The organism is Mesorhizobium sp. M1B.F.Ca.ET.045.04.1.1, assembly GCF_003952465.1.
GTDB classification, from domain to species: Bacteria; Pseudomonadota; Alphaproteobacteria; order Rhizobiales; family Rhizobiaceae; genus Mesorhizobium; species Mesorhizobium shonense.
The window spans coordinates 3,275,307-3,498,512 of the sequence record NZ_CP034448.1 but is presented as its reverse complement, the minus strand read 5'-3'; the positions used below and the strand labels follow the sequence as shown (position 1 = coordinate 3,498,512).

229 protein-coding genes and 5 pseudogenes (2 of these 234 running past the window's edge) are annotated in these 223,206 nt (G+C 63.2%); 133 read left to right on the top strand and 101 right to left on the bottom strand.

The features are described from left to right. A protein-coding gene (locus EJ071_RS17120) for a trypsin-like peptidase domain-containing protein (protein ID WP_126098898.1) crosses the window boundary here: on the top strand, positions 1 to 129 show its 3' end. 816 nt of this gene lie to the left of the window's left edge; the window shows 129 of its 945 coding nt (coding positions 817-945); its start codon lies beyond the left edge, outside the window; it ends in the stop codon at positions 127 to 129. 3 nt (positions 130 to 132) lie between these two features. Here the strand turns inward: EJ071_RS17120 and EJ071_RS17115 are convergent, their stop codons facing one another. Both EJ071_RS17115 and EJ071_RS17110 read right to left on the bottom strand, forming a co-directional pair. Further along, positions 133 to 1,044 carry an arginase family protein gene (locus tag EJ071_RS17115; protein WP_210211924.1) on the bottom strand — a complete coding sequence of 304 codons (912 nt, stop codon included), beginning with the start codon at positions 1,042 to 1,044 and terminating at the stop codon, positions 133 to 135. A gap of 100 nt (positions 1,045 to 1,144) precedes the next feature. Beyond that, complete coding sequence (locus EJ071_RS17110; RefSeq protein WP_126098897.1) at positions 1,145 to 1,570, bottom strand: VOC family protein; 426 nt, start codon at positions 1,568 to 1,570, stop codon at positions 1,145 to 1,147. A 65-nt stretch (positions 1,571 to 1,635) separates the two neighbouring features. Here EJ071_RS17110 and EJ071_RS17105 point away from each other — a divergent pair, with 65 nt between their 5' ends. Beyond that, the gene (locus EJ071_RS17105) at positions 1,636 to 2,250 is read left to right on the top strand and encodes a TetR/AcrR family transcriptional regulator (RefSeq protein WP_126098896.1); all 615 of its coding nucleotides are present in this window, start codon (positions 1,636 to 1,638) and stop codon (positions 2,248 to 2,250) included. Here the strand turns inward: EJ071_RS17105 and EJ071_RS17100 are convergent. After that, positions 2,192 to 3,139, bottom strand: a complete 948-nt coding sequence (locus EJ071_RS17100) for a LysR family transcriptional regulator (protein WP_126098895.1) — start codon at positions 3,137 to 3,139, stop codon at positions 2,192 to 2,194. The genes EJ071_RS17105 and EJ071_RS17100 overlap by 59 nt on opposite strands. Before the next feature lie 110 nt (positions 3,140 to 3,249). On the opposite strand from EJ071_RS17100, the gene EJ071_RS17095 reads away from it, so the two are divergent. Then, positions 3,250 to 3,888 (top strand): FMN-dependent NADH-azoreductase, encoded by a 639-nt coding sequence (locus tag EJ071_RS17095; RefSeq protein WP_126098894.1) that lies wholly within the window; start codon positions 3,250 to 3,252, stop codon positions 3,886 to 3,888. 323 nt (positions 3,889 to 4,211) lie between these two features. Beyond that, positions 4,212 to 5,144, top strand: a complete 933-nt coding sequence (locus EJ071_RS17085) for a 3-keto-5-aminohexanoate cleavage protein (RefSeq protein ID WP_126098893.1) — start codon at positions 4,212 to 4,214, stop codon at positions 5,142 to 5,144. A 34-nt stretch (positions 5,145 to 5,178) separates the two neighbouring features. Here the strand turns inward: EJ071_RS17085 and EJ071_RS17080 are convergent, their stop codons facing one another. From EJ071_RS17080 to EJ071_RS17050, 7 genes are all read right to left on the bottom strand, one after another. Continuing rightward, positions 5,179 to 5,472: an HlyU family transcriptional regulator gene (locus tag EJ071_RS17080; protein ID WP_126098892.1), complete on the bottom strand. Its 294-nt coding sequence runs from the start codon at positions 5,470 to 5,472 to the stop codon at positions 5,179 to 5,181. Positions 5,473 to 5,583: 111 nt separating this feature from the next. After that, the gene (locus EJ071_RS17075) at positions 5,584 to 6,261 is read right to left on the bottom strand and encodes a PadR family transcriptional regulator (RefSeq protein ID WP_126098891.1); all 678 of its coding nucleotides are present in this window, start codon (positions 6,259 to 6,261) and stop codon (positions 5,584 to 5,586) included. Positions 6,262 to 6,387: 126 nt separating this feature from the next. After that, complete coding sequence (locus EJ071_RS17070; protein ID WP_126098890.1) at positions 6,388 to 6,768, bottom strand: DCC1-like thiol-disulfide oxidoreductase family protein; 381 nt, start codon at positions 6,766 to 6,768, stop codon at positions 6,388 to 6,390. Between the two features lie 77 nt (positions 6,769 to 6,845). After that, positions 6,846 to 7,139, bottom strand: coding sequence for a GYD domain-containing protein (locus tag EJ071_RS17065; protein ID WP_126098889.1), 294 nt, complete (start codon positions 7,137 to 7,139; stop codon positions 6,846 to 6,848). A gap of 206 nt (positions 7,140 to 7,345) precedes the next feature. Beyond that, positions 7,346 to 9,379, bottom strand: coding sequence for an RNA polymerase sigma factor RpoD (rpoD, locus tag EJ071_RS17060; protein WP_126098888.1), 2,034 nt, complete (start codon positions 9,377 to 9,379; stop codon positions 7,346 to 7,348). A gap of 422 nt (positions 9,380 to 9,801) precedes the next feature. After that, positions 9,802 to 11,748, bottom strand: a complete 1,947-nt coding sequence (gene dnaG, locus EJ071_RS17055; protein ID WP_126098887.1) for a DNA primase — start codon at positions 11,746 to 11,748, stop codon at positions 9,802 to 9,804. 139 nt (positions 11,749 to 11,887) lie between these two features. Further along, positions 11,888 to 12,250 (bottom strand): RcnB family protein, encoded by a 363-nt coding sequence (locus EJ071_RS17050; RefSeq protein ID WP_126098886.1) that lies wholly within the window; start codon positions 12,248 to 12,250, stop codon positions 11,888 to 11,890. Between the two features lie 363 nt (positions 12,251 to 12,613). On the opposite strand from EJ071_RS17050, the gene EJ071_RS17045 reads away from it, so the two are divergent. From EJ071_RS17045 to EJ071_RS17035, 3 genes are all read left to right on the top strand, one after another. Further along, positions 12,614 to 14,278 carry a Na/Pi cotransporter family protein gene (locus EJ071_RS17045; RefSeq protein ID WP_126098885.1) on the top strand — a complete coding sequence of 555 codons (1,665 nt, stop codon included), beginning with the start codon at positions 12,614 to 12,616 and terminating at the stop codon, positions 14,276 to 14,278. A 141-nt stretch (positions 14,279 to 14,419) separates the two neighbouring features. Next, positions 14,420 to 14,677, top strand: a complete 258-nt coding sequence (locus EJ071_RS17040; RefSeq protein WP_126098884.1) for a DUF2061 domain-containing protein — start codon at positions 14,420 to 14,422, stop codon at positions 14,675 to 14,677. A gap of 81 nt (positions 14,678 to 14,758) precedes the next feature. After that, positions 14,759 to 15,940 (top strand): MFS transporter, encoded by a 1,182-nt coding sequence (locus tag EJ071_RS17035; RefSeq protein ID WP_126098883.1) that lies wholly within the window; start codon positions 14,759 to 14,761, stop codon positions 15,938 to 15,940. Positions 15,941 to 15,972: 32 nt separating this feature from the next. Here the strand turns inward: EJ071_RS17035 and EJ071_RS17030 are convergent, their stop codons facing one another. Next, positions 15,973 to 17,349, bottom strand: a complete 1,377-nt coding sequence (locus EJ071_RS17030) for a PLP-dependent aminotransferase family protein (protein ID WP_189521498.1) — start codon at positions 17,347 to 17,349, stop codon at positions 15,973 to 15,975. A 112-nt stretch (positions 17,350 to 17,461) separates the two neighbouring features. On the opposite strand from EJ071_RS17030, the gene EJ071_RS17025 reads away from it, so the two are divergent. Further along, a complete protein-coding gene (locus EJ071_RS17025) occupies positions 17,462 to 17,848 on the top strand; it encodes a DUF983 domain-containing protein (protein WP_126098881.1) in 387 nt (128 codons plus the stop codon). A 96-nt stretch (positions 17,849 to 17,944) separates the two neighbouring features. Here EJ071_RS17025 and EJ071_RS17020 read toward each other — a convergent pair whose 3' ends face one another. Both EJ071_RS17020 and EJ071_RS17015 read right to left on the bottom strand, forming a co-directional pair. Next, the gene (locus tag EJ071_RS17020; protein ID WP_126098880.1) at positions 17,945 to 18,502 is read right to left on the bottom strand and encodes a GNAT family N-acetyltransferase; all 558 of its coding nucleotides are present in this window, start codon (positions 18,500 to 18,502) and stop codon (positions 17,945 to 17,947) included. Positions 18,503 to 18,554: 52 nt separating this feature from the next. After that, a complete protein-coding gene (locus EJ071_RS17015; protein WP_126098879.1) occupies positions 18,555 to 19,265 on the bottom strand; it encodes a DNA helicase in 711 nt (236 codons plus the stop codon). A 283-nt stretch (positions 19,266 to 19,548) separates the two neighbouring features. On the opposite strand from EJ071_RS17015, the gene EJ071_RS17010 reads away from it, so the two are divergent. Continuing rightward, a complete protein-coding gene (locus EJ071_RS17010) occupies positions 19,549 to 20,553 on the top strand; it encodes a hypothetical protein (RefSeq protein WP_126098878.1) in 1,005 nt (334 codons plus the stop codon). 34 nt (positions 20,554 to 20,587) lie between these two features. On the opposite strand, the gene EJ071_RS17005 is transcribed toward EJ071_RS17010, so the two are convergent. The 8 genes from EJ071_RS17005 to EJ071_RS16970 form a co-directional block, all read right to left on the bottom strand. Beyond that, positions 20,588 to 20,869 (bottom strand): hypothetical protein, encoded by a 282-nt coding sequence (locus tag EJ071_RS17005; protein ID WP_126098877.1) that lies wholly within the window; start codon positions 20,867 to 20,869, stop codon positions 20,588 to 20,590. Positions 20,870 to 20,997: 128 nt separating this feature from the next. Then, the gene (locus EJ071_RS17000) at positions 20,998 to 21,747 is read right to left on the bottom strand and encodes an amino acid ABC transporter ATP-binding protein (RefSeq protein ID WP_126098876.1); all 750 of its coding nucleotides are present in this window, start codon (positions 21,745 to 21,747) and stop codon (positions 20,998 to 21,000) included. A 3-nt stretch (positions 21,748 to 21,750) separates the two neighbouring features. After that, positions 21,751 to 22,599 (bottom strand): amino acid ABC transporter permease, encoded by an 849-nt coding sequence (locus EJ071_RS16995; RefSeq protein ID WP_126098875.1) that lies wholly within the window; start codon positions 22,597 to 22,599, stop codon positions 21,751 to 21,753. Next, positions 22,596 to 23,342, bottom strand: a complete 747-nt coding sequence (locus EJ071_RS16990; protein ID WP_126098874.1) for an amino acid ABC transporter permease — start codon at positions 23,340 to 23,342, stop codon at positions 22,596 to 22,598. The genes EJ071_RS16995 and EJ071_RS16990 overlap by 4 nt, the downstream gene beginning before the upstream one ends. A 72-nt stretch (positions 23,343 to 23,414) precedes the next feature. Further along, on the bottom strand, positions 23,415 to 24,224 hold the full coding sequence (locus EJ071_RS16985) for a transporter substrate-binding domain-containing protein (protein ID WP_126098873.1): 810 nt from the start codon (positions 24,222 to 24,224) through the stop codon (positions 23,415 to 23,417). Between the two features lie 151 nt (positions 24,225 to 24,375). Beyond that, complete coding sequence (locus EJ071_RS16980; RefSeq protein ID WP_245460275.1) at positions 24,376 to 25,059, bottom strand: amino acid racemase; 684 nt, start codon at positions 25,057 to 25,059, stop codon at positions 24,376 to 24,378. Positions 25,060 to 25,144: 85 nt separating this feature from the next. Continuing rightward, positions 25,145 to 26,149, bottom strand: a complete 1,005-nt coding sequence (locus tag EJ071_RS16975) for a D-cysteine desulfhydrase (protein WP_126102619.1) — start codon at positions 26,147 to 26,149, stop codon at positions 25,145 to 25,147. A 119-nt stretch (positions 26,150 to 26,268) separates the two neighbouring features. Continuing rightward, positions 26,269 to 26,718, bottom strand: coding sequence for a GatB/YqeY domain-containing protein (locus tag EJ071_RS16970; RefSeq protein ID WP_126098871.1), 450 nt, complete (start codon positions 26,716 to 26,718; stop codon positions 26,269 to 26,271). 278 nt (positions 26,719 to 26,996) lie between these two features. Between EJ071_RS16970 and carA the strand changes: the two genes are divergently transcribed. The 3 genes from carA to EJ071_RS16955 all read left to right on the top strand — a co-directional run bounded on the left by carA (position 26,997) and on the right by EJ071_RS16955 (position 28,915). After that, a complete protein-coding gene (gene carA, locus EJ071_RS16965; protein WP_126098870.1) occupies positions 26,997 to 28,199 on the top strand; it encodes a glutamine-hydrolyzing carbamoyl-phosphate synthase small subunit in 1,203 nt (400 codons plus the stop codon). Between the two features lie 66 nt (positions 28,200 to 28,265). Further along, positions 28,266 to 28,517 carry a plasmid stabilization protein gene (locus EJ071_RS16960; protein WP_126098869.1) on the top strand — a complete coding sequence of 84 codons (252 nt, stop codon included), beginning with the start codon at positions 28,266 to 28,268 and terminating at the stop codon, positions 28,515 to 28,517. A gap of 14 nt (positions 28,518 to 28,531) precedes the next feature. Further along, a complete protein-coding gene (locus EJ071_RS16955; protein WP_126098868.1) occupies positions 28,532 to 28,915 on the top strand; it encodes a helix-turn-helix transcriptional regulator in 384 nt (127 codons plus the stop codon). A gap of 26 nt (positions 28,916 to 28,941) precedes the next feature. Here the strand turns inward: EJ071_RS16955 and EJ071_RS16950 are convergent, their stop codons facing one another. From EJ071_RS16950 to mntR, 3 genes are all read right to left on the bottom strand, one after another. Then, positions 28,942 to 30,210 carry a TCR/Tet family MFS transporter gene (locus EJ071_RS16950; RefSeq protein ID WP_126098867.1) on the bottom strand — a complete coding sequence of 423 codons (1,269 nt, stop codon included), beginning with the start codon at positions 30,208 to 30,210 and terminating at the stop codon, positions 28,942 to 28,944. Positions 30,211 to 30,356: 146 nt separating this feature from the next. Then, positions 30,357 to 31,277: a neutral zinc metallopeptidase gene (locus tag EJ071_RS16945; RefSeq protein WP_126098866.1), complete on the bottom strand. Its 921-nt coding sequence runs from the start codon at positions 31,275 to 31,277 to the stop codon at positions 30,357 to 30,359. 158 nt (positions 31,278 to 31,435) lie between these two features. Beyond that, positions 31,436 to 31,891 (bottom strand): manganese-binding transcriptional regulator MntR, encoded by a 456-nt coding sequence (mntR, locus tag EJ071_RS16940; RefSeq protein WP_189521497.1) that lies wholly within the window; start codon positions 31,889 to 31,891, stop codon positions 31,436 to 31,438. A 218-nt stretch (positions 31,892 to 32,109) separates the two neighbouring features. Between mntR and EJ071_RS16935 the strand changes: the two genes are divergently transcribed. The 3 genes from EJ071_RS16935 to EJ071_RS16925 all read left to right on the top strand — a co-directional run bounded on the left by EJ071_RS16935 (position 32,110) and on the right by EJ071_RS16925 (position 35,207). Then, positions 32,110 to 33,471, top strand: a complete 1,362-nt coding sequence (locus EJ071_RS16935) for an Nramp family divalent metal transporter (RefSeq protein WP_126098864.1) — start codon at positions 32,110 to 32,112, stop codon at positions 33,469 to 33,471. A gap of 45 nt (positions 33,472 to 33,516) precedes the next feature. Then, positions 33,517 to 34,359 (top strand): methyltransferase domain-containing protein, encoded by an 843-nt coding sequence (locus EJ071_RS16930; protein ID WP_126098863.1) that lies wholly within the window; start codon positions 33,517 to 33,519, stop codon positions 34,357 to 34,359. 197 nt (positions 34,360 to 34,556) lie between these two features. Next, on the top strand, positions 34,557 to 35,207 hold the full coding sequence (locus EJ071_RS16925; RefSeq protein WP_126098862.1) for a dihydrofolate reductase family protein: 651 nt from the start codon (positions 34,557 to 34,559) through the stop codon (positions 35,205 to 35,207). Between the two features lie 230 nt (positions 35,208 to 35,437). Here EJ071_RS16925 and EJ071_RS16920 read toward each other — a convergent pair whose 3' ends face one another. Then, on the bottom strand, positions 35,438 to 36,304 hold the full coding sequence (locus EJ071_RS16920) for a LysR substrate-binding domain-containing protein (protein WP_126098861.1): 867 nt from the start codon (positions 36,302 to 36,304) through the stop codon (positions 35,438 to 35,440). Between the two features lie 98 nt (positions 36,305 to 36,402). Between EJ071_RS16920 and EJ071_RS16915 the strand changes: the two genes are divergently transcribed. After that, positions 36,403 to 37,002, top strand: coding sequence for a LysE family translocator (locus EJ071_RS16915; protein ID WP_126098860.1), 600 nt, complete (start codon positions 36,403 to 36,405; stop codon positions 37,000 to 37,002). A 114-nt stretch (positions 37,003 to 37,116) separates the two neighbouring features. On the opposite strand, the gene EJ071_RS16910 is transcribed toward EJ071_RS16915, so the two are convergent. Further along, complete coding sequence (locus EJ071_RS16910) at positions 37,117 to 37,911, bottom strand: SDR family oxidoreductase (protein ID WP_126098859.1); 795 nt, start codon at positions 37,909 to 37,911, stop codon at positions 37,117 to 37,119. 191 nt (positions 37,912 to 38,102) lie between these two features. Between EJ071_RS16910 and EJ071_RS16905 the strand changes: the two genes are divergently transcribed. After that, the gene (locus EJ071_RS16905; RefSeq protein WP_126098858.1) at positions 38,103 to 38,567 is read left to right on the top strand and encodes a MarR family winged helix-turn-helix transcriptional regulator; all 465 of its coding nucleotides are present in this window, start codon (positions 38,103 to 38,105) and stop codon (positions 38,565 to 38,567) included. A 39-nt stretch (positions 38,568 to 38,606) separates the two neighbouring features. Here EJ071_RS16905 and EJ071_RS16900 read toward each other — a convergent pair whose 3' ends face one another. Next, positions 38,607 to 39,785, bottom strand: a complete 1,179-nt coding sequence (locus EJ071_RS16900) for an MFS transporter (protein ID WP_126098857.1) — start codon at positions 39,783 to 39,785, stop codon at positions 38,607 to 38,609. Between the two features lie 192 nt (positions 39,786 to 39,977). On the opposite strand from EJ071_RS16900, the gene EJ071_RS16895 reads away from it, so the two are divergent. The 6 genes from EJ071_RS16895 to EJ071_RS16870 all read left to right on the top strand — a co-directional run bounded on the left by EJ071_RS16895 (position 39,978) and on the right by EJ071_RS16870 (position 49,046). Then, the gene (locus EJ071_RS16895; protein WP_126098856.1) at positions 39,978 to 40,334 is read left to right on the top strand and encodes a helix-turn-helix transcriptional regulator; all 357 of its coding nucleotides are present in this window, start codon (positions 39,978 to 39,980) and stop codon (positions 40,332 to 40,334) included. Further along, positions 40,334 to 41,083 carry a metallophosphoesterase family protein gene (locus tag EJ071_RS16890; RefSeq protein WP_126098855.1) on the top strand — a complete coding sequence of 250 codons (750 nt, stop codon included), beginning with the start codon at positions 40,334 to 40,336 and terminating at the stop codon, positions 41,081 to 41,083. The genes EJ071_RS16895 and EJ071_RS16890 overlap by 1 nt, the downstream gene beginning before the upstream one ends. 101 nt (positions 41,084 to 41,184) lie before the next feature. Continuing rightward, positions 41,185 to 41,973, top strand: coding sequence for an SH3 domain-containing protein (locus tag EJ071_RS16885; protein ID WP_348628150.1), 789 nt, complete (start codon positions 41,185 to 41,187; stop codon positions 41,971 to 41,973). A 255-nt stretch (positions 41,974 to 42,228) separates the two neighbouring features. Beyond that, the gene (carB, locus tag EJ071_RS16880; RefSeq protein ID WP_126098853.1) at positions 42,229 to 45,735 is read left to right on the top strand and encodes a carbamoyl-phosphate synthase large subunit; all 3,507 of its coding nucleotides are present in this window, start codon (positions 42,229 to 42,231) and stop codon (positions 45,733 to 45,735) included. A gap of 110 nt (positions 45,736 to 45,845) precedes the next feature. Next, on the top strand, positions 45,846 to 46,985 hold the full coding sequence (locus EJ071_RS16875; RefSeq protein WP_245460274.1) for an ATP-binding protein: 1,140 nt from the start codon (positions 45,846 to 45,848) through the stop codon (positions 46,983 to 46,985). A gap of 1,112 nt (positions 46,986 to 48,097) precedes the next feature. After that, a protein-coding gene (locus tag EJ071_RS16870) for an IS630 family transposase (RefSeq protein ID WP_126097617.1) occupies positions 48,098 to 49,046 on the top strand; the annotation gives its coding sequence in 2 pieces (ribosomal slippage) (positions 48,098 to 48,433 and positions 48,435 to 49,046; 948 coding nt in all). A gap of 128 nt (positions 49,047 to 49,174) precedes the next feature. Here EJ071_RS16870 and EJ071_RS16865 read toward each other — a convergent pair. The 6 genes and pseudogenes from EJ071_RS16865 to EJ071_RS16835 form a co-directional block, all read right to left on the bottom strand. Next, positions 49,175 to 49,626: pseudogene (locus EJ071_RS16865) on the bottom strand (cupin domain-containing protein). Positions 49,627 to 50,184: 558 nt separating this feature from the next. Further along, on the bottom strand, positions 50,185 to 50,748 hold the full coding sequence (locus EJ071_RS16855) for a DUF4142 domain-containing protein (protein WP_126098852.1): 564 nt from the start codon (positions 50,746 to 50,748) through the stop codon (positions 50,185 to 50,187). 98 nt (positions 50,749 to 50,846) lie between these two features. After that, positions 50,847 to 51,602 carry a DUF899 family protein gene (locus EJ071_RS16850; RefSeq protein ID WP_126098851.1) on the bottom strand — a complete coding sequence of 252 codons (756 nt, stop codon included), beginning with the start codon at positions 51,600 to 51,602 and terminating at the stop codon, positions 50,847 to 50,849. Positions 51,603 to 51,716: 114 nt separating this feature from the next. Next, a complete protein-coding gene (locus EJ071_RS16845) occupies positions 51,717 to 52,541 on the bottom strand; it encodes a carbohydrate ABC transporter permease (protein ID WP_126098850.1) in 825 nt (274 codons plus the stop codon). Position 52,542: 1 nt separating this feature from the next. Further along, positions 52,543 to 53,457, bottom strand: coding sequence for a sugar ABC transporter permease (locus EJ071_RS16840; protein WP_126102618.1), 915 nt, complete (start codon positions 53,455 to 53,457; stop codon positions 52,543 to 52,545). Between the two features lie 95 nt (positions 53,458 to 53,552). Further along, positions 53,553 to 54,821 carry an ABC transporter substrate-binding protein gene (locus EJ071_RS16835; RefSeq protein ID WP_126098849.1) on the bottom strand — a complete coding sequence of 423 codons (1,269 nt, stop codon included), beginning with the start codon at positions 54,819 to 54,821 and terminating at the stop codon, positions 53,553 to 53,555. Here EJ071_RS16835 and EJ071_RS38540 point away from each other — a divergent pair. Continuing rightward, positions 54,820 to 54,960 (top strand): hypothetical protein, encoded by a 141-nt coding sequence (locus EJ071_RS38540; protein WP_189521496.1) that lies wholly within the window; start codon positions 54,820 to 54,822, stop codon positions 54,958 to 54,960. The genes EJ071_RS16835 and EJ071_RS38540 overlap by 2 nt on opposite strands. 267 nt (positions 54,961 to 55,227) lie before the next feature. Here the strand turns inward: EJ071_RS38540 and EJ071_RS16830 are convergent, their stop codons facing one another. Both EJ071_RS16830 and EJ071_RS16825 read right to left on the bottom strand, forming a co-directional pair. Next, positions 55,228 to 55,725 (bottom strand): GNAT family N-acetyltransferase, encoded by a 498-nt coding sequence (locus EJ071_RS16830; protein WP_126098848.1) that lies wholly within the window; start codon positions 55,723 to 55,725, stop codon positions 55,228 to 55,230. Positions 55,726 to 55,792: 67 nt separating this feature from the next. Further along, the gene (locus EJ071_RS16825; RefSeq protein ID WP_126098847.1) at positions 55,793 to 56,734 is read right to left on the bottom strand and encodes a lytic transglycosylase domain-containing protein; all 942 of its coding nucleotides are present in this window, start codon (positions 56,732 to 56,734) and stop codon (positions 55,793 to 55,795) included. Between the two features lie 175 nt (positions 56,735 to 56,909). Between EJ071_RS16825 and EJ071_RS16820 the strand changes: the two genes are divergently transcribed. Next, positions 56,910 to 57,479: a methylated-DNA--[protein]-cysteine S-methyltransferase gene (locus EJ071_RS16820; protein WP_126098846.1), complete on the top strand. Its 570-nt coding sequence runs from the start codon at positions 56,910 to 56,912 to the stop codon at positions 57,477 to 57,479. Positions 57,480 to 57,482: 3 nt separating this feature from the next. Here the strand turns inward: EJ071_RS16820 and EJ071_RS16815 are convergent, their stop codons facing one another. Next, complete coding sequence (locus EJ071_RS16815; RefSeq protein WP_126098845.1) at positions 57,483 to 57,812, bottom strand: hypothetical protein; 330 nt, start codon at positions 57,810 to 57,812, stop codon at positions 57,483 to 57,485. Here EJ071_RS16815 and EJ071_RS16810 point away from each other — a divergent pair. From EJ071_RS16810 to EJ071_RS16795, 4 genes are all read left to right on the top strand, one after another. Beyond that, positions 57,811 to 58,074, top strand: coding sequence for a hypothetical protein (locus EJ071_RS16810; RefSeq protein WP_126098844.1), 264 nt, complete (start codon positions 57,811 to 57,813; stop codon positions 58,072 to 58,074). The genes EJ071_RS16815 and EJ071_RS16810 overlap by 2 nt on opposite strands. A 12-nt stretch (positions 58,075 to 58,086) precedes the next feature. Continuing rightward, positions 58,087 to 58,299: a cold-shock protein gene (locus tag EJ071_RS16805; RefSeq protein ID WP_125003642.1), complete on the top strand. Its 213-nt coding sequence runs from the start codon at positions 58,087 to 58,089 to the stop codon at positions 58,297 to 58,299. Positions 58,300 to 58,598: 299 nt separating this feature from the next. Beyond that, positions 58,599 to 58,799, top strand: coding sequence for a hypothetical protein (locus EJ071_RS16800; protein WP_126098843.1), 201 nt, complete (start codon positions 58,599 to 58,601; stop codon positions 58,797 to 58,799). After that, positions 58,796 to 59,041 carry a hypothetical protein gene (locus EJ071_RS16795; RefSeq protein WP_126098842.1) on the top strand — a complete coding sequence of 82 codons (246 nt, stop codon included), beginning with the start codon at positions 58,796 to 58,798 and terminating at the stop codon, positions 59,039 to 59,041. The genes EJ071_RS16800 and EJ071_RS16795 overlap by 4 nt, the downstream gene beginning before the upstream one ends. A 301-nt stretch (positions 59,042 to 59,342) precedes the next feature. Here EJ071_RS16795 and EJ071_RS16790 read toward each other — a convergent pair whose 3' ends face one another. The 3 genes from EJ071_RS16790 to EJ071_RS16780 all read right to left on the bottom strand — a co-directional run bounded on the left by EJ071_RS16790 (position 59,343) and on the right by EJ071_RS16780 (position 61,811). Further along, positions 59,343 to 59,951: a glutathione S-transferase family protein gene (locus EJ071_RS16790; protein WP_126098841.1), complete on the bottom strand. Its 609-nt coding sequence runs from the start codon at positions 59,949 to 59,951 to the stop codon at positions 59,343 to 59,345. Positions 59,952 to 60,039: 88 nt separating this feature from the next. Then, positions 60,040 to 60,915, bottom strand: a complete 876-nt coding sequence (locus EJ071_RS16785; protein ID WP_126098840.1) for an EAL domain-containing protein — start codon at positions 60,913 to 60,915, stop codon at positions 60,040 to 60,042. Then, entirely contained in the window at positions 60,912 to 61,811 is a 900-nt protein-coding gene (locus tag EJ071_RS16780; protein ID WP_126098839.1) for an EAL domain-containing protein, read from the bottom strand. Before EJ071_RS16780 ends, EJ071_RS16785 begins: the two co-directional genes overlap by 4 nt. A gap of 205 nt (positions 61,812 to 62,016) precedes the next feature. Here EJ071_RS16780 and EJ071_RS16775 point away from each other — a divergent pair, with 205 nt between their 5' ends. Together EJ071_RS16775 and EJ071_RS16770 are read left to right on the top strand one after the other, a co-directional pair. Beyond that, positions 62,017 to 63,219 (top strand): pyridoxal phosphate-dependent aminotransferase, encoded by a 1,203-nt coding sequence (locus EJ071_RS16775; protein WP_126098838.1) that lies wholly within the window; start codon positions 62,017 to 62,019, stop codon positions 63,217 to 63,219. Between the two features lie 82 nt (positions 63,220 to 63,301). Further along, positions 63,302 to 64,643 (top strand): annotated as a pseudogene (locus EJ071_RS16770) (IS3 family transposase). A gap of 54 nt (positions 64,644 to 64,697) precedes the next feature. Here the strand turns inward: EJ071_RS16770 and EJ071_RS16765 are convergent. Further along, positions 64,698 to 65,093 carry a cupin domain-containing protein gene (locus tag EJ071_RS16765; protein ID WP_126098837.1) on the bottom strand — a complete coding sequence of 132 codons (396 nt, stop codon included), beginning with the start codon at positions 65,091 to 65,093 and terminating at the stop codon, positions 64,698 to 64,700. A gap of 297 nt (positions 65,094 to 65,390) precedes the next feature. Here EJ071_RS16765 and EJ071_RS16760 point away from each other — a divergent pair, with 297 nt between their 5' ends. The 3 genes from EJ071_RS16760 to EJ071_RS16750 all read left to right on the top strand — a co-directional run bounded on the left by EJ071_RS16760 (position 65,391) and on the right by EJ071_RS16750 (position 70,393). Next, positions 65,391 to 66,920 (top strand): EAL domain-containing protein, encoded by a 1,530-nt coding sequence (locus EJ071_RS16760; protein ID WP_126098836.1) that lies wholly within the window; start codon positions 65,391 to 65,393, stop codon positions 66,918 to 66,920. Between the two features lie 255 nt (positions 66,921 to 67,175). Beyond that, positions 67,176 to 69,227, top strand: a complete 2,052-nt coding sequence (locus EJ071_RS16755; protein WP_126098835.1) for an elongation factor G — start codon at positions 67,176 to 67,178, stop codon at positions 69,225 to 69,227. Positions 69,228 to 69,895: 668 nt separating this feature from the next. Further along, entirely contained in the window at positions 69,896 to 70,393 is a 498-nt protein-coding gene (locus EJ071_RS16750; protein WP_126098834.1) for an isoprenylcysteine carboxylmethyltransferase family protein, read from the top strand. A 20-nt stretch (positions 70,394 to 70,413) separates the two neighbouring features. On the opposite strand, the gene EJ071_RS16745 is transcribed toward EJ071_RS16750, so the two are convergent. After that, positions 70,414 to 71,310, bottom strand: coding sequence for a LysR family transcriptional regulator (locus EJ071_RS16745; RefSeq protein WP_126098833.1), 897 nt, complete (start codon positions 71,308 to 71,310; stop codon positions 70,414 to 70,416). A gap of 72 nt (positions 71,311 to 71,382) precedes the next feature. Further along, entirely contained in the window at positions 71,383 to 72,357 is a 975-nt protein-coding gene (trxB, locus tag EJ071_RS16740; protein ID WP_126098832.1) for a thioredoxin-disulfide reductase, read from the bottom strand. Between the two features lie 220 nt (positions 72,358 to 72,577). On the opposite strand from trxB, the gene EJ071_RS16735 reads away from it, so the two are divergent. Then, positions 72,578 to 73,054: an Lrp/AsnC family transcriptional regulator gene (locus EJ071_RS16735; protein WP_126098831.1), complete on the top strand. Its 477-nt coding sequence runs from the start codon at positions 72,578 to 72,580 to the stop codon at positions 73,052 to 73,054. Positions 73,055 to 73,126: 72 nt separating this feature from the next. On the opposite strand, the gene EJ071_RS16730 is transcribed toward EJ071_RS16735, so the two are convergent. The 5 genes from EJ071_RS16730 to EJ071_RS16710 all read right to left on the bottom strand — a co-directional run bounded on the left by EJ071_RS16730 (position 73,127) and on the right by EJ071_RS16710 (position 77,097). Beyond that, positions 73,127 to 73,759 (bottom strand): HAD family hydrolase, encoded by a 633-nt coding sequence (locus tag EJ071_RS16730; protein ID WP_126098830.1) that lies wholly within the window; start codon positions 73,757 to 73,759, stop codon positions 73,127 to 73,129. Further along, a complete protein-coding gene (locus EJ071_RS16725; RefSeq protein ID WP_126098829.1) occupies positions 73,752 to 74,324 on the bottom strand; it encodes an SIS domain-containing protein in 573 nt (190 codons plus the stop codon). The genes EJ071_RS16730 and EJ071_RS16725 overlap by 8 nt, the downstream gene beginning before the upstream one ends. A gap of 7 nt (positions 74,325 to 74,331) precedes the next feature. Beyond that, entirely contained in the window at positions 74,332 to 75,822 is a 1,491-nt protein-coding gene (rfaE1, locus tag EJ071_RS16720) for a D-glycero-beta-D-manno-heptose-7-phosphate kinase (protein ID WP_126098828.1), read from the bottom strand. 149 nt (positions 75,823 to 75,971) lie between these two features. Next, positions 75,972 to 76,604: a LysE family translocator gene (locus EJ071_RS16715; RefSeq protein WP_126098827.1), complete on the bottom strand. Its 633-nt coding sequence runs from the start codon at positions 76,602 to 76,604 to the stop codon at positions 75,972 to 75,974. A 58-nt stretch (positions 76,605 to 76,662) separates the two neighbouring features. Further along, positions 76,663 to 77,097 (bottom strand): thioesterase family protein, encoded by a 435-nt coding sequence (locus EJ071_RS16710; protein ID WP_126098826.1) that lies wholly within the window; start codon positions 77,095 to 77,097, stop codon positions 76,663 to 76,665. A gap of 241 nt (positions 77,098 to 77,338) precedes the next feature. Between EJ071_RS16710 and rfaD the strand changes: the two genes are divergently transcribed. From rfaD to waaC, 3 genes are read left to right on the top strand one after another with little or no spacing between them, the layout of a single operon-like run. Beyond that, a complete protein-coding gene (gene rfaD / locus EJ071_RS16705; RefSeq protein WP_126098825.1) occupies positions 77,339 to 78,289 on the top strand; it encodes an ADP-glyceromanno-heptose 6-epimerase in 951 nt (316 codons plus the stop codon). After that, entirely contained in the window at positions 78,262 to 79,269 is a 1,008-nt protein-coding gene (gene waaF, locus EJ071_RS16700; protein ID WP_126098824.1) for a lipopolysaccharide heptosyltransferase II, read from the top strand. Before rfaD ends, waaF begins: the two co-directional genes overlap by 28 nt. Beyond that, a complete protein-coding gene (gene waaC / locus EJ071_RS16695) occupies positions 79,266 to 80,240 on the top strand; it encodes a lipopolysaccharide heptosyltransferase I (protein WP_126098823.1) in 975 nt (324 codons plus the stop codon). The genes waaF and waaC overlap by 4 nt, the downstream gene beginning before the upstream one ends. 3 nt (positions 80,241 to 80,243) lie before the next feature. Here the strand turns inward: waaC and greA are convergent, their stop codons facing one another. Then, positions 80,244 to 80,717: a transcription elongation factor GreA gene (gene greA, locus EJ071_RS16690; RefSeq protein ID WP_126098822.1), complete on the bottom strand. Its 474-nt coding sequence runs from the start codon at positions 80,715 to 80,717 to the stop codon at positions 80,244 to 80,246. Between the two features lie 270 nt (positions 80,718 to 80,987). After that, a complete protein-coding gene (locus EJ071_RS16685; RefSeq protein WP_126098821.1) occupies positions 80,988 to 81,524 on the bottom strand; it encodes a tetratricopeptide repeat protein in 537 nt (178 codons plus the stop codon). A 181-nt stretch (positions 81,525 to 81,705) separates the two neighbouring features. Here EJ071_RS16685 and EJ071_RS16680 point away from each other — a divergent pair, with 181 nt between their 5' ends. From EJ071_RS16680 to EJ071_RS16645, 7 genes are all read left to right on the top strand, one after another. Then, a complete protein-coding gene (locus tag EJ071_RS16680; protein ID WP_126098820.1) occupies positions 81,706 to 82,131 on the top strand; it encodes a DUF3775 domain-containing protein in 426 nt (141 codons plus the stop codon). Between the two features lie 193 nt (positions 82,132 to 82,324). Continuing rightward, positions 82,325 to 83,347: an extensin family protein gene (locus EJ071_RS16675; RefSeq protein WP_245460338.1), complete on the top strand. Its 1,023-nt coding sequence runs from the start codon at positions 82,325 to 82,327 to the stop codon at positions 83,345 to 83,347. A 113-nt stretch (positions 83,348 to 83,460) separates the two neighbouring features. Then, positions 83,461 to 84,285 carry an extensin family protein gene (locus EJ071_RS16670; protein WP_126098818.1) on the top strand — a complete coding sequence of 275 codons (825 nt, stop codon included), beginning with the start codon at positions 83,461 to 83,463 and terminating at the stop codon, positions 84,283 to 84,285. Between the two features lie 74 nt (positions 84,286 to 84,359). Beyond that, positions 84,360 to 85,067, top strand: a complete 708-nt coding sequence (locus tag EJ071_RS16665; RefSeq protein ID WP_126098817.1) for an LssY C-terminal domain-containing protein — start codon at positions 84,360 to 84,362, stop codon at positions 85,065 to 85,067. A gap of 277 nt (positions 85,068 to 85,344) precedes the next feature. After that, the gene (locus tag EJ071_RS16655; RefSeq protein WP_126098816.1) at positions 85,345 to 86,658 is read left to right on the top strand and encodes a hemolysin family protein; all 1,314 of its coding nucleotides are present in this window, start codon (positions 85,345 to 85,347) and stop codon (positions 86,656 to 86,658) included. Between the two features lie 121 nt (positions 86,659 to 86,779). Beyond that, positions 86,780 to 88,081 (top strand): glucoamylase family protein, encoded by a 1,302-nt coding sequence (locus EJ071_RS16650; RefSeq protein WP_126098815.1) that lies wholly within the window; start codon positions 86,780 to 86,782, stop codon positions 88,079 to 88,081. 287 nt (positions 88,082 to 88,368) lie between these two features. Continuing rightward, on the top strand, positions 88,369 to 92,076 hold the full coding sequence (locus EJ071_RS16645) for an autotransporter outer membrane beta-barrel domain-containing protein (RefSeq protein WP_126098814.1): 3,708 nt from the start codon (positions 88,369 to 88,371) through the stop codon (positions 92,074 to 92,076). 56 nt (positions 92,077 to 92,132) lie between these two features. On the opposite strand, the gene EJ071_RS16640 is transcribed toward EJ071_RS16645, so the two are convergent. After that, positions 92,133 to 93,113, bottom strand: a complete 981-nt coding sequence (locus EJ071_RS16640) for a zinc-binding dehydrogenase (protein ID WP_126098813.1) — start codon at positions 93,111 to 93,113, stop codon at positions 92,133 to 92,135. A 97-nt stretch (positions 93,114 to 93,210) separates the two neighbouring features. Here EJ071_RS16640 and EJ071_RS16635 point away from each other — a divergent pair, with 97 nt between their 5' ends. After that, the gene (locus EJ071_RS16635; RefSeq protein WP_126098812.1) at positions 93,211 to 93,603 is read left to right on the top strand and encodes a helix-turn-helix domain-containing protein; all 393 of its coding nucleotides are present in this window, start codon (positions 93,211 to 93,213) and stop codon (positions 93,601 to 93,603) included. Between the two features lie 58 nt (positions 93,604 to 93,661). Here the strand turns inward: EJ071_RS16635 and EJ071_RS16630 are convergent, their stop codons facing one another. Continuing rightward, the gene (locus EJ071_RS16630; RefSeq protein WP_126098811.1) at positions 93,662 to 94,267 is read right to left on the bottom strand and encodes an NADPH-dependent FMN reductase; all 606 of its coding nucleotides are present in this window, start codon (positions 94,265 to 94,267) and stop codon (positions 93,662 to 93,664) included. Positions 94,268 to 94,357: 90 nt separating this feature from the next. On the opposite strand from EJ071_RS16630, the gene EJ071_RS16625 reads away from it, so the two are divergent. Beyond that, a complete protein-coding gene (locus EJ071_RS16625; RefSeq protein WP_126098810.1) occupies positions 94,358 to 94,726 on the top strand; it encodes a helix-turn-helix domain-containing protein in 369 nt (122 codons plus the stop codon). A 167-nt stretch (positions 94,727 to 94,893) separates the two neighbouring features. On the opposite strand, the gene EJ071_RS16620 is transcribed toward EJ071_RS16625, so the two are convergent. Both EJ071_RS16620 and EJ071_RS16615 read right to left on the bottom strand, forming a co-directional pair. After that, the gene (locus tag EJ071_RS16620) at positions 94,894 to 95,097 is read right to left on the bottom strand and encodes a hypothetical protein (RefSeq protein ID WP_126098809.1); all 204 of its coding nucleotides are present in this window, start codon (positions 95,095 to 95,097) and stop codon (positions 94,894 to 94,896) included. Between the two features lie 115 nt (positions 95,098 to 95,212). After that, positions 95,213 to 95,608, bottom strand: coding sequence for an acyl-CoA thioesterase (locus EJ071_RS16615; protein WP_040970919.1), 396 nt, complete (start codon positions 95,606 to 95,608; stop codon positions 95,213 to 95,215). An 89-nt stretch (positions 95,609 to 95,697) separates the two neighbouring features. Between EJ071_RS16615 and EJ071_RS16610 the strand changes: the two genes are divergently transcribed. The 4 genes from EJ071_RS16610 (at position 95,698) to EJ071_RS16595 (ending at position 99,864) form a co-directional block, all read left to right on the top strand. Further along, complete coding sequence (locus EJ071_RS16610) at positions 95,698 to 95,988, top strand: hypothetical protein (RefSeq protein WP_126098808.1); 291 nt, start codon at positions 95,698 to 95,700, stop codon at positions 95,986 to 95,988. 131 nt (positions 95,989 to 96,119) lie between these two features. Next, positions 96,120 to 97,736, top strand: a complete 1,617-nt coding sequence (locus EJ071_RS16605) for a GMC family oxidoreductase N-terminal domain-containing protein (RefSeq protein WP_126098807.1) — start codon at positions 96,120 to 96,122, stop codon at positions 97,734 to 97,736. Further along, the gene (locus EJ071_RS16600; protein WP_126098806.1) at positions 97,733 to 98,944 is read left to right on the top strand and encodes a mandelate racemase/muconate lactonizing enzyme family protein; all 1,212 of its coding nucleotides are present in this window, start codon (positions 97,733 to 97,735) and stop codon (positions 98,942 to 98,944) included. Before EJ071_RS16605 ends, EJ071_RS16600 begins: the two co-directional genes overlap by 4 nt. Beyond that, on the top strand, positions 98,941 to 99,864 hold the full coding sequence (locus EJ071_RS16595) for an NAD(P)-dependent oxidoreductase (RefSeq protein ID WP_126098805.1): 924 nt from the start codon (positions 98,941 to 98,943) through the stop codon (positions 99,862 to 99,864). Before EJ071_RS16600 ends, EJ071_RS16595 begins: the two co-directional genes overlap by 4 nt. Before the next feature lie 70 nt (positions 99,865 to 99,934). Here the strand turns inward: EJ071_RS16595 and EJ071_RS16590 are convergent, their stop codons facing one another. Further along, positions 99,935 to 100,873, bottom strand: coding sequence for a diacylglycerol kinase family protein (locus EJ071_RS16590; RefSeq protein WP_126098804.1), 939 nt, complete (start codon positions 100,871 to 100,873; stop codon positions 99,935 to 99,937). A 472-nt stretch (positions 100,874 to 101,345) separates the two neighbouring features. Here EJ071_RS16590 and EJ071_RS16585 point away from each other — a divergent pair, with 472 nt between their 5' ends. Both EJ071_RS16585 and EJ071_RS16580 read left to right on the top strand, forming a co-directional pair. Beyond that, positions 101,346 to 101,621: a hypothetical protein gene (locus tag EJ071_RS16585; protein WP_126098803.1), complete on the top strand. Its 276-nt coding sequence runs from the start codon at positions 101,346 to 101,348 to the stop codon at positions 101,619 to 101,621. 93 nt (positions 101,622 to 101,714) lie between these two features. Next, positions 101,715 to 102,236 carry a hypothetical protein gene (locus EJ071_RS16580; protein ID WP_126098802.1) on the top strand — a complete coding sequence of 174 codons (522 nt, stop codon included), beginning with the start codon at positions 101,715 to 101,717 and terminating at the stop codon, positions 102,234 to 102,236. 6 nt (positions 102,237 to 102,242) lie between these two features. Here the strand turns inward: EJ071_RS16580 and EJ071_RS16575 are convergent, their stop codons facing one another. Then, complete coding sequence (locus tag EJ071_RS16575; protein WP_126098801.1) at positions 102,243 to 102,869, bottom strand: hypothetical protein; 627 nt, start codon at positions 102,867 to 102,869, stop codon at positions 102,243 to 102,245. Positions 102,870 to 102,967: 98 nt separating this feature from the next. On the opposite strand from EJ071_RS16575, the gene EJ071_RS16570 reads away from it, so the two are divergent. Beyond that, on the top strand, positions 102,968 to 103,540 hold the full coding sequence (locus tag EJ071_RS16570) for a DUF2314 domain-containing protein (protein WP_348628147.1): 573 nt from the start codon (positions 102,968 to 102,970) through the stop codon (positions 103,538 to 103,540). Between the two features lie 62 nt (positions 103,541 to 103,602). Here the strand turns inward: EJ071_RS16570 and EJ071_RS16565 are convergent, their stop codons facing one another. Further along, positions 103,603 to 104,643 (bottom strand): CapA family protein, encoded by a 1,041-nt coding sequence (locus EJ071_RS16565; protein ID WP_126098800.1) that lies wholly within the window; start codon positions 104,641 to 104,643, stop codon positions 103,603 to 103,605. Positions 104,644 to 104,774: 131 nt separating this feature from the next. On the opposite strand from EJ071_RS16565, the gene EJ071_RS16560 reads away from it, so the two are divergent. Further along, positions 104,775 to 106,031 carry a hypothetical protein gene (locus EJ071_RS16560; protein WP_126098799.1) on the top strand — a complete coding sequence of 419 codons (1,257 nt, stop codon included), beginning with the start codon at positions 104,775 to 104,777 and terminating at the stop codon, positions 106,029 to 106,031. Positions 106,032 to 106,046: 15 nt separating this feature from the next. On the opposite strand, the gene EJ071_RS16555 is transcribed toward EJ071_RS16560, so the two are convergent. Further along, positions 106,047 to 107,270, bottom strand: coding sequence for a TauD/TfdA family dioxygenase (locus tag EJ071_RS16555; RefSeq protein ID WP_126098798.1), 1,224 nt, complete (start codon positions 107,268 to 107,270; stop codon positions 106,047 to 106,049). Between the two features lie 102 nt (positions 107,271 to 107,372). Between EJ071_RS16555 and EJ071_RS16550 the strand changes: the two genes are divergently transcribed. The 6 genes from EJ071_RS16550 (at position 107,373) to EJ071_RS16520 (ending at position 115,042) form a co-directional block, all read left to right on the top strand. Beyond that, on the top strand, positions 107,373 to 108,302 hold the full coding sequence (locus tag EJ071_RS16550) for a LysR substrate-binding domain-containing protein (RefSeq protein ID WP_126098797.1): 930 nt from the start codon (positions 107,373 to 107,375) through the stop codon (positions 108,300 to 108,302). A 160-nt stretch (positions 108,303 to 108,462) separates the two neighbouring features. After that, positions 108,463 to 111,639 carry an excinuclease ABC subunit UvrB gene (gene uvrB, locus EJ071_RS16545; RefSeq protein ID WP_126098796.1) on the top strand — a complete coding sequence of 1,059 codons (3,177 nt, stop codon included), beginning with the start codon at positions 108,463 to 108,465 and terminating at the stop codon, positions 111,637 to 111,639. Positions 111,640 to 112,072: 433 nt separating this feature from the next. Beyond that, entirely contained in the window at positions 112,073 to 113,599 is a 1,527-nt protein-coding gene (locus EJ071_RS16535; protein ID WP_126098795.1) for an ABC-F family ATP-binding cassette domain-containing protein, read from the top strand. 141 nt (positions 113,600 to 113,740) lie between these two features. Beyond that, entirely contained in the window at positions 113,741 to 113,923 is a 183-nt protein-coding gene (locus EJ071_RS16530; RefSeq protein ID WP_126098794.1) for a hypothetical protein, read from the top strand. Positions 113,924 to 114,083: 160 nt separating this feature from the next. After that, positions 114,084 to 114,500, top strand: a complete 417-nt coding sequence (locus EJ071_RS16525; RefSeq protein ID WP_126098793.1) for a glyoxalase/bleomycin resistance/extradiol dioxygenase family protein — start codon at positions 114,084 to 114,086, stop codon at positions 114,498 to 114,500. Positions 114,501 to 114,688: 188 nt separating this feature from the next. Beyond that, complete coding sequence (locus EJ071_RS16520; RefSeq protein WP_126098792.1) at positions 114,689 to 115,042, top strand: DUF1428 family protein; 354 nt, start codon at positions 114,689 to 114,691, stop codon at positions 115,040 to 115,042. Positions 115,043 to 115,349: 307 nt separating this feature from the next. Here the strand turns inward: EJ071_RS16520 and EJ071_RS16515 are convergent, their stop codons facing one another. Both EJ071_RS16515 and EJ071_RS16510 read right to left on the bottom strand, forming a co-directional pair. Further along, on the bottom strand, positions 115,350 to 116,984 hold the full coding sequence (locus EJ071_RS16515; RefSeq protein WP_126098791.1) for a tetratricopeptide repeat-containing sulfotransferase family protein: 1,635 nt from the start codon (positions 116,982 to 116,984) through the stop codon (positions 115,350 to 115,352). 188 nt (positions 116,985 to 117,172) lie between these two features. Beyond that, complete coding sequence (locus EJ071_RS16510) at positions 117,173 to 117,571, bottom strand: Kazal-type serine protease inhibitor domain-containing protein (protein ID WP_126098790.1); 399 nt, start codon at positions 117,569 to 117,571, stop codon at positions 117,173 to 117,175. A gap of 568 nt (positions 117,572 to 118,139) precedes the next feature. On the opposite strand from EJ071_RS16510, the gene EJ071_RS16505 reads away from it, so the two are divergent. The 3 genes from EJ071_RS16505 to EJ071_RS16495 all read left to right on the top strand — a co-directional run bounded on the left by EJ071_RS16505 (position 118,140) and on the right by EJ071_RS16495 (position 119,413). Beyond that, complete coding sequence (locus EJ071_RS16505) at positions 118,140 to 118,352, top strand: cold-shock protein (RefSeq protein ID WP_006202520.1); 213 nt, start codon at positions 118,140 to 118,142, stop codon at positions 118,350 to 118,352. Positions 118,353 to 118,591: 239 nt separating this feature from the next. Beyond that, positions 118,592 to 118,804 (top strand): cold-shock protein, encoded by a 213-nt coding sequence (locus EJ071_RS16500; protein WP_006202521.1) that lies wholly within the window; start codon positions 118,592 to 118,594, stop codon positions 118,802 to 118,804. A gap of 195 nt (positions 118,805 to 118,999) precedes the next feature. Further along, positions 119,000 to 119,413 (top strand): BA14K family protein, encoded by a 414-nt coding sequence (locus EJ071_RS16495; protein ID WP_126098789.1) that lies wholly within the window; start codon positions 119,000 to 119,002, stop codon positions 119,411 to 119,413. A gap of 88 nt (positions 119,414 to 119,501) precedes the next feature. On the opposite strand, the gene EJ071_RS16490 is transcribed toward EJ071_RS16495, so the two are convergent. From EJ071_RS16490 to EJ071_RS16480, 3 genes are all read right to left on the bottom strand, one after another. Next, on the bottom strand, positions 119,502 to 120,143 hold the full coding sequence (locus EJ071_RS16490; protein WP_126098788.1) for an MBL fold metallo-hydrolase: 642 nt from the start codon (positions 120,141 to 120,143) through the stop codon (positions 119,502 to 119,504). A 191-nt stretch (positions 120,144 to 120,334) separates the two neighbouring features. After that, the gene (locus EJ071_RS16485; RefSeq protein WP_059188908.1) at positions 120,335 to 120,652 is read right to left on the bottom strand and encodes a hypothetical protein; all 318 of its coding nucleotides are present in this window, start codon (positions 120,650 to 120,652) and stop codon (positions 120,335 to 120,337) included. A 146-nt stretch (positions 120,653 to 120,798) separates the two neighbouring features. Then, the gene (locus EJ071_RS16480) at positions 120,799 to 121,692 is read right to left on the bottom strand and encodes a branched-chain amino acid aminotransferase (RefSeq protein ID WP_126098787.1); all 894 of its coding nucleotides are present in this window, start codon (positions 121,690 to 121,692) and stop codon (positions 120,799 to 120,801) included. A gap of 260 nt (positions 121,693 to 121,952) precedes the next feature. Between EJ071_RS16480 and EJ071_RS16475 the strand changes: the two genes are divergently transcribed. From EJ071_RS16475 to EJ071_RS16455, 5 genes are all read left to right on the top strand, one after another. Beyond that, positions 121,953 to 122,486, top strand: coding sequence for a MarR family transcriptional regulator (locus EJ071_RS16475; protein WP_189521546.1), 534 nt, complete (start codon positions 121,953 to 121,955; stop codon positions 122,484 to 122,486). Next, positions 122,473 to 123,192: a response regulator transcription factor gene (locus EJ071_RS16470; RefSeq protein WP_059188911.1), complete on the top strand. Its 720-nt coding sequence runs from the start codon at positions 122,473 to 122,475 to the stop codon at positions 123,190 to 123,192. Before EJ071_RS16475 ends, EJ071_RS16470 begins: the two co-directional genes overlap by 14 nt. A gap of 51 nt (positions 123,193 to 123,243) precedes the next feature. Continuing rightward, entirely contained in the window at positions 123,244 to 124,659 is a 1,416-nt protein-coding gene (locus tag EJ071_RS16465; protein WP_126098785.1) for an ATP-binding protein, read from the top strand. A gap of 207 nt (positions 124,660 to 124,866) precedes the next feature. After that, positions 124,867 to 125,889, top strand: a complete 1,023-nt coding sequence (locus EJ071_RS16460) for a glycosyltransferase family 1 protein (protein WP_126098784.1) — start codon at positions 124,867 to 124,869, stop codon at positions 125,887 to 125,889. A 321-nt stretch (positions 125,890 to 126,210) separates the two neighbouring features. Beyond that, positions 126,211 to 127,095, top strand: coding sequence for a hypothetical protein (locus tag EJ071_RS16455; protein ID WP_245460273.1), 885 nt, complete (start codon positions 126,211 to 126,213; stop codon positions 127,093 to 127,095). 34 nt (positions 127,096 to 127,129) lie between these two features. Here EJ071_RS16455 and EJ071_RS16450 read toward each other — a convergent pair whose 3' ends face one another. The 3 genes from EJ071_RS16450 to EJ071_RS16440 form a co-directional block, all read right to left on the bottom strand. Continuing rightward, entirely contained in the window at positions 127,130 to 127,489 is a 360-nt protein-coding gene (locus EJ071_RS16450) for a tRNA-binding protein (RefSeq protein ID WP_126098782.1), read from the bottom strand. An 18-nt stretch (positions 127,490 to 127,507) separates the two neighbouring features. Continuing rightward, positions 127,508 to 128,008: a YbjN domain-containing protein gene (locus tag EJ071_RS16445; RefSeq protein ID WP_126098781.1), complete on the bottom strand. Its 501-nt coding sequence runs from the start codon at positions 128,006 to 128,008 to the stop codon at positions 127,508 to 127,510. Positions 128,009 to 128,323: 315 nt separating this feature from the next. Continuing rightward, positions 128,324 to 128,626: an accessory factor UbiK family protein gene (locus EJ071_RS16440; protein WP_126098780.1), complete on the bottom strand. Its 303-nt coding sequence runs from the start codon at positions 128,624 to 128,626 to the stop codon at positions 128,324 to 128,326. 132 nt (positions 128,627 to 128,758) lie between these two features. Here EJ071_RS16440 and lgt point away from each other — a divergent pair, with 132 nt between their 5' ends. The 6 genes from lgt to EJ071_RS16410 all read left to right on the top strand — a co-directional run bounded on the left by lgt (position 128,759) and on the right by EJ071_RS16410 (position 134,554). Next, positions 128,759 to 129,613, top strand: a complete 855-nt coding sequence (lgt, locus tag EJ071_RS16435; protein WP_126098779.1) for a prolipoprotein diacylglyceryl transferase — start codon at positions 128,759 to 128,761, stop codon at positions 129,611 to 129,613. Then, complete coding sequence (locus tag EJ071_RS16430) at positions 129,610 to 130,677, top strand: class I SAM-dependent methyltransferase (protein WP_126098778.1); 1,068 nt, start codon at positions 129,610 to 129,612, stop codon at positions 130,675 to 130,677. The genes lgt and EJ071_RS16430 overlap by 4 nt, the downstream gene beginning before the upstream one ends. A 107-nt stretch (positions 130,678 to 130,784) precedes the next feature. Further along, positions 130,785 to 131,573: a peptidoglycan editing factor PgeF gene (gene pgeF, locus EJ071_RS16425; protein ID WP_126098777.1), complete on the top strand. Its 789-nt coding sequence runs from the start codon at positions 130,785 to 130,787 to the stop codon at positions 131,571 to 131,573. Beyond that, positions 131,573 to 132,724 carry a Xaa-Pro peptidase family protein gene (locus EJ071_RS16420; protein WP_126098776.1) on the top strand — a complete coding sequence of 384 codons (1,152 nt, stop codon included), beginning with the start codon at positions 131,573 to 131,575 and terminating at the stop codon, positions 132,722 to 132,724. Before pgeF ends, EJ071_RS16420 begins: the two co-directional genes overlap by 1 nt. Before the next feature lie 54 nt (positions 132,725 to 132,778). Then, the gene (locus EJ071_RS16415) at positions 132,779 to 133,390 is read left to right on the top strand and encodes a hypothetical protein (RefSeq protein ID WP_126098775.1); all 612 of its coding nucleotides are present in this window, start codon (positions 132,779 to 132,781) and stop codon (positions 133,388 to 133,390) included. Positions 133,391 to 133,618: 228 nt separating this feature from the next. Then, on the top strand, positions 133,619 to 134,554 hold the full coding sequence (locus tag EJ071_RS16410; RefSeq protein WP_059188918.1) for a ribose-phosphate pyrophosphokinase: 936 nt from the start codon (positions 133,619 to 133,621) through the stop codon (positions 134,552 to 134,554). Here EJ071_RS16410 and EJ071_RS16405 read toward each other — a convergent pair. Beyond that, positions 134,551 to 135,435, bottom strand: coding sequence for a helix-turn-helix transcriptional regulator (locus tag EJ071_RS16405; protein ID WP_126098774.1), 885 nt, complete (start codon positions 135,433 to 135,435; stop codon positions 134,551 to 134,553). The genes EJ071_RS16410 and EJ071_RS16405 overlap by 4 nt on opposite strands. Positions 135,436 to 135,547: 112 nt before the next feature. On the opposite strand from EJ071_RS16405, the gene EJ071_RS16400 reads away from it, so the two are divergent. Next, a complete protein-coding gene (locus EJ071_RS16400; protein WP_189521495.1) occupies positions 135,548 to 136,792 on the top strand; it encodes an MFS transporter in 1,245 nt (414 codons plus the stop codon). A 254-nt stretch (positions 136,793 to 137,046) separates the two neighbouring features. Next, positions 137,047 to 137,961 carry an alpha/beta hydrolase gene (locus tag EJ071_RS16395; protein WP_126098772.1) on the top strand — a complete coding sequence of 305 codons (915 nt, stop codon included), beginning with the start codon at positions 137,047 to 137,049 and terminating at the stop codon, positions 137,959 to 137,961. Positions 137,962 to 138,041: 80 nt separating this feature from the next. Here the strand turns inward: EJ071_RS16395 and EJ071_RS16390 are convergent, their stop codons facing one another. Beyond that, a complete protein-coding gene (locus tag EJ071_RS16390; protein WP_126098771.1) occupies positions 138,042 to 138,899 on the bottom strand; it encodes an alpha/beta hydrolase in 858 nt (285 codons plus the stop codon). Between the two features lie 148 nt (positions 138,900 to 139,047). Between EJ071_RS16390 and EJ071_RS16385 the strand changes: the two genes are divergently transcribed. Continuing rightward, positions 139,048 to 139,488 (top strand): MarR family transcriptional regulator, encoded by a 441-nt coding sequence (locus tag EJ071_RS16385; RefSeq protein ID WP_126102616.1) that lies wholly within the window; start codon positions 139,048 to 139,050, stop codon positions 139,486 to 139,488. A gap of 17 nt (positions 139,489 to 139,505) precedes the next feature. On the opposite strand, the gene EJ071_RS16380 is transcribed toward EJ071_RS16385, so the two are convergent. From EJ071_RS16380 to EJ071_RS16355, 6 genes are all read right to left on the bottom strand, one after another. Then, the gene (locus EJ071_RS16380) at positions 139,506 to 140,267 is read right to left on the bottom strand and encodes an ABC transporter ATP-binding protein (protein ID WP_126098770.1); all 762 of its coding nucleotides are present in this window, start codon (positions 140,265 to 140,267) and stop codon (positions 139,506 to 139,508) included. 17 nt (positions 140,268 to 140,284) lie between these two features. Continuing rightward, entirely contained in the window at positions 140,285 to 141,283 is a 999-nt protein-coding gene (locus EJ071_RS16375) for an ABC transporter substrate-binding protein (RefSeq protein WP_126098769.1), read from the bottom strand. A 49-nt stretch (positions 141,284 to 141,332) separates the two neighbouring features. Continuing rightward, complete coding sequence (locus tag EJ071_RS16370; RefSeq protein ID WP_126098768.1) at positions 141,333 to 142,181, bottom strand: ABC transporter permease; 849 nt, start codon at positions 142,179 to 142,181, stop codon at positions 141,333 to 141,335. Positions 142,182 to 142,206: 25 nt separating this feature from the next. Continuing rightward, positions 142,207 to 143,571, bottom strand: a complete 1,365-nt coding sequence (locus EJ071_RS16365; protein WP_126098767.1) for an LLM class flavin-dependent oxidoreductase — start codon at positions 143,569 to 143,571, stop codon at positions 142,207 to 142,209. 35 nt (positions 143,572 to 143,606) lie between these two features. After that, complete coding sequence (msuE, locus tag EJ071_RS16360; protein WP_126098766.1) at positions 143,607 to 144,164, bottom strand: FMN reductase; 558 nt, start codon at positions 144,162 to 144,164, stop codon at positions 143,607 to 143,609. 245 nt (positions 144,165 to 144,409) lie between these two features. Beyond that, positions 144,410 to 145,063 (bottom strand): glutathione S-transferase family protein, encoded by a 654-nt coding sequence (locus EJ071_RS16355; RefSeq protein WP_126098765.1) that lies wholly within the window; start codon positions 145,061 to 145,063, stop codon positions 144,410 to 144,412. A 379-nt stretch (positions 145,064 to 145,442) separates the two neighbouring features. Between EJ071_RS16355 and EJ071_RS16350 the strand changes: the two genes are divergently transcribed. From EJ071_RS16350 to EJ071_RS16325, 6 genes are all read left to right on the top strand, one after another. Next, entirely contained in the window at positions 145,443 to 146,087 is a 645-nt protein-coding gene (locus EJ071_RS16350) for a 50S ribosomal protein L25/general stress protein Ctc (protein ID WP_126098764.1), read from the top strand. Between the two features lie 24 nt (positions 146,088 to 146,111). Beyond that, a complete protein-coding gene (gene pth / locus EJ071_RS16345; protein ID WP_126098763.1) occupies positions 146,112 to 146,837 on the top strand; it encodes an aminoacyl-tRNA hydrolase in 726 nt (241 codons plus the stop codon). A 91-nt stretch (positions 146,838 to 146,928) separates the two neighbouring features. Beyond that, a complete protein-coding gene (ychF, locus tag EJ071_RS16340; RefSeq protein ID WP_126098762.1) occupies positions 146,929 to 148,032 on the top strand; it encodes a redox-regulated ATPase YchF in 1,104 nt (367 codons plus the stop codon). A 169-nt stretch (positions 148,033 to 148,201) separates the two neighbouring features. Then, positions 148,202 to 149,176: a magnesium/cobalt transporter CorA gene (gene corA, locus EJ071_RS16335; protein ID WP_126098761.1), complete on the top strand. Its 975-nt coding sequence runs from the start codon at positions 148,202 to 148,204 to the stop codon at positions 149,174 to 149,176. Between the two features lie 113 nt (positions 149,177 to 149,289). Further along, the gene (locus tag EJ071_RS16330; RefSeq protein WP_126098760.1) at positions 149,290 to 149,751 is read left to right on the top strand and encodes a MaoC family dehydratase; all 462 of its coding nucleotides are present in this window, start codon (positions 149,290 to 149,292) and stop codon (positions 149,749 to 149,751) included. Next, positions 149,748 to 150,218 carry a MaoC family dehydratase gene (locus EJ071_RS16325; RefSeq protein ID WP_126098759.1) on the top strand — a complete coding sequence of 157 codons (471 nt, stop codon included), beginning with the start codon at positions 149,748 to 149,750 and terminating at the stop codon, positions 150,216 to 150,218. Before EJ071_RS16330 ends, EJ071_RS16325 begins: the two co-directional genes overlap by 4 nt. Positions 150,219 to 150,377: 159 nt before the next feature. Here the strand turns inward: EJ071_RS16325 and EJ071_RS16320 are convergent, their stop codons facing one another. From EJ071_RS16320 to petA, 4 genes are all read right to left on the bottom strand, one after another. Further along, positions 150,378 to 150,923 carry an adenine phosphoribosyltransferase gene (locus EJ071_RS16320; protein ID WP_126098758.1) on the bottom strand — a complete coding sequence of 182 codons (546 nt, stop codon included), beginning with the start codon at positions 150,921 to 150,923 and terminating at the stop codon, positions 150,378 to 150,380. A 98-nt stretch (positions 150,924 to 151,021) separates the two neighbouring features. Continuing rightward, positions 151,022 to 151,882, bottom strand: coding sequence for a cytochrome c1 (locus tag EJ071_RS16315; RefSeq protein WP_126098757.1), 861 nt, complete (start codon positions 151,880 to 151,882; stop codon positions 151,022 to 151,024). A gap of 19 nt (positions 151,883 to 151,901) precedes the next feature. Beyond that, on the bottom strand, positions 151,902 to 153,206 hold the full coding sequence (locus EJ071_RS16310) for a cytochrome b N-terminal domain-containing protein (RefSeq protein WP_126098756.1): 1,305 nt from the start codon (positions 153,204 to 153,206) through the stop codon (positions 151,902 to 151,904). Between the two features lie 16 nt (positions 153,207 to 153,222). Next, positions 153,223 to 153,783: a ubiquinol-cytochrome c reductase iron-sulfur subunit gene (gene petA, locus EJ071_RS16305; protein WP_126098755.1), complete on the bottom strand. Its 561-nt coding sequence runs from the start codon at positions 153,781 to 153,783 to the stop codon at positions 153,223 to 153,225. 312 nt (positions 153,784 to 154,095) lie between these two features. On the opposite strand from petA, the gene EJ071_RS16300 reads away from it, so the two are divergent. Beyond that, positions 154,096 to 154,440 (top strand): cupin domain-containing protein, encoded by a 345-nt coding sequence (locus EJ071_RS16300; protein ID WP_126102615.1) that lies wholly within the window; start codon positions 154,096 to 154,098, stop codon positions 154,438 to 154,440. Between the two features lie 82 nt (positions 154,441 to 154,522). On the opposite strand, the gene EJ071_RS16295 is transcribed toward EJ071_RS16300, so the two are convergent. The 4 genes and pseudogenes from EJ071_RS16295 to EJ071_RS39495 form a co-directional block, all read right to left on the bottom strand. Then, positions 154,523 to 154,834: a DUF6665 family protein gene (locus EJ071_RS16295; protein ID WP_126098754.1), complete on the bottom strand. Its 312-nt coding sequence runs from the start codon at positions 154,832 to 154,834 to the stop codon at positions 154,523 to 154,525. Positions 154,835 to 154,843: 9 nt separating this feature from the next. After that, positions 154,844 to 156,726: pseudogene (locus EJ071_RS16290) on the bottom strand (ABC transporter ATP-binding protein). Further along, entirely contained in the window at positions 156,723 to 158,618 is a 1,896-nt protein-coding gene (locus EJ071_RS16285) for an ABC transporter ATP-binding protein (protein WP_126098753.1), read from the bottom strand. Before EJ071_RS16285 ends, EJ071_RS16290 begins: the two are co-directional and overlap by 4 nt. 25 nt (positions 158,619 to 158,643) lie before the next feature. Next, entirely contained in the window at positions 158,644 to 159,042 is a 399-nt protein-coding gene (locus tag EJ071_RS39495) for a hypothetical protein (protein WP_245460272.1), read from the bottom strand. A gap of 483 nt (positions 159,043 to 159,525) precedes the next feature. Here EJ071_RS39495 and EJ071_RS16275 point away from each other — a divergent pair, with 483 nt between their 5' ends. Both EJ071_RS16275 and soxR read left to right on the top strand, forming a co-directional pair. Then, positions 159,526 to 159,984: a tRNA (cytidine(34)-2'-O)-methyltransferase gene (locus tag EJ071_RS16275; RefSeq protein WP_126098752.1), complete on the top strand. Its 459-nt coding sequence runs from the start codon at positions 159,526 to 159,528 to the stop codon at positions 159,982 to 159,984. Positions 159,985 to 160,215: 231 nt separating this feature from the next. Beyond that, a complete protein-coding gene (soxR, locus tag EJ071_RS16270; RefSeq protein ID WP_126098751.1) occupies positions 160,216 to 160,659 on the top strand; it encodes a redox-sensitive transcriptional activator SoxR in 444 nt (147 codons plus the stop codon). Positions 160,660 to 160,662: 3 nt separating this feature from the next. Here the strand turns inward: soxR and EJ071_RS16265 are convergent, their stop codons facing one another. Then, entirely contained in the window at positions 160,663 to 160,920 is a 258-nt protein-coding gene (locus EJ071_RS16265; RefSeq protein WP_126098750.1) for a hypothetical protein, read from the bottom strand. A gap of 121 nt (positions 160,921 to 161,041) precedes the next feature. On the opposite strand from EJ071_RS16265, the gene hemF reads away from it, so the two are divergent. The 5 genes from hemF to EJ071_RS16240 all read left to right on the top strand — a co-directional run bounded on the left by hemF (position 161,042) and on the right by EJ071_RS16240 (position 164,869). After that, the gene (gene hemF, locus EJ071_RS16260; RefSeq protein WP_126098749.1) at positions 161,042 to 161,956 is read left to right on the top strand and encodes an oxygen-dependent coproporphyrinogen oxidase; all 915 of its coding nucleotides are present in this window, start codon (positions 161,042 to 161,044) and stop codon (positions 161,954 to 161,956) included. Positions 161,957 to 162,200: 244 nt separating this feature from the next. Next, entirely contained in the window at positions 162,201 to 162,461 is a 261-nt protein-coding gene (locus tag EJ071_RS16255) for a DUF1344 domain-containing protein (protein ID WP_126098748.1), read from the top strand. 289 nt (positions 162,462 to 162,750) lie between these two features. Further along, positions 162,751 to 162,936 (top strand): DUF1059 domain-containing protein, encoded by a 186-nt coding sequence (locus EJ071_RS16250; RefSeq protein WP_059188453.1) that lies wholly within the window; start codon positions 162,751 to 162,753, stop codon positions 162,934 to 162,936. A gap of 363 nt (positions 162,937 to 163,299) precedes the next feature. Beyond that, entirely contained in the window at positions 163,300 to 163,785 is a 486-nt protein-coding gene (locus EJ071_RS16245) for a hypothetical protein (RefSeq protein ID WP_245460271.1), read from the top strand. A 103-nt stretch (positions 163,786 to 163,888) separates the two neighbouring features. Beyond that, the gene (locus EJ071_RS16240) at positions 163,889 to 164,869 is read left to right on the top strand and encodes a S8 family serine peptidase (protein ID WP_126098746.1); all 981 of its coding nucleotides are present in this window, start codon (positions 163,889 to 163,891) and stop codon (positions 164,867 to 164,869) included. A gap of 28 nt (positions 164,870 to 164,897) precedes the next feature. Here EJ071_RS16240 and EJ071_RS16235 read toward each other — a convergent pair whose 3' ends face one another. From EJ071_RS16235 to EJ071_RS16225, 3 genes are read right to left on the bottom strand one after another with little or no spacing between them, the layout of a single operon-like run. Next, entirely contained in the window at positions 164,898 to 166,166 is a 1,269-nt protein-coding gene (locus EJ071_RS16235; protein WP_126098745.1) for a CCA tRNA nucleotidyltransferase, read from the bottom strand. Continuing rightward, entirely contained in the window at positions 166,163 to 166,795 is a 633-nt protein-coding gene (locus tag EJ071_RS16230) for a CoA pyrophosphatase (RefSeq protein WP_126102614.1), read from the bottom strand. The genes EJ071_RS16235 and EJ071_RS16230 overlap by 4 nt, the downstream gene beginning before the upstream one ends. Then, on the bottom strand, positions 166,795 to 167,424 hold the full coding sequence (locus EJ071_RS16225) for a DUF1285 domain-containing protein (protein WP_126102613.1): 630 nt from the start codon (positions 167,422 to 167,424) through the stop codon (positions 166,795 to 166,797). The genes EJ071_RS16230 and EJ071_RS16225 overlap by 1 nt, the downstream gene beginning before the upstream one ends. A 145-nt stretch (positions 167,425 to 167,569) precedes the next feature. Here EJ071_RS16225 and EJ071_RS16220 point away from each other — a divergent pair, with 145 nt between their 5' ends. The 4 genes from EJ071_RS16220 to EJ071_RS16205 are packed head-to-tail and all read left to right on the top strand — an operon-like array spanning position 167,570 to position 174,509. After that, on the top strand, positions 167,570 to 168,574 hold the full coding sequence (locus EJ071_RS16220; RefSeq protein ID WP_126098744.1) for a MoxR family ATPase: 1,005 nt from the start codon (positions 167,570 to 167,572) through the stop codon (positions 168,572 to 168,574). Beyond that, the gene (locus EJ071_RS16215; protein WP_126098743.1) at positions 168,574 to 169,605 is read left to right on the top strand and encodes a DUF58 domain-containing protein; all 1,032 of its coding nucleotides are present in this window, start codon (positions 168,574 to 168,576) and stop codon (positions 169,603 to 169,605) included. The genes EJ071_RS16220 and EJ071_RS16215 overlap by 1 nt, the downstream gene beginning before the upstream one ends. Further along, on the top strand, positions 169,602 to 172,418 hold the full coding sequence (locus EJ071_RS16210) for a DUF4159 domain-containing protein (protein WP_126098742.1): 2,817 nt from the start codon (positions 169,602 to 169,604) through the stop codon (positions 172,416 to 172,418). Before EJ071_RS16215 ends, EJ071_RS16210 begins: the two co-directional genes overlap by 4 nt. A gap of 3 nt (positions 172,419 to 172,421) precedes the next feature. Then, on the top strand, positions 172,422 to 174,509 hold the full coding sequence (locus EJ071_RS16205) for a hypothetical protein (RefSeq protein ID WP_126098741.1): 2,088 nt from the start codon (positions 172,422 to 172,424) through the stop codon (positions 174,507 to 174,509). Between the two features lie 52 nt (positions 174,510 to 174,561). Here EJ071_RS16205 and clpS read toward each other — a convergent pair whose 3' ends face one another. From clpS to EJ071_RS16185, 4 genes are all read right to left on the bottom strand, one after another. Beyond that, complete coding sequence (clpS, locus tag EJ071_RS16200; protein ID WP_126098740.1) at positions 174,562 to 174,867, bottom strand: ATP-dependent Clp protease adapter ClpS; 306 nt, start codon at positions 174,865 to 174,867, stop codon at positions 174,562 to 174,564. 126 nt (positions 174,868 to 174,993) lie between these two features. Then, positions 174,994 to 175,335 (bottom strand): hypothetical protein, encoded by a 342-nt coding sequence (locus EJ071_RS16195; RefSeq protein ID WP_126098739.1) that lies wholly within the window; start codon positions 175,333 to 175,335, stop codon positions 174,994 to 174,996. 148 nt (positions 175,336 to 175,483) lie between these two features. Next, entirely contained in the window at positions 175,484 to 175,723 is a 240-nt protein-coding gene (locus EJ071_RS16190; RefSeq protein ID WP_126098738.1) for a hypothetical protein, read from the bottom strand. 39 nt (positions 175,724 to 175,762) lie between these two features. Continuing rightward, positions 175,763 to 176,065, bottom strand: coding sequence for a hypothetical protein (locus EJ071_RS16185; RefSeq protein ID WP_126098737.1), 303 nt, complete (start codon positions 176,063 to 176,065; stop codon positions 175,763 to 175,765). A gap of 237 nt (positions 176,066 to 176,302) precedes the next feature. Between EJ071_RS16185 and EJ071_RS16180 the strand changes: the two genes are divergently transcribed. The 12 genes and pseudogenes from EJ071_RS16180 to EJ071_RS16125 all read left to right on the top strand — a co-directional run bounded on the left by EJ071_RS16180 (position 176,303) and on the right by EJ071_RS16125 (position 190,042). Then, entirely contained in the window at positions 176,303 to 177,019 is a 717-nt protein-coding gene (locus tag EJ071_RS16180) for a response regulator transcription factor (RefSeq protein ID WP_126098736.1), read from the top strand. Then, complete coding sequence (locus tag EJ071_RS16175; RefSeq protein WP_126098735.1) at positions 177,016 to 178,425, top strand: ATP-binding protein; 1,410 nt, start codon at positions 177,016 to 177,018, stop codon at positions 178,423 to 178,425. The genes EJ071_RS16180 and EJ071_RS16175 overlap by 4 nt, the downstream gene beginning before the upstream one ends. Before the next feature lie 466 nt (positions 178,426 to 178,891). Further along, the gene (locus EJ071_RS16170) at positions 178,892 to 179,110 is read left to right on the top strand and encodes a hypothetical protein (protein ID WP_126098734.1); all 219 of its coding nucleotides are present in this window, start codon (positions 178,892 to 178,894) and stop codon (positions 179,108 to 179,110) included. A gap of 752 nt (positions 179,111 to 179,862) precedes the next feature. After that, positions 179,863 to 180,591 carry a response regulator transcription factor gene (locus EJ071_RS16165; RefSeq protein WP_126098733.1) on the top strand — a complete coding sequence of 243 codons (729 nt, stop codon included), beginning with the start codon at positions 179,863 to 179,865 and terminating at the stop codon, positions 180,589 to 180,591. A 412-nt stretch (positions 180,592 to 181,003) separates the two neighbouring features. Further along, positions 181,004 to 181,675, top strand: coding sequence for a GHMP kinase (locus EJ071_RS16160; protein WP_245460270.1), 672 nt, complete (start codon positions 181,004 to 181,006; stop codon positions 181,673 to 181,675). Between the two features lie 17 nt (positions 181,676 to 181,692). After that, positions 181,693 to 182,736 (top strand): cysteine synthase family protein, encoded by a 1,044-nt coding sequence (locus tag EJ071_RS16155; protein ID WP_126098732.1) that lies wholly within the window; start codon positions 181,693 to 181,695, stop codon positions 182,734 to 182,736. A gap of 123 nt (positions 182,737 to 182,859) precedes the next feature. Further along, complete coding sequence (locus EJ071_RS16150) at positions 182,860 to 184,116, top strand: MFS transporter (protein ID WP_126098731.1); 1,257 nt, start codon at positions 182,860 to 182,862, stop codon at positions 184,114 to 184,116. Between the two features lie 23 nt (positions 184,117 to 184,139). Then, positions 184,140 to 184,634, top strand: a complete 495-nt coding sequence (locus tag EJ071_RS16145) for a GNAT family N-acetyltransferase (RefSeq protein WP_189521494.1) — start codon at positions 184,140 to 184,142, stop codon at positions 184,632 to 184,634. 151 nt (positions 184,635 to 184,785) lie between these two features. Further along, on the top strand, positions 184,786 to 186,015 hold the full coding sequence (locus EJ071_RS16140) for an MmgE/PrpD family protein (protein ID WP_126098729.1): 1,230 nt from the start codon (positions 184,786 to 184,788) through the stop codon (positions 186,013 to 186,015). A gap of 194 nt (positions 186,016 to 186,209) precedes the next feature. Then, entirely contained in the window at positions 186,210 to 188,510 is a 2,301-nt protein-coding gene (locus tag EJ071_RS16135) for an FdhF/YdeP family oxidoreductase (protein ID WP_126098728.1), read from the top strand. A 217-nt stretch (positions 188,511 to 188,727) separates the two neighbouring features. Next, positions 188,728 to 189,456, top strand: a complete 729-nt coding sequence (locus EJ071_RS16130; RefSeq protein WP_126102611.1) for a DUF4142 domain-containing protein — start codon at positions 188,728 to 188,730, stop codon at positions 189,454 to 189,456. A gap of 21 nt (positions 189,457 to 189,477) precedes the next feature. Then, positions 189,478 to 190,042: pseudogene (locus EJ071_RS16125) on the top strand (hypothetical protein). Between the two features lie 259 nt (positions 190,043 to 190,301). Here EJ071_RS16125 and EJ071_RS16120 read toward each other — a convergent pair. Continuing rightward, positions 190,302 to 190,565, bottom strand: a complete 264-nt coding sequence (locus EJ071_RS16120) for a hypothetical protein (RefSeq protein WP_126098727.1) — start codon at positions 190,563 to 190,565, stop codon at positions 190,302 to 190,304. A gap of 251 nt (positions 190,566 to 190,816) precedes the next feature. On the opposite strand from EJ071_RS16120, the gene EJ071_RS16115 reads away from it, so the two are divergent. The 4 genes from EJ071_RS16115 to EJ071_RS16095 all read left to right on the top strand — a co-directional run bounded on the left by EJ071_RS16115 (position 190,817) and on the right by EJ071_RS16095 (position 193,903). Then, positions 190,817 to 192,577, top strand: a complete 1,761-nt coding sequence (locus EJ071_RS16115) for a thiamine pyrophosphate-dependent enzyme (RefSeq protein WP_126098726.1) — start codon at positions 190,817 to 190,819, stop codon at positions 192,575 to 192,577. A gap of 244 nt (positions 192,578 to 192,821) precedes the next feature. Then, positions 192,822 to 193,025 carry a hypothetical protein gene (locus EJ071_RS16110; RefSeq protein WP_126098725.1) on the top strand — a complete coding sequence of 68 codons (204 nt, stop codon included), beginning with the start codon at positions 192,822 to 192,824 and terminating at the stop codon, positions 193,023 to 193,025. A gap of 490 nt (positions 193,026 to 193,515) precedes the next feature. Next, on the top strand, positions 193,516 to 193,728 hold the full coding sequence (locus tag EJ071_RS16100; protein ID WP_126098723.1) for a hypothetical protein: 213 nt from the start codon (positions 193,516 to 193,518) through the stop codon (positions 193,726 to 193,728). Positions 193,729 to 193,750: 22 nt separating this feature from the next. Further along, on the top strand, positions 193,751 to 193,903 hold the full coding sequence (locus EJ071_RS16095) for a hypothetical protein (protein ID WP_245460269.1): 153 nt from the start codon (positions 193,751 to 193,753) through the stop codon (positions 193,901 to 193,903). A gap of 68 nt (positions 193,904 to 193,971) precedes the next feature. Here EJ071_RS16095 and EJ071_RS16090 read toward each other — a convergent pair whose 3' ends face one another. From EJ071_RS16090 to EJ071_RS16080, 3 genes are all read right to left on the bottom strand, one after another. Continuing rightward, positions 193,972 to 194,574 (bottom strand): diguanylate cyclase, encoded by a 603-nt coding sequence (locus EJ071_RS16090; protein WP_126098722.1) that lies wholly within the window; start codon positions 194,572 to 194,574, stop codon positions 193,972 to 193,974. Positions 194,575 to 194,596: 22 nt separating this feature from the next. Continuing rightward, entirely contained in the window at positions 194,597 to 194,944 is a 348-nt protein-coding gene (locus EJ071_RS16085; RefSeq protein WP_126098721.1) for a hypothetical protein, read from the bottom strand. Positions 194,945 to 195,045: 101 nt separating this feature from the next. Beyond that, positions 195,046 to 195,471, bottom strand: coding sequence for a hypothetical protein (locus EJ071_RS16080; protein ID WP_126098720.1), 426 nt, complete (start codon positions 195,469 to 195,471; stop codon positions 195,046 to 195,048). Positions 195,472 to 196,451: 980 nt separating this feature from the next. Here EJ071_RS16080 and EJ071_RS16075 point away from each other — a divergent pair. Further along, entirely contained in the window at positions 196,452 to 196,730 is a 279-nt protein-coding gene (locus tag EJ071_RS16075) for a hypothetical protein (protein ID WP_126098719.1), read from the top strand. Positions 196,731 to 196,742: 12 nt separating this feature from the next. Beyond that, positions 196,743 to 197,063 (top strand): hypothetical protein, encoded by a 321-nt coding sequence (locus EJ071_RS16070; RefSeq protein ID WP_126098718.1) that lies wholly within the window; start codon positions 196,743 to 196,745, stop codon positions 197,061 to 197,063. Positions 197,064 to 197,563: 500 nt separating this feature from the next. On the opposite strand, the gene EJ071_RS16065 is transcribed toward EJ071_RS16070, so the two are convergent. Both EJ071_RS16065 and EJ071_RS16060 read right to left on the bottom strand, forming a co-directional pair. Continuing rightward, the gene (locus EJ071_RS16065) at positions 197,564 to 197,797 is read right to left on the bottom strand and encodes a hypothetical protein (RefSeq protein WP_126098717.1); all 234 of its coding nucleotides are present in this window, start codon (positions 197,795 to 197,797) and stop codon (positions 197,564 to 197,566) included. A gap of 109 nt (positions 197,798 to 197,906) precedes the next feature. Then, a complete protein-coding gene (locus EJ071_RS16060; RefSeq protein ID WP_126098716.1) occupies positions 197,907 to 198,179 on the bottom strand; it encodes a hypothetical protein in 273 nt (90 codons plus the stop codon). A 183-nt stretch (positions 198,180 to 198,362) separates the two neighbouring features. Between EJ071_RS16060 and EJ071_RS16055 the strand changes: the two genes are divergently transcribed. The 9 genes and pseudogenes from EJ071_RS16055 (at position 198,363) to EJ071_RS16015 (ending at position 207,838) form a co-directional block, all read left to right on the top strand. After that, positions 198,363 to 199,469 carry an SDR family NAD(P)-dependent oxidoreductase gene (locus EJ071_RS16055; RefSeq protein ID WP_126098715.1) on the top strand — a complete coding sequence of 369 codons (1,107 nt, stop codon included), beginning with the start codon at positions 198,363 to 198,365 and terminating at the stop codon, positions 199,467 to 199,469. Between the two features lie 32 nt (positions 199,470 to 199,501). Further along, on the top strand, positions 199,502 to 200,539 hold the full coding sequence (locus tag EJ071_RS16050; protein ID WP_245460268.1) for an NAD-dependent epimerase/dehydratase family protein: 1,038 nt from the start codon (positions 199,502 to 199,504) through the stop codon (positions 200,537 to 200,539). Further along, positions 200,536 to 201,828, top strand: a complete 1,293-nt coding sequence (locus tag EJ071_RS16045; protein WP_126098713.1) for a TIGR04295 family B12-binding domain-containing radical SAM protein — start codon at positions 200,536 to 200,538, stop codon at positions 201,826 to 201,828. Before EJ071_RS16050 ends, EJ071_RS16045 begins: the two co-directional genes overlap by 4 nt. Positions 201,829 to 201,851: 23 nt before the next feature. Then, on the top strand, positions 201,852 to 202,913 hold the full coding sequence (locus EJ071_RS16040) for a glycosyltransferase family 4 protein (RefSeq protein WP_245460267.1): 1,062 nt from the start codon (positions 201,852 to 201,854) through the stop codon (positions 202,911 to 202,913). 2 nt (positions 202,914 to 202,915) lie between these two features. Then, the gene (locus tag EJ071_RS16035; RefSeq protein WP_126098711.1) at positions 202,916 to 204,046 is read left to right on the top strand and encodes a glycosyltransferase; all 1,131 of its coding nucleotides are present in this window, start codon (positions 202,916 to 202,918) and stop codon (positions 204,044 to 204,046) included. Continuing rightward, on the top strand, positions 204,043 to 205,137 hold the full coding sequence (locus tag EJ071_RS16030; protein WP_126098710.1) for a glycosyltransferase: 1,095 nt from the start codon (positions 204,043 to 204,045) through the stop codon (positions 205,135 to 205,137). Before EJ071_RS16035 ends, EJ071_RS16030 begins: the two co-directional genes overlap by 4 nt. After that, entirely contained in the window at positions 205,134 to 206,243 is a 1,110-nt protein-coding gene (locus EJ071_RS16025) for a glycosyltransferase (RefSeq protein ID WP_126098709.1), read from the top strand. Before EJ071_RS16030 ends, EJ071_RS16025 begins: the two co-directional genes overlap by 4 nt. Before the next feature lie 23 nt (positions 206,244 to 206,266). Then, positions 206,267 to 207,229 (top strand): annotated as a pseudogene (locus EJ071_RS16020) (UDP-glucuronic acid decarboxylase family protein); the annotation flags it as partial. A 450-nt stretch (positions 207,230 to 207,679) separates the two neighbouring features. After that, positions 207,680 to 207,838, top strand: coding sequence for a DUF3309 domain-containing protein (locus EJ071_RS16015; protein ID WP_126098707.1), 159 nt, complete (start codon positions 207,680 to 207,682; stop codon positions 207,836 to 207,838). A 94-nt stretch (positions 207,839 to 207,932) separates the two neighbouring features. Here the strand turns inward: EJ071_RS16015 and EJ071_RS16010 are convergent, their stop codons facing one another. The 6 genes from EJ071_RS16010 to EJ071_RS15985 form a co-directional block, all read right to left on the bottom strand. Then, on the bottom strand, positions 207,933 to 208,871 hold the full coding sequence (locus EJ071_RS16010; protein WP_126098706.1) for a cytochrome c oxidase assembly protein: 939 nt from the start codon (positions 208,869 to 208,871) through the stop codon (positions 207,933 to 207,935). Further along, on the bottom strand, positions 208,871 to 209,467 hold the full coding sequence (locus EJ071_RS16005; protein WP_126098705.1) for a cytochrome c oxidase subunit 3: 597 nt from the start codon (positions 209,465 to 209,467) through the stop codon (positions 208,871 to 208,873). The genes EJ071_RS16010 and EJ071_RS16005 overlap by 1 nt, the downstream gene beginning before the upstream one ends. Next, positions 209,468 to 211,381 carry a cytochrome c oxidase subunit I gene (ctaD, locus tag EJ071_RS16000; protein WP_126098704.1) on the bottom strand — a complete coding sequence of 638 codons (1,914 nt, stop codon included), beginning with the start codon at positions 211,379 to 211,381 and terminating at the stop codon, positions 209,468 to 209,470. Continuing rightward, positions 211,378 to 212,457 carry a cytochrome c oxidase subunit II gene (gene coxB, locus EJ071_RS15995; protein WP_126098703.1) on the bottom strand — a complete coding sequence of 360 codons (1,080 nt, stop codon included), beginning with the start codon at positions 212,455 to 212,457 and terminating at the stop codon, positions 211,378 to 211,380. Before coxB ends, ctaD begins: the two co-directional genes overlap by 4 nt. 170 nt (positions 212,458 to 212,627) lie before the next feature. Beyond that, the gene (locus EJ071_RS15990) at positions 212,628 to 213,740 is read right to left on the bottom strand and encodes a c-type cytochrome (RefSeq protein WP_245460266.1); all 1,113 of its coding nucleotides are present in this window, start codon (positions 213,738 to 213,740) and stop codon (positions 212,628 to 212,630) included. Between the two features lie 53 nt (positions 213,741 to 213,793). Continuing rightward, positions 213,794 to 214,249 (bottom strand): c-type cytochrome, encoded by a 456-nt coding sequence (locus tag EJ071_RS15985; RefSeq protein ID WP_126098702.1) that lies wholly within the window; start codon positions 214,247 to 214,249, stop codon positions 213,794 to 213,796. Between the two features lie 207 nt (positions 214,250 to 214,456). Here EJ071_RS15985 and EJ071_RS15980 point away from each other — a divergent pair, with 207 nt between their 5' ends. The 10 genes in view from EJ071_RS15980 to EJ071_RS15935 are tightly spaced (at most 13 nt apart) and all read left to right on the top strand, a layout consistent with a single transcriptional unit that may run on beyond the window. After that, entirely contained in the window at positions 214,457 to 215,560 is a 1,104-nt protein-coding gene (locus tag EJ071_RS15980; protein ID WP_126098701.1) for an inositol-3-phosphate synthase, read from the top strand. Further along, a complete protein-coding gene (locus tag EJ071_RS15975) occupies positions 215,557 to 216,153 on the top strand; it encodes a histidine phosphatase family protein (RefSeq protein WP_126098700.1) in 597 nt (198 codons plus the stop codon). Before EJ071_RS15980 ends, EJ071_RS15975 begins: the two co-directional genes overlap by 4 nt. A gap of 13 nt (positions 216,154 to 216,166) precedes the next feature. Beyond that, the gene (locus tag EJ071_RS15970; protein ID WP_126098699.1) at positions 216,167 to 217,267 is read left to right on the top strand and encodes a glycosyltransferase; all 1,101 of its coding nucleotides are present in this window, start codon (positions 216,167 to 216,169) and stop codon (positions 217,265 to 217,267) included. Beyond that, the gene (locus EJ071_RS15965; protein ID WP_126098698.1) at positions 217,267 to 218,070 is read left to right on the top strand and encodes a nucleotidyltransferase family protein; all 804 of its coding nucleotides are present in this window, start codon (positions 217,267 to 217,269) and stop codon (positions 218,068 to 218,070) included. Before EJ071_RS15970 ends, EJ071_RS15965 begins: the two co-directional genes overlap by 1 nt. A gap of 2 nt (positions 218,071 to 218,072) precedes the next feature. Beyond that, entirely contained in the window at positions 218,073 to 218,834 is a 762-nt protein-coding gene (locus tag EJ071_RS15960) for a TIGR04290 family methyltransferase (protein ID WP_126102608.1), read from the top strand. Further along, a complete protein-coding gene (locus tag EJ071_RS15955) occupies positions 218,827 to 219,759 on the top strand; it encodes a beta-xylosidase (protein WP_126098697.1) in 933 nt (310 codons plus the stop codon). The genes EJ071_RS15960 and EJ071_RS15955 overlap by 8 nt, the downstream gene beginning before the upstream one ends. Before the next feature lie 7 nt (positions 219,760 to 219,766). After that, positions 219,767 to 220,612 carry a PIG-L family deacetylase gene (locus tag EJ071_RS15950; RefSeq protein ID WP_189521493.1) on the top strand — a complete coding sequence of 282 codons (846 nt, stop codon included), beginning with the start codon at positions 219,767 to 219,769 and terminating at the stop codon, positions 220,610 to 220,612. Next, positions 220,609 to 221,673 carry a glycosyltransferase gene (locus EJ071_RS15945; protein WP_126098695.1) on the top strand — a complete coding sequence of 355 codons (1,065 nt, stop codon included), beginning with the start codon at positions 220,609 to 220,611 and terminating at the stop codon, positions 221,671 to 221,673. The genes EJ071_RS15950 and EJ071_RS15945 overlap by 4 nt, the downstream gene beginning before the upstream one ends. Next, the gene (locus EJ071_RS15940; protein ID WP_126098694.1) at positions 221,670 to 222,662 is read left to right on the top strand and encodes a GNAT family N-acetyltransferase; all 993 of its coding nucleotides are present in this window, start codon (positions 221,670 to 221,672) and stop codon (positions 222,660 to 222,662) included. Before EJ071_RS15945 ends, EJ071_RS15940 begins: the two co-directional genes overlap by 4 nt. Beyond that, positions 222,659 to 223,206: the 5' portion of a class I SAM-dependent methyltransferase gene (locus tag EJ071_RS15935; protein ID WP_126098693.1), read on the top strand. The gene runs 367 nt beyond the window's last position; 548 of the gene's 915 nt are visible here — the first part of the coding sequence; the start codon lies at positions 222,659 to 222,661; the stop codon falls past the right edge of the window. The genes EJ071_RS15940 and EJ071_RS15935 overlap by 4 nt, the downstream gene beginning before the upstream one ends.

Below are 223,206 nucleotides of genomic sequence, written 5' to 3'. Positions count from 1 at the left end.
CCGGTCACCGGCGTCGACGATCTCGTACGCATGCTCGACGCCGAACGTATCGGTCGCGAAACGCTCTGCACCGTCGTGCGCCGCAGCGGGGTGAGCCAGGTGGTGGTGACGCCTGTGGCGCGCAGTTGATCTCTACCCGGGCCTGACTATCCGCCCGAGCAGCGATACCAGCATCCTTGCCAGCTCGCCGCTCGGGTCGAGGTCAGGATCGTAGATCGTCATGTCCATGCCGATGCAGCGCTGATCCTTTGCCAATGGCGACAGGATGGCGACGAGATCGTCGGGATCGATGCCGGGACTGCCGGGCGAATCCACGGCCGGCATCACCCTCTGGTCGAGCACGTCGACATCCAGATGCAGCCAGTAAGGACAATCGGCGCGCGCCAGCGTCGCCCTCGTCTTCTCCAGCACTTCTACCGCGCCCAGTTCCCGGACCGCGAAGACATCGATGCGCGTGATCGCGGTCGCGTTGATATCGGGCCAGGCGAAGTCGGGATCGCGGCTTTCGCGCTCGCCGATCTGCATCACCGCCTCGTCCGCAACGAGCGGACCCGCAATGCCCGGCCATTCGGTGAGCAGCGGCTCGCCTCGTCCGGTGGCCAAGGCCAGATCCATGCCGGCGGCGGAGCCGAGCGTAGCGTTGGCATCGTAATTGCCGGGATGGCGGAAGTCGCTGTGGCCGTCGACATGCACCAGCGCGACGGGTCCCGATTGGCGTGCTGCCGCCAGCGCGCCGAGCAGCACCGAGCAATCGCCGCCGATCACCAGCGGCCACTCGCGTTGACCGAGCGCCTTGGCGACGGCATCCGCCAGTTCGAGATTGAAACGGCGGATGGCATGGCCGTTGCGCAGCCGGGTGCCTGGCTCCGCTTCGGCGCTGTAGGCTGGCTGGTCGAGATCGACGATTGCCGCAGGCGTCAGGGCTTCGACCAGCCCGGCTTCGGTCAGGGCCTCGGGCGCGCGCCAGGTGCCGGGCACATGGCCCGGCCGCAATGGCCGCAGCCCGAGATTGGAGGGCGCCCGGATAAGGCAGATGTCACGCATGCGGCTGGGTCCAATTCAATACGCTCCAGCATAGATCGCCGCGAAGGGCTCCCGCCATACGGCCCGGGCCAAATGCCGACACCTGCTGCCAGATCGAAGCTCAGCCTCTCGCCGCGCCTTCGGCATATTGCGCCAGAAATTCTTCGCTGGGCGGGATCGGCTTGATGACGTCGATCATCACGCCGTTGGGGTCCCTGGTGATGAAATGACGCTGGCCGAAGGGCTCGTCGCGCAATGTATGCAGGATCGGCAAGCCGGCGGCGACGATACGCTCATAGACCGCGTCGGGATCGCGCACCTCGAAATTGATCAGCAGGCCGGACGTGCGTCCACGCCCCTCCTCCGGAATTGTCTCGTGGTCGCCCTGGACGATGCCGAGATTGACGCGCCTGTCCTCGCTGGAGCGCAAATGCGCATACCAGTCGCTCGTAAACAGCGGCTCGAAACGGAAATGCTTGACGTAGAAGGCCGCCGTGCCGGCGACATCGCCGGTCATAAGCACCGGATAGTAGCTCGTCGTCTTCATCTTTCCTTCTCCTGTCTCATAACATACAGTCTGTATGTAAACGCAATAACATACAGGCTGCATGTATGCAACGTCGCTCCAACCGTGACCGCACCGAGGCGACGCGCACCGATCTGATCCGCGCGGCGCGAAGACTGTTCACGGAGAAATCCTACGCCGAGACCGGCACGCCGGAGATCGTCGCGGCGGCCGGCGTGACGCGTGGGGCGCTCTACCATCACTTTGCCGACAAGCAGGCGCTGTTCGCCGCCGTCGTCGAACAGGAGGCGGCGACAGTCGCAGCGGAGATCGATCGCGCCTCGCCGGCCTCGCTATCCGCCCGCGATGCCTTGATCGCCGGCTCCGACGCCTATCTCGCGGCGATGCGCGCGCCAGGTCGCACGCGGCTTTTGCTGCTCGATGGACCCGCCGTGCTTGGCCGCGCGGCGATGGACGAGATCGACAGCCGCCACGGCAACCGATCGCTGCGCGAAGGCTTGGTCGCGGCGATGCGCGCGCGCTCGATTGTCAAGCTGCCGGTCGACGCGCTGACCGCCCTGCTGGCCGCCGCCTTCGATCGCGCGGCTTTAGCCATCGAGGCCGGCGCATCGGGTGAGGATTATCGCGCCGTTCTGGTGGCACTCATGGACGGCTTGTCTCCGGCCCCTCCTCCGTCCACACGCCCGGCTCCATCTCGTTGAAGCAGCCGAGCTGGCGCTTGAATTCATCGATCAGCCAGGATGCGGCGGGCTTGGGGCTGCGGTCGGTGCGATGCATGGCATAGAGCGGCGAGCGCACTTCGCGATAAGGCTCGAGATCGAGCTCGACCAGCCTGCCGCTGGCGAGATCGTCGGCAATCAGCCAGCGCGGCAGGCCGCCCCAGCCAAGTCCCTCACGCATCAGCGCATGCTTGGTGCGCACATCCGTCAATCGCCAGGTGCGGTAGGCAAAGACGCCATAGTCGCGGCCGCGCGTCCGCTCCGACTGGTCGGAGACGACGAGCTGGATATGCTCGCGCAAATCCTCGACGGCCACGGGTTTCGGCAGTTTCGCCAGCGGGTGGTCGGGCGCCGCCGCCGGCACCATCGAGGTGAAGCCGATGCGCAGCAGATTGACATCGGCATCGCCCTGCAAACCGCCAAAGCCTAGATCCGACTGGCCGTTGACGACCTGATCGACGATCAGGCCGAGTGAGCCGATATAAAGCCGCAGCATCACCGCCGGGAACTGGGCCTCGAAGGCTTTGAGCACCCGCACAAGCGCCGGCGAAGGCAGCGCCACGTCGACTGATATCGTCACTTCCGCCTCCAGCCCTTGGCGGTAGCCGTCGGCGCGCGAGCGAATGCGCTGCAGGACGCCGATCATGCGCCTTGCGTCCTCCAGCATGGCCTTGCCGACATCGGTCAGTTGCGGCTCGCGCACGCCTTCGCGCTCGAACAGTTTCAGGCCGAGCTGCGCTTCGAGATTGGCAATGCCGTAGCTCACCACGGACTGCGCCCGGTTGAGCTTGCGCCCCGCGGCCGAGAAGCTGCCGGTGTCGGCTACCGCCACCAGGATCTGAAGCTGGTCCAGTGTCGGGTTGGGCTGCATGATCAATCCATATTCTAGATGGATACCATGAAAATTATACCAGTTTTCCAGATATGGCGGCAATCCCATATTGGCGGGGAAGTTCAATCCAACCCCAAGGGGACACCGCCATGTCTATTCTGCTTGTTACGTCCAGCCCGCGCGGCGCTGCTTCGCATTCGACCCGCGTCGCCACCGACCTCGCCCAGAAACTGCTTGCCGCGGATCCGTCGGCCAAGCTTGTCGTGCACGACCTCGTCGCCAACCCGCTGCCGCATATCGACCCCGATTATGCGACCGGCATCTACACGCCCGCCGAGGCGCGCAGCCAGCGCCAGGCCGAGGTGGTCGGCGTGTCTGATGCGGTGCTCGACGAACTGTTCGCGGCCGATACGATCATCCTCGCCACAGGCTTTATCAACTTCAACATCTCCTCGACCCTGAAGTCGTGGATCGACCACGTCGCCCGCTCGGGCAAGACGTTTGCTTATGGCGAGAATGGCCCGAAGGGTCTCGTCACCGGCAAGAAGGTCTATATCGTGCTTGCTTCCGGCGGCATCTATTCCGAGGGTGCGGCGGTGCAGATGGACCACGCCATCCCCTATCTGCGCGGCGTGCTTGCCTTCCTGGGCATGACCGATGTCGAAGTCATTCGCGTCGAAGGCGTCGGCATGGGTGCCGACGCTGTCACCGCCGCGCTCGCCAAGGCGACCGCCAAGGTCGACGCCATCGCTGCCGCGGCTGCGGACCAGATCGCCGTGGCCGCGTAATCGCCGTTCCAAGAATGAGAAAGGGCAGGCGCCGATCGGCGCCTGCCCTTTTTGCATGTCCCCTTTTTGCATGTCATGGGGCGGTGCCGATCTGGAACGACTTTTTCTTTCCGCTGGTCCTGATCACCTCCGACAATTTGAAGACACTGCCACAAGGGCTGACCGTGTTCGTCGGCGAATGCACCACCGATTGGGGTGCTGTTCACCGGGCTGACACTGGCGGCGCTGCCGATTACGCTGCTCTACATCGTGCTGTCGAAGCAGTTCCTCTGCGGCATCACCCAAAGGGCGGTCAAATAGCGAAAAGATCGAGGCATCACAAAGTGGCGAACCAAAACAAGATCATCATCACCTGCGCGGTCACCGGCTCGATCCATACCCCGTCGATGTCGCCGCATCTGCCCGTGACGGCCGGGCAGATCGCGACCGCAGCCATCGAGGCGGCCGAGGCAGGTGCTGCGATCGTCCATCTTCATGCCCGCAATCCGACCGACGGACGCCCCGACCAGTCGACGGAGGCGTTCGCGCCTTTCCTGCAGGTCATCAAGCAGCGCTCCAACTGCGTCGTCAACATCACCACCGGCGGCGCCGCGACGATGAGCGTGGAAGAACGGGTCAAGCCCGCGAAGGTTTTTGCGCCCGAGGTCGCCTCGCTCAACATGGGATCGATGAATTTCGCGCTGTTTCCGATGCTGGAGCGGTTCAAGACCTTCGAGCACGATTGGGAGCGGCCTTATCTCGAATCCTCGCGCGACCGCATCTTCCGCAACACTTTCGGCGACATCGAGCACATATTGCGCACCTGCGCCGACAATGGCACGCGCTTCGAGATCGAGTGCTACGACATCGGCCATCTCTATACGCTGGCGCATTTCGTCGAGCGTGGCCTGGTGAAGGCGCCATTCTTCGTCCAGAGCGTGTTCGGCATCCTCGGCGGCATCGGCACGCACCCGGAAGACGTCGCCCACATGAAGCGCACGGCCGACCGCCTGTTCGGCAACGACTACCACTGGTCGGTGCTTGGCGCCGGGCGCCACCAGTTGCCCATCGCCACGCAGGCGATCGCGCTCGGCGGCAATGTGCGGGTCGGCCTGGAGGATTCGTTGTGGATCGGCAAGGGCAAGCTCGCCCGCTCGAGCGCCGAACAGGTGACCAAGGTCCGCCAGATCATCGAAGGCCTCGGCGCTTCGATCGCGACACCCGACGAGGTGCGGCAGATCCTTCAGCTCAAGGGCGGCGACAAGGTCGCGTTCTGATAGGGGCAAAAAGGCAGCAAGCCGCCTTGGCGGCTCAGCCGAACAGCCGCTCGCCCTGCTCGTCGACGAGCTGGATGCCTTTCTTGATCGAGATGTCGACGGCGTCGTCCAGACCGGCGAAACGGTCGGCGCGGATGAAGCGGTGCTCCTTCATCACGCCGTCCACTTCCTTGGAGACGACGCCGCAGGTCTGGTACTGGCCGTCTGCCTTGTAGGGCGTGGCGCTGATCAGGAATCCTTTGTGCTCGACCTGCTTTGCCGGCTTTGCGGCCCCAGCCTCTGTTGCCTCGCCGCCGCCGCCGCCGAAAAGACGTTTCAGAAAAGACATTTCAATATCCTCCAACGGCAATCGTCCTGCATCACATAGCGTGTTGCAGGACGATTTTCAGTAGCGGTCATTGATCGAGCCAGCAATAGCTCCGTCAGTGCCAGGGGCGGCTTAGCGTCGCGACAGCGCCTCGAGCGCCGCGGCGGCGTCTTCCAGGATACTGATCGCCTCGGCCTGCTTGTCTTCTGGCGCATCGACGATGTCGCTGAGCGCGGCGCGCAGCCGATGGCGCAGCGCGCGAAACCGGTCGCGCTTTTCATCGCGCTTTTCATGACGACCGCGCCGGCCGCCGTCCTCGCCATCGTCGCTCCAGCCGAACCAGTCACGCGCCTTGGCCATCTTGCGGCCGAAACGCTCGAGGTGGTCGAGCACGTTATCGATCGTCTCGCGGTTCTCCTCGAGATGCGCCCTGCCAGCCTCGGTGATCGAGAACACCTTCTTGTTGCCTTCGCTGGACGAGACGGCATAGCCCGCTTCCTCGAGGAAAGTCAGGGTCGGATAGACCACTCCCGGGCTCGGGCTGTAGATGCCGCTGGTGCGTTCCTCCAGCGCCTTGATGATGTCGTAGCCGTGCCGCGGCGCCTCGGCCAGAAGCGACAGCGTGATCAGCTTGAGATCGCCATCGGCCAGCATGCGGCCGGCGCGGAACATGTCGCCCGGGCCGCCGCGCCCGCCGCCGCGCATTCCGTGCCCGAACGGCCCGAAGCCGCCGCCGCGGCCGCCGAAACGGCCGGCCATATGCATGAACATGCGCTCGCCGAAATGGTTGTGTCCGAAATGCTTGTGCATGGATTGCTCCTTGAGTTCTATCTTACGATATATCTTAATTAGGCCTCGGCGCTCACAGAGTCAAGATATATCTTACGATGTATCGCGACTGTAGCCAAATGACTGCGCCCACGCGGATCAAGCGAGCTACCAGCGGCCTTTGCGGCGATTCCAGGCGTAGAGAAGATCGGCGAAACGGTCATAGGCAAAGCGTGTCAGCGGCAGCGCAACCGGGTTGCCGAACAATGTCGCCAGCCAGCTTTCGCCCGGCGTTATCCGCCAGACCGCGACCGCCACATCGGCGCCGACCAGCAGCCTGCCCTCGGCATCGGTAGCATGCAGCCGGCGGCGGATGTCCTCCAGCGAGGCGCCATGTCCGGCCAGCGCCGCCGGTTCGAAATTGATGTCGCGGAATTCGACGCCGCCTGCCTTGACCGCCTCGATCAGCCGCCGCCTTTGGCGCCTGATGCCGGCATCGCAGACCGGACAGCGCGTGTTGTACCAGACAGTGAGCCGAGGCTTGGACATCGCGCGACTATCGGCGACGCGGTGTGGCATCGCAATGTGACGCGCAGCTCCAATGGAGCCTTGTCTCTGTCGCCGCTTCACCCGAGCGAGGTGATGATCTCGCGATAGGCGAATTCCGGGAAGGCCTTGAGCGTGCGCGTTCGTACACTGCCGCCCGACGACAGCATCAGCGCGAAACGGGCGAGCACCGCATCGTCCGGCGCCTCGACCACGGCCACCATGTCGCACTCGCCCATGGTCAGATAAAACGCCTTGAACGAACCGCCCATCTCGCTCAGTTGCTTCTTGGCGGCGTCGAGCCGCTTCGGCGACTCACGTACGTTCTTGGCGCCCTGCTCCGTCCAGTTGATCAGCATGATGTAGGTCGTCATGGCACACCTCCCTCCGGTGCCGCGGAGCGCGACGCCTGGCCGTTACGGCCGGCGTCGGGGCGGGCATCCGGCTTGTCGCCCAGAAATGCATCCGACCTTGAAATTAAACTCCTGTCGGGCAGCTCCGGCAAGGCAACGCGGTGGCTGGAGACGCAAAAAAGGGCGCCTAAGACGCCCTTCGATTTTGCCTGTCTGTGATTTTCGTATCAGCTGTCGAGGAAGCTTCTGAGCTTGCGCGACCGACTCGGATGCTTGAGCTTGCGCAGCGCCTTGGCCTCGATCTGGCGGATGCGCTCGCGGGTGACCGAGAACTGCTGGCCGACCTCTTCCAACGTGTGGTCGGTGTTCATGCCGATGCCGAAGCGCATTCTGAGCACGCGTTCCTCGCGCGGCGTCAGCGAGGCGAGCACACGTGTCGTCGTCTCGCGCAGATTGGCCTGGATCGCCGCATCGATCGGCAGGATCGCCATCTTGTCCTCGATGAAGTCGCCGAGATGCGAATCCTCCTCGTCGCCCACCGGCGTTTCGAGCGAGATCGGCTCCTTGGCGATCTTCAGCACCTTGCGCACTTTTTCCAGCGGCATGGCGAGCTTCTCGGCCAGTTCCTCCGGCGTCGGCTCGCGGCCGATCTCGTGCAGCATCTGGCGCGAGGTGCGCACGATCTTGTTGATCGTCTCGATCATGTGCACCGGGATGCGGATGGTGCGCGCCTGGTCGGCGATCGAGCGGGTGATCGCCTGCCGGATCCACCACGTCGCGTAGGTCGAGAACTTGTAGCCGCGGCGGTATTCGAATTTGTCGACCGCCTTCATCAGGCCGATATTGCCTTCCTGGATCAGGTCGAGGAACTGCAGGCCGCGGTTGGTGTATTTCTTGGCGATCGAGATGACGAGGCGAAGGTTCGCCTCCACCATTTCCTTCTTGGCGATCGCGGCCTCGCGCTCGCCCTTCTGCACCTGGTTGACGATCTTGCGGAATTCCAGGATCGAGATCGCCGTCTCGGTGGCGAGGCTCTGTATCTCGGCGCGCAGATCCTTGATTGCGTCCTTCTCGTTCTTGGTGAACTCCTTCCAGCCGCGCGACGTCAGGTTGGCGATCGAGCGCGTCCAGTTCGGATCGAGCTCCGAACCCTGATATTCCTTGAGGAATTCCTCGCGGCGAACGCCATAGCTCTCGGCGAGCCGAAGCAGCTTGCCCTCGTTCTGCACCAGGCGCTTGTTGATATCGTAGAGCTGCTCGACCAGCGCCTCGATGCGCGCGGTGTTGAGCGACAGCGACTTCACCGCCTTGATGAGCTGGTCCTTCAGCTCTTTCAGCCGGCGATCCTGGCTGGGCGAAAGCGTGCCGGCGGCGGCGAGACGGTTCTCGACCTGCTGGTCCTGCAGCTTGCGCAGCTTCTTGTAGGTGTCGGCGATGACGTCGAGCGTCTCCATCACCTGCGGGCGCAGTTCCGCTTCCATCGCGGCGAGCGACAGGCTTGCCTCGTCCTCGTCGTCTTCCTCTTCTTCCAGCCCGCGGGTGTCGCCGCCGCCGACATTGGTGATGTCGTCTTCTTCCTCGCGCGCCGCCGCGCGGCCGCGCGGCTTTTCCTCGGGCTTGGGCGCTTCCTCGATGCGTTCGACGACCGGCGCCTGCTTGGCCTCGGGACCGGCATAGGTCGCTTCGAGATCGATGATCTCGCGCAGCAGGATCTTCGATTCGTTGAGCTCGTCGCGCCAGATGATGATGGCCTGGAAGGTCAGCGGGCTCTCGCACAGGCCCGCGATCATCGTCTCGCGGCCGGCCTCGATGCGCTTGGCGATCGCGATTTCGCCTTCGCGCGACAGAAGCTCGACCGAGCCCATCTCGCGCAGATACATGCGCACCGGGTCGTCGGTGCGGTCGGTCGGCTCTTTCTTGGTGGTCGTGGTGGCGACGGCGGTGCCGGTCTGCTCGGCAAGCTCGTTGGCGTCTTCTTCCGAATCGCCGCCCGAATCGGCCGCCTCCGCTTCCTCGCCCTGCTCGTCGTCCTCGACGACGTTGATGCCCATGTCGGACAGCATCGCCATAGTGTCCTCGATCTGCTCGGAGGTCACTTCCTCCGAAGGCAGCACCGAGTTCAGCTCGTCCATGGTCACATAGCCGCGTTTCTTGGCGGCCTTGATCATCTTCTTGACAGCATCATCGGAAAGGTCGAGCAGAGGGCCATCGGTGGCGCCTTCACGTTCGGTCTCGACCTCTTCCTTTTCCTTTGTCGCCATTCTTTGTCGTCTCCAAGCGGCCTAGTATCGACCGCGTAAGCTGCCGGAACCGGTCATACCGATTGCGTTCGCACCAGAACGCTTCTTACCGGGCCAGTAACCGCATCATCTCTTTGTTTGGTGCATGTCGTTGCCCCAAAACGGTCTCCACTTTTTGGGCGACATGCATTAAGTCCAGATTAACCCTGGTATCTGTGGCAGGCCTTTTGCCTGTCCAGTGACCAGAACTTCGCATCGCTCAAAATTTCCCGCCGCAGCCGGGGCACGGTTAACGTTTCGAATCGTCCTGATTCCGCCAATCTGCCAGAAGGTCAAGCGCCTCTGGCATGATTCGCATGAAAAAAGCGAATCAATTACCCGACTTAGAGGCGTCGTTTCGACGCGCCTGCATATTTCCACTTCATTTCGGGGCAGATTCGCACCTAAACGCGTCCAACCCTGCCCGATGAAACGCCGAACCCTTCGATCAGCGCTTCCGTTGCCTGCATATCGTTGAATTGCGCTTGAATCTCGACGAGATGCCGGAAGTTTTCATCCGAAGGGTCTGCATCGAGCGCCGCCTGCGCCTGTTTCAGCTCTCTATGTAAGGTGCGCGCGCTGCGCTGCAAGTGCAGCGCTTGGTTGAAGGCGTCGCGGGCATCGTCAAGTCCCGCGGTTTCGAGCGCCGGCCACTGCCTTGCGCGCTTGATCAGCGCGACCGCACGCTCCCAGATGTCGCCGCACCCGGCGCGCACGATCGTGGCGATCACCGCGTCGCGGTCGTCGGCCGCATCATGCGCCATCGCGTCGAGGATAGCGGCGTGCAGTCGCCGCAGGTCCGAATTGGCGAGGTCGAGGAATTCGACATGCGCGAAATTCTCGTCGATCAGCGCCGGATGGTTGATGAGCGCCACGATGATCGTCGCCTCGCGCATCGACATGGCTTCACCCGTCCGCTTGACCAGCGCCGAGCGGCCGAGGCTTTCGGTGATGGCTGTGCGTGCGCCGGCAGCGCCCCGGCCAAACGCCCCGCCTGGCGCCGAACCTCTGCCGCGCTCGCCCGGCCGACCGTCCTGGCGTTGATGACCTTGCCGCGTGCCGCGCTGCGAGCCGAAGAAGCTTAAGACGCGTTCGCGCATCTCCTGTTGATAGTGGTAACGCAGGCTTTCGTCGCGGATGCGGCTGGTGATCTCACGCAGCCTCTTTTCGAGTTCGGCGCGTCGCTCCGGCGTGTCGAACACGCCGCCGGCTGTCTCGCGCATCCACAAAAGGTCGGCAAGCGGTCTCGCTTCCGCCAGCACCGCGCGGAAAGCGTCCGGCCCATCCGCCTTGACCAGGTCATCCGGATCCTTGCCTTCGGGCAGCAGCGCGAAGCGAGCCGAGCGGCCGGGCTGGATCGTCGGCAGGGCCAGATCGGCGGCGCGCCATGCCGCCTTCAGCCCGGCCTGGTCGCCGTCGAAGCAAAGTACCGGCTCGCCGGCCATGCGCCACAGAAGCTCGAGCTGGTTTTCGGTAAGCGCGGTGCCGAGCGGCGCCACGGCGTTCTCGAAGCCGGCCTGCGCCAGCGCGATCACGTCCATATAGCCTTCGACGGCAATCACCGTGCCGCCCTTCGCCACAGCCTTGCGGGCGCGGGCGAAATTGTACAGCACGTTGCCTTTATGGAAGAGCTCGGTCTCGGGCGAGTTCATGTATTTGGCCAAAGCGTCCGGCGCCAGCGCCCGCCCGCCGAAGGCGATGACCTTGCCGCGCGAGTCCGGGATCGGAAACATGATGCGGTCGCGGAACCAGTCATAGGCGACAGGAATGTCGTCGCCGTGCCGCACCAGCCCGCAGGCCTCGATATCGGCCTTCGGCACGCCTTTGGCGGCGAGATGTTCCTTGAGCGCGTTGCGGCTGTCTGGCGCATAGCCGAGCCGGAACGACTGCTGCGTCGCCGGCGTCAGGCCGCGATCGCGCAGATAGGCGCGGGCCTTGGCGCCTTCCGGCCCCTGCAGGCGCTCCTGGAAGAAGACGGTCGCCATCTCCATGACGTCGGTCAGGCTGGCGCGCTCCTTCTCGCGCCGTTCCTCCGCGGCGTCGCGCACCGGCATCGGCACCCCGGCCATCTCGGCGATCTTTTCGACCGCTTCGGGAAAGCTCATGCCGTCGTGCTCGGTCAGGAACTTGAAGTGGTCGCCCGACACCGAGCAGCCGAAACAATGATAGCGGCCCTTCTTATCCTCGCAGTGGAAGGACGGGCTCTTCTCGCCGTGGAACGGGCAGCACGCCCAAAAATCGCCGCGAGACGCGTTGGTCTTCTTCCTGTCCCACGAAACGCGCTGGCCGATCACCGAGGAAATCGGCACGCGGTCGCGTATCTCGTCGAGGAAGGCGGGCGGAAAGCGCATCGGGAAAGGCTCGTTTGCCCTCATATAATCGAGCCGCACGGGCGCGACGACTCGTCAAAGCCAATCGTACCCGCTTTTCACAGACAAAAAGAAGGCGGCCGAGCGGCCGCCTTCCCTAACGTTCGGATTGTTTGCCGGGTCAGTGCGCGGCGATCGCGCCGAAGATGATACCGGAGACGATGCTGACCAGCAGGTAGTCGTTGCCGACGCGGATCCATTCCTGGCCGGGACCAGGGCGGCGCAGGCCATAGCGGTGCCAGTCGCGCACCGCCTGATGGCGCTTCCAGGAGGCGTATTTCTGGCCGTTGCGCCAATGGCTGCGCTTAACCACCACCTTCTTCTTGACCACGACTTTCTTCTTCACGACGCCCGGCTTCTGCCAGTCGACCTGGGTGTAGTTGGACTGCGGCGCGCTCGGCTGAACGAGCGGGGCGGCCTGCCCCGAAAAGTTCGACGCGGCCAGCATCGAGCCGGTGACGACGGAAAGTATGAGACGTTTCATGGTCGGTACTCCTTGGTTATCGATAGGCAAGGAGATAGCCGCGGCCGCATGAACCGAAACTGAACGCTTGGATTACAATTCTGTAATGATTTCTTATGTTTGTGAAGGTCATTTCAACAAAGAGAAAAACCCGAACTGACCCTTGGCCGGCAATCGCACCGCGTCGGGCCGCCTGGTGCCGCGGGCGGATGCAACCAATATGTCTTCCATCCATTTCCGACACGCGCCGTCGCGTGCCGGCCGCTGGTCAAGCGGAGCAGAATTTATGACCCGGCTAAAATTGTTTGGAGTAATCTCGACCCTCGAAATGCTTGTGATTCGTGCCCTTTCCCCCTTCCTTGCCGCCTCATTGCGAGGCCGGGCATGAGCGGTTCCGTCGTCCTTCTGCACCTTGCCGGCGCGGTGGCGCTGATGCTGTTTGCCACCCGCCTGGTCAAGACCGGCGTCGAACGCGCCTATGGCGATGTGCTGCGCCACAGGCTGCGCGCCACCATGCGCAATCCGCTGATGGCGGTTCTGGCCGGTTGCGGCCTCGCGATCGCCTTGCAAAGCTCCACCGCCGTGACGCTGCTGGTCGGTTCCTTCGCCGGCGCCGGTATCGTATCGGGCGCCGCCGGGCAGCTTGCCGTGCGCGGCGCCGAGATCGGCTCGGCACTGGTGGTCAAGCTGCTGACCTTCGACCTGTCGCTCCTGGTGCCGATCTGCCTCGTCGCTGGGACCTTCATGTTCATGGCCACCGAGAGGCGTGACTGGCGCCAGTTCGGCCGCATCCTGGTCGGTATCGGGCTATTGCTGCTGTCGCTTGAGATGATCGGCCAGGCCTCGGAACCGTTGCGCCAGAGCACGCTGATGCCGATGATCGTCAAATATTTCTCGGGCGATTTCGTCACCGCGTATCTGCTGGCCGCGCTGATCACGTGGCTGTTTCATTCCTCCATCGCCGCCGTGCTGTTGCTGGTGACGCTGGCCGGCCGCGGTTTCATCCCTCCGGAACTCGGCATCGTGCTGGTGCTCGGCGTCAATCTCGGCTCCTCGATCATCGCGCCACTGCTTACCCGCAATGCCGATCCGGGCGTGCGCGTGGTGCCGGTCGGCAACCTTCTGATGCGCGGCATGGGCTCGCTGGTCATGCTGATCCTGTTCATGACGCTGAAGCCGCCGGTCGGCTTTCTCGGCGCGACCGGACCGGACCAGATCGTCAATGCCCATATCCTGTTCAACGTGATCATTCTGCTTGCCGGATTGCCGCTCGCCGGCCTCGTCTATCGCGCTTCCGAGAAGATCGTGGCGCTCGGCGCCGGACCGGTGCCGGCGGCAGCGCTCGATGTCGTCGAATTGTCGGCGCTGAACGAAAGCGCCCTCGACACGCCGAGCCAGGCGCTGGCAAACGCCACGCGCGAAGTGGTGCGGGTCTGCGAGACGGTCGAGATCATGCTGAAGCGCATCATCGAGCTCTACGAGAGCGCCGACAGCGACAAGATCAAGGCGCTTGCGGCGCTCGACGACCGCGTCGACCAGAAGCACGCGGCGATCAAACTCTATCTCGCCAAGGTCACCAAGAACCCCTTGAGCGAGGACGAGGCGCTGCGCTGCCAGGAACTGATCGGCGCCTGCGTCAAGCTGGAGCAGGTCGGCGACATCATCGTGCGCAACATGCTGGTGCATGTCAGGAAGAAGCTGGAGCGCGGACTGGAGTTCACATCCGAGGGTTGGCGCGAGCTCAGCGCCTTCCATGCCTCGGTGCTGGCCAACGCGCGGCTTGCCTTCAACGTGCTGGTCTCGCGCGATCCCGAGACCGCCCGGCAACTGGTGCTGGAAAAGGACCTGCTGCGCGAGCGCGAGAAAGAGACCAGCGCGAGCCACTTCGTGCGCCTGCGCGACGGCACGGCCAAAAGCGTCGAGACCAGTTCGATCCACCTCGACACCATCCGCGACCTCAAGCAGATCAACTCGCTGCTTGCTTCCATGGCCTACCCGGTGCTGGAGGAGCGTGGCCTGCTCGGCGGCTCGCGGCTGAAGGCCGGATAGCAAGCCGCAAAATTGCTGTCGTGACATCAACTTGGGAACAAGATTCCGCCGTCGGCGCCGAAGCGGAAAATTAGTCTTTGCTCATCCTCTCCTCCGTCGGCTAAGGAAACATCCGAGGCCCACCGGAGGACGATTTAGTCGATGGACACCCATTCGCGCAGCTTCATCAAGGCGCTTTCCTGGCGCGCCACCGGCACGGTCGATACCATGATCATCTCGCTGGTCATAACCGGAAGCGTGAAGCTCGCTGCAGCCATCGGTGGGACTGAAGTTGTCACAAAGTCGCTGCTCTTTTACCTTCATGAGCGAGCATGGCTGAAAATTCCTTTCGGCATGCACAAGAAGCCGGCCTCGTCGTCGGCGACCGAGGCAGAGCTAAACCCGGTCAAGAAAAGCTAAAGCGGCGTCGACAATTTCTGCATTGCCCGGTGCGTCCATCCATGGTTTGAGGCCAACTCATTCAGGATCGCTTTCCGCGCCATGCTGCCCCTTATCGCCCTGTTCATTGCCGCCTTCGCTTTCGGCACGACTGAATTCGTCATCGCCGGCGTGCTGCCGGAGGTGGCGGAAGGTCTTGGCGTCTCCGTGCCCACCGCCGGCTATCTCGTCTCCGGCTATGCCTGCGGCATCGCCATCGGCGGCCCGCTTCTGGCGCTTGCGACCGGAAGGGTCTCGCGAAAGGCGCTGCTCATCGGGTTGACGATCGCCTTCACCCTTGGCCAGGCGGCTTGCGCGCTGGCGCCCGATTTCGCTTCGATGCTTCTCATGCGCATCGCAACCGCCGTGGCGCATGGCTGCTATTTCGGCGTCGCCATGGTGGTCGCGGTCGGCCTGGTGCGCGAGGATCAGCGCGGTCGGGCGGTAGCGGTCATCCTCTCGGGGCTGACGGTCTCCAACGTCATCGGCGTGCCGGCCGGCACCGCGATCGGCGGTCTCTGGGGCTGGCGGGCGACCTTCTGGGTGATGTGCGCGCTGGGCGTCGTCGCGATCGTCGCCATGGCCGCGCTGCTGCCGCGCACGGCAGGCGCCGCCAACCGGCCCGCCGGCCTTGCGCGTGAAGTGCGCGTGCTCGGCCGCCAGCAGGTCTGGACCTCGCTCATCCTGATGCTGATGCTGATGATCGGCCAATTCGGCCTGTTCACCTACATCACGCCGACGCTGATCGAAGTCACCGGCCTTGACGAGAGCCTGATCCCCTTTGTCCTGCTGCTCAACGGCGTCGGCGCCACGATCGGCGTTCTTCTGGGCGGCAAGCTTGCCGACTGGAAGCTGATGCCGTCGCTGATCGCCATGCTCTTCCTGCAGGCGGTCATGTTGGCCGTGATCTATGCCGTCAGCCCCTATCCGGTGCCGATGATCGTCGCGATCGTCATCTGGGGCGGCCTCAACTTCGCCATCGGCGCGCCGATCCAGACCCGCATCCTCGCCTGGACGGCGGATGCTTCGAACCTTGCCTCCTCGCTGATCCCGTCGGGCTTCAATGTCGGGATAGCGCTCGCAGCCTCGCTGGGCGCTGCGATGCTCAATGCCGGCTTCGGCTATCGCAGCCTGCCGGTCGCCGGCGCGCTCGCCATGCTGGTGGCGGTGGCGGTGGCGGTCGCCTCGCGGGCCTGGGAATGGCGAAGCCGCGCAACGCCGCCGCTGCCGGCGGCAGCCGAATAGAACGCCGCGCACCGCGTTATCGCTGTGCCGCCTCAGACCGCGGGCAGCGATTGCCGGGAGCCCCCTCCAAGGATGGAAACCAAGCCGCGCAGGCCCTCTTCCAGCCTTTCCCGACTGGATGCGGCGCCCAGTGCCAGGCGCAAGCCGTCCGCGACGCCGGGCACGACGGAAAACTCCGCTGCCGGACTGATGGCCAATCCGCGGCGCCGGGCCGCGTCGCCAAGCTCTGAAGAGCGCAACCGCCCCGAGAGCGGATACCAGAGATGCAGGCTCGAATCCGCCGAGGCGAAACCTGCCGGCAGGATCTTGCGCGCGATTGCCTGCCTGGCCTCCGCTTCTGCACGCACCGCAGCCGTGATCTCGCCGGCCAAGCCGCTTCGCACCCACTCGCAGGCAAGACCCGTCATCAGCGGCGGCGCCATCATCGTGGTGCCCCGGATTGCCGCCCCGATCCGCTCGACGGTTTGTCCGTCCGGCGCCGCAAGGAAAGCGGTGCGCAGGAAAGGCGAGATGCATTTCGCCAGTGTCGCGACATGGATGGTCCGCTCCGGCGTGATGCTGAGGAAGGCCGGCGGGGCCGAGGTCAGCAGAAGGCTGTAGGGATCGTCCTCGACGATGGTCAAACCGAGTTTGCCCGCCATCCGCGCCAGTTCCCGGCGCCGGCCCTCCGGCACGGTGAGCGTGGTCGGATTGTGGAGGGTCGGATTGAGATAAAGAAGACGGGCGCCGTGCCGTCGCGCCGCCTCTTCCAGATCATCGGGACGGATGCCGTCATCGTCGCGGCCGACGCCAGCCAGCTTCCGCCCCGTGGCCTCTGCCAGCGCGATCAGACCGGGATAGGTCAGCGCATCGGTAAGGATCGTGTCGCCCTCGCCGGTTTGCGACAGAAGGACAGCCGCCAGCAGCGCCTGCGCGCCCGAGCCGACAGCAATGCGCTCTGTGGGCAGCCTGCCCCCGGCTGCGGCAAGCCATGACGAGCCGGCGGCGCGTTCGGCCGGCGAACCGGGCCCGGGATGATAAGAGAGCAGCGCCTCCGCGCTGGAGCGCTTGAGCAGCGCGTCGATGCCGCTCCGGATCAATGCCGGCAGGCTGAATCCGACAGGCGCCGGCGGGATGTTCATGCTCAGGTCGAGGATCGGCTCTTCCGGCTCTCCGGGCGTGATGAAGGTGCCGCGACCGGCCGTTGCGTCGATCAGGTTCCTGCGCCGGGCTTCGGTGAACGCCCTGGTGACGGTGGTCAGGTCGACCCCCAGCACGCGGGCAAGTTCGCGCTGCGGCGGCAAGCGATCGCCCGGCTGCAAACGGCCGCTCGAACGTCCAGCCGCAAGCGCATCGACAATTCTGAGATAGATCGGGCGAGGCCCCTCCTCCAGGCAGGAAAGCCAGCCGAGGTCGCTCTCGTCGTTCATGTCGCCGCTATCCATACATTTTGTCGCATTGTATGCATACAATCATGATACTAGTATGCATGAGTGACCTCAAGCCGATCGGATGCCATGCGAGGTCCCCGGAGCGACAACCATGCAAGATCACGCACACTATCCCCACCTCGAACCCTGGCGGGTCGGAATCCGCGGCCGCTGCCCGCGCTGCGGAGAGGGCCGGCTGTTCGACGGATTTCTGAAGCTGGCGCCGAAATGCGATGTCTGTGGGCTCGACTATTCCTTTGCCGACCCGGCGGACGGTCCCGCCTTCTTCGTCATCTGCTTTGCTTGCGTGCCTTCCGTCTTGTTTGCCGTCTGGGCGCAGGTGAGCTTCGAGCCGTCGATGTGGTTCCACGCCCTTGTTTCGGTACCGTTGATTTTCGCAACCTGCATCCCGCCGCTCAGGCCGCTCAAGGGCTGGCTAGTGGCAAGCCAGTTCTACTACAAGGCCGAAGAAGGAAGACTGGCCAAGCCCGGCGAATAGGCGCGCGATAAGCGACCTGATGCATGTCGGCCGGACAGCGGTTCTGGGGTAACGGCATGCATCAAAACAACGACTTAAAGCGCGTCGCGACGCGCTTTAAAGGTCGATCCGGTATTTGAGGCTCTCCGCGCCGCCATAGGCGGCAAGCTTGACGAACCGCCCGACGAGAATGCCGCCATTGGCCAGGATCACCTGCTGCGAAGCGGGATTGTCGAGGTCGGTGGTGATCTCGACATAGCCGAGGCCCACCGCCCTTGCCTCAACCAGCATCAGCCGCAGCGCCTCGGTGGCATAGCCGCGGCCCCGCTTCCAGGGCACCACGGCATAGCCGATATGGCCAAGCACGTGCGGCGGCAGCGCCGACGTGCCCTTCTGCCAGCGAAGCCCGATGGAGCCGGCAGCCTCGCCGTCCCATATCCAGCGCCGGAAGCCGGGCAAGCGCGGCACTTTTGTCCCGTCGGGCAAAGTGATGGGCGGCCCCTTGGCCTCGGGATCGTCAAGGCCGGCGAGAAATGCCACCGGATCTTCCTCGATGGCAGCGAGCTGCTCACGTGTCGCTTCCAGAAGCCGGACATTGTCGGGCGACCAGCCGCGCTCCAACGCCACCTTGTAGGACGGCAGGTGTTCGAGCGCGGGCTTGACGATTTCGATCATGGCCCCGTGTCCTTTGCGAGGTGGGCAGGCATAGCCGCGGCCAGGATTGCCCTCAAGCTGCCTGGAATTGGATCTCGCCCTTGTTCAGGAAACATGTCTTGTCGAAGAGCGACAAATCCAGCGGATTCGGCAGCCGGATATCGCCCAGGTCGGGAAATGGCTTCTTCGACGCATCGTATGACCGGTCGATCTGCGAGATAAAGACCAGGATCAGTCCCCTGTCGCGCGCGAAAGACCTCAGCGTGGAAACCTGAACCATCAACTCCGGATTCTCGCGCCTCTGATCGAGCAGTTGCAGGTAGTCGATGACCGCCAGCGTCCCACGAGGCGCCGTCCGCAGCTTGCCGATGATGTAGTCGGCACAGATGGTGTCCGAATTGTCGAATTCGAACAGGCCGTCGAAAAGCGCCGGCTCGCCCCCGATGACGCGAAACCGGCCCAGAATGTCCGTGTGCGTATACTCCAGCGTGAAGAACACGCTGCGTCGGCCGGACTTCATCGCCTCGACCGCCAGCTCGAGGCTCATCAAGGTCTTGCCCTGCCCCGGCCTGGCGCCGACCAGCACGAGATCCCCGGATGTCAATTGCGCGAACAGATTGGTGGCAGGCGCAGCCTCGGCCGCCTTTGCTGCAAGCAGGCTCCAGCTGGCGAAGCCCTCCCCCGCAGCGACACGATCGAGGGCTTGGTGAAGCGGCATTCTATCCCTGCGGGATAAGAGCCTGGCCTGACGCTTCAGATGATAGACGGGCACGGAAAGGCGCATCGAAAACCTCCTGGTGCGAGCAGTCTTGGCAACCCCTCCTTATGCCTGGTGCTCGAACAGTCGGTTCAGCGATCGAATGCCCGGCATGAACAATGCTTTCCGATTGGAGGGAGGAGGCGTGGGCGCGCCGAATCAAATGATACCCCAATACAAACGCACCGGAAATCACGGATATTCAGGACACGCTAAACTAGAAGTGTTTCGCCGATTGGCGCGACGCCCTTTATGATTGGCGCAGGTGATTCACCGCAAGAGATAGCGGTTCGAGAGGGGAGTTGGTCCGGTGCGGTCGAAATCTGTTGCGTTGGGTATCGCCTTCCTCTGCCTCATCGCCGTTGCAATCGCCCTGACGATGTCGGCCCAGTCGTTCGCAGCGTTGCGGCCCTCGAATACTCCAGCCTGGCTGCAGGCCCATGTCGGCGAGGGCGACGGTCAGATCTCGCAAGTCGTTCTGGAGCGTGCCCGCGCGCTTTACCTGAAAAAGGTGAGCGAAGGTTCGGTGAGAAATCCCTGCTACTTCGCCATGGACGCGACGCGCCCCGGCGATTTGGGCAATGGCGTTTTGGGGCGCCGCTATTACATCATCTGCGAGGCCGAGCAGTCGTTCCGCGCGGTGTCGGCGGGGCACGGCGGCGGCCGCAACCTGAAGGGTGTCGCGGATTTTTCCAACGGCAGGCGTTGCGCGAAGAACTTCGGCAACGCGATGGATTCGGAACTGACGGCCGGCGGCGCCTATATAACCGCCGACACGAAGACGTCGTTCAAGGGCTACTACCGAACCGCCGCCAAGCAGGATGCGGTCTTCGTGCGCAGCTTCGTGCAATTCGACGGCGAAGGCGAAACCGCGAATGCCAGGCAGCGGGTCATCGGCGGGCACCCGGCCGCGTTGCTGCGGGGAATGTGTCTCCTGAAGAAGCCGCGGAGCTCCTATGCCGACCGCGACGGCTACGTCCCGTTCGGCAAGCTGGTGAATTACGCCGGCGGCCGCAGCAATGGCTGCACCAGCTGGTCGCCTGCGGATGCCGAGCTGATCATCCCGATGATCAAGGACAACCCGACGACGCTTTACATCTACCCGGAGTCGCGAGACATCGCTGCGATCGCGCGGAAAGCCGCGCTCAGGCAATCGCTGTCAAGCGCGGGCCTCTATTGGAATGCATCCTGCCTGAAGGAAATCGGCGCGCCGAAATTCTGGCCGAAAAAGACCCTCGAGCCGATCATCGCGCAATACAAGAAGGATCACCCGTTGCCGCCTGCGCAACCGGTGCCGATCTGCAAGGAGCCGTGAGGTTTTCTGACGGCGCCGCCAACCAGGGGCGATCCTACTGAAGCAACCCCTTGACGCTTTGCCTTGGCGAAGTCCATTCGGCCGTCACGGCCTGCGCCCGTTCGCTTGCAAACATTGCGAGGCACCATTCCGATCGGAGTTCGTCGTACCGCAGTATGTAGAGCGCGCCATCGCTGCCCTTCACCTTGCAGTAGCGGTAATCATCACCAAACCACTGGTCGACCATTTCGAAAACGTCCACGTGATCGCCATTGAGGCTGAACCTCCATGGCACGTCGACATTGCCGTCTTGCCGAGTTTCGACCTTGATCCGCATACGCGCCTCCGCGCTTTGATAGATGCTGATCGTTGCCTCTTCACCTAGGCACTCGCCGGACCACCTGCCACCCGACCGGATCGGGAGGGGTTCGTCGCCGGCAAAAGGGCGGACAACCGCAAGACGATCTACAGCACTTGTTCGAGAAAGGTTTTTGTGCGCGCCTCTCGCGGGTGATCCAATATTTCCTGCGGCGACCCGTGCTCCACGATGACGCCTCGATCGGTGAAATAGATGCGGTTGGCGATCTCGCGGGCGAAACCCATCTCATGGGTGACCAGAATGCAAGTCATCCCTTCCCCTGCCAGTTCGCGTATGGTGACGAGCACTTCCTTGACGGTTTCGGGGTCGAGCGCGGCCGTCACCTCGTCGAACAGCATCAAATCCGGGCGCATCGCGAGCGAGCGGGCAATGGCGACACGCTGCTGCTGGCCACCCGACAATTCTCCCGGATAGGCGTCTTCCTTCCCTTCGAGGCGCACCTTCCTGATAAGCGCCCGCGCGCGTGCCTCGACCTCGCTGCGATCCTGCTTGAGGACGTGGATCGGCGCCATCATGATGTTCTGCAGTGCGGTCTTGTGCGGGAACAGATTGTACTGCTGGAAGACCATGCCCACCTTGCGGCGCAGCGCCAGCTTGTCCACTGCCGGATCGTTGACCTCCTGTCCCTCGACGGTGATCGAGCCGGAATTGATTGGCACCAGCGCGTTGATGCAGCGGATCAATGTCGATTTGCCGGAGCCCGACGGTCCTATGATGCAGATGACCTCGCCCTTCATCACCTGGAAGCTGATGCCCTTGAGCACTTCGATCTGGCCGAACGACTTGTGCACGTCGTGGAGACGCACCATCGGTTCATCGGGAGTCCAGCTTGCCATGACTCAGCCCTTGACGTTGAAGCGCCGCTCGAGGCGGACAGTCCAAAGGTTGATCGGGTAACAGTAGATGAAGAAGCACAGCAGGGCGAAAGCGTAGAGCGGCGCCAGAAGGTCCGTTCGACCGCCTTCGGCATTGTGAACTTGCGCGGTCAGCGTCAGCATCTCGTTGATGCCCACGACCGAGGCCAGCACCGTCGCCATCGTGACCAGCGAATAGAGGTTCATCCAGGGCGGCAGCATCCGCTTCACGCACTGGGGCAGAATAATCATCCACATCGTCTGCCGGCGGCTGAACGCCAGCGAGTCGGCCGCTTCCCATTGGCCGCCGGGAATGGATTGCACCGCCCCGCGCACGATCTCGGCGACATTGGCCATGACCGGCAGCGCAAAGCCGATGACGGCCTTGACCCAGTCCGGAAACGGAATGGTGACCTCGCCGATGCGGAACTCGTAGGGGATCAGGTACATGGCGAAGAACAGCAGCACCAGCCACGGCGCGTTGCGGAAGAACTGGGTCAGGACCCACGCGCACCGGCTGAGCCAGCGGAACTCGCTCAATTGCAGCAGGCCAAGGCCGAGGCCCACGATCGTGCCCAGCGCCATCGACAGCACGGAAATAAGAAGATTGAAGCCGAAGCCGGTCAAAAGCAGCGGCATCCATTTGATGATGACGCCGACTATCGAAAGCTCTTCCGAACCTGTCTGGGCGCCCGCGGCGGGCGCGAACAAAAGGACGGCCACGGCCAAAGCCAGGCCCTGCCAGGCGCGAAACCGCAAAACCGGCACGGAAGGCGACCGAACCGGCAGCAGCACGGGCAGGTCGGTCGTCGGCGTGGCGCGCCCTTCCGTCATTGGCCGAATCCCGGAATGCGCAGCGACCGCTCCCAGCGATGCATGACCCATACGAGCACGCCCACCAGCAGAACGAATGTGGCCAGCAGCACGCACATCATTTCCGTCACGTTCTGCGATTCCGCCCAGATTTGCGTGACGGCATAAAGCGCCTCGGGAACCGCAATGGCGTAGGCAAGCGTCGTGGTCTTCAGCAAATTGACCAGATTGTTGTTCAACGCCGGCAGGCAGACACGCAACGCCAGCGGCAGGACGACATAGCGGTAGGCGCCGAGACGCGTATAGCCAAGAGCCTCGGCCGCCTCCACCGTGGTTTGCGGCACTGCTTCGATCCCGGATCGGAAGATTTCGATGTTGAAGGCGCCGGCAAACAGGGAAAGGGAAATGATCGCCCACTGCACATTGTTGAGCAGCGGTTCGCGCAGACCGATGTCGTTGTAGCTGGCAGGCAGCAACTCGCCCAGCCCGAAATAGAAGAAGAAGATCTGAACCAAGGGCGGCGTGTTGCGGAAAATGACGACGAATATCTCGATGAAGCCGCGCACCAGCCTGATCCGCGAGCTTTGTAGCCAGGCGCCGATCACGCCCACTACGAGGCTGATGAGGATCGACACAACGCTCAGATAGATCGTCATGCCAACGCCCCTGGCGAACTGGGTCGCATCGTAGGGATCGTAGAAGATCGTAAAATTCAGCCCTGTAGTTTCGTAGAGGCTACGAAACCAAGCGGCGATTTCCTGCATGCATATCACCCACTGGCAGACGCGACCAAGGCGCGCGGTCTTTGCGCGACCGCGCCGGTCGCTCGAGACATGTCAGCTCTGGTTCTTGTACTTGTCGTGCATGCGCTTTGAATAATCGGTGGGCGTGATGCCCCACTTCTGTTCGAGGTCGACGATCATGCCCTTCTTCATCCACTCGATCGTGGCCTTGGAAACGAAATCCCTCAGGTCGTCATTGCCCGGCGCTACGGCCATGATCCACGGCGTCTCCATGATGCCCTTCAGCGGCATGGAATAGTCGGCGGACCATTGCTTATCGAGCAGTTTGCCCTGGATGAACGTCTGGTCGTAAAGATAGCCGACACAATTGCCCTGCTTCAGCGCGACCAGCGGCTTGTCGGAGCCATCAAGCCCGACGATCTTGGCGCCGTATTTCTCGGCGACCGACTTGTTGTAAAACGACCCGATCGTAGCGCAGACCGGCTTGTCTTTCAGGTCCTCCCAAGACGTGATCTTGGCGCGGTTCGATGCCAGCACATTGACGGAATCCGAATAATAAGGCGGATCGACTGCTTCCACGACCTTCCGGCGCTCCGGCTTGTCGGACATGGTGGCGATGAGCAGGTCGATCTTTCCCTGCTTGAGGAACTCCATCCGGTTGGCGGCGACGACCGGCACGAATTCCAGCTTGACGCCGAGTTGTTTGGCGAGATCGGCCGCGAGATCCGGCTCGATGCCGACGATCGCCCCGGACGGATCGCGGAATCCGAACGGCTTGTAGTCGGCCTTGGTTCCGACGATCAGCGTGCCGCGGGCCTTGATGTCGTCTAGCTTGCCCGCCGAGGCTTGCGCCGTCAGCATGGCAAGCGTGATACCCGCGACGATAAAGGAAAGTCTCTTCATTCGCTCCACTCCTCCGGGATAATGCGCGTCGTGCCCCGTCCCACCGGTGGTCATAGCGGAAGCAGACCAGTCAGGATGACATAAGCCGGTAGCCTCGAAGCTAGAGCGCACTTATCGAAGGTCAATGAACCGAAGGGGCCTGCAAGGGTCTTTAGGGGTGGCCAGCAGGCCGTGCACGCTGGACGATCGCCGAGGCCAACACATCGAGGGCGTCGATTTTCTCCGCGCCGGCATCGAGACCATCGACAAGGAGCGAAAGTTCGGTGCAAGCGATCGCCAGAAAATCGACATCGCCGGCAAGCAACTGGCTGGCGACGGCATTGAACCGGCTGCGCAAATCAGCCGTCGCACCTTCTTTCTTGACCGCCCTGATGATGGCCATGATTTCCGTCTGATCGTCGGGATATCGGGTTTCGATTCCGAATGCTTCGAACGCTCTTTCATAGAGCCCCAGTTGCAGCACTGCGCTGGAGGCGAGCATACCGATGCGTCGATGGCGCAGCGGCTGGTGCGCGATCGCCTCGGCGGTCAGCGTGACCATGTCGAGAAGCGGTATGCGCACGGCCGCCGCGATATCGCCGGCGTAGCCATGGGCGGTGTTGCAGGCTATGGCGAGCATCGTGGCGCCGGCGCTCTCCAGCCCCTTCGCCATACGCACCAGCTCGTCGAGCGGGCTCGGCCCGGTGCCGTTGATCAAGGCATCGATGCGGGACGGAACTTTCGGGTTCTGGTCGACCAGAAGGTGGATGTGGTCGGCGTCGTCCGCGGCGGGCGTCGCCTCCATGACCCGGCGCATCAGGTCGATCGTAGCCGCGGGCCCCATGCCGCCGAGCACGCCGACGATGGGGTGAGCGGGCGGAAAGTAGCGGCTCATCTTGATAGGACCTTCTGAATACCCTTCGGAGCGGGCGGGATGCCGGTCAGAAATTGCTCTGGAGATCGGTCGGATAACCGAACAACCCGGCCGAGCCGCCGGTGTGAAGAAAGACGACGGTCTCGCCTTTCTTGAAGAAACCCTTCTTCGCCAGATCGATCAGCCCAGCCATGCCCTTTCCGGAATAGACCGGGTCGAGCAGGATGGCATCGGTGCGCGCCAGCATGCGGATCGCCTTGATCGTATCGGCAGCCGGCAAGCCGTAGCCCTCGCCGACGTAATCGCAATTGGCAACGACATCCTCGCGCCTGACGGCTCCGGCAATGCCAAGCTTCTCGGCCGTCCGGCATGCGAGTGAAAAGACGTTTTCCTCCTGCTTTTCCTTCGGCGCACGCACGCCGATGCCGAGCACGGGCACGCCGCTGTTGATGCCGACAAGTCCGGTGACCAGGCCAGCCTGGGTTCCGGCACTGCCGGTCGCATGCACGACGTGATCGATTCTGAGGCCGATGGCGTTCGCTTGGTAGACCAGCTCGATGGCGGCATTGACATAGCCAAGCGCGCCCGTCGGGTTCGATCCCCCGCCCGGTATCGTGTAGACTTTGCGGCCTTCGGCGCGCAGCCGTTCGGCGGCCTTTTCCATCTCGCCGTTCATGTCAGGATTGGCCGGGCAGCGCTCGATCGTCGCGCCATGCAGACGGTCGAGCAGCACATTGCCGTTTTCCTTGTAGTCGAAATCGGTCTTGCCGGTTCGGTCCTCCAAAAGCAGATGGCAGGCCATGCCGAGCTTAGCCGCGGCAGCCGCGGTCTGCCGCGCATGATTGGATTGGGTAGCGCCCTGCGTCATTACGGTGTCGGCGCCTTCGGCCAGCGCTTCCGCCATAAGGAATTCAAGCTTGCGCGTCTTGTTGCCGCCGGTCGACAGGCCGGTGCAGTCGTCGCGCTTGATCCATATCTCCGGGCCGTTCAATTCCCGGGTCAGGTTCGCCAGCTTTTCGAGCGGAGTGGGCAGATGGCCGAGCGCAACACGAGGATATCGGGCGAGATTCATCATCGTGTTCTCCTTCATGGCAGGAAAAACCGCACCGTTCGGGGGAAGACCCGGCGCGACTTGAAGCGGGCTGTATGTCCAGCCTTACATGGGCCTCGCTGCGGAGGCTGCAAGAACGCCTACTGAAGCAAACTCTTGACGATGGCGCTGGCCTTGGCGAAGTCCATCTGGCCGGCATATTTCTGTTTGAGCGCGCCGATCACCTTGCCCATGTCCTTCTGGCTGGCCGCGCCGGTGGCAGCGACCGCCTCGCGCGCCGCCGCCTTGATCGCCGCGTCATCGAGCTGCGTCGGCAGGAACTCGCGGATGATCTCCATCTCGCCGCGTTCCTGGGCGGCCAGCTCCGGCCGCTTGCCATCCTCGAACGCCTTGGCCGATTCCTCGCGCTGCTTCACCATCTTGGAGAGAATCTGCAAGATCTCTTCCTCGCTCGCCGCCGGCTTGCCGGCGCCGCGATTGGCGATGTCGCGGTCATGGATGGCGGCCTGGATCAGCCTGAGCGTCGGCAGGCGATGCTTGTCCTGCGCCTTCATCGCACTCTTCATGGATTCGGCGATTTTTGCGCGCATGGTGCTTTCTCCTTCGACCGCGGCGGACCATAACGCTGCCGATTGCGCAAGGCAAATTTCGCACTGCGCTGCAAATCACTGATATTGTTGGACGAAATAAATCGATGCCGGTTTGCGGCCGCATCATTGACCGTTTTGGCGCCTTCCCCTATGTACTCGGCCCTGCATGTGACAATCAGTAGGCGCGCTGAGGGCTCGAGAAATCGCTGCCGCGCGCCGTTTGCTGCGCAAATCGTCCCGCAACGGGACGATCCGCAAACAGCCTTAGGAGTGCCGCCATGGCAGCGATGACCGCCCCCTGGGCCACCGAGAAGCCGACCGCCCTTCTGGTGCTTGCCGACGGCACGGTGATCGAGGGCCGCGGCCTGGGCGCCACCGGATCGGCCGTCGCCGAAGTGTGCTTCAACACCGCGCTCACCGGATATGAGGAGATCCTCACCGATCCCTCCTATGCCGGCCAGATCGTCACCTTCACCTTCCCGCATATCGGCAATGTCGGCACCAACGCCGAGGATATCGAGGATTTGCATCCAGCTGCCCGCGCGGGCGCCGTCGGCGCCATCTTCAAGGCCAATGTCACCGACCCGTCCAACTATCGGGCAGCCGGGCACCTCGATCAGTGGCTGAAGAAGCGCGGCATCGTCGCGCTTTCGGGTATCGACACCCGCGCGCTCACCGTGCTGATCCGGGAAAAGGGCATGCCCAACGCGGTCATCGCGCATGCGCCCGACGGCGTCTTCGACCTCGACGACCTGAAGCGGCGCGCCGCCGCCTGGTCGGGCCTGATCGGGCTGGACCTCGCCAAGGAGGTCACCTCGGGCCAGTCCTCGGTCTGGCGCGAGACACCCTGGGCCTGGAACAAAGGCTTCGGCGAGCAGAATGAGCCGTCGCTGCACGTCGTGGCGATCGACTATGGCGTCAAGCGCAACATCCTGCGCCTGCTCGCCGGCCTCGGTGCCAAAGTCACCGTCGTGCCGGCCCAGACCGACGCGGAAGAGATCCTGGCCATGCAGCCCGATGGCATCTTCCTGTCGAACGGCCCTGGCGACCCGGAAGCGACCGGCGAATATGCCGTGCCGGTCATCCAGTATCTCTTGAAGACCGACATCCCGCTGTTCGGCATCTGCCTCGGCCACCAGATGCTGGCGCTGGCGCTCGGCGGCAGGACCGAAAAAATGCATCAGGGGCACCACGGCGCCAACCATCCGGTCAAGGACCACACCACCGGCAAGGTCGAGATCGTCTCGATGAACCATGGCTTCGCGGTCGATGCCGACTCGCTGCCCGAAGGCGTCGAGGAGACGCATGTCTCGCTGTTCGACGGCTCGAATTGCGGCATCGCGCTGACCGGCCGGCCGGTGTTCTCCGTCCAGCACCATCCCGAGGCGTCGCCCGGCCCGCAGGACTCGCACTATCTCTTCCGCCGCTTCGTCAACCTCATCCGCGAGCGGCGCGGCGAGCCGGCGCTGGCCGAACGTTGACACGCCTTTCGTTAGCTATAATATCGCAATTGAAAATCGCGAGCGGCGTTAGGCGATATTGCCGGTATGAAGACGATCATTCTATCGGCGGCTGCAGCTCGCGACCTCGATAACCTGCGTGCCGACGTTCGAGAGCAGGTATCCGAGGGCTTGATTACCTATGCCGTAAGCGGCCGAGGAGATGTCAAACGCCTCGCCGGTAGAGATGGTTACAGGCTGCGGATTGGTCGCTACCGGGTCATATTCGATGAGGACAGAACCACCATCCTCGCGATCTACATAGGAAAACGCGAAACGACGACTTACAGCAGGCCATAACAGGACAAGATGTCATGAATGCCCCGCAAATCATCAAAACCTCAACCGGCGAGGAACTGGTCGTCATCCCCAAAGCGGATTACGAGGCGTTGCTGCACGCTGCCGAAGGGGCTCTCGAAGATGCTGCGGATGTCTCGATCTATGACGAGCGCAAAGCAGACCTCAAAACCGAAAAGGCCCTCCCGGCAGACGTCACCATGGACGTCTTGCGTGGCTCCAGCCGGCTAAAGGCGTTACGCAACTGGCGAAAACTTACTCAGGCTGAACTGGCGGCGACCATCGGTGTCAGTCAGGGTTTCCTGTCGGACCTCGAATCCAATCGCCGTAAGCCGTCGGAGCAGACCAGCGCAATGCTGGCGAAGGCGCTCGATGTTCCCGGCGAATGGATCGAGCCTTAAAACAGGAAGTCACGCAGCGACGCGGCTCAAGCCGCGTCGGTCACAGCTTCCTGCGCATGCATGCGCTCGACTTCCTTCGGCGTCGGCTTGGCCACTTTCGTCACGAAGACGATCACCGCCAGCGTGAGAAAAATGGCGCCGAGCACATAAGGCGCCCCGCCGAACTCGACCGGCGCGCTCGGCCCGGTGAACCAGGAAAAGATCGCCGTATAAAGCAGCGGCGTGATGATCGAGGTGATCGAGAAGATCGAGGTCATCGCGCCTTGCAGTTCGCCCTGCGCCGAAGGCGGCACCTTGGCGGCTGCGAGGCTTCTCAGCGGCGGGTCGGCAAGCGCCTCCAGGCAGCCGGCGACGATCACCGCGTAGATCATCCAGCCTTGCGTCGCAAACGCATAGCCGAAGGCGCTGAGCGCGGTGAAGGTGAGGCCGATCGCCGCCGTCTTCCACTCGCCGAGCGTGGGGATGACCCGCGGCAGCACCGTCGCCATGATGATCGCGCCGCACAGGCCGAAAGCGCCGAGCGAGAACCCGATCTGCTGCTCGTTCCAGCCATAGCGATAGCTGGAGACGAAGGACCAGACCGCCGGATACATCATGTGGCCGAGCGTCATCAGGAAGAAGACGAGTCCGATCCAGCCGATGCCGGGATAGTTGCGCATCTGGATGAGCGTGCCGACCGGATTGGCGCGTTTCCACTCGAAGCGGCGGCGGTGCTTTTCGTCCAGCGTCTCCGGCAGGAAGAACATCGCGATCAGGAAATTCACCAAGGCAAGCCCCGCCGCGAAGTAGAACGGCACGCGCGGCCCGAACGTGCCGAGCAGGCCGCCGAGCACCGGGCCGATGACGAAGCCGACGCCGAAGGCGATTCCGAGCAGGCCGAAATTCTTGGCCCGGTTCTCGTCGTTCGAGATGTCGGCGATGAACGCGGACGTCGTCGAATAGCTGGCGCCGGAAATGCCGGCAAGCACGCGCCCGATGAACAGCATCGGATAGGACCACGCGACGGCGCAGATCAGATTGTCGATGGAAAAGGTGAGCACCGAGGCGAGCAGGATCGGCCGCCGGCCGAAGCGGTCGCTCAAGCCGCCGATGACCGGCGCGAAGAAGAACTGCATGGCCGCATAGACGAAGAACAGCCAGCCGCCCTCGATCGCCGCCTCGCTGACGCCCACGCCCGTCAATTCCTGCAGATAGGCGGGCAGCACCGGCATGATGATGCCGAAGCCGATGACGTCGAGCAGCAGCGTCGTGAAAACGAGCGCAAGGCCCCGCCTGGCGGTTTTTGGGTCGATCATGGTGATAATCTCCTCGGCCGCCTGGGCGGGAGGCAACTTATAGGCGAGCTTGCCGCCCGGAACAATAAGCGAACGACGGCAACTGCCTCATCCTGACATCAGGTGCCGGTAGCCGCTGTCAGAAGAATGGAACCCGGCGCATCACCTCAGACCGGATTGTTGAAGGTATCGCAATCCGAAAGCTTGCCGCTCTTGTAGCCGCGCGCCAGCCAGGTCTGCCGCTGCGCTGATGTGCCGTGATTGAAGCTTTCGGGCACGACATAACCCTGCATCTTCTTCTGCAGCGTGTCGTCGCCGATCTGCTGGGCGGCGTTCAGCGCGCTCTCCATGTCGCCCTGCTCCAATATGCCCTTCTGCGCGGTGTAGTGCGCCCAGACGCCGGCGAAGCAGTCGGCCTGGAGCTCGACCCGCACCGACATCTGGTTGGCCTCCGCCTCGCCCATGCTCTGCCGCATCTGGTTGAACTTTTGCATGATGCCGGTGAGGTTCTGCACGTGATGGCCGACCTCATGCGCGATAACATAGGCACGGGCGAACTCGCCCGAGGCGCCGAACTGCTGGTCGAGCTGTTGGAAGAAGGTCATGTCGAGATAGACCTTGTGGTCGCCGGGGCAATAGAACGGCCCGGCCGCCGACGAGGCAAAGCCGCAGGCCGAGCGGATCTGGCCGCTGAACAGCACCAGCTTCGGGTCTTCGTAAGTGAGGCCGCTGGCCTTGAAGATGCCGGTCCAGGTGTCCTCGGTCTCGGCAAGCACGGTCGCCACGAACTGCTTCATCTCGTCGGAAGCAGGCGCCCCTGTGCTGTCCTGCGAACCGCTGTTGTCGGTGATCTGGCCACCGCCGCCCGGCACGAGGCCGCCGCTGCCGTCACCCAGGATCTGCGACGGATCGAAGCCGAAATACCATCCCGCGAGAACGACCAGGATGACCAGAATGATGCTCGAGCCGCCGCCGGCGCGGCCGCCGATCGGAATGCGGAACTGGCCCGGGCTGCCGCCCAGACCGCCGCCGATATCGCTTCGCTGATCCTCGATGTTGTCGCTCTGACGACGGCCTCTCCAAAGCATGGCAACTCCTCGCACCACGGATGTCCTGGAAGGTCCGGCCCGCGACCGCCCCTCGGCCAACAATTATCGCAACGCATACGCCAAGTCACAGCATTTTTCGCCGCCGGCAGCGCAGCGCCGCGCTCCGCAACCCGTTCCTCATCTCCGAACGTTCGGGCTCAGCGGGCTGCCGTCATTGCTCTGCGAAAAGCGTCCAGCGTCTCGGCGCTGACATGGTGCTCGATGCCCTCGGCATCGATGCGCGCCGTCTCGGCGCTGACGCCTAGCGAGCGCAGGAAGGCCTCGACCGTCTGGTGACGGACGCGGCTCTCTTCGGCGACCTTCCGGCCGGCTTCGGTCAGGAACACCCCGCGATAGGGCTTCCTGGAGACCAACCCGTCGGCGCAGAGCCTGGTCAGCATTTTCGCCACGGTGGGTTGCGCGACGCCAAGCCTGGCCGCGATATCGACCTGACGGGCTTCGTTGCCGTCCTCGATCAGATCGGCGATCAGCTCGACGTAGTCCTCGACGAGCGCGCTGCGGCGCGCTTCGCGCGTGTGCCGGAACCCTTCCGAATGGATTTCGGCATCGGGCAGCGGCTTTTCGCGTCGAACCGGTCTGTTCCTCAGCGCCAATACGCGCCCCTCCTTCTTGGCTGCCCGAAGGCTGAATCGGGATCGCATTCATAACACGAACCCTGGTGGTCCGGCCGTTTATTTGCATTCCCGCTCACGTGCAACCGGCCCTCTGCACCGTCGGATAAAAAGCACAAACAATAAAATATAGCATATTGCATAATGTTGAGCCATGGCATAGATAAGGGGCATAGTCGATCCATTCCAACGGAATTTCCATGTCCGACGCCGAAGTAGCAGCCGTATCCCGATCCGCGTGGCAATTTGCCCGGACCGATGCAGGCGAGCAGCCAAGCCTGCGCGAGGTCAACGCCTCGATCGCTGTTCCGCAAACCGGGCTGTGGCTTCGCCGCCTGTTCGCTTTCATGGGTCCCGGCTACATGGTGTCGGTCGGCTATATGGACCCGGGCAATTGGGCGACCGACCTCGCCGGCGGCGCCCAGTTCGGCTACACGCTGCTTTTCGTCATCATGCTGTCGAACCTGATGGCGATCCTTTTGCAGGCGCTGGCCGCCCGCCTCGGCATCGCCACCGGCCGCGACCTCGCGCAGGCCTGCCGGGCCTACTATCCGCGCCCGGTCAATCTTCTGCTCTGGTTCGCCTGCGAACTTGCGATCATCGCCTGCGACCTCGCCGAGGTGATCGGCACGGCGATCGCGCTGCAGCTTCTGTTCGGCATCCCGCTGATCGGCGGCGCCCTGATCACCGCGCTCGACGCTTTCCTGGTGCTGCTGCTGATGAACAGGGGGTTCCGCTATCTCGAGGCCTTCGTCGTCGCGCTGCTGATCGTCATCTTCGGCTGCTTTGCCGTCCAGATCTTCGTTGCCGCGCCGCCGGCCGGCACGATCCTGCATTCGATGTTCGTGCCGTCCTCCGAGATCGTCACCAACCCGGCGATGCTCTACATCGCCATCGGCATCATCGGCGCCACCGTGATGCCGCACAATCTCTACCTGCACTCCTCGATCGTGCAGACCCGCGCCTACGAGCGCACCGATGCGGGCAAGCGCGACGCCATCAGGTGGGCGACGACGGATTCGACCATCGCGCTGATCCTGGCGCTGTTCGTCAACGCCTCGATCCTGATCGTTGCGGCGGTAGCCTTCCACGCCACCGGCCACCAAGGCGTCGCCGAGATCGGCCAGGCATTTGAATTGCTGTCGCCGCTCTTGGGCTTGAGCGTCGCCTCGATCCTGTTCGCGATCGCGCTGCTCGCCTCCGGCCTCAACTCGACGGTCACCGCGACGCTCGCCGGACAGATCGTGATGGAAGGTTTTTTGCGCCTGCGTTTTCCGCAATGGGCGCGCCGCCTCCTGACGCGCGGCGTCGCCATCGTCCCGGTGATTGTCGTCACCGCCCTTTACGGCGAAAAGGGCACGGGCCAGCTGCTGGTCTTCAGTCAGGTCATCCTGTCGATGCAGTTGCCCTTCGCCGTAGTGCCCCTGGTGCAGTTCGTGTCGGACAAGAAGAAGATGGGCAATTTCGCCATCCCGCGCGGTGTCGCCGCGCTCGCCTGGGTGGTCGCGGCCATCATCCTGGTGCTCAATTTCAAGCTGCTCTTCGACACCTTCGCCGGCTGAGATCGAGCAGCGACATTCCGGCCGGCCATGCTATCTTCTGGAAGCATGACCGGATCGGACGATGCCCGAAAATTCTACGCCAAACTGATGGCCGCGCATGCGCGCTCCGCCGATCCCCGCATCGAGGAGGTGTTCGCCTCGGTGCCGCGCGAGGCCTTTCTCGGGCCCGGCCCTTGGACCGTTTTTGCCGGCGATGGCGGGTTCAAAACGCCGACCGCCGATCCAAGCTACATCTACCAGAACGTGCTTGTGGTGCTCGATGCCGACAAGGGCATCAACAACGGTGAGCCGGTTCTGCATGCCATGTGGATCGGCAAGGTCGAGCCGAAGCCCGGCGAGGCCGTCACCCATATCGGCGCCGGCACCGGCTACTACACCGCGCTGCTGGCCAGGCTGGTCGAACCGGGCGGCAGCGTCACCGCCTTCGAGATCGAAGCGGACCTTGCCGCGCAAGCCAAGGTGAACCTCGCGGCCTATGGCAATGTCGAGGTTGTCCCCGGCGACGCCGTCGCTGGCCCATTGCCGCCCTCAGACATCATCTATGTCAATGCCGGCGTCATTGCCCCTCCAGCGACGTGGCTGCGGGCGCTCAAACCCGGTGGTCGCCTGATCTTTCCGTGGCGGCCGGCGGAGCGCATCGGTCTCGCGGTGCTGGTCACCCGCATGCAAGCGGGTTTCGTCTGTCAGCCCTTCATGGGTTCCTGGTTCATCCCTTGCGTCGGCGCCTCGCTCGCCGGCCCGGAGGCAAAAGTGCCAACCCGCGAGCGCGCGCTGCGCACGCGCTCGATCTGGCTGAGCGAAGACAAGGCGCCCGACCGCACCGCCACCGCCGTCTTCGGCGAAGTCTGGTTCTCGTCGCGCGCCATTCGCGGTGACGGCAGGCGGTAGAAATCTACAGGTCAATGTCGAAAAGGAGCCTTGTCGTTCGTCCTTAGAGCAATTCCGGGAAAAGTGCGTAGCGGTTTTCCGTCCGGAATTGCGTGGAAACAAATACTTAGAGCGGGTCAGCGCATCTATCGAAAGCTGGACCGCTCTAGACTGAAATCCGGCCGTGTCGGCGCGGATCACAAAAAGGGAGAAGGCAGATGCGCAAAATCATCGCCGCCACATTCGTCAGCCTCGACGGCGTCATGCAGGCGCCAGGCGGACCGGAAGAGGATCCGGTCGGCGGCTTCAAGTTCGGCGGCTGGACGTTCCACTACTTTGATGAGATAGCGGGTGCGGCGATGGATGAATTATTCTCCAAACCCTTCGCGCTGCTGCTGGGGCGTAGAACCTACGACATCTTCGCCGCGTACTGGCCGTATCAGAAAGATCAGATCGCTGATGCCTTCAACCCTGCGACCAAATATGTGGCGACGCATCGGCCGGACTCGCTCACCTGGCAGAACACACAATCGCTTGGGCCTGATATCGTCGCAAGGCTCAGAGAGCTCAAACAGGAGGACGGACCTGACCTGCTCATCCAGGGATCGGGCAATCTGATCCAGACCCTGCTCGCCAACGGGCTGATCGACGAGATCCGGCTGATGATCTTTCCGCTGTTGCTCGGCAAGGGCAAGCGGCTGTTCGGCGACAGCGCGATGCCGGCCGCCTTCAAGCTTATCAAGTCGCAGACCTCCAGCACCGGCGTCATCATGGCGACCTACGAGCGCGGCGGCGAGATTCGCACCGGGTCGTTTGCTCAACAGGAACCTTCCGAGGCTGAGCTCGAACGGCGCAAGAACTGGAAGTAACGGGCCGAGGCATTCACCAAGCTGGAGCACCCCTCATCCGACCGAGCTTCGCTCGGCCACCTTCTCCCACAAGGGGAGAAGGTGGAGCTTGGCGCGTGCGGCTCAGCAAATGTCCAGCGTCGACCATTGGCTGCAACGCCGGCGCGGTCTTCCCTTCTCCCCTTGTGGGAGAAGGTGGATCGGCGCGCAGCGCCGAGACGGATGAGGGGTGTTCTAGCGAGGTGCCTACCTCACGCCGCTTGGCGGTAGCGCGCCAGCCCGTCACGGATGTGCGCCGCGAAGGCTTGTGCCGCCGGCGCGACGGCATGCTTCGGCAGGTGCAGGTTGACGGAAAAATTCGGCAGGGCCGGAATGGCGGCATCGGACAGGATGTCGAGATCGGCCGGAACCGTCGAGGCAAGCCAGGTGGTCACGGCAAGGTCCGAGCGCACCGTTGCGGTCGTGGCGTCGATATTGCCGTTCTCAAATACGGTGCGCCAGTCGAGCCCATGCGCACCGAGCGCTGCCAGAACCGCCGGACGGAAAGCGCAGGTATCCGCGACCATCGACACCGGCAGGGGCCGCTTCAAGCGCGCCGAGCCGCCCTTAGCGCCGACCCAGACCAGCCGGTCGACGAGCAGGCATTCGCCGGCCGTCGGACCGGCCCGCTCCTCGATGACCGCGAGGTCGATCGTGCCAGCCGCCAGCGCCGCCGCAAGCTCCGGCGAGGAAGCGCAGACCAGCGAAATCTCCACCTGCGGGTGGGCTTCGGCGTAAGTCTTGAGCACGGGCTGAAGCAATGTGCCGACAAGGTCGTAGGGCACGCCGATCCGCACCTGGCCGGCGACCGCCTTGCCGCTTATCTCCGCCAGGATCTCGTCGTTGAGCTGCAAGAGACGCCTGCCCCTCTCGAGCAGCCGCTCGCCGGAACGCGTCAGCCTCAGGCCACGCCGGTCGCGCTCGAACAGCGCCTGGCAAAGCACGTCCTCCAGCCGCTTGATCTGCTGGCTGACGGCGCCCTGGGTCAGATTGAGGGCGTTGGCCGCGGCCGTCATGCTGGCTTTGTCGGCTGTCGTGACGAAGGTGCGGACAAGTGTGGTGTCGAGATCGCGTATCATGGCTGCATTATAATCTCTAATGCAAAGCATATCAAACATTGCATTTACTGATAGCGCCCAGCGCCTAGCATACAGGCTCCTTCGACCGGGAAGCCCATATGTCCGAAACCATCATCCCCCTTGTCCTGTTCGCGCTGATCTCGACCTCGACGCCCGGCATCGCCACGACGCTGTCGACCGCATCCGGCGCGCAGTTCGGCTTTCGCCGCTCGGTGCCGCTGATGGCCGGCAGCGCCGCCGGCCTTGCTTCGGTGGCGGCGGCGGGTGCGGCCGGCCTCGCCGGATTGCTGGCCGCCGTCCCTTCCTTGCAGCTCGCAATGAAGATCGCCGGCTCGCTCTATCTGATCTGGCTGGCGGTCAAGATCGGCCGCAGCGGCCCGCCCAACCTCGACGTGACCATGGCCAAGCCGAACAGCTTCTTCGGCGGCGCCGGCATCCAGTGGATGAACCCGAAGGGCTGGGCGATGGGGTTGGGTGCGGCCGCTTCATTCGCGACGCTTGCCGACGGTCCCTTGCAGCTCGCGCTTTTGTTGAGCGCCGTGTTCGGTCTTGCCGCCGCTTTCTCGCTATCGCTCTGGTGCACGGCCGGCACGCTGCTTGCACGGCTGCTCAGGACCGAGCGGCAATGGCGTGCGCTCAACATCGCGCTTGGCCTGCTGCTGGCCGCCTCCATCCTGCAGATGTGGCGGCCAGCTTAGAGTCCCCAAATCCCGCTAAATCAGCGCCAGTACCCCACCCGGGCCTTCGGTCCGACCTCCCCACAAGGGGGAGGTAGGGAGCGTACTCTTCTATGCCTCAAGAAATGGCACACTTCAGGCCGCGTAGCGGGCCGCCGGCTTGTCGGCATGCAGGCTGCCATAGAAGGCTTGCCGGGCGCCGAGGAATGTTGCCACCTTGGCCTCATCGGCAAGCGCCGGCGCGGTGACGGCTTCGCCCCTGGCCAGGCCGACAAGCGCCGCATCGACCAGATCGTCGGCGGTCATGATGATCTCCTTCGGCAGTTGGTCGATGTCGCTGCCAGCGAGCTCCCAGAAGTCGGTTCGGGTCGCGCCCGGCAGCACCACCTGCACCGTCACATTGGTGCCCGCGACCTCGCGGTGCAGGCCCTCGGTGAAGTTGACGACGTAGGCCTTGGTGCCGCTATAGATGCCGCCGAACGACGTCTCGTAAGCGAGCACCGATGCGATGTTGACAATGGCGCCGCGGTTGCGCGCCAGGAGACCCGGCAGCACAGCGCGTGTCAGGCGGGTCAAGGCGATGACATTGACCTTGATCATGCGTTCGGCGGCGTCGGCGTCGGCCGTTGCCACCACCTGCTGGCCGCCGAGGCCGGCATTGTTGACCAGCAGGGTCACGCTGTCGTCGGCGGCGATTGCCTGCTCGACGCGGCGTACATCGTTATCGTCGGCAAGATCGGCGACAATCGTCTTGACCTTGCGGCCATAGGCATAAGCGAGCCTGTCCGCCACTTCCTGCAGCCGGTCGGCGCGCCGCGCCACCAGCACAAGATCGTAGCCCTGACCGGCCAGCCGGTCGGCATAGACCGCGCCGATGCCCGAGGAAGCACCGGTGATGACGGCCGTGCCCTTGTTGTCTGTCTTGCTCATTGTCCTGTTCCTTTTCGTCCTGTTCGCTCGGCGTAGACGGACGCGTCAGCCGCCCAGCCTATGTCCAATTTCCAATTAGTGGCATATGCCACTTTCGGCGAAGTAGGTATATGCCACTATCTTGTCAACGGCAGTCGGGAAAACTATTTCTGCGGCAGGCTGGCACACCTTCGCGCCGGCAAGGAGTGGATATGACCGAAGCCAGACAGCCCGGATTCAGCCGTTGCAACAACGCCACCTTGCGGCGCGCCGCGCGCAGGCTCGGCCGCTTCTACGACGACGCGCTGGCGCCTTCGGGCCTGAAGGGAACGCAGTTTGGCCTGATCTTTCAAATCCATGTCGGCAGCGAGCCGGCGATGGGCGCCATCGCCGAGGCGCTGATCATGGACCTGTCGGCGCTTGGCCACACGTTGAAGCCGCTGATCCGCGACGGTTATGTCGAGACTTTCGCCGACAAGGACGACCGCCGCATCAAGCGCGTGCGGTTGACGCCGCAAGGCCAGGCCAAGCTCGACGAGGCGATCAAGCTGTGGAGCGCTGCCCAACGGCAATTCGAGGACAAGGTCGGCGCGGAGCAGGCCGCGAAGCTTCGTGCAGCGCTGGACGCCGTGGCTGACCTGGATCTGGAAATGGCGACGGCCGCTCCTTCCATCTGAAGAAGAGGCCGTCAGTAAGCTCTATGGCGTTTTAGCGAACTATTCCGCAGGCATTGCAACCGGCCGCGCAAACACGCGGCCCGCCAGCACTACACCCAGCCCCACGATCGGGAACATCGCGGCGATCACGCCGAGATCGGCCGGCGCGCCGAAGCGCAGCACCGCGCCGCCGACGACCGCGCCGAGCGCGACGCCGAAATAAAGCGCCGAAGCGTTGAGCGACAGTACGATGGGCGCTGCATCGGGCGCGATCTTGATGATGCGGCTCGCCTGCGCCGGCGGGAAGGCCCAGCCGACGATGCCCCACGGCACCATCATGCCCATCAGCGCCGGCCCGGCGATCGAATGCGGCAGGAAGGTCGGGATCAGCGAGAAAGTGACGAGCGTGGCCGCGGAGAGCGCCAGCGACCAGCCGACGGTGCGCGCCGCGCCGAAACGGTCGGCGGCCTGGCCGCCGGCAATGTTGCCGATGACGGCACCGATGCCGAAGGCAAGCAGCGTGCCCGGCAACGCAAGTGGGCTGAGGCCGCCGCCCTCGATGGCCAAAGGCGCGATGAAGGCAAAGACGGTGAAGGCGCCGACCAGCGCCAGCACCGTCGTCAAAAGGATCGGCATCACGCCGGGGCGGACCGCTGCCGCCAGCCTGCGCTTCAGCGGCAGCCTGGTGCCGACGATGCCGCGCGGTAGCCGCCACCACAGGATCGCGCCGGCAATCGCGCCGAGCCCGGCGATGGCGAAGAAGGTTCCGCGCCAACCGGCAATCGCTGCCACCAGCGCCCCAAGCGGCGCGCCGACCGCGACCGCAACCGTGGTGCCGCCGACGACGACGGCGATGGCACGCGCCCGGTGATGGTCGTCGACCAGCGCCACGGCCGTGCCTTGAGCGGTCGCCGCGAACAGGCCGGACGACAGCGCCATGACGATCCGCGCAATCAGCAGCAATTCGAAGGACGAGCTCACCGCCGCGACCAGGTTGCCGATCACGAAGAACACCAGCGTCCACAGGATGACGCGCCGCCGGTCCCACTCGCCGGTCAGCGTCGCAAGCACCGGCGCGCCAATCGCATAGGCGAGCGCGAAGGCGGTGATCAGCGATCCGGCGAGCGGAACGGAGATGCCGGCATCCGAGGCGATGTCGGGAAGAAGGCTGGAGATGACGAAGCCCTCGGTCGAGATCGCGAACGATCCGAGCGCAAGCCAGAAGATCCGCTTGTCCATGGATGTGTCCTTAGTTCAAAAGTTATTGAACAATTGGACACAACAGCGCATGATGTCAACGGATCCAGGGAAAAATAGCTGAACCCTGCTGACAGCCCTGTGTCAGGACGTGGTAAAAACTGAGAAGCTGTGTAGACCGGCAAGGAGAGGAGACGCGTTGAAGTTGGTTGCGTTTGCGCTTAATTCTCGGCCATGACCCTGCCCCATCCGACCGCCGACCAGATCAGCCTGCCGATCGTGCTTGCCGTGCTCGGCGATCCGACCAGGCTCGCCATCGTGCGCTATCTCGCCAGCAAGGAAGGCGTGCCGATGAACTGCGGCAAGTTCCTCGACCTCGCCTCCAAGACCAACCTCTCCTACCACCTCGCCAAGCTGCGTGAGGCCGGCGTGACGCGCACCGAAGCAGTCGGCACCAGCCGGCTGATCACGCTGCGGCGCGACGACCTCGACAGGCGCTTCCCCGGCCTGCTCGACAGCGTGATTGCGGCCGCCGGCGATGACAAGGCGCTTCCCATGGTCGGCTCCGCCGACACCGAAATCGACGCCTGATGCGCATCGCCGTCCTCGCCGACATCCACGGCAACGTGCTGGCCTTGGACGCCGTGCTCGACGATCTCGAGCGCCGCGGCGGCGCCGACCTCGTCGTCAATCTCGGCGATTGCGTCTCCGGACCGCTGTGGCCGCGCGAGACGATGCAAAGGCTGGAAGCGCTCGGCCTGCCGACGGTGCGCGGCAACCACGACCGCCGTGTCGCCGAGGACCCGGCCGACGAGAACATGTGGCCATCCGACCGCTATGCGCAGGAGCGGCTGACGCCAGCGCGGCGCCAAGCGCTGTTTGCCTTGCCGCTCACGCTCGAGATCGCGCCGGGCGTCGTCGCCTTCCATGCCCGGCCTGATCACGACGAAAAATACCTTGCCGACGCGATCGTAGACGGCCAGCTGGTGCGCGCGCCGCTCAGCACGATCAGGCGCCGGCTGAAGTCGCTCGACCCCGCCTGCCGTGTCGCGCTGTGCGGCCACAGCCATCGCAACGAACTCATCCGCATTCCGGGCGGCCCGGTCGTCTTCAACCCCGGCAGCGTCGGCTGCCCCGCCTATGCCGACGATACGCCTCCGGCGCATGTCTCCGAACAAGGTGCCCCGCATGCGCGCTATGGCATCGTCGAACTGGGTGCCCCCGACCGCTTCGAGGCGATTGCCGTGGACTACGACCATGAAGCCGCCGCAAAGCAGGCCGAACGGGCGGGCAGGCCGGAATGGGCGCACGCCTTGCGAACCGGATTCATGAAGGATTAAGCGAAGCTTATATCCGATTGAGCGATATCTCGGGCTGAATGGAAAGCCGAAGCGTCCATTTTGGAGACCACATGAAGCGCAAAGTCACGCTCCGATCGACATTGCTGATCGCCGCTCCTTTGCTGCTGGCCACCCTGCCGGCTTTGGCCGAGGACGCGCCGGGACCGATCATTTCGATCATCGGCGGCCTCGCGCCGGACGATCTGCTCAACATCCGCGCCACCGCTTCACCGGATGGAAAGATCGCGGCGCGCCTGCCCAATGGCGCGGCCGTGAAGAATTTCGGCTGCAACCTCGTCAACGGTTATCCGTGGTGCAAGGTCGAGGATACGCAGGACGCGCACATCGTCGGATGGGCGCCCGCCCGCTACCTCAGCCCCAACAACCCGGCGCCCGCGACTGAAGATGCCGCAGCACCGGCAGCCGAACCCGTCGCGTCTGAGGAAGCCAACGCGGCTCAGCCCCCCGAAGCGCCGTCGCCCGACATCGCCGCGCGCCTGGGTGGCAGCGAGCCGGCCGACCCGCCATCCGCGGCCGATATCAGCGTGACCGCCATGCAGGATGCCTATGGCCTCGCCTTCGCGCCCTCGGCAACCGCTCAATCCGACACCCCTGGTCCCGATGCGGCCGGCGGCATTCCCTGCGCCCGCAATATCGGCCAGCCGATGACACGCTGCGAGGTCAGCGTCGCGCGCACGGACGGCGACAGCACGGTGACCGTGACCTGGCCCGACGGCGGAAGGCGCGTCATTACCTTCCACAACGGTCAGCCCGCTAGCTCGGATTCATCCGAGGAATTCCGCTTCACCCGCGAAGGCACCCTCAACATGATCCGCGTCGGCGTTTCGGAACGGTTCGAGATTACGGACCAGCTGGCACTGGGGGAATAGGGGTTGGGCAGTAGGCAGTAGGGATTAGGCAGTAGGCAGCAGGATCGGGCAGCAGGAGATGACACCGGACGCCCTGTTACCCTATTGCCTATTGCCTATTGCCTACTGCCTAATCCCGCATTTTCGGGGTTACATCCGCCAAAACTCTTCCCTATAAGGCCCTCCTAGCCTGATACCAGAATCGCAAGCACAACCGGCCGGGTCCTCCCCGCCCGGTTTTTCGTGCAAGCCGCTCGCCGAACGGAATTTTCGAACATGCCAAGACGCACCGACATCAAGTCGATCCTGATCATCGGGGCCGGCCCCATCGTCATCGGCCAGGCATGCGAGTTCGACTATTCCGGCACCCAGGCCTGCAAGGCGCTGAAGGAAGAGGGCTTCCGCGTCATCCTGGTGAACTCCAACCCGGCCACCATCATGACCGATCCGGAGCTGGCCGACGCCACCTATGTCGAGCCGATCACGCCGGAGGTGGTGGCCAAGATCATCGCCAAGGAGCGCCCCGACGCGCTGCTGCCCACCATGGGCGGGCAGACGGCGCTCAACACCGCGCTGTCGCTGCGGCGCATGGGCGTGCTCGACCGCTACAATGTCGAGATGATCGGCGCCGACGCTCATGCCATCGACAAGGCCGAGGACCGCGCGCTGTTCCGCCAGGCGATGAGCAAGATCGGCCTCGAGACGCCGCGCTCGATGCTGGCCAACGCCACCGAGGTCAAGGATGCCGACCGCAAGATCCACGAAGCCGAGCGCGCCGCGCTGAAGGCCGAGCACCCCGAAAACCTCGACGCCGCGCTCGATGCGCTGGAGACGCGCTGGAACCTCGGCGAAGGCGACCGCAAGCAGCGCTATATCAGCCACGCTATGGCGGTCGCCGCGCTGGCGCTCGACCATGTCGGCCTGCCGGCGATCATTCGGCCTTCCTTCACCATGGGCGGCACCGGCGGCGGCATCGCCTACAATCGCGCCGAATTCTACGACATCGTCCAGTCGGGCCTCGACGCCTCGCCGACCACCGAAGTGCTGATCGAGGAAAGCGTGCTCGGCTGGAAGGAGTATGAGATGGAGGTCGTCCGCGACAAGGCGGACAACTGCATCATCATCTGCTCGATCGAGAACCTCGACCCGATGGGCGTGCACACCGGCGATTCCATCACCGTCGCCCCTGCCCTGACGCTCACCGACAAAGAATACCAGATGATGCGCAACGCCTCGATCGCGGTGCTGCGCGAAATCGGGGTGGAGACCGGCGGCTCCAACGTGCAGTTCGCCGTCAACCCGGCCGACGGCCGCCTGGTGGTGATCGAGATGAACCCGCGCGTCTCGCGCTCCTCCGCGCTCGCCTCCAAGGCGACCGGCTTCCCGATCGCCAAGGTCGCGGCAAAGCTCGCCGTCGGCTACACTCTGGACGAGCTGGAGAACGACATCACCGGCGGCGCGACGCCGGCTTCCTTCGAGCCGACGATCGACTATGTGGTGACGAAGATCCCGCGCTTCGCCTTCGAGAAGTTCCCGGGCGCCGAGCCTGTGCTGACCACCGCCATGAAGTCGGTGGGCGAGGTGATGGCCATCGGCCGCACCTTCCAGGAATCGCTGCAGAAGGCGCTGCGCGGACTGGAAACCGGCCTGACCGGTCTCGACGAAATCGAGATCCCCGGCATCGGCCACGGGCCAACCGCCGCCAATCACGCCGACGACCGCAACGCCATCCGCGCAGCGCTCGGCACGCCGACGCCCGACCGGCTGCGCATGGTGGCGCAGGCGATCCGCATGGGCACCTCGCTGGAAGACGTGCACGCCATGTGCAAGATCGACCCGTGGTTCCTCGAGCAGATCGCCGGCATCATCGCCATGGAGGATCGCATCCGCGAGCATGGCTTGCCTGAGGACGCCGCCAACCTGCGCATGCTGAAGGCGATGGGTTTTTCCGACGCCCGCCTCGCCTCGCTGACGAAGACCGACGCCGAACACGTTCAGAACGCGCGCGAAAAACTCGACGTTCATCCGGTCTACAAGCGCATCGACACCTGCGCCGCCGAGTTCGCCTCGCCCACCGCTTATATGTACTCGACCTATGAGACGCCATTCGTCGGCGAGCCCGCCAACGAGGCGCGGGTATCAGCGCGGAAAAAGGTCGTCATCCTCGGCGGCGGCCCCAACCGCATCGGCCAGGGCATCGAGTTCGACTATTGCTGCTGCCATGCCGCCTTTGCGCTGCGCGACGCCGGCTACGAGGCGATCATGGTCAACTGCAACCCGGAGACCGTGTCGACCGACTACGACACCTCCGACCGCCTCTATTTCGATCCGCTGACGGCCGAGGACGTGCTGGAGATCCTGCGCGCCGAGCAGGCCTCGGGCGAGCTTATCGGCGTCATCGTCCAGTTCGGCGGCCAGACGCCGCTGAAGCTGGCGGACGCGCTGGAGAAGGCCGGCATCCCGATCCTCGGCACCTCGCCCGACATGATCGACCTGGCGGAAGACCGCGACCGCTTCCAGAAGCTCTTGCACAAGCTCGGCCTCACCCAACCGAAGAACGGCATCGCCTATTCGGTCGAGCAGGCGCGCCTCGTCGCCGCCGAGCTCGGCTTCCCGCTGGTTGTGCGCCCGTCCTATGTGCTCGGCGGCCGCGCCATGCAGATCATCTACAACGAAGGCATGCTGCAGACCTACCTGCTCGACACCGTGCCCGGCCTGGTGCCGGAGGACATCAAGCAGAAATACCCCGCCGACAAGACCGGCCAGATCAACACGCTGCTCGGCAAGAATCCGCTTCTGTTCGACACCTATCTGACCGGCGCCATCGAAGTCGACGTCGACTGCCTCTGCGACGGCAAGGAGACATTCGTCTCCGGTATCCTGGAGCATATCGAGGAGGCCGGCATCCATTCGGGCGATAGCGCCTGCTCGCTGCCGGTGCACGCGCTGCACCCGGACCTCGTCGACGAGCTGGAGCGGCAGACCGCGGCACTTGCCCGCGCGCTCGATGTCGGCGGCCTGATGAACGTGCAGTATGCGATCCAGGACGGCACGGTCTATGTGCTGGAGGTCAATCCGCGCGCCTCCCGCACCGTGCCTTTCGTCGCCAAGACCATCGGGCGTCCGATCGCCAAAATCGCGGCCCGCATCATGGCCGGCGAGACGCTGGAAAACGCCTTCGCCCATTACGGCGCGATGCCCGACCCGCGCAATCCCGGCCACATCGCGGTCAAGGAAGCCGTCTTCCCCTTCGCCCGCTTCCCCGGCGTCGACATCCTGCTCGGACCGGAAATGCGCTCGACCGGCGAGGTGATGGGCCTCGACCGCGATTTTGCCCTCGCCTTCGCCAAGAGCCAGCTGGGGGCGGGTGTCGATCTCCCCCGCGCGGGCACGCTGTTCGTCTCGGTGCGCGACGAGGACAAGAAGGGCATCCTGCCCGCCGTTAGGCGGCTCGCCGGCCAGGGCTTCAAGGTCCTCGCCACCTCCGGCACCGCGCGCTTCCTCGCCGAGAACGGCGTGACGGCGGAAAAGATCAACAAGGTGCTCGAAGGCCGCCCCCACATCGAGGACGCCATCCGCAACCGCCAGGTCCAGATCGTCTTCAACACCACGGACGGCCAGAAGGCGGTGTCGGACTCGAAGTCGCTACGGCGGGCAACGCTGATGCAGAAGGTACCGTATTACACGACGCTGTCGGGGGCTGCCGCGGTGGCGGAGGCGATTGCGGCGCTGCGGGCGGGGAATTTGGAGGTGAGGCCGCTGCAGGAGTATTTTGTAGGCTGATCCTACCTCAATGTAGCGATCAACCGGTCTCTGGCCAAAGAGCGCCTGCACTCAAGCTTGCCGAATCTTGTATTGCTTGAAAATATGGAACTCTCATCCAAGGTGCTCAGATGACGCAGTTTGACGACGTTACAATTGAAAAAATCTTTGGCGCTGATGACGCCGAGAACGAAGACCCAACGCGTTTCAAAGAATATTTCTACCGCAACCGGGCATACGACTCACTTGTGTCGGACCTCTCAGCCCGCATTCTCGTCGGGCACAAAGGTATCGGAAAAAGTGCTCTCCTCAAACGCGCATATCTTGACGATCAAGAGAAAGGACTGCCTTCCATCTGGCTGAGGCCCAATGACATTGTGAACGTTAGAACGGCAGCGTTAGCGCAAACAGACTTCATACTGCGCATCGAAGAGTGGAAGCGCGGCCTTCTTCTAGAGGCAATAGAAGACTTCTTCCTGAACAAATACGGCCTTGGATCGCGCGATGTGGTGGCGGAGCTTACGAACGCCAAGCCACGCGACTTGTCGAGAATTCTGGAAAAGGCCCTTGCGGAAAAGGCCGATGGAAACCCAATTAACATTTATATCGACGACATCGATCGCGCTTGGTCTGCCTCGCCTGATGACATCCGTAATATATCTGCTCTTCTTAACGCAATTCGAGATATTGGCGGCGAATTTCCAAAAATTAGATTCCGTATGGGACTGAGAAGCGACGTCTACTTCTTGGTAAGAACTTCGGATGAATCTACAGACAAGATCGAAAGAAATGTCATTTGGCTCCGATGGACTAACGATGAAATTTTTCGGCTAGCTGCAAAAAGAGTAGTATCATATTTCTCGATTAGGAAGAGTGACGATGAGATAAACGTTATGTCTCAACGACAAATCTCCGAACAGATCCTATCGAAGGTCATTACCCCGCGGTATCAAGGTCGTGGCCGTTGGGAAGATCGACCAACATATTCGATACTTATGTCAATGACACGAGCAAGGCCACGTGATCTTATTAAGCTTTTTCAGCTTTCGGCACGAAACGCTTACGCCGACCGTGCTGAAGTTATAACCACCACCCATCTTGAGCGCTCCCTAGAACCGTACTCACAAGAACGCCTCCAAGATGTCATCAATGAATTCAAGAGTGAGCTTCCCGAGATAGAGAAGTTACTTTTGGAAATGCGACCCACAAAAAAGAAAGGACAACTGCAGAAAATTTCCAGTTCACAACAGACCGGCTACGCGCAAAACTGAATAACGCTCTACGTCACGTGAATTTGTCGTTTACGAACCGGCGAGCTGTGAACTCAGGAAGCTTGATTCAATTTTTGTATAAGATTGATTTCATAACTGCTCGGATTGAGAGCAACGGGGGTATTGAACGCCGATACTTCAGCGAGGCGCGCTTTCTTGCCCCAGAGTTTGCGGATTTTGGATACGAGTGGGAAATACATCCTGCATATCGCTGGGCCTTACAGCCGCAAGACATTCAATCTATTTTGGATGGAATTCAAACTTGAATGTGCCTATCTAACTTTCATAAGCGTTTACGCTGGAGCAAAGTCCGTTCGCTTGGGAATTCAACTCCGGCCCGGCTCTCTTTGATTATCCCGTTTTTCGGATACTTGATACTCTTTAATGAGCATGTTCGAGGTATTCTAAAGTTGAGCTACCCCACTGCAGGGACAGACACGGCTGCGAATGTTGGATTAGCTTTTACTGAGATATCCTCATTTTACTGGACTTATTTCGGACTCCTGTTTTTTGGCATTGCATCTTCGATATACCAAATTGTCTGCTCCGCAGAAGTAAAACAATTTACGTCGTACACAGTATACATAGATTACAAATTCAATACGTTACTGGATGAAGAGGTAATAAATATGTGCGGATTCCTGTTAGATCGAAAAAGCGTGACAGCTGATATTCCTAGAATAGAATCCATACGCGATATCCTAAAGTCATAGGGGTCAAGATCTGAGAGATCAACAAAATATGTCTTATATTCCCATTATATTGAACTGGATAGCGAAAACAATATTTTTATGATATTGTGTTTTTACCTATATGCAATTGGGTTAACTCTGTTGGCGATCCCAACCATAGTTCTTACCTGTAAAGTGCTGCGTGAGGTATTCTAGGGGTTCGCAGTCATTTGCCGTCGTCTGTGAGTTTGAGCAGAGTTTCGCAGGCCCCTTCGCCCCACCCCGCCACGCTCGCCTGACTTCTCTCTGGGGAGAGGAATACCAACGCCGGCGTCTTCCTCCTGTCCCTAGAGCGGTTCAAGATTTGACGGAATCGGAAGGGATTCCCGATTTGTCGGATTTGTGATTCAAGATGCTGGCTGGAATGGAGGCCAGCATCTGATGACGCGACCTCTTTCGAATGATCTTCGCGAACGGGTTGTGGCGGCGGTTTTGCGTGGTGAGAGCCGCCGGTCGGCGGCCAAACGGTTTGGCATTTCGGTTTCGGCGGCGGTGAAGTTGTTGCAGCGCCATCGGGCGACTGGTTCGGTTGCTCCAGGCAAGATGGGTGGACATCGCAAGAGGGTGTTGGAGCCGCACCGTGCCTTCATCGCGGCCCGTCTACGTGAGACGCCGCATCTGACGCTGCACGGTCTGAAGGATGAGTTGGCCGCTCGCGGGGTCAAGGTTTCGCATAACGCAGTGTGGCAATTCCTGCGCCGCGAGGGGCTGAGCTTCAAAAAAAACGTTGTTCGCTCTTGAGCAGGCACGCGCCGATATTGCCCGAAGGCGCCAGCGATGGCGATCCTGGCAGGCCGGCCTCGATCCGCAGTGCCTGGTTTTCATCGATGAGACCTGGATCAAGACCAACATGGCTCCGCTGCGTGGCTGGGGGCCGAAGGGCAAGCGGCTGCGCGGCTTGGCTCCGCACGGCCACTGGCGCACGCTGACTTTCCTGGGCGCGCTGCGCTGGGATCGGCTCGCGGCACCTTGTGTCTTCGACGGACCGATCAACGGCCAATGCTTCCGCGCTTATGTCGAGCAACAGCTCATCACTGTCCTTAAGCCCGGCGATATCGTCATCATGGACAATCTGGGAAGTCATAAGTCGGCCGCCATCAGGCAGATGATCAAGGCCGCCGGTGCCAGGCTTTGGTACCTGCCGCCCTACTCGCCGGACCTTAATCCGATCGAGCAGGCCTTCGCCAAAATCAAACACTGGATGCGCCAAGCTCAGAAACGTACCGTCGAGGACACCTGGCGTCACATCGGTCACCTCGTCGAAACCATCGAGCCAGCCGAATGCAAGAACTACTTCGCAAACGCAGGCTATGCTTCCGTCAAAACGTGAAAGACCCTAGCTCGGAGAAAGGTGGCCGCGAAGCGGCCGAATGAGGAGTCAGCGCCAACTCGGCGATTGCCCATCCTGCCGCCGCGCGAACGCCAGCACAGGTCAATAGGCCAGGGCGCCTTCGGCTCTCACCCCTGCCTCGGATACGCCCTCCCATCCTTATGCAAAAACCTTCCATCCGAACTCGGACTCATCATGTCGATGTCGGAGCAGGTGATGACATCGTCCGGGTTGTGCGAGCCGACTTCCAGGTAGCGCGCCGTCACCGACGAGCGGTTGATCATGTGCAGTTGCCGCTGTTCTTGGCGAAGGCAGCACTATCGCCTGCCCTGAGCAGCGTTTCGCCGCCGTCCTCGACCAGCGTCAGCTCGCCCTCCAGCACAGCTCGTCCTCATGGCTGTGCCAGTGGCGCTGGCTCGACCAGCCGCCCGGCGGCAGCGTCATCAGGTTGACGCCGAAATCCTTCAGGCCGCCGGTATCGCCAAGGCGCTGTCGGGTGCGCGGCGCAGAGCTGGTCGAAGGGCGCGGGGTAGCCGGAGCCTTTGTGGACGGGGACGGCGGATAGGTTGATTTTGGGCAATGGAACCCCTCCCGGATTGGTGTTGATATTCCGGCCTGCCTGCAGCCTGCGCAACTGTTTCGACTTCCTTCCGAATGTCGGCGCTGCCCCTCATCTGCCTGCCGGCATCTTCTCCCCGTAGAACGGGGAGAAGGGGCTGGCCGCGACGCCGGCACCATTCTACAACGCTGGTGATTGGCGAAACCATCGGCGCGAGCGTCTTTCTCCCCGTCACTATACGGGGAGAAATGCCCGGTAGGGCAATGAGGGGCAGCGCCGGCGTTTGGTGGTGACAGTTTACCAAGGTCGGCCCCTTGAAAATTAGCCGAAGCAACTCGAACGTCGTCATCCACGGGCGGAGCGGGAGCGAAGCGGACGCGTAGACCCGAGGATCCATTCCGTTACCTCGCGCAAAGGGTGCAACGGAGCAGAATTCTGGATCGTAGAAACGCCTCAACGTCACGGAATGGATTCTATGGTCTGCGCGCGTCGCTTCGCTCCTTGCTCCGCCATAGAATGACGACGAACCAGACCTCGGCATGCCCCGAACGAGCGAATTTGCGTTCCTCGCGGACGCCCTCACCCCTGATGCGCCACCGCCAGCTCCTTCGCGTGCTTCTCGTGCATCTTCAGCACCGGCAGCGTCTTCTTGGCGAATTCCTTCAGCGCCGGGTCGTCGCCCGATTTGGCATAGGTGCTGAACAGCGCGACTGTGTCCTTGTGCGCGTCCAATTGCATCCGGATGTATTTCTGGTCGAAATCCTTGCCGCTCGCGCTCTTCAATTCGCCGAGCAAGTGCTGCTCCTTCGGCTGCAGCGCGGGCCCGGGGGGCTTGATCGAGGCGGTCGTCTGGCCCTGGCTCATCGCCGCCTTGAAATCCTCTCCGGCCTTGGTGTGGTCGGCAATCATCCGGCCGGCGAAGGCCTTGACGTCGTCCGACGCGGATTTCTCCTCAGCCAGCTTGCTCGACTGGATCTCGAACTCGTTGGCGTTGGGCACGGTGCTGACGAATGTCTGCGTATCGACCTTGTTCTCGGTCACCATGGGGCCGACCGCATCCGGGCTGGCATTGTCTGACTGGGCAAGGGCGGCCGGCGCGCCGGCAAGCAGCGCGACGGCGGCCAGGGGCAGAAGCGTTCTCATCTGAAGTCTCCGATCCGGAACAGCCCCTCGGACACCCAACGCGGCATCGGCGTCGGGGTTGCGCCGAAATCGGCCCGCCGCAACCCGCCCGCTTGCCGTCAGTGGCAGGATGCTTCGGCGGCGCGTTCTGAATATTGCAGCTGCTCGTGCCAGTCCGGGCGGCCTTCCGGCGTGAAATCCATCAGGTTCCACAGGATCTCGCATGTGCCGATGGCGCGCGGATCCTGGCCGGGCTCCGTCGGCGCGAAGCCAAGCTCCGACGACCAGAAATGACGGATGCCGTCGTCGTCGCGGCGGAACACCGAGAGCAGCGGTATCTGCGCGCCGTCGGCGGTCTCGGAATTATAGTCGCGCTTGAAACTGTTGCCGGCCGACGAGACGAGCCGCATGTTCTTCCAGCCGCGGTCGCGGCCGAGCGCCGTCAGATTGTCGAGCGCGGTCTTGGCCACCACGGCGAAGTTGAAGCCCGCCGCCTCGAGGTGGCCGACGGCGCCGTCGAGCTGGTCGAGCAGCGCAGTGCAGGACGGGCATGGCTGGTCCTGCCTGGCGAGCTTCGCGGTCTCGCCGCTCGCCGCCACCGCGCGCGTTTCCTGCGGATGGCGCGGGAACATCATCTGGTAGAGGATCAGCGAGTCCTTGCCCGGAGCGAAGAGATCTGACAGTCCGATGCGGATCGCCTTGCCTTCGCCGTCCAGCCCATCGAAGACATAGTCCCGCGGCACCAGCCCGCCCGGCGGCAGGGCGCGTCTGGCCGAGGCCACGGCTTCCATGGCGCGGCGCAATTCGATTTCCTTTTGCAGCAGTTTTTCACGAGCGGCGCGATATTTGGCGGATTCGTTGGGAAAGGTGATCATGGGCTTTCTCCTTGGCCGTCGCGCCGGCGTCCCGGCGCGGGTTGCACTACGACCGAAGGACGTATCGTCCCGGCTGCTTCCGACATTTTTGCGCGTGCCGCCGCTGCTTTCTTTCTAGCCTTTGACGCCGCCGGCGGTGAGGCCGGAAACGATCTTGCGCTGGAAGATCAGCACCAGCGCCACCAGCGGCACGGTGACGATCACCGACGCGGCCATGATGTTGCCCCAGGGGATCTCGAACTGCGAGGTGCCGGAAAGCAGCGCGATCGCCACCGGCACGGTGCGCTGCGCATTGTTGGAGGTGAAGGTCAGCGCAAACAGGAACTCGTTCCACGCGCCGATGAAGGCGAGCATCCCGGTCGTCGCCAGCGCCGGCCACATCAGCGGCAGGAAGACGCGGGTGATGATGATCCAAGGTGTGGCGCCGTCGAGGATTGCCGCTTCCTCGATCTCGATCGGCAGGTCGCGCACGAAGGTGGTGAGCACCCAGACGGTGAACGGCAGAGTGAAGATCATGTAGGAGAAGATCAGCGCGATCAGCGAATTGTAGAGGCCGGCCCAGCGGATCATCTCGAACAGGCCGGCCAGCACCGCCACCTGCGGGAACATCGAGACCGACAGGATGGCGAGCATCAGCGCCGAGCGGCCGCGAAAACGAATGCGCGCCAGCGAATAGGCGGCGGTGACGCCGAGCAGCAGCGAGATCAGCACGACGGCGCCCGAGACGACCAGCGAGTTCACCAGGTTGCGCAGGAAGGTGCCTTCGGTGAGCACGTTCCGATAGTTGGCGAGACTGATCGTCTGCGGCCAGAGGCTGGCCTCGAAGAGCTCGGTTCCCGATTTCAGGCTGGTGACGATGGCGTAGTAGAACGGAAAGACGGCGATGAAGACGATTCCCGCCACCAGCAGATAGAAGGCTGCGCGCTTCAGGATTTTCATCTCAGCGGCCTCCATCCAGGCTGATCCTGGCGATGCGGATGTAGGAAATGGTGAGCAGCGCCAGGATCAGGAACAGCAGCGTCGAGGCGGCCGAGCCATAGGCGAACTTGTCGAACTCGAACAGGTTTTCGCGCGCGAACACCGACATCGACTTGGTCTGCACATTGTTGGGCGTCAGCACATAGATCAGGTCGAAGATGCGCAGCGCATCGAGCGCGCGGAAGATCACCGCCACCATCACCGCCGGGCGGATCAGCGGCAGGGTCACGCGCCAGAAGATCTGCCACGGATTGGCGCCGTCGAGTTTTGCGACCTCGATGATCTCGCGCGGCAGCATCTGCAGTGCCGCAAGGATCAACAGCGCCATGAACGGCGTCGTCTTCCAGATGTCGACGATCAGCACCGCGACCATCGCCGTGTCGGCGCTGGCGGTCCAGGCGATCTTGGCATGGATCAGCCCGAGGTTGAGGAGCACGACATTGATGATGCCGAACTGGTCGTTGAGCATCCACTGCCACATCTTTGCCGAGACGATCGTCGGGATCGCCCATGGAATGAGGATCGCCGCCCTGACGAGGCCGCGTCCACGGAACTCGGCATTGAGCACCAGCGCGACGATCATGCCGAGGATGGTCTCGGAGATCACCGAGACCGCCGTGAAGCGCACCGTGTTCCAGACCGCCCGCCACCACACCGGATCGACGAGCAGCCCGTCATAGAGCGTCCGGCCGCTCGGCATGCTCAGCATCGAAAAATAGTTGGCGAAGCCGATCCATTGGCGGGCGTCGAGGTCGGAGAGCGAAGCGTCGGTGAAGCTGAAATAGACGGTCCGGATAAGCGGCCAGCCGGCGACGGCGGCAAGCACCAGAAGCATCGGTGTCAGGAACAGCCACGCCGAGCGTACCCGCTGCGTCATCAGCCGCGAGCGCGGACGCCGGGCAATGGCTGTTTCAGGCGCTCGTTCTGTTTTGCCGCCGCGGATGCCCGAGCCAGCTTCTGCCGGCGTCGCGGTCACCAGCCGCTGCCCTTCAGCTTGGTCAGCGTCACTTCGAGATCGGCGAGGTTGTCGGCGGCGCTGCCTTCGCCCGACAAGGTCTTGTGCACGGCGGTCCAGAATTGGCTCGAGGCCTCGTTGTACTTGATCTTCACCGTCGCCGAGGGTCGCGGCGCCGCGTTGAGGAAGACTTCTTTCCAGCGCGGGATGATCGGCTGCTCCTTGGCGATGTCGGCATCGTCATACAGCGCCTGGATGGTCGGCAGGTTGGAGGTTCTGAGCGTCCGGTATTTCTGCATCTCGGGCGAAGCGATGAACTTGACCATGTCGATCGCCGCGTCCGGGTTCCTGGAGTATTTGGAGACCGCCAGGTTCCAGCCGCCCAATGTCGCGACCGGCCGCGCGCCCTCGCCCGTGCCGGCCGGCAGCGGCGCCACGTCGAACTTGCCCTTGATCGGCGCGTCCGCGCCGTTGCCCAGCGCATAGGCATAGGGCCAGTTGCGCATGAACACCGCATTGCCGGTCTGCCAGACGCCGCGCGATTCCTCTTCCTGGTAGGCGAGCACGCCCGGCGGCGAGATGGTGCCGATCCAGCCCTTGACCATGTCGAGCGCGGCCGCCGCCTTTGGGTTGTTGATGGAGACGGTGCCGTCCGGCTCGATGATCTGGCCGCCGCCATTCGACATCACCCATTCGAGCGCATCGCAGGTCAGGCCCTCATAGGCGTTGCCCTGGAAGACGAAGCCCCACATGTCCTTGTTGCCGGCGGCCCGTTCCTTGTCCATGACCAGCTTGGCGGTATCGGCCAGTTCCTTCCAGGTGGTCGGCACCTTGGCGCCGTATTTGTCGAGGAGGTCCTTGCGGTAATAGAGCGCCGGCGCGTCGGTGAAGATCGGCAGCGCCACCAGCTTGCCATCGACCGTCTGCGACTGGATGATCGACGGGAAATGCTTGGCCACGACATCCTTGGTCGCCGCGGTCAGGTCGACAAGCTGGCTGGCGAGCTGCGGCGCCCAGATCACGTCTGTCTGGTAGACGTCGATGTCGGTGTTTCCGGCGGCGAGCCACAGCTTGTACTGGCCGAACTGATCGGTCGTCGACGGCGGCATGACGACGATGTTGACCTTGTTGCCGCTCTGCTTCTCATACTGGTCGAGTATCTCGCGCAGCACCTTGATGCCGCTGCCGGTGTCTCCCGACACGATCGACAGGTCGACGGCTCGGGCTGGGGCCACCGCCAGCATGGTGGCGGCCGCAAGCGCAAGAAAGGCGTGGAAAAGCTTCATGGCGGTGGACCTCCCTTTGGAGCCGGCGACGGAGACTGCGCGCGTCGATCAGATGCCCACCCAGCATTTGAATGCGGGGCGCCGCTTTGGGTTCCAATATGAGCCGTTCAGCATGGACCAGCGGCATGTCGGTTCCTGACCGAAGCGCGCAAGAGTGCAATCTGGCTGGATTGGTGAGCGGATTTCAAACCAAAGCGGGCGGGCTCCGAAACCCCCGCCCCGGAGCCCGCCTTGGAGTGGCTGACGCATGCCGGCACAGCCTCCTCCGACGCCTTGCCAGCGTCGATCCGCCGATCGGCCGCCCGGCACGACGACGCATTAGCATGTCCTAACGTCAGCCTGTGTGAAGCGGTTCACAATCCTCGCGCGCATTCGGTCGCGAAACTTTCGGCAGACGCCGAAGTGGCTAGCCTTCCCAGGCGACCGGGATCATGCCGAGCCGCTCATAGAGCCTGAAGGCAGCGGCGTTCTTGACCGTGTTGGTCTTGAGATCGACACGGGCGGCGCCCCTGTCGCGGAAGGTCAGGAACACATGCCGCATCAGCGCCTCGCCGATGCCGTGCCCCCGGGAGTCCGAGTGGACGGCGAGATCCCTGACGAAACCGGACGACCAGCAAAGCGCCGCGCCGGCCAGCAAGCCCTTGCCGTCGATGACGAGGAAACAGAGGTCCGTATCGAACTCGGTATTGCCGAAGATGCGCGGCCACCAGTCCTCGAACGGCCCGTCGGCGCCGTCGTCGAACACCTCTTGCAGCAGCGCATGCAAAGCCTGCGCATCCCGGTGCTCGAACGAACGCATGACGAAGCCTTCCGGCCAGTGCGGAGCCGTCAGCGCGTCGTCGAGGCTCTTGCGAAGGCGGATGTCGTTGGGCGCCGGCGGGCGTGGACCTTTGTTTTCATGCATGGCGCTATCCCAAGAGGCTGGGCACTCCTGGGGATCCGCATCGGGGGATCTGCATCGGGCCGGATGCTCAGGCGCCTGGCTGCAGGCGGCGGCGGTCGACGCCGAGGCCCGTCGCATCGAGCAGGCCCTTGCGCTTGGCGTCGTAATAATAGCCGGTCTGGTAGAGCGTGTCGGCCCGCTTGGCATTGCCGCCGGAGACCAGCCAGGCGCCGCGCAGGTATTTGACCGCGTATTTGAGATTGGTCTCGGCGTCGAAAAGGCCGCTCGCCGGCCCGTCATAGCCCATGCCGCGTGCCGTAGCGTGCTTGATCTGCATCAGCCCCCAATGGCCGTGGTTGTAGGCTTTCGGGTTGAAGGTGCTCTCGCGGTTGACGACATGGCGCACCAGATCGACCGGCACTTCGTAAATCACCGAATATTTCTCGATCAGCCGTTCGATCTCGGCGCGCGGGCCGCTGGCGTGTTGCTCGGGCTGGCCCGGCTGGGCGAGCAGCGCCGGGTTCTGCGGCACCACGTAGGCGGCCTGCTCCACGCCGGGCATGGGGGCCACCTTTGCCGACTGGCCGGTGACCGGCATGGCAACGCCGGCGTTCTGATAGACGGCCGCCTGCTTGAGCGAACCGGGGCCGGTCGGCGACGCGCCGGCCATCAGCACCGGCGGCGGCGGAAACTGGCCGGCGACCGGTGTCGGGCCTGCGAACGCGGCGGGTTGCGCGGGCGGCGGAAGTGCTGCGCCGGGCTCCGCCGGCGGCGGCAACGGCGTGCCGGCGGCTGCTGCGGCGGCGTCGCCGGTCAGCGCCGCAGTTTGCACCTGCGCGAGGCCGGAAGGCTCCGGCAGCACGGCCACCGTTTCGGGCAGCGCGACGGTCGGTGTGTCGTCCTCAACGGCCGGCGTCGAGGCCGCCGCAAGCGCGGGCGTGGCCTTCATCTGCGAGGTCGAGGTGCAGCCGGTGAGGCCGGCAGCGGCAACGAGCACGCCGATCGCGGTGAGGATGATTTTCGCTGCCAAGCCCTGCAGGTCCGATTGTCGGTTGTTAAAAAGTCCTTACACCAGCGATTCCAACCGGGCAATCGGGGCCGGTGTGCGGTTTTCGGGTGGCGAGACTCGGAGCAAACTGCAATATTGTTCCCTATCTGTACTTGAGATGTACCCGTTTTTCGCCGTTTGCGGAAAGGAGCGCACCATGCAAAACGCATCACCGATCACGGCCGGCCACGCAGTGTTAGAAACAGTGATCGGCTTCATGGGCATTGCCTGGAGCGAAAAGGGCCTGACCCGGCTCTGCCTGCCCGAACGCAGCCGCGACGCGGTCGAGCGCCGGCTATTTCGCCATGCCGGCGTTTCAAGCGCCACCGAGCAGCCCAAGTGGGTGGTCGAATTGATCGCGTCGATCAAGGCCTATGCGGCCGGGGAGGATGTCGATTTCTCCGCCGTGCCGGTCGACCTCGACGGCGTCGACGATTTCCGCCTCACCATCTATGACGCCGCGCGCAAGCTCGGCTTCGGCGAGATCACCACCTATGGCGAACTGGCCAAGCGCGCCGGCCATGCCGGCCTCGCCCGCGAAACCGGTGCTGCCCTCGGCGCCAATCCGGTGCCGCTGGTCATCCCCTGCCACCGCATCCTTGCCGCGGGCGGCAAGATCGGCGGCTTCTCGGCTCCCGGCGGCTCCGCCACCAAGGAGAAGATGCTGGTCATGGAAGGGGTGCGGGTCGGCCCGCCGCCGGCCGCGCAGGCCTCGTTCGGATTCTGAGCCTCAGTGACGCGGGAAAAGGCGGCGCCGGAAATGCCGATCGAAATCCGGCCGCTTGCAGACGTAGACGGGACAGGACTTGGTGTCGGCGCTCGGCACATAGGCCCTCGACCTCACCTCGCCCATATTGCAGAAGCGCTCGTCGCGCACATAGCGGTCATAGAGCGGCAGTCCCGGCACGCGCGTCGACTGGTAGCGCAGGATGACGGCGCCCTGCCTGGCAATCGTCGCCTGCACCCTGCCACAGCTCATGCGTGTCGGGTCGTAGCGCGAGACGGCCTGTGCCTCGGCGGCCACCAGCGTCAGGCAGGCGGCAAGCAGAATTTTCTTCATGGTCCTCACCCTCGACAGCGAGCGCATCTTCCCTCCACAACGCACGCCTGGCCGCAAAACTTCCACGCGGATTGAGAGCCCGTTGCACGCTATCGCGGCACAAGTGGGTAACGCCATCTTGTTTTCGTCCGCGAACCATATTATATCCGGCGCATTGAATTTGGCCGATCGATCGGGCCTCGCGATCTTCGCGTTTGCTGACGTCTCCAAAATTTCGATACCGCCGGCCGGGCTTTGGTCCGGTCAAACGAAGCAAATGTGAAGGATATTCTAAATGGCAACTGGTACGGTCAAGTGGTTCAACGCCACCAAGGGCTTCGGCTTCATCCAGCCCGACAATGGCGGCGCGGACGTTTTTGTCCACATCTCCGCCGTCGAGCGCGCTGGCATGACCACCCTCGTTGAAGGCCAGAAGATCAACTTCGAGATCGAGCAGGACCGCCGCACCGGCAAGTCCGCTGCTGGATCTCTGAGCAAGGCAGCCTGATTTGGCTTAAGCATTTTGCAGCCAGGCGTTACCGCTTGGCGCCGCAAAAATGCGAGTAAGTAGGGCGCGCACTGGGCGACAGCCTGGGGCGCGCGGCAAGTCACGGATGTACTGACGGTCGTGCGATAAGCGCGCCGGAGCGGAAGGGCCCGACAAGCCGAAGCAGTAGATTGCTGCCGGCCCGGCCCCAACGCTCCCGATCAGGCTACCGGCACAGGAAGGCGGGCATTGTCCCGCCTTTTTTGTTGCCTATATCGCCGCCATTGGCCTCGTTGGGCCAACTATGGTATTTGCTGGCCATGACCAAGCTCGAACAGATCGAAAAGTCCGTCGCCGAACTAAGCCCCGAGGACCTGAAGGCATTTGCCACTTGGTTCGAGGAGCTTCAGGCTGACATGTGGGATAAGCAGATCGAAGCCGACGCGAAGACGGGTCGGCTGGACAAGCTTGCAGCGCAGGCTCTGGCCGATCATCGCGCAGGCCGGACCCGGCCTCTGTGAACCACTTTGCCGCCCCTTCTTTTTGGGACGCTTACGACAAACTACCTAAAGCAATCAGGGTGAAGGCGGATAGCAGCTTCGCCAAGCTACGCACGGATCCGTTTCATCCTTTCAAGCGGGTTGGACGTTACTGGTCGGCGCGAGTTGACCTCGATTACCGCGCTGTTGCGGTCCGCGATCAGGACGATATGGTCTGGTTTTGGATCGGCACCCACTCCGAATATGAACGCCTTTTGAAGTAGCCGGCAGCGAGGCTACCGGCACAGGAAATCGTTGCCCCGCCCTTTATTCTGGTGATTGGCGAAATCGGCGAAGCTGCTTCCTTCTCCCCGTCTCTATACGGGGAGAAGTGCCCGGCAGGGCGATGAGGGGCAGCGCGACGGTTCGGGATAAGCTTCGTTTGCTCCGCCGGAATCCAGACAAAAATCAACGCGAGTGGCCGACGCCGCCCCTCATCTGGCTGCCGCCATCTTCTCCCCGTATAGAGACGGGGAGAAGGACGCTCTCATCGAAGCTTTCGCCAATTTGCCGGCGTGGCATGTCTCAAGGCTGCCAGTCCAGCGGCACGTGCCCCTTGTCCGCCTCCACCCGCTTCAGCCACTCCACCACCGCCGGATAGGCGTCGAGTTGGAAGCCGCCCTTCTCCGCCGTGTGGGTATAAGCATAGAGCGCGATGTCGGCGACGCTGTAGGCGCTGCCTGCGAAGAACGCGTTCTGTTCCAGATGCCTGTTCATCACGCCGAGCGCCTTGTTGCCGCGCTCCAGCGTCTGCGCCAATCGTTCCGGCGTGGCGTCCTTCGCCCTCTCCGGAAATGTGAGCAGCGCCTTGCGCACCGCGATATAGGGCTCGTGGCTGTATTGCTCGAAGAACAGCCACTGATAGGCCAGTCCCCGCTCATATCTGTCGGCCGGCAGGAAGCGCGTGCCTTCGGCGAGATAGAGCAGGATGGCGTTGGATTCGGCGATACGCCGGCCATCGTCGAGCTCGAGCAGCGGCACCATCGCGTTCGGGTTCTTGGCGACATAGTCGGCCTTGCGCGTCTCGCCGGTATGCGAGCTCACCTCGATACGGGTGAAGGGAATGCCGAGCTTTGCCATCAACAGACGTGGCTTGTAGCAATTGCCGCTGTCGATCATGTCATAAAGTATCATGGCCCCTCTCTTCGTGCGTTGAGCGATCGAGAAGCCTCTAACGCGCCTGCGCAGGTCTCATCCAGTGATTTGTTTTTGGGTGAAAACATCAGCGGCGCTGATGCAAAGGCACGACCTTGTTGTCCATGCCAAGCAGCGCGTCGATCGAGAGCGGCTCTTCGTTGAAGATCGTGCCGGCGAGCGCCGGGCGGGCAAGATGATATCCTTGCAGGAGGTCGACGCCACCGTCCAGCGCGACCCGCAGATGCGTGGCCTGCTCGATGCCTTCGACCAGCACCTTGGCGCCGCGGTCGTGCAGCATCGAGACCAGCGGCCGGAAGAATCGTTCGGCGGCGGCATGACGGCAGAACTCGGCGAACCAGCCGCCGTCGATCTTGACGATGTCGGGCGACAGCAGGCCGATGCGCGCTTCGGTCGAATGTCCGGTGCCGAAATCGTCGACGGCGATGCGGATGCCGTCACGTCTCATCTCGCGCACGAGGCTCGCGAGCACATAGTCGTCGGCCGCCTGCTCGGTGATCTCGCAGACCAGCATGGCCGGCTCAAGGCCGAAATCGCCGAGGCGCCTGGTCATAAGGCGTATCTCGGCCAGCGCCCGCCCGAGGTGATCGTTGATCATCGGGTCGTAGTTGAAGAACAGCGTGAGCCCATCGACGCCGATGTTGCGGTAATTGCCGAGATGCAGCATCCGGCACATCGTCTCAACGAACAGCCGGTCCGATGCCGCGACGCTGTCGAAGAAAACCTGTGGTGCAACGGGCGTTGCGACGCGGCGCGGCTCGATCAACGCTTCGACGGCGACAGGTTTGAGCGTCCCGCCCCGCGGCGCGAAGATCGGCTGATAGGCGCTCCACAGCCTGAACTCGCCATAGACGCCGAACTGGATGCCGATCTCGTCGGCGAAGATCGCCTCGGCGACGTTTCGCCGCCTTTCGGGGCGCCGCCTGTCGGGCCGCACAATCATGGCGTCACCTTGCGCCCAAAGGCCCTCGCCGGCCGCGACGGCGGCACCGGAGCGGGACTGGCAGCGACCGTGGCCCTGCTCTCCTCGGCCGTGGGCACCTGCACGCTCTTGCCGAAAACGCGAAAACTGGTCGGGGCGAGTTCCGGCCGGGCGAGCACATAGCCTTGTACCATCGAAGCCCCGGACTTCTCGGCGAGCTCGAGCTGCCAGCCTTCCTCGATGCCTTCGAAAACCGTGCGGATGCCCTGGCTTTCGAAGCTCTTCACCATCGCGGTCAGCAGCGCAAATCCGGCCCCGGACTCCATGAGCTGCGTAATCCAGTGGGCGTCGAACTTGACGATGTCCGGCTTCAACTCCTTGATGCGGTTGATGTCGGAATCGTCGGCGCCGTAGTCGTCGACGGCGATGTGGAAGCCGTTGGCGCGCAGCGCTTCGACAAAGCTGTAGAGCGTCTCCTGCGAAGCCGACTTCTGCTCTGTGACCTCGCAGACGATGCGGCGAGGATCGATTCCGGCCTCGTGCAGCACCAGGCGCATGTCGCGCAGCGCCTTGTCGGCAATGGCGCGGTCGGTGAACACCGACGGATCGAAATTGACGAAGATGGATGCCTCTTCCGGCAGACAGGCGCCGGCATTCAGAAGATGCAGCGTCCTGGTCAGCGCCTCGATATGCAGCCGGTCGCCCGCAGGGCAAGTGCCGAAAAAAGCTCCCGGCGATTGCGGCTCGCCGTCGCGGAACGGCCGGATCAGGCCCTCGAAGGCGGCAACCGAAAGCTTGCCTTCGTTGAAGGCGAAGATCGGCTGGAAGGCGCTTTGCAGCGTGTAGATGCCCCAGACACCGGTGGAGGTGCCGTCATCATGACGGATGATATGGGCAAGCCCGATGCTGCGCGACAAAGGTCCCTCGCTCCGCCAAACCGGCGGAATTCGATCTGCGATCCTGCCAGCCAAGGGTTTACCGGTCGTTGATGAAATTATAATTGCCGCTCACGCCCCCTTGACCTCTGGATCATCCGACAATGCTTGCGCTAGGGCCGATGATGCGACATGAGAGGCGCCGCGGCCGCTCCTGGCCGCGCCATTCTCTTGGAGACGCTCTGTCATGGCCTTTCTTGCCGACGCCCTTTCCCGCGTGAAGCCTTCCGCGACCATCGCGGTGACGCAGAAAGCGCGCGAGCTGAAAAATGCCGGCCGTGACGTCATCGGCCTCGGCGCCGGCGAGCCGGACTTCGACACGCCCGACAACATCAAGAACGCGGCGATCGACGCGATCCGTCGCGGCGAGACCAAGTATCCGCCAGTTTCCGGCATCGCACCGCTGCGCGAGGCGATCGCCAAGAAGTTCAAGCGCGAGAACAATCTCGACTACCGGCCGGAGCAGACCATCGTCGGCACCGGCGGCAAGCAGATCCTGTTCAACGCCTTCATGGCGACACTGAACCCCGGCGACGAGGTCATCATCCCGCGCCCCTATTGGGTGAGCTACCCGGAAATGGTGGCGATCTGCGGCGGCACGTCCGTTTTTACCGACACCTCGATCGACAACGGCTTCAAGTTGACGGCGGAGGTGCTGGAAAAGGCGATCACGCCGAAGACGAAATGGCTGCTGATGAACTCGCCGTCGAACCCATCTGGCGCCGCCTACACGGAGGCCGAACTGCGCGCGCTGGCCGACGTCCTGCTTAGGCACCCGCATGTCTGGACGCTGACCGACGACATGTACGAGCACCTGTCCTATGGCGATTTCGTCTTCAAGACCATCGCCGAGGTCGAGCCGAGCCTCTACGAGCGCACGCTGACCATGAACGGCGTGTCGAAAGCCTATGCCATGACCGGCTGGCGCATCGGCTACGCCGCCGGGCCGGTGGCGCTGATCAAGGCGATGGACATGATCCAGGGCCAGCAGACCTCGGGCGCCTGCACCATCGCCCAATGGGCTTCCGTCGAGGCGCTCAACGGCCCGCAGGATTTCATCGCGAAGAACAAGGCGATCTTCCAGGGCCGGCGCGACCTCGTCGTGTCGATGCTCAACCAGGCGCGCGGCATCACTTGTCCGTCGCCGGAAGGCGCCTTCTATGTCTATCCGTCCTGCGCGCAATTGATCGGCAAGAAGACCAAGGCCGGCAAGGTCATCGACAGCGACGAGGCCTTCTGCTCGGAGCTGCTCGACGCCGAGGGTGTGGCGGTGGTATTCGGCTCGGCCTTCGGCCTCGGACCGAACTTCCGCATTTCCTACGCGACGTCGGACGCGCTGCTGGAGGAAGCCTGCACCCGCATCCAGCGCTTCACCGCGTCGCTGACCTGACCGGCAACGCCGCCAGCCAATGAGAAAACCCGGCTCCGTGAACTGACCCCCGAAAGTTGGACACAACCTTCGGGGGTTTTGCATGTCCAAACACAGTGCGCGTTTCAAGCGCTCGGTTGTCGATAGCTATTTGTGCGGGGATGAAAGCTACGCGAGTGCGGCGTCTAAGCGTGGAGTTGACGCGGCGACTGTGCGCAAGTGGGTTGCTTTGTACCAGGCGCATGGCGATGCCGGGCTGTCGTTACGATGTGGCGTTCAAGCTGTCGGTGCTCGAGCGGATGTGGAAGGACGGTCTGTCGCATCGCCAGACGGCGACGCTGTTCAATATCCGCAATTCCGGTTGCCTGACGGGCTGGGAGAAGCACTATCATGCGGGTGGGATAGAGGCGCTCGGCCCCCGCCCCAGAGGACGACCCATGTCAAAGCCGCCGGCCCCTGCGGTGCCTGTTGCAGCCAGTGACGAGGCCAAAAGCCGCGAAGAATTGCTGGCCGAGTTGAAGCAGTTGCGGATGGAGAACGCCTACCTAAAAAAAACTGAAGGCCTTAACGCAGGAACATGCGCCCAAAAAGCGCAAGCCGTCCAAGCGTTAAGGCCGTTTTATCCGCTTAAGGGCCTGCTCGACCTGGCGAAGCTGCCGCGCAGCACGTTCTATTACAGGCAAAAGGCGGCCTCGCGCCCGGACCGTCATGCGGCGCTGAAGGAGGCGATCAAGGCCATCTTCGACAGCCACAAGGGCCGCTATGGCTATCGCCGGGTGACCGCGCAACTGCGCCAGTTGGGCCAATGCGTCAACCATAAGACCGTCCAGAGCCTGATGGCCGGGATGGGATTGAAGTCACTGGTCAGGCCGAAGAAGTATCGTTCCTACAGGGGCGAGATCGGGCGGACCGCTCCCGATCTCTTTCAGCGCAAGTTCGGCGCCGACCGCGCCAACCGCAAATGGGTGACCGACGTGACGGAGTTCAGCGTGGCCGGCGACAAGCTCTACCTGTCTCCCATCATGGATCTCTACAATGGCGAGATCGTCGCCTTCGAGACGGCGCGCCGGTCGCGCTTCAAACTGGTGGACAACATGCTGACCAAAGCCTTCGCCCGGCTCAACGAGGACGAGCGGCCGATCCTGCATTCCGATCAGGGATGGCAATACCAGATGTCGGCATTCCAGCGCAGGCTGGAGGCCAGAGGCCTTGCACAGAGCATGTCACGCAAAGGCAATTGCCTCGACAACGCACCGATGGAGAGCTTCTTCGCCACACTCAAGTCCGAGCTCTTCCATCCGGAAAGGTTCGACACTGTCCAAAGCCTCGATACGGCCATCAAGGGCTACATCGACTATTACAACCACCGCCGCATCAAACTGAAACTGAAAGGGCTGGCCCCTGTGCAATACAGGACCCAGCCCTTAAATCCACCAGCTCAATGAACCGTCCAACTTTACGGGGTCAGTTCACCGCACCGGGTTTTTTTGTTGGGCGTTTCAGCCGCCATACTGCTCGTCGGAGACTGCCTCGAGCCAATCGGCGTGGCTGCCGTCCAGCGCCTCTTGCATGGCGAGATGCGTCATCGTGGTTTTCGGTCCGGCGCCGTGCCAGTGCTTTTCGCCCGGCGCGAAGGAGATGACGTCGCCGGCCCTGATCACCTCGATCGGCCCGCCCCATGTCTGCGCAAGCCCGGCCCCTGACGTGACATAGAGTGTCTGGCCGAGCGGGTGTGTGTGCCAATGGGTGCGGGCGCCCGGTTCGAAGCTGACCAGCGTCGCCCTGAGCCGCGCCGGCGCCTCCTTCTCGATGATCGGCGTCTGCAACACCTTGCCGGTGAAATACTTTTCGGGCGCGATGATTGTCGGCACGCTGCCGCAGGCAATGATCTTCATCGTTCACATCCTCAATCGAACCGAACCGCGAGTGCGGCATCTCGCGCCTAGTTTCATCCCGGCACGGGGCCAGTGCAACCGGTCTTTCCGACTGCCGATGGTGAGAGCATCGAAGCATGCTTGGCGCTGCCTCAAGTCATTTTGTTAGTCATTCAAAATACTGTCATAAATCGTTGCTTTTTAACCATAAAAACGAGGCGCCGAGTCAGAGAGCGGGAAATGGAGCAGGCAACTGACATGCTCAATGTCTTTTTAACGGCTGGACTCTAGCCATGGCCGTGCTGTGGGGGCGCGGACATGAGCATCTTGGCGACAATCAAGGATCATAGCGGGAGGATTTACCGCGGCATCCAGGCGCTGCTTGTGGTTAGCATCGCCGCTACGGCGATCGCCGCCTTTGGCCTGTCCGAAGACGCGTCCCGCGCCACGGCCCTCGCCATGTCGGTGATGGCGACCAGCCTGGCGCTCCTTGTGCTGATGTATATGCGTTCGAGCGTCGTCCAGCGCCTGCAGTCGGCGGCGGACGCTGAGGCTGAGAAGCACCGTTTTCTCGGCATCGACGCAATGACCGGCGCCATGACCCGACGCTATTTCCTCGAAGCGTTGAGCGACAGGCTGGGCACCTTGCGCAACCGGCGGCAGGCGAGTCTGCTTTTGATCGACCTCGATCATTTCAAGCAGCTCAACGACACCTTCGGCCACCAGTTCGGCGACCTGGCGCTGGCCTATCTGGTCAAGGAGGCGGAGCGCATCTTTGCCGACGGCATTATCGGACGGCTGGGCGGAGACGAGTTCGGCGTCATCGTCCCGCATGGCGACGCGGCCGCTATCAGCAAGGACGCGCGCCGGCTGCTCGACGCGATGCGGGCCGGAAAGCGGCACGAAGGCAAGATCATTCCGCTGTCGATCTCGTTGGGAGTTGCGCTGGCGCCGTTGCACGCCTCAAACTCCACGGAACTGATGTTGCTTGCCGACCTGGCGCTTTATGAAAGCAAGGCGGCAGGCCGGGGCCGCGTCACGGTCTTCGATGAAGAGATGCTCTCGGACAAGCGTTATCGCCGCCTGGTCGAGCGTGAACTGCGCGCCGCCGTCTATCTTGGCGAACTGGAGCTCCACTATCAGCCGATCGTCGGCACAGAGGGCTCCATCGACGCGCTCGAGGGCCTGATCCGCTGGCGCCATCCCGTCCGCGGCCTGATCTCGCCGGCCGAATTCATCCCGATCGCCGAGCGCTCGACCCTCATCGACATGATCGGCGAGTGGGTCTTCAAGCGCGCCTGCGCCGATATCGGCCACTTTCCGGGGCGACGCATTTCTATCAACGTCTCGGGCGAGCAGTTGAAGCGCGACGAGATCGTGACGATGTGCGAGCGCGTCATGCGCGAGACCGGCCGGTCGGCATCTTCCTTCATCATCGAGATCACCGAGACGGTCGCGACCGCCGCGACGCCGGAAATCCTCAGGCGCCTGGAAGCGCTGCGCGGGCTCGGCTTCCATATCGCGCTCGACGACTTCGGCACCGGTCATTGCGGCTTCAACTATCTAAAAACCTTGCCCATCGACAGCGTCAAGATCGACCGCTCCTACATCCGCAGCCTCGCTCACGACCAGGTGGCGCAGATCTTTGTTTCGGCGCTCGCCCAGATAGCGCGCATCCAGGATATCACCATCGTCGCTGAAGGCGTCGAAACCTCGGAGGAGTTCACCCTCGCCCGCACGGCCGGTTGCGGCCGCTTCCAGGGTTATTTCTTCGGCAAGCCTGCGCCGCGCGATAAGACGAGCGCCCTTTGTGCAGCCGATGGCGAGCCGCTGGCCCTTAGCGCCTGACAAGATGGGCGCCTGACAGGATGAGCGCCTGGCAAACCGGGCGCGTGGCAAGACCGAAGCCGGCGCACTCCCTATTTTTCTTGCCCTCTCCGCGAACCCGTGTGACGATGGCCTTGGGCAGGTGGTGAGCAACACCCCGCCCGCGACGGCCGAACAGGCCGGCCGCCGCTCTTCACAGAGTGCGATCGGACGCAAAAACCGGTTTCCACTTTTTGCTGATCGCTCTCTTGGGAAACGCCTGAGTGGAGGTCAGCCATGGGTACTCGCGCCGGAGGACGACGCACGGGACCGAAATGCATTGCCATAGTCGGTCCCTTCGCAAGCGGTAAGACGACACTTCTCGAAGCAATCCTCGCCCGCACGGGCGCCATCCCCCGCCAGAATCCCGTCTCATCGGGCAACACCGTTTCCGATCACTCGTCGGAGGCCCGCGCCCACGCCATGAGCGTCGAGGCGACCTTTGCCACCACGGAGTTCATGGGCGAGCAGTTCACCTTCGTCGATTGTCCCGGTTCCATCGAATTCGCCTTCGAGGCCGAGCCGGTGCTTGCCGCCTGCGATGTCGCCGTGGTCGTGGCCGAAGCGGATGAAAAGAAGATTCCCGCGCTGCAACTCATCATGCGCAAGCTCGACGATCTCGGCGTGCCGCGCATCCTGTTCCTCAACAAGGTGGACAAGGCGATCGCCGGCGTTCGCGAGACGCTCAAGATGCTGCAGCCGGCGAGTTCCGCGCCGCTGCTCTTGCGCCAGATCCCACTGCGCAAGGACGGCGTCGTCATCGGCTCGATCGATCTCGCGCTGGAGCGCGCCTATGTGTACCGCGAATACGCCGAAAGCCAGGTCGCCGAGATTCCCGACGACGACAAGGCGCGCGAGCTCGAGGCGCGCTTCTCGATGCTGGAGACGTTGGCCGACCATGACGACCAGCTGATGGAACAGCTCCTGGAGGAGATCGAGCCGCCGAAAGATGCGATCTTCGATGACCTTGCCGCCGACCTCCGGGCCGGCACGGTGACGCCGGTGCTGATCGGCACGGCGGAGAAGGGCAATGGCGTGCTGCGCCTGTTGAAGACGATCCGCCACGATGCGCCGGATGTCGAGGCGACCCGCAAGCGCCTGAGTGTACCGGACGGCAGCCAGACGGTCGTGCAGGTGATGAAGACTATCCACACGGCGCATGGCGGCAAGCTGTCGGTGTCGCGCGTGCTTTCCGGCCAATTGGCCGATGCGGCCGAGCTTTTCCTCTCCAACGGCGACACGACCAAGGTCTCCGGCATTTACAAGATGCTGGGCAAGGATCAGCTGAAGCTGCCGTCCGCCATGGCTGGCGACACCGTCGCGCTCGGCAAGCTCGACAACGTCAGGACTGGCCAGACGCTGAGTTCGGCCAAGGGCGGCATCAAGCCGCTGTTCACGCTGGAGCCGCCGCAGCCGGTGTTTGCCTTCGCGCTGCGGCCCAAGGAACGCAAGGACGAGGTCAAGATGTCGGCGGCTATCCAGAGGCTTGCCGAGGAAGACCCCTCGCTCAACCTGCACCACAACCAGGACTCCGCGGAAACCGTGTTGTCGGGGCACGGCGAAATGCACCTGCGCGTTGTGCGCGAGCGCCTGGAGGGCAAGAACCAGATCCCGATCGAAGGCCATTCGCCGGCGGTGCCTTATCGCGAGACGATCCGCAAATCCGCGCAGCAGCGCGGCCGCCACAAGAAGCAGTCGGGCGGCCACGGCCAATTCGGCGACGTGGTGATCGAGATCAAGCCGCTGCCCCGCGGCTCGGGCTTCCAATTCACCGACACCATCACCGGCGGGGTCGTGCCCAAGACCTACATCCAGTCGGTGGAGACGGGCATCCGCGACTATCTGAAGACCGGTCCACTCGGCTTCCCCGTGGTGGATGTCGCCGTCAACCTATCGGACGGCTCCTACCATGCGGTCGACTCCTCCGACATGGCCTTCCAGATGGCGGCAAAGCTGGCGATGAAAGAAGGCATGGCGGCCTGTTCGCCGGTTCTGCTGGAGCCGATCATGAAGGTCGAAATCGTCACGCCATCCGATGCAACCTCGAAGATCATCGCGTTGATCCCGCAGCGGCGCGGCCAGATTCTTGGCTATGACGCGCGGCCCGACTGGCCCGGCTGGGACGTGGTCGAGGCGACCATGCCCCAGGCCGAGATCGGCGACCTGATCATCGAGTTGCGTTCGGCGACGGCGGGCGTCGCCAGCTACAAGGCCGGCTTCGACCATATGGCCGAGCTGACGGGGCGCCTGGCCGACGAGGCGATGAACGCCAACGGCAAGGCTGCATGACTGATTTTGGCTGAGGAATGAAAAACGGCGCCCGGATCATCCGGACGCCGTTTCTTATTGCGGACCGTCTTCCTGGGAGGCAACGGCAGGTCCGCCGCATCAGGAAATGGTTCGGACGCGGTAGCTGCCTGAGCCCGGCCTGTCCGAGTGATGCCCCCATCTCCCGAACGGACCAACCGCGTCCTATCATCTACTTAATCGATAGAGTGCGTCCGCGACATGTTACCCGATGTTACATGTCACTGTTACGTGGCTTTCGCTCACGCATTTCCGGCCTCGCCGTGATCTCGGCGCAACAAAAAAGCCGGATCAATAAAGATCCGGCTGAGTTTGATTGGAAGTGCCGATTAGGGCTAACCTCCAGAGGGGAACACTCGAGGGCGCTAATGGGAGGAGAACGCGCCCTGGAGATGAACTATATATGTGCTCATCATGCCCAAGAAACAAGCATCTATTTTGCAACACACGCATGCAAAAAGACGCAGGCTGTGGTCCAACCCGTCCCAAGAACCGATAGGACCAGAAAAAATCGCCGAATCGTGTGCCTTTCCAGCGTGAAAGCGATTGCTGATATGCAAATCAGGTCCGATTCTGCCCCGTAAAACGCGTGAAATCAAAATGATGCGGATTCGGGCAGGCTGCGTTTACTTTTGCGGCAGGAGGGACTGATGCGAACTTTTTCGGCAATCGCCGGCAGCGCGCTATTCCTCGTTGCTGCACCCGGCGTGGTTGCAGGGCTGATACCCTGGCTGCTGACCGACCATTATCGCATGCCGCTGTCCACCGTGCCCGGTTTCGTGCCCGTAGGCTGGATCCTTGTGGCCGGGGCGGCAGGGATCCTGGTTCACGCCTTCGCCCGCTTCGCCTTTGAGGGACTTGGCACGCCCGCTCCCGTGGCTCCGACCGAGAAACTGGTCGTCGGCGGCATCTATCGCCACGTGCGTAACCCCATGTATGTCGCGGTGCTATCGATCATCCTCGGCCAGGTGCTCATCTTTTCGAGCGGAGCGGTGTTCGTCTACGGCCTGATAGCTGCGGCAGCGATGATCTCCTTCGTCAAAGTCTACGAGGAGCCGACACTCGCCCGCCGCTATGGCGCAGAGTACGAAACCTACCGCCGCGCCGTTCCCTGCTGGTTGCCGCGCATCACACCCTGGCGCGGATAGCAATCGCGCCCGGCCGCGTTTCAGAACGACCAGCTGCGCGCCTTCGCGATGATGAAATCGCGGAATACATGCAGCTTCGCCTGGTTCTTCATCGCGTCCGGATAGGCGAAATAGGTGTCGAAGGACGGCACCTCGGTCTCGGGCAGCAACTGCACCAAGTTCGAGTCCTTGCTGATGACGTAGTCCGGCAGCATGGCGATGCCGGCGCCGCCCTGAACTGCGCGCTTGATCGACAGGATGTCGTTGATCTGCAGCGTCGGCACCCTTTGGCCGCCCTCGAAATCGCCGACCGTCTCCAGCCAGTTCAGTTCCGACAGATGCGAGGGCACCGGCACGCCGAAGGTGACGATGCGATGGTTCCTGAGCTCGGCGATCGAGGCCGGCTTGCCGAACTTCGCCACATAGGAGGGTGCCGCGTAGAGATGGAAATGCACGGTGAACAGCCGGCGCTGGATGAGATCCGGCTGCTGCGGCTGCCGCAGCCGAATGGCGCAATCGGCCTGGCGCATGGTGAGGTCGAGTTCCTCGTTGGCGAGGATCAGCTGCAGGCTGATCTCGGGATAGAGCTCTATGAATTCCTGCACCCGCTCGGTCAGCCAGCCGGCGCCCAGCCCCACCGTGGTCGTCACCCTCAGCACGCCGGAGGGGCGGTCCTTGGTTTCGGTCAGCCGCGACTTGATTGTCTCCAGCTTCATCAGCACGTCATGCGCCGTGCGGAACAGCATCTCGCCCTGCTCGGTCAGCACGAGGCCGCGCGCGTGGCGATGGAACAGCGCCACGCCGACGTCATGCTCCAGCGCGCTGACCTGCCGCGAGATCGCCGATTGCGACAGATGCAGCGTCTCGGCGGCATGGGTGAACGACCCAGCCTCCGCCGCAGCGTGAAACACGCGTAGCTTGTCCCAGTCCAGCGCCATGATTCCCCTCGCGTTGCCTTTGGCGTCTGAATGAAAAATCAGGCTTTTAAACGGCGTTCTTCAGCCGATCGATTATTCCGCCGCTTCGCGGTGGACTTCGATCCCCGCCAGATATTTTTCCGCCTCGAGCGCAGCCATGCAACCGAGCCCCGCCGCCGTCACCGCCTGCCGGTAGACATCGTCGGTGACATCGCCGGCGGCAAATACGCCGGGCACGTCGGTGCGGGTCGAATCCGGCGCTGTCCACAGATAGCCGTTCGGCTTCTGCTTGAGCTTGCCGGCGAAGAGCTCGACCGCCGGCGCGTGGCCGATCGCGACGAAGACGCCATCGACTTTCAGCCGCGACACTTCTCCGGTCGCCACGTTGCGCATCTTCAAACCCTCGACCGAAGGCGGCAGCGGCGCCTTGCCCGGCTGCCCGGTGATCTCGTCGACGACGGTATCCCAGATGACGCGGACATTGTCCTTCTTGAACAGCCGCTCGCGCAGGATGCGCTCGGCGCGGAAATCGCCGCGCCGGTGGATGACGGTGACGCTCTTGGCGAGGTTGGCGAGATAGAGCGCCTCCTCGACCGCCGAATTGCCGCCGCCGACCACCGCGACATCCTTGCCGCGATAGAAGAAGCCGTCACAAGTGGCGCAGGCCGATACGCCGAAGCCCATGAAGGTCTGCTCCGATGGGATGCCCAGCCACTTGGCCTGCGCGCCGGTGGCGATGATCAAGGCATCCGCGGTGTAGACGGTGCCGGAATCGCCGGTAGCGCGGAATGGCCGCACATTGAGGTCGACCTCGGTGATGATGTCGTTGACGATGTCCGTGCCGACATGCTCGGCCTGCTTCGCCATTTGCTCCATCAGCCAGGGACCCTGGATCGGATCGGCAAAGCCCGGATAGTTTTCGACATCGGTGGTGATCATCAGCTGGCCGCCCTGCTGCAGACCAGCGACGAGCATCGGCTTCAGCATGGCGCGGGCGGCATAGATCGCCGCCGTGTAGCCGGCCGGGCCTGAGCCGATGATGAGAACGGGCGCATGTTTGGTGTTCATGAAAAAAGTCCCCTGCGGCGCGAAGCCGTGGCTAGTTGCCGGTAATGTAAGTGTTGCCCGCCAAGCCAGCAAGGCAGCTTGGCCTTCGTCCCCGGAAAGCTGCCTCACATGCATATGGGGCCATATCGCGACCCCGAGCAGAAAAATCATTGCAAAGGGATGGCCTCCCGCGCGAAACCTAATTACAAAATCGCGAAAGATTCTTGCGCGAAAGCCGATCATGCCGCTCAAAGCCGATCTCGACGCCATCGACTGGAAGATCCTGCGCGAGCTGCAGAGCGACGGCCGCATGACCAATGTCGAGCTGTCCAACCGGGTCGGCATCTCGGCGCCGCCTTGCCTGCGCCGCGTCAGGCGGCTGGAAGAGGCCGGCATCATCCGCGGCTACCGCGCCCTCCTCAATGCGCCGGCGCTCGGCATGGACGTCGTCGCCTTCTGCCTGATCGGCCTGCACCATCAGGCCGATGCCGAGCTGAAGACTTTCGCCGAGCGCACGCGGGGCTGGCCGATCGTCCGCGACGCCTGGATGGTGTCGGGCGAGTCCGATTTCCTGCTGCACTGCGTGGCGAGCGACCTCGGCACCTTCCAGACCTTCGTCATCGAGGAGCTCGCTTCGGCGCCGAATGTCGACACCGTGAGGACGGCGCTAACCATCCGCCGCGTCAAGGACGAAGGGCTGGTGGCTTTTCCGAGCTGATCACCACGCCGGCTTCCCATAAAAGCGCTGGAAAGCCAGCAACCTGGCACTCGACGTTGAATCAGGATGCGATCAGAGCGACCGTATCGCGGCCAGCAGGCCGTCGAGATCGCGCGCGTCGCGCAACGGCACAACCGCGAGCCCGTCCATCGTCGAGGCCTCGCCATCGACAAGCCAGCCACGCTCGAGGCCGGCGCGCTCGCCCGCTTCCATATCGGCGGGCTTGTCGCCGACGATCAGCGAGCGTTTCAGGTCGACACCGAGGCGACGCGCCGCCTCCATCAGCATGCCTGGATTGGGCTTGCGCATCGGATGGTCGGCGACCGCCAGCGGACCCGAGCCTTTCTCGTGATAGCCGCAGGCAAGCACCATATCGACGACGGCATTCCTCTCCGCAAGCAGGTCGAGCACCCTCTGATTGACGGCCGCGAACGCCTCCCAGCCGAAATAGCCGCGCGCAATGCCGGACTGGTTGGTGACGATGACGACTGGAATGCCGACCCGGTTAGCTGTCTCGATGACCGGCAGCATCTGCGGCCTGAGCACGATCTCCGCCGGATCGCTCGGATAGTCCGTGTCGACATTGATCGTGCCGTCGCGATCGAGGAACAACGCCGGCCGGCCCGCCGGAAACGACCTGGCGCCGATCCGCTCGACCCACAAACCGGGCTCGACAAGCGGATAGGATACTTTGTCTTCAGCCATTGCTGAGACGCGCTTCCACCGCCTCGCAAAGATGGTGGTAAAGGCACAGATGCCCCTGCTGGATGATCGGCGTCGAGGTCGACGGCACGTTGAGCAGGATGTCTGTCAGCGGCTTGAGCTTGCCGCCGCTGTCGCCGGTCAGGCTGATCACCGTCATGCCCATGGCCCGCGCCTGCTCGGCGGCGGCAAGGATGCTCGGCGAATTGCCGCTGGTGGAGATGGCAAGCAATACCGCGCCTTCCGATCCGTGCGCCTCGACCTGGCGCGAGAACACGGTGTCGAAGCCGTAGTCGTTGCCCCAGGCGGTCAGCACCGCCGCATTGGCCGGCAACGCGATGACATTGTAGGCCTTGCGCTCCTTGAGGAAGCGGCCGACCAGTTCGCCGGCGATGTGGATGGCATCGCTCGCCGAGCCGCCATTGCCGCAGATCAGCAGCGCCTTGCCTTGCGAAAGCGCCGCAACGACCGTGCTGACAGCGCGTTCCATCTCGCCGGTGAGGTCGCGCTCGACCATCGCCGAGATCGCCGCCGCGGAGCGGGCCAGATAGTCGTTCAGCTCGGACATGAAACCCTCAATTCGTGCCGCCGGCGCGCAACTTGCCGATGGTGTTGGTCGTGCTCTTGCCGGCGACGAGATCGACCAGCACCACGCGGCCGCCTGCCTTCTGGACCAAATCGGCGCCGACCACGGTCTCGATCGTGTAGTCGGCCCCCTTGACCAGGATATCGGGCTTGAGCGCCTCGATCAGCTTGAGCGGCGTGTCTTCCTCGAAGACGACGACGGCGTCGACCGAGGCAAGCGCCGCGAGCACGCAGGCGCGGTCATGCTGGTCGTTGACCGGGCGTCCGGGACCTTTCAGCCGGCGGACCGAGGCATCGCTGTTGAGGCCGAGCACCAGCCGGTCGCACTGGCTGCGCGCGGCGTGCAGCAGGCTGACATGGCCGGCATGCAGGATATCGAAGCAGCCATTGGTGAAGCCGACCGACAGCCCCTCCTCCTTCCACGCCGCCACCATCCTGGCCGCCGCGTTGGCGTCCAGAATGGCGTCCTGGTGGACGACAGGCCCATGCGAGCGGAACAGCGCGCCGGAGAGCTCCTCGACGGTCAGCCGCGCCGTGCCGCGCTTGCCGACCACGACGCCGCCGGCGGCATTGGCGATTGTAGCGGCCTGCACGCGATCGGCGCCGGCGGCCAGTGACAGCGCGAAGGTCGCGATGACCGTATCGCCGGCGCCGGACACATCGAACACTTCGCGCGCTTGCGTCGAGATGTGGCGGGCATCCTCGGCGGTGACGACGCTCATGCCCTTTTCACTGCGTGTGGCGACGATGAACTCGAAGTCATGCGCGGCGATCAGGTCGCGCGCCGCAGCGACGATCTCCTCGTCGCCAAACACCGCGCGTCCAACCGCTTCGCCAAGCTCCTTGCGATTGGGCGTGACCGCCGTCGCCCCGGCATAGCGCGCATAGTCCCGACCCTTCGGGTCGACCAGCACCGGCTTTCCGGCATCGCGGCAGATCGCGATGAGCTCACCGGCGACGCCGTCGAGCAGGATGCCCTTGCCGTAGTCGGACAGGATGACGATGTCGGCCCGCGCGAGTGCTGCCTGGAAATGGTCGATGAGCTTCGCCCGCTCTACGGCGGTGAGCGGCTTGATCTCTTCCTCGTCGAAACGCAGCACCTGCTGGTTGAGCGCGCTGAAGCGGCTCTTCGACGAGGTCATGCGGCCGTTCTGCTGCAAGAGGCCGTCGGTATCGGCGCCGAGATCGCCGAGCATGCGCATGAGGTTGTCGCCGGCCTGGTCTGCCCCGATCACAGACACCGGGATCGCGGCGCCGCCCAGCGAGACGATGTTGGAGACGACATTGCCGGCTCCGCCCGTGGCCAGCATCTCGCCCCTTCCGTGCAGCACCGGGATCGGCGCCTCCGGCGAGATCCGCTCGATGACGCCGCTGACGAAGCGGTCGAGAATGAAGTCGCCGACCACCAGCACGGTGACGTCGCCGAAGCGGGCGATGGCGCGATGCAGGGGTTCCGGGGAAGGCAGATGGTGCTCGATCATCTCACTGGCACGCGCCTGAAGGGCGGTTCTTGATCAGGGTTGCAGCACCGGAATTCCGGCGCCCGTCATTCTTCGCGATGCCGATATACCGCAATTCTGGCCAGCGCAACGGCAGGCCGGGACGCGCACGGCCAAGGCCGGCGGACGGATCAGCTCTTTTGCAGGGCGACATGGACGCCGAGACCGACAAGCACGGCGCCACCCGCGCGCTGCATCAGGCGCTGCGCGCGGCCCGAGCGCCGCAGCCGCGCAATCATCGCGCCGGCCAGGAAGACGCAAACGATGTCGGCCGACGAAAACATCAGGTTGACGATGGTTCCCAGCACCACGAACTGCAGCCAAACCGGAAAGGTCGCCGAGGCATCGATGAACTGCGGCAGGAACGCCATGAAGAAGATGGCGGTCTTGGGATTGAGCACCTCGACCGTGATGCTCTCGAAAAAGGCGCGACGGGCCGATTTTCGCTCGATGACCGGGAGCGTTCCGTCTCCTTGCGTCTTGGCGCGGAACAGCGAGACGCCGAGCCAGATCAGGTAGAGCGCGCCGACGAGTTTGACGGCCAGGTAAAGCGGCGGCACGGCGTGGAACAGCACGGACAGGCCGGTCGCGGCGGCAAGAACATGCACATAGCCGCCGAGGTGGATGCCGAGAGCAGCGGTGAGCCCCGACCAGCGCCCGCGCGCCATGGTCTGCGCTGCCGCATAGAGCATGGCCGGACCGGGAATGTAGGCAAAGATCGCCGTGGTGGCGAAGAAGGCGATAAGCAGTTCGGTCGACGGCATCTTGATCCCTCACGATACGCCGCGTGGCGGAGCCGACTGAAGCGGGAGCTTTGCGGCCTCACTGTGGCGAGGAACCGGTCTGCCCTGATTTGGCCAGAACGCGCGCCATGAACTTGTCATGATCGATGACCGCGCGCTCGTGGAAACCTTCCCCGATCAGTCCGTTCTCATCGCTGCACGACACTTTGAAACGCAGCTTTCGCCCCTCCACTGCGACAAGCTCGACATCGGCGGTGACCGTCATGCCGACGGGCGTGGCGGCGACATGGCTGATGTCGATATGGGTGCCGACGGTTCTCTCGTGGCTGCGCAGGAACGGACGCAATGCCTCGACGCATGCCCATTCGATGAAGCCGACCATGAAGGCGGTGGCGAAAACTGGTGGCATGTCGCCGAAGCTCGCAAAGGCCGGCGTCATGGCCGGAACCGTCAGGGAGTCGTCGACCTGCAGTGTTTGAAGAAGGCGAAGACCTGGCTTTAAATCGGATGTCATGGTTGCACCAAGGCAGGGAACGCACACCGACGGCTCTTGCCGCGGCGCTCGAAGGCACCATAGCTCGCTTCAACTGAAGGAAGTACCGTTCGGCGCGCGGCAGAGCTTATCTCGCGAGCCGTTCTGCCGATCCATCCCTACATTCGTCGTAGCCGATGGGTCCGTGACGGCGAGCTTTATCGACACTCCTGCCAGCCTCCCCTATAAGGGCCGGAATCGATAAGCGAAACCAGAGGCCTTCATGATCATCGTCACGGGCGGCGCCGGCATGATCGGCTCCAACATCGTCGCCGCGCTCAATGCCGAGGGGCATGACGACATCGTCGTCGTCGACGATCTCACCGACGGCCACAAGATCGCCAACCTGGCCGACCTCCACATCGCCGACTATCTCGACAAGGACGAATTTCTGGCCCGCCTCGAGGATGGCGGGCTCGGTCGCATCGAGGCCGTCTTCCACCAGGGCGCCTGCTCGACCACCACCGAATGGGATGGCAAGTTCATGATGGAGGTGAACTACGCCTATTCGAAGCGGCTTTTGCATGCCTGCCTCGGACTGCGCGTGCCCTTCCTCTATGCCTCCTCGGCCTCGGTCTATGGCGGTGGCAGCGAGTTCCGCGAGGAGCCGGAATTCGAGCGGCCGCTCAACGTCTATGCTTATTCGAAGAAGCTGTTCGACGACTACGTCCGCCGCAACGTCTTCGATACCGATCACTCGCAGGTTGCCGGCCTGCGCTATTTCAATGTTTACGGGCCGCGCGAGTCGCATAAGGGCGCCATGGCCTCGGTCGCTTTCCATCTGTTCAACCAGGTGGAGCGAGGCGAAAATCCGAAGCTGTTCGGTGCTTACGGCGACTTCGGCCCGGGCGAGCAAAGCCGCGACTTCATCCATGTCGGCGATGTCGCCGAGGTCAATCTGTGGCTGTGGAAGCGCGGCTCGAGCGGCATATTCAACTGCGGCACCGGCCGCGCGCAGCCGTTCCGCGCCATTGCCGAAACGGTGATCGACACGCTTGGCAAGGGTGAGATCGAGTTCATCCCCTTCCCCGACCATCTCAAGGGCAGCTACCAGAGTTTTACGCAGGCTGATATGTCCCGCTTGCGCGCGGCCGGCTACAATGGCCAATTCCGGACCGTGGAAACCGGCGTCAGAGACTATGTCCAATGGCTGAAAGCCCAACGATCCTCGTGATCGGCCCACGCTGGGTGGGCGACATGGTGATGGCCCAGTGCCTGTTCGCGGCGCTGAAGGAAAAGCATCCGAATGCCGCGATCGACGTGTTGGCGCCTGCCTGGGCAGCGCCGCTCGTCAAGCGCATGCCCGAAATACGCTGTCAGATCGATTTTCCGCTGATGCCCGGCGCGCTTGAATTCCGCAGCCGTAGGCGCTTCGGCCGCCTGCTGCGCGGCCGCTACGACATGGCCTATGTGCTGCCGGGAAGTTGGAAATCGGCGCTGATCCCGTTCTTTGCCCGCATTCCGCGCCGCGTCGGCAATTTGCGCGAAATGCGCTACGGCCTTTTGACCGACATCGTTCCTTTGCCCGACGCTCTCAAGCGGCGCACCGCGCGGGCCTATTTCGGCCTGGCGCGCGGCGGCACGTTTCGGCCGCCGAAACTTACCGTCGATGCGGCCAACCAGGCGGATCTGCTGGCTCGGTTCGGGCTCGACGCGAAGCAGTTCGTCGCCTTGATGCCGGGCGCCGAATTCGGCCCGGCAAAACGCTGGCCGAGCGAACACTATGCCGAGCTTGCCCGTGGATTGATGGCAAAGGGCCTGAGTGTCGCCCTGCTCGGCTCGAAGAACGACGCCGAAGTCACCGGCGAGATCGCAAGGCTGGCACCAGGCGCCATCGATCTTGCCGGCAGGACGAAGCTGGAGGACGCCATCGACCTGATCGCCGCGTCGAAGCTTGCAGTGTCGAACGACAGCGGGCTGATGCATGTCGCGGCCGCCGTCGGCACGCCGATCGTCGCCGTCTACGGCTCGACCTCGCCCGAGAACACGCCGCCGCTGACCGATCGCTCCGAGTTGATCTGGCTGCATCTTTCCTGCTCGCCCTGCCACAGCAAGGTCTGCCCGCTCGGCCATCTCAACTGCCTGAAAACGCTCGATGTCGCGAGGGTGGCTGCCGCGGCCGACCGGTTGCTTAAGGTTCCCGCGGCCGCATGAAGGTGCTGATCGTCAAGACATCGTCGATGGGTGATGTCATCCATACGTTCCCGGCTGTCGAGGATGCGCTGCGCAATCGCCCGGACATGAGCTTCGACTGGTGTGTGGAAGAGGCCTTCGCCGGCATCGTCGCCTTGCATCCGGCGATAAAGTCCATCCAGAAGGTGGCGATCCGGCGCTGGCGCAAGAAACCGTTCGACGGCGACACATGGCGCGAAATGACTGGCCTCCGCCACGCGCTGCGCGGCGCCCGCTATGACCTGGTCATCGATGCCCAAGGCCTGCTGAAGTCGGCCGTGGTCGCCAAACAGGCTGGCGCACCGATCGCCGGCTTTGACCGTTCGAGCGCCCGCGAGCCCTCAGCGACGCTGTTTTACGACCGCAAATATGCCGTATCCCGCGATCTACACGCCATTGAACGCACACGGCGGCTGTTCGGACAGGCGCTCGGCTACGAGCCCGATCTTTCGCGCATTGGTTCCGGGATTGTCGCGCCGGCAGGCAACCTTTCCGTTCCTGAAGGCAAGCTTGCCTTCCTGCTGCACGGCACCAGTCGCGAGGACAAGAAATGGCCGGCAGATGACTGGATCGAGACCGCGCGCCAATTGGTGTCCAGGCAATTCACGCCCGTGGTCACCTGGTCGAATGGAGCGGAAAGGGCTGTGGCGGAAGCCATTGCCGCGGCCGTGCCAAAGACTGTGCTGGTTCCGAAATCGCCGCTGGGCGAGATTGCCGCAATTCTCGGTCGCTCGACGCTCGTCATCGGCGCCGACACCGGCCTCACACACCTCGCCAGCGCCTTCGGCCTGCCGACCGTCGCCATCTTCCTGGCAACGGAGCCGGGTCTGACCGGCCCGCGCGGACCGTTCTCGTCGACCTTATTGGCGCCTGCCGGCGGTAAGGTCACGCCGGCCGAGGTGATGGAGGAGGCTGAACGGCTTCTGGCGCTGAGATCGGAAGCGCCGGCCTAGGCCTTAAATGAACTGGACCTGGACGATCTCGTAGCCGCGGGCGCCGCCGGGGGCGTTGACCTCGATGGCGTCGCCGACCTCCTTGCCGATCAGCGCGCGCGCGATCGGCGAGGAGATCGAGATACGGCCGGACTTCACGTCCGCCTCCTGGTCGCCGACGATCTGATAGGTCTTCTTTTCTTCGGTGTCCTCGTCGACCAAAACGACGGTCGCGCCGAACTTCACCTTGTCGCCGCTCAGCTTCGTGACGTCGATCACCTCGGCGCGCGCGATCAGGTCTTCGAGTTCGTTGACGCGGCCCTCATTGTGGCTCTGCGATTCTTTGGCGGCGTGGTATTCGGCATTTTCAGACAGGTCGCCATGCGAGCGGGCTTCGGAGATCGCCTCGATGATGCGTGGACGCTCTTCCTGCTGGCGCCAACGCAGCTCTTCCTTCAATGACGCGAACCCCTCGCCTGTCATCGGAACCTTGATCATGATGCCTGACCTTTCCTGCCGCCACCCCCGCTTTTCGGGAGCAGCCTTGTCAACGGGTACAAAAAGAAAACGGTCCGGCAGCCTCGGGCTAACGGAACCGTCTCACCACAATTTCCCCGAATATAGCGATCTTCCCGCGATTTTCACGCCCAAAAATGAAGTTCGGCAAAATGATCACTGCTTTCGCTTGATCGCCTGGCGGTGAATGCGGCAGCAGCGAGAAACCGGCTGCGAGTGCTCGCAGCCGGTTTGAGAAGCCGGTGGTCGAAATCAGCTCCTCAGGAAATGATCGATCTGCTCTGACAGCATGCCGTATTCGCGCGAGCCCTTGCCGGTCCGCTTCTCGATCTCCATCAACTGCTGTTGCGCGCCGGCAAGATCGCCGATCTGCAGATGCGCCTCGCCGAGATACTCGCGCACCAGCGTGTAGTTCGGGTCGATGCGCAGCGCTTCCTCGTAATAGCCGAGGCCGACCGTGACGCGGCCGGAATGGCGATGTGAATAGCCGAGATAGTTGAGGATGCGCGGATCCTGCTTGTTGGCGGCTAAAGTCAGCACCGAGATCGCCTCGTCATAGCGCCCGGCCATCGCCAGATCGTGGCCAGCTTCGTAGATGCTGTCGTCATCCAGCATGCCATATTGCGGCGTTACGCATTTCTTCTTCTTCTTGTCCCAGACCTGGCCCTTCTTGCATTGGCTGGTTGTCTGGCCGCCGCTACTACCGCCTTCACCGGCGGTGAATGCCGGCGCCGCGAACAGCGGCAGTGCAGCAATAGCTATGACCTGGATTAGCAAACGTCTGCGCATCGAAACCTCCGTGAGCGTGACAATGGCAGATTAACGCCGCCTCTGCGCCGTTTCATCCCGAAAAGCCGCCGGCAGCCGAACTATTTGGACGTCCGGGCGCATTTCCGTTCCTTGCGAACGGACGTGACGCGGGCCGCAAATCCGCTATCATCAGTCGAGCGCACGACGAGGAGAAAGGCCAGTGCAGCAGCGCCTCGAACAGGAATGGGAGCTTTCCATCGACCCGGACACGGTGCGCCTGTTTATCCTCAAGGCCAAGGCGCTGAGCGCCGCCGTCAACGAGGATTATGACGACGGTGCCGAGCACGAGGTCGAGTTCGACGGCGACAGGCACGACAGCCATCATCATGACGGCCTTGTCGAAGAGGCCTCGGAAGATCTCACCGAGGAGGAGTTCCGCGAGCTGATCAACGATCTCAATGTCGATGAAGCGGCCGAGCTGGTCGCGCTGGCCTGGATCGGTCGTGGCGACTACGACGCTTCCGAGTGGATCGACGCGGTGGCCGCGGCGCGCGAGCGCGCCAACAAGCGCACTGCCAAATACCTGCTCGGCCTGCCGCAACTCGCCGACTGGCTGGAGGACGGTCTCGAGGCGATCGGCGCGTAACGGGCCGGTAATCGTTTTTGATCGCAACGTTACCACCTCCGAGGCAACCTTGCCTTGTCGGCGCCGTTTCCGGCCGATGGCAACGCTGAGCTTTTCCGGATTTTGCAGACTGGCGCTGCCCTTGGCGGCGGCGGCCTTGCTGATCACGCCGGCCGATGCCAAGCATCGTCATAGGCAGCCGCTGACACCGCGTGTGGAGCAGCCATTGACGCAGCGGGCCGATCAGCCCCTGAGGCCGAGGAGCAGGCTCCGCGTGGGGCCACGGGGCAAACGGCATATCATGCCAAAGCAGACGCAACAGCAAACGCAGGACCAGCCGACCTCACCCGCCGATGTTCCGGTGCCAGAGCCACGCCCGACGGAAGCGCCAAAGGCCGACGCAACAACGATGAAAGAGCAGAAGGCTACAGGTCCAAAGCCCGCTGACGCATCCAACCGGCTCAATCAAGAAAAGTCTCGTCCCGAGCCTTCGTCCCCCGGGCCGTCAACTGAAATGGAAAACGAACCTGAGCCACCGGCCGCGGTGCCGATTCCGACACAAAGACCCGACACCGCGGAACCGGAGGTTGAACCGCCCGCTGTCGCACCGAAGCCACCGGAAAAACCGGTTGATATCGACGACAACAAGATGATGCCCGATCCGCGTTCCGCTGAACTGCCCGCCGACAAGATGCCGGAAGAGGAGGTTGCCTGTCGCGAGCGGCTGAAGGCGCTCGGCGTCGAATTCGAGGAACACAAGGCTGAGCACGATGCTGAGATCGGCTGCTCGATCCCCTACCCCATCATCCTGAAAACGCTTGGAAAATCGATCAGCATCGGTTCCGGCACCGAGCTCAACTGCCGAATGGCCGAGGCCGCGGCGCGCTTTGCCGCGGATGTCGTCCGGCCGGCCGTGAAGGCCGAATTCGGCGCCGATCTCAAGGTGATCAACCAGGCATCTGCCTATGTCTGCCGTCCGCGCCACGGCGGCGGCAAGCTGTCGGAACACGCCTTCGGCAATGCGTTGGACATCGCCTCCTTCACCCTGTCGGACGGCAGGACGATCGGCATCGGCCCCGCGCCGCCCGAAAAGGACGGAAAGTTCCTGAATACGGTGCGCAAAGCCGCCTGTGGGCCGTTCAAGACCGTGCTAGGCCCCGGCAGCGACCCCGACCATGCACTGCACTTCCACTTCGATCTCGAGCCGAGACGGAACGGCGGAACGTTCTGCCAATGAGTGGATGCGAAGAACAGCTGCCGCAATTCGGCCCCAGGCGTGAATGCCGGCGCTGATCTTTCCTTTACTCTTGCCGACTAGACTTGTGCCATCCGGGGACAGGATGCCTTTCGATGGCCGCAATATTTGGCGCCAGCCTCGCCTTGGCGCGACTGAACACTCGTGCGCGCTCCACCGCCGTTAGACTAACAACGGGGCTCGCAATCACAGCGGTCTCGGCCTGCACCACCGGCGACGTCTTCTCGCTGCAGCCGGCCGTCGACGTCGGCAGCCAGACCGCCGCCATGCCGGAGGCGCCGCAATATTCCGGCATGCAGAGGCTTGTCCCGTCCGACCCTTATATGACCCAAGCCGCCTATCCGCGCATGGACGAGCCGATGTCGCCGGTTGAGCAGATGCCGGCGAGCGAAATCGACTGCCGCAACGAATTGAAACGCATGGGCGTCGTCTACACCGACATCCAGCCGATCCATGAAGGCCAATGCGGCATCGACTTCCCGGTCAAGGTCTCGGCCATTGGCAGCGTCGAGATGAAACCGGCGGCGACGCTGACCTGCAACATGGCCGCCACCTTCGCCGCCTGGACCAGGAACGAGCTGGTGCCGGCCGCCCGCTGGCGCTATTTCTCCGGCGTCAAGACCATCCATCAAGGCTCGAGCTATTCCTGCCGCAATATCGCCGGCGAAGGTGTCCTGTCGGAACACGGCAAAGGCAACGCGCTCGATGTCATGAGCATCGAGCTCAACAATGGCGACGACATCGATGTCCGCAAGCCCGGCCTGTTCGCTTTCCGCACCCGCGGCTTCTTGAACAATGTGCGCGCCGACGGCTGCCAGTATTTCAACACGGTGCTCGGCCCGGGCTACAATTACGACCACCGCAATCACTTCCACTTCGACGTCAAGAACCGCAGGAGCGGATATCGCGCCTGCCGCTGAGGCGGCACAGCCTACTGCCCAATCCATGCGACACCGCATAGAGTGGCCGCAAATGCGTTCAGGAGTGGTTTCTCTTGGGTGAGCGAAGCGTTAGGCGGCGCGCGGCGATCTGGCTGGTGGCTTTCTGCGCCTTCTATCTGGCATTTGCCTATCTCGCCGCGCCGGAATTCTGGACCTGGCGGGAGCGCGGCTTCCGCACGCAGCGCTTCGAGATGGTGACGCACACGCCGCAGGGCATTCCGGGCGACCCGATCAATGTCGGCCTTGTCGGCACCGAGAAGGAAGTGGTCCACGCTTTTGCCGTTGCCGGCTGGGACACCGCCGACGCCATCACGCTGAGCACCGCGATCGATATCGGCGAAAGCGTTCTGTTCTCCCGTCCCTATCCCGACGCGCCGATGAGCCGCTTGCTGTTCGAAGGCCGCGCCCAGGACCTCGCCTTCGAAAAGCCGGTCGGCGACAGCGCCGACCGGCGCCATCACGTCCGCTTCTGGCAGACAAACACGGTCGGCGACGACGGCCGCCCGCTCTGGCTGGGCGCCGCGAGCTTCGACCGCGGCGTCGGCCTCAGCCACGACACCGGCGCCATCACTCATCATATCGGCCCCGACATCGACGCCGAGCGCAACTTCCTGATCGGCGACCTCAGCGCGGCCGGCCTGTTGACCGCGACCACCGAGATACCGGGGATCGGCGCCACGAAAAGCGGCAGGAATGGCGGCGGCGATCCTTATTTCACCGACGGCATGGCGATGATCGGCGTATTGAAGATGCTGCCGTGAGGAGGGTGACGCCGGTGCGGATCAGGTCGCGGTGATGACGATCTTGCCGAACGGCCCTTTCTCCAGATGCCCGAACGCCTGCGGCACGTCGTTGAAGCCATAGACCTTGTCGATGACCGGCTTGATGCCGAGCGCTTCGACTGCACTCGTCGGCCTTTTTCGGCACCATCCTGGGATGCCGCCTGAACAACCCGCCTGTCATGGTCCGAAATTGTCATGCTTCAAAAATAATGGCGGACTATTTTCGAATGCACTGCGGCAATGCTATTGACCGCCCATGCTTTATGTTGAAATCGCCGTCGTGGCCGTCCTCATCCTGGTGAACGGCCTTCTGGCCATGTCGGAGCTCGCCATCGTCTCGTCGCGGCCTGCCCGCCTCAAGGCGATGATCGACCGCAATGTCAGGGGCGCCGGCCGCGCGCTGGCGCTGGGCTCCAACCCCGGCAAGTTCCTGTCGTCGGTGCAGATCGGCATCACCCTGGTCGGCGTGCTGTCCGGCGCCTTTTCCGGCGCCACCCTCGGCGAGCGGTTGGCGCAATATTTGGCCTCGACCGGCGTCCGCGAGACCATTGCCGACCCCGTCGGCGTCGGCATCGTCGTCGCGGTCATCACCTATGCCTCGCTGATCGTCGGCGAGCTCGTGCCGAAGCAGATCGCGCTGAGGGATCCAGAGCGCGTCGCCGTAAGGGCGGCGCCCGCAATGACCATCCTCGCAACCGTCTCGGCGCCGCTCGTCTTCCTGCTCGATATTTCCGGCCGCGCGATTTTGTGGCTGCTCGGCCAACACGGCGAGGCGGAAGAAAAGGTGACCGACGAGGAGATCAAGATGCTGGTCGCCGAGGCCGAGCATCACGGCACGATCGAATCCGACGAGCGGCGCATGATCGCCGGCGTCATGCGCCTCGGCGACCGCGCCGTGCGCGCCGTGATGACGCCGCGCACCGAGGTCGACTGGCTGAACCTGCAATCCGACGAAGCCACGGTTCGAAAACTTTTGATGGATACCCAGCACTCGCGATTGCCTGTCGGCGACGGCAATGTCGACGCCATGGTCGGCGTCATACAGACACGCGATGTGCTGGCCGCCCTTCTTGCCGGCAGGGTGCTGGATCCGCGCCAGCATGTGCGCGCCGCCCCCATCGTGCACGACCAGGCCGACGCGCTCGACGTGCTGCAGAAACTCAGGGAATCGGACGTGCCCATGGCGCTCGTCCATGACGAATACGGCCATTTCGAAGGCATCGTCACGCCGGCCGACATCCTGGAAGCGATCACCGGCGTGTTCCGCTCGGACCTCGAGGCTGGCGAGGAAGAAAACGCCGTCAAGCGCGAGGACGACTCATGGCTGCTCGCAGGCTACATGCAGGCCGACGAGATGGCCGAAGTGCTGGGCATCGACCTGCCGGAGAACCGCGACTATGAGACCGTGGCCGGCTATGTGCTGTCGCATCTGCACCACCTCCCCAACACCGGCGAATGCGTCGACGCGCAAGGCTGGCGCTTCGAAGTGGTCGACCTCGACGGCCGCCGCATCGACAAGCTGATCGCCACCCGCCTGCCCGACGGACACCGCCCGATCGCGCGGCGGTAGCCGGCAACATTCGCCGATTGGAGGGAGCGTGTCGGTTGACGCGCTATGGATTCGCTTTCCTCACCTATGATTGACCGGCCAAAAGCTGGGAAACACGGCGAAAGCGTCTATATCGGCAGCCATGGATGCATCGAGCGACCACCCGCTGAACGACGAGCTTCTCTCGGACATCCAGCGTCTGTCTTTCGACTATTTCCTCAAAGAGGCCAACCCGGCCAACGGCCTGATCGCCGACCGCAACACCGCCGGATCGCCAGCCAGCATCGCCGCCGTCGGCCTCGCTTTGTCGTCCTATCCTGTCGGAGTGGCGCGTGGTTTCATGACCCGCGCCGCCGCGGTCGAGCGGACGCTCGCCACGCTTCGCTTCCTACGCGACGCGCCGCAGGGACTGGAGCCCGACGCCGCCGGCTACAAGGGCTTCTACTATCATTTCCTCGACATGAAGACCGGACGCCGCGTCTGGAACTGCGAGTTGTCCACGGTCGACACCGGGTTTCTGCTGGCGGGTGTCCTGGCCGCCGGCGCCTATTTTGACGCCGACGACGAATCCGAACTGGAAATCCGTCGACTTGCCGACGTGCTCTACCGCCGCGCCGACTGGCGCTGGGCGCAGAATGGCGGCGCCACCGTCACCCATGGCTGGCGGTCCGGGAAAGGGTTTCTGCGCTACCGCTGGGAGGGTTACGACGAGGCGCTGATCCTCTACATGCTGGGCCTCGGCTCGCCGACTTTCCCGCTGCCGCCCGAGAGCTATGCGGCCTGGCTGTCCACTTACAAGTGGAAGAAGATCTATGGTCGCGAGCTGGTCTATGCTGGCCCGCTCTTCATCCACCAGTTCTCGCATATCTGGATCGATTTTCGCGGCATCCGCGACGCTTTCATGCGCAAGCACGGCAGCGACTATTTCGAGAACAGCCGCCAGGCGACCTACCTCCAGCGCGACTACGCCATTCGCAATCCGAAGGGCTTCGTCGGCTATGACGAGAATTGCTGGGGCATCACCGCCAGCGACGGCCCGGGCCTGAAAAAACTTCAGCTGACGATCGGTGGGCGCCGTTTCTTCGGCTATCTGGCGCGCGGCGTGCCCTTCGGTCCCGACGACGGCACGCTGTCGCCTTGGGCAGCGATCACCTCGCTGCCCTTTGCGCCGGAGATCGTGCTGCCGGCGCTTCGTTACTTTCACGAAATCGACCTGCACGGCGGCAATCCCTATGGCTTCACCGCCAGCTTCAACCCGACGATTGCGGCCGCCGACGGCCGGGCCTGCGGCTGGGTGTCGCCGGACCATGTCGGCATCAACCAGGGGCCGATCGCCCTGATGATCGAGAATTACCGGTCGGATTTCCTGTGGCGACTGATGCGCCGCGTGCCGGCCATCACCGCCGGACTGCAACGAGCCGGATTTTCGGGCGGCTGGCTGTAAGAGCGAGTCGTCGCGCGCTGCTGCGCATATCCGGCGTTGGCGCGGTTGCCGTATTCAAGTCAAAGCTCATATTTATACTTATTATATTACGAGTAGCTAATGTTGCTTTTAAGTAACGGTGCACAAATAAATCAGTAATCGACGATTCAACTTCGCGACGGGAATCAAACGCCAAGTTAACCTCTTGTCGATTTGGTCGGCACGCCGTGCGGGCCATCGCGGCAGATTTCTGGGCGGGCAGACCAATGAAGACGAGCGGCGGAGCGCTTCGGCGCATTCGGAATGGGATGCTCCTTGCCGGCGTGAGCGGCGCGGCGATCGCCTGCCTTCCGGGCGCCGCCTCGGCCGCGACCTATTTCGTCAGCACTGACAGCGAGTTGCGCGCTGCCATTACTGCGGCGAATGGAGACGGCGATTCCAGCTCGACGATCGTGATGACCGCCAGCTTTGCCACGGCGAGCACTTCACTTCCGGTGCCGACCAAGTCCATCACGATCGACACGCAAGGTTTCACGCTTTCGGGCCCGGCAAACAGCGGCATCGTAATCACAGGCACCGGCGCCGTCAGGACACTGGTGGGCACGTTCATGGGCACCGACGGCGGGAGTTCAGGGGCGGGGCTGCAAATCCGAAACGGGGCGTCGGTTACGAATATGGGCCTCGTCGAGGGCGGAACAAACTCTATAGGAAATGGCGGTGCCGGCGTCGATTTTGGCGGCGCTGCCACCGCCTTAGTCAATCACGGAACCGTCCGCGGTGGGCCAAGTGCAAGCGGCACTGGAGGCATCGGCGTCTTGGTGCGAAGCGGTGCCGGTCAGATCGTCAACACCGGCACGATCGAAGGGGGTGGCGCCGGTGGAGGCGCGATCGTGGCCAACGGCGCCACCGTCTCGATCGATGTCGTCAACAGCGGCACGATCCGCGCCGGCGCCGGGGCCAACGCGATTGGGTGGAGTTCGGGCATCACGCCGACGACGGGCGTCATCCAACTGGAGCTGCAGGATGGCTCGCAGATATTCGGCAACGTGGTGGCGAACGCGGCGGCGACTACGGATCGCCTTCGTCTCAGCGGGACGGGCTTCTCGATCCTGGATGGTTCGATCGGTACCGCCGGGCAATACCAGAACTTCGACATCTTTGAGAAGACCGGCAGCGGCACCTGGACGCTGACGGCGAACAACACGGCTACGACCAATTGGGATATCCAACAGGGCACGCTGCAGCTCGGCAATGGCGGCACTACCGGCAGCATCATCGGCGATGTAACCAATAGCGGCACTTTAGCCTTCGACCGCTCCAACACCTACAGCTATGCCGGCGTCATCTCGGGCAGCGGCGCGGTGACTCAGATCGGAACCGGCACGACCGTACTTGCCGGCGACAACAGCTACAGCGGGGGCACGACGATCTCGGCCGGCACTCTGCAGCTCGGCAATGGCGGCGCGACCGGCAGCATCGTCGGCAATGTCGTCAACAACGGCACGCTGGCTTTCAAACGCAGCGACACACTTGCATATTCCGGCATCATCTCCGGCACGGGCGCGGTGCGCCAGCTCGGCTCCGGCACCACGGTGCTCACCGGAGCCAATACCTATAGCGGCGGAACCACGATCTCCAATGGCGTGCTGTCGGTCTCCGCCGATAACAATCTCGGCGATGCCTCTGGCGGACTGGCCTTCAACGGCGGCACGCTGCAGACGACGTCCGCGTTCACCAGCGGCCGCAATGTCACCCTGACCGGCAATGGCACGTTCCAGACCGATGCCGACCTTGGCCTGACAGGCGCCATCAGCGGCAGCGGCCTTTTCACCAAGACCGGCGCCGGTACGCTGACTTTGTCGGGCAACAACAGCTATACCGGCGGCACGCGAATTCTGGGTGGGACCCTCGAGGCCGAGGGCGGCAACGCGATCGGCGACCAGTCTGCCGTGGTCGCCCAGGCCGGTGTGTTCCGCGTCCTCGACAACGAGACCATCGGCATGCTCTCGGGAGATGCCGGCACGGTGGAGCTCGTCGGCAACCTCACGACCAGCACGAATTTCGCCAACACGACTGCGTTGTTCTACGGCGGCATCACCGGAACCGGCGACTTCGTCAAGAACGGCGCCTACCGCCAGGTGCTGGCCGGCAACAGCAGCTATCAGGGCGCGACACAAATCCTGGCCGGCACGCTCTTTGCGCTCGGTACGGGCATCGACTCCATTCCCGACTCCTCGGCCGTGACGGTGGCGGCCGGCGCTACACTGTCGCTTGTGCGGCCCCCTCTCTCCCCTATCTTCACGGGCATAGACAGCGACGACGAGACGATCGGCTCGTTGTCGGGTGCCGGCAATGTGAATCTCGGCGACAGGAAACTGACGATCGGCGGCGACGCCAGCACCATTTTCTCCGGTGTGATCTCAGGCGCCGGCGGCTCTCTTGCCAAGCTCGGCAACGGCACACTTACGCTCTCGGGCACTAGCACCTATACCGGCGCGACCACGATCGAGGCCGGCAAGCTTTCGGTCAAGGGCTCGATTGCCAATTCCGCCGTCACCATTCTCAACGGCGGCGCGCTTGGCGGCAACGGCACGGTCGGCGCCACGACGCTGCAGGCCGGCGGCGTGATCGCGCCGGGCAACTCGATCGGCACGCTGACCATCGATGGCAACTACGCCGGGGCAGGCGGCACGCTGGAGATCGAGGCGATGCTCGACGGCGATGCCTCTTCCGCCGACCGACTCGTCATCACCGGCGACACTTCCGGGGCAACCTATGTCAAGGTTATCGGTGTCGGCGGCTCGGGCGCGCAAACCAGCGAAGGCATCAAGATCGTCGATGTCGGCGGCATCTCGGCCGGTACGTTCAGCCTGCTCGGCAACTACGTCTTCGAGGGCGATCAGGCCGTGGTCGCCGGAGCCTATGCCTACCGGCTCTACAAGAACGGCATCAGCACGCCTTCCGACGGCGACTGGTATCTGCGCTCGTCCCTGATCAGCCCCGACGACCCGACACCGCCGGTCGATCCGACGCCGCTCTATTCGCCTGCCGCGCCGATCTACGAGGCCTATGCCGGTGTGCTGCAGAGCTTCACCCAGCTCGGCACGCTGCAGCAGCGCGTCGGCAACCGCTCTTGGGGCGGAACGCAATCGGGTGCGGGCGACGGCGTCGAACAAGGCAGCCCGATCTGGGGGCGCATCGAGGCGTCGCACAGCGAGTTCGATCCGGGTACGACCACGACCGGAACCGACTATGACGCCGACCTCTGGAAGTTGCAGGCGGGTCTCGACACCCTGCTGTCCGAGACCGAAGCCGGCGTCCTGATCGGCGGCGTCACCGTCCACTACGGCACGGTGAAGTCGGACATCTCCTCGTTCTTCGGTACCGGCTCGATCGATACGACCGGCTACGGCCTGGGCGGCACGCTGACCTGGTATGGCAAGAACGGTTTTTACGTCGACACGCAGGCTGAGCTGACCTGGTTCGACAGCGATCTTTCCTCCGCGACGCTCGGCAAGAAACTCGCCGACGGCAATAACGGCTTCGGCTATGGCCTCGGCATCGAGGCCGGACAGAAGATCGCGCTGCAGGGCAACTGGTCGCTGACGCCGCAGGCGCAGCTCAGCTATTCCTCGGTCGATTTCGACAGCTTCACCGATCCCTATGGGGCGCTGGTCTCCAACGTCAGCAGCGACAGCCTGATCGGCCGCCTTGGACTGTCTGCCGACTATGAGAGCGAATGGAAGGGCAAGGCGGATCGGTCGAGCCGCTCGCATGTCTACGGCGTCGCCAACCTCTACTACGACGTCCTCGATGGCTACGATGTCGACGTCTCAGGCGCCAAGCTTGTCAGCAAGGCGCAGCCGCTCTGGGGCGGGCTTGGCGTCGGCGGCTCGCTGAGCTGGGCCGACGACCGCTACTCCGTCCACGGCGAGCTGCTCGCGCGCACCAGCCTGGAGGATTTCGGCGAAAGCCACGCTTTTGGCGGCACGGTCGGCTTCAAGGTAAAGTGGTAAGCAGGAACGACCGCTACCTGAGAAGGCGTTCGTTCCGGCAGTTGCGTGTGGCTTGGCTAGGGCAGCAACACGACCTTGCCGGTCGAGCGGCGCGCCTCGATCAGGCGGTGAGCTTCGCCGGCCTGATCGAGTGGAAAGCGGCCTCCGATTGTCGCCAGCAGCCGGCCCGTCGACGCCAACTGGAACAGGGTGGATAAGCTGTCTCTCAACACCTCGGCAGACAAACGCGGCAGCAGCGCGAACCCCTCGAGCGACTGGTTGCGGCCGACCATCGCCTCCAGGTCTGGGGTCGACAACGCAAACCGGCTGAGCGCTGCAAAGACGAGCGCGCCGCCGGGGGCCAAAGCCGAGAGAGCCGCCGGCGTCGTCGCGCCGCCAACCGTATCGTAGATGATGTCGACCCCCATGCTGCCGGCCGCCTCGCGGACCTGCGCTGGCCATTCTGCCTCACTGGAGTCGATCGCCACATCGGCGCCCAGCGACGAAGCGAAATCGAGCTTCGCCTTGCCGCCGGCCAGCGCGATGATGCGGCTAGCGCCCTGCCCCCGGGCCAGTTGGACGAGCAATGAACCGACGCCGCCTGCCGCGGCGGGAATGAGCACCGTCTTGTTGGCGGGCGGGCTTTGCCTGAGCAGATGCAAGGCCGTCAGCCCTTGCACCATCAAGGCCGTCGCTTCCTCGAAGGAAAGCGCATCCGGCACCGGCACGGCCAGGCCGGCGTCGATCGTCACATACTCGGCATGACCGCCGAAAGGCCGCTCCGAGACAAACAGCGGCGCCGCCACGCGGCTTCCCAGGAGGCGAGGGTCCACGCCCTCGCCGACTGCCTCGACGGTGCCGGCGGCTTCGACGCCTGGGAACATCGGCAGCCCTGGTGTGGCCGCGTAGCGATCCGCCCGCATCAGCACCTCGAAGAAGTTGATGCCGGCGGCCCCGACCCTTATCAGGACCTCGCCGGCTCCCGCGACGGGTGTCGGGACGTCGACGACCTCAAGCACCTCTGGGCCGCCGAAGCGGTTGTACTGAACGGCTTTCATGGCAAGCTCCGATCGCTATGGCATCGGTCGCGCTTTGCCACTATCTGCGCTGTCGTTTCTACACACTCATTTGTCCGCTTCTCACCAGGAGGTGACCATGGCCCGCACAATCAAGAAACTGCCGATGCTGCCGGCGGAGCGCGCCCTGAAAGTTGTCTCGGGCCGCTGGAAAGCGGTGATCCTCTATTATCTGTTCGATGGCCCGCGCCGTCTCTCGGCGCTCAAGGCATTGATGCCCGGCATCACCCAGAAGGTGCTGATCGAGCAGTTGCGCGAGATGGAGGAGCACGGGCTGGTGAGCCGCGAAATCTTCGCTGAGGTCCCGGCGCGTGTGGAATATTCGGCGACGCCTCTCGGTCTCAGTCTCGAGCCGATCCTTTTGGCGCTTTGCCAATGGGGACAGCACCACGCCGACGAGCTGAACGAACGGGAGCACATTGCCGACTGCATCATCAGGCCAAGGCAGGCCGCTGAGGCTTCCGCAAATTGAAAGGGGCGGCGCAAGCGCCGCCCCTTTGTCCATTGGGAGGATAATCTCGATCGACGGCTCAAGCCGCCTTGGCTTCAGCGTCAATCGCATCGGCAGCGCGAGCCGCCTTCAGCACTTTCGCCCACCAGGCGACGTCGTTCACGAGCGCGGCCGCAGCCTGGTTCAGATGCTCGATGTCCTCGAGCTTCTTTTCGCCCTGGCGAACCGCAAGGAAATCGCCCCAGGCGATGTGGACAGCCGACTTGACCGGCGCCATCTGCAGCTCGACGGCATGCAGCCGGAGCTGTTCGACGGCGCGCGAGCCGCCGACGCTGCCGTAGCCGACGAAACCGGCCGGCTTCCTGTTCCACTCATTGGCGGCATAGTCGATCGCGTTCTTGAGCACGGCGGTCGGGCCATGATTGTACTCGGCGGCGGTAAAGATGAAGCCGTCGAACTCGGCGACCTTCTTCTGCCAGCGCTGCGCCACCTCGTTCTGCGACGGCGCCCAGGCTGACGATGCGACCTCGTCGAAGAAGGGCAGCGGGAAATCGCGCAGATCGACGACTTCGACGTCGATGTCGGCATGCGTCTTGGCGATCTTGGCGATCCACTGCGTCGGCACGTCAGCGAAGCGGGCGGCGCGCGTCGAACCGACGACAATGGCGATTTTGGGCTTGGACATCTTGGGCTCTCCTTGCGGGAATTTTTGGTATCGTTTGGATACCGGCGCTATATGTGATACTGACAAATCGCCACGCAAGGAGGCACGTTTTTGTTACTGAGGCACCCGCACAACACCGAGGACTGCCGCGCCGTTTCGGAAATCCTGCAACGGGTCGGCGACAAATGGACAGTTCTGGTGGTCGGCAAGTTGGGCAACGGGGCGATGCGCTTCAACGAATTGCGCACGGCCGTCGGCGGCATTTCACAGAAGATGCTGACCAGCACTTTGCGCGGTCTTGAACGTGACGGCTTCGTCACGCGAAAAGTGTTTCCGACCATTCCGCCGCGTGTCGATTATGAGCTGACGGAGCTCGGCCACGAGCTGCTGGTGCCGGTCGGCGCACTCGGCGAATGGGCGCGCAGGAATACCGAAAGGGTCAAGGCCGCCCGCGCAAAGTTTGATGGCACGCGGGCTTGAAAGCCTTGCACCACAAGGGATTTGAGTTTCTTGGGTGGAAGGCTTTGCCCACCGAAGAAGCGCGCACGGCTATATCTTGGAATCTTTCCGCTTGTCGTATTGGACGCGATGTCAGTCTAACGCCTGCTCGACTCTGATGACGAGGACCGCGTTTTAAAGACAGCCATTCAGGCTTTTGACCTGGTGCTGCCACAAGGCGTTGGATTGCAGATCGCGCGCGTCGCGCCCTGCGTCTCAACGCTCCCGTTGCCATGCAATTGGGCGGTGCGCGGAAGATCTTTTTTCACCTCGGCATAGGCCGTTATGCCGAGCAGGCAGACCAGGGCGACGAGGGCTGCCACCAGCCAGCCGTTCAGCATGTGTTGACGCATTGTCTTTCCTCCAACACCCTCAGAATTGAGCGCGAAGGCAACCATTGGATGTCGCGAAGCACATTGCTCGCGCAGGCGATGTTACAAATGACTCTGGATTGGAGAATCGCCTTCGTCAGCTTTCGGCCGGAACCGGCTTCGGTTTGCCCTCGCCGTCGAGCGCCACCATGACGAAATCGGCATGGGTGACCTTTTCCATCAGGTCGGAGAGGTAGCGTTGCGCCCAGGCCTCGACCTTGAGCGTCATCGAGGTGCGGCCGACGCGCTCGACATGCGTGTAGATGCAGAGCGTGTCGCCGATCTTCATCGGCTTGGCGAAGGACATCTCCTTCACCGCCGCCGTCACCACGCGGCCCTTGGCGCGCTCGGCCGCGCGGATGCCGCAGGCAAGGTCCATCTGCGCCATCACCCAGCCGCCGAAGATGTCCCCGGCCGCATTGGCGTCGGACGGCATGGCCAGCGTCCTCAGCGTCAGGTCGCCAAGCGGCCGTCCGTCCGCGTAATGCACCATGGGGAGACAACTCCTTGCCAGATTGACGAAATTGCGTAGCGATCACGGGATGAATGGTCAACGCCGGAACGGCAGGTTGGAGAGCTTGTATGGCACGTCGCATCCTCATCGATTTCGAGACGACGCCGGGCGACCACGATCTCAACTTCAAGATCTGGATATTCGCCGAGGACCTTTATCGCGCCTTGCGATCGAACGAACTCGCGTCGCTTTCGCTCGACGATGTGGATCGCGTCTCGTCGCAACTCACCATACCGGTTCGCTCGAAGCGGCGCGTGCGTCGTACCGCTGCAGTGATCGAACAATTGCTGGAAGAACATTTCCTCACGCAGGTCGCCCGGCTGTCGGTTACCGACGAAGCCGGCCAGCCTGTCGATTAAACCAGCACTTCCGGGGCGATTCCGACACGAACGCCGGTCGCTTTTTTCACAAGCCATGCCGGAAGCCCCGGCGACGACGTCAGCCGGCAGTGTCTAGGGTAAGCCCCGGATTTCGGAGCCGCCCGCGCATCATGCAGACATATGACTTCATCATCGTCGGCTCCGGCTCGGCCGGCTCGGTTGTTGCCGAAAGGCTCTCGGCCTCAGGCCGCTTTTCGGTGCTGGTGCTGGAGGCGGGCGGAAGCGACCGCCGCTTCTATGTCCAGATGCCGCTCGGCTACGGCAAGACCTTCTTCGATCCGGCCGTCAACTGGAACTACAAGGCCGAGCCTGATCCCGGCCTCAGCAACAATGCCGACCACTGGCCGCGCGGCAAGCTGCTCGGCGGATCGAGCTCGATCAACGCCATGGTCTTTATCCGCGGCGCGCGCGAGGATTTCGACGCCTGGGCCGCCGCCGGCAATCCGGGCTGGAGCTATGACGAGCTGCTGCCCGCCTTCAAGGCGCTGGAGGACAATGAGGCCGGCGCGGACCAATGGCGCGGCGTCGGCGGCCCGTTGCATATCACCGATTGCTCGAACGCCGTGCACCCGCTGACGAAGCGCTATTTGGCGGCCGCACAGCAGGCCGGGCTGCCGTTCAATCCGGATTTCAACGGCGCTTCGCAGGAAGGTGTCGGCGTCTACCAGATCACCACCCGGAACGGCCGCCGCATGTCCGCGGCGCGGGCCTTCCTGCGCCCGGCCATGAAGCGCGGCAACGTCCGCGTCGAGACCAACGCGCTCGCGACGAAAATCCTGTTCGAGGGCAAGCGCGCCGTCGGCGTCGAATATGAGCTGAATGGTGAGAAGAAAACTGTCCGCGCGGCCCGCGAGGTGATCCTGTCCGGCGGCTCGGTCAACTCGCCGCAATTGCTACAACTCTCCGGCGTCGGCCCCTCGGCGCTGCTCACCGGTCTTGGCATCCCCGTCGTCCACGCCAACGATAATGTCGGCGCCAACCTGCAGGACCATGTCGGCATCAACTACACCTTCAAGGGCAAGCTGCCGACGCTCAACCAGATCCTGCGTCCATGGTGGGGCAAGCTGCTCGTCGGCATGCAATACATCCTCTTGCGCTCGGGCCCGCTGTCGCTGTCGATGAACAATGCCGGCGGCTTCTTCCGCACCGACCCGTCAATGACGCGGCCGAACATGCAGCTTTATTTCCAAGCCTTCTCGACGGTCATTCCGAAGAGCGGCGAGCGCCCGATCCTGACGCCCGACCCGTGGCCCGGCTTTTCCATCGGCCTTTCCAATTGCCGCCCGTCGAGCCGCGGCGAGATCATGATCCGCTCGAAGAATCCGCGCGACTATCCGAGGATCACGGCCAACGCCTATTCCACCAACGCCGATGTCGACGAGATGCTGGCGGCGGTGAAATTCGTGCGCAAGATCGCCGCGATGCCGGCCATGGCCGAGATCATTGTGGAAGAGGTTTTGCCTGGTCCGTCAATCACATCCGATGCCGATCTGATTCAGGATTTCAGGAAGCGCTCGGGCACCGTCTATCATCCGGTTTCGACCTGCCGCATGGGACCGGATGCCTCGCGCGCCGTCGTCGATCCGCGGCTGCGCGTGCATGGCCTCGATGGCCTGCGCGTCATCGACGCTTCGATCTTTCCCGACAACATCACGGGCAACACCAACGCCGCCTCGATCCTCACCGGATGGAAAGGCGCCGAGCTGGTTCTGGAGGATCAGAAATGAAAGTCACCGACGTCAAGACCTGGGTTGTCGGCAACCCGCCGCCCGGCATCGGCGGCAAGTATTTCATCTTCGTCAAGCTCACCACCGACGGCGGCGTGGTGGGCTACGGCGAGGCCTACAACGCAACTTTTTCGGCGCATGTCACGGCCAGGATGATCGAGGACATGGCCGAGCGCTATTTGATCGGCCGTGATCCGCACGATGTCGAGAACCTGTTCCGCCGCGTGTATTCCTCCGGCTTCACCCAGCGACCCGATGTCTCCGGCATGGGCTGCTTCTCGGCGCTCGAAATGGCCTGTTGGGACATTATCGGCAAGGAGGCGGGCAAGCCGGTCTACAAGCTGCTCGGCGGCCAGGTGCACGAGACGCTGCGCTCCTATACCTACCTTTATCCGCACACCGGCAGCGTCCATTCGGAAGATGCGCGCGGCCAGAACGTCTATAACGATCCCGACATGGCCGCCGCCTGCGCGCTGGAATATGTCGAGCAAGGCTTCAACGCCGTGAAGCTCGACCCGGCCGGCCCCTGCACCGCCTATGACGGCCATCAGCCGCGCCTCATCGACATCGATCTTTCGGCGCGCATGATCAAGGCGATCCGCGAGGCCGTCGGCACCAGGGCCGACATCCTGTTCGGCACCCATGGCCAGTTCACCGCTTCCGGCGCGCTGCGCCTCGCACGGGCCATCGAGCCCTACGATCCGCTGTGGTTCGAGGAGCCGGTGCCGCCGGACATGCCCGAGGTGATGGCCCAGGTCGCCCGCGCCACCTCCATTCCAGTCGCCACCGGCGAGCGGCTGACGACAAAATCCGAGTTCGCACGCGTCATCGAGAACCGCGCCGCGACCATCCTGCAGCCCGACCTCGGCCGCTCTGGCGGCATTCTCGAAACCAAGAAGATTGCTGCCATGGCCGAGGCCTATCACATCCAGGTCGCGCCGCATTGTTATTGCGGGCCGATCGTCGGCGCCGCCAACATCCAGCTTGCGGTGACGCTGCCCAACTTCCTCATCCTGGAATCGCTGAAGCAGTGGGACGGCTTCCACGCTACGCTGCTCAAGAAGAAGATCGAATGGCAGGACGGCAACGTCATCCCATCAAAGGAGCCCGGTCTCGGGGTCGAGCTCAACGAAGAGGTCTGCGATGCGCATCCTTACAGCGGCAAGGAATTGCACCTGCAAATGATGCAGACGCCGCTGATGCCGTGACCGCGCGCCTCGCCTATGCCTTCATCGGCCTCGGCCATCTCGGCGGCAACCTTGCCGCCAGCCTGCTACGCAACGGCTTCGCCGTCACCGTCTTCGACCGCGACCCGTCGCCGATCGAGAGGCTTGTCGCGCTCGGCGCGACAGCCGCCAGGAGCCCTGCCGAGGCAGTCGCCCACGCCGGCAACGCGATCACTTGCCTGCCCTCGCCCAAGGTGAGCGAGGCGGTGCTGACCGGCCCTGACGGATTGCTGGACGGCCTGCCCGCTGGCGGCACCTGGATCGAGATGTCGACCAATGGCCGCGACGAGATTTTGCGGCTGTCGGCGCTGGCGTTGGCGAAGGGCGTCGAGACGCTTGAATGCCCGGTCACCGGCGGCGTGCATTTGGCCGCGGTTGGAAAGATAACCGCACTGGTCGGTGGCGACGCCGCACTCTACGAACGGCATCGCCCTGCCATCGAGGCGATGTGCGCAAAATCGTTCCTGATGGGTCCGGTCGGTTCGGCGGCGGTGATCAAGGTCATCACCAACATGCTGGCCTTCATCCATCTGGTCGCCGCCGGCGAGGCGCTGATGCTGGCCAAGCAAGGCGGGCTCGATCTCGCCCAAGCCTATCATGCCATCGTCGCCTCCTCCGGCAACAGCTTCGTGCACGAGACCGAAAGCCAGCTCGTCTTGAACGGCTCCTACGACATCGGCTTCACCATGGACCTGGCGCTGAAGGACCTCGGCTTCGCGCTTGCCATGGGCAAGGATTTCGGCGTGCCGCTCGATCTGGCAACCCGTGTCAACGCGATTTTCGAGCAAGGCAAAGAAGCTTATGGCGGCGACGCCTGGTCGACGCGGATCGTCAAGCTGCTCGAGGATGCCGTTGGAGCCGAGCTTCGCGCATCGGGTTTTCCGGCCAAGCTTGAAGTATAACCGGCAAAATTTAGCCAGCCATTTCAATCATCTAATCGCACGCGCGGAATCAACCCCTAAGGCAGTTGATTCAACATCTCAGCGTCAGCGCGCCGGGCAGGATTTCGAAAGTCGCAGGGATTCGGCCCGGTGACTCGCCGTCTATGTCGACCAGCGCGCCGTTCTTCTCCACATCGCCAACCGGCTCCACCAGCACCTTGCGGCCGCGCAGTATGGTGATCGCCGGGTGGTTGCGGTGGCGCCCGCCATAGAGCAGCCGGATGTCCCGGATCAGCCCGAGCTTGTTCTGCGCCCGCACGATGACGATGTCGAACTGGCCGTCGGAGAGATCGGCGTCGGGCGCGATCATCATGCCGCCGCCGAAGAACTTGCCGTTGGCGACCGCCACCAGCGCCATGCGCGCCTCGATCGGCTCGCCGTCGTCTATGGTGATCCTGACCTCCTGGAAGCGGTAGCGGAGGAACTCCAGCACCGTGCGCCAGAAGAACAGCGCCTTGACCGAGACCTGGCCCTTGCGCTTGTCGGCATTGACCGCGCGATCGGTGGCGCCTGACAGGCCGAGACTGGCGATGTTGATGAAATGACGGCTGGCCAGCGCGCCGTGGTCGTCGATATAGCTGATGCGTCCGGCGTCGATCTTGCGCGCGCTGGCGCCGGCGATGCGCGCCAGCGCTTCCTCGATGTCGTCCGGCAGGCCCAGCCCTCGCGCGAAATCGATGCCGGTGCCGCAGGGCAGCAGCCCAAGTTCGCTCGTCCGGCCGGTCTCGAATTCTGCCTGCAGCAGCCCGTCCGCCACCTCGCTGGCCGTGCCGTCGCCGCCGGCGGCAATCACCAGGTTGCAGCCATCGACCGCGAGGTCGATCGCCAGCCGCTCGGCATCGCCGCTGGTTTGCGTTTCGCGCAGATCGAATTCACCGAAATGCTTCTTGAGCGATGCGGCAACCTCGGGCCAATGACGCTTCAGCTTGCCGCCTCCCGCAATCGGATTGAGAACCACCCCGACCTTCAATCCGACCTCCCCCGAGGCATGCCGCCCAAAAGCGTACGACGGTTTTGGATAGCGACAGACATCCGCCAAAGAGCCTGGAGCAGATGCCCGCATCCTTTGCCGGCATTGAAACGCGGGCCGGTCGGCGGGGCAAGGGCTCCATTCTCCAAGGAGCCACGAAAATGCGGGCAGGCTGTCTAAGGGGTTTGGGCCGCAAATTCAGGGACTTGTCGCGGCGGTCCCCGATAATCCCGCTATCCACAGGTCCGCGTGTATTCCGCAAAGCCCTTACCCGGCGTACATTGAACCCATCTCAGGCGGCTACCGAACGCCTCGCCGAAAGGCAAAGCGCAAGGCGGATTTCCTGAGGCCCGTACGAGCCGGAACGAGAGCAGGTTCGCCTGTTGGAGGGACGGATGTCGGCGGGGCCGCGGAAAGCGTGCGAACGCCAACGGCGGACCGATGCTGCCATGAAGGCCGGTGAAAACCTTCGATGGCACGCTGGGCGAAGCCCGCAAGGGTGGAGATCGGCGTGGTCCGGAACGGGCGCTGCCCCTCGGGTGGCGACTGGCAGGACCGTCAAAATCAAGGCCGGCTTGGCGCGACGACTTTACGGAAGTTGCTGCCGCGACTGGTTCCTGATCTGACAGGGAGGCGCTGGGAGAAATCCCAGCGCCGACTGTCTTTTTGGCTGCCGCTTCAACACATCTTTCCGGCGCTGCAACTGATGTTTTCCGGCCACAGTCGCAAGCCAAGCAATCTTCCGTAACGCGCGGTCATGCACAATTCACAATCGCGGCCAAATCCCGCCTTGTTCCCCGGCGATTGATCGGCCTGGGAACGAATTCAAAGGGACAGGACCGTGATCAAGACCGCCCTTGTCGCCATGACCATCGTCGGCTGCGACTGCGACGCCAAGCTCTGCGAATATATCGGCGAGACGCCCGCCAAATGGGCGACGATCGCCGACTGCGAGGCGGCGATGAAGAGCCAGATGCTGCATCAGCGCAACTTCAACTATCCGCTGGTGTCCGGCATCTGCCGCACCAAGGGTTCGGCATCGACCTCGGAGCTCGCCGCGAAAGCGTCCGGGCCGGAGCTGAGGCCGATGAACCGCACCATCGAAACCATCGCTCCGTTGCCGCCCGAGCTCAGCCATCGCCCGAGCGTCCCGGTCGGCGCGACGGTGACGGCCAGCGAGACGGAAGCCGCGCGGCCGGTCGCCTTCGAAGCTGCGGTCGATGGCGGCAGCGCCGTGCTCTACCGCACCAAGGCCGGTTATGCCGTGGTCAAGACCGATCTCGGCCGCGCGGCTGACGCGACCGTGGACATGGCGAAGCGGTCGGCAAACTGGTTGGCGGGACTGGTGCCGAGCGGGTTGTGACCTGCCCTAAAGCCTGACCTTCAGGGTCTCCCAAAACTTGTCGATCATCGGCTGCTCGGTTGCCGCGTCCTGGTCGCCGATGCGCGTGATGAACAGCAGCCCCTGATCGGCGAGGCCGAAGCCGACGATCTCGAAATCGGCGCTGTCGGTCCGTGTCTTCACGGTGGCCTTGATGCCGGTCAGTTGCTTGCCGTCGGCGAGCTTGCGGGTGGTCGGCTCCTGCGTCAGCGTCGCACCCGCCTGAACCGATTCCTTCGTCATCTCCTGCAGCATCAACTGGTCGAGCGATACCGGGTTCATCTTGCCGTATTCCTGCACCACGACGATGGTGCCCAGCGCCGAGGCCGCCAGGTACTGCGTTGTGCTGTCGCCGAGGTCGGTCTCGGTGACGGAGATACGGCTCGGATGGACGAAGGAAAAAGTGCCGCCCGAGAAGGTTGCGAAGTCGTTGCGGTCGAGCCTCACCTTGGCCGTCCGGCCGCCGGGCAAGGTGACGTTCGCGTCCTCACCGGGATCGATGTCGACAGTCACGCCGTCGATCGTCAGCTTGAAGGCTTTCAGGTCCTCGGCGCGGGCGAGCCCGGCGCAAGGCAGGATCGTGGCGAGCACCGTAGCCGCAAGTCTCAGTCGCATGTCCTGTTCCTCCAAACCAGTTCCACTCCAAGCTTCGCCGGTCGCGCGACGCCGAAGTCGCTCTGCTCACCACCTATCATTCGCTCATGACAGATAGCGTGACCACTCTGAAGGCGTCGATTGATAATGCCGGCGCGTTGCGTGAAGATAGCGGCCTATCTGGAGTTGGGGGCTTCATGACCTTTGCCGTTCGCGCCGCGCTTTGCCTGCTGCTGGCGCTCATTCCTTTGCATGTTCAGGCGCAAGGCACCGATAACAGTGACGACAAGACGGTGATGGTCGCCCCGGACGACGCCGATATGGCGGCGGCGATCGCAAAGGCACGATCCAGCCTGGATGACTTCCTGGCTTTGTCCGAAGCGCCGCCGCCCGGAACCGACAAATTCAAGTTGAAGGTCATGGTCGTCGACGGAAATGTGACGGAGCATTTCTGGGTCATCCCCTTCAAGCGGACCGCCAACGGCTTTGTCGGCATATTGGCGAACGAGCCGGAACTCGTCCGCAACGTCGTCTTCGGCCAGAACATCGAATTCACCAGGGATGATATTTCCGACTGGGGATACACCAAAAATGGTCGCCAGGTCGGCAGCTTCTCCGTCTGCGTGATGTTCAAGCAAATGTCGAAGGAAGAGGCGGATTACATGCGCGCCCAATACGGCTTCGATTGTTGAACAAGCATGATCGCGCCATGCCTATGCAGTGGGCAGGCAGGGATCGGTCAACAGTCGGCTTGTCAGCCGGGAAAGATCGCGCTCAGGCGTTCCGCAACCTTCCGCTTCAATGATCTCTCCAGCACCTCTACCGGCACCAGCTGCTCATGAGGGCCCCTGCGCAACCGCATGAAGGGGTACAGTTTGTAGGTAGCGATCCTGCCAAGTGTGTCGCTCTCGGCGCTGACGTCGACGACGAGAATCGAGCCTATGCGGCCGGGCCATGGCTGCCTGGCAAAGGCCGTGCCGAGGAAATCGCCGAGGCCGTAGGCGACGAGGCTGTCGCCGATGCGCTCGACCGGCTGTACGACATGGGCGTGGTGGCCGGCAATCAGTCGGACACCACACTCTGCCAGCCGCCGGGCCAGCGCCCGCGTTGCCGGCCTCGGAAAATGCCGGAATTCCCAGTCCCAATGCGGCACGGCGCAGAGCAAGTCGACGTCCGAGACGTCCTCGGCCGGCCATTCCGCCGGATCACTCCCCATGGAAATCCGCGCGCGAAATTCGGCTTCGCCGGCATTGCGCCAAAGCGTGAAGGCGGCGAAGCCGACCGTCAGCGGCCCGGCAGCATGATGCTGGACCGGTCCGCCAGCAATGGTGCCGATGGTGGGAATGCCGAGCCGCTTCAGCGCCGCGACCGTCTCCTCGAAGCCGGCAATGCCCTGGTCGAGGACATGATTATTGGCAAGCGACAGCACAAGCCTGTCGCGGGCAATCCCGACAGCCGCGAGCGCATCCGCCAGGAGGCGCTCGGTCATCGCGTGATGCGTGCCGAGTCGCGTGCCTACAACGGCGCTCGGCTGGTCGACGATCGGACTTTCGCAATTGCCGACCACCAGATCGGCGGAGGTAAGCAGCGCTGCAATCGCGGGATCGCATTCGGGTACCGCGCGATTGGCGACCGCCGAGATGTCGCCGATGAAGGCAAGCCGCACCGTCCGCGCCGGGGGCGGATCGATCAGCGTCGCCGTCGGTGCCGCGAAACCGGTCCTGTCGCCGCCGAGCGACGGTTTGAGGAAACGCGGCAGCCAGGACAGTTTGTAGGAGAGCGGATAGTTCGACACGCGATGCCCAATCGTTTGCCTGTGTGTAGACCGTTCTGGGGATCGGTTGAAGCCGGTCTCATGGCCCCGCTCAGAGCGGACGCCGGCGGCCAACAGGTGTATGGTCGCTGCACTGTGAGTGGAGGATGACGATGACGCGCATTGCCGGCCTGGTGGCTGCAGCCTTGTTTCTGTGCCTGCCGATCTCATCGGTCGCCGCGGAAATGCCGGCAGCTGCAAAAACCCTGTTCGAGGCCAAATCCGTTTCGGAGCGGAACACCGCCCTGTCCGCACTCGAGGGAGCAGCGCCGGGCGATCCGGCATCGGCCTATGCAGCCGGCGCCGGCGAATTCTTCACCGCGCTGGAAATCCTGGCCAGCGGCCTCCACCGCCATGGTTTCGAGAGCCCGCAATCCTTCATGCTGCCGCTGATGCGACTGCCCGTGCCGGAGAATCCCAATCCCGAGCCGCTTACTTATGAAAAATTCCGCGCCATCCTGGTCGCCTTCCGCGACCGACTGGAGAAATCCGCCGCCACGCTGGGCTCGGTGCCCGCCGATGCCGATATCGGCTTGGTGGTCGACCTCATCCATGCCGGCATCGATCTCAATGAGGATGGCAACATCGCGCCGGACGAAAGCATTGGCGCGATCATGGCCTCGCTCTCACGCGGCGGCATCGACACGAGGGATGGCGCACCGCAGCTTACCTTCCGCTTCGACCGTGCCGATGGCTATTGGCTGCAAGGTTACGCGGAGTTCCTGATGGCGCAGGCCGATTTCTGGCTGGCGCATGATTTCAAGACCATGTTCGACGGCTCCTTCCACATGCTGTTCCCTCGCGCGAAACTGCCGCTGCAGGATACGCTGGTGCCGCCGGACGGCGGCATGAGCGGCAGCATCTTCGCCTCCGAATGGCGCTTCGCCGACTTCATCTCGCTGGTGCATCTCGTCAACTGGCCGGTGGTCGAGCCGGAGCGCCGGCAGGCCGCGCGCCGTCACCTTTTGGAGATGATCCGGCTTTCCCGCGAAGACTGGAAGGCGATCCGCGCTGAAACCGACAACGATCGCGAATGGTTGCCGGGACCGCAACAGAAGGGCATCAATCCGCTGACCGGCCTCGAGGTCGACGAGCAGCAGGTGCAGGCCTGGCTGGCCGCGCTTGATATGGCCGAGGACCTTCTCGAAGGCCGCGTGCTGCTGCCGCATTTCCGCATCGCCGGCAAGGGCATCAACATGAAGCGCTTCTTCGACGAGCCGAAACCCTTCGACCTCGTGCTGTCGATCACCGGCCCGGCAATCGCGCCTTATCTCGAAAGCGGAAAAATTCTCACCGGCGACGATTTCGACCAGATCCAGCGCGAGTTCGGCGGCGCCGGATTCTTGACTTTCGCTCTGTGGTTCAATTGAGGCTGCCGCCAAGGGCTAAAATATTGCTCCCTGGTAGAGCACCGTCTCCGCCTCGTCAGGCGCGAAGCGGCGCGCCAAGGTGCGGAAGGCACTGTGCACGCCATCGCGGTCGAGGTTGCAGCTCCGAAGATGGCGGATGGCCAGCGTTGGGTCGAAGGCCGTGCGGCCGTGCAGGACGCGCTGATTGTCGAATACCAGAACCTCGCCTGGCTGCAATTGATGCTGGAACTGGTTTTGCGGATCGCAGATCAGCCGCGTCAGTTCTGCAAGCGCCTCGATCAATCCGTCAATCGCATCGACGGCGCCGGTCTGCGGTGCCAGACAGCGATCGTTGTAGCGCATGCCGGTGACGGCGCCGCGCGGATCGAGGCTGAGGACATGCGCCTCGGCGCTGAAGAACACCTCGCCGGCATGCTCGCGATGGAAGATCACGCCATGCCTGGTCAGCAGGTCGAAGAGCTCCGGCGTGTTCCTGCGCATCACTTCGGCGACCTGAAAACCGTCAACCATCAGCGAGGTGCCGCCGCTGCCGGCGCCGGTCCTGATGGCGTGGAAGAAGATAAAGCCCGGCGGCGAATAGCGGAACGGCTCGTCAGTGTGCGGTATCTGCGCCCGAGCGGTTTCGCCAGCCACCCTGGCGTCCGGCCGCGAGATCAGGTCGAACACCTTGCCGTAGCTGGTTTCGCGCACGGGACCATAGCGGCCGGCGACACGCAGTGTCGCCTCCGGCTCGGCCGGAACGCCGGTCAGCATGGCGATGCCGTGGTCGCGCAAGGCGCGCAGCGAGTGGAAAAGCACCTCGTCGTCCTCGACCACCGCGTCGAAAGCGAAGCGGCCGAGCCGCGTCGCGAGATCGCTGCTCCACAGCGCCGGCTGGAAGCGTGGCGCGCCAAGGTCTCCGGCCTGCCCGATATGGGCGGCCAGAAAGCCCGCTGCGAAGCGCGAGGCGTGGCCGTCCTGCCAGACCACATCGGTCTCGCCGGCAGACGAAATTTCGATCGAAGCCGCGCGGACATCGGCGGGAATGTCGGCCGGCGTCAGCCACCGCTTCCCGGAGGCGGTGTCGCCGCAGGTCTCGCATTCGCAGGCGAGCCGCAGCCAGCGCATCGACAGCCGGCCGACCTCACCGTCGGTGAATTCGATCGCAACGCGGGTTCCCTCGTTGCGCACCGAGCGCACCGAACGCGCCTTCGCAGGAGAATGATCAACGGTGACTGAGTGCTTTGGCGTATCGAGCATGGCGCTGGATTCCTTGTTGAATTGTCTTCTACAACGCTAGGTCGGCATAAGCCTTGCATTCAAACGAGTTTTCTTTCGTAGATCTTGAGATAAACTCAATCCATGACGCTGATCCGCGATCTTCCCCTATCGGCCCTACGGGCGCTAACGGCGGCCGCGCGCACCGGCAGCCTGACGCGCGCGGCCGAGGAGCTCGGCGTCACGCCGGGCGCGGTCGGTCATCAGGTGCGGCAACTGGAGGATCGGCTGGGCGTCAAGCTGGTCCGGCGCGCGGGCAACGGCATCGTGCTCACCCGCGCCGCCGAGGCGGCGCTGCCCGATATCGACCGCGGCTTCGACGCTTTAGCCTCCGGCCTGCGGCGGCTGCGCTTTGAACGCCGCGCCGAGACTTTCACCATCTCGGCCGATCCCTCCTTCGCCTCGCTCTGGCTGGCGCCGCGCCTTGACCGGGTGCGCTCCGCCCTCGGCAGGCTCGACGTCCGCATCGTCGCTTCCGTGGCGCTGGACTCGATGCTGGAGGAAGGGGTCGATCTCGCCATCAGCTATCGCAACAGCTCCGCAAAGAATCTCGCCTCAATCGATCTCTTCACCGAGCGTGTGATCCCGGCCTGCGCCCCAGCCCTGGTGCGAAAGCGCCCGTGGCCGGACGCCGCCGAGACGCTCGACAACCTGCCGCTGCTGCACATCGACCAGACCATGGGCGACGATATCTACCCGAGGTGGCGCGACTGGTTCGCGGCGGCCGGCCGGCAACGCAAGGGCCTCGACCAAGGGCCTCGCTTCGCCCTGACCATAGTGGCGGCGCAGGCCGCTATTGCAGGGCTGGGCGCGCTGCTCGCCAGCGAACTGGTGCTGCGGCGGCATCTGGAACCCGGCCAACTGATCGAGATCGCCCGCGACGTGCCGGCCCTGACCATCAGGCGTCGCCTCGTCTGGCCGACGCACGCCCCAAAGGCCCGCCGCGCGGCAGCCATCGCCGCGCAACTGGCGGAAGTGGCGAGCCCGGAAATCGACGGCGCCCTGCCACGTTAGAAGTGCGCAGCGGTTTTCCGTCCCGAATTGCGTAAAAACAAATAGCTAGAGCGGGCTGTGTCGCCTCTCCTGACAGCCTTCTGTCAGCAGCGTCCGCCGGCGACACCCGCCTCTTCACTCCGCTCTTTCCATTTCGGCCGAGTCCTCCCATATTCGGGCCATGGCCAAACGCACCGACAAGAAAACGCCCTCGCCGGCGCAAGAGGGCGCGCCGAAACGGCGCAGCCCGTTGACCGAATTCCTCGACGCTGCCGAGCCGTTGAAGCCGGGCGGCTTTGCCGAGGCGCCGCAGAGCGAGTTCTCCGGCGCGCCGCTGACCGGCTCGATCTCCGATTGGGCCGGGCAGATCGAGCGCGAGGCGGAAAAGCAGCCGAAGGCAAAGGCGCCGAAGAAGATCCCCGAACGCTCGTCCGCGCCCGGGCGCACGGCGCGTGGCACCTCGATGGGTGGCGCGGCGTCTGCGAAGGAACGCGCGGCCGCCGGCCTCAACCCGGTGGCCGGTCTCGACATCAGTCTGGAGGACGCCGAGTCGGTTTCCTCGAGCGGTGTTACCGCCACGGTGGCGGCGCTGTCGGCGCTGATCGAATCCGGCAACCCGCTGCACAAGGACGGTCAACTCTGGACGCCGCACCGTCCCGCGCGGCCGGAAAAGTCGGAAGGCGGCATCGCGATCAAGATGGTGTCGGATTTCGAGCCGGCCGGCGACCAGCCGACCGCCATCAAGGACCTCGTCGAAGGCGTCGACCAGAGCGACCGCACCCAGGTGCTGCTCGGCGTCACCGGCTCGGGCAAGACCTTCACCATGGCCAAGGTGATCGAGGAAACGCAGCGCCCTGCCCTGATCCTGGCGCCCAACAAGACGCTGGCCGCGCAGCTCTACGCCGAGTTCAAGAAATTCTTCCCGGAGAACGCGGTCGAGTATTTCGTCTCCTATTACGACTACTACCAGCCGGAAGCCTACGTCCCGCGCACCGACACCTATATCGAGAAGGAATCCTCGATCAACGAGCAGATCGACCGCATGCGCCACTCGGCGACGCGCTCGCTGCTGGAGCGCGACGACGTCATCATCGTCGCCTCGGTGTCCTGCATCTACGGTATCGGTTCGGTCGAGACCTATACGGCGATGACCTTCCAGATGCAGGTCGGCGACCGGCTCGACCAGCGCGCTCTGCTCGCCGACCTCGTCGCCCAGCAGTACAAGCGCCAGGACGTCAACTTCGTGCGCGGCTCGTTCCGCGTGCGCGGCGACACGATCGAGATCTTCCCCGCCCACCTCGAGGACCGCGCGTGGCGCATCTCGATGTTCGGCGACGAGATCGAGGCGATCACCGAGTTCGATCCGCTGACCGGGCAGAAGACCGGCGAGCTGAAAAGCGTCAAGATCTATGCCAACTCGCACTATGTGACGCCGCGCCCGACCTTGAATCAGGCCATCAAGTCCATCAAGGAAGAGCTGCAATATCGCCTGCAAGAGCTTGAAAAAGCTGGCCGTCTGCTGGAGGCGCAGCGGCTCGAGCAGCGCACGCGCTTCGACCTGGAGATGCTGGAGGCGACCGGCTCCTGCGCCGGCATCGAGAACTACTCGCGCTATCTCACCGGACGCCAGCCGGGCGAGCCGCCGCCGACGCTGTTCGAATATGTGCCGGACAATGCGCTGATCTTCATCGACGAAAGCCACGTCACCGTGCCGCAGATCGGCGGCATGTATCGCGGCGACTTCCGCCGCAAGGCGACGCTGGCCGAATACGGCTTCCGCCTGCCGTCCTGCATGGACAACCGGCCGCTGCGTTTCGAGGAATGGGATGCCATGCGCCCGCTGTCGGTCGCGGTTTCGGCGACGCCGGGCGGCTGGGAGTTGGAGCAGTCCGGCGGCGTCTTCGCCGAGCAGGTCATCCGCCCGACCGGCCTGATCGACCCGCCGGTCGAGGTGCGCCCCGCCAAGAGCCAGGTCGACGATGTCGTCGGCGAGATCCGCGAGACGACCAGGCTGGGCTATCGCACGCTGGTCACGGTACTGACCAAGCGCATGGCGGAAGACCTCACCGAGTACCTGCATGAGAACGGCATCCGCGTCCGTTACATGCATTCCGACATCGACACGCTGGAGCGCATCGAGATCCTGCGCGACCTGCGCCTCGGCGCCTTCGACGTGCTGGTCGGCATCAACCTTTTGCGCGAAGGTCTGGACATTCCGGAGTGCGGCTTCGTCGCCATCCTAGACGCAGACAAGGAAGGTTTCTTGCGCTCGGAAACCTCGCTGATCCAGACCATCGGCCGCGCCGCGCGCAATGTCGACGGCAAGGTCATCCTCTATGCCGACCAGATCACCGGCTCGATGGAGCGGGCGATGGCCGAGACCAACCGCCGCCGCGAGAAGCAGATGGAGTGGAACGCGGCCAACGGCATCACGCCGGAATCGGTCAAGTCGCGCATCGCCGACATTCTGGATTCGGTCTACGAGAAGGATCATGTGCGCGCCGACATCTCGCAGTTCACCGACGATGCCGGCGCCATGATCGGCAACAATCTGAAGACCCATCTCGAGGCGCTCGACAAGCAGATGCGCGATGCCGCCGCCAATCTCGACTTCGAGAAGGCCGCCCGCATCCGCGATGAGATCAAGCGGCTGCGCGAGATGGAGCTTGCCATCTCCGACGACCCGCTGGCGCGCGAGGTGGAAAGCCAAAGTCCCGCCTCAGGCCGTGAAAAGGGCAAGCACAACAAGGGCGTGGCCAGACACCGTACGGCCGAGGAACAGGAGCGTTTCCGCAGGCTCGACGAGGCACGTGCCGCCGAAGAGGCGGCCAAGGCTGCCCGGCCCAACATGTTTCGCAAGCCGCATCTTGACGAGATGGGCGCCGACGGCGCCGTGCCGGTGAGGAAGGCGCTGTTCGCCAAGCCGTCGATCGACGACATGGGACCCGGCACCGATATGCCGACGCCGTCGGGCGCTGTGTCGCGCTCGCTGTTCAAGAAGCAGAGCGCTCAGGAAGCGCACGGCTCCGACTTCGGCATCCCCGGCGATCGCACGAAACCGTTATTCAGGAAGAACTCGCTCGACGAGATGACCGTGCGGCGGACAGAGAAGCCAGTGGAAGGAAAAGTGCCGGCGAAGCTACAGCCGATCTCCCCCCCTGTGGGGAAGATGTCCGGTCCACCCTCCGAAGCTGCAGCGCAGCTGCCGCGAAGGACGGGCAGGACAGAGGGGGGCGCGAAGGAACGCGACGACAAACCGATTGTCCGCCAGCGTTCGGGTATCGGCTCCTACGAAGATCCGGTGGATGAGCGCCGTCAAAAACGCCGGCCGAGCAAGACTGGGCGGCCGGGGAATTAGCGCCTTTCCTTCTCCCCTTGTGGGAGAAGGTGGATCGGCGCGCAGCGCCGAGACGGTTGAGGGGTGCTCCAGCGGAATGAGACGCTGGTGCCATCTGGAACACCCCTCATCCGTCGCCTTCGGCGACACCTTCTCCCACAAGGGGAGAAGGGAGGTGGTGGCCCCTTGCCATCCGCCCCTCGCTTGTGTAGCCATTTCCCCGTAACTCGAACGTCTTGAAAGGAGGGCTGCGTGTCTATCGATCACCACCGTCAGCGCGGCCCTGTCTGCGCCCTGCGAGCTTGCTTGCAGGGCTGACCAGGACGGTCCGGGAACCTCCCGCTTCGATTTTTGGTCTGCCCTTCGTGGTGCCGCTGAGCTTGGCCTGATGGTCTGCCGGCGCACCGTCAAAGTGCATTGAGCCGGACTCCGGCAAGACCAGAGAAAAATCGACATGGCCCTGATCAGCCTCAAATCCCTCGGCGTCACCATGAGTGCGCCGCTCTTTTCGAACCTCGACCTCACCATCGGCGCCGGCGACAGGCTGGGCATCGTCGCGGCCAACGGCCGCGGCAAATCCACCTTGCTCAAATGTCTGGCCGGTGAGCTGGACGCCACGGCCGGCGACATCACGAAGTCACGCGGCCTGCGCGTCGGCCATGTCGAGCAATCCGTTCCCGAGGCGCTGCTCGGTCGCAGCTTCCATGACGTCGTCGCCGATGCCTTGCCGCCCGAGCAGCGCGACAGCGAGCTCTGGCGCGTCGATGTGGTGCTGGATTCGCTCGACGTGCCCGAGGAGATGCGCGGCCGGCCGATGCGCGCCTTGAGCGGCGGCTGGCAGCGGCTGGCGCTGATCGCCCGCGTCTGGGTTACCGATCCTGACGTGCTTCTGCTCGACGAGCCGACCAACCATCTCGACCTCGCCAAGATCGGCCAGCTCGAAACCTGGCTCAACGGCCTGCCGCGCGAGGTGCCGGTCATCATCGCCAGCCACGACCGCGCCTTTCTCGACGCCACCACCAACCGCACGCTGTTCCTGCGCCCGGAAGAATCGCCGGTGTTCTCGCTGCCTTATTCGCGCGCCAGGCAGGCGCTCGACGAGGCCGACGCCTCGACGGCGCGCAAGTTCGAGCGCGATATGAAAATCGCCCAGCAGTTGCGCCGGCAGGCCGCCAAGCTCAACAACATCGGCATCAATTCCGGCAGCGACCTGCTGACGGTGAAAACCAGGCAGCTCAAGCAGCGGGCCGAGAAGCTGGAGGATGCAGCCGTGGCCGCCCATCGCGAGCGCTCGGCCGGCGCGATCAGGCTGGCGAACCGCGGCACCCACGCCAAGGTGCTGGTCACGCTGGACGACGCGGCGGTGGAAACGCCCGACGGCGCGCTGCTGTTCAGGAGCGGCAAGCGCCATATCTGCCAGGACGACCGCATCGTTCTGCTCGGCCGCAACGGCGTCGGCAAGTCGCGCTTCATTTCGATGATACGCGCCGCCATCGCCGACCCCGGCACGGTGCGGAACATCAAGGTGACGCCGTCGACCGTGCTTGGCTACAGCGACCAGGCGCTGTCGGGCATCGGCGCCGACGACACGCCGCTGGCGATGGTCTCGCGCCGCTTCGAGGTCGGCGAGCCCCGCGCCCGTTCGCTTCTCGCCGGCGCGGGCGTCGCCATCGAGATGCAAGAGAAAAAGATCGGCGCCTTGTCGGGCGGCCAGCGGTCGCGGCTGATGATGCTGGTGCTGCGGCTCATCAACCCCAATTTCTATCTCCTCGACGAGCCGACCAACCATCTCGACATCGACGGCCAGGAAGCGCTGGAGGACGAGTTGCTGAAGCATCAGGCGAGCTGCCTGCTCGCCTCGCACGACCGCTCCTTCATCCGCGCGGTCGGCAACCGTTTCTGGCTGATCGAGAAGCGGCGGCTGACCGAAGTCGACAGTCCGGAGAACTTCTTCCGCTCTGTCGCCGAGACGGAGCGCTGAGAGACCACAACAAGGCCGGCCTGCAACGCGCCGGCTTTCCGGCACCAGAAAAAATCTGGGCGATCTGTCGGATCGCCGCAGCACCCGTCGTCCTTGGGATGCCGACACGATGATGCCGGCATCAACCAGGGAGAGTTCATCATGTCGATACTGTCATCCATCGGCCGCGTCGCCACCCGATATGCGGCGGCACGCGCCCGCTACCGCAGCGAGCGCATCCTGCTTTCGCTGCCGGCCGAGCTGCGCGAGGACATCGGTTTTCCGGAAATTTTCGACGCCCGGAACGGCCGTCGCGCGGCTACCTTCTCGAGCAAGGTCATCTGATGTGTCCTGTCAGCCAATGCAACCGCCACCCGGCTTCGGCGGTTGCACGGCCTGTCCGGGCCCGGCCCTCTAAAAATTTCTGCGACCCGTGTAGGATTGCGGTCGCCTCGTCCGTCTTTTGATCGCAAGGCCAAATCAACCCGTGAAGAGGAACACGCAGATGACCGACCAGACCCCACCCCGCGCCAAGGTGCTTGGCGGACTGACCCCCTACCTGCAGGTCGACGGCGCCATCAAGGCGGCGGAGTTCTACAAGAAGGCTTTCGGGGCCGAGGAAGTCTTTGCCTATCCGCCGGACGAAAAAGGCCGCACCATGCACATCCATCTCTACGTCAACGGGTCGACGCTGATGCTGGGCGACGCCTACCCCGAGCACGGCCATCCGAATCAGGCGGCGCAGGGCTACACGCTGCAGCTCCATCTCGGCAGCGACGACATCGATGCCTGGTGGCAGCGCGCGGTGGACGCCGGCTGCGAAGTCGTCACGCCGCTGCAGGTCATGTTCTGGGGCGACCGCTGGGGCCAGGTGAAGGATCCCTTCGGCGTCGCCTGGGCTATGAACGCGCCGGTGAAGTGAGCCCGTCTACCTCTCTCCCTGTGGGAGAGGTCGGATTGCCCCGAATTGCCCTTCGCAATTCGGCTGGCAATCAGGGGTAAGCAGCGCCAAGCTGGAACACCCCTCATCCGTCGCGGCGCTGCGCGCCGATCCACCTTCTCCCACAACAAGGGGAGAAGGGAGAGCCGCACCCAACCAAGGAGATCACCATGTCCTATGTCGATGGCTTCGTGCTCGCCGTGCCGAAGGCAAATCTCGACGCCTACAAGAAAATGGCCACACAGGCCGGCGCTATCTGGAAGGAGTACGGCGCGCTCGCCTATGTCGAATGCATCGGCGACGACGTGCCCTATGGCGAGATCACCTCGTTCCCGCGCGCCGTCCAGGCCAAGGGTGACGAAGTCGTCGTCTTCGCCTGGGTCGTCTATGAAAACAGGCAAAGCCGCGACGCCGTCATGGCCAAGATCATGGTCGACGAGCGGTTGAAAGCCGATTGGCCGACAATGCCGTTCGACGGCAAGCGCATGATTTTCGGCGGCTTCCAGCCGTTCATCGAGCTTTGAGCAGCGCGAGAATACTAGTTGTCGGCCAATCGCAACTCTTTGCGATTGGCCGAGAACGCTCGTCAGGTCGTCATCCACGGGCGGAGCAAGGAGCGAAGCGACGCGGCGCAGACCCGAGGATCCATTCCGTTACTTATAAGCGTCGCGGCGGTGCAGAACGACCTCTTTTCTGCGCCGCCTTACCTTTCGCGCGAGGTCACGGAATGGATCCTCGGGTCTTCGCGACGCCGCTTCGCGGCTGCTCCGCCCGTGGATGACGAAGCCGAGCGCAGGGAACCGCCGTTCGCAGGCCGGCCTCACCTCAAGATCAGCCCAGCTTGTCGAGCAGCGGCTTCAGCCTGTCCCCATAGCGCTTCCACAGATCGACCGAGCCTTGATACATCGGCTGGCGCACCTGCGCGGCGGATGCCGTGCGCACCGGCCGGTCGGTCTCGTGGAACGACAGCACCTTGTCGTCCCAGGGCAGGCCGAGATGCGCCATCAGCGCCCTTGTCTGCCCCTCCTGGTCGGCGACGAAATCCTCGTAGCGCACATCATGCACGACGCCGGGCAGCACTTTGTGCCAATGCACCATGATGTCGGCATAGAGGTTATGGAAATCGGCGAGCTCGCCGAGATCGTAGCCGTAGCGGTGGCTGTCGCCGCGGAAATGCACCTTGAAGATCGACAGGCACGTGGCCGCCGCGTCGCGCGCGCAATGCACGATCTTCGCCTTCGGCAGCATCATGTGGAGGAAGCCGACCAGAAGGAAGTTGCCCGGCATCTTGTCGGTGACATGGCGAAAGCCCGGATAGCGGCTGTGCAGCATGTCGAGATAGGCCTGCCCCGCCTCGGCGAAGGCCTTGTCCGGCATGTCGGCAATCCCCCAGGGAAAGCCGCCCGGCATGCTCATCGGAAACTGCTTGCCGACCGCCGTCTTCAGGATGCTGAGCTCGCCCGCGCCAAAGACCTGCGGATGGCTGGCGATGATCTGCTCGACCAGCGTCGTGCCGGAGCGCGGCATGCCGACGACGAAGATCGGCGTGTCGTCGGAAATGTCGCTCGTCCGGTGCTTTTCGAAGAAGGCCTTGTCGAAGACCGCCTTCATCGCCTCGAACTCGTCGCGCGTCCGCACCGGATCGTAGTCGATGCCCTTGCGGCGGATGGCGTTGCCCTCGGCGAAATAGTCGAAGGCGCGGCCATAGTCCTTCAGATCGTCATTGGCCTTGCCGAGGCCGAAGGAAAGCTGCATGCGCGCAAGGCTGTCCTGCGGCGCCTTGGCGTGCTCGGCCTCCATGCCGGCAAGCTCCGGGTCGCGCTCGGACTGGCGCTTGACCTGTGTCAGCAAAAGCCAGGCTTTCGCCATGGCGGGAGCGATCGCCACCGCCTGGCGGGCAAGATCGGCGGCTTCAGTGAGCTTGCCCTTCTCCATCATGGCGACGCCGAGCCCATAGAGCAGCTCCGCGTCCTTGGGCCGGATCGACAGTGACTCGCGGAAGAGCGCAATCGCCTCGTCCAGCCGCCCGTCTTCCTGCAGCGTTTCGGCAAGGCCGATGCGCGCGCGAACATGGAAGGGGTTGCGGCCGATCGTGCCGCGATAGATCTCCTCGGCGCCCTCGAACTGGCCGAGCTGCTTCAGCGACGAGCCGAGATTGTCGCGCGCTGCCAATTGGTCCGGCCGGATGTCCACAGCGCCGCGGAAGAAATCGGCGGCGGCGGCGACGCGACCGAGGTCGCGCATGACCGTGCCCATATTGTTGAGGAAATCGGCATTCCTGGGCTGCAGCGTCACCGACTGCTCGATGAGGTCGAGCCCTTCCTCGCTGCGGCCGGTCTGATGCAGGAGAAGACCGAGGAAATGCAGTGCAGCGGCATGGTTCGGCTGCTGCCCCAGCACCTGCCGGTAAAGCGACTCGGCTTCCTGGCGGCGCCCCGCCTGGTGCAGTTGCAGCGCGCGCTGCACATAGGGATCGAGCGGGCTCGCCGATCCCGGCTTGCCGCCCGCGTTTGCCGCTCTTCTCTGATCTCTGTTAATGGGAAACCTGCCGTATTTGTCCGCCCGCCGGACCTAAGCCAAGCGGACGGGAGATGCAAGGGTGTGGCTGGCGCTCCGGCGGATTGCCCTCGACACGGAGCGCAAACCAGGCCACGCTAGCACGGCCCGTCGCCGATGACGCGGTAGTCCGCCGCGCGGGCCTCGCATGCATTCGGGAAGGTGCGTACCGCGCCATGGCGCCTGGCGCAGACTGGCGCGTATTCGCGCGTGCAGAAGGTCTGCTCGCCGCTCCCGCCGCCGCCATCCCGGCAAGGACCGTCGCGCACGATGCGATACCCGGCCCTCTCTGCCTGGCAGGCGTTGGCGAAGGTCTGGCGGTCGCCGCCGCGCCGTGCGCAGACCGGTTCATATTGCATGGTGCAGAGTTGCGGATGCGGCCTTGGCGGGCGTGGACGCGGCCCTTCATCGACCACGACGGTGCAGGCCGCCAGCAATGCCGACAGAAGCAGGGCGACAAAGCCCTGCCGCGAAACGATTGCCGCAAGAAATCGCATGGGTCCCTCCCCGGTCCTCGTTCAGGCGCAACCGCGCCAACTCGCGCAATACTCGACATTTCCGCATCGAACGCAACCCCGGATTGTGGATTGCCCGGGCGGAAGATCCAATGCATGTCGCCCAAAAGTGCGCAGCGGTTTGGGAAAACGACATGCATCAAAACAAAGACTTAAAGCGCGCAGCTTGAATCCGTTTCGACGCGACGCGCTTTATTGCCGACTGGCTTTCTCGCTGGCCCATGCCTGGCTCCTTTCTGGCCGATGACCGGTCATGGCGCCGGGTCTATCGATGCCCCTGCGTCGGGCGCGCTGAGGGCCGCCCGCGGCGCCGTCTTGCAACCATCACATTTCCGTGTAATAAATTTCGGGTTCGGGCATTTACGACCCGGAGAGCGGCACGTTTTGGAACGACCTTTCCCCGATAGTGTGAATCTCTGACGGCCCCGTTTTTCGGCGGGGGCCTTGACCATGCGCGAATGCATGACTGCCGAACCAAGCACCGGGATTAGCCCAGACACGAGACAGCGGGCGAGCCCACGAGACTGATACGGGTGAAGGAGTTTCCCCCATGGCCCAGACCGGCACCGTAAAGTTCTTCAACGCCACCAAAGGCTTCGGCTTCATCACGCCTGACGGCGGCGCCAAGGACGTGTTCGTCCACATTTCCGCGATCGAGGCCTCCGGCCTGCGCACGCTCGTCGACGGTCAGAAGGTTACCTTCGACGTCGAGCCGGACCGCATGGGCAAAGGCCCGAAGGCGGTCAACCTGCGCGCGGCCTGAGCGGGCAACGCTGCCTGTCTTTCCGCTGATGAATGGCGCGGCAGGATCATGAATTGGCTTCGCAAGAAGCTTGAGTTTTCGAGGGCGCGACGGGACCGTTGCGCCCTTTTTTGTCCGGCAAATGGCTGGATTGGCAGGCGAAAACTTTCTCTTGCCGATAGCGCTAAAATAAAGGACAAATTTCCTCTCGGGCAGTTTGCCGGCCCGAGACTGACATGATGGGATCAAAGGAGCTTCCCATGCCGCAGACCGGCACCGTCAAATTCTTCAACCATGCCAAGGGCTTCGGCTTCATCACGCCCGACGATGGCGCGAAGGATGTCTTCGTCCATATTTCGGCCGTGCAGGCGTCGGGCCTTCCCGGTCTTGAGGATGGGCAGAAAGTGACATTCGACACCGAGCCGGACAAGCGCGGCAAGGGTCCGAAGGCCGTCAATCTGTCTATCGGCTAAGCCGGCTCAAAACAGATCCGACGGAGGCTGAGCAGGCGGGACGCTCCCGCAGAGCTCGGAATTTTTGTTCGAGCCGCGAAATCGTTCGCCCAAATCCGTTCAGCCTCCGTTCAGCCACGGTCTTCTATCAATCTTTGCCAAAGCCGATCCGCATCCCCTGAAAAATACGCGGGCCCGGCGCGAAGGAGACCGAAAATGAACCGATTTCTCAAGACCGCCATTCTGACTGCCGGCATCGCCGCGACCACTTTGGCCACCTTCTCGGCGGCCAATGCCGACGACTGGCGCTGGCGTCATCATCACCATGGTGGCCATGGTGACGCCCTCGCCGCCGGCGTTGTCGGCCTCGCGGCAGGTGCGCTGATCGGCAGCGCGCTCAGCAACCCCGGGCCGAGGTATTACGACCCGGCCTATGATGATGGTTATTATGTCGACCGGCCCGTTCGCCGTTATTACGCGCAGCCGCGTGTCGTCTATGCCGACCGCTATGCCGAGCCGTGGACCCGCGACTGGTACGAGTATTGCTCGGACCGCTACCGCACCTTCAACTCGCGTACCGGCACCTTCACCGGCAACGATGGCGAGCAGCATTTCTGCGTCGCCAACTAACCGGAGCAATTGCGTCTGCGTAAACTCTTGGGGTTCCCTGCCCTGCAAAAGCGCCGCCTCTCAGCGGCGCTTTTCTTTTGGAGGCAGGTCAGACCAAAAATGGGTTGGTCCGGCGCTCCTCGCCGAAGCGGCCGCCCGGACCGTGGCCACAGATGAAGCCGACATCGTCGCCGAGCGGCAGGAGCTTGTTCTTTATCGAGGCCATCAGCGCGGCGTGATCGCCGCCAGGCAGATCGGTGCGGCCGACCGAGCCGCGGAACAGCACGTCGCCGACATGGGCGAACTTGGCCGCGCGGTTGTAGTAGACGACATGACCCGGCGCGTGACCCGGGCAATGCAGCACCTCGAACACATGCTCGCCGAATGAAACCGTCTCGCCTTCGATGAGAAACCGGTCCGGCACGCAATTGCGTACGGGATCCGTGAGCCCGAAACGCCTGGCCTGGTTCTCGAGGTTGGCAAGCAGCGGTCGATCGGCCTCATGCGGGCCGATGATGTCGATGCCGAGCGCATCTTTCAGTTCCATCGCGCCGCCCGCATGATCGATATGGCCGTGGGTGATCCAGATCGCTCCCGCCGTGATCGCATTGTCCTCGAGCACTGCCAGTATCTTGTCGACATCGCCGCCGGGATCGACGACGACGCCGTTCCTATCGTCCATGTCGAACAGGATGGCGCAGTTCTGCTGGAAGGGCGTGACCGGCACTATGCCGGCATTGAGCTGACCCATGGCTTTCCTTCCCCACGGCTTTCCTTTCGAAGTGTCGCCCTGATGTAGACAGGTGAGCGAGCGGCGTCCACCATTCGGCCGGAGCGAATGATCCTCGAAAAGAAATGGCGGCCGTGGCCGCCGCAAATAATCCATGAAAAAGAAATGGGCGGCCGTGGCCGCCCATGCGCAGGCCCGAAAAGAAAAATGCCCTATTTCTTCATCGCGCCCATGACCGCGCCGATGATGGCGGTCAGGATGGCGCCGCCGCCGGCGCCGCCGACGATGTTCGGCACGTTCAGCGCGCTGCCCAGCCCGCCCGCTGCTGCCGCGGCCGCCGCCGGATCGACCGTGCCGCCGCCGAGCAGGCTGCCGAGAATGGCCGCGCCGCCGACGCCGCCGATAGCGCCGCCGAGGATCTTGGGAAGTTGGCCCAGTGCCGCCTGTTTCAGCGCCGCGCCGACTGCCTGACCGCCGATGACACCCGTGATCACCTGAATAACGATCGCAACGAGTGTGTTCGTATCCATGTACCTAGTCCCTCCATAGCCGCCAGCCTCCTCGGGCCGACGCCATCATGAGACGCCGAATTGTTCGAAAGTCAAATGCGCGAGCGCTTAAATAAAAGGGGCGGCCCGAAAACCGCCCCTGTTGCACAAAAAAGCTGTGACTATCGCTATTCTGCCGCGATGGCGTGCTTTGGTTGCACTGCGGCAGAATAGTCATTCATCAACGTCTTGGCGATCTCGCCGACCTCGAATCGGTACGGGCCGATCTCCGAAACCGGAGTGACTTCCGCGGCCGTGCCGGTGAGGAAGCACTGCTCGAAGCCTTCGAGCTCTTCAGGCATGATGGCGCGATCGATCACCTCGAGACCACGATCCTTGGCCAGGCCGATCACGGTGCGGCGGGTGATGCCGTCGAGGAAGCAGTCGGGCGTCGGCGTGTGGAGCTTGCCGTCCTTGACGAAGAAGATGTTGGCGCCGGTGGCTTCCGCCACCTGGCCGCGCCAGTCGAGCATCATGGCGTCGGCATAGCCCTTGGCCTCGGCGGCGTGCTTGGAGAGCGTGCAGATCATGTAGAGGCCGGCGGCCTTGGATTTGGACGGCTCGGTGCGCGGGTCTGGGCGGCGCCATTCGGCGATGTCGAGACGAATGCCCTTCAGCTTCTGCGCCGGGTCGAAATAGCTAGGCCATTGCCATATGGCGATGGCGCAGTTGATGCGGTTGTTCTGCGCCGAGACGCCCATCTGCTCGCTGCCACGCCAGGCGATCGGGCGCACATAGGCGTCCTGGAAACCCTGCTTCTTCAAAAGCGTACGGCAGGCCTCGTCGATCTCGGCGACCGAATAGGGAATCTTGAAGCCGAGCAGGCGCGCCGATTCATGCAGGCGCTCGTTGTGCTCGGTCAGTTTGAAGATCTGGCCGCCATAGGCGCGCTCGCCTTCGAAGACGGCGCTGGCATAGTGCAGGCCGTGGGTCAGCACGTGGATCTTGGCGTCGGCCCATTTGACGAACTCGCCGTTCATCCAGATGAAGCCTTCCAGTTGATCGAAGGGAACGGATGCCATGGAAACCTCCCGCGGGCGGACGCCCGCAAATCGTTGTGTCATATAGCGTTTCGCGTCAGCCGCGCCACAGGTCCGAAACGCCGGCCGGTGCTTGGAAACGTAGGCGGATATTCAATCCATGGCAAACTCAGGAAGTTCCGGAAAAACCGCTTTCGCTTGCCTTTTCGTTCGCAATCCGCCGAAAAGCTTGTCAAAAATTATCATTGCCCGGAAATTACGTCAACAGTACTGACATAATTCCGCCTTCGCATGGAGAAATGATGACGGATCGAAGCCCCGCAGCCGGAAAACCGATCAGAACGGCGATCACCGACGAGGACGGCATCGACTTTGCCATCATCGAATTGTTTTTCTTCGCTTATCGCGACTTCACCTCCGATCCGGACCAGATCCTCGCCGACTACGGCTTCGGCCGCGCCCATCACCGCGTGCTGCATTTCGTCAACCGCAGGCCCGGGCTGACGGTCGCCGAGCTGCTCGACGTGCTGAAGATCACCAAGCAGAGCCTCGCGCGGGTGCTGAAGCAGTTGATCGACACGGACCATATCGTCCAGTTGCAGGGCCCGCGCGACCGCCGTCAGCGCGAACTTTATCCGACCGCCAAGGGCCGCGCGCTGGCGCTGGCGCTGGCACGGCCACAGTCGCGCCGCATCCGTGCTGCATTGAAGGATTCTGGGACCACCGAACGGACCTCGATCGAACGATTCCTGGAGGCGATGGTCAATCCGGAACTAAGAGCGCAGATCAACATTGTGCCTGCGCAAACATCGGGGAAGAAAAATGGAGACCACTGAGAAGGTTGATCATCCGGCGGCGCCCGGCGATGATGCGCCACATCTGCTGGTGGTCGATGACGACACCCGCATCCGCAATCTGCTCAAGCAATACCTATCCGAGAACGGCTTTCGCGTCACCGTCGCCGGAAATTCGGGCGAGGCCCGGCGCAAGCTCGCGGGCCTCGACTTCGACCTGCTCGTGCTCGACGTCATGATGCCCGGCGAAACCGGCGTCGACCTGACCAAGGCGCTGCGGGCCGAGAAGAACGTGCCGATCCTGATGCTGACGGCGCTGTCGGAAACCGACAGCCGCATCACCGGGCTGGAAGCCGGCGCCGACGACTATCTGCCGAAGCCCTTCGACCCGCGCGAGCTGATCCTGCGCATCAACAACATTCTGCGCCGCGGCGGGCCGGCGGCGACGCCGAAGGTCGAGCAGCTCGTCTTCGGCCCCTACACGTTCCAGATCGCCAAGCGCGAACTGAAGCGTGGCGGCGAGGCGCTGAAGCTGACCGATCGCGAGCAGGAGATCCTGGCGATCTTCGCCGCGCGGGCGGGAGAGACGATACCGCGGCACGAACTCGTCGGCGACGAATCGGACGTCGGCGAGCGTACTATCGATGTCCAGATCAACCGGCTGCGCCGAAAGATCGAGCGCGATCCGTCCAATCCGGTGTGGCTACAGACCGTTCGCGGTATTGGGTATCGGCTCAGCGTGGAATAACATCCTCTCGACGGCCTTTTGCTGAACGGCCCTCGACGAGCGGAAGGGCGAATGGCGACCACGCAACTGGAACATCCGAAAGGAGGCGGTCCCGGCGATTTCGCGATGCGGACGCTGAAGGCGATGCCGCGCGCCTGGAACCGGTTCTGGCGCCTGGTCGCGCTCTACATGCCGAAGCGGCTTTATGCGCGCTCGCTCATCATCGTCATCGCGCCGATGATCCTCCTGCAGTCGGTCGTCGCGTTCGTGTTCATGGAGCGGCATTGGCAGACGGTCACCCAGCGTCTGTCGCAGGCCACCGTCCGCGATATCGCCGCCATCATCGACATGATGGAGACCTATCCGCACGATGCGGACTACGCCAACATCATCCGCATCGCCCAGGACCGCATGCAGCTGAAAGTGGATCTGCTGCCGCCCGATCCGCTGCCGCCGCCCGGACCGAAACCGTTCTTCTCGATCCTCGACGAGGCTTTGTCGTCAGAGATCACCAGGCAGATCAACCGACCCTTCTGGATCGACACCGTCGGCAATTCCAACATCGTCGAGGTCCGCGTCCAGCTCGAAGGCAAGGTCTTGCGCGTCTTCGTGCGCCGCAGCCAGGCCTATGCCTCCAACACCCATATCTTCCTGATCTGGATGGTCGGCACCTCGCTGGTGCTTTTGATGATCGCCATCCCCTTCCTGCGCAACCAGATCAGGCCGATACTCACCCTCGCCGAAGCCGCCGAAAGCTTCGGCAAGGGCAGGCCGATGCCGCGCGATTTCCGCCCGCGCGGCGCGGAGGAAGTGCGCCGCGCCGGCTTCGCCTTCATCCAGATGCGCGAGCGCATCGAGCGCCAGATCGAACAGCGCACCGCCATGCTGACCGGCGTCAGCCACGACCTCAGGACCATCCTCACCCGTTTCAAGCTGCAGCTGGCGCTGGCGGGCGGCAAGGCCGAGACCAAGGCTGCGCTCAACCAGGACATCGACGACATGCAGTCGATGCTGGAGGGCTACCTTGCCTTTGCCCGCGGCGAGGCTGCTGAGGATACCGGCCGCTTCGATCTTGAGATCTATTTCCAGAAGCTGGGCGAAGAAGCGCAGCTGCGCAAATGCAAGCTGTCCACCACCTTGATCGGCGATCCGGCCGTGCATGTGCGGCCGAATGCCTTTGCCAGGCTGCTGTCCAACGTCATCGGCAATGCCTTCCGCTATGCCAAGACCGTCGAGGTCCATGCCAATCACGGCCGCGGCTCGCTGACCGTAACCATCGACGACGACGGCCCGGGCATCGCCCCCGACAAACGCGAAGAGGTGTTCAAGCCGTTCCTGCGGCTCGACGAGGCGCGCAACCTCGATGCCAGCGGCACCGGCCTCGGCCTGTCGATCGCCCGCGACATCGCCCGCAGCCATGGCGGCGACATCACGCTTGAGGACAGCCCGCTCGGCGGCTTGCGCGCCGTGATCAAGGTCCCGGCCTAAATCGGGCAAAGACAGGGTTCATGCGCCCGTCATGAAATCATGATCAAGAGCGCCCATGAAGCGCGCGACCTTTATCGATTCGAGCCTACCGCCCCGCTTCGATCCCGTCGTGCCTGGAAGGGTGCGCTGGAGCGAAGCGCGAGTTGCCGCCTGGTTGCCGTTCCGCCACCGCGCGGGCGCGCTCAAAACCCTTGCCAAAGGATCGCCATGCGCATCCTGATGGTCACCGATGCATGGCGGCCGCAGGTCAACGGCGTGGTCCACACGCTGGAGCGGCTGACCGAGACGCTGAAATCCTTCGACGTCCAGCTCGATTTCCTGACGCCGAACATCTTTCGCACCTTGCCGCTGCCGACCTATCCGGACATTCGGCTCGCGTTGACAACCCCCCGCCACGTCGCGCGCCTGATCGATCAGCGCAAGGCCGACCATGTCCACATCGTCACCGAAGGGCCGCTCGGCATCATGGCGCGCCGCTATTGCCGCAAGACCGGGCGTCCCTTCACCACCAGCTACCACACGCGCTTTCCCGAATATCTCAGCGCTCGCCTGCCGGTGCCGGAGAGCTGGGCCTACAACTGGCTGCGCGATTTCCACAATTCCGGACAAGGCACGCTTGTCGCCACCCAGTCGCTGGCGGACGACCTCGCTTCGCGCGGCTTCAGCAAGCTGAGGCCCTGGACGCGGGGCGTCGACATCGATCATTTCCGGCCGGACAAGCGCAAGGACACGAACTTCCCCCGCCCCGTCTTTCTTTGCGTCGGCCGTGTCGCGATCGAAAAGAACCTGACCGCCTTCCTCGATCTCGATTTGCCGGGCAGCAAGGTGGTGGTCGGCGAAGGGCCGGAGCTGGCAAAGCTCAAGGCCCGTTATCCGAACGCGCATTTCCTCGGCCATCGCCCGAATGACGAACTGGCGGAAATCTACGCATCGGCCGACGTCTTCGTCTTCCCCAGCCGCACCGACACCTTCGGCAATGTCATCATCGAAGCTTTGGCCAGCGGCACGCCGGTGGCCGCCTATCCGGTGACGGGACCGATCGACATCGTCGGCGACGGCATTGGCGGGGCAGTATCCGAGGATCTGCGCGAGGCCGCGCTTGCCGCACTTCACATCGACCGCGCGGAAGCACGCCAGCGCGCCATGCGCTACAGCTGGAAGGCCTGCGCCGAGATGTTCCTCGACGTGGTCGAGGAAGCGTTGGGAATGCCACGCAAGCTGGCCGCCTGACAGACCGGCGTCGACCCTCGGCGATGCGGATCGGTGGTAGTTGTGCGGCCTCTTCAATGCCGCCCACTCTTGCTTTTCCCTCGGGAGATCGGGAACCTCGACAACTTGCCAATGCCTTTGGACAAGTCTTCCGCGTGAAGTTGTCGAGATTTACTGAGGGATCGCGCGCCGGCAAACTTTGATCCCAGTACACGCGTTCCTTGCGAGAGCTTGCGCGACAACTCCTTGCAGTGCATTATTCTGCGTGAGTAGTTCGCTGCGGGATTGACGCCGATTTCAACGCCGGACGATTTGCCTGCCGTATCGCCGAAGCGTCGCGTCTTGCGCATCGGCAAGACCGTTGCGAGGGTGTTCGACTATTGCCGCGCGAATGCCTGGCCGCTCTTCGTGGCCGCCTGGTTTCCCTGCTTTTTGACGGCGCTCGGTCTGGCGGTGCTTGCTCTTGTTCTTTTTGCCGATCCGGAGGTGCCCAGCTGGCTTCTGTCGCGAGGCTTTGACTCCAGGACTTGGCTTTCCGCCATTATTGCCGCGCCGTTCTCGGCGATGGTCTTTGCGTTCGTTCTGGACCGCATGGCAAACGCGCCCGAGAACGGCCGTGTCGTTGTTCGGCGCGGCATTGAAAGTGTCAAACGCTTCGCTATTCCGGGCATCCGCTTTGAGCTCGGCCCGCGGATTCTTTGGGCCGCGTTGCTTCTCGCGGCCGTCCAGCTTCTTTGCAGCTTTGCGGTCGCCGGCGAGCACAGACTGCTTGTTGCCAGCCTGCTGGCCACACATGACCTGCCGCCCAACCCCGAGGACGTCGCGCCTTGGGTGTCGGCGATGGGAGTCTTCAACCTCTTCGCGGGTGGTTTCGTACTTGTCTGGACATATCTCTTTGTCGGCGATTTTCTCTGGACGGGATCGTTCGACCCGATCGGGTGCTGGCGTGCGCTCGACGGCAATCATCTGCGTTTCGTCGCCATAGTGTCCATCGTTTTCGCGATAGTTGCCATGCTCAAATATGGGCTGGCCCTGGCCGTAGGCTTGATCCTGATTCCCGCGGATGGCGCGTCGCCTTCCTTCTTGAACCTTATGCTGATGCATTTCGGACTGGCCTGGCCGTTCGACGTCCTGCATCTAGTGCTTTCAGCCGCAACGGTCGGAACCATTCTCGGCGCGTTTCGGCCACCAGCTATCGCTTCAATCCGGCCGGCTGCGGCGCTATGATCGCGCCTGCCGGATGGCAGCCTGCCCCGCTAGTTTAGAACAGTCGCCCGCCGTCCGGCACCTTGCGCTCGATGGCGCCGAGCACGACGGCGCCCTCCTCATCCGGAAAGCCCAGCGTCAGCACTTCCGACATGAACGGGCCGATCTGGCGCGGCGGGAAATTGACCACCGCGAAGACCTGCCGGCCGATCAGCGTCTCCGGCGTATAATATTTGGTGATCTGCGCCGACGACTTCTTGACCCCGATGGCCGGGCCGAAATCGATCTTCAATTTGAACGCCGGCTTGCGCGCCTCCGGAAACGGCTCGGCTTCGACGATGGTGCCGGCGCGGATGTCGACGCGGTCGAAGTCGGCAAAGCTGATCTCGGGCTTGCGCTCGCTGCTGGAACTCATCGCTGGTGTCTGCTTGGTTCAGGCGTTTCCATGGGTCTCAAAGAGCACGCTGGACAGCGCGTCCTTGGCCGATGTACCCGACCAGACAACGAACTGGAAGGCCTGGAAATAGCACTCGCAGGCCTCGAGCGCCGAGGACAGCAGTACCTCGACCTGCTGGCTCGAAGGCTCGACCCCGCCGGCAAGCAGCAGCGACTGCCGGAACATGATCGCGCCCTCCTGCTCCCACAGGTCGAAATGGCCGAACAGCATCTGCTCGTTGATCAGCGACAAGAGCCGCATCACTTCGAGCGTGCGTGTTTCCGGTACCTTGATGTCGAAGGCGCAGGCCAGATGCAACGCCTCGAAATCCTCCATCCAGGAGAATGAGACGTGATAGTCGGTCCAACTGCCGGTCACCGAAATCGAAATCTCGTCGTCGCCGGCGCGCTCGAAGGACCAGTCATTGTTGTGGGCCACCTGCTCGATGACATCCACCGGGTGGATTTCGCGGGAGAATTCGAGTTCGAGAAGTTCCATGGAATGCTTCCTGTGTTCAGGGGAGCGCCACACGCTCCGCGGGGCACACACGACGAACAATCTTGTCTAGAACTCGGACGGCCAGGAACTTCTCAAACGCAAAGACCCCAGACCGGACCCACCGCCCGGCGCATGACCCTGCTCCGAATCATGCAACAAATTCAGTCTATTGATCGGGAGTCGCGTGAACAGCCCAATTTTTCGCACTGCGTCATTCGCATGTGGAAAGGCGCTGTCAAAAAGATTCATGCAATGCCGGTAAGCGATTCACGGCAAAGCGATTTTTCGGATCGCGCTTTGTGGAAAAGTTTACGATTATTTTTTTGATCTGGGCTTCGCCGCGGCCGCCGGTGCGGCCTGCCCGGTCAATTCGGCGAGCTTCGCCTCGAGCGCTTCGACGCGCGCCGCGAGCTGGATGTTGTCTTCCCTGGCCTTGACGGCCATCTCGCGCGCGGCCTCGAACTCCTCGCGCTGCACCACATCCATCGAGTTGAGCAGGCGCTCGGCCTGGCTGCGAAAGGCTGTCTCCATCTCACGCCGAACGCCTTGGGCTGCCCCCGCTGCATCCGTCATCAGCTTGGCGAACTCATCGAGAATGCGGTTCGGGCCGTTCGACATGGCAGATCCTCGCTTGCTTGGTTTTGACGTAGTGGCGCGCGACGCGGAATGCAAGCGCAGCCTGCCTTGACCCCGCCAAAACCCTGCCGCATGGTCCGCGCCCGATAGACGACCGCAATCGGGAGACCCAGTTTGAGCGAATATTTCCTGCTGCCGCTGGCCTCCCTGCCGTTTCCCAACATCGATCCGGTCATCGTCAATATCGGACCGCTGGCGGTGCATTGGTATGGCGTCGGCTACATCGTCGGCATTCTCTTTGCCTGGTGGTACGCCAAGCGGCTCGTCACCAACGCCAGCCTCTGGCCGGACGGCAAGTTGCCGATGAAGCCCGAGGACCTCGACGACTTCATCGTCTGGGCGGCGATCGGCGTGGTGCTCGGCGGGCGTACCGGCTATGTGCTCTTTTACGATCTCCCGCGCTATATCGCGCATCCGCTCGACATCTTTGCCGTCTGGCAGGGCGGCATGTCATTCCACGGTGGGCTGCTCGGCGTCATCCTCGCCATGACCTTGTTCTCGCTCAAGCGCGGCATCCACACCTGGACGCTGTTCGACGTGGTCGCGGCCGGCGTGCCGGTCGGCCTCGGGCTGGTGCGCGTCGCCAACTTCATCAATTCGGAACTCTGGGGCAGGCCTTCGGACGTGCCTTGGGCGATCGAATTTCCCAATGGCGGCCCATTCACCCGCCATCCCAGCCAGCTCTATGAGGCGCTGCTCGAAGGCCTCGTGCTGTTCCTGGTGCTGCGCTTCCTCACCCACTCGCGGCTGAAGTTGAGGACGGCGCGTTTCGTCGGCGGCGCCTTCATCTGCGGCTATGGCCTGTCACGCATCTTCGTCGAGTTCTTCCGCGAACCCGACCAGCAGCTCGGCTATCTGCTCGGCACCAATTGGCTGACCATGGGCATGATCCTGTCCACACCGATGGTGCTTGCCGGCATCTGGGCCATGGCGACGGCTAAGCCGATGACGAAGCCGCAGGCGGCATGACTCGGCTGAGGAAGCGCATTGTCGACCTGATCGGCGCCGTGGGGCCGATCCCGGTCAGCGAATACATGGCGCTCTGCCTGTTCGACCCCAAGGACGGCTATTACACGACGCGCGAACCCTTCGGCGCCGCCGGCGATTTCGTCACAGCGCCGGAAATCAGCCAGATGTTCGGCGAGCTTGTCGCCGTCTGGCTTTACCAGGCCTGGCAGCGCGCCGGCCGGCCGCTCCCCGCCACCTTCGCCGAAATCGGCCCCGGCCGCGGCACGCTGATGAAGGACATGCTGCGCACCTGGTCGCGGCTCGATTCCGCACTTGCCGCCGGCGCGTCCTTTGCCATGATCGAGACCAGTCCGCGCCTGGCCGAAGTCCAGAGGGCCACACTTGCCGGCCAGAGCACGGCCCTCGCCTGGCACCAGACCATCGACACGCTGCCCCGACGGCCGCTTTTCATCGTCGGCAACGAGCTGTTCGACGCGGTGCCGATTCGCCAGTTCGTCTATGTCGGCACCGGTTGGCGCGAGCGCATGGTCGGCCTCGACGACGCCGACAATCTCCGTTTCTTCGCCGGCGCCGGTTCCGTCGACCCGGCGCTATTGCCGCCGGGCGCTGCCGACGCGCCGCAGGGCGCAATCGCCGAGGTGGCGCCGGCCCGCGCGGCGCTGATGTCGGCGATAGCCGAGCGCGTCGCCGGCCATGGCGGCGCCGGACTGTTCATCGACTATGGCCATCTTGTGCCCGGCCTCGGCGACACATTGCAGGCCCTGCGCAGGCACGAACACGAAGACGTGCTGGCCAATCCCGGCGAGGCAGACCTCACCGCCCATGTGGACTTCGCGGCCCTGTCCGCAAGCGCCCGCGCGCACGGCCTCGACGTGGAACTGACCACGCAGGGCGAGTTCCTGCTCGGCATGGGGCTGCTCGAGCGCGCCGGCGCGCTCGGCGCCAATGTCGACGACGGCGAGCGGCAGGCGATTTCCGACGCGGTCGAACGACTCGCCGGGCCCGATGCGATGGGCGAGCTGTTCAAGGTGATGAAGATCCTGCCCGCGGCGAAAACCGGCTGACATCGGCAGGCACCCCGTGCAAGCTGGTCCGGCCAATTGCCGGACTTCTCCCACTCGCCCCGAACTTCACCTTGACGAAATCGCCCGCGCGGACAACAAACCCATCCATGCTGAATCAGACCAGACCCGATCCAGTACGCTCGCCCCTTCTGGAGAAGGCGCAAGGCATCCGTCACGGTTACTTTACCCGCATCGGCGGCGTCTCCAGCGGCATCTACCAGGGCCTCAACATCGGCACCGGCTCGAGTGACGACCAGACGCTGGTCGCCGAGAACCGTCGCCGCGTCGCCGACTGGATGGGCGTGCCAGCGGATCACCTGCTCACCGCGCACCAGGTCCATTCCCCCGACGTCGTCATCGTCAGGGAACCTTTCGCAGGCCCTCGCCCCAAGGCCGACGCCGTCGTCACCGACCGGCCAGGCATTGCTGTCGGCGCCTCGACGGCCGATTGCGGGCCGGTCCTGTTCGCCGACGCCGAGGCCCGTGTCGTCGGCGCGGCCCATGCCGGCTGGAAAGGCGCCTTCACCGGCGTGCTCGAAAACACCGTTGCCGCGATGGAAGCTCTCGGCGCCCGTCGGGACCGTATCATGGCCGTGCTCGGTCCCTCCATCGGCCCCGACAACTACGAGGTCGGACCCGAATTCGTCGCCCGCTTCGTCGAGGCTGACGTCTCCAATCAACGCTATTTCAACCGGTCTTTGAATCCCGGCCACTCGATGTTCGACCTCAACCAATATACGGTCGACCGGCTGCGGGACGCCGGCGTGACCGCCGAAGGGCTCGGCCGCTGCACCTATGCGGAAGAAGATCTTTTCTATTCCTACCGGCGCACCATCCACCGCAAGGAAGCGGATTACGGGCGCCAGGTTTCGGCAATCGTTCTGGAGAAAGAGTAATGGCGCTGCATTTCGAACGTTCGGAATTCGACGCGCGGCGCGATCGGCTGCTGATCGAAATGGCCGAGAAGAAGCTCGACGCCGTGCTCCTGTTCGCGCAGGAGAGCATGTACTGGCTGACCGGCTACGACACCTTCGGCTTCTGCTTCTTCCAGTGCCTGGTGGTGAAGGCCGACGGCTCGATGGTGCTGCTCACCCGCTCGGCCGATCTGAGGCAGGCGCGCCACACCTCGACCATCGACAACATCGAGCTTTGGACCGATCGCGACGGCGCCAATCCGGCGATCGACCTGCGCAATCTGCTCAATGACCTCGATCTGCTCGGCGCCCGCATCGGCGTCGAATACGACACTCATGGGCTGACCGCCTATAATGGCCGCCGCGTGGATGAGCAGTTGCAGACCTTCGGCCAGATCGCCGATGCCTCCGGCATCGTCGGCCGGCTGCGCCTTTTCAAGAGTCCGGCCGAGGTCGCCAAGGCCGAAAAAGCCGCAAGCCTCGCCGACGATGCGCTCGACGCCGCCTTGCCGCTGATCAAGCAAGGCGGCGACGAAGCGCTGATCCTCGCCGCCATGCAGGGAGCGATTTTCGCCGGCGGCGGCGACTATCCCGCCAACGAATTCATCATCGGCTCCGGCGCCGATGCCCTGCTCTGCCGCTACAAGGCCGGACGCCGCAAGCTTACCAAGAACGACCAGCTGACGCTCGAATGGGCGGGCGTCTTCCATCACTATCACGCAGCGATGATGCGCACCGTTTTGACCGGCAAGGTCTCGAAGCGTCATCAGGAACTGTTCGACGCCGCGCGTGCGGCCCTGCTTGCGGTCGAGAAGGCGATGACGCCGGGCAACACCTTCGGCGACGTCTTCGACGCGCATGCCCGCACGCTCGAGGCGCACAACCTGACCAAGCACCGGCTGAACGCCTGCGGCTATTCGCTCGGCGCCCGCTTCACGCCATCCTGGATGGACATGCCGATGTTCTACCAGGGCAATCCGGAACCGATCGCGCCCAACATGACGCTGTTCGCCCACATGATCATCATGGACTCGGAAACCGAGACGGCGATGACGCTCGGCCGCACTTATCTCACCACGGAATCGGCGCCGAAGCCGCTCTCCCGCCATGATCTCGACTTGATCGTGCAGTGAATCCATAATGGTTGGTTCACGCGGGGACGTTCGCCACCAGGGAGTTTCGGGCAAATGAGACGATCGCAGGTGACGACCGTGTCATTGCTTGCGGCGCTGGCGCTTACCGCTTGCACCAACGCCAAGGATGTCCTCGATCCTTCCGCCGTCAAGCCGCCGGCGAATTCGGCCCAGGCTTTGCCGGCTACGCAGGGCACATCGGCCACCACCTCCCCGACCACGACCTCGCCTGCCCCCACGGCGACGGCGGCGGCTTCGACACTCGCCACGCCGGCTCAGACCGCCGCTATCGCCAAGACCCGGCTGCAGGTGGCGCCGATCGTCGGCGCCTCCGTGGAAGCGGCAGCACCGCTGACGGCGGAACTGCAGGCGCGCGCAAGGCAGCGCGGCGTCACTCTTGTCGGCAGCACCGACCAGACGGCAACGCATGTGCTGAAGGGCTATTTTTCGACGATGTCCGAAGGCAAGGACACCACCGTCATCTATGTCTGGGACGTCTACGACCCGTCGGGCAACCGCCTGCATCGCATCAACGGCCAGCAGAAGGCGCCTTCCATCGGCAGCGGCGAAGGCTGGCCGGCGGTGGCACCGGCGACCATGCAGGCGATCGCCGATCAGACGATCGACCAGTTCACCGCCTGGCTCGGCAGCGGTGGCGCCGGCTAGAGCAAGTCCAGGAAAAGTGCGAAGCGGTTTTCCGTCCGGTATTGCGAAAAAACAGAGATCTGGCGCGATCTACTGTGTTGCCGGCTTGCGATGCCGACGGCCTTTGTTGCGCCTTGTCGCAGGTTTCCCGATCACGAGGCTTGCAATACCGGCGTGGGCCGCTAAAAGCCCGCATAAAAGGCTCATGAGAGTCTGTCCGGTCTCTCTATCCTTCGCCAGGAACGGTGCATGAAGCTTTTCGCGGGCAATTCCAACAGGGTGCTGGCCGAAGCGGTCGCTCGCTATCTAAACATCCCGCTGGGTAAGGCCAGCGTCAGGCGCTTCGCCGATCAGGAGATCTTCGTCGAGATCCAGGAAAACGTGCGCGGCGAGGATGTCTTCATCCTGCAGTCGACCTCTTATCCGACCAACGACCATCTGATGGAGCTGCTCATCATGATGGACGCCTTCATGCGCTCCTCCGCCCGGCGCATCACGGCGGTGATCCCGTATTTCGGCTACGCCAGGCAGGATCGCCGCGCCTCCGGCCGCACGCCGATCTCGGCCAAGCTCGTCGCCAACATGATCACCCGCGCCGGCGCCGACCGCGTGCTGACGCTCGACCTGCATGCCGGCCAGATCCAGGGCTTCTTCGACATCCCGACCGACAATCTTTTCTCGGTGCCGGTGATGGCCCGCGACGTGAAGGCGAAATACAAGCAGCTCGGCAATGTCGTCGTTGTGTCGCCCGACATCGGCGGCGTGGTGCGGGCGCGCGCGCTGGCAAAACGCTTCGACGCGCAGCTGGCCATCGTCGACAAGCGCCGCGAGCGCCCTGGCGAATCCGAGGTCATGAACATCATCGGCGCCGTCGCCGGCAAGGATTGCCTCTTGATCGACGACATCGTCGATTCGGGCGGCACGCTCTGCAACGCGGCGGAAGCGCTGCTCGCCAACGGCGCCACCAGCGTCACTGCCTACATCACCCATGGCGTGCTCTCAGGCGGCGCCGTTGCCCGCATCGCCGGTTCGAAACTGCAGGAACTGGTGATCACCGATTCCATCCAGCCGAGCCAGGCCGTGCTCGATGCGCCCAACATCCGCGTCATCTCGATCGCCGACCTGATGGGCGAGGCGATCTCGCGAACCGCTACCGAGGAATCGGTCTCCAGCCTGTTCGATTAAACCGCGGCGCTGCTGGCCTGCGTCGAACCGGTCAGTCGCTTTATGCCTTCGCCCGCGTCGCGCGCGCCGCGCATATATCCGCGCGGCGAGGCGCCTAACATGCGCTTGAACATGGTGATGAAGGCCGGCACGCTGTCGTAACCGAGATCCAGCGCCACCCTGGTGATCGGCTCGCCGTCGGCAAGCCTGGGAAGTGCTGCGAACAGGCAGGCCTGCTGGCGCCAGGTCGACAGCGACAGGCCGGTCTGACGATGGAAAGCGCGGGTGAAGGAGCGCCGGCTCATGCCCGCGGCATCCACCCATTCGTCGATCGTCGCATGTGGCGAAGGTGCCGCCACGAAGCGCCGGCAGAGCGCCGCGAGCTTCGGGTCCGACGGGAAAGGCAGGCCGAGCGGCCGTTCCGGCAGGTTTGGGATCTCGTGCAGCAAGAGCCCCATGATCAGCCCGGCGCGCCCTTCGAGCTCGCCGCCCTGTGGCAGCTTCTCCGATTCCACGATCAGGCTGTGCATCAGCTCGGTAATGCCGACGACGCGTAGGCCCCCCGGCAGGCCGGCAATAGCATCCGGCATGACATAGACCGAGCGCATCGAGACGTCGCCCAGCATCTCGACCGAGTGTTCGATGCCGGCCGGTATCCACATCGCATGGTCGGGCGGCACCATCCAGCGGCCATGCTTCGTCGTGACCAGCACCACGCCGACCAGCGCGTGCAGCAGCTGGCTGCGGTTGTGGCGATGCCGCGGCACGTGGTAGCCGTCCGGATATTCGGTCGGCAGCGCGACCGCCGGCCCGACCGCCTGCTCCAGCCATTGCCAGCGGCTTTCGTGCAGCCGGCCAAGCTCGGCGGCGTCACCCCTGAAGATTTCCCGGCCGTGCGGCATGGGATGTGGCCCACTTGCGAAACTATTGGACCAAACCACGAAAGAAGTAACCTGACAAGCGTTCTATAAGGCTGCCTGCGGTTCGCCGCCAAAAAGACCACGGAGCATTGCCTTGACCGATACGAACGCCATCGCCGTCGCTACCCCGGCGCCGGCCAGCCACCCCTCGGCGCAAGCGACGGCCTTCACCGTCATTCTTGCGGTGAGCTTCTGCCACTGCGTCAACGACATCATGCAGTCGCTGCTTTCGGCCATCTATCCGCTGCTCAAGGACAATTACGGTCTCGATTTCTGGCAGATCGGTCTTTTGACCTTCACCTTCCAGGTGACGGCCTCGCTGCTGCAGCCGGTGATCGGCATGGTCACCGACAAGCGGCCGATGCCCTATTCCCTGCCTTGGGGCATGGTCTCGTCGCTGGTCGGGCTGGTGGTGCTCGCTCACGCCGGCCATTACTGGCTGCTCCTGATCGGCGCCTCGCTGATCGGCATCGGCTCGGCGATCTTCCATCCGGAATCCTCGCGCATCGCCCGCTTCGCCTCCGGCGGCCGCTTCGGCCTGGCGCAGTCGCTGTTCCAGGTCGGCGGCAATTTCGGCCAGGCGATGGGCCCGCTGCTCGCCGCCTTCATCGTCGTGCCGTTCGGCCAGACCAGCATTTCCTGGTTCGCCGTCGGCTCGCTGGTCGGCATCGTCGTTCTGTGGCAGGTCGGCGGCTGGTACAGCCGGCTGCGCGCCTCGATGGCCACCCGCAAGCAGGCGGCCCACGTCTCACCCTTCCCGCGCAAGAGGGTCATGTGGGCGTTGGCGGTGCTGACGCTGCTGGTGCTGACCAAGAACGCCTATATCGCCTCGCTCTCCAGCTACTACACCTTCTACGCCATCCATAAGTTCGGCGTTTCGGTGCAGATGTCGCAGGTGATGCTGTTCCTGTTCCTCGGCGCCTCGGCGCTCGGCATCCTGCTCGGCGGCCCGTTCGGCGACCGCTATGGACAGAAGGCGATGATCTGGTTCTCGATCGTCGGCGTGCTGCCGTTCACGCTGGCGCTCCCCTATGCCAACCTGGAATGGACGATGGTGCTCACCGTGCTGATCGGCCTCATCCTGTCATCGGCCTTCTCCAACATCGTCGTTTTCGCGCAGGAGCTGGTCCCCGGCCGCGTCGGCATGATTGCCGGCATCTTCTTCGGCTTCGCCTTCGGCATGGGCGGCATCGCCGCCGCGGTGCTCGGCGTCATCGCCGACATGAAGGGCATCGACTTCGTCTACCAGATCTGTTCCTACCTGCCCTTCCTCGGCCTGCTGACGGTATTCCTGCCGAACATGAGGGAAGCAAGGAAGGCGCAGGCGGCGGCCAGTTAAAAAACCGCCGATCTTCAGAACTCGAATACGGGCGTGACAGCTGCCGCGCCCTTATCGTTTCCTCCCCATACGCCAGGTGAAAAGCCTGTTAGAGCAATCCAGGAAAAGTGTGTAACGGTTTTCCGTCCGGAATTGCTTAAAAACAAATAGTTAGAGCAGTTCAGCGTTTCCGTGAAACCATGAACTGCTCTAGTGTTCGAAACGCGTGCGCGGGCGACGCTGCCGCAGATAACTCAATGGCTCTGGAGAATGATATGCGCAAGATCGTGTTGGCCGTGTTGGGCGTGCTTCTTCTAACCTTGCCGGCTACGGCACGCATCATTGCTTTTCCGCCGGGTTTCAAGACGCGGTCCGTCGAAACCAACGGCACGAGCCTCCATGTGCGCGTTGGCGGCAAAGGTCCCGCGGTCGTGCTGCTGCACGGCTTTGCCGATACCGGAGACATGTGGGGCGCGGCGGCGGCGGTGCTCGCAAAGGACCATACTGTCATCGTGCCCGACCTGCGCGGCATGGGTCTGTCCGCTCACCCTGAAGCGGGCTACACCAAGAAGAACCAAGCCGTCGACATCGCCGGCGTGTTAGATGCCCTGAAGATCGACAAGGCAGATCTGGTCACGCACGACATCGGCAACATGGTCGGCTATGCGCTTGCCGCGCAATATCCCAAGCGCATCACCAAATGGGTCATCATCGATGCACCGCTGCCCGGAATCGGTGACTGGGAAAAGATCAAGCAAAGCCCGCTGCTTTGGCACTTCAACTTCCGTGGCCCGGATATGGAGCGGCTGGTCGCGGGGCGCGAGCGCATCTATCTCGACCGCTTCTACAACGAACTGTCGGCCGACCCGAAGAAGATCGATGAGGCCACGCGCAAGCACTATGCCAAACTCTACGCACGCCCGCATGCGATGCATGACGCTTTCGAGCAGTTCAAGGCCTTTGACCAGGACGCGATCGACAACCAGGCGATGCTCGCCGCTGGCGGCAAACTGACCATGCCGGTGCTGGCTGTTGGCGGGGAAAAATCCGCCGGCACCACGCAGGCCGATATCTTGCGGCTTGTTGCGACCGATGTCACGGGCGGCATCGTGCCCAACTCCGGTCATTGGATCATGGAGGAAAACCCCAACGCCACCGTCAAGCTGATCACTGGTTTTCTCGCCAGATAGGCACTGTTCGCGGGCATGTCGATGAAAGTACAAGAGCACCCGCCGGACGGCGGGTGCCTTGTCTATCCAACTGGACGATTCTAGGCCTTGAAGAAGGCCAACAGGTCGGCGTTGATGACATCCGCATGGGTCGTCGCCATGCCGTGCGGGAAGCCCTTGTAGACCTTGAGCTCGCCCTTCTTGAGCAGCTTGATCGACAGCAGCGCGGAGTCGGCGATCGGCACGATCTGGTCGTCGTCGCCATGCATGACCAGCACCGGCACGTCGATCTTCTTCAGGTCCTCGGTGAAGTCGGTTTCCGAGAAGGCCTTGATGCAGTCGTAATGCGCCTTGGTGCCGCCCATCATGCCCTGGCGCCACCAATTGTCGATGATCCCCTGCGACACCACAGCGCCCGGGCGGTTGAAGCCGTAGAACGGACCGGCCGGAACGTCGCGGAAGAACTGGGCGCGGTTGGCTGCCTGGGCGGAACGGAAGCCATCGAACACCTCGATCGGCAGGCCGCCGGGATTGGCATCGGTCTTGAGCATGATCGGCGGCACGGCGCCGATCAGCACAGCCTTGGCCACGCGACCGCCGGAACCGTACTGCGCGACATAGCGCGCCACCTCGCCGCCGCCGGTCGAATGCCCGACATGGATGGCGTCCTTGAGGTCGAGATGCGCGGTCAGCGCCGCCACGTCGGCGGCATAGGTGTCCATCTCGTTGCCGATGTCGGTCTGGGTCGAACGGCCGTGGCCGCGGCGGTCATGCGCGATGACGCGGTAGCCTTTCGACAGGAAGAACAGCATCTGGGCGTCCCAGTCGTCGCTGCTCAGCGGCCAGCCATGGTGGAAGACGATCGGCTGACCGGTCCCCCAGTCCTTGTAGAAGATCTGCGTTCCGTCCTTCGTGGTGATCGTGCCGCTGCCGATCTTGGTCTGCGAAGCTTCAGTCATCTCCATCTCCTTTGAAATTTTCGCAATAAATAATATCGCGATAATGATATGCGTAATGCGATCGAGCTCGCTTGTCCATAAAAATATATATCACGATAACATTTTCCGTGGTACATAATCGGTGCTCAGTCGGCAAAAGGATCGTGCCGTGCCTCTTCCCTTGGACAATCAGCTCTGTTTCACGCTTTACGCCACCAGCATGACAATCAATCGTACCTACAAACCGATGTTGGACGAAATGGGCATCACCTATCCGCAATATCTCGTGCTCAACGCGCTTGGCGAGGCGGACGGCATGTCGGTGGGCAGCATCGCGCACCGGCTCGCCCTGGAATCGAGCACGATCACGCCGCTGGTGAAGCGAATGGAACAGGCCGGACTGGTCACGCGCCAGCGCAGCCGAACCGACGAGCGTCAGGTGCAGGTCGACCTGACCGCGGCGGGACGCGCGCTGTTGGTCCGGTGCAATTGCCTGAACGAGACCCTGATCGAGCGCTCGGGTATGACGCTGGCTGAGCTCGATGCCCTGAACCGGCAGGTCCAGGCGCTGCGGGATGCGCTGAACAGCGACCCGGCCGGCGACAGCTGAAGCCTGCGCACTATCCCTTAATGCAGGCCGAACTCGCGCAGCAGTTCCTCGCGGTAGCGCACGAAGCGGCTTTCGCTGCGGTCGCGCGGACGCGGAAGATCGACATCGATCAGCCTTGCCGCGCCGCCCTTCTCCTTGGGCAGGATCAGCACCCTATCGGCGAGGTAGATCGCCTCTTCCAGGTCGTGGGTGACCACGACCATGGTGACGTTCTCCTCGCTCCAGATGCGCGCCAGTTCTTCCTGCATGGAGATCTTGGTCATGGCGTCAAGCGCGCCGAGCGGCTCGTCGAGCAGCAGGATTTCCGGCTGCACCGTCAGCGCCCGCGCGATACCGACGCGCTGCGCCATGCCGCCCGAGAGCTGCCGCGGATAGGCGTCGGCGAACTCAGCCAGGCCGACCAGCGCGATATAGAACCGCGCGCGTTTCTCGGCATCCGCCTTGGACACGCCGCGCACCTCGAGGCCGAAGGCGACATTGCCGAGCACGGTCAGCCAAGGCAGCAGGCGTGGCTCCTGGAAGATCACCGCCCGCTCTGCGCCGACGCCGTCGATCTCTCTGCCGTCGATGGCGACAGCGCCGCCGTCGGCCCGCTCCAGCCCGGCGAGGATGCGCAGCAGCGTCGTCTTGCCGGAGCCGCTGGCGCCGACGATGACCAGGCATTCGCCGGAGCGGATGTCGAGATTGAGCGAGCGCAGCACGGCGAGCTGGCGCCCGCCGAGTGCGAAGGATTTCGACAGGTCGCGTATCGTGACCTCGCCGCCGCTTGGCGTAGCCATGGCATGGGTCTCCGTGGTCAGTTGGTTTTGGTTTCGCCCGGGCGGTAGAGGATGTCGGCTGCCTTGAGCTTGCCCTTCGGCAGACGACCGTCCCGCTCGAGAATGTTCACCCAGAAGTCGACGTCGCGGTTCGTCACCGCTGCCTTTTCGCGCAGGCCGAAGCCGGTCCAGTAGCGCGCCAGATCGCCGTTCTCGCCGCGTTTGTTCAGGACGTCGGCTAGCAGCTTGCGCGCCTCGTCGGGATTCTGCCGCGACCAGTCCGCGGCGCGCGCGGACTGCTCGACGAAGTTGCGGGCAGCGTCCGGGTTGGCGGCAATGAAGTCCCGTCGCAGCACCACGAAACCGCCGGCGATCTCGCCGAGCACATCGGTGTCGTTGAAGACGCCCCGCACGCCGCCATTGCTGACCAGCTGGCCGGCGAAGGTAGCCTGCCAGTAGCCGAGGCCCGCGACGTCGACCTGATGCGAGCGCAACGTCTGCTCGAGCTGCGGCCCGGGCACCACGACGAGCTTGGCCGCGTCCGGCGGCAGGCCGATGCCGTGCAGCGCCTCGCGCACCGTGTAGTCGAGATGGGCGCCCAGCGTGTTGACCGAGATCGTCTTGCCGGCGATGTCGGCGATCGATTTGATCGGGCTGTCCTCCAGCACATAGAAGACGCTTTTCACTTGGCTGTTGATGCCGTTGCTCGGGTAGGCGGCGACGAAGTCGTTGCCGCCGGCGATCGAGTTGATCACGGCCGGCGTTGCGGCCGAGCCCAGATCGACGCTGCCGGAGGCCAGCGCGAACAGCGATTCCGGCCCGCCCGCCGCATAGCCGACATTCTCGAGCTCGATGCCGAGGCCTTTGAAATAGCCGAGCTCGTCGGCGAGCTCATGCGGGGAGATGCTGCCGCGGCTGGCGAGAAAACGGATTTTGACGGAAGCCGCTTGCGAGCGTGCGATCGAAGGCAGGCCTACGGCAAGGATGCCGGCGGCAAGCGGGGCACGCAGGAGAAGCGAACGGCGTGTGATGGTCATGGTCCGGCCTTTCATGGTTTTCAGGAATGAGAAGTGAAAGATTGGCTGCTTAGCCGACGGTGTTGCTCCAGCGGCAGAGCCGCCGCTGCAGGCTGACCAGCGCCTGGTTGGCGATCAGGCCGAGCGCCGCAAGGATAACGATCGCCGCGAACATCAGCGGGATCTGGAAGTTGTATTGGGCATTCATCACCTGGAAGCCGATGCCCTTGTTGGCGCCGATCATCTCCGAGGCGATCAGCAGCAACAGCGCAGTGGTGGCGCCGAGCCTCAAGCCGACGAAGATCGAGGGCACGGCTCCCGGCAGCACGACACGGCGGAAAATGGTGAGCCGCCGGGCGCCATAGACGCGCGCCATTTCGAGCAGCTTCGGGTCGACCTCCTTGACGCCGCTGATGGTGTTGAGCAGCAGCGGAAACAGCGTCGCCCAGAAGATGACGAACACCTTGGATGCTTCTCCCAGTCCCAAAAGCAGGATGAACACCGGATAGAGCGCCAGCGCCGAGGTTTGGCGGAAGAGCTGCAGGATCGGGTCGAGCGCGGTTTCCACGGCGCGCACCTGGCCCATCACCAGGCCGAGCGGGATAGCGACGACGACCGCCGCCGCGAAAGCGAGACCGGCGCGTTGCAGGCTGATAGCGATGTCGCCGAGCAGGCTGCCTCCGGCCAGCCCCTTCCAGAGTGCTGCAACAACAGTGTCGATCGGCGGCAGCACCGCCGTATTGACCCAGCCGCTGCTTGCCGCCACCTGCCAGAGCGCCAGGAAGCCGAGCAGCACGCCATAGCGCGACAGGATATGCGCCGAGGTCCGGCCGGCCAGCCGCAAGGCCTCCGTCCCGAAGCCATTGCCGCCCTCATGCCCGCTGATGCCGACCGGGCGTTCGATGTGCTGCAAAGTCATCGTCTTGCCTTTCGTCTTCAGAGGATCATTCGGCCGCGAGCACGGTCGAACGCGCGACCGTCCACGGATTCTGCGGTCGCCTGAGACCGAGATTCTCGCGCAGCGTCCTGCCTTCATAGGCAGTGCGGAACAGGCCGCGGCGCTGCAGTTCGGGGATCACCAGGTCGACGAAGTCGTCGAGCGCGCCTGGCAGCCAGGGCGGCAGGATGTTGAAGCCGTCAGCGGCTTCGCTGGTGAACCACTCTTCCAGCTGGTCGGCGACCTGTGTGGCGCTGCCGATCACCGTGTAATGGCCGCGCGCGGTCGCGACCCATTGATAGAGCTGGCGGATCGTAAAATTATGCTCGTCGGCGATCTGGCGGATCAGCGCCTGCCGGCTCTTCATGCCTTCGGTCTCCTTGCTCGGTGGCAAGGGACCGTCGAGCGGATAGTCCCTGAGGTCGAGCGTCTGGCCGGCAAGCGCGTTGAGCAGGGCGACGCCATCTTCCGGCAGGATCAGGTCGTTCAACTGCCGGTATTTGGCGCGGGCTTGCTCTTCCGTGCGACCAACGAAGGGGGCCACGCCGGGCATGATCAGCACCTGCGCCGGATCGCGGCCGGCCGCCGCCACGCGCGCCTTGATGTCGCGATAGAATTCCCGCGCGGAGGCTAGATTCTGGTGTGCGGTGAAGATCACCTCGGCCGAAGCGGCCGCAAGCCCGCGCCCGTCCTCGGATTGACCGGCCTGCACCACCACGGGATGCCCTTGCACCGGACGCGGCACGTTGAGCGGCCCTTTGACGCTGAAATGCTCGCCCTTGTGGTTGATGTCGTGCAGTCTGTCCTTGTCGTAGAAGCGGCCGGTCTTCTTGTCGCGGATGAAAGCGTCGTCTTCCCAGCTATCCCACAGCGCCTTGACGGTCTCGACATGCTCATGCGCCCGCGCATAGCGCTCCGCATGGTTGGGCTGGACGTCGCGGTTGAAATTGCGCGCCGTATCGTCGCCCGCCGAGGTCACGACGTTCCAGCCGGCTCTGCCGTTCGACAGAAGGTCGAGCGAAGCGAATTTGCGGGCGAGCGTGTAAGGCTCCTCATAGGTCGTCGAAGCAGTAGCGATGAAGCCGATATGGGTGGTGAACGGCGCCAGCGCCGCAAACAGCGTCACCGGCTCGAAACCGGCGATCTTGGCGTTGCCGCCCTCGCGGGCGCCGAGACCGACGGTCAGATTGTCGGCGAGGAAATAGGCATCGAACAGGCCACGCTCGGCGGTCAGCGCGAGCTTTCTGTGGAACTCGAAATTGGTCGCGCCGTCGGCCGGCGAGTCCGGATGGCGCCAGGCCGCGACATGTTGGCCGCCGCCGGGCAGAAAGGCGCCGAGCTTGATCTGTCTGGACTTGCTGGGGCTGGTCATGGCTGATCCTTCGGTTCGATGCGAATGCTTCGGGGTCATGCGGCGAGGCCGACGCTGCGGGTGGCGCCGACAACGTTGACAGCCTCGGCCACGGCCTGACGGGCGCGGGCATGGATCGCTTCCGACACCAGCACGCCGTCGGCAAAATCCTTGTCGGAGGCGTAAATCGCGGTCGGCATGGTCAGCGCTTCGAAGAAGCCGAACAGCGGTCGCAGCTGATGCTCGACGATCAGCGAGTGACGCTCGCCGCCGCCGGTCGCCGCAAGAACAACCGGCTTTCCACGCAGAGAGGACGGATCAAGCAGATCGAACAAATGCTTGAAAAGGCCGGTATAGCTGCCTTTGAAAGTCGGTGATCCGGCCACCAGAACATCGGCGTTGACCAGCTGTTCGATAACGCCGCGGGCAGTCGGGTCGAGATCACCAAGCCGCCGTGCCGTAGGCAACGATAGGCCAAGATCATCAATGTCGAAGACCGCCGCGGCCGCGCCGATCCGGCCGGCGACCTCGCCGGCAATGTGGCTGATGAACGCCTTGGTCTTCGACGGGCGGGTCAGGTTGCCGGATATCCCCACCACCAGCTTCTTCGTCATTTTCAGGCTCTCCTCGCGAGTGCTTATCCATTAAGACTACCGACTTTGTAGAATTAAGTGAGCGAGAAGATTTCAAAACGAGCTTGGCGGAGGGATTGAGTTTGCGTCCTTTCGCCGTTGGTTGGTTCAGCGGATGCGGAGTTCCGGTCCGCGTCCCATCACCAGGATGGCGAGGTTATCGGCCATTTTAGCTATGATCGGCAGATCCCCGGTCATCCTTCAAAAGGATCGGTTCAGATCGACGCTCAGTCCGGCAAGGCTTCGCTGTTGACCAGCGGCAGCGGCGGCGCCTCCAGCCCCTGGAACGGGTCGCGCCAGGCATCGATCGCCTCGAGCCGGCCATACCAGCGGCGGATGGATGGGTAGACCTCGAGCGGCAACCTGGCGACATCGTTGAACGCGAGAAACGTCGCCATGCGAAAGTCGGCATAGGAGACGGAATTGCCAACCAGCCACTCCCTTTCCGAAAGCACCACATCAAGGATGGCGGCCGATGTGTGGAATACTCCAAGCCCCTCCTCGACCAGGGCCTTGTCGATCGGCCCCAACCCCCAACGCTGCTTGGTGCCGCGCTCGAAATGCACCATGTCGCAGCCGCGGGCAAAATTCTCCTTACCCCAGCTCAGCCAGCGGATCATCTCGGGCTCGTCGTCTCCGCTGCGCCAGAAATTCGAATGCGTGTCGCGCGAGAGCCGGCAGGCTATTGCGTCAGCCTCCCACAGGCTCCAGCCGGGACCGACCAATATAGGTAACGTCAAATTGGGGTTCAGCGCGCGATAGCGCTCGGCCTGACCCGGCGCCATGGGTGATGCGAATTCGTACGCGACCTCCGCCTTGAGATAGCGCGCCACCGCGACCGCGAGGCGAGGATTGGGGTTGCGGCTGAACAGAAGTTTCATGTCGATCTCCAGAGGTCCTTCGAATGCCAAGGACGATTGAAACCTGCCCGATCCTACATGACGAATGCAGACGGCGCTCGGAGCTGGCTGGCAGATCCAACTTTGCGTCAGGCGGAAGCGTCGACTATGCTCAAGCCGACCTTGGTCAAGGGCTTCCGCCTCAACGGCTTGCGCCCTTGCCCGGCTTCCGCTATAGAGCCGCCACCCGCGTAGACACCCTTGGAGGCAACGCGGAGGAAGGCCGGCCAGGCCTGCATGATCCCCAAAGCGTTTGGACAGCCAAAAGCATTGGATCGACCATGCAAGCTGCGACGGCTTTCGACGTTTACGGATGGGCTTGCCCGCCGCGAACGCTCCAAAACACGCGAAAGGAAATGCCATGAGCCACGAGGCTTACGAGCTCAAGGCCGAAGCGCGCGAACAGGTCGGTAAGGGGTCCGCCCGTGCAGTTCGCCGTAACGGTAAAGTGCCTGCAGTTATTTACGGCGACAAGCAGCCCCCCCTGGCGATCGCGCTCGACTACAAGGACGTCTTCTACAAGATCCACGGCGGCGGGTTCCTGACCACGATCGCCACGATCGATGTTGACGGCAAGAAGATCCAGGTCCTGCCGAAGGATTTTCAGCTCGATCCGGTCAAGGACTTCCCGGTCCATGTCGACTTCCTCAGGGTCGGCAAGGACACCGAGGTCAATGTCGACGTGCCCGTCCATTTCATCAATGAAGAGAAGTCGCCCGGCATCAAGCGCGGCGGCGTGCTCAACATCGTTCGCCACGAAGTCGAGTTCCACTGCCCGGCCAACGCGATCCCGGAATTCATCACCGTCGATCTCACCGGCGCCGAAATCGGCGACTCGATCCACATTTCGGCGGTTGCCCTGCCGGCCGGCGTCAAGCCGGTGATCTCCGATCGCGACTTCACCATCGCGACCATTGCCGGCTCAGCGGCAATGAAGCCGGAGGCGGAAGAAACCACCGAGGCGGAGGCGCCGGAAGCGGCGGCCCCTGCCGAGGAAGAGAAGTAATCTCTTCCGCGTCCGGAGGCGACGATGCTTGTCTTTGCAGGCCTCGGCAATCCGGGCGCGAAATATCAGAACAACCGGCACAATGTCGGCTTCATGGCGGCGGACGCGATTGCCCGCCGCCATTCCTTTTCGCCCTGGTCGAAAAAGTTCCAGGGGCTGATTTCCGAAGGCTCACTCGGCGGCGAGAAGGTCCTGCTGATCAAGCCGCAGACCTTCATGAACCTGTCCGGACAATCGGTCGGCGAAGCGCTGCGATTCTACAAGCTCGACGCCGCTGCCCTCACCGTCTTCTACGACGAGATCGACCTTGCCGCCGGCAAGGTAAGGGTCAAGGTTGGCGGCGGATCAGGCGGCCACAACGGCATCCGCTCGCTCGATCAGCATGTCGGCAATGCCTATCGTCGCGTGCGCATCGGTGTCGGCCATCCCGGCGTCAAGGAGATGGTGCACGGCCATGTGCTCGGCGATTTCGCCAAGGCCGACCGTGAATGGCTCGACGTTTTGCTCGACGCGATCGCCGACGACGCAGGCTTGCTGGCCAAGGGCGACGACAGTTCCTTCATGAACCGCATCACGCTGGCGCTGCGCGACAAGCTCGTGCCCACCGGCGATGACGACCGGCCGCCACCCAAGGCACCCAAGGCACAAAGCCACATCCGCCAGGCCCGTCCGCAGCAGCCAGCGGCAAAGGTCCCCGAAAGCGGCCCGATGGCTGCGATGCTGAAGAAGCTGTTCGGCGGTAAGGATTGAACCGAAACACGACCGCCCGAGGGCTTGACGATCGTCCGCCCTTTCGCCCATAGCCTCCGCAAACTCGAATTCCCGATAGGACCGAACAAAAATGGGTTTCAAATGTGGCATCGTTGGCTTGCCCAACGTCGGCAAGTCGACGCTGTTCAACGCGTTGACCAGGACCGCCGCCGCGCAGGCCGCCAACTATCCTTTCTGCACCATCGAGCCGAACACCGGCGAGGTGGCGGTGCCGGACCCGCGCCTGCAGAAGATCGCCGCGATCGGCAAGTCGAAGGAGATCATCCCGACCCGCATCTCCTTCGTCGACATCGCCGGTCTGGTTCGCGGCGCCTCCAAGGGCGAAGGGCTTGGCAACCAGTTCCTCGCCAACATCCGCGAGGTCGACGCCATCGTGCATGTGCTGCGCTGCTTCGAGGATGACGACATCACCCATGTCGAGGGCCGTATCGATCCGGTCGCCGACGCCGAGACGGTCGAGACCGAGCTGATGCTCGCCGACCTGGAAAGCCTCGAGCGCCGCATCGTCCAATTCCGCAAGCGCGCCGCCGGCAAGGACAAGGAAGCCATGGCCGTGCTGCCGATGATGGAGGCATCGCTCGAATTGCTGCAGGCCGGCAAGCCGACGCGCTTCCTGCTCAACGGCATCGCGGCGGAGGATCTGCGCATCCTGCAGGGGCTGAACCTTCTGACCTCGCATCCCGTGCTCTATGTCTGCAACGTCGCCGAGGCGGACGCCGCCACCGGCAACGAGCATACCAAGGCGGTGGAGAAGATGGCGTCCGCGCAGGGCGCCGGCACGGTGGTGATCTCGGCGGCGATCGAGGCGGAAGTCGCTCAGCTTTCCGACGAGGAGGAAATGGAGTTCCTTGCCTCGATCGGCCTTGATGAGCCGGGTCTCAACAAGGTGATCCGCGCCGGCTACGAGCTCCTGCATCTGATCACCTATTTCACCGTCGGGCCGAAGGAGACGCGCGCCTGGACGATCCACAAAGGCGATAAGGCACCGCAGGCTGCCGGTGTCATCCACACCGATTTCGAGCGCGGCTTCATCCGCGCCCAGACGATTTCCTACAACGATTTCCTCACGCTGGGCGGCGAAGTGGCCGCCAAGGAAGCCGGCAAGGCGCGCGACGAAGGCAAGGAGTATGTCGTCCAGGACGGCGACATCATGCTGTTCAAGTTCAACACCTGATATTGCTTGCACCCGGTTTTGACCGCCGGTCCTCCGGCCGGTGGACGCCTTGTCTTGACCTTGTGATGCAGCAGGGCTAAGCGGCCGGGGCTGACAGGCTCCATGAGCCTGTGCCATCCGGACGACGCTTCGAACGAAATCTCTTTGGTCCAGCAAGGGAGACCCGGCGATGATCAAGGCCTTCGTCGTGGACAATGATCGCCTGCGGGTCACCGACGATCTTACCCGAGACGGCGACAGGGTTGTTTGGGCCGACCTGTTCAATCCCACCAAGGAGGAAGAGGCCGTCATCGAGGGCTGGCTGGGCATTGCCATCCCGACCCGAGAGGAGATGGAAGAAATCGAGATCTCGAGCCGCCTCTATGTCGAGGACGGCGGCTACTTCATGACCGCCGTGCTGCCGGCGCAGACCGAGGTCGACGACCCATTGATGTCGCCGGTGACCTTTGCGCTCGCCGGCAACCGGCTGATCACCATTCGCTATCACGAGCCCAAGGCCTTCAAGACCTTCCCGCTGCGCGCCGAAAAGGTGGCGACCGGCTGCACCAGCGGCGACACCATCCTGATCGGCCTCCTGGAAGCGATCGTCGATCGGCTGGCCGATATCCTCGAGCGCGCCGGCCGTGACGTGGAAGTGATCTCGCGCGACATCTTCGAGGCGCGCTCGACCAAGGCTTCGAAGCGCAGCCGCGATTTCCAGGAGCTCTTGAAAGGCATCGGCCGCAAGGAGGATCTCGCTTCCTCCGTCCGCGACAGCCTGATCTCGCTGCAGCGCCTGGCCGGCTTTCTCACCCATGTCGCTGCCCAGACCAAGATGAGCAAGGACGTGAGGGCCCGCATCAAGACGCTGTCGCGCGACGTGCTGTCGCTCGCCGACCACGCCACTTTCCTGTCGCAGAAGATCTCCTTCCTGCTCGATGCCACGCTCGGCATGATCTCGATCGAGCAGAACGCCATCATCAAGATCTTCTCGGTCGCCGCCGTCATCTTCCTGCCGCCGACGCTGGTCGCCTCGATCTACGGCATGAACTTCGACATCATCCCCGAGCTCAAATGGGAGTTCGGCTACCCCTTCGCCATCGGCCTGATGGTGATCTCGGCAATCCTGCCCTTCTGGTATTTCCGCCGGCGCGGCTGGCTCTGACCGCGCCAGCGGAAGCAACTGGCTCACCAGAAAGGACTTGACCAAACTGGCTCGGGCCTTCATCCGGGGTGCCCGACCGTGGGGATCACGCATTCGTCAACCGGATTGCCGATATGACCGGAAAGACCTGGGCCTATGAGGACTTCGTCGAGGGCGTCTCGCTCGACCTCGGCGGCAAGAATGTCAGCGCGGCCGAGATCATCGAATTCGCCAGCGAATTCGATGCCCAGCCGATGCATCTCGACGAGGAGGCCGGCAAGGCCAGCATCCTTGGCGGCCTTTCGGCTTCGGGCTGGCACACCTGCGCGATGTTCATGCGCATGCTGTGCGACGCCTTCCTGCTCGATTCGACCTCGCAAGGCTCGCCGGGCATCGAGCATGTCAAATGGAAGAAGCCGGTTCTGGCCGGTGATCGCCTTACCGGCAAGGTCACCGTGCTTGCCAAGCGCCAGTCCAAGTCGAGGCCTCAGCTCGGCTTGGTCAGCATGCGCAGCGAGTTGTTCAACCAGCGCGGCGAATGCGTCTTCGAGCTCGAGAACACGGGCTTGTTCCTGACCCGAGAGGCCATCGCGTGACCCTGGACGAGTATTTCCTGATCGGTGAAACCGTCACACTCGGCTCGCATAAGTTCGGCGCGGAAGAGATCAAGGCCTTCGCCAAGAAATACGATCCGCAGGTCTTCCATGTCGACGAGGAGGCGGCGAAGAAGAGCGTGCTCGGCGGGCTCTGCGCCTCTGGCTGGCACACCGCCGCCACCTGGATGAAATACAACCTCGAAAAGCGCATGGAGACCGAGGGCGTGCGCTGGACCGGTCCCGGCCCGCAGCCCGAATTCGGTCCCTCGCCTGGCTTTCGCAATCTCAAATGGCTGAAGCCGGTCTATGCCGGCGAGACCGTTACCTTCACGCGCACCGCGCTTGCCCATCGCCCCCTTGCCGGGCGCCCCGGCTGGAGCCTGCTCACGCTGCGCTCGGAAGGTTTTGACTCGACCGGCGACAAGGTCATCGAGTTCGACAGCGCCGTGCTGGTGAAGGTGGAGTAGTGCGTCTCTCCTTCTCCCCTTGTGGGAGAAGGTGCATTGCCGCGGAGCGGCAAGACGGATGAGGGGTGTACCAGCGGAGTGAGAGGCTGGCGTTCCCTGGCACACCCCTCATCCGTCGCCTTCGGCGACACCTTCTCCCACAAGGGGAGAAGGGAAGAGCTAATGCCCCTCGAACCCGATCAGCGTCCTAACCGGCACGCCGAGCGCTTCCAGCTTCTGCCGCCCTCCAAGGTCGGGTAGATCGACGACGAAGCAGGCGGCGACGATGTCGGCGCCGATCTGCCTGAGCAGCTTCACTGCTGCTTCCGCCGTGCCGCCGGTGGCGATCAGGTCGTCGACCAGGATCACCTTCTCGCCGGGCGAGACGCCGTCCTTGTGCATCTCCATCTCGTCCAGCCCGTATTCGAGGCTGTAGGCGACGCGAACCGTCTCGTAAGGCAGCTTGCCCTTCTTGCGGATCGGCACGAAGCCAGCCGAAAGCTGGTGCGCCACGGCGCCGCCCAGGATGAAGCCGCGCGCCTCGATGCCGGCGATCTTGTCGATCTTCAGCCCGGCATAGGGATGCACCAATTCGTCGATGGCCCGGCGGAAAGCGCGCGCATCGCCGAGCAGCGTGGTGATGTCGCGAAACAATATGCCGGGTCTGGGGTAATCCGGAATCGTGCGGATGGCCGCAAGCAGCGTGTCTTCGAGGGAGGATTTCATGGGCGGTCTGATCCGTTGCCGCACAGTTTTGCCGGCAAGCGGCCGAAAAGAAAAGGGCGCCTTTCGGCGCCCTCGCATTTTTCTGGAAGGCAAGCGCCTCAGTGCGCCACGTCGGCCCACACCTTGCGCTTGGTCATATAGACCAGCGCGCCGAACAGCAGCAGGAACACCAGCACGCGGAAGCCGGTCTTCTTGCGGTCTTCGAGGTGCGGCTCGGCGGCCCACATCAGGAATGCGGCAACGTCGCGCGAATACTGATCGACCGTCTGCGGCGAGCCGTCGTCATAGGTCACCTGGCCGTCCGAAAGCGGCTTCGGCATCTTCAGCGACACGCCGGACAGGAAGTACGGATTGTAGTGCGTGCCTTCCGGGATCGCCATGCCGGCCGGCGGCGTCTGGTCGTAGCCGGTCAACAGCGAGTGGATGTAGTCCGGCCCGCCCTGCGCATATTGGGTGAAGATGTCGAAGACGAAGCGCGGGAAGCCGCGCTCGACGCCGCGCGCCTTGGCGAGCAGCGACATGTCGGGCGGCGCGGCGCCGCCATTGGCGGCAGCTGCGGCCTGCTCGTTCGGGAACGGCGCCGGGAAGTGGTCCGAAGGCTTGCCCGGACGGTCGAACATGTCGCCGGCATCGTTCGGGCCGTCATGGATGGTGTATTCGGCGGCCAGCGTCTTGATCTGCGCTTCCGAATAGCCGAGGCCCTCCAGCGTGCGGAACGCCACCAGGTTCATCGAGTGGCAGGCCGAGCAGACTTCCTTGTAGACCTTCAGGCCGCGCTGCAGCTGGGCCTTGTCGTAGGTGCCGAACGGGCCGGCGAAGCTCCAGCTCATCTCCTTCGGCTCGTTGATCGGGAAATGCGTCGGCGCCGCCTCGGCGTGCCCCTGCTCCTGAGCGGTGGCTGCTCCAACGCCTGCCGCCAGAAGGCCGAGCACCGCCAGCGAGGTGAGAATCTTCTTCATGCCAAATCCCCTCAGATTCTCAGCCCTTGGTTTCCGGCGCGCTCACCGCGCCTGCCGGATGTCCGCCGGCCCCCTTGTTCTTCTTTTCCAGCACCGCCTCGGTGATCGAGTTCGGCAGGCGCCGCGGCGTCTCGATCAGGCCGAGCACCGGCATGACGACCAGGAAGAAGGCGAAGTAGAACAGCGTCGCCATCTGCGCCATGAACACATAGCTGCCTTCCGCCGGCTGCGAGCCCAGCCATCCGAGCAGGATGGCGTCGGCCACGAACAGCCAGAAGAACAGCTTGTACCAGGGCCGGTAGACCGCCGAGCGCACCTTCGAGGTGTCGAGCCACGGCACCAGGAACAGCATGGCGATGGCGCCGAACATGCACAGCACGCCGCCGAGCTTGGAATTGATCGGTCCGATGTTGAAGGTGATGGCGCGCAGGATCGCGTAGAACGGCAGGAAGTACCATTCCGGAACGATGTGGGCCGGCGTCTTCAGCGGGTTGGCGACCGTGTAGTTGTCGGGGTGGCCGAGATAGTTCGGCAGGTAGAAGACGAAATAGGCGAAGACGAACAGGAACACGATCATGCCGAACGCGTCCTTGATGGTGGCGTAAGGCGTGAAGGCGACGGTGTCGGTCTTCGACTTCACCTCGATGCCGGTCGGGTTCGACTGGCCGACGACATGCAGCGCCCAGATGTGCAGCACGACGACGCCGGCGATCATGAACGGCAGCAGGTAATGCAGCGCGAAGAAGCGGTTCAGCGTCGGATTGTCGACGGCGAAGCCGCCGAGCAGCAGCTCCTGGATCCAGTTGCCGACCAGCGGAATGGCGCTGAAGAAGCCAGTGATGACGGTGGCGCCCCAGAAGCTCATCTGTCCCCAGGGCAGCACGTAGCCCATGAAGCCGGTGGCCATCATCAGGAGGTAGATGATACAGCCGAGGATCCACAGCAGCTCGCGCGGCGCCTTGTAGGAGCCGTAGAAGAGCCCGCGGAAGATGTGGATGTAGACGGCGACGAAGAAGAACGAGGCGCCGTTGGAATGGAGATAGCGCAGGAGCCATCCCGAATTCACGTCGCGCATGATCTTCTCGACCGAATCGAAGGCGAGAGTGGTATCGGACGTGTAGTGCATGGCCAGCACGATGCCGGTCAGGATCTGCGCCGCCAGCATGATCGAAAGGATGCCGCCGAACGTCCACATGTAGTTGAGGTTGCGCGGCACCGGATAGGCGACGAAGCTGTCATAGACCAGCCTGGGCAGCGGCATGCGGGCATCGAACCAGCGTCCGATTCCGGTCTTCGGCGTGTAGGTGGAGTGTCCCTCGCTCATCGAAATATCCCCTGCCTCAGCCGATAAGGATCTTGGTATCGGAAATGAATTTGAATACCGGGATCGCCATGTTCTCGGGCGCCGGGCCTTTGCGGATGCGGCCGGCGGTATCGTACTGCGAGCCGTGGCACGGGCAGAACCAGCCGCCGAAATCGCCTTCCTGGCCGAGCGGGATGCAGCCGAGATGGGTGCAGACCTGCACCATCACCATCCAGGCTTCCTTGCCGGGGGTAGTGCGGTTGGCATCGGTCGCCGGCGCGTCGGCCGGCAGGTTGGCGTTGCGCGCGACCGGATCCTTGAGATCATTGAGGCTGACCGTCGCGCCGTCCTTCATCTCTTTCTCGGTGCGGTTGCGCACCACGACCGGCTTGCCGCGCCACTTGACGACCAGCGAGCTGCCGGGCTGCAGCGAAGAGACATCGACCTCGACCGAAGCCAGCGCCAGCGTCGAGGCATCCGGCTGCATCTGGTCGATGAACGGCCAGGCGACGGCCCCTGCGCCGACCACGCCGGCCATGCCGGTGGCGATATAGAGAAAATCGCGACGGTTGGGATCGTGGATGTCGGTTGCGCTCACGGGTGCCTGATCCTTTCGCCTCTTTCCGTGCCGGCGGCCGAGCCTTGTCCCCGCTCCATCGCGCCGGCCCGACAGCGCATGGCGAACAGGCTAGCGAATTCCTCCGGCATTTGGAGTTCGGTTTATGCGTGAAGCCCGTTTTTGTCCAGACGCGTGAAGGCACAAGGGCACATTGTCGCGGGTGTAGGTCACGGCCTGCGCCGAGGTGTCGTCGGCAGACCGCCGAACGCCTTGAAACAGCTGGGAATCGAGGGCGAAAGAGAGCTCTTGTTCACCTCGACAGCGGCCGTTGGCTCGGTCTATTCTCCAGCCATGGCGCATGTCATCGATCGCGACAAATGGGCGGAGGCGCCCGACCGCTGGCAAGGCGAGCTGCAATGCGGCGCTTTTGGCTCCAGAAGCTGCCTGATCTTCAATTATCTGCCCGGCATCGGCGGCGGCCCGCGCCTGCACAAGCACCCCTACACGGAGATCTTCATCATCCGCGCCGGCACCGGCCTGTTCACGGTCGGCGACCACCAGATCGAGGCTTCGGCCGGCCAGATCCTCATCGTCCCGCCCGACACGCCGCACAAATTCACCAATCTCGGCCCTGGTCCGCTCGAGACCACCGACATCCACGAGAACGGCAGCTTCATCACCGAATGGCTGGAATAGACCATGATCCCGAACCGAAGGTCGGCGTAGCTAAAAGTGCGAACCGGTTTTCGGGAAAGATCATGGTCAGACTCAAAGAGCGCTAACTGGCGCCTAGCCTGACCAGCACCGCCCTCGGGATGTTGTATTCGCGGATCACGGCGTCGTGCTTGCGCAACCCGCAGAGTTCGCGCTGGATGAAATAGCCGTGGACGGCCGCCGCTGCCTCTTTCAGCAGCCGGTTGCGATCCCCGCCCTCGCCGTTCTCGCGCAACGTCGCCAGCGTCTCCTCGACGCGCTGGCCGGCGCGGCCAAGGGCGGCCGCCTTTTCGGCGAGGATTTCGTGGCCGAGCAGGTCGAGCGCGTTCTCCTGCGCGCCGCTTCGTCCGAAATTGCTGGGCATGCGTACCGACATGGTTGCGTTCTACTCCGCTGGCCGCGTCTCTTCCAGCACGCTCTCCTCATTGAACAGGAAGCCGCCGGACTGCCGCTTCCACAGCCGCGCATAAAGCCCGTCGAGCGCCACCAGCTCGTCATGCGTGCCCTCTTCGACGATGCGCCCGTCGTCGAGCACGACCAGCCGGTCGAGCGCGGCAATCGTCGACAGCCGGTGGGCGATGGCGATGACGGTCTTGTCCTCCATCAGCCTTACCAGGTTTTCCTGGATGGCCGCCTCGATGTCGGAATCGAGCGCCGAGGTCGCCTCATCGAGGATGAGGATCGGCGCATCCTTGAGGAACAGGCGGGCGATCGCCACGCGCTGGCGCTGGCCGCCGGAGAGCTTCACGCCACGCTCGCCGACATAGGCCTCGTAACCGGCGCGCTGGCGATTGTCGCGCAGCCCCATGATGAAATCATGTGCTTCGGCTTTGCGCGCCGCGGCGATCACCTCAGCGTCGGTCGCGTCCGGCATGCCAAGCTTGATGTTGTCGCGCAGCGAGCGATGGAAGAGCGCAGTGTCCTGGCTGACCACGCCGATATTGGCGCGCAGCGAATTCTGCGTCGCCTTGGCGATGTCCTGGCCGTCGATCAGGATCTTGCCGCCCTCGAGGTCGTAGAGGCGCAGGATGAGATTGGCTAAAGTCGTCTTGCCGGCGCCCGACGGACCGACCAGCCCGACCTTTTCGCCAGGCCGCACGACGAGGTCGATGCCGTCCAGAACTCCTGCCCCTTACCATAATGGAAGGTGACGTTCTTGAGGTCGATGCGGCCGCCGTCAACCACCAGCTGCTTGGCGTCCGGGGCATCGGTCAGGCCGAGCGGCTGCGAGATCAGCGCCTTGGAATTCTCCAGCACGCCGAGATTCCTCAAGATGCTGTTGAGCTGCATCATCACCCGTCCCAGCAGCATATTGAGCCGCAAGACGAGAGAAAGCGTGAAAGCGACGGCGCCGACGGTGATCGAGCCCTCCACCCAAAGATAGACGGCGAAGACCGCGATTGACGTGATCATGATGCCCGAAAGCGTCGTCAGCGCCATACGCACGCCGGTCAGCCGGCGCGTGAACGGCCGCAGCGCATCGAGATAGATGTCGAAGCCGCTGCGGATGTAGCGGTCGTCGCCGTCGGCGGCGAACAGCTTCAGCGTCTGCACGTTGGAATAGGAATCGACGATGCGGCCGGTGATCATCGAGCCGGCCTCGGCGGTCGCCTCGGCATGCTTGCGGATCGCCGGCAAATAGAGCCGGGCCAACCAGGCAAAGGCGGCGATCCATATCACCACCAGCACCGCCAGCCTGAGGTCGAGGCCGGCGACCAGCGCCAGCGTCGTCACCGTGTAGACGATCATGAACCAGACGACCTCGATGAAGCTCTCCATCAGGTCGCCGGTTGCCTGCCCGGCCTGCCAGACCTTGGTGGCGATGCGCCCGGCGAAATCGTTCTGGAAGAAAGCGTAGGACTGGCGCGAGACATGCCGGTGCGCCTGCCAGCGCACCAGGCTGTAGAAGCCCGGCGTGATCGTCTGTTCGTCAACCAGCGCCGAAAGGCCGACCACCAGCGTGCGGATGATCAGCACCACAGCGCCCATGAATAGAAGCTCGGGGCCGGCGGCGGCCCAGAGCGCGTGCCAGCTGCGCTCTCCGGGAAGCTGGTCGAGGATGTCGACCAGCCGCCCGACGAAATAGAACAGCCCGGCCTCGACCAGCGGCGCGATGCCGCCGATGATCAGCATGGCGAAGAAGGCGAGCTTCGCCTGCCCGACATAGTGCCAGAGGAAGCCGCGGACACTGGCGGGTGGCCGAAGATTCGATGGCTCTCGGAACGGGTAGACCCAGCCTTCGAACCAGCGATAGACGGCCTTCATCATTCCGCGGCTTCACCCTTGGCGCCAAACTCATGGGCAATCGCATCGTTGGCGGCCTCGGCCGGCATGTCGTCGAGCAGGAAGCCGCCCGACTGGCGCTGCCAGAGCTGGGCATAGAGCCCACCCTTGGCGACCAGCTCCTCGTGCGAGCCCTCCTCGATAACGCGGCCCTTGTCCATGACGACGAGCCTGTCCATCGCCGCGATCGTCGACAGCCGGTGCGCGATGGCGATGACGGTCTTACCCTGCATCAGCTTGTAGAGGTTCTCCTGGATCGCCGCCTCTGCTTCCGAATCGAGCGCCGAGGTCGCCTCGTCGAGGATGAGGATCGGCGCGTCTTTCAGCATGACGCGGGCAATGGCGACGCGCTGCCGCTGGCCGCCGGACAATTTGACGCCCCTGTCGCCGACATGGGCGTCGAATCCCTTGCGGCCGTTGTGGTCGGAAAGCCCGCCGATGAAATCGAGCGCCTCGGCCCGCCGCGCCGCCTCGAGCAGCATCTCGTCGGTCGCGTCAGGCCGGCCGTAGAGGATGTTGTCGCGCACCGAGCGATGCAGCAGCGAGGTGTCCTGGGTCACCATGCCGATCTGCGCGCGCAGCGAATCCTGCTTCACCCCGGCGATCTCCTGGCTGTCGATGAGGATCCTGCCGCCTTCCAGGTCGTAGAAGCGCAACAGAAGGTTGACCAGCGTCGACTTGCCTGCGCCGGAGCGGCCGACGATGCCGACCTTCTCGCCGGGCTTTACGGCAAGCGAGAGGTTTTCGATGACACCCTTCTGCTTGCCGTAGTGGAAGCGTATGTCCTCGAAGCGGATCTCGCCCTGGCTGACGGTGATGTCCTTGGCACCCGGCCTGTCCTCGACGAGTCGCGGCAGCGAGATCGACTGGATGCCGTCTTGCACCGTGCCGATGTTCTCGAACAGGCCCGACATCTCCCACATGATCCACTGCGACATACCCCACATCCTGAGCACCAGGCCGATGACCACGGCCACCGCGCCGATCGTCACCGCGTCGTCCAGCCACAGCCAAAGCGAGATCGCCGTGACCGAGAACAGGAGCAGCGAATTCAGGATGTAGAGCAGGCCGTAGAGTACCGTCACCAGGCGCATCGAGCGGTACACGGTATCAAGGAAGCCCGCCATGCCCTCCTTGGCGAAAGCTGCCTCGCGGCGCGCATGCGAAAACAGCTTCACCGTCTGGATGTTGGCATAGCTGTCGACGACGCGACCAGTCATGGTCGAACGCGCATTGGCCTGTTCCTCGCCGACCTTGCCGAGCCGGGGAATAAAATATCGCAGCAGCCCGATATAGCCGATCAGCCATACGCCCAAGGGTGCGGCCAGCCGCAAGTCCGCCGAGCCGACGATGAGCAGCATGCCGAGAAAGTAGACAATCACGTAGTTGAGGACGTCAATAACCTTCATGACGCAGTCGCGCACGGCGAGTGCGGTCTGCATCAGCTTGGTGGCGATGCGGCCGGCGAACTCATCCTGGTAGAAAGCCATCGACTGCTTGAGCAGGTAGCGATGCACCTGCCAGCGGATGCGCATCGGGTAGTTGCCCATCATCGTCTGCTGGTTGACCAACGAACGCACCCAGACCGTGCCGGGCAGCGCGACCAGCACGATGAAAGCCATGCCGGCCAGCTTCCAGCTCTCGGTCTGCAGGAAAGTTTCTCGGTTCTGCGCCGACAGCCAGTCGACGATGCGGCCCATGAAACCGAACATCCACACTTCGGTGACGGCGATCACCGCCACCAGCACTGCATCCACGACGATGTAGGGCCAGACGCCACGCGTGTAGTGCACGCAGAAGGCGACCAGCGTTTTCGGCGGCTCTGCCGGTTCCGCCGCGGGAAACGGATCGAGCCTCTTTTCAAACCAGCGGAACATTCCAGGCACTCGACTGTCTGTGCGCTCACGCGGCGCGGGATTGATGGGTAAGGCCTTTCGGCCGCGCGGCATGACGGGCCGGCGATACGGAATCAACTGCATCGCCGGCCCTGCTTCGCGCAATATAGGGTGTCGCGGGCTTTTCGCCGACAGGCTCGTTTGGCGATCCTGACGGCACGCTGGAGCCAGCGCGTGCTTTCTCGCCCGGCCGGAACAGCCTTGCGATACGGCGCACCAGCGAGGGCCGGCCGGGATCGGGCACGGCGCGCGAGAAATCGACATCCGGCAGCATGCCGCGATGCGGACGCCGGCGCATCTCGGCATGCACCGCCGACGAGTAGGTCTCGCCGATCAGCAGCGCCCAGGTCGCCATCTTGCGCTCGTGCAGGCTTCTTGAACCCGGTATTTTATAGGGATCGAACATCGGTCCGTCCTCCATGTGCAAATGCGTTAAAAAGGGTGACACGAACTCGACCTCCGGCATTCGGCCGGAGGCGTGAAACGCATCGGTCGGGGCATGACGGCAAGCGTCAGCCCGGACACGACGGCAAGCGTCGGTCCCGACACGTTCTTGTGGGGCGCTTGGCCCCTTTGGCAGTTTGAAAAACATCGCAAGATTCCTTCGAAGACCGAAAACTGGGTTCGGCGGGAATCAGTGCGATGAGGTTCTTAAAGTGTCAGAAGAATCGTCGTACCGAAACCGCCGTTGGGCATACAAGAGCCCCGGAGAGGCGCAGCCCGGAGAGGAACTGGAAATGCATGGTCATGTGGTCCCCCTCCTTCGGTTCGGGTTGACGATGGTGGGCATATACTCGACTTCGCAGAAAATGGCCACCCGCCAGTCCAGAAATCGCCAAAAGCGGGAGACGCCTGTGGCCGATCTGCCACTTATTAGAAGGATGCGGAAATGAACGACCGTCTCCGCATCGCGCTCTACCAGCCTGATATCGCCGGCAACACCGGGACAATCCTGCGCTTCGCCGCCTGCCTTGATCTCAGTGTCGATATCATCGAGCCGGCCGGCTTTCCGCTCTCCGACCGGGCGCTGAAACGGGCCGGCATGGACTATCTCGAAATGGCGGCGCTTTCCCGCCATGCCGACTGGCACGCCTTCGAGGAATGGCGCCGGACGAATGCGCGCCGCCTGGTGCTGCTCACCACCAAGGCCGCGACCGCCTATACCGATTTCGCTTTCGCCGGCGGCGACATCATTCTGTTCGGCCGTGAATCGGCCGGCGTGCCGCAAGAGGTTCATCAGGGGGCGGATGCGCGACTGACCATCCCGATGCGGCCGGGCGCGCGCAGCATCAATGTAGCGCTCTCCGTCGCGATGGTCGCGGGCGAAGCGCTGCGCCAGCTCGGCTAAAGCAATTCCAGGAAAAGTGTGAAACGGTTGGGCTTGGCGCCTTTGCCGTAGCCTACCGTCCGGAATTGCGTCAAAACAACGAGCCAGCATCCTCAGCCCTTCGCTACCGCGGACCGCCTCTCCTTCTGCCGTCATTCTCACCCAGGCGCACATCGCCTTCTCCTCAATTTGCCTTGCCAGGATTTCCTCGCTACAAGCTCAACCTAACTTGAGGTCAAGCGGAAACTGCGAATGGCTCCGGTGAAGGAATTGACGGTCGGCCAGGTGGCGATGAGGAGCGGCGTGGCGGTATCGGCGCTGCATTTCTACGAGGCGCGCGGCCTGATCCGCAGCCATCGCACAGCGGGCAACCAGCGGCGCTACGGCCGCGATGTGCTGCGGCGGGTGGCGATCATCCGTATCGCTCAGGAGGTCGGCATCTCGCTGGCCGAGATCGCCGCGACATTCCGGTCCCTGCCCGAAGGCCGCACGCCGACGCGCGAGGATTGGAACCTGCTTTCAACGGCTTGGCGCGACGGGCTCGACCACAAGATCAGCCAGTTGAAGAAGCTGCGCGACGGGCTGACCGACTGTATCGGCTGCGGCTGCATGTCGATCGACAAATGCCCGCTCAGGAACAAGGACGACCGGTTGGCCAGGGAAGGCACCGGAGCGAGGCGGCTGGCAGCGCGCTGATGGTCAATCGGCCGCCGGCAGCCGGCGCATGGTGAATTCAATGACGTCACCCGGCCGTTCGAACCAGCTTTCGATCTCGGTCCAGTAGGCCTGCTTGGGAAAGCGTTCGAACCATTCCTTCGCCTTGAGGCGCGCGGCCGGGCGCGGCAGGACGAAGGTCTCGCGCAGGAATCCGTCGCGCGGCCCTCTTTCGCGCTCGGCCCGCGAGCGCTCCAGCCTCTTCCTCAAGCCATCCAGCGGCGGTCTTGCCGGGGTACGCACGAAGGAACTCCTTTGTGCCTTGATCAGACAGGACTTGACCCTTGCCCTTAAGAGATTAGGGATCGCGCCCTGAAAAGACGAGTCATTTGTCAGGCGAATGGGCCTGTAACTGGAGACGGAATTGGAACGACCTGACCTTCCCGTGGGCCTGCCGGCCGACATCGAGCAGAAGAAGATGAAGGCCCGTCTCTGGTTCGAGGCGCTGCGCGAGCGCATCTGCGCCACATTCGAGCAGATCGAGCGGGAACTCACCGGGCCGCTATCGTCCTGGTCGCCCGGGCATTTCGAGAAGACGCCCTGGGAGCGCGACGAGGGCAAGGGAGGCGGCGGGACCATGTCGATGATGCGCGGCCGTGTCTTCGAGAAAGTCGGCGTGCACACATCGACCGTCTATGGCGAATTCTCTCCCGAATTCCGCAAGCAGATCCCCGGCGCCGAGGACGATCCGCGCTTCTGGGCGAGTGGCATTTCGCTGATCGCGCACCCCTGGAACCCCAACGTGCCGGCCGTGCACATGAACACGCGCATGGTGGTGACCACGCGCCAGTGGTTCGGCGGCGGCGCCGACCTGACGCCGGTGCTCGACCGGCGCCGCACCCAGGACGATCCCGATACGCTCGCCTTCCACCGCGCCATGCAATTCGCCTGCGAGAAGAACGCCGCGGTCGCCGACTACGCGAAGTTCAAGGCGTGGTGCGACGAGTACTTCTTCCTGCCGCATCGCGACGAGCCGCGCGGCATCGGCGGTATCTTTTTCGACTGGCTGCATTCGGACGAGGACAAGGGCGGCTGGGACGCCGATTTCAATTTCGTCCAGGACGTCGGACGCTCTTTCCTCGTCGTCTATTCCCACCTGGTGCGGGGCAATTTCAACCAGAATTGGACCGACGGCGATCGCGACGAACAGCTCATCCGGCGCGGCCGTTACGTCGAATTCAACTTGCTTCACGATCGCGGCACCATCTTCGGCCTGAAGACCGGCGGCAACGTCGCCTCGATCCTGTCCAGCCTGCCGCCCGAGGTAAAGTGGCCGTAAAAATCCGGTGATCGGAGAGAAGGCCGCATTGATGTCCCATTCGCCGAATCTGGGCGCGCAATGTGGCGGCTACGATTTCTTTTTCGTCTAATATCCTTTTGAAAAAATTGAGCTATTTAACGTTGCCGGGTCGGGAAGCGCCGGCGGTTCGTCTTTGCTGCGAGCCGCGACCCGACGCGACCGGACGGCCCTGATCGAGAGGGGTGCCTTTCATACGGTGCCCGCATTCCAGGAGAGCATGCCAATGCGCAAGCTTATTGTGACGGCAGCAGCCGCTGCCTTTCTCGCCTCCGGTGGCGCCGCGTTCGCCGCGGTCAAGCACACCACGGGCACGGTCAAGAGCTTTGATGGAACGGCCATGAGCCTTGTTCTGGACAACGGATCGACCTTCACCTTGGCCAAGGCCTTCAAGGATCCGGGCATCAAGCCGGGCGAGAAAGTCCGCGTTTCCTGGGATATGAGCGGCAAGAACAAGATTGCCGAGGCCGTCAAGATCATGAAATGACGGCCTGCTCGGCCTTGGCAAGATCATGAAGCGACGGCCTACGCAACTTTAGCAAGATCAGGCAGCAAGGAGGCGGAGCAGTACTGCTCCGCCTCTTGGGTTTCAGGGCCTGGATGGAGCGCTCCGGACAGCACGACTCTTGATGCAACCGAAGTCGGCAACATGTGTTATGGTTATCCACTTGAGCAATTCCAGGGAAAGTGCCCAGCGGTTTCCATGCGGGATTGCGTTAAAACTATAACTGGAGTGGTCAAAGCCGAACCGCTCCGCAGCGAGGAAAGGAAAACCCATGAAGGAATTCCAATGCGGAACACTCGTCCCTGGCTGTGACTGGCACACGCGGGCCGAGGAAGAGGCGGAGGTCATGCGCCGTGCCGTCGAGCACATGCGCGAGACCCACGGCGAAACCATCATCCGCGAGACGATGATCGAGGCGATCCGTTCCCGCATCCAGAAGGTCCGCGACGCGGCCTGAGGCATCCGCTCGCGGATTTCGCGCGACCACCAACAGGGACGCGAGCGGGATGCAGCATTCGGGCGCATCTCGCTCTATTTGCGCCCCGGCCGCCGACAATGGCCGGCTTCGCTGAATTCAAGCAAAACTTATATTCGTATCGGCTTGGATAACCCCGCGGTAACGGTATGCATGCGATCGTCGCGCGCATGATCCGGTCACAAGCGGCTGTCCGAGGAGCCGTTCGCGACCAGGCGCTGGCCGGATCCGGTGGGACGAGGTGCCTCGCGCATGCGCGAAAGATCCGACAATCGAGGCGGTTTCCGCGCAGCGGCGCTCCTATTGTGCGCGTTCGTCGGCGCGTCGCCCGTGGCCGCTCAGGAAATGACCACGTCGCTCGTCGATATCCACCAGGGCTCGCCGCTCAGCGAGCGCGCGAGAGGACTTGGCAATGGCGGCTACGAGTTGCAGGACGGAAGCCAGGTCTCGTTCAATCGGTGGTACCACGCGAATTGGGTCGACATGCATGTCGACCTGCTCACCCAGTTGACCGAAAACAGCGGCATCCTGTGGGGGTTCGGCACCGGGGAGCAAGCCGAGAAGTACCGCATTGCGCCGAGCCTCAAGCTCGGCTTCCTCACCCAGACCCATCCGAGTCTGAACAGCACCTTGTCCCTTTCGGTCACCTCGATCATCGGCGGCAATCTGACTGAAAAGCCATGCGTCGCCGACTACGGGGATCTGGGCACCTACAGCGTCAACTGCCGGCTCGCGGCCGGCGAGATGGCGCCTGAGGACACGCTGAAATATCTGGTTAACGCTACACCCGAGAGGCTGCGCCTGTGGCTCAATTACCGTGTTACCTTTTGATCGGCGGGAAGCCGTGCATGAGAAGTCTTCATGCTCCCGAAGTCCGCGATCGTCCGTCCTCGTTCCTGCCATCCTCTTTCCTTGCTTGACCGGGAGTAAGACCATGTCTGGTAATTTCTGGAAGTTCGGTATTGCCGCGGCTCTCGTCCTTCTGCCGGCGTCCATCGCATCGGCACAGGAAGCCCTCGACGCGGACGAGACGGCCGCGCTGTGCCACGGCGGTCAATCGATATGCGCGAGCGCAAAGATCCCGGTCGCGCGGACGACCCAGACGATACAGAACTGGATGAGCCCCGACGTCGGCGCGGCATGGGCGGCGGGCTACAAGGGCAAGGGCGTTACCATCACCATTGTCGACGATTTCAGCAGCTCATCGCGCTTCTCCGGCAATTTCGGCATCGGCGTGCAGACCCAGCGGCATGGCGAATGGACGCGCGAGGAGGCGAGCATGATCGCTCCCGCGGCGACCATCCGCTCCAAGGATTTCTCTAGCGGCACCGCCGTCCCGCTGGCAGGCGGCCGGAACGTGCTCAACCTCAGTTACGGCATGTACGCCAACGCCGGCTACAGCGTCAGCCAGATCGGCTGGGCTCAGGAGGAAGCCTCGATCATCTCCTATGCCACCAAGGGATCGGCCATAGTCTCGAAAGCTGCCGGCAACGACGCGGTCGCGGTCGGCGGGGTCACCGGCGGCCAGCAGGACTATCTCGACCTCGCTTTGATCGGCAAGCAAACCGCGATCTTCGTGGGCGCGCTGTCGACGAACGGCACGACAGCCAACAAGGCCGAGCTTGCCTGGTATTCCAACTACGCCGGTTCCAATACCGCCGTGCAGAGCCACTTCCTGGTGGTCGGCGTCGAGGGCGACAAGACCGGCCTTTACGGCACGTCTTTCGCCGCGCCGATCATCTCCGGATATGCCGCGATCATCGGCAGCAAGTTCACCAAGGCGACGCCGGTTCAGATCACCAACGACCTGCTCAACACGGCTCGCACCGACACGCTGGTCAATTACGATCCCTCGGTCTACGGCAAGGGCGAAGCCAGCCTTTCGCGCGCCCTGGCTCCCGTATCGATACGTTGACCGGCACCGATCGGTCCGGGCTGCCGCTCTAAGCCTCGAGCGCTTGCGCGGCGCGTTTGAGAAGCGCGCCGCGGTCTAGTATGAAACCAGACTCGACCCATTCCTTTTCGAGGTTTTTCAGCGTAGCGCCAACCTTCGGGCCGGGCGACGCGCCGAGTTCGGTCAGGTCGGCGCCCTTGATCGGAAACACCGGTTTTTGCCATTTTAGGGCGAAGCCGAGCAGGCGCGAGAAACCGCCGGCTTCCATCATCGCCTGATTGTCCTCGACGGCGCGTGTCCGCGCGGCGGCAAGCGCGAGCCGCAGTCGATCGAGGAAGCCTTCGCGATCGCCGAAATAGAGCTTTTTCGCCAGCTCCGTCTCGGTCGTCTTGGAGTCAGGCGGTGCAGTCAGCGCCCAGCGCCGGAGACGTCCCCCTTCGCCGGTCGAAAATCTCAGCCTTTCGGCAAGCGTCTTCATGCGCGCGGCATCCGGCGGAACGACGGCCTCCAGCCGGAGCAGCGGATCGGCATTCCAGCCTAGATCCTTTTCGGTCCGGACCAGCCCGTGGATGGCGTCGATGCCCCACTTCTCGCTCTCCGGCAGCACGGCGGTGAGAACGCCGGCCTGGCGCATCCAAAGCAGCGCGCGCGAAGGATCGGGTGCCGAAAACAGCTTCTTCAGCTCGGACCAGACGCGCTCAGCCGAAAGCCTGCCGAGCCCGTCCTTCAGCCTGGCGCAGGCCTTCAGGCCTTCGGCATCGGGCCGGCCGTCGCCGTACCAGGCGAAGAAGCGGAAGAAGCGCAGGATGCGCAGATAATCCTCGCGGATGCGCGCTTCCGGATCGCCGATGAAGCGCAGCCGCCGCGCCTCGATGTCGGCGACGCCGCCGACAAGATCGACGACCGTCCCGTCGGCTTCGGCGTAGAGCGCGTTGATGGTGAAGTCGCGCCGCTCGGCGTCAAGCTTCCAGTCGCGCCCGAAGGTCACTTTCGCCCGCCGGCCGTCGGTCTCGATATCGGCCCTGAGCGTGGTGACCTCATAGGCCTTGCCGCTGGCAATCGCCGTGATCGTGCCGTGCTCGATACCGGTCGGCACCGTCTTGAAGCCGGCGGCCTCGGCGCGGCGGATCGTTTCCTCAGGCAGGGTCGTCGCCGCGATGTCGATGTCGGCGACCGGCTGGCCGATCAGCGCATTGCGCACCGCTCCGCCGGCGACGCGCGCCTCCTCGCCGCCTTCCTTCAGGGCGTCAAGCAGCTTCTGCAGGTGCTTTTCGCCCAGCCAGTCGGCCCTGCCAGACAGAGACACCCTCGCGCTCATGCATAAAGCCTTTCATAGAGCGTGCGGACGATGCCGGCGGTGACGCCCCAGATGCGCTGGCCGCCATAGGGCATCTCGTAGAAGAACCATTCGAGGTCGTTCCACATGCGGCTGTCGCGCGCATGGTTGGCGGGATCCATCAGGAAGCGCAGCGGCACTTCGAAGGCGGCGTCGACCTCATCGGCGTTGAGCGTCAGCGAAAAGCCCGGCCGCACCACGGAAAGCACCGGTACGATGCGGTAGCCGCTGCCGGAGACGTAATCGGGCATCCGGCCGATGATTTCGATATGGTCGCGGTCGAGGCCTATCTCCTCGAAAGTCTCGCGCAGCGCGGCGGCCTCGGGGCCGGGGTCCGTCGGATCGATGGTGCCGCCGGGAAAGGCCACCTGGCCGGAATGGCTGCGCAGCTTTTCGGCGCGCTTGGTGAGCAGCACGGTCGCGCCATCGGCGTGATCGATGACCGGGATCAGCACCGCGGCATCGCGCAGCGGCTTGATATGTTTCAACCTCGGGTGGCCGGGATTGAAGCGATGATCGCCGAACTCGTCGCCGGGTAGCGCCTCGGCCTGTGCGGCGACGCGGGCGCGAAAATCCGCGATCGAGAACGGCAACGGCGCCATCTGGTCCATCACGCGCTTAGCCGCTCGAGTTTTTCGGCCGGCATGATCGGGTAGACCTCGCCGCCCGAGCGGACGGCGAACATCGCCTTGGCGTCGATATCGATCACCTCGCCATGTTCGACCAGTTCGTACATTACCGGCCGCGCCACCAGGGCTTCCAGCCGACCACGCACCAGCACATAGGGTTTCAGGCCGCCGGTCGCGTCCTCGTCGACGAAGCGCAGCGGATGGCCGGGCCCGGCGGCGACCACGTCGCCGACATTGGTGCGGAAGGTGATGACCCGTCCGTCGCCGGTCCCCGACACGTTCATCTCGACGGCGATGAAGGGCGCATCGGCGACGCGGATGCCCACGCGCTCCACCGGCGTCACCAGATAGGTTCTGCCGTCGGCATCCTTGCGCAAGACGCTCGAAAAGAGCTGCACCAATGGCATGCGTCCGATCGGCGTGCCGAGATAGAACCAGGTGCCGTCGGCCTTGATCTCCATGTCGAGATCGCCGCAGAAGTCCGGATTCCAGCGCTCCACCGGAGCCGGTCCCTTGTCCGCGCGCGCCGCCCGCGAGATCAGCGCTTCCAGCCCGCGCGCCTCGATGGCGCCGGTCAAACTCTGCTCGCGATATCCGGAATGATCGGTCATGGTCACGAAATAGTCACTGTTGTTTCGCTTGTCAGCCTAAGTCTGTGATTTAAGTTCAATCGCAGGCGCCAGGCGAGGCCGAATCGCGGCATTCTGCGACTCTGAGAGTGCAGGCCGGTATTTCCAACCACAAGGATCGAACGGCATGAGCGTGATGATCAAGGAAAGCCCGTTGAGCGACAAGGCGATGATCGAGGAGGCCGAGAAGGCGCTGGCCGACATCTCGAAGGTCCGCGACGCCGTAGGCCGGGTGATCTTCGGCCAGGAAGCCGTCGTCGAGCGCACGCTGGTGGCGCTGCTTGCCGGCGGCCACGCGCTGTTGGTCGGCGTGCCGGGCCTCGCCAAGACCAAGCTGGTCGAGACGCTCGGCATCGTGCTCGGCCTCGATTCCCGCCGCGTCCAGTTCACGCCCGACCTGATGCCGTCCGATATCCTCGGCTCGGAAGTGATGGAACAGGACGAGTTCGGCAAGCGCTCCTTCCGCTTCATTGCGGGGCCGATCTTCACCCAGCTTCTGATGGCCGACGAAATCAACCGCGCCTCGCCGCGCACCCAGTCGGCTCTGCTGCAGGCGATGCAGGAATATCACGTCACCATCGCCGGCGTGCGCCACGACCTGCCCTCGCCCTTCCACGTGCTGGCGACACAGAACCCGCTGGAGCAGGAAGGCACCTATCCGCTGCCCGAGGCGCAGCTCGACCGTTTCCTGATGCAGGTCGATATCCTTTATCCGGAGATCGAGGCCGAGCGCCGCATCCTGCTTGAAACCACAGGCGTCGAGGAGGCCAAGGCCGACAATGTGCTGCGGTCGGCCAGGCTGAAGGAGATCCAGACGCTGATCCGCCGCATGCCGGTGCCGGAAAGCGTCGTCGAGGCGATCCTCAAGCTGGTACGCTCGGCCCGCCCCGGCCAGGGCAACGCCGACACCGACAAGCACGTCGCTTGGGGTCCAGGTCCCCGCGCCAGTCAGGCGCTGACCCTGTGCGCCCGGGCGCGCGCCCTATATGATGGGAGGTTGGCGCCGTCGGTCGACGACATCCGTGCCTTGGCCGAGCCGGTGCTGCAGCATCGCATGGCGTTGACTTTCGCTGCCCGCGCCGAAGGCACTTCCGTGCGCGACGTGGTGGCGAAACTGGCAAAAGGCATCTGATGGGTCGAATAGGCGAGGTCCAGGCACCGGTTGCGACGCGCGACGCGCTCGCTCGTGGCCGGTTGCGGGCCTCTTTGGTGCCGGATCTGCTGGTCGAGGCGCGCCGCATCGTCAACACGGTGATCGCCGGCTGGCATGGGCGCCGCAAGCGCGGCATCGGCGAGAATTTCTGGCAGTTCCGGCCCTATGTCGAAGGCGATTCCTCGCGCATCGACTGGCGCCGCTCGGCCCGTGACGACCACACCTATGTGCGCGACCGCGAGTGGGAGGCGGCTCACACGGTCTGGCTCTGGTCCGACCCCTCCCCCTCCATGCTCTACAAGTCCGCGGCAGCCGGCGTTTCCAAGGAATCGCGCGCGCTGGTGCTGGCGCTCGCCATGGCCGAGCTTCTGTCGCGCAGCGGCGAGCGCATCGCCTGGCCGGGTCTCACCGATCCGTTCACCGCCCGCAACGGCGCCGAGCGCATCGCGGCCCAGCTCAGCCATGCCGGCGAGCTGCCGGCCAAGCCTGACCTGTCGGCCATCCGCCGCTTCTGCGACATCGTCATCGTCAGCGATTTCCTCGATCCGGTCGAGGAAACGATGGCCTGGCTCGACGTGCTCGCCCGTCACGGCGTTCGCGCGCATCTGATCGAGGTCGCCGACCCGGCTGAGGAGACCTTCCCCTATGCCGGCCGCACCGAATTCACCGATCCCGAAACCGGCGACAAGCTGACCGCCGGCCGCGCCGAAACGCTCAAAGAGGAATACCGCCTGCTCTATACCGCCCGCCGCGAGGAACTGGCCGGCTGGTGCAAGCGTCTGGGCTGGAGCTTCACCGTCAACCACACCGACCGCCTCGCCTCAGAGGCGCTGGTGCGCGTCCACATGGCGATGACCGCCGACAGCAGCCGTCCAGGGCTGACCACAGGTCATGCCGGGCTGACCACTGGTCATGCCGGGCTGACCACTGGTCATGCCGGGCTGACCGCCGGTGGAGGTCATGCCGGGCTTACCGCCGGCGGTGGTGATCCCGGAAAGGCGGTCGCATGAGCTGGCTGCCGCTTTCCTTCGGCGCGCCGATGGTGCTGTGGGGCCTGTTGGCTTTGCCGGTGATCTGGTGGCTGCTGAGGCTTACGCCGCCCAGGCCGCAGACGGAAGTCTTTCCGCCGCTCAGGATCCTCGCCCGCGTATTGAGGCGCGAAGAGACGCCGCATCAAAGCCCCTGGTGGCTGACGCTGCTGCGCCTGCTGATGGCCGCCCTTGTCATCACCGCGCTTGCGGAACCGGTGTTCAATCCGCGCGAAAAACTGCCGGCGGAAGGCTCGGCGCTGGCGCTTGTCATCGACAATGACTGGGCAAGCGCCGCCGATTGGGGCAAGCGCGTCGCCACTGCCGAGCGGCTGATCGCCGATGCCGGCTCGAACGGCGTGCCGGTCGTCATCGCCTTCACCGCCGAGAAGCCCAATGCCGAGATCGGCCCCTTCGACGCGTCGGCCGCGCTCGACCGTCTGCGCGCGGCAAAGCCGCGTCCGATCCCGACCGACCGCCCCGCCGTCTATGCCCGTGTCGCCGCCACATTGGAGCGCCTGCCGGGCGCCAGTGTCGCCGTGCTTGCCGACGGGCTGGCGGCCAACGGCGACGAAGCGGCTTTCAGGACGCTTCTCGAAAAAAATGCCTCGCGACTGGTCTGGGCCACCTCCGACCGGGTCTCGCTGACCGGCCTGACCGGTGCCGACAATCAGGTCGACGGCTTCGCGCTGACCGCCGTGCGCGCGCCGGGCGATCCGGCGCCGGCCCAAATCACGGCCGGCGCCTTCGACGACAAGGGCCGCCGCATCGCCGACGCGACGCTGAGCTTCGCGCCGGGTCAGACCACCGCCACCGGAACGATGAAGGTGCCCTTCGAATTGCGCAACGACTTCGCCTCGGTCGCGCTCGACGGCGAGCATCAGGCCGGCGCCGTGCGCGTGCTCGATGAAAGCTCCAAGCGCCGCCGCGTCGGATTGCTTTCGCAGGCCGAGGCCGACCAGGCGCAACCGCTTCTGTCCCCGCTCTATTACATTCGCCGCGCCCTGCAGCCCTTCGCCGACCTGGTCGAGCCGTCGAGCGCCGATCTGGCCGACGCCATCCCGCAGCTTCTCGACCAGAAGCCGGCGATGATCATCATGGCCGATGTCGGCACCATCCCCGAGCAGGTCCGGCAACGGCTGGCCGATTGGGTCGACAAGGGCGGCACGCTGGTGCGCTTTGCCGGTTCAAGGCTGGCCGCCGCCGGCAATGACGACGACCTCTTGCCGGTCAGGCTGCGCAGCGGCGAGCGCGCGCTGGGCGGTGCTTTGTCGTGGACGACGCCGCAACAGGTCACCGAATTCCCGAAGAACGGCCCGTTCGCCGATCTCGCGCCGCCGACCGAAGTGACGGTCAGCCGGCAGGTGCTGGCCGAACCGACGCCCGACATCGTCGAGCGCACCTGGGCCACGCTTGCCGACGGCACGCCGCTGGTCACGGGCATGAAGAAGGACAAGGGCACGCTCGTGCTCTTCCACGTCACGCCCGAAGCAACCTGGTCGAACCTGCCGATCTCCGGTAGCTTTGTCGAGATGCTGAGGCGCATCGTGCAATTGTCGCGCAACCAGGGCGCCGCGGTCGCCAATGCCGAGGCTGCCGCCGCGTCGCTGGCGCCTTATCGCATGATCGGCGCCGACGGCACGCTGGTGCCGCCGACGCCTGATGCGCGGCCGCTCGTGCCCGGCGCCGGCCCGTTGCCTGTGACGCTGGAAAACCCGCCCGGCCTCTACGGCTCGGAAACCGGCGTCTTCGCCCACAACCTGCTCAACGCTTCGAGCACGTTCACGCCGCTCGCTCAGCCGCAGGTTTCGCTGCCGGTGACTGCCATTCCCTACGCGTTCGATGAATCGGAGAACCTGAAGGGCCTGCTGGTTACCGCCGCGCTACTGCTGATGGTCCTCGACACGCTGGCTGTCTTGTGGATGGGCGGGTTGTTTTCGCGCCGGCCACGCCGCGCCACGGCGACCGCCGCTGCCGTGCTGATCGTGTTCGGCGGGCTCTTCGGCCACGCCGATCTTGCCCGCGCGGACGATTCGAAGCCCGGCGATTCGCAGGCGATCGAGGATATTTCGAAAACCCGCATCGCCTATGTGATCACCGGCGAGCCCGGCGTCGACTCGATCAGTCGCGCCGGCCTCGAAGGCCTGACCCGCTTCCTGATCGAGAAGACGGCGCTGGAGCCCGGCCCGCCGGCCGGCGTCGACATCTCCAAGGACGAATTGGCCTTCTATCCGCTGATCTATTGGCCGATCGACGCTACCGCGCCGATGCCCAGCGAAGCGGCGATCGCGCGCATCGATGCCTATATGCAGCAGGGCGGCACGGTTCTCTTCGACACGCGCGACCAGTTCTCCAACGGCATCGGCGCCGGCTCGGCAAGCCCGGCGACCGAGCGGCTGCGCGACATCCTCGGCAACCTCAACGTGCCGCCGCTGGAACCGGTGCCATCGGACCATGTGCTGACGAAATCCTTTTTCATCCTCCCGGAGTTTCCCGGCCGCTTCAACGGCAGTCCGCTCTGGGTCGAGACCTCGCTCGACGCCAGCAACACCGAAAACCGTCCGGTGCGGACCGGCGACGGCGTGTCGCCGATCATGATCACCGCCAATGATTTCGCCGGCGCCTGGGCGATCGACGAGAACGGCGATCCGATGCTGCCGACCGTGCCGCCGGATCCGATGCAGCGCGTCTACGCGCTGCGCGCCGGCGTCAACATCATGATGTACATGCTGACCGGCAACTACAAATCCGACCAGGTGCATGTGCCTGTCCTGCTCGAACGGCTGGGACAGTAGGTCATGAACTGGTCGATTTCCTTTGAGCCGCTCGTTTCTTGGCCGTTGTTCTGGGTCGCCATCGTGCCGCTCCTGCTGCTCGCGCTGGCGGGGCTGTGGTTTCGTCAGCGCGGCTCGGTCCTGCGCTTCATCGCCCTGCTTGCGCTTGGAGCCGCGCTCCTCAACCCCGTCTTCCTCGATGAGGAACGCGAGGCGCTGAAAAGCGTCGTCGCCGTCATCGTCGACCGAAGCCAGAGCCAGGACATCGGCGACCGCGCCAAGCAGACCGACGAGGCCCTGGCTGGCCTTCAGGAGCGTCTCGGCCGTTTCAAGCAATTCGATGTCCGCGTCGTCGACGCCGGCAAGTCCGAGGCCGCCGACGAGCGCACGGAAACCAGGCTGTTCGGCGCGATGGAAAGCGCTTTCCGCGACGTGCCGCCCTCGCGCATCGGCGGCGCGATCATGATCACCGACGGCGAGGTGCATGACGCGCCGGCCGGCGCTCCGGACTTCAACGCGCCGCTGCATGCGCTGATCACCGGCAACGAGCATGAGAAGGACCGCCGCATCCGCTTCGAGAACGCGCCGCGCTTCGGTCTCGTCGACAAGCCGCTCGACATGAGCTACCGGGTCATTTCCACCGAAGGCCAGGGCAGCCCGGTCGACGTGCGGGTCTCGGTCAATGGCGAGCAGGTCTCGGTCGAACATGCGACCATCGGCCAGCCGATGAAGCTTGAGGTCACCATCCCCAACGCCGGGCGCAACATCGTCCAGCTTTCAATCGATCACGAGCCGGGGGAACTGACCGACGCTAACAACCGCGCCATCGCGCTGGTCGACGGCATCCGCGATCATCTGCGCGTGCTTCTGGTCTCCGGCGAGCCGCATGCCGGCGAGCGCACCTGGCGCAACCTTTTGAAGTCCGACGCGTCAGTCGACCTCGTCCACTTCACCATTCTGCGGCCGCCGGAAAAACAGGACGGCACGCCGATCAACGAACTGTCGTTGATCGCCTTCCCGACGCGCGAACTGTTCGTCGAAAAGATCAAGGATTTCGATCTGATCATCTTCGACCGCTATCAGCATCGCGACGTGCTGCCGATCCTCTATTACGACTACATCTCCGAATATGTCGAAAAGGGTGGCGCACTGCTGATCGCCGCCGGCCCCGAATATGCCGGCGAGAGCTCGATTGCCCGCACGCCGCTGATATCGGCCCTGCCGGCAATGCCCACCGGCGAGGTCGTCGACAAGGCCTTCTATCCGCGTCTCACCGATCTCGGCCAGCGTCACCCCGTGACGCGCGGGCTCGACGGCTCGGCCACCGATCCGCCGCACTGGAGCCGCTGGTTCCGCACCATCGGCGTCAAGAATCCCGAGGGCGAGGTGGTGTTGAAAGGGGCCGACGATCGCCCTCTGCTTGTGCTCGACCGCAAGGGCGAGGGCCGGGTCGGGATGCTGCTTTCCGACCAGGGCTGGCTGTGGGCGCGCGGCTTCGAAGGCGGCGGGCCGCATGTCCAGCTCTATCGCCGCATCGCCCACTGGTTGATGAAGGAACCGGAGCTGGAAGAGGAACGGCTGACCGCCGATGGCCGCGGCATGGTGCTGGAAATAAGGCGCCAGACAATGAGCGATGATCCAGGCCCGGCCCAGGTGATCACGCCATCCGGCAAGGCGATGACGGTCAAGCTGCAAAAATCCGAGCCGGGGATTTTCACCGGCAGCCTGCAGACCACCGAGATCGGCCTCTATCAGGTAGGCAATGGCGACCTCACCGCGCTTGCCCATGTCGGCCCGATCAACGCGCCGGAATTCTCCGATGTCATTTCCACCGAAGACAGGCTGAAGGCACCGGCCGAGGCGACCGGGGGCAGCGTGCGCAGGCTCGCTCCGTCGTCCATGCTTGGCAACCTTTCGGGCGGCGTGGCGCTGCCTTCCATCGTGCCGGTACGCTCCTCGGGCGCTGCATCGGGCGATGACTGGATCGGGCTGCGCACCACCAACGACAGCAGCCTCAAGGCCGTTTCGCGCGTGCCGCTGTTCGGCGGCTTCCTCGGCCTCGGCCTGCTGCTCCTGGCCATCGGCTCGATGTGGTATCGCGAAGGAAGGTAGCGGCTACTACTCTTCCCTTCTCCCCTTGTGGGAGAAGGAAGAAGTGCCGCTCCTACTCTTCCGGCTCTGTCGTGAACAGCAGCGGATAGCCCTTGGCCTTGCCGGCATCGGTCGCTCGCGTGGCCTTGGTCTCGGCGACGTCACGCGTGAAGACGGCGACGACACAAACGCCACGCGTGTGCGCCGTGATCATCACGCGATGCGCCTGATCCTCGCTGAGCTTGAATTCACCTTTGAGCACCGTCACCACGAACTCGCGCGGCGTGAAGTCGTCATTGACTAGGATGACCTTGTAGAGCTTTGGCCGCTCTGTTTTCGGCTGCGTTTTGGTGCGCGGTTTAACGACGGTTTCAGGCATCGGAATCCACCAGTTGGCAACTGGGTTTCTCGCTTGCACTCTGTCATGCAAGGAAGGTTTCGTCCATTTTGCCCGCTGTGGCTGCGGACGGACACGCCAGTTATGTGGGAAAGCGCTGCCTACCGTTCAACGGCCCTGCCGCCCGATCGTGCGGCGCATCGCCGTGCCGGATCTGCCGGAGCCGCCGTCGTCCATGTCGGAGCCGCGCTCCCTGAACGCGGCAACCATCCAGGCGGCGAAGCCGATCAGCGTTGTGCCGGTCAGCACGATCAGAATCCAGCTCTGTGCCGGCGTGATGTAGTCGAAGCTCGATGAGATCGCCGGCGCGAAAAGCTCCGGCTCGGTCCTGCCGCTTGCAGGATCCGGCACTGGGCTGGCTGTGAAGATGATCAGCGCTCTTGCAGCCACGGTGGCAATCAGGCCGCCGAGGGTCAACGAACGCGTCAGGGACGAAAGCCGCTTCCTCATGCGGATTGTCCTAAAGCACCGGCATTGCGATCGGGTTAAGGATCAAGCTGTCGCGGCTGAAGCAGCCGGGTCGCCTTCGGTCGCCCGAAACCGCCCCAGCCGAAACCGGCTGGAGCGGTTTTTGTGGAAGTAAGAGCCGAGACCCGGGTCAGGTCTTCGGAGCATCCTTCTTGTCGGTCTTCTTGACGACCTTCTTCGTCGAAGCCTTCTTGTGCTTCTTCGCGGCGACTTTCTTCACGGGCGGCTTTGCAGTGCTGTCGGCCGGAGCGGTGGTCGTGGTCGAAGCGGCCGGAGCAGCGGTCGTCGTGGCGGCGGCGTTGCCGAGAGTCGGCATCGCGAAGGCGAGAGCAACACCGAGGCCGAGGGCGGAGAGGATGGACTTCTTCATGGCTTCATTTCCTTTTCATGCGGGTCGAGGAGGTGAGCGTCACTGAACCGGGTCGATCGGTGTCACTCCAAGCAGCTTCAAAGCATTTGCGAGCATCCGGATGCCCTGTGCCTGTTTCTTGGCGGCGCAGAACCGGTTTCCCTTTCTTTGAAGTGCCTTCGCCGCGGTGACCTGCGTTGCCGCGGCATGGGTTTCGAAGGCTTCGTCAACTTGACGGCTGAGGTTGGTGCAGCGCTCGGCCCGGGTCAGCGGCGTTACCTTTGCGTTGGAAGCCCCGACCGCGGCTGTGATGAGGGACATGCTGAGCAAAGCACCCATCACGCTGATCCAGAACCTCTGCATCGGTATTGCCCGTTACTCCCGAAACTTGCGTCGCAGCCGATGACCTGACCGCCACGACACCAGTTATGCCCTTGAAATTTTTCACGAGTTTTTCCCGACTGTAGAATTTTGTTTCTGAAGTGTTTCTGGGGAGGCCGCCCCTTCCCAAATCGTCGCCACTGGCCAAGATGTGGCCCGAATTCTATCGTGTGGGTGATCACCGAAGGACGGCTTGGCCACAGCAATCGCGGGGTTCTCGTGAAATCCGACGCGCACATACTGATCGTCGATGACGACAAGGGCATACGGGACCTGCTTCAGGAATTCTTCCAGAAGCGGGGACTGCACACGACGGTGGCCGCCGACGGCACCGAGATGGAGGCGATCCTGCGCCGCGCGCAGGTCGATCTCATCGTCCTCGACGTGATGCTGCCCGGCAAGAGCGGGCTGGAGCTTTGCCGCGAGATCCGCGCCAACTACACCACACCGATCATCATGCTGACGGCGGTGACCGAAACGACGGACCGCGTCGTCGGCCTCGAGATGGGCGCGGACGACTATGTGCCGAAACCCTTCGATCCGCGCGAGCTGCTCGCCCGCATCCGCGCGGTTCTGAGGCGCAACGGCACGGCCGAGCCGCGCCGGCCCGCCGCCAAGCAGATCTACCGCTTCGCCGGCTGGACCATGGACTGCTCGCGCCGCCGGCTGACGGCGCCCGACGACGTGCGGGTGGAGCTGACGATGGCGGAGTTCAACCTCTTGCAGACCTTCGTCAAGAGCGCGCAGCGCGTGCTCACCCGCGAGCAGCTCATCGAGCTTTCGGGCGGCGACACCGGCTACAGCTTCGACCGCAGCGTCGACATTCTGGTGAGCCGCCTGCGCCGCAAGATGGAGGACGATCCGAAGACGCCGAAGCTGATCCTCACCGTGCGCAGCGGCGGCTATCAGTTTCTGCCCGAAACGACCGCCGAATGAGACGCTTCCTGCCGCAGACCCTGCCTGTCTGGGTGTTGCTCATCGTCATTGCCGGCCTGATGATCAGCCAGGTGGCGACGCTCTATATCGTGGCGCGCGACCGCGCCGCCGCCAACGATGTGGTAGATCTCTACCGGCTGAACGACCGCGCCTATTCGCTGGTGCAGCTGATGCATGACACCACGCCCGAGGAACGCAAGGCGACCGCGTCCGGCCTGTTCAACGCCACCTATGCGCTGACTGTTTCGGACACGCCCGCCGTCACCTCCTCGATCGCCGGCGATGACCAGCTGGCCGAGCTGGAGGACATTCTGGTCGGCCGCCTGTCCAAGTTCGGCGTCACCGACGCGCGTGTGCGGCGCGACCCGGCAACGCAGGAAGCAGACGCCCCGGACGGGCAAGTGATGAACAAGGACGTCGGCCAGGTCGAGCGCGATCTTCTGGTGCTGGCCGCGGATTTTGCCCAGAGCGACAAGCTGACGGCATCGCTGCGCTTTTCCGACGGCCAGTGGCTGAACTTCACCGAGCCGATCACGCCCGCAGGGCCGATCTTGAGCTGGGACAGCCTGCCGCTCTATTCGCTGATAGCGGGACTGATCGTCGTGATGTCGATCTGGTCGCTGCGCCGGCTGACGGCGCCCTATCGCATGATGGAGACGGCGGTCAACCGCATCGGCAACGATCTCAAAAGCCCGCCGATCGCCGAGACCGGCAGCCGTGAGATCCGCGCCGCGGCAAAGGCGGTCAACGCCATGCAGATGCGCCTGCGCGACTATGTCGAGGACCGCGAGCATCTGGCGGCGGCGCTCGCGCATGATCTGCGCACGCCGCTGACCAGGATGCGGCTGCGGCTCGAATTGCTTCGCAAATCGCAGACGCGCGAGGCGCTTGCGCATGACCTCGCCGACATCGAAAGCATCGCCAGCTCAGTGATCGACTTCGCCAAATTCGAGGTCACGGAAGAAAAGGCCGAGCGGATCGATTTCTGGTCGCTGGTAGAGTCCGTCGCGGACATGTTCGAGGATGCTTCATTCGACGAGGACGCCACGCCGACGCGCGGCCTGATCTGCATCGCGCGGCCGGTGGCGCTGCGCCGCTGCATCACCAATCTCGTCCAGAACGCGGTCACCTACGGCAAGAAGGCGCATATCGGCGTGCGGCGGTCGGGCGACACGATCACGCTCACCATCCGCGACGAGGGTCCGGGCATTCCGCAGGCGAAGCTGGATCAGGTGTTCGGCTCCTTCGTGCGCCTCGAGCAGTCGCGCAACCGCGAGACCGGCGGCCTGGGCCTCGGCCTCACCATCGCCCGCAACATCGCCCGCGGCGCCGGCGGCGAGATCAGCCTGTCCAACCATCCCGGCGGCGGCCTGCTGACGGAGCTGCGCCTGCCGCTGGCAGCTTGAGTCAGCAGGCGCATTTTCGACGGCTGCCGGGACTGGATTAGCCGCGCCATCCTTGTGATAGTGCGGAGCTTCATCTCTAGTCATGCCGACCTTGCGGGCGTAGTAGTAGTCAGCCTCTCGCGTCCGCTCGCGATCCAATGGGGGTTCAATCGCCTGCCTGGCCTTTTGTTTTGCCTTCTTTCCCATCGGCCGAAATCATAGCACATCGCAGGCCGCTCAACGATCCATCAGGTCTGAAGGTGGTGGGGCAGTTTGAAATCCGACCCGATCACAATAGGCGGTTTCGCCCACGCGCCGTCTGGAAGCGCATGGCATCTTCAAGCCATGACCGACAAGTATCCAAAGGGCGATTGTATATTTGACAAACCAGACGTTAGCCCCGGACCTCGGTCCGACCCTAATTGACTCGAAGCTGACTTTTTTTGGGTGTATCGTCTTCCAGTATCGATGAGGGAGGGAGGCCGGTATGTTGCCCCATGGAATGGCGGATTCCGCCCAGCTCGGCATTCTCACAAAAGCTTTGAACGACTACTGTGCAAAGCATCCCGCCGAGTGCCAGGATGAGCGCGACCGGGAACAGATCGCCATCATGGTGATGAGCCTTTTCAGGCGAGGCATTGAAGACGCCGAGCAGCTATCGACAGAGCTTGAGCGCGTAGCGAACGGGAAGCTGGCCCGGCATTAGGAAAAACTCATAACTCGGGTGAACCTTTTGCGCCGCTCCGCACTTATTAGCCCATGCCTCGGTTCTACTTCGATCTCTCCCATAGCGGGGAGGTTTACCACGATGCCGGTGGAACCAACCTTCCAACCCCACTGGCGGCGCAGGATCGCGCCATCGAAATCGTGAGCAGGTTCGTGGCGGTGCCGACGACCCACGGAGAGACCCGCGATATAGTCTGCACAGTCCGCGATATCGGCGGACACGAGGTTATGAGGGTCACATCTGTGTCCGGCATTCCGGTTATCATCGACCCAGGACTTTCAAACTGACCCCCTACCGGCCCTGAATGCCCGGGCCGCTTATTTGGGTGCCAAAAAGCCGTTGTTCCAGAAGTTTTGGCCTTGTCGCGCCCACATGACGAAGACGATCGTCTGCCTCTGTTGCTCGACCCGACGATACGGCTATGCGCCAATCTGTCGACCCCCACATCAAGGTCACCGATCCCAAGTACTCTCGCCGAAAATCGAATATGCCTCTAACTGCGCAGTGCCTGGCCGTTCGGGGTTCTGCCGAGAGACAAAGTTCGTGCCGCAAAACAACTGTTCCAGCGCTCGTTCCTTGTGCCTGCAGGCGAACTCTGAGAGCTTGTTGAGGAACCGCTCAGATCGTTTGCGGTTTGCCGATCCAGTTGTCGCGCAGGAGCCAGAAAGGGTGATCTTCACGCCATTCTTCCCTCGGCCGGGTCTGCCTTCCAAAGCCACGTCGCCAAGTTCATGAAGCCACTCGTCGCGATCTACACGCAAGACCCGCAGTTCTATCTGATGCTCGGCCATATATTGGAGGTGGACGGGTTCTCGGTGTCGCTGGCGGCAAGCGTGGAGGAAACGTTCGAGCTCGCCGCGGAGAAGTCGATCCGCGCCGTCGTGCTCGACTGCAGGCCAGGAAACCTGCTGGTGGAGGAGGCAGCACGCCTCAAGCAAGACCCGCGCACCAGCACGCTCGCCTACATCGCCTTGGTGCCGCCTGGCGCAGGCCAGCACCATATTGCGCTCCTGAAGTCCGGCATCGATGAATGCCTTGCCGCACCGTTCGCGCCAGCAAGGCTGATAGACTACTTGCACTCGAGGCTTGCGATTAGCCGTTCACCGGGATCCGTCAAAGCCAAATCTCTCGCCTACGGCGAGGTCGAAATGAATATCGACACATACCGGATTCGCTGCGGTGGCAGGCAAGTGTCGTTGGGTCCGATCGAGTTCAAGTTGCTGCGGCACATGCTTGAACATCCCGAAAAGGTGATCGGCCGGAACGAGTTGATCGCGGCAGGCTGGCCTTCAAAGGACAACGTCAGCGCGCGGACCGTCGATGTTCACATAAGTCAATTGCGAAAGCTGCTGCACCAGAACTGTGCAAGCGCCTTTATCCTCACCGTCAGGCTGGCCGGTTATGCGCTGCGCAAAAGGCGGGGCGAGCATCCAGGGCAGCGGCTGGCCGGCGGCAGATGATCCGTTTTCAAGGTGTGTTTGTTGTGCGTTAAGACGACGCAACGTTATTTTATGATTATGAGCTTTTGAGTCAGCAGGCGTATAAATGGTAACTGACAATAAAACTTTCTTCTTGGAGAATTTGCAAATTAATAGTTGATGATGACCCTTATGGCCTGCAGAAATACCATCAATGATGGGTGTATTTTGCGGGGGTCACCAGATGTCGAATCTCATTGGATACGCCGAGGCCATCGGGCATCACGGCGAATTGGTACAGGGCCTGTTTGAGGACACAGGCGTGCATTTCCGACGCGCCCTGGTTTCGTTGCCCTGCCGTCATCTTAAGACGAGGGCCTCGTTCAGGGCGCAGGTCGATCAACCTGTCACCGTGTCCCAGCCTCATTGTCAAAAGGCGCTTCGGGCGGCGCAAATGACCCTGCGCGCCTTTGGTCCGGAAGGCCTGGGCGGTGTCCTCTCGGTCGACAGCAATATCCCGATAGGCAGAGGGATGGGATCCTCGACCGCCGACGTGCTGGCGAGCATCCTGGCGGTGATGGATTGCTTGCGGATCGAAGCATCATCCGAACAAGTCATGCGCATTGCGGTTGGCGCCGAAATCGCTTGCGATTCCACCTTGTTCAGGCAGCAGGCGGTGTTGTTTGCGCATCGCGAAGGGCTGGTCATGGAGGCTTTCCGCAAGCCCTTGCCGGCCTTCGGTATCATCAGCGTGGACACCATGCCCGAAGCGACCGTCAACACGCTCGAGTTCGAGCCAGCGCGCTACGACGCGGCCGAGGTCGAGGCATTTCGACCCCTGCGCAGCCTGCTGCGGACCGCCGTCAATGAGGCAGACCCCCACCTGCTCGGCAAGGTCGCGACGGCAAGCGCACATCTAAACGAAAGGTTCTTGCCAAAACCGCGATTGGACGAGATCGAAGCCATCGGCGCCCGCTTCAGTGCCGTCGGCATCCAGGTCGCTCACAGCGGCACTGTCGTCGGGCTGCTGTTCGACAAGCACGATGCCGATGCCCCGCGCAACATCGAGCAGGCGGCAGACATGCTGAAGCGATCGGCGTTCGAGCCGACTATTTTTCACAGCTGATTGCCGGTGGGGTCGTCATGTCGAAGCGTGAGCTTATGCGCAAGCTGGAAGATTTCGAGAACCCCCGCATCGTCCCGCTCGATGGTTCCATGTACGGTGCAAGCTTCTTCCTGATGAAGCTTCTGCCGGCGCGCTTCATGTTGGAAAATGCCGCCGAGCGCGGTGATTTGAAACCTGGCGCAACCATTTGCGAATCCTCCTCCGGCACCTTTGGACTGGCGCTGGCCATGCTTGCGCTCCAGCATAGGCATAGGCTGGTTCTTGTCAGCGACTGGGCTCTCGACCGCCATCTGCATCGTCGTCTGAACGAGCTCGGCGCGGAGGTTACAATCGTCGACACGCCTGCCGTCTCGGGTGGTCTGCAACGAGCTCGGCTCGACCGGGTTCACGGCTATTTGCGGGAGCATCCGGGCAGCTACTGGCCCTGCCAATACGACAATGCCGACAATCCGCTTTCCTACGGCAAGGTCGCAGCACTCCTGATAGACCGCGTCGGCAGGATCGACTGCCTGGTCGGCCCTGTAGGCTCCGGCGGATCGATGTGCGGCACGTCGAGATATCTTCGCCCGCTCTTTCCCCACCTCTATACAATCGGCGTCGACACCCCGAACAGCGTCCTGTTCGGACAACCGAGCGGCAGGCTCAATCTCAGCGGTCTTGGCGGGAACATCCTGCCGAGGAATGTCGATCACAGTCAGTTCAACGAAATTCATTGGCTGACCCCGGCAGAGACCTATGCCGCCACGCACGACCTTCATCGCAGCCATGGTCTGTTCATGGGACCGACCAGCGGCGCGGCCTTCAGGGTCGGCCAGTGGTGGGCAAGGCGCAACCCCGGAAAGACCGTCGTCACACTGTTTCCCGACGAGGGCCATCGATATGTCGAGACCGTCTACGATCCGCAATGGCTTCAGTCCGCCACAAGCCGACCAGGCCGGGTCCGCGAGGATCCTGTAACCGTCGCTGCGCCGAACGATCCGATGCGCGGCTGGTCACGCTTCGGATGGGAGCGCCGATCGCTTGGGCAAGTACTGGGAGATACAGGACAAACGCCGGCCTAGCCGGGCTAGCGTGCGCCAATAGCGCAGCCGCAACAACCTCTGCGACGGCCTAACACCACACCGGTGAAGCGCAGATTGAGACTGCGGCATTGCCGCGAATAATTGCAACAGACGAGGACGGCCGTGGTGTTTTTAACCGGCAAGGCCGGGCAAGGGTCTATGCAGCGCCTGGGCTACCTGCCCCTTTATTCCATGCTGTTTGCGATGCAGTGCGCACGCAGCATGTTCATTGTTCTCATTTCCTGGTTCACATTGGAGATTACCGGAAACGTCACATCGGTTGGCAAGGTACTGATCTGCGGGCAATTGCTCGCATTCACCGTTGGCCCTTTCCTTGGACCACATCTCGATCGCCTCCCGCGACGTCGTCTGTTTGTCTTTGGTGAAACGCTGCATGCTGTCGGCGTTCTGCTGCTGTCGCTGGTCGCGGTGTGCCTTTCACCAATCGACATTCCCATAGCTGCGCTCTACGTCTGTGCCTGCCTGATATCGCTGGGTTCGCTCCTGTCGTATCCATGCAGTCAGGCCCTGCTGCAGCGGGCGGGCAAGGGCATGCTGGCCCGGGCCGTCGCCTTCAGCCTCTTTTGCATCCAGGTAGGCAACATTGTCGGCGCGGCGCTTGCGGGGCTCTGTCTTCCGCTCATAGGGGTCGGCGGCGGACTGACAATCTGCGCCGTCTGGTCCTTTGTGGCGGTTGCGTCCGCCTGGCTTCTCAAGCTCGACAACGATCGGTGCGTGCGAATGCCACGCGCCAACCATGGCCTGCTTTTGCTGGCGGGAGTGGTGTCGACGGTCGGCAATCCCAGACTGAGAGCGTCTTTATGCGCGCTGATGCTCGCCTATGCGTCGGCCCACGCCTCCAACGCACTGCTTGGCGGTTTCGCTCGCGACGATTTGAAACTCCCGGGCGAGCTCTATGGCTGGATCGCCGCGATGTACTCGGGCGGCGGCCTGCTGGGCAGCGCTGTTCTTGCAAGGTTCGTCGACAAGCTCAATGCGAGCGTTTTCATGGCGGTCGGTTCCGTCCTGGTCTCACTCGCCACTGCACTCCTGTCCACCGCCCAAACCCTTGCCGAGGCCATGCTGTGGCAAGGTCTGATCGGCCTGTCGTTCATGATGATCCGCGTCGCCGGCGACGTGGCGGTGTTGAAAGCCATGCCTAACCGCATGGTTGGACGTGTTCGCAGCAATATCGAGGCAGGGATCGGTTTGGCCGCGATCGCCGTCTACCTCATCGCGAGCTTCAGCAATTTGGGAGCAAGGCACACATTCCTCGGCCTTTCCGGTCTGTTTGCCTGTGCTGCCATCGCAGTCGTTTCGCTGGAGCGCGGTCAGTTGAGAGCCGCAGCACCGTCTACGCCGCGCCAGCCGCGGCGTTGAGCAAACTCATCCAGGAGAGTCCCGTGCACGTGGAGCTACAAGGCGTGGCGGTTTCGGACAGGGAGATCATCAGGAGAGTCTGGCTTCCCGAGGACCAGGAGCAGTATGCCGGTTCGATCGATGCGGTGTTCGATGATCTTGCAAAGAACGGTCATCCTGGCAACCAGCACCCTTTCGCCGTCGTTTCCTGCGGCGCGCCCGTCGGCTTCTTCGTCCTGCGGGAAAGAGAAAGCGTGCCAGATTGGTCACCACCAGATGTCATCACACTGCACAGCTTCAGAATCTCGTTGGCCTGCCAGGGAAAAGGCCTCGGCCGCGCTGCAGTCGGTTTGGCGATCTCCTGGATCGGCAAGAACCGTCCTCTTGTCAGGCGCATGATGCTCGCCGTCAATGCACGTAACGCCCAGGCTAGAACTGCCTATTTGCGCTACGGTTTTGTCGACACCGGCATGCGCGTTGCCGGTCCGATCGGGGATCAGCACGTCCTTTCCATCGATGTTTCTGGTCGTGGCACCTGAATTCGCTTTTCCTCCTGTCAGGTCAGGTATACTAGGTATCCTTTATGGAGGAGAATGCGATGGCTTTTGTAATGGAACGCTTGGCTGATTTCGCCGGCAACATGCGGGCGCACCAACTGACGGACGAGGTGATCGACAAGCGCTACGGGCCGTGCTCGATACAGTGGCCGCGCTCGTTGCAGGGGTCCCGACTGACAACGCCAGACTTTCGGCTTTGGCGGCAAAAGGGTGCTTCGGGCCCGGTCGGGCTGCGGTATGGTTCACCGATCACAAGCTTCATCCTTTGGGAGCGCTGTTTGCGAATTGCGCAGCCGCCAGCTCGCTCGACATTGATGACGGCCACTGCCGCGCAGCAGGTCATCCGGGAGCGGCCATCGTGCCGGCGGCCCTGGCCGAGGCCGCCCGCCTCGGCCGCGACGGCAGGGACCTTCTTGCCGCGATCGCAATTGGTTACGACGTCGCCCTGCGGATTGCAGCAGCGAGGCGATTTACCGACGCAATGAGTTTCGCAAGCGGCCAATGGACGGGGTTTGGAGCCGCAGCCGCAGTCGGATGGCTTCGCCACCTTCCAATCCCGCAACTCGCGCATGCTATGGCGATCGCTGGCGCCGAAGCCCCGCAAAACCTGCCGCAAGGTGACTGCAGGGCGAGTTCCGTCAAGGGTAGCAGCCCTTGGTCAACCGTCGCGGCAATGTTCGCGCTCGACCGGGCACAATATGGAATGACCGGGTCGATCGACATGCTGGACCGCGATCACGCCTACGACATTGCGGCAATCATCGCAGGGCTCGGCGACCGTTGGCTGATTACCGAGACGTATCTGAAGCCGTATGCTGCCTGCCGATACACTCACCCAGTCATAGACGCTGTGTTGAAACTGCTTGCCGACCGATCCGACGACGAACCGATTAGCCGGATCCAGATCGATATCTTTCCCGAAGCCCGCAAGCTGCCCAACGAGACGGCGCCAAAATCCCTCGAGGGCGCACAGTTTTCGGTTCCTTTCGCCGCGGCGCTCGCGGCGGTCAGGGGGGCCGAAGCGTTCCGTCCCTTGCGTCCTGAATCCCTGGCGGACGAAACGGTCATTGCGCTGGCCGAGAAAGTCGAAGTTCGCTATCCGACCGACCTCGGGGGTCATTTCCCGAACAGTACCCCCGCGCGAGTGACAATGATGTTGGGTCAGCGCCAGGCCATGGCGGATGTGCCCCTGCCCCTTGGTGATGCCAACAATCCCATGGGTCAATCAGCCATCGAAACGAAGTTTCGTGATCTGGCCGGTGACATGCTCTCGCCAAGCGAGTGCGACAGTCTCATCCAAGCCGTCACCATGCTAAAACAGGACAAACTCTCTCCTCTCCTGAAGTGCCTAAATGCCCATTAACTCGCACGGGCTGTCTGTCTGGAAAGCGCCTGATCTCGGACGCAGAGTTCGCCTGCGGTGCCGGAGCAGGCATATCCGCATTGTTCGGCGTGGAGCCCTGAACGCCGGCGGCGTTGTAGCGTTTTGACAAAGGGGAAGCGGAACAACTGCGTCCCATTCCGGTTTCCTTCTGCTTCCCTTCTTGGACAAATCGCATGGAACCCGCTGTTACCGATCACGTGGAAATCAAGAAATACAATCATCCGACCGGAGGATGGGGCTCGCTCAAATCCCTGATCCGCAACGCTCGCGACCAGGGGCTGCTGCTGTCGGACATATGGAGCACATTACTGAAGCAGAACAAGGCGGACGGCTATATGTGCGTCTCCTGCTCATGGGCAAAGCCGGCCAAGCCGCGGCCTTTCGAGTTCTGCGAGAACGGCGCCAAGGCCACAATGTGGGAGCAGACCAGGAAACGCTGCGAACCGTCCTTCTTCGCGGCCCACAGCCTGACCGAACTCCTGGACTGGCCGGATCACGATCTGGAGGAACAGGGACGGCTGACAGAGCCAATGCGGTACAACAGCACCACCGACAAATATGAACCAGTGGCTTGGCCAGATGCGTTCGGCGATATAGGCGCGCAACTCAGGCGCCTGGACCCAAACTCCGTGGTCTTCTACACCTCCGGACGCGCCTCGCTCGAGGCCTCGTTCATGTATCAGCTCTTCGCCCGGATCTACGGTTCTTCGAACCTCCCCGATTCCTCGAACATGTGCCACGAATCGACGTCGGTCGGCCTGCCGGAATCGATCGGCTCTCCTGTCGGCACGGTGCAACTGGAGGACTTCGCCAAAGCTGACATGATGTTCTTCTTCGGCCACAACACCGGAGTCACCGCGCCGCGGCTGCTGCATCCCATCGAGGACGCCCGTCAGCGCGGCGTGCCGATCATCACCTTCAATCCTCTGCGCGAGCGCGGTCTGGTGAGATTCAAGAACCCGCAGAACCCGGTCGAGATGCTCTCGCCGGGCCCGGGGACGAAAATGTCGAGCGACTTCTTCCAGGTCCGGGCCGGCGGAGACATCGCAGCCATGACAGGCATCGCCAAGGCGGTACTGGCGCTCGACGACGCGGCCACGGAACGCGGCGCAAACCGTGTCCTCGACACCGCCTTCATCGCGGAGCATACGGCGGGCTTTGTCGAATTTGAGGCCTATCTGAGGGCCGCCGACTGGGAAAGCATCGTTCGACGCTCAGGCATCTCCCGAGCTGATCTGGAACATGTCGCAGAGATCTACAGCCTGGCCAATGCAGTGATCGGCAACTACGGCATGGGCCTTACCCAGCATCGCCATGGGACCGAAAACGTGCAGATGCTGTGCAATCTCCTGCTCATGCGCGGCAATGTCGGCAAGCCTGGGGCCGGCGTGTCGCCGTTGCGCGGGCACTCCAACGTCCAGGGACAGCGCACTGTCGGCATTTCCGAAAAACCGGAGCTCGTCCCGCTCGACAAATTCCAGGAATTCTATGGGTTCGAGCCGCCGCGGCAAAAAGGCCTCGACACGGTCGAGACCTGCGAGGGCGTGATCGACGGGCGGGTTCATGGTTTCGTCGGGCTCGGCGGTAATTTCGTGCGAGCCGTGCCTGAAACCGGGCTGGTCGAGAAGGCGTGGCGGAACCTCGACCTGCACGTCGAGGTCGCGACCAAGCTCAACCGCAGCCATCTCATTCCTGGGAAGGTGACATATCTGCTGCCATGCCTTTCGCGGCTGGAGAAGGACGTCCAGGCCAGCGGTCCGCAGTGGCTCTCGATCGAGGATTCAACAGCCTGCATTCATGGCTCGTTCGGCTCACGGCCAAAACCAAGCGAACACCTTTTATCGGAGCCGAGCATCGTCGCGGAACTGGCGAAGGCGACGGTCGCCGGCAAGAGCTCGGTCCCTTGGGACGACTGGGTTGCGGACTACTCTCGCATCCGCGACGAGATCGAGCGCTGCTTCCCGGCACATTTCAAGGACTTCAACAAGCGCTTTCTCACGCCGGGCGGTTTCCATCGCGACATCAAGGCGTCCAAGCGCGTCTGGCAAACCCCAAACAAGAAGGCGAACTTCAAACTGCCCACGACGCTGGAAGCCGATCCGGATATCGATATTTCCGGCAAAAATGTGCTGACCCTTACAACCGTCCGGTCCAACGACCAGTTCAATACGACAGTCTACGGCTATCGCGACCGGCTGCGCGGTATCATCGGAACGCGAATGGTGCTGCTGATGAATGAGGAAGACATCCGGCGGATGGGACTCAGCGAGGGACAGGAAGTCGATCTTGAGACGCACGCCGATGACGGAGTTGAGCGACGGGTAAGAGGATTGCGTGTTACGCCGTACTCCATTCCGAGCGGCAATTGCGCGGGTTACTATCCGGAACTCAACCCGTTGGTACCGCTCTGGCATCGCGCCCATAAGGCCCACGTGCCCGCGGCGAAGTCGGTGCCGGTGCGGCTGATCTCGTAGCGCAATCAGGTCCAAGCGGAGAGGACGGATTCCATCTCGACGGTCTCGACCTGTTGCGCGAACCGCTGATGATGTCATCGGGGCCGCTGTGGTCACAGGCGGCGGGACGGATGTCTGCGTGCTGGCAACGGTCCTGGGCGCTGAAAAATTGGACAGCTGCGACTGGAACAAAGCCTTAAGACCGTTGTTCGGCTCCATCGAGCAAAGGAGTTTGAACATGAACGCGCGCACGCTTTTTGCACCGCTGGCCTTCGCCATGGCGTCGTTTGCCTTCCCGGCAGTCGCCGCCGACACTGCGCAGACCTTTGTCGACAAGGCCGCCATCGGCGGAATGTTCGAGGTGGAATCCAGCAAGCTCGCGCAGGACAGAGCCAAGGACCAACAGGTCAAGAATTTCGCCGAGAGGATGATTGCCGATCACGGCGCGGCGAACGAGAAGCTGAAAAAGATCGCCACCGAGCAGAAGCTGCAGGTGCCGGCTCAACCCGATGCTGCGCATAAGAGCGACCTGGAAAAGCTGCAGAACACGACGAAAGGGTTTGACCAGCCTTATGTCGACATACAGCGCAGTGCGCATGCCGATGCGGTGAACCTCTTCCAATCCTACGCCAACGACGGCGACAACCCCAGTCTGAAGGCATTCGCGGCGCAAACCCTTGCGACACTGAAGATGCATCAGGACATGATCGAGAAGATCGCCGCGGCCAACGCAGGCATGCCGGCAGTCAAGTCGGCATCGACACCCAAGCCATCTGCCCCGGTTCCGGGTGCCAACAGCTTCACCGAAGCACAGGCAAAAAACCGAATCCAGGACGCTGGCTATACCGACATCTCGCCGCTCGCCAAGGATGACGAGGGCGTCTGGCGCGGCCAGGCGAAGAAAGACGGCAAACCAATCTCCGTCGCGCTCGATTACCAGGGAAATGTCTTTGCCGGCCAACAATAATCACCAAAGGAGACATTCAAGATGCAAACGATCACAGCGCTATTCGACGACTATGACGATGCCGCCGACGCCGTGGGCGAACTTGGAGTCCATGGGTGTGCCGACATCGGACCTCAGCATCATCGCCAATAATGCCGATGGTCGGCATTCCTCCTCGGCGGCCGAGGATGCAGCCAGCGGCGCCGGGATCGGGGCGGTCGTGGGCGGCGCGGGAGGCTTGGCGACCGGGCTCGGCGCCATGGCGATACCTGGTGTCGGCCCGGTCGTGGCGGCCGGTTGGCTGGCGGCGACGGCCGCGGGCGCAGTTGCCGGCGCGGTCGTGGGTGGCGCGGCGGGCGGCATCATTGGCAGCCTGACTGATGGTGCCGATGTGTCGGAAAGTGATGCGCATGTCTATGCCGAAGGCGTCCGCCGGGGCGGCACGCTGGTCACCGCTCGCGTCGAGGATGATCTCGCTCCGCAAGTCCAGGCGATCCTTCGCGACTCCAGATCCGTGGACGTCGCCAAGCGGCGGAACGAATACGAGGCAGGTGGCTGGACCGGATTCGATCCTGCGGCCGCAAATTACCGCCAGCACAGCAAATAAGGAGTTGGCGTGAGGCGAGTGCTGTTGCCGCTGACGGTAATTGTGCTGTTGGCGTGCTACTGAGCATTGGTCTACGTCCAGAGTGGCTGGCCAACGGCGCCGCTGAAGCGGACTCCCGAGCAGAACCAGGGCGGCAACGCACCCCAGGATACGTCTTCGGCGGCCGGCGTAAGAAAGAATCCGCAAGACAGCAACAAAATGCCTGGCAATCAATAAGCATAAGCGAGCGAGTTGCGTTCGCCCTGATCCGTCTGGCGGCTCACCCGCGCTCGACGAATTCGTTGAACCGGCTGGGCAAACCCTCAGAGGTTATGTCCTGATGCCAGAACGCAAGCTCGTTGTCGTCGAACATGGTGAAGAACTCTTCCCATTCGACGGGCTCCAAATCGTTTTCGTGCTGGCCGAAGTCCACACGTAGCACCGCGCCCTTCCCTGCATTTCGCGCGATCGCAGGCCTGCCTTCGCGGGCTTCTATCCACGCACGGATCACCTCGTGATTTGTGGTTTTCAGCGGCTCGCTCATTGTGAACCTTTCCGGCTCTGAACCTCTATTCCTGCTGCTTTCCTCATCTGCGGATTCGAGCCGTCCGGCTCGCTCGTTCCCACAAAATTCGCCCTTGGTAAGATCCGGGACGCCTATTCTCTCGGGCTTTGTTAGCTCGAAGCGATCCAACCCGATGCGGAGGGGATTGTTCCCCAGCCTTGTGACTATCCGGCCAAATGGAACCAACCGCCGCCCTGCTGGTTCGGAAGCCATTCAACGGAGCCTTACCTATGCCAAATGCAGCGGAAATTCTCGTCGACACTTTGATTGCCTGGAACGTCGAGGTCGTATTCGGCCTGCCCGGCGACGGGATCAATGGCATCATGGAGGCGCTGCGGAAAAGACAGCACGAAATCTCTTTTGTCCAGGTGCGTCATGAGGAGTCCGCCGCCTTCATGGCCTGCGCCTATGCCAAGTGGACCGGAAGGCTCGGCGTATGTCTTGCCACGTCCGGCCCAGGCGGCGCCCACCTTCTGACCGGGCTCTATGACGCCAAGCTCGATCAGGCTCCCGTGCTTGCAATTACCGGGATGCAATTCCACGATCTCATCGAGACATTCACCCAGCAGGACGTCGATTTGACGCGTGTCTTCAACGACGTCGCCGTCTACAACGTGCAGGTCTCGGACGCTGCGCATATGGAAAACGTGGCAAGCCTTGCCTGCCGAACCGCGCTCGCCCGCAAGGGCGTCGCCCATCTTTCGGTCGCCAGCGACATCCAGGAGCAGCCCTCCGATGCCGCCAAGCGTTCAAAGCGCAACCGTCCCGCGCATACGCCACAAAACATGTTCGTTCCTCATTGCGTCGCCGATAACGAGGAATTGGAAAAGGCGGCAGCTATCCTGAACGCCGCTAAGCGCGTGGCGATCCTGGCGGGGCGCGGCGCGATCGGTGCCGCGGCCGAGCTCGAGGAAACCGCTGGACTGCTTCAGGCGCCGATCATCAAGGCGCTGCTCGGCAAGGCCGTGCTCCCAGACGACCATCCCTACACCACGGGCGGCATCGGCATCTTGGGGACCTTGGCGTCGCAGCAGGCGATGGAAACTTGCGACGCCGTTCTCATTGTCGGCTCGACCTTTCCCTACATCGAATATTATCCGAAGCCGGGGCAGGCGCGCGGCGTTCAGATCGATTGTGACGCGCAGCGCATCGGTTTGCGGTTCCCGGTCGAGGCCGGCCTGGTTGGCGATGCAGCGGAAACGCTTCATGCACTTAACCGGAGGCTCAAGCCGAAGGCTGACGGCACGTTCCTCGCCGCGGCGCGGTCCGCCATGCACCAATGGCGAGAGATGATGCGCCAGTCGGAGGACAGCGAAGGCCATCCGCTCAAACCGCAACTGGTCGCCCGCGCATTCGGCGAACGGCTGGCCGACAATTCGATATTGGCTACGGATTCCGGTCAGAATACGGAACTTGCCGCACGCCATGTCGACCTTCGCGACGGGCAGGCCTTCGGCGTCTCTGGCGCGCTCGCCTCCATGGCCTGCGGGCTGAGCTATGCGATCGCCGCCGGCATTGCGTTTCCCGGCCGGCCGATCGCTGCAATTGTGGGTGACGGCGGGTTTGCCATGCAGCTCGGCGAGTTCTCCACAGCCGTGCGCTACGGCATTCCATTGAAGCTGCTGGTCATCAAGAACAACATGCTGAACCAGATCGCCTGGGAGCAGATGATGTTCCTCGGCAATCCGCAATTCGGTTGCGAATTGCAGCCGATCGATTTTGCCAAGGCCGCCGAGGCGATGGGCGGCAAAGGCTTCAGCATCGAGCAAGCCGACGAGGTCGAGCGCGTTCTCGACCAAGCCTTCGCCGCCGAAGGGGCGGTCGTCGTTCAGGCGCTCGTCGATGCCTACGAACCAATGATGCCGCCCAAGATGCCGCCCGATTACGCCAAGAATTTCCGAAAGGCGCTCCCGCAGACTCCGGGGCATGAACTGATCGAGCAAAACGTCGCGCGGGAGCCGGCAAAGACGATGATGGAAGCCGAAGGGTGACGCTGCCGCAAGCGCTTGCGCTTCCACCTTCCTGACCAGCCGCAGCGATTCGATACCTTGGGTCTGCTTTGATGAAACGACCGCCGTAACGCCGCTCGGACAAAGGGCGTTTCGGCGCGGGCAGCATACGGGAAATCACCCCTTCGGTGTCTAGGCAACACAGAGCGGATGTATCCGACATGAAGCCCGATCCGGAACCTTCGGCGCGTCTCCCGGTTCGTGAAGTATATAGCGAGGATTGGCCATGACCGGAAACCGACATCCAAAATCGAAAAAGCCAAGCGACGCCGATATGGGCACCAACCCTGGCATTGGAACATCCAAGGGCACCGTCAAGGAAGGCGACGAACTTGAACAGGGCGACAGCACGATCGAAGGCGATATCGAGAACGACACCACGGATGCTGGGGGGATCAATCCGCGGCAGAAGGTGCGGACCAACAAGTAATTCCAGGGGCGAATGACACCACGACTTCTTTACACGGGCACCGGGGTAGCGGCTAACTTCTGGCGCCTTTGCATCCTTCTACCGCTCGGCGATCGATGCGGGTGAGCCCAAATCGGCCGCGAGATTTTTCGTTGTCGGCCGCAGCCTGCGAAAACCGATCTGACGGATCCGAATAGGGGTTGGCCGGGTACTTTCTGGCGCCGGTCTCGCGGCGGTTCTCTCTTCTCTGCCCATAATCCCCTCCGATTGATCTGAGGGATAGCAACACCATGGGGAGAGCGTTCCCGACGCGGGCAATCATGCGGCCGCCCGATCAAGTCTGATGGAACAAATCCAACTACCCGATTGGGCGCGAATAAACGGAGGATCAGGAGGAAACGGCCATGGATAGGGAAGAACGGTAGTGTCTCAGCTTGAAATTTGCAGCGGCAAAACCGCCGCGATCCGGCCCGAACTCCTATATGCTTAGCGCAAGGCATGGAGGAAAGGCATGTCCCAAAAGAGTGACGTGCGCATGTGGCGTGAGGCTGGGAAACTTGCCGCATCGGGCGACTTTGAAGGATGGCAAGCCATCGAACGGGAGCTTCGTAGCAAAGGTTTCCCGCGCGCCAAGCTACTGCTTGATAACGATCGGATTCGCAACAAATTCGATAATCTCTGTAAGAGCGCACAGGAGAAACGTGCCGATGCCGACCGGACCTAAAGGCCAGAAGCGACCAGCCGACGTGATCGACAACGCCGTTAAGGTCATGCGCATTGCCACCGGCGAGGAAACCGAAGACGTGCAGGACGACCGCAAGAACGCCGCCGCGAAAGAGCTTGGATCGAAGGGCGGAAAGAAGCGCGCCGCCAATATGTCACCGGAGCGGCGCGCATAATTCGGGGTTGTTTTCCGGAAATTCCCCACCAGAGCGGCTGAGTGGCCTCAACGTGACCGGCGGCCTCCTCAGCGCATTGCCGTCTCACCAGCCTTGCTTCGCCGGGCCTTGGGAGGAACCAGCCGGCCGGAGTTGGCCCGCAAGCCTCTAAAGAACTCCTCCAGATAGGGCAGCAGTTCGAACAGCAAGATCACGGCCATAACCGTCACGATGTAGGCCACCGGCAGCTGTTGCTGTTTCCAGATGAGGTCGAAGCGAGCCTCCTCAGGCCCAACTCCGAAGAGCGCCAGGAACTGGCCCCAATGCAACGAGATCACGCTGACAAGCCCCATCAGCGGGATCATCTCCAAGAAACTGTGCACATGCTGTTCGATCGGGCTCACGGTGCGCGCGGTGGTCGCATAGCGTACGTCCCATATCGCGGTCGCTTCATGGATGACAAACACAATCATCATCACGGCGATCACCAGGGAATTGATCTCCATGAACATTGCCGCGAGCAGCGGAATGCCGACTTCGGCGAACATCAGCAGATGGATCAGCGATTCCTTTGCTCCAGTCGTGGATTCGATATGGGTCGCGCGATGGCAGAGCCAGTCGGCAAATCCGGCGATCAGCCAGACCGGCAGAACGAAATACATCAGTATCAGCACCATCGGATCGTTCAGCATTTATCGACGCTCCAGCCTTGACTTAGTCGTGCTGCTCCATGAGGTACTTACGCGAGCTCCCACCCGTGCCGACCCGTCGGGTCGAACTGCGCGCCAGGCAAATGGTTCCGAACGGTGCAACCGCGATGCGCACCGCAACTGCATTGGAGCGACTTCTCCCTGACCACGTATTCGTTGGCACGCCCTCTGAGAGCCTGCCCACGGCCAACCAAATGACAAGGCCTTGCAGCAGCAGTCCCCTTTCGAAAATAGGTGCAACGGAATCTCCGGTGCCGATCGGCTGGTCGAACGCACGCTGTGAAAGGGCCATCGAGGAAATCGAGACGAAGCCGGCCAAACAAACAACCGCCGATTGGCTGAGCGGCATCATGAACAAGATTGCCCGTTCGTGCGGACCAAGTTTGCTGCATTGACGTTGAAACATCGCCTGCGGCTGTCGCAACAGCCGCTTATCGGCATCATGGGTTTCAGTCAGCGCACAAAACGACTTCTCAGCCAGGCAAAAATACGATTGCCGGTGAGGATCTTGCGGACACGCTGAGCAGCCCAGCTGGCCTGCATGGTTGCGCCGGCATGACAGCTGCAGACGATTTCGTGCAGTTCCCAATCGGAGAGTTCAAAGAAGCGCCTGGCTTCACCATAGGTATCCGATTGCAAGCCCGACGCCCTGAGTAGCGGGTCCTCGAACGCAACCGTGAGCGGGGATCCTGCTGCGCGCGCTTCTTCCCGCATGCCCGGATAGAGATATTCGGTGCCGGTGAGCGCAGCGAGACAGCGCAACGGATCCCGGTCGAGCAATTCTGCCCACCTTTCTATCTTCTCAGTCTTTGTCGTGAGCGGCACGAGCGGGTTGACGTCCGCGAGTGCCTGCAGTTGGTCGAGCGTTTGGTGTTTCATGACTGGCTCCCGTCCATCCTTGACCGGTTCGTCCTGACGCAGGGCGGGCAGGCCCGCGTCCGAGGGACTAGGGGACGCGGGCCGATCAGGTTGCCCACCGATCTTCGGCAGACGCCAAGCAGCGGCGCCTGCACAACATCGAACTGGCAATCGTCCTCAATGTTCCGGAGGAAGATGGAATTCGTGCTCGGACCGGCATCGGCGGTGGATCGCGGGATATCCGAGCGGCACCGACTGATAACGGCCTACGCACAATCCAATTGCGGATCTCAAGCCCGACTACGATGCAGCGCGTTTCTCGATGATTGACTCGCGAGCTTGACCAGGTCCTGGATCGCCACCGGCTTCGAAAGGTACGGCGCATCGTGAAAGACGAGGAGCTTGGACGCGGGATCTTAGCCCCACTTGTGACGGCTGGCGGCGACACCACGCTGCCCGTCTAGGAGTTGGATGTCGATGATGGCGACATCCGGCCTGTTTGTCTTCCAACCCAGTTTCGGCTGCTCGCTCAGAGGCCACGCAGGCTACGTCGAACCCGCTTGCCATCAGTCCATTCACCACGGCCGAAGCGATCAGATTCTCGTCTCAGGATCGTGCCAAGGGCGCCCTCATACGGGCCTCCCTAGATTTGAATGTTTCCTGCGAGCCCAACAAAACACCTGCCGGCTGGTTCCATAGACAAGACGGGAGCTGGCTCTCGGCACAGGAGGGCCGGCAAATGGCATGGCGCTCAGTTACCCCTTCCGACGCCAGACTTTGCGGCATTGCCCGTCGGGAAAACGAAGCACTTCCTTTTGCGGCGCTTCATCGACATTGCCGACCGGATTGGGACCGGCCTGGACCAGGCCGTCATCTCGGGCGTGACGGAGTGAAATCACGTCAGGGGTGCTCAAAGCGATGCGTGATCTGAGCAGGCGGGCAAGCTTGGGGTGCAATCCCTCGCCTCTGGGTGCCGCCAGCATATCTAACGATAGGAAGGGATGCATCAGAATGCCCTTTCTTTGGCCATGCAGCCCGCGATCCTCATTCCGCCGCCGCCTTTTCGCGCCGCACTCTGTGAGTCCGGCATGCATTTCGGTTTTCGAGTACCTGCATCGCCGCCTCGTGAACTTGGCTTGATGAAGATTAAAGTCGTCCAACTGGAAAAGTTCCGGGCGCAGTCAAGACAGCGACCCGCGATGCCGGGCATGAGCTCGCGCGGCAGCGCTCTTCAAAATATCCGGTTGGAACAGCAGGGCCGCACAGATGTTTGGTTGTGAAGGAGCTGTCCTATGACCTCATCTAGCGAGCGAACACCTGCCGAGGACCGAGGCGAAATCCAGGCGGGCATGACTCAAGACAAGACGCCCGGATTCGATCCGGCCGCCGCGCCCCAGGAAACGGACGCTGAAGCAGGTGATGCCGCAATTTCCTCTCGTCCCGTGGCGCGGCACGAAGCAAAATTCACCAACCAGGCGAGCTTCGCCAACGCAATGCGGCGGCCCGACAACGCGCCCGGCCTTCAGCCGAGCAGGCCAGGGCCGGTGCTGGTGATCGCCGCGCTCGTGGCCCTGGCGGCCGTTGCTTTCCTCCTTGCCGCGCTGTTGAGGTAGTTTTGGAAGTCGTGCAAAGCAACACCCTTCCTCACCAAGTTTGCAACCGAAGGAGGTGATTTCGATGCTAAGCTTAAAGCGGCTTCTTCATCATCTGTGGCGCCGAAATGTCCAACCGACGGTCGATCCATCTCCGGTGGACGCAATCGTGCGGCTACTGCGTGAAACGAGGGATAAGGATTTGCGCGGCGGCAAAGGATAACGCCTTTCCCGCCCGGTCGAACCTACCGCGGCGGCTCCGCCGCCGATCGGCAGTCGGCGCAGTCTCGCCCATGCCTCGTTTCCAGCTGAACATCCACGCGATGGCCTGCCCGTCACCGTTCCAGGCGTTGCCTGCGCCTTGTTGGGAACGGCCGCTGGCTGTGCCCGGTGCGATGATCACCAGGATCAGCCGCTACCAACGCTGCATAGCTGGATAAAGATGCCGACCGGTTGAGGAAGGCGCAGCAATACCGCGCCGGATCAGACAAATACGAACAAGACTCGCGAGAACGAAGCACTCATTTCTCGGCCGCTGAATCTTCAATCCCGACCTCGTCATACATGTGCTCGTGGATGATGCCCAGAATTTCCAGCCTCACCTCCTCGCGCGCCTCCGGCTGGATGAACGGCATGAGCAGATCGACGATCTCCTTGACCCGCCGTGGCAGATCGGCACTCGGATCGGTCAGGTAACTGCTGTGCGCATAGATATTTTCGATCAGCTTCTTATTCAGGTCGGAAAAGAATCCCATGGCGATCACTCCATGCCGATGCCGGAACCGCCGGACATGAAAATGGTTCCGTCATGCACCAGTCGCCAGCGGCCGGTGCGCTGCGATAGACAGCGGCGTTGGGGCGAGATCAAGCGTTCCGGCCTCGCTCCACGAATTTGTTGAAGCGGCTCTTTTTTCCGCTCCCGGCTTCATCCTGATGAAGAAAGGCGAGGTCGTTTTCGTCGAAGATTCGGAAGAACTCATCCCAGTCTACCGGTTCCAGCGCCTGCTCCGGCTCGCCGAAGTCGATTCGCAGGATGCCGCCCTCGCCTTTCGTGCGGATCACCGCGGGACGGCCGTCTCTTTCCTCAACCCAGTTGCGTATTTCGTCGTGGTTGGTGGTCGTCTTTGCCTCTGACATGGCTTTTCCCTTTCTCGCCGCGGGCAGCCCTAACAACGCGCAAAGCGCAATGTTCCAAGTTATGCGGCAGCTCAGCCTCCAACCCGTCGCCTCCGGCACCGCAGAGCGAACTTTGTTGAAGCAGGGAACAAACCTTCTGTCCTGCAGTTCGGGAGCCCAACGCCAAATCGGCAAGGAGTTCTCGTGAAACGTGTACTGATTACGGGGGGCTGCGGTTTCATCGGCCGGCATGTCGCCCAGGAGCTTACCGCAAATGGCTATCAAGTGCGTATCCTGGACGTACTCCTGGACCAGGTGCATGGCAGCGAAACCATCAGCGTCCCTGCAGGCGCCGAGCTCATTAAGGGCGATGTGCGTGATCGCGAGGCAGTGGCCGAGGCCCTTTCGGACATCGACGCCATCATCCACCTCGCCGCCGAGGTCGGCGTCGGCCAATCCATGTATGAGATCACCCGCTATGTCGGCACCAACGATCTCGGCACCGCAACCCTGCTCGAGACCCTAGTCAAGAAGCCGGTCGAACGGATTGTCGTCGCATCCTCGATGAGCATCTACGGCGAAGGCCTTTACGAGACCCCGGACGGACAGCGCATCGATGACGCTCGCCGCAGGCCGGTCGACGTCAGGGCTGGCCGGTGGGACCTGCTGTCGGCTGCCGGCGAAATGCTGTTGCCGATCCCGACCGACGAGGAGAAGCGACCTGACCTGGCCTCGATTTACGCGCTGACCAAATATGCGCAGGAGCGGGCTGTTCTGATCTTCGGGCAAGCCTACGACATGGGTGCGGTGGCATTGCGCCTGTTCAACGTCTTCGGCGCCGGACAGGCGCTCGCCAATCCCTACACCGGCGTGCTCGCCAACTTCGCTTCGCGCCTTGCCAACGGCAAACGTCCGATGATCTTCGAAGACGGCAGGCAAAAGCGCGACTTTGTCCATGTACGAGACGTTGCGCGTGCTTTCCGGTTGGCGTTGGAGCAACGTCAGGCAGCCGGCCACGCTATCAATGTCGGCAGCGGACGCTCTTACACGATCAGCGAGGTCGCCCGCCTGCTTGCCGAGGCCATGGGCGTTCCGAAACGGCCGCCCGAGATTCTCGGGAAGGCGCGCTCCGGCGATATCCGCAACTGCTTCGCCGATATCGGCAAGGCGCGCGAGTTGCTCGGCTTCGAGCCCGGCCTCCGGCTGGAGAATTCGCTCGGTGAATTCGCGGTCTGGGTTCGCAACAGCGTCGCCGTCGACCGTGGCGCCGACATGAAGCGAGAGCTTGAAGAGCGAGGACTGGTGTCATGAGCCAACGGCATCGCAACTTTCGCGAGGCGCCGGTGGCGATTGTCGGCGGCAGCGGCTTCATCGGATCCAATCTTGCCGACAGCCTGTTGTCGGACGGCGAGCCGGTGCTGGTCATCGACAATTTCAGCCGTCCCGGCGTCGAGCAGAACCTCGAATGGCTGGCGCAAAAGCACGGCAGCCATCTCGGCGTGGAAACCGTGGACATACGCGACCAAGCCAGGTTGGCTTGCGCGTTGGCGCCTGCCAAGGCGATCTTCCATCTGGCCGCCCAGACCGCCGTGACCACGAGCCTGGCCGATCCCGCGGAAGACCTCGACGTCAACCTCAAAGGCACGTTCAACGTGCTCGAAGCAGCGCGGCGGGCAGGCATGCCGGTGATCTTCGCCAGTACCAACAAGGTCTATGGCAGCTTGCCTCAAATCGGGGTGCGTGAAGCCGACGACCGTTACGAGCCCGATGACGAAACCATCCGTGCCAATGGCGTGGACGAAACGATCGGTCTCGATTTCTGCACGCCGTATGGCTGTTCCAAGGGGGCGGCGGACCAGTATGTCCTCGACTACGCCAAGTCCTACGGCCTGCCGACGGCAGTGCTGCGCATGAGCTGCATCTACGGTCCGCGCCAGTTCGGTACCGAAGACCAGGGCTGGGTCGCGCATTTTCTGCTGAGCGCGCTCAGCAACCGGCCTATCACGATTTATGGCGACGGCAAGCAGGTGCGCGACATTCTGCATGTCTCCGATGCCGTGGCCGCCTATCGCAGCGTGCTGGCCAGGATCGACGACCTCAAGGGGCAGGCCTTCAACCTCGGCGGCGGGCCACGCAATGCCGTCAGCCTGCGCGCGCTGCTGTCGGAGATCGCCGCGATGACTGGTCGAGACATCGTGCTCCGCCACGATATGCAACGCACCGGGGACCAGCCCTTCTTCGTCGCCGACACCCGCAAAGCAGAGGCCGCTCTCGATTGGCGGGCGCATGTGTCGTGGCGCGAGGGTGTGTGCGATCTCGCCAGCTGGCTGCTGCAGCACCGTCTCCAGCCGCGTTCTGAAACCGCGAGGTACGTCGCATGAAAGTCGCACTGGTCAACCCGCACTGGACCTATGAACACAGCATCTATTTCGGCTGCCGCCAGCCGCATCTGCCGCTGGAGCTTGGCTATTGCAAAGCGCTGCTGGAAGCCAACCGCCACGAGGTGCTGATGCTGGATGGACAGCTGCAGGATCTGGACAATAAAGCGCTTGCCGAGCGCTCGGCGTCGTTCGGGTCCGACATGACCGTGGTGACGACCGCGCCGACCTACCTCTTCTGGCGTTGTGCCCCGCCGGAGTTGCGGGTGCCAGCAGAGTTCCTGAAGCATCTCGGCGGCCGCGGAGGCCGCACCGTCGCCGTCGGGCCGCATGGCTCGGCGACGCCGGCCCCCACCTTGCGCAAGCTTGGCGTCGACGTCGTCGTGCGCGGCGAATGCGAGGAAGTGGTCGCGGAGCTCGCCGGCCAGAGAGACTGGAGCACCGTTGCTCACACCTGCCGTATCGAGGGCGACGAGCTGGCCTGCAACGGCGGCGTGGGTGTCAGCCGCTTCGTCGACCACCCGGCGCTCCATTGGCCGGCCGACTGGATCGCTGCCCACGCGCATCACCATCATCGCTTCGACGCGAACCAGAAGGGCGCCGGCGCGGAAGTGGAGGCGTCCCGGGGCTGTCCCTACAACTGCAGTTTCTGCGCCAAGATTGATTTTCGTGATGCATACCGGCGCAGGAACCACGACGCCGTCGTTGCCGAGATCGATGGCCTGATCGCGCAGGGCGTCGGCTATGTCTACTTCATCGACGAGATTTTCCTGCCCCAGAAGGCGCTGCTCCAGGCATTGATCGACCGCGACGTTCAATTCGGCGTCCAGACACGCATTGATTTGTGGAAGCCGGAGTTGCTGGAATTGTTGGGCGCGGCCGGCTGCGTCTCGATCGAAGCTGGCCTGGAGAGCCTGACGGTCGAAGGCCGTGAGATGCTGGCAAAACGCTGCCGGCTGGGCACCGAGGAACTGGCGGCGCTGCTGGTCGACGCCCGCCGCCACGTTCCCTTCGTTCAGGCCAATCTGATCGGCGTGGTCGAGGACGATCCGGCGCTGGTGGATTATTGGCGCAAGCATCTCATCGACCACGGTGTCTGGGCCAACGAGCCGGTGCCCCTCTACCCCTATCCGAGTTCCCCCAGTTACCGAGAGCTGTGGGGCGAGCCCGACGATTTTGCCTGGGAGCGTGCGCACGAGCACTACCTCGCCTCGTTCCGGACATTCAGCGACATCCAGGACCAGCGTCCGCGCGCGCTAGCTGAGTTGGAGTCCTCATGCTGCAATCATTGATCCATCGCCCACGGCGCGTACTGATGACCACCGACGCCGTCGGCGGGGTCTGGCGCTATTCGCTGGACCTGGCACGCGAGCTTGCTGCCCGAGGGGATACCATCGTGCTTGCCGGGCTGGGGCCCGAGCCTTCGCGCGAGCAGGCTCAGGAAGCGCAATCCTTCGCAACGCTTACATGGCTTGAGACCCCGCCGGACTGGATGACACGCGACGAAAGCGATCTCGACCGATTCCCCGACGAGTTGAAAGCCCTTATAGCGGCCTATGGCGTCGATCTGGTTCATCTCAATGCACCGGCGCAGGCGGCCGGCCTCGATCTGCTCTGCCCCGTCGTGGCGGTTTCGCATTCCTGCGTGGTGACGTGGCTGCATGCGGTGCGCGAGCAAGTCGCGGCAGGCGACTGGGCCTGGCAAAAGGATCGCAACAGGGCAGGATTCGATCGCGCCGGAATTGTCGTGGCGCCGAGCCGAAGCCACGCGATGATGCTTGAGATCTGCTATGGGCCGATCGCGCGTCTGAACGTCGTCCACAACGGCGCCCTGCCCGGCCCGCCGGGGTCGCGCCGCGAGCCGTTCGTGCTTGCCGCCGCCCGCTGGTGGGACGAGGGCAAGAACGCGGCGGTGCTGGATGCCGCGGCCGCGATCACCGAATGGCCGGTCTATGCCGCGGGCTCCTGCCTTGGGGCGGATGGACAAGGGGCCCGTCTCGATCACTGCTTCCCGCTTGGCACCCTCAGCCACGCCGAGGTGCGTCGGCTGATGGCTAGGGCCGGCATCTTCGTTTCGACATCGATCTACGAGCCTTTCGGGCTTGCTGCGCTGGAGGCCGCGCTCTCGGGGACGCCACTGGTGCTCGCCGACATTGCGACCTATCGCGAGATCTGGGACGGCGCGGCTCTGTTTTTCGATATGCGCGATCCGCATGCTCTTGCAGGATGCATTGCTCACCTCTGCCGGGACGAAGGCTTTCGGCGCCAGCTCGGCCGGCGCGCCGCCCGGCGCGCGCGCAAGTTTTCGCTGCGGGCGCAGGCTGCGGCGATGGACGAAATCTACGATCGGGCGGCGACGGCCGTAGCGAGGCTCTGACCATGCATTTCGTGTTCTACACCCATTCCGTGGTATCCGACTGGAACCATGGCAACGCGCATTTCCAGCGCGGCATCATGCGCGAGCTCATCGCACGCGGGCACCACGCGATTGCGCTCGAACCCACGGACGGTTGGAGCCGTTCGAACCTTCTGGCCGAGCAAGGTCCCTTCGCCGTCGAGCGCTTCAGGAAGGATTTTCCCGAGCTGATTCCGGTGACTTACGATGCTTCCTTCGATCACGAGGCGTGGATTGCGGACGCGGATGTGGTGATCGTCCATGAATGGACCGATCCAGGTCTGGTGGCGCGCATCGGGCGGGCCAAGCTCAATGGTGGCAATTTCACGTTGCTGTTCCACGACACGCATCATCGAGCCGTCTCGGCGACGCAGTCGATCTCTACACTCGACCTCCAGCACTACGACGGTGTGCTCGTCTTCGGCGAAGCCCTGCGGGAGAGCTATCTTCGCACCGGCTGGGGCACCCGCGCCTTCACCTGGCATGAGGCAGCAGACGATCGTCTGTTCAGGCCTCGCCCCGATATCGATCCCGTGTCCGACCTGGTGTGGGTCGGCAACTGGGGCGATGATGAACGCAGCGCCGAAATCCACCAGTTCCTGATCGAGCCGGCTCGCGAGCTCGACCTGTCCGGAGCCGTTCACGGCGTACGCTATCCAGCCGAGGCCCTGTCGGCGCTCGCCGAGGCCGGGCTGCGTTACGAGGGTTGGATCGCTAACGCCGACGTCCCGAAAGCGTTCGCGCAGCATCGCGTCACAGTGCACATCCCGCGCAGGCCTTATCGGGAACATCTGCCAGGCATTCCCACGATCCGCATGTTCGAGGCATTGGCCTGCGGCATTCCCCTGATCTCGGCGCCGTGGTCGGATGTCGAAGGGTTGTTCCGCCCCGGCAAGGACTTTCTGTTTGCCCGCGGCGGCGCCGAGATGCGGCAGCACCTGCGTGATGTGCTGCACGACGCCGAGCTTGCGAAGGCGCTCGCGGCGGCGGGACTGGAAACCATTCTCGCGCGGCACACGTGCCGGCACCGCGCCAATGAGTTGTTCGAGATACTCGCCGCATGCGGCGATCGCCATGCGCTCGAAACCACGCCAGCAAGGGAGGCCGCCGCATGAAAATCGCCTTTTACGGATCCAGCCTATTATCGTCGTACTGGAATGGGGCCGCCACGTATTATCGGGGGCTGCTGAAGGCACTTTCCCGACGCGGTTACGACATCGTCTTCTATGAACCGGACGCCTTCGACCGGCAGAAGCACCGCGACATCGAGGCTCCCGACTGGTGCAAGGTCGTTGTCTATGAGGCGGCGCCGGATGCGCTGATGCAGGTCGCGTCCCGCGCCGCGGAGGCTGACATCGTCGTCAAGGCAAGCGGCGTCGGCTTCGAAGACGATGCCCTGTTGCGCGCAGTGCTCGACCAAGCCAGCACCAATGCGCTGACGGTGTTCTGGGATGTGGATGCTCCGGCGACGCTCAGCGAACTGCGCAAGGATCCCGACCATCCTCTCCACCAGGAACTCAAAAGGATCGGGCTCGTGCTGACCTATGGCGGCGGCGACCCAGTGGTATGGGACTATCGCGCGCTTTGCGCGGCCGAATGCGTGCCGATCTACAACGCGCTTGACCCCGAGACGCATTTCCCCGTCGCCGGGGATCCCCGCTTCGCCTGCGACCTGGCTTTTCTCGGCAATCGCCTGCCAGACCGGGAGGCGCGCGTGGAGGGATTTTTCCTTGAGCCCGCCAGTGCGCTGGAGAGCCAGAAATTCCTGCTCGGCGGATCAGGCTGGGGCGACAAGCCGCTGCCGGCGAATGTCTCCTGGCTCGGCCATGTCGGCACGGGCGATCACAACGCTTTCAATGTCACGCCGAAGGCGGTGCTGAACATCAGCCGCGACAGCATGGCCAGCAACGGCTTCTCGCCGGCGACTCGGGTATTCGAGGCGGCCGGCGCCGGCGCCTGCCTTATCACCGACGCCTGGGCCGGTATCGACATGTTCCTGAGGCCCGGCGAGGAAATCCTGGTCGCGCGGGACGGCGCCGACGTCGTCGAGATCATGCGCACGCTCACGCTCCCGCAGGCCAAGGCGATCGGCGCGGCGGCGCTTCGGCGCGTTCTTGCCGAACATACATACACATTGAGGGCCGAACTGGTCGACGCCATCTTCAAGGCGCATTTTGAGCGCCGGACCGTGGAGGCCGCAGAATGACGAAGGCGCTCGACATCGTTTTCCTCGGCCTCTCGTTGTCCTCTTCCTGGGGCAATGGCCATGCGACGACTTTCCGGGGGCTGCTGAGGGCGCTCCACGAGCTCGGCCATCGCATCACGTTCCTCGAACGCGACGTGCCCTGGTACGCACACCACCGCGACCTGCGCGACCCCGATTTCTGCGAGTTGCGCTACTACGACACGGTCGACGAACTTCGCCGTAACCATCAAGGAGACCTCCGGCGGGCCGATGTCGTGGTCGTCGGTTCCTTCGTACCCGAAGGCAGAGCGATCATCGACGACCTCGCATCATTGTGCACGGGGCAATTCTGCTTTTATGACATCGACACGCCGGTGACGCTGGCAAGAGTTGCCGAAGATGATTGCGACTACCTGGCCCGCCGCCAGATTCCCTATTTCGACGTCTATTTCTCCTTCACGGGTGGAGCGACGCTCGAACGCCTGAAGTCCGAATTCGGCGCGCGTTCGGCGGAACCGCTCTACTGCTCCGTCGATCCCGAGCGGCACCATTGGACTGGAAGCACGATCGAGTGGGATCTGGGATATCTCGGCACCTACAGCCCCGACCGGCAGCAAACTCTGGAAGCATTGTTGCTTGAGCCCGCGCGGCGACTCCCGGATCGACGTTTTGTCGTCGCGGGCTCTCAATACCCAGGCGATATCGCCTGGCCCAACAATGTCATACGGATAGAGCATCTGCCGCCGGCCGAGCATGCCGATTTCTACAGCCGGCAACGCTACACGCTCAACGTAACGCGCACCTCGATGATCGCAGCCGGATGGTCGCCCAGCGTACGGCTTTTCGAAGCCGCGGCGTGCAGGACGCCGATCATCAGCGATTGCTGGCCTGGCCTCGACAGTTTCTTCCCAGCCTCGGCGATACGGACGGCCAGCAGCGCCGATGATGTGACAGGAATCCTTCTGCGGCAGTCGGATCGAGCCAGGCTTAGCATGGCCAAGCAGGCTCATTCGCTGGTCCTGACAAGACACACCGGAGCCGCTCGGGCACGCGAGTTCACGTCAGTGCTGAGGCAGCCAAGGCAGATGCGTCCGGTGCTCGATCTGAATATCGAAAGTGCAGCATGACAGGCAGGTAGGAGAACATAGAGATGCGGCGTTCAAGAAAGGCCCAACGGACACGGACGGCGCTCGTCGCCGGTGGTGCCGGTTTCCTCGGTTCGCACCTGTGCGAGGCTCTGTTCGGTGACGGTTATCGCGTAATCTGTGTCGACAACTTCCTGACCGGACGTATGGAAAACATCACGTCGCTTATCGGCCAATCGCGGTTTCGGCTGATCGAGCAGGACGTCTGCGCTCCACTCGAGCTCGGTGAGCCGGTCGACCGTGTTTTCAACCTGGCATGCGCTGCGTCGCCGCCCCGCTACCAAGCCGATCCGGTTCATACGACGCGCACCTGCGTGATCGGAACGCTCAATCTGCTCGAGCTTGCCGTCGGCGACGGTGCACGTTTCGTGCAAGCTTCAACGAGCGAAATCTACGGTGACCCGGAACAGCATCCGCAGCACGAGGACTATCTAGGCCACGTGAACTGCACCGGCCCCCGCGCCTGCTACGACGAAGGCAAGCGCGCCGCGGAGACGCTTTGTTTCGATTATCTGCGCGCCGAGATGGCCGACATCCGCGTCGCCCGCATCTTCAACACTTACGGTCCGAGGATGGATCCTGCCGACGGCCGCATCGTCTCGACCCTGGTCATGCAGGCACTCGAGAAACGGCCGCTGACGATTTTCGGCAACGGCCGACAGACGCGATCCTTCTGCTACGTCACCGACCTAGTGGAAGGGCTGCGGCGCCTTATGGATATCGATCCCAATCCCCGCCAGCCGATCAATCTTGGCAACCCCGGAGAATTCACGATCCTCGATCTGGCGGCCCTTGTGAGAGACCTCACAGGCACCAGGTCGCCCTTAAAATTCCTGCCTTTGCCGCAAGATGATCCTCGCCGGCGACGCCCCGATATAGCGCGTGCGAAGGCACTTCTTGGCTGGTCGCCCAAGGTGCCTTTAAGACAAGGTTTGCTGCAGACGGTCGGTTACTTCGCCGGCCTTGACGACACCCTAGCGGTGCCGCCAACGTCTGCGACAGACAGGTCCGGCGCAGGTGGATTTGAAACCGGCGGCCCCGAGAAACCGGACGCGTCCCGTGTTCTTTTCGCGGAAGCGGAACATCCGACCGAGATTCTGGTTGGGCACAATAACGGGCACGGAGAACACAGTCGTGCAGTCGAAGCGACCAACCAAGGACATAGAACAGATGGCGGCCGCGGAAACCGCCGCCTTCCTGCGCCGAGCCTCCATCACGTATCTCGAATGTTGCGTCAGCCTGATGATGACACATCTTCCACGCGAGGAAGTAGCCGCCATCCTCGAGCAGGAAGCTGACATGCTGCGCAACCTGGACTAGAGGCCTGAGGCCCACGATGAAATGAGGATCAAAACAAACATACACGTGCAACTCAGTCGCCGGTCCGAGCATCACCCTGTCAATGAAGGGCAACCGATATGAGTGTGGGCACAATCATTATTATCATTCTCATCCTGGTGCTGATCGGCGCGATCCCGGCCTGGCCGTATTCCTCGGGTTGGGGCTATGGGCCTTCGGGCTTGCTCGGCGTAATTGTTATCATCCTCGTGATCATGGCGCTCATGGGCCGGATTTGACCCTTGATGGCCTGTGCTGACTGCAATCGGCAAGACGACCTCTCGGGTGCGCGGAGCGCGCTAGGCCGGTTGGACAGCAACAATCAGTTCGGAATCAATTTCGAATGAAACGCGCGCTGCCGCCGGCTTTCTTCTGCTCGGCCGATCCGCTTCCGATCCAAAGCCCTGCCAAGATCAGCGCAGCTGCCAAATAGAATGCAGCGGCGCCCACCCACATAATCAAGCCCCCGAGTTGCTGGTCTTCAAGCGCCGTCAGGCCCCATTGCGCCGCCGCCGAGCTGTTGGCGGTGAATATGTCGCTTCCCGACATGGCCAGAACCGCGCCGAGCAGTCCGCAATGCATCGACGTGAAGAACAGATAAAACACCGACGCGCCGTAGCCCCTGCGGCGGCTATGGCCATTGAGCAAGGCCCACCAGAAGAGCAGCGCGCTTGCCAGGAAGCTGAAATGCTGCAGCCAGTGGACCGGCTCGCTTGTCAGAGCTGCATCGAACAGGATCGGCATATGCCATAGCCACAGGGCGAGGCCGTGCAGGATCGTCGCTGAAGCCGGCTCGGTCAGCCCTCGCCACGCGCTTCGCAGAGGCCACCATCGCGCGCTCGCAAGGCTTCGTCGCACGGCGGGTGGAAATGCCCATAGCATGACGCCCAGCGGTCCGGACAACACGAGCGAGGGAGCCGCCACGACCATCAGCACCTCATGCTCGACCATATGCGCCGTAAATAGCCGCTCGCCCAATTCATGCAGCGGCGACATCAGCGCAACGACAAGCAGTGCCCATCCTGTCGCGAAACAGGCCAGGCGCCACCAAGTCACGCCCCGTCCCATTCCCGCCCGCCGCCAAAGCCGCGCAACGCCGGCGGCATAGAGGAGCAACGCAATGCCAAGTAGTATGATTGTCACGGCAGAGAGCGACCAGCCATCAGCTTCTTGATCCCAGCCATGCGCGAATTGAGCGGTGGGCGCGAGCACTACAGACAACGCCGAAACAGGACCTCCGAGCGATAACGCCTTACGGATGAAGGACGGCATCAGAACCTCGGCAACCAATAGAGCACCGCGTACAGCGGCAGCCAGGAGAACACGACAAAATACCAGTAGAACGCATTGTCCTCTGCATCGCTGAAGCGTTTGCCCGTCCCGTGTCGCGTGAACATCAGCACGGCCAGGACGAGCGTGTCGGCAACATCTGTCAACACATGGACGCCGTGCAGGCCGAGCAGCAGCCAGACAAAGGAGCCATACGCGTTGTCGCTCCAGCCTACCGGCAATGTTGAAAATTCCATGATGCGCAGCCCGATAAGCACCAGACCGACCAAGCTCATGACCAGCAGCAGCAGGCGGACCGAGCGCAGGCTCTCTCGCATCGCTGCCCGCTTTATCAGGAAATTCGGGAGTGCACTGACAACCAGGATGAGCGTGAAGAGCGCGGACCAGACCAGGTTTAGGGGAACAGCATCCTTCGTCCAATGATCGTTGGTGACGGCCAGGTAGAGATAGCCGCCAATGCCGAGGGCGAAGCCGGTTCCCTCAAGCAGACAAAACGAGAGGGTTCCCCACCAGGGAGTGACACGCGAGCCGAAGGCATAGGTCGGCAAGCCGGAGACATCCATGACGATGCGGGCCATCTAGACGTTTTCCTCCATGGTTTTCGGCCAGAACCAGGCGACGAGCACAACGGCGACGACCGGGGAGCCCAAGGTAATCGCCCATGGCGTGTAGATCGAACCAATGAAGATGACCGCGGTGGCAAACGCCGCCATAAAGGGCCAGATCGAAGGCGCCGGCGACTCCTCGCGAATATCAGGCAGGGCCTCGGTGACGGTTGTCACGAGCAATTCACGCTCATCGACCTTGAGGCCGCCCACCACAGGCTTGTCGTCACCCTGGCTCCATAGCGGCGAGCCGCTTGTGACATACGCAATGCGGTCGAAGTTCTGCGGCTGGGGCGGCGAGGTGGTCGCCCAGTCCAGCGTGTCGGCACCCCAGGGGTTATCGCCGCCGGGAGAACCTAAGCGGGCGCTGACGACCATGTTGTAAAGCATGAGCAAGAAACTTGCGAAGAACAGCAGCGCACCGGTGCTGGCGAGAAGGTTGAGCCCGCCCCAGCCCATCTCCGCGGGGTACGTGTAGACCCTGCGCGGCATGCCAAGCAGGCCGAGCATGTGCATCGGAAAGAAGGTGGTATTGAAGCCGATAAAGGCGAGAGCGAACTGCCATTTGCCCAGCCGCTCGCTCATCAGGCGCCCCGTCACCTTCGGGAACCAGTAGTAAACAGCCGCGATGAGCGGAAAAAGGGTGCCGCCAATCAGCACGTAATGGAAATGAGCGACGACGAAATAGGTGTCGTGCACCTGCGTATCGATAGGAACCGACGCCAGCATGACTCCCGAAAGCCCGCCGGCGACAAAGATGAAGAAGAAGCCGAGCACGAAAATCAGCGGCGTCTTGAGCACGGGCTTGCCGTCCCACAGTGTGGCGATCCAGCAGAATATCTGCACGCCGTTTGGGATGGCGATCGCCATACTGGAGGCGGTGAAAAATGCCGCTCCCACCTGCGGCAACCCTGTGACGAACATGTGGTGCACCCACAGGCCAAAGGATAGGAACCCGATCGCGATCAGCGATAGCACCATCGGCAGATAGCCGAAGACCGGCCGCCTGGAGAAGGTCGCAACGATCGCCGAGACGAAAGCGGTTCCGGGCAGGAAGATGATGTAGACCTCGGGGTGGCCGAAGAACCAGAAAAGGTGCTGCCAGAGCAAAGGATCGCCGCCTGCATCGGCATTGAAAAACCGGGTGCTTACCAGCCGGTCCATGATCAGCATCGAGGAGGCGAGCATGACCGCCGGCATGGCGAAGATAATGATGAAGGAATGGACAAGCATGGTCCACACGAAGAGCGGAATGCGGTCAAGCGTCATGCCCGGCGCGCGCTGCTTCAGGACTGTGACGACGATCTCCACCGATACTGCGAGCGCCGCGACTTCGGTAAACGTGATCATCTGCGCCCAATAGTCGGGGCCTTTACCTGGGGTGAAGTCCAAGTTTGCGAGCGGTACATAGGAAAACCAGCCGACATCCGGGCGAATGCTCAGCGCGAAGCCGCCCCACAGCATCAGGCCGCCAAATAGGTAGACATAGTAGGAGAAGGCGTTCAGGCGCGGAAAAGCGATGTTGCGTGTGCCGACCATGAGCGGCACCAGATAGACGGCGAACGCTTCGCCGACCGGCACGCCGAACAGGAACATCATAGTCGTGCCATGCATCGTGAAAAGCTGATTGTAGAGCTCGGCGTCGACAAGATGGTTATCTGGTCTGGCAAGCTGCAGCCGCATGATGATCGCCATGACGCCGCCGGCGAGCAGGAAGGCGAAGGCGGTCACGAGATAGCGAATTCCAATGATCTTATGATCGACCGTCGAAAGCGCGTCGATCAGGCCGCGCATCGTGCCCCAGGTCTTACTCAATCGTGCGCGCAGCTCCTCGTCGCCCAGGTCGGTGTCGCGGGTCGCGCGATGCTCGTCGAATGCAACGCTCATTGCGGACTCTCGGACATGACGGTGAATCGGGCCGTTCCCGCCAAGGCGCGTTGCGCCGAAGGATACGTCGTCGGCTTTGCCGGTGAGGCTTGATCGGCGCGCCAGGTTTCAAATTCGCGCGGCTCCAGCGCCACGACGAAGATCGCCATGTGCGCATGCTGCTGGCCGCAGAATTCGGCACACTGGCCACGATACACGCCGGGCTTGTCCGCCTCGATACGGAGTTCATTTCTCTTGCCGGGAATGAGATCGAGCTTGCCGGCGAGACTCGGTATCCAAAACGAATGGATGACATCCGCCGTGGTCAGCTTGATGTCGACCGGACTGCCGACCGGGATGCGAATCTCGTTTGCCGTCTCGAAACCGTGATCTCCTTCATAGCGGACCTGCCACCACCACTGATGCCCTATGACCGAGATCGTCAGCACGCCCGCGGCCCCACCTGCGGAAACCGCTCTTTGCGCGCCGAAGCTGAGCACGGCCAGGCCGGCGAGAATAATGGTGCTCGATGCCAGCATCGCGGCAAAGGCGATGAGCATGGGCCGTTTGACGGCTGGGCGGGCTTGCGCAGGCTCGCTGCCACCGTCTCGGCCACGCGCCAGCGCGAGGAGCAGGCCGGCCATGGTAACGAGCCAGACAAGACCGAGCACTGCCGTAAACGCCCAAAACAGAACAGCCAGCGCGTCGGCCTGCTTGCCATGAGGATCGAGGGCCGACTGCACACCGGTGCAGGCCGACAGGAGAGCAGAGCCACCAACAACGCCCAGGAGGCTGGCCAGCGCCGTCGCGCTTCGTTGACGAGCCTTCGGCCACACAGGCAATACGGCGTCCGGAACTCCCCAATACTGTTTCGTGTTGTTGGGATCATACGGTGCCGAGGAGGCCAAACCGTGAGTCTCAGACGCGACACCAGGATTTTTCGCGAACCCGCGTTTTATGTCGCAACGCTGCTCACCTTCTCCCTGGTTGGCGGCGTTTTGCTGTTTTGCAGCATCTACGCGCCATAAGTGCAACAACGCTCCGGGGTAATCGCCGATCCCCAAATTCTGCGTCTCGTTAGCCGGCCAGAAATCCATTCAGCATGGTTCACTACGAGGAGGACGCTTCAGTCGGCTGTCCGCTTACGTGGTTTGTCTGTGCCCAATTTGAACTGGCTGGAAGTAAGAAAGTTCCTTGAACCGATCTTGACCCTTCCGCGCAGCATCGCTCTCGCCTGCCCGAAGGCCTCCGCGAAATGCAGATCGGCTCATTGCGGACTTTCAGTTCGCTTCGAGAAATAGGCCGACAAAGCTCTTATATCCTCGTCTGTAAGGCGTTGCGCCGCGGTCGCCATGATGCGCCAGAATGGCGTGCCGCCTCGGCTCTCAGACCGGAATAGTTTCAGTTGCTGTTCGAGGTAAGCGGCATGCTGACCGTCAAGGCGCGGATAGACCGGATTTTTGTCAGAACCGATATGACAGCCGGAACAGGCGGGTACGTTCCGCTGGGGAATTCCGGCTTCCGCGATTTGCTGTCCCTTCTGGACCACTTCGGCCGGAATTTGATCGCGATCCACCGGGATCGGCGGCTGCGCCGCAAAATGCCTGGCAAGCGCTGCCATTTCGTCGCGAGCAAGGCCCGTCACCGGCAAAGCCATGAAGCCGCTGGTGCGATCGCCTTTGGCAAGGGACTGAAGACTGGCGAACAGGTAGGCTTCTTTCTGCCCAGCCAGCACAGGCACGAGACCGCCCCTGCCCTCGCCGTCACTTCCGTGGCACCGCGTACAGTCTGTAAGGGTGTCCGGTGCGGAAGGTTGCGCTTCGTTGCCGGTCGCCTCTCCGGCATCGAAGGCAAGTTGCCGAAATCCTTTCGCATCGAGTTTCGGAAGTTCGCGCAGGAAGGCAACCATTGCCCAGACCTCGTCATCGCGGTCGCGGGCCGGCCATGCGGGCATGCCCGTGAAACGTATGCCATGCTTGACGATCCGAAACAGTTGAGCGTCGGTCCAATCTCCGGCCGTCAGCGCAAGATCCGGCGGTTGCGGAAGCATGCGCAGCACCGCCGGCGAGCGCAGCTCGCCGGGTGCGCCGTGGCAGACCGCGCAGCCCCTCGCAAAATGCCCGGCTGCGGCCGGCAGCCCTCGCCTGTCGAGAACTTTCGGAGCATCTACGGCCAATGCATAAGTTCGCACGGCCGAGCGCATGGCGAGTTGCAGGAACCAAGCCGTCACCTTCCAATGGCCGCTGCTGGCGCCGACATTGAAAAAACCGATCCAGGCTCCAAGCAATATGACGACAGGCAAACCAATCGCGCCGATGACGACATGCTTCAGGCGAACCATTATCGGCTGGTCTTTTATCCGGCTGACGTCATCCTCCATCTCGGAAGTGGCATTGGACGGCTCTGGCGAGAGATGGGTTCGAGAGCCGGGCATCACTGCAATGCTTTCAAATATCGCGCGATGGTCTGGATTTCGGCCTGCGGAAGCATATCGAATGCGGGCATTTTCACGCCTGGTTTCAAGAGATCAGGCCGAGCGATGAAAAGCGCAATGGCTTCCTCGGTATTCGGCAGGATGCCGGCACCGATTGCCTTTCGGGACCCGAGATGGGACAGATCCGGGCCTATCGTTCCGTGTGCCTCGGTGCCCCTTAGGCTGTGGCATGCGCCGCAACCGTTGCGCACAAAAAGCGATAGCCCGCTATCCAGCGGGCCTTGAGGTACGATTGGATTCTCGAGCTGCTGTGCGGTCAGGGTTACCGGCGCCACCGGAGGTTCGACAACCTTCGCACGCTGATGTTCGAGTTCCTCTGCCGCGGCCCAGCTGCTGTTGGCCAGAAACCAAAATGCGCAGCCCACTATAGCGGAGAGGCCGACGTTTGCGGACATGACAATCGCTCCCGCGCTTTAACTTGGGAGGATAGGCGAGGTTCCATTCAGGTCGCGCCCTCGCCTTGCGTGCTCGGCGGCGAAGCAAAAGCGAAAGGTCGATTAGGCAATCGAGCTCGGCAATTTTTGCGCGGTCCAAGGAACATTCCTGCTTGCTCCTGGTTCGGCGACGAGGAACTTACCTCCAACAGCAGAGGTGACGGTCTCGTGACATCAAAAAAAGTCCGCATCGGCATCGTCGGCGTCGGCAATTGCGCATCCTCCCTTGTGCAAGGCCTCACCTACTATCGCCAGGCAAAGAGCAACGAGCCCATTCCCGGGCTCATGCATGCCGATCTCGGCGGCTATCATGTCGAAGACATCGAGGTCGTCTGCGCCTTCGATGTCGCCAGCAGCAAGGTCGGGCGCGATTTGGCCGAAGCGATCTACAGCGCCCCGAACAACACGTTCCGTTTTGCAGATGTGGCGCCGGTCGGCGTCCGCGTGGAACGCGGGCCGACGCTCGACGGCATCGGCAAATACCTGCGCGACGAGATCGAGGAAGCGGATGAACCGGTCGCCGACGTCGCCGCGAGTCTTCAAAAAAGCGGAGCCGAGGTACTGGTGTCCTATCTTCCGGTAGGCTCGGAAGCCGCCACCCATTTCTATGCCGAATGCGCATTGGCAGCCGGGTGCGCTTTCGTCAATTGCATTCCCGTCTTCATTGCCTCGCGGCCGGAATGGCGGCGGCGTTTCGAGGAGCGTGGCCTGCCTTTAGTAGGCGACGACATCAAGAGCCAGGTCGGAGCGACCATTGTTCACCGGCTGCTTGCCAATCTTTTCCGGGAACGCGGGGTCCGCATCGACCGCACATACCAGCTCAATTTCGGCGGCAACACGGACTTCCTCAACATGCTGGAGCGGGAGCGACTGGAATCCAAGAAGATCTCCAAGACGCAATCCGTCACCAGCCAGATTGATGTCCCGCTCGAACCTGGCAATATCCATGTCGGGCCCAGCGACCATGTGCCTTGGCTTACCGATCGCAAATGGGCCTATATCCGCGTCGAAGGCACGACTTTTGGCGGTGTGCCGCTGAACGCCGAGCTCAAGCTGGAAGTCTGGGATTCGCCCAATTCCGCCGGCGTGGTGATCGATGCCGTGCGCTGCGCCAAGCTTGCTCTCGATCGCGGCATTGCAGGGGCGCTCACCGGGCCTTGCAGCTACTTCATGAAATCGCCGCCGGAGCAGTTCACCGACGCTGAGGCCCGCCTGCGCACGCTCGCCTTCATCGCCGGCAGGGACGAGCCGATGCTCGATGCCGCGGAATGACCACGACCTTCTTTCTCATCCGGCATGCCGCCTATGACGACGTCGACCGGTATCTGGCTGGGCGCCTGGAGGACGTCAAGCTCTGTCGCGCCGGCCAAGAACAGGCGCTGCGTCTGGCACGCCGCATGGCGAGGGAACCGATTGCCGCCATCCTGAGCAGCCCTCGCAAGCGCACATTGGAAACCGCCAAATCCATCGCCGTCGCCTGTGAACTCGAGCAGATCTCGATCCGTCAGGAATTGGATGAAATCGACTACGGCGCCTGGTCCGGCAAAACGTTTGAAGAGCTGAAAGGCGATGCCGCCTGGCGAATGTGGAACGACCAGCGGCAGAATGCCCGCACACCGAACGGCGAGACCATGCAGGATACGCAGCAACGGGTCGTCGGCCTGATGGATGCGCTGCGCCAACAAACCCCAAGCTGCTATGTTGCGCTGATCAGCCACGCGGACGTTATCAAAGCGGCGGTGTGCAAGGTCCTTGGCCTTCAACTCGGCGACTGTTTCCGTTTCGATATTGAGCCTGCCTCGATCACCACCATCGTCCATGGCGACTGGGGTTCAAAGCTCATTCGCCTGAACGAAATCGTCTGACGGGAGCTGTCCGATGCGGATGGTCATCTTCGGTCTCACCGTCACCTCCTCATGGGGAAACGGGCATGCCACGCTCTGGCGCGGGCTGATACGCGCGCTGGCAGCACTCGGCTGGTCAATCAGCTTCTTCGAACGAGACACGCCCTACTACGCCGGCACAAGAGATATCGACCACCTCGAGGGCGGCGAAGTGGTGCTATATCCCGTGTGGGATAACATCATTCAGGCAGCGGCGGTCGCGGTCCGGCAGGCTGATGTCGTTATCGTTACCTCCTACTGCCCGGATGCTGTTGAAGCCTCACGCCTCGCGCAGGAGTGCTGCCTCGGGCTGAAGGTTTTCTACGATCTCGACACCGCGGTGACGCTCGCGCGTATCGAGCGGGGCGACCAACCATCCTATTTCGGTCCAGAAGGACTTCGCGATTTCGACCTGGTGATGAGCTACACCGGCGGCCCGGCGCTCGATGCACTCAAGACAATGCTGGGCGCACGCCTTGTCGTGCCACTCTACGGCCACGTTGACCCCGACTGCCATAGACCGGCGCAGCCCAGGCCAGAGTTCGCCGGCGATCTGTCCTATCTCGGAACCTATGCCGAAGATCGCCAGGCGGGCGTCGAGAAATTGCTGGTCGCGCCAGCTGTCCGGATGCCGGATTGCCGCTTCGTTATTGGCGGCGCGCAATACCCGCAGGATTTTCCGTGGAGCGACAATATCTTCTTTGTCAGGCATCTGCCGCCTGCCGACCACCCGGCCTTCTTCTGCTCGTCCCGCCTGACCCTGAACGTCACCCGCGAAGCAATGGCACGCAAGGGCTGGTGTCCCTCCGGCCGACTGTTCGAAGCGGCAGCTTGCGGCGCAGCGCTCGTTTCCGATGACTGGCCGGGCATCGATAGATTCTTCAAACCCGGCAGCGAAATCGTGATTGCGCATTCCACCGACGACGTGGTCGCCGCGCTCGGTTTGTCGGATGCGGAACTCGAGGCATTGCGCCGCCAAGCCCGCGAGCGCGTCCTCGACGAACACACATCGACGCGCCGCGCCGCGGAACTGGACGGGATCCTGAACGAGGCCGTTCGGGCGCAAGCAAGCGAACCGATTAAGGAAGCCGTCTGATGTTGGGTATCGTCCCGGCCGCGGGGCGCGGCAGCCGCATTCAACCGCTGGGTTTTTCCAAGGAGCTGCTGCCGGTGGGCAGCAGGATGGACGGGCAAACAGAGCGCCCCTGCGCGGTCAGCGAATATCTGGTCCGCCGAATGGTGGGCAATGGCGTCGACAGGATCTGCTTCATCATCGGCTCGGGCAAGTCCGATATCCTCGAATATTACGCCGCCGGCTATGACAGCGCGGCCGCCATCTTCGTGGTGCAGCCCTCTCCGGTTGGCCTTTGCGACGCGATCTTCCGCGCCGCGCCTCTCGTCACGCCGCAAGAGACGGTCCTGATCGGGCTACCTGACACCATCTGGTTTCCCGAAGACGGCTTCTGCCATCTTCCGGACGACCGGCTGTCTTTCCTGCTGTTCCCCGTAGAGCGGCCGGAGCTTTTTGACGCCGTGGTCATCGATCGGGATGGCCGGGTCGAGCAGATCCAGGTCAAACAGCGCGAAGCACCGACCAATTGGGTCTGGGGCGCATTCAAAATGCCGGCTGGCATCTTCCACCGGCTTCATGCGCTCTGGCGCGAACGAAACAGCTGCGATGAGTTTTTCGGAACCCTGGTCAATGCCTATCTGGCTGCCGGCGGTGAAGCCTTGGGTGTCAAGGCGGGCTCGGCTTACGTCGATGTCGGAACGTTCAATGGCTACCGCACGGCGCTCCGGCTGCTTGAAAACAACGACGCGTCGGACAACCAAGGCACGCCGATATTCGTGCCGTCGAGCCGCTCGCAAGTACCATCCTTGCCAGGCGAAGGAGGATGACCATGCTGCATTCCGCAGCGGAAATACGCCGTCGCATCGATGCGCTGGGTCCGTGGTTCCACAACATGGAACTGGCAGGTGTGCAGACAGCTCCCAACCACTTCCTTGGCAACTATCCCCTGATCAAATGGCAGAAGTTCGCGGATGCGATCCCGGCCGATCTCTCGGGCAAGTCCGTGCTCGACATCGGCTGCAATGCCGGCTTCTACTCCATCGAAATGAAGCGGCGAGGCGCCGATCGCGTGCTCGGCATCGACTTCGATGTGGGCTACCTGACCCAGGCGCGCTTCGCCGCCGAAATCGCCGATTTCGATATCGAATTCCGCGAGCTGTCGGTATACGACGTCGCCGCTCTCGGCGAGACTTTCGACATCGTGCTCTTCATGGGGGTCTTTTACCACCTGCGCCACCCGTTGCTGGCGCTGGACCTTATCCGCGAGCACGTCGCACCGGACTTGATGGTTTTCCAGTCTATGCAACGCGGGAGCAGCGAGGTCGCCGCGCTCGAGCAAAACTACCATTTCTGGACGCACGACCTGTTCGATCGGCCCGAATTCCCGAAGCTGCACTTCGTCGAGCACCGGTATGCCGACGACCCGACCAACTGGTGGATCCCGAACCGTGGCTGCATCGAGGCAATGCTGCGCAGCGCCGGATTCGAGATCCTGCTTCAACCGGAAGAGGAGGTTTATTTCTGCCGGGCCTTCGGTGAGCCGGCGGGCGAAGGTGCGGTCTACCCTGCGAAAGGAAGAAACGATGATTGAAGCAACCATGATCTGGAACGAGCCCAACAACAAGTCGCATTGGGATCCCGAGCTCGATCCGGATTGGAGCCGCTTTGCCAACATGGCGATCCTGGCAGCCGATGCAATCGGTCTCCAAAACCCGGCGATCACGCGAGTCCTTGGCGGCATTTCCCCAATCGATGCCGGCTTCATGTCGCTTATGAAGGGGTTCGGGGTACTCGACCACGTCGATGCCGTCGCCGTACATGGCTTCCCGCTCGACTGGAACCTTTGGCAGATGCATGAATGGCCGCAAAAGCTCGGCGAGATCGCCGACATCACCGATCTACCGATCTGGATCAGCGAAGCCGGCGTGTCGAGTTTCGGCGCCGAGGAGATCCAGGTCTGGGGCCTGCGCCGGACAGCGGAGTTGCTGCTTGGCAACGCGCCCCGCGTGCAATGGTACAGCCTCTATGATTTGCCTCACGCATGGGGCGCGACCACGCGGCATCGCGAGGTGGAAGGCTCCTCTTATTATCGCCATTTCTACATGGGCCTGCTGCGCGAAGATGGCACGCCCAAGCCGGCTCTCGAGGACTTCCTGCGCTACACTCCGCAAATGGGACTGGTCCAGTGGTTCCATTTCGAGGACCACCGGCTGGACGACGCCGTCGCCTGGATGAAGCGTCTGGGCGTTACAAATTTGCGCACGGGCCTTTCTTGGGCCGACAGTTTCAGGCCAAATGCTCTCGACTGGTTCGACCGCCAGATGGAGGCGCTCGCCGACTTCGACGTCACCATCACCTTTTGCTTCACGCCTGAACATCGCGGCCTGCAGCCTCATCACACCAGCCCACCGGAAGTGCCTGAGGAGTTCGCCGAATTCTGCGCGACAATGATCCGTCGTTACGCGCCTGGAGTGCACAATGCGGCCATGCCGGCGCAGCGGGCCTCGGCTGCATGAGGCTGCCATGTCGTCCGCCGATCAATCGTCAAATGTGCTGGCCGAATTCGCTGCACTGCTGACCGGCAGGAATATCGGCCCAGGCGCCGGTCTCATGATTGTCGTGGCGCATCCGGATGACGAAACGATCGGCATCGGCGGCCATCTTGCCGGGCTGCCGGGATGCCGGATCGTTCATGTCACGGACGGAGCGCCGCGCGATCTTGCCGACGCGCGGAGTCACAGCTTCCAGACATGGCAAGACTATGCCCATGCTCGCCGTACGGAACTATGGGCAGCGTTAGCGGCGGCAGGGCTATCGTCTGCAAATCTGACCAGCCTCGACTACCCTGACACGGAAGCGGTCATGCATCTCGGCGCACTCGCGCAGCAGTTGGCCTGCCTTTTTGCCGCACGCGAGATCCGGTTTGTTTGCACGCATCCTTTCGAAGGAGGCCATCCCGACCACGATGCCACCGCTTTTGCCGTTCATGCGGCCTGCCATTTGCTGCACCGCGACCGGCACCCAGCGCCGTCTATTATCGAAATGGCGTTCTATGCCGCGGGGCCGGAAGGCCCCATCTTCCAGGATTTCGTCGATAGCCCCGAGGCGGATCGCATCGAGGTTTGCCTGACCGGACCGGCCTTTCGGCTCAAGCAAGCCATGTTGGCCAGCCATAAGACACAGCAGCGGACGCTGGCGCCGTTCTTCAGTTCGACCGAGCGCTTTCGGCTGGCACCCGCTTACGATTTCCGTGCGCTGCCGAACAACGGCAGACTTTACTATCAATCCCTGCCGCTTGGTTTCGAGCCCGCAACATGGCTCGGCGTGGCGGCAGCCGCGCATGAGGAGCTTCGGCTGGACCGGCCATGACCCTCACGGTGCTCAACGTCGCCTATTCTCTCGCGCCTGTCGGACCGGATGCGGTCGGCGGCGCCGAGCAGGTGCTGTCGATGCTTGACCGCGCCCTGGTGCGGGACGGCCATCGTTCTATTGTCGTCGCCTGCCGGGGTTCCAGCGCGGCCGGTACTCTGGTGGAGACGCCTGCCGAGACAGGTGTCCTCGACGAAACTGCCAAGAAGCGCGCGCAGCAGGCACACCGCGGGGCGATCGCAACCGCGCGGGCGCGTTGGCCCATCGACATCGTGCATCTACATGGCATCGATTTCGACACTTACCTTCCCGGCGACGGTCCGACGCTCGTGACACTGCACCTGCCGCTCGGCTGGTATCCGCCCGAAGCCTTGCGACCGGCGCGTGAGGACCTATGGCTGCATGCGGTTTCGGACGCGCAGCATAAAACCGCGCCGGCCGGATCGAGGCTGGTAGCGCCTATTCCAAACGGTGTCGACGTCGATGGGCTGAACCAGCCGCGGTCGCGGCGCGATTTCGCGCTCGTGCTCAGCCGAATCTGCCCGGAAAAAGGCATCCATCTGGCGATCGAAGCCGCCAAACGCGCCTCGGTACCGCTGGCCATCGGCGGACAGATCTATCCTTACCAGACACATGTGGAGTACTTCGCCAACGAGGTGCGCCCCCGCCTCGACAGGCGGCGGCGCTTTCTGGGGCCGCTTGGCTTTTCCGCCAAGCGGCGACTTCTCAATGTCGCCCGCTGTTTGGTCATTCCGAGCCTGGCAGCCGAAACAAGTTCGCTGGTTGCCATGGAAGCGCTTGCGTGCGGCACGCCCGTCGTAGCCTTCCCGAATGGCGCCCTGCCCAATGTCGTCGAACATGGCGAGACCGGATTTCTCGTCAACGACGTCGACGAGATGGCGACAGCGATCCTTGCTTCGGCCGAGTTGAGCAACGAAGCGTGCCTGAGCGCGGCGCGACGCCGCTTTTCGCTCGATCGCATGATCTCGGCCTATATGGATACCTACCGGGCATTGGCAAAGCTCGGCCCTTCCCGAGCAGAGTTGAGGGCCGCTCGGTGAGCGCCCTGCGCGCCGAGGTCATCCGAGATCAGGGCGCGCTCGATGATCTCGAGTCGCATTGGTGGCCGCTCTGGTCGCAAAGCATCTCTGCCACGCCTTTCCAGTCACCCGCCTGGCTGTTGCCGTGGTGGCGGACATTCTCGCCGGGTGATCTCTCCGCGATCGCCGTGTGGCGCGGAAAAGATCTCGTCGGCCTGGCGCCACTGTACCTCGAACCGCACGCTTCCGGCTGGAAACTGCTGCCGGTCGGAATCTCGCTGAGCGACTACCTCGATATTCTGTGCACCCCCGGTCAAGAAGCAGCGGTGAGCGCTGCTATCGCCGAGGCAGCGCTCTCGCTCGAATGGTCGCAATGGATCCTTCCAGACCTGCCAGTCAGAGCTGCCTCCTTGAGCCTTGCGCTACCGCAGGTCAAGGAGAGCGGATGCGCGCACCATGCCGCCTGTCCAGTGCTTCCGCCTGCGGGCAATGAGACGCTTGTAAGCTTGATACCCGCCCGACGAAGGCGTCAACTGCGCCGCGCCCAAAGAGCCGCGCAACGACGGGGACGGGTAGCCATTGCGCGATACGAGGCCGATCCGGAGACGTTCGTCGATCAGCTGGTCCGACTGCACGATGCCCGGTGGGCCGGACGGGGCGGCGGCGTGCTGGTGGGTAGCGCTATCGAATTCCACCGTAATGCGTTGCCCCGCCTCGCTGCAAACGGTTTGGCGAGGTGTTGGCTCATCGAAATCGGCGAAGCTGTCGTCGGTGCGTATTATGGCTTTCATCACCGTGATCGCGCCTATGCCTATCTCGGTGGGTTCGACCCGGCCTATGCCGAGGAGAGTCCTGGCGCGATCCTGATCGGCAAGGCCATTGTCGAAGCCGCTCGGGAGGGGGCACGCGAGTTCGATTTTCTGCGCGGCCGGGAAAGCTACAAGTATGGCTGGGGCGCCGTCGACCGTTGGACTGCGCAGAGGGTCTGGACCCGAGGCGCGCCGCCATGACCGCAGCAGAACAGGCAAAGACTACTGCGAAACGCATTCTCGAAAATTGCATGGCGAACGGCCTATCCGCGGACGTCGCGATCGCCAGATTGGCCGTCTATCTCAAGACGGGCATCAACGCTGCAGAACTTGCGAAGATCGCATTGGATATGCGTGCAAATGCCACCCACCGAGGGGACTGGCTCGACGAGGTGGCCGTGCTTCTCTCCCGCAAGATCGACACCTTTGACGAACTCCGGACGACGGCGGCTTCCGTGCTTCACAACCGCCTGGCTGGCGAAACGCGTGAGATGACCATCACCCGACTGGCCATCGGCTTCGACCAGGCGGCCGACATTTCTGCGGTCGCCAGCGTCCAGCTTTCGTCCCTTGGCGATGAGGAGAAGCTTTCGGCTGCAACAGCCGAGATCACTTCCTGGCTGGAGCGACAAGACTTTACGGGCGCAGGCAAGACGATACTCGACGTCGGTTGTGGCATCGGCCGCTTCGAACGTGCGCTCCACGCGAGGGCAAGGCATATTGTCGGGATCGATATATCCGCCAA

Coding starts and splice junctions, on each gene's coding strand:
- EJ071_RS15965 (WP_126098698.1), top strand. CDS start 217,267: ATGTTGGGTATCGTCCCGGCCGCGGGGCGCGGCAGCCGCATTCAACCG.
- EJ071_RS16005 (WP_126098705.1), bottom strand. CDS start 209,467: ATGGCCCGCATCGTCATGGATGTCTCCGGCTTGCCGACCTATGCCTTC.
- EJ071_RS16015 (WP_126098707.1), top strand. CDS start 207,680: ATGAGTGTGGGCACAATCATTATTATCATTCTCATCCTGGTGCTGATC.
- EJ071_RS16090 (WP_126098722.1), bottom strand. CDS start 194,574: ATGCTGAACGATCCGATGGTGCTGATACTGATGTATTTCGTTCTGCCG.
- EJ071_RS16605 (WP_126098807.1), top strand. CDS start 96,120: ATGCAGACATATGACTTCATCATCGTCGGCTCCGGCTCGGCCGGCTCG.
- EJ071_RS17020 (WP_126098880.1), bottom strand. CDS start 18,502: ATGATCGAAATCGTCAAGCCCGCGCTCGAACACCTGCCGTCCTACAAG.
- EJ071_RS16930 (WP_126098863.1), top strand. CDS start 33,517: ATGACCGGATCGGACGATGCCCGAAAATTCTACGCCAAACTGATGGCC.
- EJ071_RS16075 (WP_126098719.1), top strand. CDS start 196,452: ATGCATCAGAATGCCCTTTCTTTGGCCATGCAGCCCGCGATCCTCATT.
- EJ071_RS16830 (WP_126098848.1), bottom strand. CDS start 55,725: ATGCATGAAAACAAAGGTCCACGCCCGCCGGCGCCCAACGACATCCGC.
- EJ071_RS15945 (WP_126098695.1), top strand. CDS start 220,609: ATGACCCTCACGGTGCTCAACGTCGCCTATTCTCTCGCGCCTGTCGGA.
- EJ071_RS16185 (WP_126098737.1), bottom strand. CDS start 176,065: ATGCAGAGGTTCTGGATCAGCGTGATGGGTGCTTTGCTCAGCATGTCC.
- ychF (WP_126098762.1), top strand. CDS start 146,929: ATGGGTTTCAAATGTGGCATCGTTGGCTTGCCCAACGTCGGCAAGTCG.
- EJ071_RS16460 (WP_126098784.1), top strand. CDS start 124,867: ATGCGCATCCTGATGGTCACCGATGCATGGCGGCCGCAGGTCAACGGC.
- trxB (WP_126098832.1), bottom strand. CDS start 72,357: ATGAACACCAAACATGCGCCCGTTCTCATCATCGGCTCAGGCCCGGCC.
- EJ071_RS16555 (WP_126098798.1), bottom strand. CDS start 107,270: ATGCTCGATACGCCAAAGCACTCAGTCACCGTTGATCATTCTCCTGCG.
- EJ071_RS16375 (WP_126098769.1), bottom strand. CDS start 141,283: ATGACCATCACACGCCGTTCGCTTCTCCTGCGTGCCCCGCTTGCCGCC.
- EJ071_RS16840 (WP_126102618.1), bottom strand. CDS start 53,457: ATGACGCAGCGGGTACGCTCGGCGTGGCTGTTCCTGACACCGATGCTT.
- pth (WP_126098763.1), top strand. CDS start 146,112: ATGCTTGTCTTTGCAGGCCTCGGCAATCCGGGCGCGAAATATCAGAAC.
- EJ071_RS16710 (WP_126098826.1), bottom strand. CDS start 77,097: ATGACATCCGATTTAAAGCCAGGTCTTCGCCTTCTTCAAACACTGCAG.
- EJ071_RS16205 (WP_126098741.1), top strand. CDS start 172,422: ATGAACTGGTCGATTTCCTTTGAGCCGCTCGTTTCTTGGCCGTTGTTC.
- EJ071_RS17100 (WP_126098895.1), bottom strand. CDS start 3,139: ATGCAGCCCAACCCGACACTGGACCAGCTTCAGATCCTGGTGGCGGTA.
- EJ071_RS16170 (WP_126098734.1), top strand. CDS start 178,892: ATGTTGCCCCATGGAATGGCGGATTCCGCCCAGCTCGGCATTCTCACA.
- dnaG (WP_126098887.1), bottom strand. CDS start 11,748: ATGCGCTTTCCGCCCGCCTTCCTCGACGAGATACGCGACCGCGTGCCG.
- EJ071_RS16530 (WP_126098794.1), top strand. CDS start 113,741: ATGTCGATACTGTCATCCATCGGCCGCGTCGCCACCCGATATGCGGCG.
- EJ071_RS16410 (WP_059188918.1), top strand. CDS start 133,619: ATGAAGCTTTTCGCGGGCAATTCCAACAGGGTGCTGGCCGAAGCGGTC.
- EJ071_RS16765 (WP_126098837.1), bottom strand. CDS start 65,093: ATGAAGATCATTGCCTGCGGCAGCGTGCCGACAATCATCGCGCCCGAA.
- EJ071_RS16220 (WP_126098744.1), top strand. CDS start 167,570: ATGAGCGTGATGATCAAGGAAAGCCCGTTGAGCGACAAGGCGATGATC.
- EJ071_RS38540 (WP_189521496.1), top strand. CDS start 54,820: ATGGCGGTGGACCTCCCTTTGGAGCCGGCGACGGAGACTGCGCGCGTC.
- EJ071_RS16100 (WP_126098723.1), top strand. CDS start 193,516: ATGTCCCAAAAGAGTGACGTGCGCATGTGGCGTGAGGCTGGGAAACTT.
- EJ071_RS16415 (WP_126098775.1), top strand. CDS start 132,779: ATGAGACGATCGCAGGTGACGACCGTGTCATTGCTTGCGGCGCTGGCG.
- EJ071_RS16470 (WP_059188911.1), top strand. CDS start 122,473: ATGGAGACCACTGAGAAGGTTGATCATCCGGCGGCGCCCGGCGATGAT.
- pgeF (WP_126098777.1), top strand. CDS start 130,785: ATGCTGAATCAGACCAGACCCGATCCAGTACGCTCGCCCCTTCTGGAG.
- EJ071_RS16935 (WP_126098864.1), top strand. CDS start 32,110: ATGTCCGACGCCGAAGTAGCAGCCGTATCCCGATCCGCGTGGCAATTT.
- EJ071_RS16610 (WP_126098808.1), top strand. CDS start 95,698: ATGGCACGTCGCATCCTCATCGATTTCGAGACGACGCCGGGCGACCAC.
- EJ071_RS16225 (WP_126102613.1), bottom strand. CDS start 167,424: ATGACCGATCATTCCGGATATCGCGAGCAGAGTTTGACCGGCGCCATC.
- EJ071_RS39495 (WP_245460272.1), bottom strand. CDS start 159,042: ATGTTCGATCCCTATAAAATACCGGGTTCAAGAAGCCTGCACGAGCGC.
- EJ071_RS16395 (WP_126098772.1), top strand. CDS start 137,047: ATGCGCAAGATCGTGTTGGCCGTGTTGGGCGTGCTTCTTCTAACCTTG.
- EJ071_RS16500 (WP_006202521.1), top strand. CDS start 118,592: ATGCCGCAGACCGGCACCGTCAAATTCTTCAACCATGCCAAGGGCTTC.
- EJ071_RS17005 (WP_126098877.1), bottom strand. CDS start 20,869: ATGCGGATCAAGGTCGAAACTCGGCAAGACGGCAATGTCGACGTGCCA.
- EJ071_RS16490 (WP_126098788.1), bottom strand. CDS start 120,143: ATGGGTCAGCTCAATGCCGGCATAGTGCCGGTCACGCCCTTCCAGCAG.
- EJ071_RS16330 (WP_126098760.1), top strand. CDS start 149,290: ATGACCGGAAAGACCTGGGCCTATGAGGACTTCGTCGAGGGCGTCTCG.
- EJ071_RS16025 (WP_126098709.1), top strand. CDS start 205,134: ATGACGAAGGCGCTCGACATCGTTTTCCTCGGCCTCTCGTTGTCCTCT.
- EJ071_RS16915 (WP_126098860.1), top strand. CDS start 36,403: ATGTCCGAAACCATCATCCCCCTTGTCCTGTTCGCGCTGATCTCGACC.
- EJ071_RS16845 (WP_126098850.1), bottom strand. CDS start 52,541: ATGAAAATCCTGAAGCGCGCAGCCTTCTATCTGCTGGTGGCGGGAATC.
- EJ071_RS16485 (WP_059188908.1), bottom strand. CDS start 120,652: ATGGATACGAACACACTCGTTGCGATCGTTATTCAGGTGATCACGGGT.
- EJ071_RS16440 (WP_126098780.1), bottom strand. CDS start 128,626: ATGTCGAACGGCCCGAACCGCATTCTCGATGAGTTCGCCAAGCTGATG.
- EJ071_RS16820 (WP_126098846.1), top strand. CDS start 56,910: ATGCAAAACGCATCACCGATCACGGCCGGCCACGCAGTGTTAGAAACA.
- EJ071_RS15955 (WP_126098697.1), top strand. CDS start 218,827: ATGATTGAAGCAACCATGATCTGGAACGAGCCCAACAACAAGTCGCAT.
- EJ071_RS16650 (WP_126098815.1), top strand. CDS start 86,780: ATGGATGCATCGAGCGACCACCCGCTGAACGACGAGCTTCTCTCGGAC.
- EJ071_RS17035 (WP_126098883.1), top strand. CDS start 14,759: ATGCTGCCCCTTATCGCCCTGTTCATTGCCGCCTTCGCTTTCGGCACG.
- soxR (WP_126098751.1), top strand. CDS start 160,216: ATGGCTCCGGTGAAGGAATTGACGGTCGGCCAGGTGGCGATGAGGAGC.
- EJ071_RS17105 (WP_126098896.1), top strand. CDS start 1,636: ATGCAACGTCGCTCCAACCGTGACCGCACCGAGGCGACGCGCACCGAT.
- rpoD (WP_126098888.1), bottom strand. CDS start 9,379: ATGGCGACAAAGGAAAAGGAAGAGGTCGAGACCGAACGTGAAGGCGCC.
- EJ071_RS16950 (WP_126098867.1), bottom strand. CDS start 30,210: ATGATCGACCCAAAAACCGCCAGGCGGGGCCTTGCGCTCGTTTTCACG.
- clpS (WP_126098740.1), bottom strand. CDS start 174,867: ATGCCTGAAACCGTCGTTAAACCGCGCACCAAAACGCAGCCGAAAACA.
- EJ071_RS16725 (WP_126098829.1), bottom strand. CDS start 74,324: ATGTCCGAGCTGAACGACTATCTGGCCCGCTCCGCGGCGGCGATCTCG.
- EJ071_RS16495 (WP_126098789.1), top strand. CDS start 119,000: ATGAACCGATTTCTCAAGACCGCCATTCTGACTGCCGGCATCGCCGCG.
- EJ071_RS16750 (WP_126098834.1), top strand. CDS start 69,896: ATGCGAACTTTTTCGGCAATCGCCGGCAGCGCGCTATTCCTCGTTGCT.
- EJ071_RS16635 (WP_126098812.1), top strand. CDS start 93,211: ATGGCCCGCACAATCAAGAAACTGCCGATGCTGCCGGCGGAGCGCGCC.
- EJ071_RS16900 (WP_126098857.1), bottom strand. CDS start 39,785: ATGGACAAGCGGATCTTCTGGCTTGCGCTCGGATCGTTCGCGATCTCG.
- EJ071_RS16010 (WP_126098706.1), bottom strand. CDS start 208,871: ATGCCGTCCTTCATCCGTAAGGCGTTATCGCTCGGAGGTCCTGTTTCG.
- EJ071_RS16235 (WP_126098745.1), bottom strand. CDS start 166,166: ATGAGCGCGAGGGTGTCTCTGTCTGGCAGGGCCGACTGGCTGGGCGAA.
- EJ071_RS16600 (WP_126098806.1), top strand. CDS start 97,733: ATGAAAGTCACCGACGTCAAGACCTGGGTTGTCGGCAACCCGCCGCCC.
- corA (WP_126098761.1), top strand. CDS start 148,202: ATGATCAAGGCCTTCGTCGTGGACAATGATCGCCTGCGGGTCACCGAC.
- EJ071_RS16585 (WP_126098803.1), top strand. CDS start 101,346: ATGGCACGCTGGGCGAAGCCCGCAAGGGTGGAGATCGGCGTGGTCCGG.
- EJ071_RS16550 (WP_126098797.1), top strand. CDS start 107,373: ATGACGCTGATCCGCGATCTTCCCCTATCGGCCCTACGGGCGCTAACG.
- EJ071_RS15970 (WP_126098699.1), top strand. CDS start 216,167: ATGCGGATGGTCATCTTCGGTCTCACCGTCACCTCCTCATGGGGAAAC.
- EJ071_RS17075 (WP_126098891.1), bottom strand. CDS start 6,261: ATGCACAAGCATTTCGGACACAACCATTTCGGCGAGCGCATGTTCATG.
- EJ071_RS16135 (WP_126098728.1), top strand. CDS start 186,210: ATGGAACCCGCTGTTACCGATCACGTGGAAATCAAGAAATACAATCAT.
- EJ071_RS16190 (WP_126098738.1), bottom strand. CDS start 175,723: ATGAAGAAGTCCATCCTCTCCGCCCTCGGCCTCGGTGTTGCTCTCGCC.
- EJ071_RS16240 (WP_126098746.1), top strand. CDS start 163,889: ATGTCTGGTAATTTCTGGAAGTTCGGTATTGCCGCGGCTCTCGTCCTT.
- EJ071_RS17050 (WP_126098886.1), bottom strand. CDS start 12,250: ATGAAACGTCTCATACTTTCCGTCGTCACCGGCTCGATGCTGGCCGCG.
- EJ071_RS16275 (WP_126098752.1), top strand. CDS start 159,526: ATGAACGACCGTCTCCGCATCGCGCTCTACCAGCCTGATATCGCCGGC.
- EJ071_RS16300 (WP_126102615.1), top strand. CDS start 154,096: ATGGCGCATGTCATCGATCGCGACAAATGGGCGGAGGCGCCCGACCGC.
- EJ071_RS16320 (WP_126098758.1), bottom strand. CDS start 150,923: ATGAAATCCTCCCTCGAAGACACGCTGCTTGCGGCCATCCGCACGATT.
- msuE (WP_126098766.1), bottom strand. CDS start 144,164: ATGACGAAGAAGCTGGTGGTGGGGATATCCGGCAACCTGACCCGCCCG.
- greA (WP_126098822.1), bottom strand. CDS start 80,717: ATGATCAAGGTTCCGATGACAGGCGAGGGGTTCGCGTCATTGAAGGAA.
- EJ071_RS16630 (WP_126098811.1), bottom strand. CDS start 94,267: ATGTCCAAGCCCAAAATCGCCATTGTCGTCGGTTCGACGCGCGCCGCC.
- EJ071_RS16480 (WP_126098787.1), bottom strand. CDS start 121,692: ATGGCATCCGTTCCCTTCGATCAACTGGAAGGCTTCATCTGGATGAAC.
- EJ071_RS16155 (WP_126098732.1), top strand. CDS start 181,693: ATGTCGAAGCGTGAGCTTATGCGCAAGCTGGAAGATTTCGAGAACCCC.
- EJ071_RS16085 (WP_126098721.1), bottom strand. CDS start 194,944: ATGATGCCGCTCAGCCAATCGGCGGTTGTTTGTTTGGCCGGCTTCGTC.
- EJ071_RS16065 (WP_126098717.1), bottom strand. CDS start 197,797: ATGGGATTCTTTTCCGACCTGAATAAGAAGCTGATCGAAAATATCTAT.
- EJ071_RS16420 (WP_126098776.1), top strand. CDS start 131,573: ATGGCGCTGCATTTCGAACGTTCGGAATTCGACGCGCGGCGCGATCGG.
- EJ071_RS16165 (WP_126098733.1), top strand. CDS start 179,863: ATGAAGCCACTCGTCGCGATCTACACGCAAGACCCGCAGTTCTATCTG.
- EJ071_RS16230 (WP_126102614.1), bottom strand. CDS start 166,795: ATGGACCAGATGGCGCCGTTGCCGTTCTCGATCGCGGATTTTCGCGCC.
- EJ071_RS16715 (WP_126098827.1), bottom strand. CDS start 76,604: ATGCCGTCGACCGAACTGCTTATCGCCTTCTTCGCCACCACGGCGATC.
- EJ071_RS16855 (WP_126098852.1), bottom strand. CDS start 50,748: ATGAGAACGCTTCTGCCCCTGGCCGCCGTCGCGCTGCTTGCCGGCGCG.
- EJ071_RS16910 (WP_126098859.1), bottom strand. CDS start 37,911: ATGAGCAAGACAGACAACAAGGGCACGGCCGTCATCACCGGTGCTTCC.
- EJ071_RS16835 (WP_126098849.1), bottom strand. CDS start 54,821: ATGAAGCTTTTCCACGCCTTTCTTGCGCTTGCGGCCGCCACCATGCTG.
- EJ071_RS16560 (WP_126098799.1), top strand. CDS start 104,775: ATGACGCGCATTGCCGGCCTGGTGGCTGCAGCCTTGTTTCTGTGCCTG.
- EJ071_RS16970 (WP_126098871.1), bottom strand. CDS start 26,718: ATGCGCGCAAAAATCGCCGAATCCATGAAGAGTGCGATGAAGGCGCAG.
- EJ071_RS16430 (WP_126098778.1), top strand. CDS start 129,610: ATGACTCGGCTGAGGAAGCGCATTGTCGACCTGATCGGCGCCGTGGGG.
- rfaE1 (WP_126098828.1), bottom strand. CDS start 75,822: ATGATCGAGCACCATCTGCCTTCCCCGGAACCCCTGCATCGCGCCATC.
- EJ071_RS16175 (WP_126098735.1), top strand. CDS start 177,016: ATGAGACGCTTCCTGCCGCAGACCCTGCCTGTCTGGGTGTTGCTCATC.
- EJ071_RS16905 (WP_126098858.1), top strand. CDS start 38,103: ATGACCGAAGCCAGACAGCCCGGATTCAGCCGTTGCAACAACGCCACC.
- EJ071_RS16120 (WP_126098727.1), bottom strand. CDS start 190,565: ATGAGCGAGCCGCTGAAAACCACAAATCACGAGGTGATCCGTGCGTGG.
- EJ071_RS16800 (WP_126098843.1), top strand. CDS start 58,599: ATGACCAAGCTCGAACAGATCGAAAAGTCCGTCGCCGAACTAAGCCCC.
- EJ071_RS17045 (WP_126098885.1), top strand. CDS start 12,614: ATGAGCGGTTCCGTCGTCCTTCTGCACCTTGCCGGCGCGGTGGCGCTG.
- EJ071_RS16450 (WP_126098782.1), bottom strand. CDS start 127,489: ATGAGTTCCAGCAGCGAGCGCAAGCCCGAGATCAGCTTTGCCGACTTC.
- EJ071_RS16755 (WP_126098835.1), top strand. CDS start 67,176: ATGGGTACTCGCGCCGGAGGACGACGCACGGGACCGAAATGCATTGCC.
- EJ071_RS16370 (WP_126098768.1), bottom strand. CDS start 142,181: ATGACTTTGCAGCACATCGAACGCCCGGTCGGCATCAGCGGGCATGAG.
- EJ071_RS16080 (WP_126098720.1), bottom strand. CDS start 195,471: ATGAAACACCAAACGCTCGACCAACTGCAGGCACTCGCGGACGTCAAC.
- EJ071_RS16255 (WP_126098748.1), top strand. CDS start 162,201: ATGCGCAAGCTTATTGTGACGGCAGCAGCCGCTGCCTTTCTCGCCTCC.
- EJ071_RS17095 (WP_126098894.1), top strand. CDS start 3,250: ATGTCTATTCTGCTTGTTACGTCCAGCCCGCGCGGCGCTGCTTCGCAT.
- EJ071_RS16995 (WP_126098875.1), bottom strand. CDS start 22,599: ATGACGGAAGGGCGCGCCACGCCGACGACCGACCTGCCCGTGCTGCTG.
- EJ071_RS16575 (WP_126098801.1), bottom strand. CDS start 102,869: ATGCGACTGAGACTTGCGGCTACGGTGCTCGCCACGATCCTGCCTTGC.
- EJ071_RS16620 (WP_126098809.1), bottom strand. CDS start 95,097: ATGCGTCAACACATGCTGAACGGCTGGCTGGTGGCAGCCCTCGTCGCC.
- carA (WP_126098870.1), top strand. CDS start 26,997: ATGGCAGCGATGACCGCCCCCTGGGCCACCGAGAAGCCGACCGCCCTT.
- EJ071_RS15960 (WP_126102608.1), top strand. CDS start 218,073: ATGCTGCATTCCGCAGCGGAAATACGCCGTCGCATCGATGCGCTGGGT.
- EJ071_RS17065 (WP_126098889.1), bottom strand. CDS start 7,139: ATGACGACCTACATCATGCTGATCAACTGGACGGAGCAGGGCGCCAAG.
- EJ071_RS16535 (WP_126098795.1), top strand. CDS start 112,073: ATGGCCCTGATCAGCCTCAAATCCCTCGGCGTCACCATGAGTGCGCCG.
- EJ071_RS16875 (WP_245460274.1), top strand. CDS start 45,846: ATGACGCAGTTTGACGACGTTACAATTGAAAAAATCTTTGGCGCTGAT.
- EJ071_RS16030 (WP_126098710.1), top strand. CDS start 204,043: ATGAAAATCGCCTTTTACGGATCCAGCCTATTATCGTCGTACTGGAAT.
- EJ071_RS16475 (WP_189521546.1), top strand. CDS start 121,953: ATGACGGATCGAAGCCCCGCAGCCGGAAAACCGATCAGAACGGCGATC.
- EJ071_RS16790 (WP_126098841.1), bottom strand. CDS start 59,951: ATGATACTTTATGACATGATCGACAGCGGCAATTGCTACAAGCCACGT.
- EJ071_RS16775 (WP_126098838.1), top strand. CDS start 62,017: ATGGCCTTTCTTGCCGACGCCCTTTCCCGCGTGAAGCCTTCCGCGACC.
- EJ071_RS16390 (WP_126098771.1), bottom strand. CDS start 138,899: ATGACTGAAGCTTCGCAGACCAAGATCGGCAGCGGCACGATCACCACG.
- EJ071_RS16805 (WP_125003642.1), top strand. CDS start 58,087: ATGGCAACTGGTACGGTCAAGTGGTTCAACGCCACCAAGGGCTTCGGC.
- EJ071_RS16215 (WP_126098743.1), top strand. CDS start 168,574: ATGGGTCGAATAGGCGAGGTCCAGGCACCGGTTGCGACGCGCGACGCG.
- EJ071_RS16195 (WP_126098739.1), bottom strand. CDS start 175,335: ATGAGGAAGCGGCTTTCGTCCCTGACGCGTTCGTTGACCCTCGGCGGC.
- EJ071_RS16445 (WP_126098781.1), bottom strand. CDS start 128,008: ATGGAACTTCTCGAACTCGAATTCTCCCGCGAAATCCACCCGGTGGAT.
- EJ071_RS17000 (WP_126098876.1), bottom strand. CDS start 21,747: ATGGCAAGCTGGACTCCCGATGAACCGATGGTGCGTCTCCACGACGTG.
- EJ071_RS16920 (WP_126098861.1), bottom strand. CDS start 36,304: ATGATACGCGATCTCGACACCACACTTGTCCGCACCTTCGTCACGACA.
- EJ071_RS15950 (WP_189521493.1), top strand. CDS start 219,767: ATGTCGTCCGCCGATCAATCGTCAAATGTGCTGGCCGAATTCGCTGCA.
- EJ071_RS16405 (WP_126098774.1), bottom strand. CDS start 135,435: ATGCCGCACGGCCGGGAAATCTTCAGGGGTGACGCCGCCGAGCTTGGC.
- EJ071_RS16735 (WP_126098831.1), top strand. CDS start 72,578: ATGCCGCTCAAAGCCGATCTCGACGCCATCGACTGGAAGATCCTGCGC.
- EJ071_RS16310 (WP_126098756.1), bottom strand. CDS start 153,206: ATGAGCGAGGGACACTCCACCTACACGCCGAAGACCGGAATCGGACGC.
- EJ071_RS16645 (WP_126098814.1), top strand. CDS start 88,369: ATGCTCCTTGCCGGCGTGAGCGGCGCGGCGATCGCCTGCCTTCCGGGC.
- EJ071_RS16210 (WP_126098742.1), top strand. CDS start 169,602: ATGAGCTGGCTGCCGCTTTCCTTCGGCGCGCCGATGGTGCTGTGGGGC.
- EJ071_RS16685 (WP_126098821.1), bottom strand. CDS start 81,524: ATGCGCAGACGTTTGCTAATCCAGGTCATAGCTATTGCTGCACTGCCG.
- EJ071_RS17040 (WP_126098884.1), top strand. CDS start 14,420: ATGGACACCCATTCGCGCAGCTTCATCAAGGCGCTTTCCTGGCGCGCC.
- EJ071_RS16640 (WP_126098813.1), bottom strand. CDS start 93,113: ATGAAAGCCGTTCAGTACAACCGCTTCGGCGGCCCAGAGGTGCTTGAG.
- EJ071_RS16045 (WP_126098713.1), top strand. CDS start 200,536: ATGAAAGTCGCACTGGTCAACCCGCACTGGACCTATGAACACAGCATC.
- EJ071_RS16895 (WP_126098856.1), top strand. CDS start 39,978: ATGACCCTGCCCCATCCGACCGCCGACCAGATCAGCCTGCCGATCGTG.
- EJ071_RS16760 (WP_126098836.1), top strand. CDS start 65,391: ATGAGCATCTTGGCGACAATCAAGGATCATAGCGGGAGGATTTACCGC.
- EJ071_RS16945 (WP_126098866.1), bottom strand. CDS start 31,277: ATGCTTTGGAGAGGCCGTCGTCAGAGCGACAACATCGAGGATCAGCGA.
- EJ071_RS16070 (WP_126098718.1), top strand. CDS start 196,743: ATGACCTCATCTAGCGAGCGAACACCTGCCGAGGACCGAGGCGAAATC.
- EJ071_RS16060 (WP_126098716.1), bottom strand. CDS start 198,179: ATGTCAGAGGCAAAGACGACCACCAACCACGACGAAATACGCAACTGG.
- EJ071_RS16815 (WP_126098845.1), bottom strand. CDS start 57,812: ATGAAGAAAATTCTGCTTGCCGCCTGCCTGACGCTGGTGGCCGCCGAG.
- EJ071_RS16525 (WP_126098793.1), top strand. CDS start 114,084: ATGACCGACCAGACCCCACCCCGCGCCAAGGTGCTTGGCGGACTGACC.
- EJ071_RS16505 (WP_006202520.1), top strand. CDS start 118,140: ATGGCCCAGACCGGCACCGTAAAGTTCTTCAACGCCACCAAAGGCTTC.
- EJ071_RS16465 (WP_126098785.1), top strand. CDS start 123,244: ATGGCGACCACGCAACTGGAACATCCGAAAGGAGGCGGTCCCGGCGAT.
- EJ071_RS16250 (WP_059188453.1), top strand. CDS start 162,751: ATGAAGGAATTCCAATGCGGAACACTCGTCCCTGGCTGTGACTGGCAC.
- EJ071_RS17115 (WP_210211924.1), bottom strand. CDS start 1,044: ATGCGTGACATCTGCCTTATCCGGGCGCCCTCCAATCTCGGGCTGCGG.
- EJ071_RS16955 (WP_126098868.1), top strand. CDS start 28,532: ATGAATGCCCCGCAAATCATCAAAACCTCAACCGGCGAGGAACTGGTC.
- EJ071_RS16110 (WP_126098725.1), top strand. CDS start 192,822: ATGACCGGAAACCGACATCCAAAATCGAAAAAGCCAAGCGACGCCGAT.
- carB (WP_126098853.1), top strand. CDS start 42,229: ATGCCAAGACGCACCGACATCAAGTCGATCCTGATCATCGGGGCCGGC.
- EJ071_RS15975 (WP_126098700.1), top strand. CDS start 215,557: ATGACCACGACCTTCTTTCTCATCCGGCATGCCGCCTATGACGACGTC.
- waaC (WP_126098823.1), top strand. CDS start 79,266: ATGAAGGTGCTGATCGTCAAGACATCGTCGATGGGTGATGTCATCCAT.
- EJ071_RS16615 (WP_040970919.1), bottom strand. CDS start 95,608: ATGGTGCATTACGCGGACGGACGGCCGCTTGGCGACCTGACGCTGAGG.
- EJ071_RS15990 (WP_245460266.1), bottom strand. CDS start 213,740: ATGGAGGATGACGTCAGCCGGATAAAAGACCAGCCGATAATGGTTCGC.
- ctaD (WP_126098704.1), bottom strand. CDS start 211,381: ATGAGCGTTGCATTCGACGAGCATCGCGCGACCCGCGACACCGACCTG.
- EJ071_RS16040 (WP_245460267.1), top strand. CDS start 201,852: ATGACCACCGACGCCGTCGGCGGGGTCTGGCGCTATTCGCTGGACCTG.
- EJ071_RS16160 (WP_245460270.1), top strand. CDS start 181,004: ATGACCCTGCGCGCCTTTGGTCCGGAAGGCCTGGGCGGTGTCCTCTCG.
- EJ071_RS16115 (WP_126098726.1), top strand. CDS start 190,817: ATGCCAAATGCAGCGGAAATTCTCGTCGACACTTTGATTGCCTGGAAC.
- EJ071_RS16380 (WP_126098770.1), bottom strand. CDS start 140,267: ATGGCTACGCCAAGCGGCGGCGAGGTCACGATACGCGACCTGTCGAAA.
- EJ071_RS17025 (WP_126098881.1), top strand. CDS start 17,462: ATGCAAGATCACGCACACTATCCCCACCTCGAACCCTGGCGGGTCGGA.
- EJ071_RS16990 (WP_126098874.1), bottom strand. CDS start 23,342: ATGCAGGAAATCGCCGCTTGGTTTCGTAGCCTCTACGAAACTACAGGG.
- EJ071_RS16745 (WP_126098833.1), bottom strand. CDS start 71,310: ATGGCGCTGGACTGGGACAAGCTACGCGTGTTTCACGCTGCGGCGGAG.
- EJ071_RS16295 (WP_126098754.1), bottom strand. CDS start 154,834: ATGTCGGTACGCATGCCCAGCAATTTCGGACGAAGCGGCGCGCAGGAG.
- EJ071_RS17110 (WP_126098897.1), bottom strand. CDS start 1,570: ATGAAGACGACGAGCTACTATCCGGTGCTTATGACCGGCGATGTCGCC.
- EJ071_RS16925 (WP_126098862.1), top strand. CDS start 34,557: ATGCGCAAAATCATCGCCGCCACATTCGTCAGCCTCGACGGCGTCATG.
- EJ071_RS17015 (WP_126098879.1), bottom strand. CDS start 19,265: ATGCGCCTTTCCGTGCCCGTCTATCATCTGAAGCGTCAGGCCAGGCTC.
- EJ071_RS16510 (WP_126098790.1), bottom strand. CDS start 117,571: ATGCGATTTCTTGCGGCAATCGTTTCGCGGCAGGGCTTTGTCGCCCTG.
- EJ071_RS16365 (WP_126098767.1), bottom strand. CDS start 143,571: ATGACCAGCCCCAGCAAGTCCAGACAGATCAAGCTCGGCGCCTTTCTG.
- EJ071_RS16850 (WP_126098851.1), bottom strand. CDS start 51,602: ATGATCACCTTTCCCAACGAATCCGCCAAATATCGCGCCGCTCGTGAA.
- EJ071_RS17080 (WP_126098892.1), bottom strand. CDS start 5,472: ATGTCTTTTCTGAAACGTCTTTTCGGCGGCGGCGGCGGCGAGGCAACA.
- EJ071_RS16245 (WP_245460271.1), top strand. CDS start 163,300: ATGACCACGTCGCTCGTCGATATCCACCAGGGCTCGCCGCTCAGCGAG.
- EJ071_RS15985 (WP_126098702.1), bottom strand. CDS start 214,249: ATGTCCGCAAACGTCGGCCTCTCCGCTATAGTGGGCTGCGCATTTTGG.
- EJ071_RS16315 (WP_126098757.1), bottom strand. CDS start 151,882: ATGAAGAAGATTCTCACCTCGCTGGCGGTGCTCGGCCTTCTGGCGGCA.
- EJ071_RS17070 (WP_126098890.1), bottom strand. CDS start 6,768: ATGTCCAAGCCTCGGCTCACTGTCTGGTACAACACGCGCTGTCCGGTC.
- EJ071_RS16810 (WP_126098844.1), top strand. CDS start 57,811: ATGGTCCTCACCCTCGACAGCGAGCGCATCTTCCCTCCACAACGCACG.
- EJ071_RS16350 (WP_126098764.1), top strand. CDS start 145,443: ATGAGCCACGAGGCTTACGAGCTCAAGGCCGAAGCGCGCGAACAGGTC.
- EJ071_RS16130 (WP_126102611.1), top strand. CDS start 188,728: ATGAACGCGCGCACGCTTTTTGCACCGCTGGCCTTCGCCATGGCGTCG.
- EJ071_RS16520 (WP_126098792.1), top strand. CDS start 114,689: ATGTCCTATGTCGATGGCTTCGTGCTCGCCGTGCCGAAGGCAAATCTC.
- EJ071_RS16035 (WP_126098711.1), top strand. CDS start 202,916: ATGCATTTCGTGTTCTACACCCATTCCGTGGTATCCGACTGGAACCAT.
- EJ071_RS16670 (WP_126098818.1), top strand. CDS start 83,461: ATGGCCGCAATATTTGGCGCCAGCCTCGCCTTGGCGCGACTGAACACT.
- rfaD (WP_126098825.1), top strand. CDS start 77,339: ATGATCATCGTCACGGGCGGCGCCGGCATGATCGGCTCCAACATCGTC.
- uvrB (WP_126098796.1), top strand. CDS start 108,463: ATGGCCAAACGCACCGACAAGAAAACGCCCTCGCCGGCGCAAGAGGGC.
- EJ071_RS16785 (WP_126098840.1), bottom strand. CDS start 60,915: ATGATTGTGCGGCCCGACAGGCGGCGCCCCGAAAGGCGGCGAAACGTC.
- waaF (WP_126098824.1), top strand. CDS start 78,262: ATGGCTGAAAGCCCAACGATCCTCGTGATCGGCCCACGCTGGGTGGGC.
- EJ071_RS16975 (WP_126102619.1), bottom strand. CDS start 26,149: ATGAATCTCGCCCGATATCCTCGTGTTGCGCTCGGCCATCTGCCCACT.
- EJ071_RS17030 (WP_189521498.1), bottom strand. CDS start 17,349: ATGAACGACGAGAGCGACCTCGGCTGGCTTTCCTGCCTGGAGGAGGGG.
- EJ071_RS16960 (WP_126098869.1), top strand. CDS start 28,266: ATGAAGACGATCATTCTATCGGCGGCTGCAGCTCGCGACCTCGATAAC.
- EJ071_RS16655 (WP_126098816.1), top strand. CDS start 85,345: ATGCTTTATGTTGAAATCGCCGTCGTGGCCGTCCTCATCCTGGTGAAC.
- EJ071_RS16730 (WP_126098830.1), bottom strand. CDS start 73,759: ATGGCTGAAGACAAAGTATCCTATCCGCTTGTCGAGCCCGGTTTGTGG.
- EJ071_RS16355 (WP_126098765.1), bottom strand. CDS start 145,063: ATGAAACTTCTGTTCAGCCGCAACCCCAATCCTCGCCTCGCGGTCGCG.
- EJ071_RS16985 (WP_126098873.1), bottom strand. CDS start 24,224: ATGAAGAGACTTTCCTTTATCGTCGCGGGTATCACGCTTGCCATGCTG.
- EJ071_RS16285 (WP_126098753.1), bottom strand. CDS start 158,618: ATGTTCCGCTGGTTTGAAAAGAGGCTCGATCCGTTTCCCGCGGCGGAA.
- EJ071_RS16890 (WP_126098855.1), top strand. CDS start 40,334: ATGCGCATCGCCGTCCTCGCCGACATCCACGGCAACGTGCTGGCCTTG.
- coxB (WP_126098703.1), bottom strand. CDS start 212,457: ATGGATTTCTGGCCGGCTAACGAGACGCAGAATTTGGGGATCGGCGAT.